This is a genomic window from Streptomyces sp. NPDC002795 (assembly GCF_042888725.1).
Lineage (GTDB): Bacteria > Actinomycetota > Actinomycetes > Streptomycetales > Streptomycetaceae > Streptomyces.
The window spans coordinates 135,650-364,315 of record NZ_JBIAQB010000009.1; the positions used below are offsets into that span (position 1 = coordinate 135,650).

Annotated in this window: 204 protein-coding genes, 1 tRNA gene and 2 riboswitches (1 of these 207 running past the window's edge); of the genes, 127 read left to right on the forward strand and 78 right to left on the reverse strand. The window is 70.7% G+C overall.

The window, feature by feature from the left end:
* Window positions 1-144: 144 nt before the first annotated feature.
* The gene (locus ACFYWS_RS26845; RefSeq protein WP_389281052.1) at window positions 145-852 is read right to left on the reverse strand and encodes a class I SAM-dependent methyltransferase; all 708 of its coding nucleotides are present in this window, start codon (window positions 850-852) and stop codon (window positions 145-147) included.
* 92 nt (window positions 853-944) lie between these two features.
* Window positions 945-1,541 (reverse strand): DUF3043 domain-containing protein, encoded by a 597-nt coding sequence (locus ACFYWS_RS26850; protein WP_389280680.1) that lies wholly within the window; start codon window positions 1,539-1,541, stop codon window positions 945-947.
* 252 nt (window positions 1,542-1,793) lie between these two features.
* On the opposite strand from ACFYWS_RS26850, the gene ACFYWS_RS26855 reads away from it, so the two are divergent.
* The 5 genes from ACFYWS_RS26855 to ACFYWS_RS26875 all read left to right on the forward strand — a co-directional run bounded on the left by ACFYWS_RS26855 (window position 1,794) and on the right by ACFYWS_RS26875 (window position 8,239).
* Window positions 1,794-2,594 (forward strand): PspA/IM30 family protein, encoded by an 801-nt coding sequence (locus tag ACFYWS_RS26855; protein WP_389280681.1) that lies wholly within the window; start codon window positions 1,794-1,796, stop codon window positions 2,592-2,594.
* Window positions 2,595-2,629: 35 nt separating this feature from the next.
* Window positions 2,630-2,908 carry a hypothetical protein gene (locus ACFYWS_RS26860; protein ID WP_389280682.1) on the forward strand — a complete coding sequence of 93 codons (279 nt, stop codon included), beginning with the start codon at window positions 2,630-2,632 and terminating at the stop codon, window positions 2,906-2,908.
* A gap of 45 nt (window positions 2,909-2,953) precedes the next feature.
* The gene (locus ACFYWS_RS26865) at window positions 2,954-4,228 is read left to right on the forward strand and encodes a sensor histidine kinase (RefSeq protein ID WP_389280683.1); all 1,275 of its coding nucleotides are present in this window, start codon (window positions 2,954-2,956) and stop codon (window positions 4,226-4,228) included.
* Window positions 4,225-4,923: a response regulator gene (locus tag ACFYWS_RS26870; protein ID WP_389280684.1), complete on the forward strand. Its 699-nt coding sequence runs from the start codon at window positions 4,225-4,227 to the stop codon at window positions 4,921-4,923. Before ACFYWS_RS26865 ends, ACFYWS_RS26870 begins: the two co-directional genes overlap by 4 nt.
* Before the next feature lie 175 nt (window positions 4,924-5,098).
* Window positions 5,099-8,239, forward strand: a complete 3,141-nt coding sequence (locus tag ACFYWS_RS26875) for an efflux RND transporter permease subunit (protein ID WP_389280685.1) — start codon at window positions 5,099-5,101, stop codon at window positions 8,237-8,239.
* A 104-nt stretch (window positions 8,240-8,343) separates the two neighbouring features.
* Here the strand turns inward: ACFYWS_RS26875 and nadA are convergent, their stop codons facing one another.
* On the reverse strand, window positions 8,344-9,549 hold the full coding sequence (gene nadA / locus ACFYWS_RS26880; protein WP_389280686.1) for a quinolinate synthase NadA: 1,206 nt from the start codon (window positions 9,547-9,549) through the stop codon (window positions 8,344-8,346).
* 238 nt (window positions 9,550-9,787) lie between these two features.
* Between nadA and ACFYWS_RS26885 the strand changes: the two genes are divergently transcribed.
* On the forward strand, window positions 9,788-10,144 hold the full coding sequence (locus ACFYWS_RS26885) for a HesB/IscA family protein (RefSeq protein ID WP_389280687.1): 357 nt from the start codon (window positions 9,788-9,790) through the stop codon (window positions 10,142-10,144).
* A 70-nt stretch (window positions 10,145-10,214) separates the two neighbouring features.
* On the opposite strand, the gene ACFYWS_RS26890 is transcribed toward ACFYWS_RS26885, so the two are convergent.
* A complete protein-coding gene (locus ACFYWS_RS26890) occupies window positions 10,215-11,717 on the reverse strand; it encodes a hypothetical protein (protein ID WP_389280688.1) in 1,503 nt (500 codons plus the stop codon).
* Window positions 11,718-11,789: 72 nt separating this feature from the next.
* Window positions 11,790-11,999, reverse strand: a complete 210-nt coding sequence (locus ACFYWS_RS26895) for a hypothetical protein (RefSeq protein WP_389280689.1) — start codon at window positions 11,997-11,999, stop codon at window positions 11,790-11,792.
* A gap of 135 nt (window positions 12,000-12,134) precedes the next feature.
* On the opposite strand from ACFYWS_RS26895, the gene ACFYWS_RS26900 reads away from it, so the two are divergent.
* Window positions 12,135-13,109 (forward strand): carbohydrate kinase family protein, encoded by a 975-nt coding sequence (locus ACFYWS_RS26900; protein WP_389280690.1) that lies wholly within the window; start codon window positions 12,135-12,137, stop codon window positions 13,107-13,109.
* A 50-nt stretch (window positions 13,110-13,159) separates the two neighbouring features.
* On the opposite strand, the gene ACFYWS_RS26905 is transcribed toward ACFYWS_RS26900, so the two are convergent.
* Window positions 13,160-14,581: a cysteine desulfurase/sulfurtransferase TusA family protein gene (locus ACFYWS_RS26905; protein WP_389280691.1), complete on the reverse strand. Its 1,422-nt coding sequence runs from the start codon at window positions 14,579-14,581 to the stop codon at window positions 13,160-13,162.
* Between the two features lie 763 nt (window positions 14,582-15,344).
* On the opposite strand from ACFYWS_RS26905, the gene coxB reads away from it, so the two are divergent.
* From coxB to ACFYWS_RS26925, 4 genes are all read left to right on the forward strand, one after another.
* Window positions 15,345-16,304 carry a cytochrome c oxidase subunit II gene (coxB, locus tag ACFYWS_RS26910; RefSeq protein WP_326024159.1) on the forward strand — a complete coding sequence of 320 codons (960 nt, stop codon included), beginning with the start codon at window positions 15,345-15,347 and terminating at the stop codon, window positions 16,302-16,304.
* Window positions 16,301-18,031, forward strand: a complete 1,731-nt coding sequence (gene ctaD / locus ACFYWS_RS26915; RefSeq protein ID WP_327663713.1) for a cytochrome c oxidase subunit I — start codon at window positions 16,301-16,303, stop codon at window positions 18,029-18,031. Before coxB ends, ctaD begins: the two co-directional genes overlap by 4 nt.
* Window positions 18,028-18,426 (forward strand): cytochrome c oxidase subunit 4, encoded by a 399-nt coding sequence (locus ACFYWS_RS26920; RefSeq protein ID WP_389280692.1) that lies wholly within the window; start codon window positions 18,028-18,030, stop codon window positions 18,424-18,426. Before ctaD ends, ACFYWS_RS26920 begins: the two co-directional genes overlap by 4 nt.
* A gap of 134 nt (window positions 18,427-18,560) precedes the next feature.
* Complete coding sequence (locus tag ACFYWS_RS26925; protein ID WP_389280693.1) at window positions 18,561-19,817, forward strand: Ig-like domain-containing protein; 1,257 nt, start codon at window positions 18,561-18,563, stop codon at window positions 19,815-19,817.
* 96 nt (window positions 19,818-19,913) lie between these two features.
* Here ACFYWS_RS26925 and ACFYWS_RS26930 read toward each other — a convergent pair whose 3' ends face one another.
* Window positions 19,914-20,315: a hypothetical protein gene (locus ACFYWS_RS26930; protein ID WP_389280694.1), complete on the reverse strand. Its 402-nt coding sequence runs from the start codon at window positions 20,313-20,315 to the stop codon at window positions 19,914-19,916.
* 184 nt (window positions 20,316-20,499) lie between these two features.
* Between ACFYWS_RS26930 and ACFYWS_RS26935 the strand changes: the two genes are divergently transcribed.
* The 6 genes from ACFYWS_RS26935 (at window position 20,500) to ACFYWS_RS26960 (ending at window position 27,674) form a co-directional block, all read left to right on the forward strand.
* A complete protein-coding gene (locus tag ACFYWS_RS26935) occupies window positions 20,500-21,120 on the forward strand; it encodes a heme-copper oxidase subunit III (RefSeq protein ID WP_326014682.1) in 621 nt (206 codons plus the stop codon).
* A gap of 81 nt (window positions 21,121-21,201) precedes the next feature.
* Entirely contained in the window at window positions 21,202-22,011 is an 810-nt protein-coding gene (locus tag ACFYWS_RS26940) for a c-type cytochrome (protein ID WP_389280695.1), read from the forward strand.
* The gene (locus tag ACFYWS_RS26945; protein WP_389280696.1) at window positions 22,008-23,072 is read left to right on the forward strand and encodes a Rieske 2Fe-2S domain-containing protein; all 1,065 of its coding nucleotides are present in this window, start codon (window positions 22,008-22,010) and stop codon (window positions 23,070-23,072) included. Before ACFYWS_RS26940 ends, ACFYWS_RS26945 begins: the two co-directional genes overlap by 4 nt.
* A complete protein-coding gene (locus ACFYWS_RS26950) occupies window positions 23,069-24,706 on the forward strand; it encodes a cytochrome bc complex cytochrome b subunit (protein ID WP_389280697.1) in 1,638 nt (545 codons plus the stop codon). Before ACFYWS_RS26945 ends, ACFYWS_RS26950 begins: the two co-directional genes overlap by 4 nt.
* A 133-nt stretch (window positions 24,707-24,839) precedes the next feature.
* Window positions 24,840-25,904: an anthranilate phosphoribosyltransferase gene (gene trpD / locus ACFYWS_RS26955; protein WP_389280698.1), complete on the forward strand. Its 1,065-nt coding sequence runs from the start codon at window positions 24,840-24,842 to the stop codon at window positions 25,902-25,904.
* 87 nt (window positions 25,905-25,991) lie between these two features.
* A riboswitch (SAM riboswitch) is annotated at window positions 25,992-26,125 on the forward strand.
* 175 nt (window positions 26,126-26,300) lie between these two features.
* Entirely contained in the window at window positions 26,301-27,674 is a 1,374-nt protein-coding gene (locus ACFYWS_RS26960; RefSeq protein ID WP_389280699.1) for an aminotransferase class V-fold PLP-dependent enzyme, read from the forward strand.
* Here the strand turns inward: ACFYWS_RS26960 and ACFYWS_RS26965 are convergent.
* The 7 genes from ACFYWS_RS26965 to ACFYWS_RS26995 all read right to left on the reverse strand — a co-directional run bounded on the left by ACFYWS_RS26965 (window position 27,626) and on the right by ACFYWS_RS26995 (window position 33,872).
* Complete coding sequence (locus ACFYWS_RS26965; protein ID WP_389280700.1) at window positions 27,626-28,831, reverse strand: glycerate kinase; 1,206 nt, start codon at window positions 28,829-28,831, stop codon at window positions 27,626-27,628. The two genes, ACFYWS_RS26960 and ACFYWS_RS26965, sit on opposite strands and share 49 nt — an antisense overlap.
* Before the next feature lie 25 nt (window positions 28,832-28,856).
* Entirely contained in the window at window positions 28,857-30,269 is a 1,413-nt protein-coding gene (locus ACFYWS_RS26970) for an SLC13 family permease (protein ID WP_389280701.1), read from the reverse strand.
* 76 nt (window positions 30,270-30,345) lie between these two features.
* The gene (locus ACFYWS_RS26975; RefSeq protein WP_389280702.1) at window positions 30,346-31,008 is read right to left on the reverse strand and encodes a response regulator transcription factor; all 663 of its coding nucleotides are present in this window, start codon (window positions 31,006-31,008) and stop codon (window positions 30,346-30,348) included.
* A complete protein-coding gene (locus ACFYWS_RS26980) occupies window positions 31,005-32,561 on the reverse strand; it encodes an ATP-binding protein (RefSeq protein WP_389280703.1) in 1,557 nt (518 codons plus the stop codon). The genes ACFYWS_RS26975 and ACFYWS_RS26980 overlap by 4 nt, the downstream gene beginning before the upstream one ends.
* On the reverse strand, window positions 32,449-32,769 hold the full coding sequence (locus tag ACFYWS_RS26985; RefSeq protein WP_389280704.1) for a small secreted hydrophilic protein: 321 nt from the start codon (window positions 32,767-32,769) through the stop codon (window positions 32,449-32,451). Before ACFYWS_RS26985 ends, ACFYWS_RS26980 begins: the two co-directional genes overlap by 113 nt.
* An 81-nt stretch (window positions 32,770-32,850) precedes the next feature.
* Complete coding sequence (locus tag ACFYWS_RS26990; RefSeq protein WP_389280705.1) at window positions 32,851-33,132, reverse strand: Lrp/AsnC family transcriptional regulator; 282 nt, start codon at window positions 33,130-33,132, stop codon at window positions 32,851-32,853.
* Window positions 33,129-33,872, reverse strand: coding sequence for a rhomboid family intramembrane serine protease (locus tag ACFYWS_RS26995; RefSeq protein ID WP_389280706.1), 744 nt, complete (start codon window positions 33,870-33,872; stop codon window positions 33,129-33,131). Before ACFYWS_RS26995 ends, ACFYWS_RS26990 begins: the two co-directional genes overlap by 4 nt.
* 112 nt (window positions 33,873-33,984) lie before the next feature.
* Here ACFYWS_RS26995 and ACFYWS_RS27000 point away from each other — a divergent pair, with 112 nt between their 5' ends.
* The 5 genes from ACFYWS_RS27000 to ACFYWS_RS27020 all read left to right on the forward strand — a co-directional run bounded on the left by ACFYWS_RS27000 (window position 33,985) and on the right by ACFYWS_RS27020 (window position 39,448).
* On the forward strand, window positions 33,985-34,224 hold the full coding sequence (locus ACFYWS_RS27000) for a hypothetical protein (protein ID WP_389280707.1): 240 nt from the start codon (window positions 33,985-33,987) through the stop codon (window positions 34,222-34,224).
* A gap of 32 nt (window positions 34,225-34,256) precedes the next feature.
* Window positions 34,257-35,609, forward strand: coding sequence for an NYN domain-containing protein (locus ACFYWS_RS27005; protein ID WP_389280708.1), 1,353 nt, complete (start codon window positions 34,257-34,259; stop codon window positions 35,607-35,609).
* Window positions 35,610-35,910: 301 nt separating this feature from the next.
* Window positions 35,911-36,936 carry an NlpC/P60 family protein gene (locus tag ACFYWS_RS27010; RefSeq protein ID WP_389280709.1) on the forward strand — a complete coding sequence of 342 codons (1,026 nt, stop codon included), beginning with the start codon at window positions 35,911-35,913 and terminating at the stop codon, window positions 36,934-36,936.
* A gap of 227 nt (window positions 36,937-37,163) precedes the next feature.
* Window positions 37,164-38,198: an NlpC/P60 family protein gene (locus ACFYWS_RS27015; RefSeq protein WP_389280710.1), complete on the forward strand. Its 1,035-nt coding sequence runs from the start codon at window positions 37,164-37,166 to the stop codon at window positions 38,196-38,198.
* Between the two features lie 35 nt (window positions 38,199-38,233).
* Window positions 38,234-39,448 carry a hypothetical protein gene (locus tag ACFYWS_RS27020; RefSeq protein ID WP_389280711.1) on the forward strand — a complete coding sequence of 405 codons (1,215 nt, stop codon included), beginning with the start codon at window positions 38,234-38,236 and terminating at the stop codon, window positions 39,446-39,448.
* Here ACFYWS_RS27020 and ACFYWS_RS27025 read toward each other — a convergent pair.
* Entirely contained in the window at window positions 39,445-40,686 is a 1,242-nt protein-coding gene (locus ACFYWS_RS27025) for a glycosyltransferase 87 family protein (RefSeq protein ID WP_389280712.1), read from the reverse strand. The two genes, ACFYWS_RS27020 and ACFYWS_RS27025, sit on opposite strands and share 4 nt — an antisense overlap.
* A 92-nt stretch (window positions 40,687-40,778) precedes the next feature.
* Here ACFYWS_RS27025 and ACFYWS_RS27030 point away from each other — a divergent pair, with 92 nt between their 5' ends.
* The gene (locus ACFYWS_RS27030; protein WP_389280713.1) at window positions 40,779-41,930 is read left to right on the forward strand and encodes a glycosyltransferase family 4 protein; all 1,152 of its coding nucleotides are present in this window, start codon (window positions 40,779-40,781) and stop codon (window positions 41,928-41,930) included.
* Between the two features lie 401 nt (window positions 41,931-42,331).
* Here the strand turns inward: ACFYWS_RS27030 and ACFYWS_RS27035 are convergent, their stop codons facing one another.
* Entirely contained in the window at window positions 42,332-44,128 is a 1,797-nt protein-coding gene (locus ACFYWS_RS27035) for an AMP-dependent synthetase/ligase (RefSeq protein ID WP_389280714.1), read from the reverse strand.
* Between the two features lie 322 nt (window positions 44,129-44,450).
* Between ACFYWS_RS27035 and ACFYWS_RS27040 the strand changes: the two genes are divergently transcribed.
* The 6 genes from ACFYWS_RS27040 to ACFYWS_RS27065 all read left to right on the forward strand — a co-directional run bounded on the left by ACFYWS_RS27040 (window position 44,451) and on the right by ACFYWS_RS27065 (window position 49,333).
* Entirely contained in the window at window positions 44,451-45,212 is a 762-nt protein-coding gene (locus tag ACFYWS_RS27040; protein WP_389280715.1) for a metallophosphoesterase, read from the forward strand.
* A 90-nt stretch (window positions 45,213-45,302) separates the two neighbouring features.
* Window positions 45,303-45,740 carry an SRPBCC family protein gene (locus ACFYWS_RS27045; RefSeq protein ID WP_326014102.1) on the forward strand — a complete coding sequence of 146 codons (438 nt, stop codon included), beginning with the start codon at window positions 45,303-45,305 and terminating at the stop codon, window positions 45,738-45,740.
* 77 nt (window positions 45,741-45,817) lie between these two features.
* Window positions 45,818-46,918: an ArsA family ATPase gene (locus ACFYWS_RS27050; protein ID WP_389280716.1), complete on the forward strand. Its 1,101-nt coding sequence runs from the start codon at window positions 45,818-45,820 to the stop codon at window positions 46,916-46,918.
* A gap of 68 nt (window positions 46,919-46,986) precedes the next feature.
* Window positions 46,987-47,472, forward strand: coding sequence for a DUF5304 domain-containing protein (locus ACFYWS_RS27055; RefSeq protein WP_389280717.1), 486 nt, complete (start codon window positions 46,987-46,989; stop codon window positions 47,470-47,472).
* A 66-nt stretch (window positions 47,473-47,538) separates the two neighbouring features.
* Window positions 47,539-48,492 carry an ROK family glucokinase gene (locus ACFYWS_RS27060; RefSeq protein ID WP_326014105.1) on the forward strand — a complete coding sequence of 318 codons (954 nt, stop codon included), beginning with the start codon at window positions 47,539-47,541 and terminating at the stop codon, window positions 48,490-48,492.
* Window positions 48,493-48,559: 67 nt separating this feature from the next.
* Window positions 48,560-49,333: an endonuclease/exonuclease/phosphatase family protein gene (locus ACFYWS_RS27065; RefSeq protein WP_389280718.1), complete on the forward strand. Its 774-nt coding sequence runs from the start codon at window positions 48,560-48,562 to the stop codon at window positions 49,331-49,333.
* 2 nt (window positions 49,334-49,335) lie between these two features.
* On the opposite strand, the gene ACFYWS_RS27070 is transcribed toward ACFYWS_RS27065, so the two are convergent.
* Both ACFYWS_RS27070 and ACFYWS_RS27075 read right to left on the reverse strand, forming a co-directional pair.
* Complete coding sequence (locus ACFYWS_RS27070) at window positions 49,336-50,022, reverse strand: hypothetical protein (protein WP_389280719.1); 687 nt, start codon at window positions 50,020-50,022, stop codon at window positions 49,336-49,338.
* On the reverse strand, window positions 50,015-50,812 hold the full coding sequence (locus ACFYWS_RS27075) for an alpha/beta hydrolase (protein ID WP_389281053.1): 798 nt from the start codon (window positions 50,810-50,812) through the stop codon (window positions 50,015-50,017). Before ACFYWS_RS27075 ends, ACFYWS_RS27070 begins: the two co-directional genes overlap by 8 nt.
* Before the next feature lie 204 nt (window positions 50,813-51,016).
* On the opposite strand from ACFYWS_RS27075, the gene ACFYWS_RS27080 reads away from it, so the two are divergent.
* The 5 genes from ACFYWS_RS27080 (at window position 51,017) to ACFYWS_RS27100 (ending at window position 55,923) form a co-directional block, all read left to right on the forward strand.
* On the forward strand, window positions 51,017-51,769 hold the full coding sequence (locus ACFYWS_RS27080) for a lysophospholipid acyltransferase family protein (protein ID WP_389280720.1): 753 nt from the start codon (window positions 51,017-51,019) through the stop codon (window positions 51,767-51,769).
* Between the two features lie 53 nt (window positions 51,770-51,822).
* A complete protein-coding gene (gene macS, locus ACFYWS_RS27085) occupies window positions 51,823-53,037 on the forward strand; it encodes a MacS family sensor histidine kinase (RefSeq protein WP_389280721.1) in 1,215 nt (404 codons plus the stop codon).
* A gap of 47 nt (window positions 53,038-53,084) precedes the next feature.
* Window positions 53,085-53,765 (forward strand): response regulator, encoded by a 681-nt coding sequence (locus tag ACFYWS_RS27090; RefSeq protein WP_389280722.1) that lies wholly within the window; start codon window positions 53,085-53,087, stop codon window positions 53,763-53,765.
* A 53-nt stretch (window positions 53,766-53,818) separates the two neighbouring features.
* Window positions 53,819-54,847, forward strand: a complete 1,029-nt coding sequence (locus tag ACFYWS_RS27095) for a 6-phosphofructokinase (protein WP_389280723.1) — start codon at window positions 53,819-53,821, stop codon at window positions 54,845-54,847.
* A gap of 71 nt (window positions 54,848-54,918) precedes the next feature.
* Window positions 54,919-55,923, forward strand: coding sequence for a 2-hydroxyacid dehydrogenase (locus ACFYWS_RS27100; RefSeq protein ID WP_389280724.1), 1,005 nt, complete (start codon window positions 54,919-54,921; stop codon window positions 55,921-55,923).
* On the opposite strand, the gene ACFYWS_RS27105 is transcribed toward ACFYWS_RS27100, so the two are convergent.
* Window positions 55,869-57,755, reverse strand: a complete 1,887-nt coding sequence (locus tag ACFYWS_RS27105; RefSeq protein WP_389280725.1) for an anthranilate synthase family protein — start codon at window positions 57,753-57,755, stop codon at window positions 55,869-55,871. The genes ACFYWS_RS27100 and ACFYWS_RS27105 overlap by 55 nt on opposite strands.
* A gap of 278 nt (window positions 57,756-58,033) precedes the next feature.
* On the opposite strand from ACFYWS_RS27105, the gene ACFYWS_RS27110 reads away from it, so the two are divergent.
* Both ACFYWS_RS27110 and ACFYWS_RS27115 read left to right on the forward strand, forming a co-directional pair.
* Window positions 58,034-59,386 (forward strand): class II 3-deoxy-7-phosphoheptulonate synthase, encoded by a 1,353-nt coding sequence (locus ACFYWS_RS27110; protein ID WP_326019301.1) that lies wholly within the window; start codon window positions 58,034-58,036, stop codon window positions 59,384-59,386.
* Between the two features lie 158 nt (window positions 59,387-59,544).
* A complete protein-coding gene (locus ACFYWS_RS27115; protein WP_389280726.1) occupies window positions 59,545-59,793 on the forward strand; it encodes a bacterioferritin-associated ferredoxin in 249 nt (82 codons plus the stop codon).
* 11 nt (window positions 59,794-59,804) lie between these two features.
* Here the strand turns inward: ACFYWS_RS27115 and bfr are convergent, their stop codons facing one another.
* Entirely contained in the window at window positions 59,805-60,284 is a 480-nt protein-coding gene (bfr, locus tag ACFYWS_RS27120; RefSeq protein ID WP_389280727.1) for a bacterioferritin, read from the reverse strand.
* A 175-nt stretch (window positions 60,285-60,459) separates the two neighbouring features.
* Here bfr and ACFYWS_RS27125 point away from each other — a divergent pair, with 175 nt between their 5' ends.
* Complete coding sequence (locus ACFYWS_RS27125; protein WP_389280728.1) at window positions 60,460-61,092, forward strand: sulfite oxidase-like oxidoreductase; 633 nt, start codon at window positions 60,460-60,462, stop codon at window positions 61,090-61,092.
* 43 nt (window positions 61,093-61,135) lie between these two features.
* Here the strand turns inward: ACFYWS_RS27125 and ACFYWS_RS27130 are convergent, their stop codons facing one another.
* From ACFYWS_RS27130 to thiO, 6 genes are all read right to left on the reverse strand, one after another.
* Window positions 61,136-61,627: a DUF4396 domain-containing protein gene (locus ACFYWS_RS27130; RefSeq protein WP_389281054.1), complete on the reverse strand. Its 492-nt coding sequence runs from the start codon at window positions 61,625-61,627 to the stop codon at window positions 61,136-61,138.
* 65 nt (window positions 61,628-61,692) lie between these two features.
* Window positions 61,693-62,556, reverse strand: a complete 864-nt coding sequence (locus ACFYWS_RS27135) for a deoxyribonuclease IV (protein WP_389280729.1) — start codon at window positions 62,554-62,556, stop codon at window positions 61,693-61,695.
* Between the two features lie 48 nt (window positions 62,557-62,604).
* Window positions 62,605-64,551: a Stk1 family PASTA domain-containing Ser/Thr kinase gene (gene pknB, locus ACFYWS_RS27140; RefSeq protein WP_389280730.1), complete on the reverse strand. Its 1,947-nt coding sequence runs from the start codon at window positions 64,549-64,551 to the stop codon at window positions 62,605-62,607.
* A 137-nt stretch (window positions 64,552-64,688) separates the two neighbouring features.
* Complete coding sequence (locus ACFYWS_RS27145) at window positions 64,689-65,501, reverse strand: thiazole synthase (protein WP_389280731.1); 813 nt, start codon at window positions 65,499-65,501, stop codon at window positions 64,689-64,691.
* A gap of 7 nt (window positions 65,502-65,508) precedes the next feature.
* Window positions 65,509-65,709, reverse strand: coding sequence for a sulfur carrier protein ThiS (gene thiS, locus ACFYWS_RS27150; protein WP_389280732.1), 201 nt, complete (start codon window positions 65,707-65,709; stop codon window positions 65,509-65,511).
* Window positions 65,706-66,884, reverse strand: a complete 1,179-nt coding sequence (thiO, locus tag ACFYWS_RS27155) for a glycine oxidase ThiO (protein ID WP_389280733.1) — start codon at window positions 66,882-66,884, stop codon at window positions 65,706-65,708. Before thiO ends, thiS begins: the two co-directional genes overlap by 4 nt.
* Window positions 66,885-66,890: 6 nt before the next feature.
* A riboswitch (TPP riboswitch) is annotated at window positions 66,891-67,003 on the reverse strand.
* Window positions 67,004-67,055: 52 nt separating this feature from the next.
* On the opposite strand from thiO, the gene ACFYWS_RS27160 reads away from it, so the two are divergent.
* From ACFYWS_RS27160 to ACFYWS_RS27185, 6 genes are all read left to right on the forward strand, one after another.
* Window positions 67,056-67,406, forward strand: a complete 351-nt coding sequence (locus tag ACFYWS_RS27160) for a hypothetical protein (RefSeq protein WP_389280734.1) — start codon at window positions 67,056-67,058, stop codon at window positions 67,404-67,406.
* Window positions 67,407-67,492: 86 nt separating this feature from the next.
* Window positions 67,493-68,734: an NAD(P)/FAD-dependent oxidoreductase gene (locus ACFYWS_RS27165; RefSeq protein ID WP_389280735.1), complete on the forward strand. Its 1,242-nt coding sequence runs from the start codon at window positions 67,493-67,495 to the stop codon at window positions 68,732-68,734.
* Between the two features lie 84 nt (window positions 68,735-68,818).
* Window positions 68,819-69,184 (forward strand): Rv2175c family DNA-binding protein, encoded by a 366-nt coding sequence (locus ACFYWS_RS27170; RefSeq protein WP_389280736.1) that lies wholly within the window; start codon window positions 68,819-68,821, stop codon window positions 69,182-69,184.
* Window positions 69,185-69,265: 81 nt separating this feature from the next.
* Window positions 69,266-69,913: a thiamine phosphate synthase gene (gene thiE / locus ACFYWS_RS27175; RefSeq protein ID WP_389280737.1), complete on the forward strand. Its 648-nt coding sequence runs from the start codon at window positions 69,266-69,268 to the stop codon at window positions 69,911-69,913.
* A 111-nt stretch (window positions 69,914-70,024) separates the two neighbouring features.
* A complete protein-coding gene (metF, locus tag ACFYWS_RS27180; protein ID WP_389280738.1) occupies window positions 70,025-70,945 on the forward strand; it encodes a methylenetetrahydrofolate reductase [NAD(P)H] in 921 nt (306 codons plus the stop codon).
* A gap of 45 nt (window positions 70,946-70,990) precedes the next feature.
* On the forward strand, window positions 70,991-71,893 hold the full coding sequence (locus ACFYWS_RS27185; protein ID WP_389280739.1) for a hypothetical protein: 903 nt from the start codon (window positions 70,991-70,993) through the stop codon (window positions 71,891-71,893).
* An 84-nt stretch (window positions 71,894-71,977) separates the two neighbouring features.
* Here the strand turns inward: ACFYWS_RS27185 and ACFYWS_RS27190 are convergent, their stop codons facing one another.
* The 4 genes from ACFYWS_RS27190 to ACFYWS_RS27205 all read right to left on the reverse strand — a co-directional run bounded on the left by ACFYWS_RS27190 (window position 71,978) and on the right by ACFYWS_RS27205 (window position 77,423).
* Window positions 71,978-73,474 (reverse strand): phytoene desaturase family protein, encoded by a 1,497-nt coding sequence (locus ACFYWS_RS27190; protein WP_389280740.1) that lies wholly within the window; start codon window positions 73,472-73,474, stop codon window positions 71,978-71,980.
* Between the two features lie 433 nt (window positions 73,475-73,907).
* Window positions 73,908-74,534 carry a TetR/AcrR family transcriptional regulator gene (locus ACFYWS_RS27195; RefSeq protein WP_389280741.1) on the reverse strand — a complete coding sequence of 209 codons (627 nt, stop codon included), beginning with the start codon at window positions 74,532-74,534 and terminating at the stop codon, window positions 73,908-73,910.
* Window positions 74,535-74,569: 35 nt separating this feature from the next.
* Window positions 74,570-76,654 carry a YhgE/Pip family protein gene (locus ACFYWS_RS27200; RefSeq protein WP_389280742.1) on the reverse strand — a complete coding sequence of 695 codons (2,085 nt, stop codon included), beginning with the start codon at window positions 76,652-76,654 and terminating at the stop codon, window positions 74,570-74,572.
* Window positions 76,626-77,423 (reverse strand): ATP-binding cassette domain-containing protein, encoded by a 798-nt coding sequence (locus ACFYWS_RS27205; protein WP_389280743.1) that lies wholly within the window; start codon window positions 77,421-77,423, stop codon window positions 76,626-76,628. Before ACFYWS_RS27205 ends, ACFYWS_RS27200 begins: the two co-directional genes overlap by 29 nt.
* Window positions 77,424-77,584: 161 nt before the next feature.
* On the opposite strand from ACFYWS_RS27205, the gene ACFYWS_RS27210 reads away from it, so the two are divergent.
* From ACFYWS_RS27210 to ACFYWS_RS27220, 3 genes are all read left to right on the forward strand, one after another.
* Complete coding sequence (locus tag ACFYWS_RS27210; RefSeq protein WP_389280744.1) at window positions 77,585-78,145, forward strand: SAV_6107 family HEPN domain-containing protein; 561 nt, start codon at window positions 77,585-77,587, stop codon at window positions 78,143-78,145.
* Between the two features lie 110 nt (window positions 78,146-78,255).
* Entirely contained in the window at window positions 78,256-79,062 is an 807-nt protein-coding gene (locus ACFYWS_RS27215) for a methyltransferase (protein ID WP_389280745.1), read from the forward strand.
* Between the two features lie 283 nt (window positions 79,063-79,345).
* Entirely contained in the window at window positions 79,346-79,774 is a 429-nt protein-coding gene (locus tag ACFYWS_RS27220) for a DUF3040 domain-containing protein (protein ID WP_389280746.1), read from the forward strand.
* Between the two features lie 110 nt (window positions 79,775-79,884).
* On the opposite strand, the gene ACFYWS_RS27225 is transcribed toward ACFYWS_RS27220, so the two are convergent.
* The 4 genes from ACFYWS_RS27225 to ACFYWS_RS27240 all read right to left on the reverse strand — a co-directional run bounded on the left by ACFYWS_RS27225 (window position 79,885) and on the right by ACFYWS_RS27240 (window position 85,603).
* Window positions 79,885-82,290 carry a DUF3488 and DUF4129 domain-containing transglutaminase family protein gene (locus tag ACFYWS_RS27225; RefSeq protein WP_389280747.1) on the reverse strand — a complete coding sequence of 802 codons (2,406 nt, stop codon included), beginning with the start codon at window positions 82,288-82,290 and terminating at the stop codon, window positions 79,885-79,887.
* Entirely contained in the window at window positions 82,287-83,717 is a 1,431-nt protein-coding gene (locus tag ACFYWS_RS27230; RefSeq protein WP_389280748.1) for a DUF58 domain-containing protein, read from the reverse strand. The genes ACFYWS_RS27225 and ACFYWS_RS27230 overlap by 4 nt, the downstream gene beginning before the upstream one ends.
* Window positions 83,717-84,760 (reverse strand): AAA family ATPase, encoded by a 1,044-nt coding sequence (locus tag ACFYWS_RS27235; protein ID WP_389280749.1) that lies wholly within the window; start codon window positions 84,758-84,760, stop codon window positions 83,717-83,719. Before ACFYWS_RS27235 ends, ACFYWS_RS27230 begins: the two co-directional genes overlap by 1 nt.
* A 225-nt stretch (window positions 84,761-84,985) precedes the next feature.
* On the reverse strand, window positions 84,986-85,603 hold the full coding sequence (locus tag ACFYWS_RS27240; RefSeq protein ID WP_389280750.1) for a beta-class carbonic anhydrase: 618 nt from the start codon (window positions 85,601-85,603) through the stop codon (window positions 84,986-84,988).
* Between the two features lie 379 nt (window positions 85,604-85,982).
* Between ACFYWS_RS27240 and rsmH the strand changes: the two genes are divergently transcribed.
* The 16 genes from rsmH (at window position 85,983) to ACFYWS_RS27320 (ending at window position 103,940) form a co-directional block, all read left to right on the forward strand.
* The gene (gene rsmH, locus ACFYWS_RS27245; RefSeq protein WP_389280751.1) at window positions 85,983-86,939 is read left to right on the forward strand and encodes a 16S rRNA (cytosine(1402)-N(4))-methyltransferase RsmH; all 957 of its coding nucleotides are present in this window, start codon (window positions 85,983-85,985) and stop codon (window positions 86,937-86,939) included.
* 36 nt (window positions 86,940-86,975) lie between these two features.
* Complete coding sequence (locus tag ACFYWS_RS27250; RefSeq protein ID WP_389280752.1) at window positions 86,976-87,548, forward strand: septum formation initiator family protein; 573 nt, start codon at window positions 86,976-86,978, stop codon at window positions 87,546-87,548.
* A gap of 4 nt (window positions 87,549-87,552) precedes the next feature.
* A complete protein-coding gene (locus ACFYWS_RS27255; RefSeq protein ID WP_389280753.1) occupies window positions 87,553-89,583 on the forward strand; it encodes a penicillin-binding transpeptidase domain-containing protein in 2,031 nt (676 codons plus the stop codon).
* Between the two features lie 130 nt (window positions 89,584-89,713).
* Window positions 89,714-91,261: a UDP-N-acetylmuramoyl-L-alanyl-D-glutamate--2,6-diaminopimelate ligase gene (locus ACFYWS_RS27260; protein ID WP_389280754.1), complete on the forward strand. Its 1,548-nt coding sequence runs from the start codon at window positions 89,714-89,716 to the stop codon at window positions 91,259-91,261.
* 4 nt (window positions 91,262-91,265) lie between these two features.
* Window positions 91,266-92,666 (forward strand): UDP-N-acetylmuramoyl-tripeptide--D-alanyl-D-alanine ligase, encoded by a 1,401-nt coding sequence (murF, locus tag ACFYWS_RS27265; protein WP_389280755.1) that lies wholly within the window; start codon window positions 91,266-91,268, stop codon window positions 92,664-92,666.
* On the forward strand, window positions 92,666-93,739 hold the full coding sequence (mraY, locus tag ACFYWS_RS27270) for a phospho-N-acetylmuramoyl-pentapeptide-transferase (RefSeq protein WP_326019271.1): 1,074 nt from the start codon (window positions 92,666-92,668) through the stop codon (window positions 93,737-93,739). Before murF ends, mraY begins: the two co-directional genes overlap by 1 nt.
* On the forward strand, window positions 93,721-95,151 hold the full coding sequence (murD, locus tag ACFYWS_RS27275; protein ID WP_389280756.1) for a UDP-N-acetylmuramoyl-L-alanine--D-glutamate ligase: 1,431 nt from the start codon (window positions 93,721-93,723) through the stop codon (window positions 95,149-95,151). Before mraY ends, murD begins: the two co-directional genes overlap by 19 nt.
* A gap of 91 nt (window positions 95,152-95,242) precedes the next feature.
* Entirely contained in the window at window positions 95,243-96,571 is a 1,329-nt protein-coding gene (gene ftsW, locus ACFYWS_RS27280; RefSeq protein WP_389280757.1) for a putative lipid II flippase FtsW, read from the forward strand.
* 6 nt (window positions 96,572-96,577) lie between these two features.
* Window positions 96,578-97,669 (forward strand): undecaprenyldiphospho-muramoylpentapeptide beta-N-acetylglucosaminyltransferase, encoded by a 1,092-nt coding sequence (gene murG, locus ACFYWS_RS27285; protein WP_389280758.1) that lies wholly within the window; start codon window positions 96,578-96,580, stop codon window positions 97,667-97,669.
* A 39-nt stretch (window positions 97,670-97,708) separates the two neighbouring features.
* Window positions 97,709-98,512: a cell division protein FtsQ/DivIB gene (locus tag ACFYWS_RS27290; RefSeq protein WP_389280759.1), complete on the forward strand. Its 804-nt coding sequence runs from the start codon at window positions 97,709-97,711 to the stop codon at window positions 98,510-98,512.
* Window positions 98,513-98,810: 298 nt separating this feature from the next.
* Entirely contained in the window at window positions 98,811-100,049 is a 1,239-nt protein-coding gene (gene ftsZ / locus ACFYWS_RS27295; RefSeq protein WP_389280760.1) for a cell division protein FtsZ, read from the forward strand.
* A gap of 45 nt (window positions 100,050-100,094) precedes the next feature.
* On the forward strand, window positions 100,095-100,835 hold the full coding sequence (gene pgeF, locus ACFYWS_RS27300) for a peptidoglycan editing factor PgeF (RefSeq protein WP_389280761.1): 741 nt from the start codon (window positions 100,095-100,097) through the stop codon (window positions 100,833-100,835).
* A gap of 6 nt (window positions 100,836-100,841) precedes the next feature.
* Entirely contained in the window at window positions 100,842-101,570 is a 729-nt protein-coding gene (locus ACFYWS_RS27305; protein ID WP_389280762.1) for a YggS family pyridoxal phosphate-dependent enzyme, read from the forward strand.
* 126 nt (window positions 101,571-101,696) lie between these two features.
* Window positions 101,697-102,341, forward strand: coding sequence for a cell division protein SepF (locus tag ACFYWS_RS27310; RefSeq protein ID WP_389280763.1), 645 nt, complete (start codon window positions 101,697-101,699; stop codon window positions 102,339-102,341).
* Window positions 102,342-102,415: 74 nt separating this feature from the next.
* On the forward strand, window positions 102,416-102,694 hold the full coding sequence (locus ACFYWS_RS27315) for a YggT family protein (protein ID WP_389280765.1): 279 nt from the start codon (window positions 102,416-102,418) through the stop codon (window positions 102,692-102,694).
* A gap of 61 nt (window positions 102,695-102,755) precedes the next feature.
* Window positions 102,756-103,940 (forward strand): DivIVA domain-containing protein, encoded by a 1,185-nt coding sequence (locus tag ACFYWS_RS27320; RefSeq protein ID WP_389280766.1) that lies wholly within the window; start codon window positions 102,756-102,758, stop codon window positions 103,938-103,940.
* Window positions 103,941-104,161: 221 nt separating this feature from the next.
* Here the strand turns inward: ACFYWS_RS27320 and ileS are convergent, their stop codons facing one another.
* Entirely contained in the window at window positions 104,162-107,299 is a 3,138-nt protein-coding gene (gene ileS / locus ACFYWS_RS27325) for an isoleucine--tRNA ligase (protein WP_389280767.1), read from the reverse strand.
* Window positions 107,300-107,925: 626 nt separating this feature from the next.
* Between ileS and ACFYWS_RS27330 the strand changes: the two genes are divergently transcribed.
* From ACFYWS_RS27330 to ACFYWS_RS27355, 6 genes are all read left to right on the forward strand, one after another.
* Window positions 107,926-108,900, forward strand: a complete 975-nt coding sequence (locus tag ACFYWS_RS27330) for a TraR/DksA C4-type zinc finger protein (RefSeq protein WP_389280769.1) — start codon at window positions 107,926-107,928, stop codon at window positions 108,898-108,900.
* 98 nt (window positions 108,901-108,998) lie between these two features.
* A complete protein-coding gene (gene lspA / locus ACFYWS_RS27335) occupies window positions 108,999-109,592 on the forward strand; it encodes a signal peptidase II (protein WP_389280770.1) in 594 nt (197 codons plus the stop codon).
* Window positions 109,593-109,674: 82 nt separating this feature from the next.
* A complete protein-coding gene (locus ACFYWS_RS27340; protein ID WP_389280772.1) occupies window positions 109,675-110,616 on the forward strand; it encodes an RluA family pseudouridine synthase in 942 nt (313 codons plus the stop codon).
* Window positions 110,613-111,092: a GNAT family N-acetyltransferase gene (locus ACFYWS_RS27345; protein WP_389280774.1), complete on the forward strand. Its 480-nt coding sequence runs from the start codon at window positions 110,613-110,615 to the stop codon at window positions 111,090-111,092. The genes ACFYWS_RS27340 and ACFYWS_RS27345 overlap by 4 nt, the downstream gene beginning before the upstream one ends.
* Before the next feature lie 151 nt (window positions 111,093-111,243).
* Window positions 111,244-112,830 (forward strand): Na+/H+ antiporter, encoded by a 1,587-nt coding sequence (locus ACFYWS_RS27350; RefSeq protein ID WP_389280775.1) that lies wholly within the window; start codon window positions 111,244-111,246, stop codon window positions 112,828-112,830.
* A gap of 166 nt (window positions 112,831-112,996) precedes the next feature.
* Complete coding sequence (locus tag ACFYWS_RS27355; protein ID WP_389280776.1) at window positions 112,997-113,743, forward strand: SDR family NAD(P)-dependent oxidoreductase; 747 nt, start codon at window positions 112,997-112,999, stop codon at window positions 113,741-113,743.
* Window positions 113,744-113,750: 7 nt separating this feature from the next.
* Here ACFYWS_RS27355 and ACFYWS_RS27360 read toward each other — a convergent pair whose 3' ends face one another.
* Window positions 113,751-114,857 (reverse strand): mechanosensitive ion channel family protein, encoded by a 1,107-nt coding sequence (locus tag ACFYWS_RS27360; RefSeq protein ID WP_389280778.1) that lies wholly within the window; start codon window positions 114,855-114,857, stop codon window positions 113,751-113,753.
* A 62-nt stretch (window positions 114,858-114,919) separates the two neighbouring features.
* On the opposite strand from ACFYWS_RS27360, the gene ACFYWS_RS27365 reads away from it, so the two are divergent.
* Window positions 114,920-115,489, forward strand: a complete 570-nt coding sequence (locus ACFYWS_RS27365) for a dienelactone hydrolase family protein (RefSeq protein ID WP_389280780.1) — start codon at window positions 114,920-114,922, stop codon at window positions 115,487-115,489.
* Here ACFYWS_RS27365 and ACFYWS_RS27370 read toward each other — a convergent pair.
* The 4 genes from ACFYWS_RS27370 to ACFYWS_RS27385 form a co-directional block, all read right to left on the reverse strand.
* The gene (locus ACFYWS_RS27370; RefSeq protein ID WP_389280782.1) at window positions 115,486-117,159 is read right to left on the reverse strand and encodes an alkaline phosphatase D family protein; all 1,674 of its coding nucleotides are present in this window, start codon (window positions 117,157-117,159) and stop codon (window positions 115,486-115,488) included. The two genes, ACFYWS_RS27365 and ACFYWS_RS27370, sit on opposite strands and share 4 nt — an antisense overlap.
* Before the next feature lie 85 nt (window positions 117,160-117,244).
* Complete coding sequence (locus tag ACFYWS_RS27375) at window positions 117,245-118,096, reverse strand: thioredoxin domain-containing protein (RefSeq protein ID WP_389280783.1); 852 nt, start codon at window positions 118,094-118,096, stop codon at window positions 117,245-117,247.
* 71 nt (window positions 118,097-118,167) lie between these two features.
* The gene (locus ACFYWS_RS27380) at window positions 118,168-118,848 is read right to left on the reverse strand and encodes a hypothetical protein (RefSeq protein WP_389280785.1); all 681 of its coding nucleotides are present in this window, start codon (window positions 118,846-118,848) and stop codon (window positions 118,168-118,170) included.
* 64 nt (window positions 118,849-118,912) lie between these two features.
* Window positions 118,913-120,238, reverse strand: a complete 1,326-nt coding sequence (locus ACFYWS_RS27385) for a DUF2252 domain-containing protein (protein ID WP_389280787.1) — start codon at window positions 120,236-120,238, stop codon at window positions 118,913-118,915.
* 181 nt (window positions 120,239-120,419) lie between these two features.
* On the opposite strand from ACFYWS_RS27385, the gene dnaE reads away from it, so the two are divergent.
* The gene (dnaE, locus tag ACFYWS_RS27390; RefSeq protein WP_389280788.1) at window positions 120,420-123,959 is read left to right on the forward strand and encodes a DNA polymerase III subunit alpha; all 3,540 of its coding nucleotides are present in this window, start codon (window positions 120,420-120,422) and stop codon (window positions 123,957-123,959) included.
* An 81-nt stretch (window positions 123,960-124,040) separates the two neighbouring features.
* Here the strand turns inward: dnaE and ACFYWS_RS27395 are convergent, their stop codons facing one another.
* The gene (locus ACFYWS_RS27395) at window positions 124,041-124,211 is read right to left on the reverse strand and encodes a hypothetical protein (protein ID WP_389280790.1); all 171 of its coding nucleotides are present in this window, start codon (window positions 124,209-124,211) and stop codon (window positions 124,041-124,043) included.
* Window positions 124,212-124,490: 279 nt separating this feature from the next.
* Between ACFYWS_RS27395 and ACFYWS_RS27400 the strand changes: the two genes are divergently transcribed.
* The 4 genes from ACFYWS_RS27400 to ACFYWS_RS27415 all read left to right on the forward strand — a co-directional run bounded on the left by ACFYWS_RS27400 (window position 124,491) and on the right by ACFYWS_RS27415 (window position 128,569).
* Entirely contained in the window at window positions 124,491-125,741 is a 1,251-nt protein-coding gene (locus tag ACFYWS_RS27400) for an NYN domain-containing protein (RefSeq protein WP_389280792.1), read from the forward strand.
* A gap of 87 nt (window positions 125,742-125,828) precedes the next feature.
* A complete protein-coding gene (locus tag ACFYWS_RS27405) occupies window positions 125,829-126,854 on the forward strand; it encodes an ABC transporter ATP-binding protein (RefSeq protein WP_389281055.1) in 1,026 nt (341 codons plus the stop codon).
* Window positions 126,851-127,687, forward strand: a complete 837-nt coding sequence (locus tag ACFYWS_RS27410; RefSeq protein ID WP_389280793.1) for an ABC transporter permease — start codon at window positions 126,851-126,853, stop codon at window positions 127,685-127,687. The genes ACFYWS_RS27405 and ACFYWS_RS27410 overlap by 4 nt, the downstream gene beginning before the upstream one ends.
* A 198-nt stretch (window positions 127,688-127,885) precedes the next feature.
* On the forward strand, window positions 127,886-128,569 hold the full coding sequence (locus tag ACFYWS_RS27415; RefSeq protein ID WP_389280794.1) for a DUF2567 domain-containing protein: 684 nt from the start codon (window positions 127,886-127,888) through the stop codon (window positions 128,567-128,569).
* A gap of 134 nt (window positions 128,570-128,703) precedes the next feature.
* Here ACFYWS_RS27415 and ybaK read toward each other — a convergent pair whose 3' ends face one another.
* The 4 genes from ybaK to ACFYWS_RS27435 all read right to left on the reverse strand — a co-directional run bounded on the left by ybaK (window position 128,704) and on the right by ACFYWS_RS27435 (window position 132,789).
* Complete coding sequence (gene ybaK / locus ACFYWS_RS27420; protein ID WP_389280796.1) at window positions 128,704-129,207, reverse strand: Cys-tRNA(Pro) deacylase; 504 nt, start codon at window positions 129,205-129,207, stop codon at window positions 128,704-128,706.
* A 31-nt stretch (window positions 129,208-129,238) separates the two neighbouring features.
* Window positions 129,239-130,033 carry an LON peptidase substrate-binding domain-containing protein gene (locus ACFYWS_RS27425; RefSeq protein ID WP_389280798.1) on the reverse strand — a complete coding sequence of 265 codons (795 nt, stop codon included), beginning with the start codon at window positions 130,031-130,033 and terminating at the stop codon, window positions 129,239-129,241.
* Window positions 130,034-130,038: 5 nt separating this feature from the next.
* On the reverse strand, window positions 130,039-131,016 hold the full coding sequence (locus ACFYWS_RS27430; protein ID WP_389281057.1) for a hypothetical protein: 978 nt from the start codon (window positions 131,014-131,016) through the stop codon (window positions 130,039-130,041).
* A 189-nt stretch (window positions 131,017-131,205) separates the two neighbouring features.
* Window positions 131,206-132,789, reverse strand: a complete 1,584-nt coding sequence (locus ACFYWS_RS27435) for an oxidoreductase (RefSeq protein ID WP_389280800.1) — start codon at window positions 132,787-132,789, stop codon at window positions 131,206-131,208.
* Window positions 132,790-132,943: 154 nt separating this feature from the next.
* On the opposite strand from ACFYWS_RS27435, the gene hisD reads away from it, so the two are divergent.
* The 10 genes from hisD to ACFYWS_RS27485 all read left to right on the forward strand — a co-directional run bounded on the left by hisD (window position 132,944) and on the right by ACFYWS_RS27485 (window position 142,784).
* Window positions 132,944-134,269, forward strand: coding sequence for a histidinol dehydrogenase (hisD, locus tag ACFYWS_RS27440; RefSeq protein WP_389280801.1), 1,326 nt, complete (start codon window positions 132,944-132,946; stop codon window positions 134,267-134,269).
* The gene (locus ACFYWS_RS27445; protein WP_389280802.1) at window positions 134,266-135,384 is read left to right on the forward strand and encodes a histidinol-phosphate transaminase; all 1,119 of its coding nucleotides are present in this window, start codon (window positions 134,266-134,268) and stop codon (window positions 135,382-135,384) included. The genes hisD and ACFYWS_RS27445 overlap by 4 nt, the downstream gene beginning before the upstream one ends.
* Window positions 135,381-135,980: an imidazoleglycerol-phosphate dehydratase HisB gene (hisB, locus tag ACFYWS_RS27450; RefSeq protein ID WP_326019226.1), complete on the forward strand. Its 600-nt coding sequence runs from the start codon at window positions 135,381-135,383 to the stop codon at window positions 135,978-135,980. The genes ACFYWS_RS27445 and hisB overlap by 4 nt, the downstream gene beginning before the upstream one ends.
* Window positions 135,977-136,141 (forward strand): hypothetical protein, encoded by a 165-nt coding sequence (locus ACFYWS_RS27455; RefSeq protein WP_389280804.1) that lies wholly within the window; start codon window positions 135,977-135,979, stop codon window positions 136,139-136,141. Before hisB ends, ACFYWS_RS27455 begins: the two co-directional genes overlap by 4 nt.
* Window positions 136,141-136,788, forward strand: a complete 648-nt coding sequence (gene hisH, locus ACFYWS_RS27460; protein WP_389280805.1) for an imidazole glycerol phosphate synthase subunit HisH — start codon at window positions 136,141-136,143, stop codon at window positions 136,786-136,788. The genes ACFYWS_RS27455 and hisH overlap by 1 nt, the downstream gene beginning before the upstream one ends.
* Entirely contained in the window at window positions 136,785-137,522 is a 738-nt protein-coding gene (priA, locus tag ACFYWS_RS27465; RefSeq protein WP_389280807.1) for a bifunctional 1-(5-phosphoribosyl)-5-((5-phosphoribosylamino)methylideneamino)imidazole-4-carboxamide isomerase/phosphoribosylanthranilate isomerase PriA, read from the forward strand. The genes hisH and priA overlap by 4 nt, the downstream gene beginning before the upstream one ends.
* Window positions 137,523-137,553: 31 nt before the next feature.
* Window positions 137,554-138,309, forward strand: a complete 756-nt coding sequence (gene hisF, locus ACFYWS_RS27470; RefSeq protein ID WP_389280809.1) for an imidazole glycerol phosphate synthase subunit HisF — start codon at window positions 137,554-137,556, stop codon at window positions 138,307-138,309.
* A 219-nt stretch (window positions 138,310-138,528) separates the two neighbouring features.
* Window positions 138,529-139,368, forward strand: coding sequence for an alpha/beta hydrolase family protein (locus ACFYWS_RS27475; protein WP_389281059.1), 840 nt, complete (start codon window positions 138,529-138,531; stop codon window positions 139,366-139,368).
* Between the two features lie 126 nt (window positions 139,369-139,494).
* Complete coding sequence (locus tag ACFYWS_RS27480) at window positions 139,495-141,444, forward strand: LuxR C-terminal-related transcriptional regulator (RefSeq protein WP_389280811.1); 1,950 nt, start codon at window positions 139,495-139,497, stop codon at window positions 141,442-141,444.
* A gap of 83 nt (window positions 141,445-141,527) precedes the next feature.
* Entirely contained in the window at window positions 141,528-142,784 is a 1,257-nt protein-coding gene (locus ACFYWS_RS27485; RefSeq protein ID WP_389280812.1) for a PucR family transcriptional regulator, read from the forward strand.
* Here the strand turns inward: ACFYWS_RS27485 and ACFYWS_RS27490 are convergent.
* Window positions 142,756-143,391 (reverse strand): TIGR03085 family metal-binding protein, encoded by a 636-nt coding sequence (locus ACFYWS_RS27490; protein WP_389280814.1) that lies wholly within the window; start codon window positions 143,389-143,391, stop codon window positions 142,756-142,758. The genes ACFYWS_RS27485 and ACFYWS_RS27490 overlap by 29 nt on opposite strands.
* Before the next feature lie 71 nt (window positions 143,392-143,462).
* Here ACFYWS_RS27490 and hisI point away from each other — a divergent pair, with 71 nt between their 5' ends.
* On the forward strand, window positions 143,463-143,840 hold the full coding sequence (gene hisI, locus ACFYWS_RS27495) for a phosphoribosyl-AMP cyclohydrolase (RefSeq protein ID WP_389280815.1): 378 nt from the start codon (window positions 143,463-143,465) through the stop codon (window positions 143,838-143,840).
* On the opposite strand, the gene ACFYWS_RS27500 is transcribed toward hisI, so the two are convergent.
* A complete protein-coding gene (locus ACFYWS_RS27500) occupies window positions 143,821-144,315 on the reverse strand; it encodes a hypothetical protein (RefSeq protein WP_389280816.1) in 495 nt (164 codons plus the stop codon). The two genes, hisI and ACFYWS_RS27500, sit on opposite strands and share 20 nt — an antisense overlap.
* A gap of 78 nt (window positions 144,316-144,393) precedes the next feature.
* On the opposite strand from ACFYWS_RS27500, the gene ACFYWS_RS27505 reads away from it, so the two are divergent.
* From ACFYWS_RS27505 to lgt, 10 genes are all read left to right on the forward strand, one after another.
* Window positions 144,394-145,866, forward strand: a complete 1,473-nt coding sequence (locus tag ACFYWS_RS27505; protein WP_389280817.1) for an anthranilate synthase component I — start codon at window positions 144,394-144,396, stop codon at window positions 145,864-145,866.
* 71 nt (window positions 145,867-145,937) lie between these two features.
* Window positions 145,938-146,594: a TIGR02234 family membrane protein gene (locus ACFYWS_RS27510; protein ID WP_389280819.1), complete on the forward strand. Its 657-nt coding sequence runs from the start codon at window positions 145,938-145,940 to the stop codon at window positions 146,592-146,594.
* A 102-nt stretch (window positions 146,595-146,696) separates the two neighbouring features.
* Window positions 146,697-146,948: an HGxxPAAW family protein gene (locus tag ACFYWS_RS27515; RefSeq protein ID WP_389280821.1), complete on the forward strand. Its 252-nt coding sequence runs from the start codon at window positions 146,697-146,699 to the stop codon at window positions 146,946-146,948.
* A 94-nt stretch (window positions 146,949-147,042) separates the two neighbouring features.
* Window positions 147,043-147,492, forward strand: a complete 450-nt coding sequence (locus ACFYWS_RS27520) for a DUF2752 domain-containing protein (protein ID WP_389280822.1) — start codon at window positions 147,043-147,045, stop codon at window positions 147,490-147,492.
* Between the two features lie 125 nt (window positions 147,493-147,617).
* Window positions 147,618-148,424 carry an indole-3-glycerol phosphate synthase TrpC gene (trpC, locus tag ACFYWS_RS27525; RefSeq protein WP_389280824.1) on the forward strand — a complete coding sequence of 269 codons (807 nt, stop codon included), beginning with the start codon at window positions 147,618-147,620 and terminating at the stop codon, window positions 148,422-148,424.
* A gap of 9 nt (window positions 148,425-148,433) precedes the next feature.
* Window positions 148,434-148,580 (forward strand): tryptophan biosynthesis modulator TrpM, encoded by a 147-nt coding sequence (gene trpM / locus ACFYWS_RS27530; RefSeq protein ID WP_389280826.1) that lies wholly within the window; start codon window positions 148,434-148,436, stop codon window positions 148,578-148,580.
* Between the two features lie 205 nt (window positions 148,581-148,785).
* Window positions 148,786-150,033 (forward strand): tryptophan synthase subunit beta, encoded by a 1,248-nt coding sequence (gene trpB, locus ACFYWS_RS27535; RefSeq protein WP_389280827.1) that lies wholly within the window; start codon window positions 148,786-148,788, stop codon window positions 150,031-150,033.
* Window positions 150,030-150,857: a tryptophan synthase subunit alpha gene (trpA, locus tag ACFYWS_RS27540; RefSeq protein ID WP_389280829.1), complete on the forward strand. Its 828-nt coding sequence runs from the start codon at window positions 150,030-150,032 to the stop codon at window positions 150,855-150,857. The genes trpB and trpA overlap by 4 nt, the downstream gene beginning before the upstream one ends.
* Before the next feature lie 82 nt (window positions 150,858-150,939).
* Window positions 150,940-151,719 carry a DsbA family protein gene (locus ACFYWS_RS27545; protein WP_389280831.1) on the forward strand — a complete coding sequence of 260 codons (780 nt, stop codon included), beginning with the start codon at window positions 150,940-150,942 and terminating at the stop codon, window positions 151,717-151,719.
* A gap of 73 nt (window positions 151,720-151,792) precedes the next feature.
* Window positions 151,793-152,707 (forward strand): prolipoprotein diacylglyceryl transferase, encoded by a 915-nt coding sequence (lgt, locus tag ACFYWS_RS27550; RefSeq protein ID WP_389280832.1) that lies wholly within the window; start codon window positions 151,793-151,795, stop codon window positions 152,705-152,707.
* Between the two features lie 62 nt (window positions 152,708-152,769).
* Here lgt and ACFYWS_RS27555 read toward each other — a convergent pair whose 3' ends face one another.
* The 10 genes from ACFYWS_RS27555 to ACFYWS_RS27600 all read right to left on the reverse strand — a co-directional run bounded on the left by ACFYWS_RS27555 (window position 152,770) and on the right by ACFYWS_RS27600 (window position 164,462).
* Entirely contained in the window at window positions 152,770-153,609 is an 840-nt protein-coding gene (locus ACFYWS_RS27555; protein WP_389280834.1) for an HpcH/HpaI aldolase/citrate lyase family protein, read from the reverse strand.
* Window positions 153,606-154,817 (reverse strand): CaiB/BaiF CoA transferase family protein, encoded by a 1,212-nt coding sequence (locus ACFYWS_RS27560; protein ID WP_389280836.1) that lies wholly within the window; start codon window positions 154,815-154,817, stop codon window positions 153,606-153,608. Before ACFYWS_RS27560 ends, ACFYWS_RS27555 begins: the two co-directional genes overlap by 4 nt.
* Window positions 154,814-156,241 (reverse strand): ADP-ribosylglycohydrolase family protein, encoded by a 1,428-nt coding sequence (locus ACFYWS_RS27565; protein WP_389280837.1) that lies wholly within the window; start codon window positions 156,239-156,241, stop codon window positions 154,814-154,816. Before ACFYWS_RS27565 ends, ACFYWS_RS27560 begins: the two co-directional genes overlap by 4 nt.
* Window positions 156,241-157,380 carry an ADP-ribosylglycohydrolase family protein gene (locus ACFYWS_RS27570; RefSeq protein WP_389280839.1) on the reverse strand — a complete coding sequence of 380 codons (1,140 nt, stop codon included), beginning with the start codon at window positions 157,378-157,380 and terminating at the stop codon, window positions 156,241-156,243. Before ACFYWS_RS27570 ends, ACFYWS_RS27565 begins: the two co-directional genes overlap by 1 nt.
* A complete protein-coding gene (locus ACFYWS_RS27575) occupies window positions 157,377-158,570 on the reverse strand; it encodes an ADP-ribosylglycohydrolase family protein (protein ID WP_389281061.1) in 1,194 nt (397 codons plus the stop codon). Before ACFYWS_RS27575 ends, ACFYWS_RS27570 begins: the two co-directional genes overlap by 4 nt.
* A 506-nt stretch (window positions 158,571-159,076) precedes the next feature.
* Window positions 159,077-160,177 carry an ADP-ribosylglycohydrolase family protein gene (locus tag ACFYWS_RS27580; RefSeq protein ID WP_389280841.1) on the reverse strand — a complete coding sequence of 367 codons (1,101 nt, stop codon included), beginning with the start codon at window positions 160,175-160,177 and terminating at the stop codon, window positions 159,077-159,079.
* Between the two features lie 53 nt (window positions 160,178-160,230).
* Window positions 160,231-161,538 (reverse strand): ABC transporter substrate-binding protein, encoded by a 1,308-nt coding sequence (locus ACFYWS_RS27585; RefSeq protein WP_389280843.1) that lies wholly within the window; start codon window positions 161,536-161,538, stop codon window positions 160,231-160,233.
* A complete protein-coding gene (locus tag ACFYWS_RS27590; RefSeq protein ID WP_389280844.1) occupies window positions 161,538-162,386 on the reverse strand; it encodes a carbohydrate ABC transporter permease in 849 nt (282 codons plus the stop codon). Before ACFYWS_RS27590 ends, ACFYWS_RS27585 begins: the two co-directional genes overlap by 1 nt.
* Window positions 162,383-163,351 (reverse strand): carbohydrate ABC transporter permease, encoded by a 969-nt coding sequence (locus ACFYWS_RS27595; protein WP_389280845.1) that lies wholly within the window; start codon window positions 163,349-163,351, stop codon window positions 162,383-162,385. The genes ACFYWS_RS27590 and ACFYWS_RS27595 overlap by 4 nt, the downstream gene beginning before the upstream one ends.
* A gap of 16 nt (window positions 163,352-163,367) precedes the next feature.
* Window positions 163,368-164,462, reverse strand: a complete 1,095-nt coding sequence (locus ACFYWS_RS27600) for a LacI family DNA-binding transcriptional regulator (protein WP_389280847.1) — start codon at window positions 164,460-164,462, stop codon at window positions 163,368-163,370.
* A gap of 239 nt (window positions 164,463-164,701) precedes the next feature.
* Here ACFYWS_RS27600 and ACFYWS_RS27605 point away from each other — a divergent pair, with 239 nt between their 5' ends.
* The 3 genes from ACFYWS_RS27605 to ACFYWS_RS27615 all read left to right on the forward strand — a co-directional run bounded on the left by ACFYWS_RS27605 (window position 164,702) and on the right by ACFYWS_RS27615 (window position 171,849).
* Window positions 164,702-165,433: a VIT1/CCC1 transporter family protein gene (locus ACFYWS_RS27605; RefSeq protein ID WP_389280848.1), complete on the forward strand. Its 732-nt coding sequence runs from the start codon at window positions 164,702-164,704 to the stop codon at window positions 165,431-165,433.
* 340 nt (window positions 165,434-165,773) lie between these two features.
* Window positions 165,774-170,393, forward strand: coding sequence for a glutamate synthase large subunit (gltB, locus tag ACFYWS_RS27610; protein ID WP_389280850.1), 4,620 nt, complete (start codon window positions 165,774-165,776; stop codon window positions 170,391-170,393).
* Entirely contained in the window at window positions 170,386-171,849 is a 1,464-nt protein-coding gene (locus ACFYWS_RS27615) for a glutamate synthase subunit beta (RefSeq protein ID WP_389280852.1), read from the forward strand. The genes gltB and ACFYWS_RS27615 overlap by 8 nt, the downstream gene beginning before the upstream one ends.
* A 122-nt stretch (window positions 171,850-171,971) precedes the next feature.
* On the opposite strand, the gene ACFYWS_RS27620 is transcribed toward ACFYWS_RS27615, so the two are convergent.
* The 4 genes from ACFYWS_RS27620 to ACFYWS_RS27635 form a co-directional block, all read right to left on the reverse strand.
* A complete protein-coding gene (locus tag ACFYWS_RS27620) occupies window positions 171,972-172,871 on the reverse strand; it encodes a chitosanase (RefSeq protein ID WP_389280854.1) in 900 nt (299 codons plus the stop codon).
* A gap of 351 nt (window positions 172,872-173,222) precedes the next feature.
* Window positions 173,223-174,158 carry an acyl-CoA dehydrogenase family protein gene (locus ACFYWS_RS27625; protein WP_389280856.1) on the reverse strand — a complete coding sequence of 312 codons (936 nt, stop codon included), beginning with the start codon at window positions 174,156-174,158 and terminating at the stop codon, window positions 173,223-173,225.
* Window positions 174,158-175,297 (reverse strand): acyl-CoA dehydrogenase family protein, encoded by a 1,140-nt coding sequence (locus ACFYWS_RS27630; protein ID WP_389280858.1) that lies wholly within the window; start codon window positions 175,295-175,297, stop codon window positions 174,158-174,160. Before ACFYWS_RS27630 ends, ACFYWS_RS27625 begins: the two co-directional genes overlap by 1 nt.
* Window positions 175,294-176,187: an enoyl-CoA hydratase gene (locus tag ACFYWS_RS27635; RefSeq protein ID WP_389280860.1), complete on the reverse strand. Its 894-nt coding sequence runs from the start codon at window positions 176,185-176,187 to the stop codon at window positions 175,294-175,296. The genes ACFYWS_RS27630 and ACFYWS_RS27635 overlap by 4 nt, the downstream gene beginning before the upstream one ends.
* Window positions 176,188-176,273: 86 nt before the next feature.
* Here ACFYWS_RS27635 and ACFYWS_RS27640 point away from each other — a divergent pair, with 86 nt between their 5' ends.
* The 7 genes from ACFYWS_RS27640 to ACFYWS_RS27670 all read left to right on the forward strand — a co-directional run bounded on the left by ACFYWS_RS27640 (window position 176,274) and on the right by ACFYWS_RS27670 (window position 182,699).
* Entirely contained in the window at window positions 176,274-177,071 is a 798-nt protein-coding gene (locus ACFYWS_RS27640) for an SDR family oxidoreductase (protein ID WP_389280862.1), read from the forward strand.
* Window positions 177,068-177,661, forward strand: coding sequence for a TetR/AcrR family transcriptional regulator (locus ACFYWS_RS27645; RefSeq protein WP_389280863.1), 594 nt, complete (start codon window positions 177,068-177,070; stop codon window positions 177,659-177,661). The genes ACFYWS_RS27640 and ACFYWS_RS27645 overlap by 4 nt, the downstream gene beginning before the upstream one ends.
* 22 nt (window positions 177,662-177,683) lie before the next feature.
* Window positions 177,684-178,841, forward strand: coding sequence for an acetyl-CoA C-acetyltransferase (locus ACFYWS_RS27650; protein WP_389280865.1), 1,158 nt, complete (start codon window positions 177,684-177,686; stop codon window positions 178,839-178,841).
* A 78-nt stretch (window positions 178,842-178,919) separates the two neighbouring features.
* Entirely contained in the window at window positions 178,920-179,363 is a 444-nt protein-coding gene (locus ACFYWS_RS27655) for a nuclear transport factor 2 family protein (protein ID WP_389280867.1), read from the forward strand.
* Window positions 179,360-180,928: an FAD-dependent oxidoreductase gene (locus tag ACFYWS_RS27660; RefSeq protein ID WP_389280869.1), complete on the forward strand. Its 1,569-nt coding sequence runs from the start codon at window positions 179,360-179,362 to the stop codon at window positions 180,926-180,928. The genes ACFYWS_RS27655 and ACFYWS_RS27660 overlap by 4 nt, the downstream gene beginning before the upstream one ends.
* A 53-nt stretch (window positions 180,929-180,981) precedes the next feature.
* On the forward strand, window positions 180,982-181,770 hold the full coding sequence (locus ACFYWS_RS27665; protein WP_389280870.1) for an SDR family NAD(P)-dependent oxidoreductase: 789 nt from the start codon (window positions 180,982-180,984) through the stop codon (window positions 181,768-181,770).
* On the forward strand, window positions 181,767-182,699 hold the full coding sequence (locus ACFYWS_RS27670) for an alpha/beta hydrolase (protein WP_389280872.1): 933 nt from the start codon (window positions 181,767-181,769) through the stop codon (window positions 182,697-182,699). Before ACFYWS_RS27665 ends, ACFYWS_RS27670 begins: the two co-directional genes overlap by 4 nt.
* Here ACFYWS_RS27670 and ACFYWS_RS27675 read toward each other — a convergent pair.
* Window positions 182,689-184,290 carry a flavin-containing monooxygenase gene (locus ACFYWS_RS27675; protein ID WP_389280874.1) on the reverse strand — a complete coding sequence of 534 codons (1,602 nt, stop codon included), beginning with the start codon at window positions 184,288-184,290 and terminating at the stop codon, window positions 182,689-182,691. The genes ACFYWS_RS27670 and ACFYWS_RS27675 overlap by 11 nt on opposite strands.
* 169 nt (window positions 184,291-184,459) lie before the next feature.
* On the opposite strand from ACFYWS_RS27675, the gene ACFYWS_RS27680 reads away from it, so the two are divergent.
* The 4 genes from ACFYWS_RS27680 to ACFYWS_RS27695 are packed head-to-tail and all read left to right on the forward strand — an operon-like array spanning window position 184,460 to window position 187,482.
* Window positions 184,460-185,245 (forward strand): 2-keto-4-pentenoate hydratase, encoded by a 786-nt coding sequence (locus ACFYWS_RS27680; protein WP_389280876.1) that lies wholly within the window; start codon window positions 184,460-184,462, stop codon window positions 185,243-185,245.
* 8 nt (window positions 185,246-185,253) lie between these two features.
* On the forward strand, window positions 185,254-186,432 hold the full coding sequence (locus ACFYWS_RS27685; protein WP_389280877.1) for a Rieske 2Fe-2S domain-containing protein: 1,179 nt from the start codon (window positions 185,254-185,256) through the stop codon (window positions 186,430-186,432).
* Complete coding sequence (locus ACFYWS_RS27690) at window positions 186,429-186,632, forward strand: hypothetical protein (RefSeq protein WP_389280880.1); 204 nt, start codon at window positions 186,429-186,431, stop codon at window positions 186,630-186,632. The genes ACFYWS_RS27685 and ACFYWS_RS27690 overlap by 4 nt, the downstream gene beginning before the upstream one ends.
* Entirely contained in the window at window positions 186,619-187,482 is an 864-nt protein-coding gene (locus ACFYWS_RS27695) for an SDR family oxidoreductase (protein ID WP_389280882.1), read from the forward strand. Before ACFYWS_RS27690 ends, ACFYWS_RS27695 begins: the two co-directional genes overlap by 14 nt.
* Before the next feature lie 13 nt (window positions 187,483-187,495).
* Here the strand turns inward: ACFYWS_RS27695 and ACFYWS_RS27700 are convergent, their stop codons facing one another.
* Entirely contained in the window at window positions 187,496-188,386 is an 891-nt protein-coding gene (locus ACFYWS_RS27700; RefSeq protein ID WP_389280884.1) for an IclR family transcriptional regulator, read from the reverse strand.
* A 214-nt stretch (window positions 188,387-188,600) separates the two neighbouring features.
* Here ACFYWS_RS27700 and hsaA point away from each other — a divergent pair, with 214 nt between their 5' ends.
* From hsaA to ACFYWS_RS27730, 6 genes are all read left to right on the forward strand, one after another.
* Window positions 188,601-189,794, forward strand: a complete 1,194-nt coding sequence (gene hsaA / locus ACFYWS_RS27705) for a 3-hydroxy-9,10-secoandrosta-1,3,5(10)-triene-9,17-dione monooxygenase oxygenase subunit (RefSeq protein WP_389280885.1) — start codon at window positions 188,601-188,603, stop codon at window positions 189,792-189,794.
* Between the two features lie 74 nt (window positions 189,795-189,868).
* Window positions 189,869-190,783: a VOC family protein gene (locus ACFYWS_RS27710; protein WP_389280886.1), complete on the forward strand. Its 915-nt coding sequence runs from the start codon at window positions 189,869-189,871 to the stop codon at window positions 190,781-190,783.
* Window positions 190,771-191,331, forward strand: a complete 561-nt coding sequence (locus tag ACFYWS_RS27715; protein WP_389280887.1) for a flavin reductase family protein — start codon at window positions 190,771-190,773, stop codon at window positions 191,329-191,331. The genes ACFYWS_RS27710 and ACFYWS_RS27715 overlap by 13 nt, the downstream gene beginning before the upstream one ends.
* A gap of 76 nt (window positions 191,332-191,407) precedes the next feature.
* The gene (locus tag ACFYWS_RS27720) at window positions 191,408-191,998 is read left to right on the forward strand and encodes a TetR/AcrR family transcriptional regulator (protein WP_389281062.1); all 591 of its coding nucleotides are present in this window, start codon (window positions 191,408-191,410) and stop codon (window positions 191,996-191,998) included.
* A gap of 173 nt (window positions 191,999-192,171) precedes the next feature.
* The gene (locus ACFYWS_RS27725; protein WP_266720703.1) at window positions 192,172-192,375 is read left to right on the forward strand and encodes a cold-shock protein; all 204 of its coding nucleotides are present in this window, start codon (window positions 192,172-192,174) and stop codon (window positions 192,373-192,375) included.
* Between the two features lie 131 nt (window positions 192,376-192,506).
* A complete protein-coding gene (locus ACFYWS_RS27730) occupies window positions 192,507-194,075 on the forward strand; it encodes a DEAD/DEAH box helicase (protein WP_389280889.1) in 1,569 nt (522 codons plus the stop codon).
* A gap of 276 nt (window positions 194,076-194,351) precedes the next feature.
* On the opposite strand, the gene ACFYWS_RS27735 is transcribed toward ACFYWS_RS27730, so the two are convergent.
* From ACFYWS_RS27735 to ACFYWS_RS27755, 5 genes are read right to left on the reverse strand one after another with little or no spacing between them, the layout of a single operon-like run.
* A complete protein-coding gene (locus ACFYWS_RS27735) occupies window positions 194,352-195,287 on the reverse strand; it encodes a tyrosine-protein phosphatase (RefSeq protein WP_389280890.1) in 936 nt (311 codons plus the stop codon).
* Window positions 195,288-195,328: 41 nt separating this feature from the next.
* Window positions 195,329-196,423, reverse strand: coding sequence for an NAD(P)H-dependent flavin oxidoreductase (locus tag ACFYWS_RS27740; protein ID WP_389280893.1), 1,095 nt, complete (start codon window positions 196,421-196,423; stop codon window positions 195,329-195,331).
* Entirely contained in the window at window positions 196,420-197,187 is a 768-nt protein-coding gene (locus ACFYWS_RS27745) for a CoA-transferase subunit beta (RefSeq protein WP_389280896.1), read from the reverse strand. The genes ACFYWS_RS27740 and ACFYWS_RS27745 overlap by 4 nt, the downstream gene beginning before the upstream one ends.
* On the reverse strand, window positions 197,184-198,038 hold the full coding sequence (locus ACFYWS_RS27750) for a CoA transferase subunit A (protein ID WP_389280898.1): 855 nt from the start codon (window positions 198,036-198,038) through the stop codon (window positions 197,184-197,186). The genes ACFYWS_RS27745 and ACFYWS_RS27750 overlap by 4 nt, the downstream gene beginning before the upstream one ends.
* Window positions 198,035-198,805, reverse strand: coding sequence for an enoyl-CoA hydratase family protein (locus tag ACFYWS_RS27755; RefSeq protein ID WP_389280899.1), 771 nt, complete (start codon window positions 198,803-198,805; stop codon window positions 198,035-198,037). The genes ACFYWS_RS27750 and ACFYWS_RS27755 overlap by 4 nt, the downstream gene beginning before the upstream one ends.
* 131 nt (window positions 198,806-198,936) lie before the next feature.
* Between ACFYWS_RS27755 and ACFYWS_RS27760 the strand changes: the two genes are divergently transcribed.
* Both ACFYWS_RS27760 and ACFYWS_RS27765 read left to right on the forward strand, forming a co-directional pair.
* A complete protein-coding gene (locus ACFYWS_RS27760) occupies window positions 198,937-199,677 on the forward strand; it encodes an SDR family oxidoreductase (protein ID WP_389280901.1) in 741 nt (246 codons plus the stop codon).
* A 1-nt stretch (window position 199,678) separates the two neighbouring features.
* Complete coding sequence (locus ACFYWS_RS27765) at window positions 199,679-200,647, forward strand: SDR family oxidoreductase (protein WP_389280902.1); 969 nt, start codon at window positions 199,679-199,681, stop codon at window positions 200,645-200,647.
* Window positions 200,648-200,706: 59 nt separating this feature from the next.
* Here the strand turns inward: ACFYWS_RS27765 and ACFYWS_RS27770 are convergent, their stop codons facing one another.
* Window positions 200,707-201,621 (reverse strand): hypothetical protein, encoded by a 915-nt coding sequence (locus ACFYWS_RS27770; RefSeq protein ID WP_389280903.1) that lies wholly within the window; start codon window positions 201,619-201,621, stop codon window positions 200,707-200,709.
* Between the two features lie 151 nt (window positions 201,622-201,772).
* On the opposite strand from ACFYWS_RS27770, the gene ACFYWS_RS27775 reads away from it, so the two are divergent.
* Window positions 201,773-204,913, forward strand: a complete 3,141-nt coding sequence (locus ACFYWS_RS27775) for an endo-alpha-N-acetylgalactosaminidase family protein (protein ID WP_389280905.1) — start codon at window positions 201,773-201,775, stop codon at window positions 204,911-204,913.
* Between the two features lie 170 nt (window positions 204,914-205,083).
* Here the strand turns inward: ACFYWS_RS27775 and ACFYWS_RS27780 are convergent, their stop codons facing one another.
* Entirely contained in the window at window positions 205,084-206,829 is a 1,746-nt protein-coding gene (locus ACFYWS_RS27780) for a beta-galactosidase family protein (RefSeq protein ID WP_389280907.1), read from the reverse strand.
* Window positions 206,830-206,986: 157 nt separating this feature from the next.
* Here ACFYWS_RS27780 and ACFYWS_RS27785 point away from each other — a divergent pair, with 157 nt between their 5' ends.
* From ACFYWS_RS27785 to ACFYWS_RS27805, 5 genes are all read left to right on the forward strand, one after another.
* Window positions 206,987-207,853 carry a helix-turn-helix domain-containing protein gene (locus ACFYWS_RS27785; protein WP_389281064.1) on the forward strand — a complete coding sequence of 289 codons (867 nt, stop codon included), beginning with the start codon at window positions 206,987-206,989 and terminating at the stop codon, window positions 207,851-207,853.
* Window positions 207,854-207,859: 6 nt separating this feature from the next.
* A complete protein-coding gene (locus ACFYWS_RS27790) occupies window positions 207,860-208,201 on the forward strand; it encodes a chorismate mutase (RefSeq protein WP_389280909.1) in 342 nt (113 codons plus the stop codon).
* Between the two features lie 99 nt (window positions 208,202-208,300).
* Complete coding sequence (gene pepN / locus ACFYWS_RS27795) at window positions 208,301-210,877, forward strand: aminopeptidase N (RefSeq protein ID WP_389280910.1); 2,577 nt, start codon at window positions 208,301-208,303, stop codon at window positions 210,875-210,877.
* A gap of 1,169 nt (window positions 210,878-212,046) precedes the next feature.
* Window positions 212,047-213,387 carry an aminotransferase class V-fold PLP-dependent enzyme gene (locus ACFYWS_RS27800; protein ID WP_389281066.1) on the forward strand — a complete coding sequence of 447 codons (1,341 nt, stop codon included), beginning with the start codon at window positions 212,047-212,049 and terminating at the stop codon, window positions 213,385-213,387.
* Window positions 213,384-214,844 (forward strand): lysine N(6)-hydroxylase/L-ornithine N(5)-oxygenase family protein, encoded by a 1,461-nt coding sequence (locus ACFYWS_RS27805; protein ID WP_389280912.1) that lies wholly within the window; start codon window positions 213,384-213,386, stop codon window positions 214,842-214,844. The genes ACFYWS_RS27800 and ACFYWS_RS27805 overlap by 4 nt, the downstream gene beginning before the upstream one ends.
* 18 nt (window positions 214,845-214,862) lie before the next feature.
* Here the strand turns inward: ACFYWS_RS27805 and ACFYWS_RS27810 are convergent, their stop codons facing one another.
* Window positions 214,863-216,677, reverse strand: coding sequence for a bifunctional metallophosphatase/5'-nucleotidase (locus ACFYWS_RS27810; protein ID WP_389280913.1), 1,815 nt, complete (start codon window positions 216,675-216,677; stop codon window positions 214,863-214,865).
* A gap of 113 nt (window positions 216,678-216,790) precedes the next feature.
* On the opposite strand from ACFYWS_RS27810, the gene ACFYWS_RS27815 reads away from it, so the two are divergent.
* Together ACFYWS_RS27815 and pyk are read left to right on the forward strand one after the other, a co-directional pair.
* Window positions 216,791-217,486: an SIMPL domain-containing protein gene (locus ACFYWS_RS27815; protein ID WP_389280915.1), complete on the forward strand. Its 696-nt coding sequence runs from the start codon at window positions 216,791-216,793 to the stop codon at window positions 217,484-217,486.
* A gap of 134 nt (window positions 217,487-217,620) precedes the next feature.
* Window positions 217,621-219,057 carry a pyruvate kinase gene (gene pyk, locus ACFYWS_RS27820; RefSeq protein WP_389280917.1) on the forward strand — a complete coding sequence of 479 codons (1,437 nt, stop codon included), beginning with the start codon at window positions 217,621-217,623 and terminating at the stop codon, window positions 219,055-219,057.
* A 10-nt stretch (window positions 219,058-219,067) separates the two neighbouring features.
* On the opposite strand, the gene ACFYWS_RS27825 is transcribed toward pyk, so the two are convergent.
* The gene (locus ACFYWS_RS27825; RefSeq protein ID WP_389280919.1) at window positions 219,068-219,850 is read right to left on the reverse strand and encodes a transcriptional regulator; all 783 of its coding nucleotides are present in this window, start codon (window positions 219,848-219,850) and stop codon (window positions 219,068-219,070) included.
* A 106-nt stretch (window positions 219,851-219,956) separates the two neighbouring features.
* Window positions 219,957-220,031: transfer RNA gene (locus ACFYWS_RS27830), tRNA-Leu, on the reverse strand.
* A 106-nt stretch (window positions 220,032-220,137) separates the two neighbouring features.
* On the opposite strand from ACFYWS_RS27830, the gene ACFYWS_RS27835 reads away from it, so the two are divergent.
* On the forward strand, window positions 220,138-220,794 hold the full coding sequence (locus tag ACFYWS_RS27835) for an ANTAR domain-containing response regulator (RefSeq protein WP_389280920.1): 657 nt from the start codon (window positions 220,138-220,140) through the stop codon (window positions 220,792-220,794).
* Between the two features lie 70 nt (window positions 220,795-220,864).
* On the opposite strand, the gene ACFYWS_RS27840 is transcribed toward ACFYWS_RS27835, so the two are convergent.
* From ACFYWS_RS27840 to ACFYWS_RS27860, 5 genes are all read right to left on the reverse strand, one after another.
* Complete coding sequence (locus ACFYWS_RS27840; RefSeq protein WP_389280922.1) at window positions 220,865-221,581, reverse strand: ABC transporter ATP-binding protein; 717 nt, start codon at window positions 221,579-221,581, stop codon at window positions 220,865-220,867.
* A complete protein-coding gene (locus ACFYWS_RS27845) occupies window positions 221,578-222,420 on the reverse strand; it encodes an ABC transporter ATP-binding protein (protein WP_389281068.1) in 843 nt (280 codons plus the stop codon). Before ACFYWS_RS27845 ends, ACFYWS_RS27840 begins: the two co-directional genes overlap by 4 nt.
* Before the next feature lie 5 nt (window positions 222,421-222,425).
* Window positions 222,426-224,213, reverse strand: coding sequence for a branched-chain amino acid ABC transporter permease (locus tag ACFYWS_RS27850; protein WP_389280923.1), 1,788 nt, complete (start codon window positions 224,211-224,213; stop codon window positions 222,426-222,428).
* Window positions 224,214-224,218: 5 nt separating this feature from the next.
* Complete coding sequence (locus tag ACFYWS_RS27855; RefSeq protein WP_389280925.1) at window positions 224,219-225,148, reverse strand: branched-chain amino acid ABC transporter permease; 930 nt, start codon at window positions 225,146-225,148, stop codon at window positions 224,219-224,221.
* A 116-nt stretch (window positions 225,149-225,264) separates the two neighbouring features.
* The gene (locus ACFYWS_RS27860) at window positions 225,265-226,503 is read right to left on the reverse strand and encodes a branched-chain amino acid ABC transporter substrate-binding protein (protein ID WP_389280926.1); all 1,239 of its coding nucleotides are present in this window, start codon (window positions 226,501-226,503) and stop codon (window positions 225,265-225,267) included.
* A 530-nt stretch (window positions 226,504-227,033) separates the two neighbouring features.
* Between ACFYWS_RS27860 and ACFYWS_RS27865 the strand changes: the two genes are divergently transcribed.
* Window positions 227,034-228,666: the 5' portion of a Xaa-Pro dipeptidyl-peptidase gene (locus tag ACFYWS_RS27865; protein ID WP_389280927.1), read on the forward strand. The gene runs 296 nt beyond the window's last position; only the first 1,633 of its 1,929 coding nucleotides appear in the window; the start codon lies at window positions 227,034-227,036; the stop codon falls past the right edge of the window.

Consider the following 228,666-nt stretch of genomic DNA (forward strand, 5'->3'; position numbering starts at 1 on the left):
GCCGGGCCGCCCTCACCCCCCCCGCCGCGCTGCGGGGCGCGGGGCGGCGGCCCCCGCCCCCCCGGGCACCACCCACCCCGGGGGGCCCCCGCCCCGGGGCTCCGCCCCGGACCCCGCCGCTCAATCGCCGCGGGGGCTCAATTGCTACCCCCGCACCCCGCAAAGGTGCAGCAACGCCGCAACCCGGCGGTACGGATCCGACCGACCCGCCCGCTCCTCCGCGGCGAGCAACGTCTGCAGCTCCCCGTGCTCCGGCACACCCGCCCCGTCCGCGGCCTGATCGGTGAAGACCCGCACCCCGTACCAGGAGTGCAGCGGCGCCCCGATCCCGGCGAGCGTCTCCGTCAGCGGGCCGAGCCGGTCGGCCCTGACGTCGAGCCCGAGCCGGTTCGTGTACTTCGTCGACTCGAAGGCGCCGAGCGCACCGATCCAGTCACCGGCGAGCCCGGGACGCATCGCGAGCGCGTCCCCGTTGCGTACGACGAGGGAGAGCAGGCCGCCCGGCGCCAGCATCCGGGCCAGGCCCGCGAGCAGCGCGTCGGGATCCTCGACGTACATCAGGACGCCGTGACAGAGCACGACGTCGAAACTGCCCGGCAGGAAATGCACACCGGTGTCCATGCCGTTGCCCTGCACGAGACGGACCCGGTCGCGTACCCCGGAGGGCTCCGCGGCGAGCGTGCGGCCCGCCACGGCGACCATCTCCGGATCCTGCTCCACACCGGTCACCTTGTGCCCGGCGCGGGCGAGGCGCAGGGCCTGCGTGCCCTGGCCCATCCCCACGTCGAGCACCCGCAGCCGCTGACCGACGGGGAACCGCGCGGCCAGCTGCTCGTCGAGCTGCCTGGCCACGAGCTCCTGCCGTACGACGTTGCGCAGCCCGCCGAGCTTGTCCAGCCAGGAGTGCACGGCGTCGCCGGCGAAAGCCTCTGTGCTGTCCGTGCTCAGGGCCGCTCTCCGCGCTTGACCTGCGGCTTCGGCAGGCGCAGTCGCTTCATCTGGAGCGTGCGCATGAGCGCGTACGCGACGGCGCCCTTGCGGCGCTCGTCCGGGAACTTCTCCGCGAGGATCTTCTTCAGGCGGAAACCGGTCACGGCCGAGTCGACCACGATCGCGACGATCACGAACAGCCACAGCAGCAGCGCGATGTTCTGCAGCGAACCGACGCGGATCATGCTCAGGACGAGGATGACCACCGCCATCGGCAGGAAGTACTCGGCGATCGCGAAGCGCGAGTCGACGAAGTCGCGCGCGTACTTGCGCACCGGGCCCTTGTCACGGGCCGGCAGGTAACGCTCGTCGCCGTTGGCCAGCGCCTCTCGCTGGCGCTGCATCGCGGTGCGGCGCTCGTCGCGAGTGCGGGTACGGGCCTCCTTCGGCGACATCTTGGTGTTGGCCACGCTGCGGCGCTGCGTCTGGGCCTCGCTGCGCTTCGGCGTGGGGCGGCCCTTGGGCGCCTCGGGGTCTCTGGGCTGCTTGGACATGGTCACCTTGGCCTGCGCGGCCTGGGCCTTGTCGTCCTTGGATCGGCTACGGAACACAATCGCCAGGGTACGTGGTGGTCATGCATCGACCACAGGGCCGTGGGGAACGATCCGGCAACGTCCCGCGTCCCTCCGTCAGGGGTCATCTACTCCTTGCGCCGGAGCGGGGCCGGAAGCAGTCGTCCTCGGGGATGAGCGCATCCGTACCTGAACAGTGCGGTAATAGAGGCAGGACCCGTACTGTGGTTTCTGTCGCAGTGCTGGAGCTGGACCAACGCTGGATCTGTCAGAAGGGGGCGCGCGAAGCCCATGAGCGGTGTCATGAAGCGTATGGGGATGATCTTCCGCGCGAAGGCGAACAAGGCCCTTGACCGGGCCGAGGACCCGCGCGAGACCCTCGATTACTCGTACCAGAAGCAGCTTGAGCTGCTCCAGAAGGTACGCAGGGGAGTCGCCGACGTGGCGACGTCCCGCAAGCGTCTGGAGCTGCAGCTCGGTCAGCTCCAGTCCCAGTCGTCCAAGCTCGAGGACCAGGGCCGCAAGGCGCTCGCGCTCGGCCGGGAGGATCTGGCCCGCGAGGCGCTGTCCCGCCGTGCCGCGCTCCAGCAGCAGGTCACGGACCTGGAGACGCAGCACCAGACGCTTCAGGGTGAGGAGGAGAAGCTCACTCTCGCGGCCCAGCGGCTGCAGGCGAAGGTGGACGCCTTCCGCACCAAGAAGGAAACGATCAAGGCCACGTACACCGCGGCGCAGGCGCAGACCCGGATCGGCGAGGCGTTCTCCGGCATCTCCGAGGAGATGGGCGACGTCGGCATGGCGATCGAGCGTGCCGAGGACAAGACCGCGCAGATGCAGGCGCGGGCCGGTGCCATCGACGAACTGCTCGCCTCCGGCGCGCTCGACGACTCGTCCGGCCTCGCCAAGGACGACATCCAGAGCGAGCTGGACCGGCTTTCCGGTGGTACGGATGTAGAGCTGGAGCTGCAGCGCATGAAGGCGGAGCTGTCCGGTGGCCCGTCCTCTTCGCAGCAGGAGCTCGAAGGCGGACAGGACCAGAGTCAGCCTTCGCAGGCGCAGCCCCAGGACACCCCGCGCTTCGACAAGCAGTAGCGCCTGTAGAGCTGTAGCGCCTTGAGGAGGCCGACATGATCGTCCGGATCATGGGGGAGGGCCAGGTGGAGTTGGCGGACGACCACTTCACCGAACTCAACAAGCTCGACGACGAACTCCTCGCGGAGATGGAGAGCGGCGACGAGGCGGGTTTCCGCCGCACGCTCGCCGCTCTCCTGGACGCGGTCCGCCGCCTGGGCACTCCGCTGCCGGACGACGCCCTGGAGCCGTCGGAGCTGATCCTGCCGGCGCAGGACGCCACCTTGGCGGAGGTCCGCGACATGCTCAGCGACGACGGCCTGATCCCGGGATAGCGGCTCCCCGGAGCCAGCGGGTGCGGGCGCGCTACCGTGAACCCGGTGAACCGCTTCGTACGGTGGGCCAGGACGCATCCGCTGGCCCTGGACGCCACCCTCGCGCTCGGCGTCCTCCTCTGCATGGTCGCCGGCTCCTTCGTCGACCCGCACGGCCCGGAGGGAACGTACGCCTGGGGCGCCAGAACGCCGAACGTGCTCAGCCTCGTCCTGATGCTGCTCGGCGCCGCCGCTCTCGTGTTCCGCCGCCGCGCCCCCCTCTGCGTACTCGCGGCGACCTCCGCCGTCTCCGTCGTCGAACTGGCCACCGGGGACCCCCGCGCCCCCGTCGTGATGGCCGCGGTCGTGGCCCTCTTCACGGTCGCCGCGTCCACGGACCGCCCCACCACCTGGCGCGTCGGCCTCGCCTCGATGGCGGTGCTGACCGGCGTCGCCATGTTCGCGGGCCCGCTGCCCTGGTACTCCCAGGAGAACCTCGCCATCTTCGCGTGGACCGGCATGGCCGCGGCGGCGGGCGACGCGGTCCGCTCGCGGCGCGCCTTCGTCACCGCGATCAGGGAGCGCGCCGAACGCGCCGAACGCACCCGCGAGGAGGAGGCACGGCGCCGCGTCGCGGAGGAGCGGCTGCGGATCGCCCGCGATCTGCACGACGTCGTCGCCCACCACATCGCGCTCGTCAACGTGCAGGCCGGAGTCGCCGCACACGTCATGGACCGGCGGCCCGACCAGGCCAAGGAGGCCCTCGGTCACGTCCGCGAGGCCAGCCGCTCCGCGCTGGGTGAACTCCGTGCCACGGTCGGCCTGTTGAGGCAGACCGGGGATCCGGAGGCGCCCACCGAGCCCGCCCCGGGACTCGACCGGCTCGACGACCTCGTCGACACCTTCCGGCACGCCGGCCTGCCCGTCGAGGTGGCCCGCGCGAAGGACGCCCCCGCCCTGCCCGCAGCCGTCGACCTCGCCGCCTTCCGCGTCGTACAGGAAGCGCTGACGAACGTACAGAAGCACGCGGGCCCCGATGCCAAGGCCGAGGTCAGCGTCGTGCGCGTGGGACCGAACGTGGAGATCACCGTCCTCGACAACGGGCCCGGGGCCACCGCCGCGTACGGCGACCACCCCAGCGAACCGGACGAGCCCGGAGCGAACGGCGGCCATGGCCTCCTCGGCATGCGCGAACGCGTCACCGCGCTCAGCGGCGCCCTCACCGCGGGACCGCGCTACGGCGGCGGTTTCCGCGTCCATGCGATCCTTCCGACCAAGGCCCGCACCGGCGGCGCCCGCCCCGCCGAAGGCACCAACACCTCCGAGGACGCCACCACATGACCAGCGCGACGATCAGGGTCCTTCTGGCCGACGACCAGGCCCTGCTGCGCAGCGCCTTCCGCGTGCTCGTCGACTCCGAACCCGACATGGAGGTCGTGGCGGAGGCGTCCGACGGCGCGGAGGCCGTCCGGCTCGCCCGCTCCGAGCGCCCCGACGTCGTGCTCATGGACATCCGGATGCCCGGCACCGACGGGCTCGCCGCCACCCGCGAGATCACCGCGGACCCGGAGCTCGGCCACGTACACGTCGTGATGCTGACGACGTTCGAGGTCGACGAGTACGTGGTGCAGTCGCTGCGGGCCGGTGCCTCCGGCTTCCTCGGCAAGGGCGCCGAGCCCGACGAGCTGCTCGGCGCCGTGCGGATCGCGGCCGCGGGCGACGCCCTGCTCTCGCCCGTCGCGACCAAAGGGCTGATCGCCAAGTTCCTCGCGCAGGGCGACGGTTACGAGGAGGGGGCCCGCCCCACGGACGGCAGCGCCGAGCGGCTCGCCGCGCTCACCGTGCGCGAGCGCGAGGTCCTCGTCCAGGTCGCTGGCGGCCACTCCAACGACGAGATCGCCGAGCGTCTGGAGGTCAGCCCGCTCACCGTGAAGACCCACGTCAACCGCGCCATGGCCAAGCTGGGCGCCCGCGACCGCGCCCAACTCGTCGTCATCGCGTACGAATCGGGCCTGGTACGCCCAAGGGTGGAGTGACCCTTACGGGGCGCGTACTCCGGGCGCAGTAGGCGGCGGACGAGAACAGGACCTGGGAGCGACGAATCGGGTCGCACGCATGACCGAGGGTGGACCGTGGGCCCACGCGTGACACCGCACCGGTTGTCATGGTCCGGCCCTCATCTTCCGCTCACGTCCCACGGAGACCCGATCCATGTCCTGGCTGTCGAGATTCAGCCTCGCCCAACGCGCCCTCATCGGGCTGATTTCGATCATCGCGATCGTCTTCGGCGCGATCGCGATCCCGCAACTCAAGCAGCAGCTGCTGCCCTCGATCGAACTGCCCATGGTCTCCGTCATCGCCCCCTACCAGGGCGCGGCCCCGGACGTGGTGGAGAAGCAGGTCGTCGAGCCTCTTGAGAACTCCATCGACGCGGTCGACGGAATCACCGGCGTCACGTCGACGGCCAGCGAGGGCAGCGCCCTGGTGATGGCCCAGTTCGACTACGGCACCGACGGCAGCAAGCAGCTCGTCGCCGACGTCCAGCAGGCGGTCAACCGGGCCCGCGCCCAGCTGCCCGAGGACGTCGACCCGCAGGTCGTCGCCGGCTCGACCGACGACATCCCGACCGTCGTCCTCGCCGTCACCTCCGACAAGGACCAGCAGGCGCTCGCCGACCAGCTCGACAAGTCCGTCGTGCCGACGCTGAAGGACATCGACGGCGTCTCCCAGGTCACCGTCGACGGCGTCCGCGACCTCCAGGTCGACATCACGCCCAGCGACCGGAAGATGGCCGCGGCCGGGGTGAACCCGCAGGCCCTCGCCGAGTCCCTGAAGGCCGGCGGCGCCACCATGCCCGCGGGCTCGCTCGACGAGGCGGGCAAGAACCGCACGGTCCAGGTCGGCGGCGGCTTCACGTCCCTGAAGCAGATCCAGGACCTGATGGTCACGGGTGAGGGCGTCAAGAAGCCCGTACGCCTCGGCGACCTCGCCACGGTGAAGCAGCAGCCGTCCACGGCCGACTCGATCACCCGCACCGACGGCGAGCCCAGCCTGTCGCTCGCGGTCACCATGGACCAGGACGGCTCCGCGGTCGCCATCTCCGACGCCGTCAAGGACAAGCTGCCGCAGCTCCGTGACGACCTCGGCTCCGGCGCCGAGGTCACCGTCGTCAGCGACCAGGGCCCGGCCGTCTCGAAGTCCATCTCGGGCCTGACCACGGAGGGCGCCCTCGGCCTGCTCTTCGCGGTCGTCATCATCCTGATCTTCCTGGCGTCGCTGCGCTCCACGCTCGTGACGGCGGTCTCCATCCCGCTGTCCGTGGTCCTCGCACTGATCGTCCTGTGGACCGGCGACCTGTCGCTCAACATGCTCACGCTCGGCGCGCTGACCATCGCGATCGGCCGCGTCGTCGACGACTCGATCGTCGTCCTGGAGAACATCAAGCGCCATCTCGGCTACGGCGAGGAACGCAGGGAGGCCATCCTCAAGGCGGTCCGCGAGGTCTCGGGCGCGGTGACCTCCTCGACCCTCACGACCGTGGCGGTCTTCCTCCCGATCGGCCTGGTCGGCGGCATGGTGGGCGAGCTGTTCGGCTCGTTCTCCATCACGGTGACGGCGGCGCTCCTCGCGTCCCTGCTCGTGTCGCTGACGGTCGTGCCCGTCCTGTCCTACTGGTTCCTGCGCCCGCCCAAGGCGGCCCGCGGCGTCGACCCGGAGGAGGCCCGGCGCCTCGCCGAGGAGAAGGAGGCGCGCTCCTGGCTGCAGCGGATCTACGTTCCCGTGCTGCGCTTCGCGACGCGTCGCCGGTTCACCAGCCTGATGATCGCGGTGGTCGTGCTCGTCGGCACGTTCGGCATGGCGCCGATGCTCAAGACGAACTTCTTCGACCAGGGTGACCAGGAAGTCCTCTCCATCAAGCAGGAGTTGCAGCCCGGCAGCAGCCTGTCGGCGACCGACGCGTCCGTGAAGAAGATCGAGAAGGTGCTCGCGGGCATCGACGAGATCGAGGACTACCAGGTCACCATCGGCTCCTCGGGCTTCATGGCGGCCTTCGGCGGCGGCACCGACACCAACCAGGCGTCGTACCAGCTGAAGCTGAAGGACAGCTCGACGTACGAGGCCACGCAGAAGCGCATCGAGCGTGAGCTCGGACAGCTCTCCGGCGTGGGTACGACGACGCTCGGGGCCGGTGGCGGCTTCGGCAGCCAGGACCTGTCCGTGGTCGTGAAGGCCGCCGACGGCGACGTACTGGAGAAGGCCTCCGGCCAGGTCCAGGACGCGGTCTCCTCGCTCGACGACGTCACCGACGTCACCAGCGACCTGTCGCAGTCGGTGCCGCGGATCGAGGTGAAGGCCAACGCGAAGGCGGCCGCCGCCGGGTTCAACGACACCACGCTCGGCGCAGCCGTCACCCAGGCGGTGCGCGGCACCACCAGCGGCAAGGTGACGATCGACGACACCGAGCGCGACGTCGTCGTGAAGTCGGCGAAGCCGGCCACCACGATGGCCGAGCTGAAGAAGCTGCCGATGGGCCCCGGCGGTGTCACCCTCGGCGACATCGCCACGGTGAAGACCGTCGACGGTCCCGTGTCGATGACCCGGATCGACGGCGCCCGCGCCGCGACGATCACGGCGAAGCCGGACGGCGACAACACGGGCGCGGTCAGCACCGACCTCCAGTCGAAGCTCGCCTCGCTGGACCTGCCGAAGGGCGCCACGGCGACCATCGGCGGCGTCAGCGAGGACCAGGACGACGCGTTCAAGAACCTGGGCCTGGCGATGCTCGCGGCGATCGCGATCGTCTTCATGCTCCTGGTGGCGACGTTCCGTTCGCTGGCCCAGCCGCTGATCCTGCTGGTCTCGATCCCGTTCGCGGCCACGGGCGCGATCGGCCTGCTGATCGCCACCGGCACGGCCATGGGCGTCCCGGCGATGATCGGCATGCTGATGCTCATCGGCATCGTGGTCACCAACGCGATCGTCCTGATCGACCTGATCAACCAGTACCGGGCCCAGGGCCTGGGCGTGGTGGAGGCGGTCGTCGAGGGCGGCAGGCACCGGCTGCGCCCGATCCTGATGACGGCCCTGGCGACGATCTTCGCCCTGCTCCCGATGGCGCTCGGCGTCACCGGCGAGGGCGGCTTCATCGCCCAGCCGCTCGCGGTGGTCGTGATCGGCGGTCTGATCTCGTCGACGCTGCTGACGCTGCTTCTCGTCCCGACGCTCTACGCGATGCTGGAGCTCCGCAAGGAGCGGCGGGCGGCGAAGCGCTCCGCGAAGCGGGACGGCGGCTCCGGGGTTCCGCCCCAGTCCTCGTCCGAGGACGCGGAGCCGGAGCCGGCGAACGTGTAGTTCAAGCCCCTGCGGCGTTTGAGCAGCGGGGTCCGGGGCGGAGCCCCGAAACCGGAAGCGGGGCGGGCGCCTGATGAAGCGCTCGCCCCGCACCGGGGTGCCGCCTACGGCAGCGCCAGCATGCGCTCGAGGGCGAGCTTGGCGAACTGTTCCGTTTCGCGGTCGACCTCGATCCGGTTGACGAGTTGGCCGTCCGCCAAGGACTCCAGCGTCCAGACCAGGTGCGGCAGATCGATCCGGTTCATGGTCGAGCAGAAGCAGACCGTCTTGTCGAGGAAGACGATCTCCTTGTCCTCCGCGGCGAACCGGTTCGCGAGACGGCGTACAAGGTTCAGCTCCGTGCCGATGGCCCACTTCGACCCGGCGGGCGCCGCCTCCAGGGCCTTGATGATGTATTCGGTCGAGCCGACGTAGTCCGCCGCGGCCACGACCTCGTTCTTGCACTCCGGGTGCACGAGCACATTGACACCCGGTATCCGCGCACGTACGTCTTCGACCGACTCCAGCGAGAAGCGCCCGTGCACCGAGCAGTGCCCGCGCCACAGGATCATCTTCGCGGCCCGCAGCTCCTCGACGCTCAGGCCGCCGTTCGGCTTGTGCGGGTTGTAGACGACGCAGTCGTCGAGCGACATGCCGAGATCGCGCACCGCGGTGTTCCGGCCGAGGTGCTGGTCGGGCAGGAAGAGCACCTTCTCGCCCTGCTCGAACGCCCAGTTGAGGGCCCGCTCGGCATTGGAGGACGTACAGATCGTGCCGCCGTGCGTGCCCGTGAACGCCTTGATGTCCGCGGAGGAGTTCATGTACGAGACGGGGACCACGGACTCGGCGATGCCGGCCTCGGTCAGCGCGTCCCAGCACTCGGCGACCTGCTCGGCCGTCGCCATGTCCGCCATGGAGCAGCCGGCGGCGAGGTCCGGAAGGACCACCTTCTGGTCGTCCCCGGTCAGGATGTCGGCCGACTCGGCCATGAAGTGCACACCGCAGAACACGATGTACTCGGCCTCGGGCCGGGCCGCCGCGTCCCGCGCCAGCTTGAAGGAGTCCCCGGTGACGTCGGCGAACTGGATGACCTCGTCGCGCTGGTAGTGGTGCCCGAGGACGAACACCTTGTCTCCGAGCTTTTCCTTTGCCGCGCGCGCCCGCTCCACCAGGTCCGGGTCGGACGGCGAGGGCAGGTCGCCGGGGCACTCCACACCGCGCTCGCTGCGCGGATCGGCCTCGCGGCCGAGCAGCAGGAGCGCCAGAGGCGTGGGAGAAACATCCAGGTCAACAGGGGCCTGGGGGGACTGGGCCGTGGTCACGTCACGCACCCTTTCTTCGCTCTGCTCGACTTTTCGTCGATTTGACGCTATCTATCATACGTGCTTCACGTCAGTTTGACGATGGCAATGTCGTCGATGTGACGCAATCCGAGGCCCGCGCACCGTGCCCCGCCCGCGCACGGTGTGCGAGCATGAAGAGAAGAAGTGCGAAACCCGGAATGGATCCGGGCCCTTGTCGGTTGCAATGGTCGGCAAGCAGTCTCCGAACAACCCGGGAGAGATGTAGATGTCCGTATCGGACGAGACCACCACCGTCAGCGACGGCATCCAGCTCAGCGACGAAGCGGCCGGCAAGGTCAAGGCCCTGCTCGACCAGGAAGGCCGTGACGATCTGGCCCTGCGTGTGGCTGTTCAGCCCGGCGGCTGCTCCGGCCTGCGCTACCAGCTCTTCTTCGACGAGCGCTCGCTCGACGGTGACGTCGTGAAGGACTTCGGTGGCGTGAAGGTCGTCACCGACCGCATGTCGGCCCCGTACCTGGGCGGTGCCTCCATCGACTTCGTCGACACCATCGAGAAGCAGGGCTTCACGATCGACAACCCGAACGCGACGGGCTCCTGCGCCTGTGGCGACTCGTTCAGCTAAGCCGTACAGCTGTGAAGCGCGAAGGGGCGGCCCCGCTGGGGCCGCCCCTTCGGCATTGCTCCCCGGCCGCTCAGTCCCGGGGCGCGGGCTCGACCCCGCCGGGCGCGTTCTTCTGCGCGGGCCGCACGGTGTCCCCGTCGGCCGCCACCACCTTCCGCCCATCCAGCGGAGCGTCCAGCGTCACCGGCAACGTATAGAACTTCGCCACCTTGATGCAGACGGTGCCCTTCTTCTGCGTCTCGGTGACCTTCACGCTCACCCGGCCCCCGGACTCGTCCGCCGACGCCGCGTACTTCGCGCACACGCCGCCCGTGAAGTGCAGGGTCAGGGTCCTGCCCTTGGCGCTGTAGCCCTGGACGTGCACGCTGCGGGTGTCGCCGCCCGCCTTGTCCGAGGACTCGGAGGGTTCGGAGGGCTCGGAGGGCTTCGGTTTCGGCTGTGAACTCTTCGGCGCCGCCAGGTACTTGGGCTCCACCGCCGGATACGTCACCGTGAACGCGGCGTCCGACCCGCTGGGCCGCACCTCGAACAGCCACGACGGCACCAGCGCCTGCCGCCCCGCGACGGTGTGCGCGGCGAGCCCGAACGTCGCCTTCGTGACGGCGACCGCGGCCGGCTCCGGCGGCGCCGAGGCGCAGTCCGCGGCCTTGCCCCCGTCCAGCGGCACCGCACTCGCGCACCCGCCGACGGACACCCGGCCCCCGCCCGCCGCCCCGTTCATCCGCTCAAGCGCTTCGCGCGCCCCCACCGTCGGATACGTGTCACCCTTCGCCGGCGCCTTCAACTGGCCGCTGCCACCCACCACTTGACCGTCCGATCCGACCTGGATCCCGGTCGACCAGCCGTACGTCGGCAGCCCGCCGATCACCGGGTCGGCGTTCACCACGCGGGTGGCGCCCATGAGTTGCCCGGCATCCAGCTTGGCGTCGTCCTGGCCGAACGCCTTCAGGAGCGGCGCCGCGGCCCGCTTCGCGGCGGCCTCGCTCACCGCGTCCTTGGCATCGCCCCCACCCGCCGGGTCCGCGCACTTCGTCCCGTCGCCGCACTTGCCGCCGGTGGACGGCGCGTACCTGGAGTACGTCCAGGTCCCAGGCGCCACCCGGCTCATCTGCAACGAGGGCCCCGAACCGTCCTTCGCCGGACCCACCTTCCAGGCGTCACCGGACCGCTGCGGCTTCCCCTCTACGTCGAGGGCCTCGGCGAGCGTCGTGGCCTCGGCGGCCGTCACCTCGCCGCGGGCCCGGTAGACGGGCGCCTTCCCGGGGCCCGCCGGGAGGTCGCCGGTCGCCTTGTAGCGGGTGCCGTTCGGGTCGGGCTCGCCGGGCGCGATGCCGGGCGGCGCCGTGCCGGAGGAGGGGGAGGTGTCGGAGTGGCCGTCCAGGGCGAGCGGCGGGGGAGTGCCCGTGCCGGTGCCGCCCGGCCGGGCCGAACCCTCGTCGCCGGACCCGCTCATCGCGTTCGTCGCCAGATACGCGCCGCCGCCACCGGCCAGCAGGACGGCCGCCGCGACCGACACGACAGCCGCCGTCCGCCGTCGCCGGAGCCGGTCCCGCGTCCGCTCTTCGCCGCTCACCGCATCGCTCCTTCGCACCGGGGACACCGATGGGACGGGGAGAGCGGACGCGCGGTTCCCTTCCGGAAGCCGTCAGTCGCCGAAACCGGCCATGGAGTCGATCATCCGCGCGGACGACTCGGGCACCACGACCCCGTGAATCCCAAAGGGCCTGGGCGCGGGGCCGTACCGCTCGACCTCCCACGGTGCCGGCGGTGTCACCCAGTGCGGGAGCATTCGGACGCAGTCGCCGCGCAGCGCCGCGAGATCGTCCTGGACCATGCCTGACACGTCATAGGTCATGACGGCACGGTAGCCCTGAGGTGACATCTGAGGAAAGGGCCGCTATCAGGCATTTCGCATACTTCAGCCCGCGCGCTCCGAACGGGTAGCGTGAAGCGTCAACTCCTCCCCTTATTCAGGAAGCGTGCTCACGCCGTGCGAATCGCAGTCACCGGCTCCATCGCCACTGACCACCTGATGACCTTCCCCGGCCGTTTCGCCGACCAGCTGGTCGCGGACCAGCTGCACACGGTCTCCCTCTCGTTCCTCGTCGACGCCCTCGACGTACGCCGTGGAGGTGTCGGTCCCAACATCGCCTTCGGCATGGGGCAGCTCGGCACGAGCCCGATCCTGGTGGGCGCCGCGGGATCGGACTTCGAGGACTACCGCGCGTGGCTGGACCGCCACGGCGTGGACACGGAGTCCGTCCGGATCTCCGAGACCCTTCAGACGGCCCGCTTCGTGTGCACCACGGACGCCGACCACAACCAGATCGGCTCCTTCTACACGGGAGCCATGAGCGAGGCCCGGCTCATCGAGCTCAAGACCGTCTCGGACCGCGTCGACGGCCTCGACCTGGTCCTCATCGGCGCGGACGACCCGGAGGCGATGCTCCGCCACACGGAGGAGTGCCGCAGCCGGTCGATCCCCTTCGCCGCCGACTTCTCGCAGCAGATCGCGCGCATGGACGGCGAGGAGATCCGGACGCTCCTCGAAGGCGCCACGTACCTCTTCTCGAACGAGTACGAGAAGGGGCTCATCGAGTCCAAGACCGGCTGGACCGACGAGGAGATCCTCGGCAAGGTCGGCCACCGGGTCACCACGCTCGGCGCGCGCGGCGTGCGCATCGAGAAGGCCGGCGAGGACCCGCTGGAGGTCGGCGTCCCGGAGGAGGAGGCCAAGGTCGACCCGACGGGTGTCGGCGACGCGTTCCGCGCGGGCTTCCTGTCCGGTCTCGCCTGGGGCGTCTCGCACGAGCGGGCGGCGCAGGTCGGGTGCATGCTCGCGACGCTGGTCATCGAGACGCTCGGCACGCAGGAGTACGAGTTGCGGCGCGCGCCGTTCATGGACCGGTTCCGCAAGCAGTACGGGGACGCTGCCGCTGAGGAGGTGGAGGGGCACCTCGGCTGACCGGCTCCGCCGGGTGAGCGTGTGGTGAAAGGCCGCGGCCTCGTCTTCTCTCAGTGAGTCGGCGCGGCCGCGGCTTCTTTTGTGGTCGCGCCTGCGCAGTTCTTGCGCACCACGTATGTCATGCCCCCATCGGGGCGTGGTTCTGCCCCTACGTACTCGTGGCCCTGCGTGAAGCACCACGCCGGGATGTCGACCGCGGCCACCTCGTCGTCGGCGAGGACGGTCACCGTGCCGCCGACCCGTACTCCGCCGATCGCCCTGCCGAGGTCGATCACCGGCTGGGGGCAGGTCATGCCCAGCGCGTCGACGGTCACCGCCTCGGCCGTGCCCTCAGCCCCGGCGACCGGCGCGCCCAGCTTCTCCCGTACCTGGCCCACCACGCCCGGCAGCACCTCCAGGAACCGTTCGACCTCGGCGGCCTCCGTGCCCAGCGGCAGCGACACCCGTACGTTCCCCTCGCTCACCACGCCCATCGCGCGCAGCACATGGCTGGGCGTCAGCGTGCTGCTCGTACAGGACGATCCGGATGAAACGGAGAAACCGGCACGGTCGAGCCCGTGCAGCAGGCTCTCCCCGTCGACGTACAGACAGGAGAACGTCACCAGGTGCGGCAGCCGTCGCACCGGATCCCCGACGACCTCCATGTCCGGCACCAGCTCCGGCACTCGCGCCCGGATCCGCTCCGTCAACTCCTTGAGCCGCGCCGCCTCCTCGGCGGCCTGCGCCCGTACGGCCCGGAGTGACGCGGCCGCGGCCACGATGCCCGGAATGTTCTCGAACCCGGCGGCCCGCCCCGACTCCCGCTCGTCGGCGGCCCCTTGAGGAGCGAACCGCGTCCCCTTCCGTACGACGAGCAGACCGACCCCGGCCGGGCCGCCCCACTTATGCGCACTCCCGGCGAGCATCGACCACTCACCCGCCACCGGCCCCCAGGCCAGGGACTGCGCGGCATCCACGAACAACGGCACTCCGGCGGCCCGGCACACCTCGGCCACCTCGGCGACGGGCTGTTCGGTCCCCACCTCGTGGTTGGCGGACTGCAAGCAGGCGAGCGCGGTGTCCTCCCGGAGCGCGGCACGGAACGCCTCGGCGCGGACGCCTCCTTCGCGCCCCACCCCGACCTGCGTCACCGAACCGCCGAGACTCTCGTGTGCCGCGGCCGAATGGAGTACGGAGGAATGTTCGACAGCTGACACGACCAGGTGCTTTCCGGCGCGCCGCCGTCCGGCGAGCGCCCCCGCGATCCCGTCGTGCACGGCACGCGTCCCGGACGAGGTGAACACGAGCTCGTCGGCCCGACACCCCACCGCCTCGGCGGCCGCCTCCCGCGCGGCGTCAAGCAACAGCCGCGCCCGTCGCCCTTCCCGGTACAAACGGGACGGATCGGCCCACCCTTCATCAAGCGAGGCCTGCAACGCCTGGCGGGCGACGGGATGGAGAGGAGCAGCTGACGCCACATCGAAGTACGACACGCCGCAACGTTAAGGGTGCGCGAGGGGGTAGTCCCCCCAGGGCCACGAAACCGCGACCCGCCGTGCGAGCCAAGCCCCGCCTCCCTCCAGGGGCGCGGGACTGCAACATCAGCGGCTCCGCCGCGGAGCGCACCCCAGCCACACCCGACCGCCACGGCCGGGTAGGCCGAACCCCGCCTCCTTCAGGGGCGCGGGGAACTGCGCACCCCAGCCACGGCCGACCGCGACCGCCGGGTGAGCCAAACCCCGCCTCCCTTCAGGGGCGCGGGACTGCAACATCAGCGGCTCCGCCGCGGAGCGCACCCCAGCCACGCCCGACCGCCACGGCCGGGTAGGCCGAACCCCGCCTCCTTCAGGGGCGCGGGGAACTGCGCACCCCAGCCACGCCCGACCGCCACCGCCGGGTGGGCCAAGCTCCGCCTCCCTCCGGGGGCGCGGGCCTGCGCCATCAGCGGCTCCGCCTCAGGGCGCACCCCAGCCACGCCCGACCGCCACCCGCCGACAACCACCCCCCGCCCACCCAAGGCGCCCCCCCCACCCCCGACCCCCCGTCAGAAACCCTCAAACGCGACCCGATCCCACCCTTCGGAGTGACCCGCGGCGCGTTAGGCACCCTCCCCGCGCAACCCCAAATAGCGTCCAGTAGGGTTTGGTCCGCATAAACATCCAAACCCCTGCCCGTGTGCCAGGGCGGCGAGCGACCAGCGAGATGGCGGCCGTAGCCAACCAAAGAGCGCGGGCGAGACTCTCGGGAAGGCGCTACGTGAGTCCCAACGGCTCCGACCGCTCGTCGCGGCGCCCGATGCGGCGGAAGCTGCCGCAGGTGCTGACTGCGGGCCTGATCCTGGTAACCGCTACCGGTTGCACATACAAGGACTTCCCTCGTCTTGGTATGCCCACTCCGGTGACGGAGGAGGCCCCTAGGATCCTCTCCCTCTGGCAGGGCTCGTGGGCGGCAGCGCTCGCCACGGGCGTGCTGGTGTGGGGTCTGATCCTGTGGAGTGTCATCTTCCACCGGCGCAGCCGCACCAAGATCGAGGTTCCAACTCAGACGCGGTACAACATGCCGCTCGAGGCGCTGTACACGGTTGTTCCGCTGATCATCGTGTCGGTCCTCTTCTACTTCACCGCGCGCGACGAGTCGAAGCTTCTGAAGCTCGAAGACAAGCCCGCGCACACCGTCAACGTGGTCGGCTACCAGTGGAGCTGGGGCTTCAACTACGTCGAGAACGTGCCGGGTGTCGACGGTGACGCCAAGACCTCCAAGGAGCTCTCGGCGATCCCGAAGCGCTTCAAGGAGGACTTCCCGGCGAACGCCGGTGGTGTCTACGAGGTCGGTACTCCTGGCGAGCGGAACCCGCAGACCAACAACCCCGGTCCGACCCTCTGGCTCCCCAAGGGCGAGAAGGTCCGCTTCGTCCTCACTTCGCGTGACGTCATCCACTCCTTCTGGGTGGTGCCGTTCCTGATGAAGCAGGACGTCATTCCGGGCCACACCAACTCCTTCGAGGTGACCCCCAACAAGGAGGGGACCTTCCTGGGCAAGTGCGCCGAGCTCTGCGGCGTGGACCACTCCAGGATGCTGTTCAACGTGAAGGTCGTCTCTCCTGAGCGTTACCAGCAGCACCTCAAGGACCTGGCCAAGAAGGGGCAGACCGGTTACGTCCCGGCTGGCATCGCCCAGACGGACCACGAGAAGGACCGGGAGACGAAGAACCTGTGAGCATCCTCAACGAACCTCAGGGTGCCGCGGCAGCAAGCGACTCGTACGAGAACGAGCTGCCGGCCCGGCCCAAGAGCCCCGGCGCGACGGTGATCAAGTGGCTCACCACCACTGACCACAAGACCATCGGCACGCTGTATCTGGTCACGTCGTTCGCGTTCTTCTGCATCGGCGGGGTCATGGCGCTCTTCATGCGCGCCGAACTGGCCCGTCCCGGCACGCAGATCATGTCGAACGAGCAGTTCAACCAGGCGTTCACGATGCACGGCACGATCATGCTGCTGATGTTCGCGACGCCGCTGTTCTCCGGCTTCGCGAACTGGATCATGCCGCTCCAGATCGGTGCCCCCGACGTCGCGTTCCCGCGCCTGAACATGTTCGCCTACTGGCTGTACCTGTTCGGCTCGCTGATCGCGGTGGGTGGCTTCCTCACCCCGCAGGGCGCGGCCGACTTCGGCTGGTTCGCCTACAGCCCGCTGTCGGACGCGGTCCGCTCGCCGGGCATCGGCGCCGACATGTGGATCATGGGTCTGGCCTTCTCCGGCTTCGGCACGATCCTCGGCTCGGTCAACTTCATCACCACCATCATCTGCATGCGCGCTCCTGGCATGACGATGTTCCGCATGCCGATCTTCGTGTGGAACGTGCTGCTGACCGGTGTGCTGGTCCTGCTGGCCTTCCCGGTGCTCGCCGCCGCGCTGTTCGCCCTGGAGGCGGACCGCAAGTTCGGTGCCCATGTATTCGACGCCAGTAATGGCGGCGCATTGCTATGGCAACACCTCTTCTGGTTCTTCGGACACCCAGAGGTGTACATCATCGCCCTGCCATTCTTCGGAATTATTTCCGAAGTGATCCCGGTCTTCTCGCGCAAGCCGATGTTCGGCTACTCCGGCCTCATCGGTGCGACGATCGCGATCGCCGGTCTCTCCGTGACGGTGTGGGCGCACCACATGTACGTCACCGGCGGCGTGTTGCTACCGTTCTTCTCCTTCATGACGTTCCTCATCGCCGTGCCAACAGGCGTGAAGTTCTTCAACTGGATCGGAACGATGTGGAAGGGCTCGTTGTCGTTCGAGACACCGATGCTCTGGACGATCGGCTTCCTGATCACCTTCACCTTCGGTGGTCTGACCGGCGTCATCCTGGCGGCCCCGCCGCTGGACTTCCACGTCTCGGACTCGTACTTCGTGGTGGCGCACTTCCACTACGTGGTGTTCGGCACCGTCGTCTTCGCGATGTTCGCCGGCTTCCACTTCTGGTGGCCGAAGATGACCGGCAAGATGCTCGACGAGCGTCTCGGCAAGATCACCTTCTGGACGCTGTTCATCGGCTTCCACGGCACGTTCCTGGTGCAGCACTGGCTGGGCGTCGAGGGCATGCCGCGTCGTTACGCGGACTACCTCGCGGCCGACGGCTTCACCGCGCTGAACACGATCTCGACGATCTCCTCGTTCCTGCTCGGCCTGTCGATCCTGCCGTTCTTCTACAACGTGTGGAAGACCGCCAAGTACGGCAAGAAGGTCGAGGTCGACGACCCGTGGGGCTACGGCCGTTCGCTGGAGTGGGCGACGTCCTGCCCGCCGCCGCGGCACAACTTCCTCACGCTGCCGCGCATCCGTTCGGAATCCCCGGCGTTCGATCTGCACCACCCGGAGATCGCCGCCCTGGACCAGCTGGAGAACGCCGGACACGGCGACAAGGCTCTTGCTAAGGAGGCCGGCAAGTGAAGGTCCAAGGCAAGATGTTCATCTGGCTGAGCCTCTTCGTCCTGATCATGGCCGCGGTGTACGGCGTGTGGTCGAAGGAGCCGGCCGGTACGACGGCACTCTTCCTGGCGTTCGGCCTGTGCATCATGATCGGCTACTACCTGGCCTTCACGGCCCGGCGTGCCGACACCGGTGCCCAGGACAACAAGGAGGCCGACGTCGCGGACGACGCCGGCGAAGTGGGCTTCTTCAGCCCGCACTCCTGGCAGCCGCTCTCGCTGGCGGTCGGTGGCGCGCTCGCGTTCCTGGCCGTGGCGCTCGGCTGGTGGCTGCTGTACTTCTCGGCCCCGATCATCCTGTTCGGCCTGTGGGGCTGGGTCTTCGAGTACTACCGCGGAGCGGACCAGAACCAGTGAGCCACGGCTGACCGGTACTGAACTTCCGTACCCGAAGGGCCCGGACACTCCTGACGGAGCGTCCGGGCCCTTCCGCGTGCCCCGTGCGGCTCACTCGCCGCGCTGGACCGGGTGTTCCTTCTTACGGTGAGTTCATGAACCACTCACCGCGTATCCGTACGGTTCTGGGCTGCACCGTGCTGGTGGCCGCACTCGGTGCGGGCACAGCGGCATGCGGCAGTTCCTCCCACCCGCTCACCGCCAAGCCGTACGACGCGGCGAGCCAGATCTCCTTCAACGGCGCCGCGGACAGAGCCAAGAAGGCGGACCCGGACAAGCCGCTGGAGGTCACCGCCCAGGGCGACGAGTCCCGCATCACCGACGTCACCGCCCAGGACGCCATGGGCCGCTACGTCGCGGGCGAACTCTCCGCCGACGGCACGAGGTGGCACACCACGGCCCCGCTGACCGCGGACACCCGCTACACGGTCCGGGTGAGCACCGAGGACGAGGACGGCGGGCCCGGCCGCAAGGTCCTCGGCTTCGACACCGGCCACCCGGCCAAGGAGAAGGCCCTCAAGGTCACGTTCGGCCCGCAGAAGGGCACATACGGCGTCGGACAGCCCATCACCGCCGAACTCAACCAGCCCGTCCGGGACCAGAAGTCCCGCGCGCTGGTGGAGCGCTCCCTGAAGGTCGACTCCAAGCCGGCCGTCAACGGCTCCTGGTACTGGGTGGACAGCACCGAACTGCACTACCGCCCCAAGGGGTACTGGCCCACCCAGGCGAAGATCACCGCCTCCAGCAGGCTGGAGGGCGTGAAGATCCGGGACGGGCTGTGGGGCGGCAGCTCCAAGCCGCTCACCATCAGTACGGGTGACCGCATCGTCGCCGTCACCGACGCCTCCTCGCACTCCATGACGGTCTACCGCAACGGCGAGGAGATCAACTCCATGCCGGTCACCACCGGCAAGGCCGGGTACGAGACCCGCAACGGCGTCAAGGTGGTGCTCGGCAAGGAGTACTACGTACGGATGCGGGGCGAGACGATCGGCATCTCCGAGGGCTCATCGGACTCGTACGACCTGCCGGTGTACTACGCGACCCGCGTCACCTGGAGCGGCGAGTACGTGCACGCCGCGCCCTGGTCCGTCGGCTCGCAGGGCTCCGCGAACGTCAGCCACGGCTGCACCGGCATGAGCACCAACAACGCCGCCTGGTTCTACGACACTGTGCGCCAGGGCGACATCGTGAAGGTCGTCAACAGCTACGGCTCGGAGATGGACCCGTTCGGCAACGGGTTCGGCGACTGGAACGTCAGCTGGAAGAAGTGGAAGGCGGGCAGCGCCCTCACGAAGAAGGCCGACAAGCCCGACCCGGCCCTCCAGGCACGGCTCAGCCCCCAGGTCTGAGGCCGTCCGGCAGGATCAGCGGTGTGACTTCCGACTCCCGTACGCCATCGGTGTACGGGAGTCGGCGCGTGTGGAAGCAGGTTCCGTGCGGGCGTGTCAGGCGTCGACAGCGAGCCGGGAGCGCAGCAGGGAGGCCAGCGCCTCGGCGAACTCCACGGGCTCCACAGGGAGCGTCACAGCCGCCTCGGCGCGGCTCCACGTCGCCAGCCACGCGTCCTGCGGGCGGCCCATCAGGAGCAGCACAGGCGGGCAGTGGAAGATCTCGTCCTTGATCTGCCGGCACACGCCCATACCGCCCGCGGGAGCGGCCTCGCCGTCCAGGACGCAGGCGTCGATGCCGCCCCGGTCCAGCTCCTTCAGGACGGCCGGGAGTGTCGCGCATTCGATGAACTGAACCTCGGGGGCGTCGGACGCGGGCCGTCGGCCTGTCGCGAGGCGCACCTGCTCGCGCGTGTTGGCGTCGTCGCTGTAGACCAGAACCGTCGCGGTCGACTGCATCGTTCCTCCGAGGCGTTGTCGGTCGGTGGAGCCCAAGAACGTAACTGCCGCGGAGCCTACTCCTCCCGACACCCCGTCAACACCGGTTCGCACGCGGCTCCGATGGGCCATATGGGCTGGACACACCACCCAGACACTCCGAACGGCACCCCCCGGAGTGAGGGCGAGATAAGCGACCGACATAATGTCGGTCGTGGCGACAGCAACGACAGTAGAAACCGGGCACGCGCACCCGTCGGTCAATCGACCGAACCTCACCAGCGTCGGAACCATCATCTGGCTGAGTTCCGAGCTGATGTTCTTCGCGGCCCTCTTCGCGATGTACTTCACCCTGCGATCGGTGACCGGACCGGATCACTGGAAGGAAATGGCGCATGCGCTGAATCTTCCGTTCTCCGCGACGAACACCACGATCCTGGTGCTCTCCTCACTCACGTGCCAGATGGGCGTGTTCGCCGCTGAGCGCGGCGACGTGAAGAAGCTCCGATCGTGGTTCATCGTCACCTTCATCATGGGTGCGATCTTCATCGGCGGTCAGGTCTACGAGTACACCGAGCTGGTCAAGAAGGATGGGCTCTCGCTCTCCTCCGACCCGTACGGCTCGGTGTTCTACCTGACCACCGGCTTCCACGGCATGCATGTGACAGGTGGCCTCATCGCCTTCCTGTTCGTCCTCGGCAGGACGTACGCGGCCCGGAGGTTCACCCACCATCAGGCAACGGCCGCCATCGTCGTGTCCTATTACTGGCACTTCGTGGACGTCGTCTGGATCGGCCTCTTCGCCACGATCTACCTGATCAAGTAGTTCGACGATCACAGCATCGGGCGTAGTACCCGACACATTTCCGCAGCACCGACGCAGAAGATCCTGACACCGGGGTAATCCGTGAAAAAGCTCTCCGCACGACGACGCCATCCGCTGGCGGCGGTCGTCGTCCTACTCCTCGCGCTGGCGGCCACCGGGGGGCTGTACGCCGCGTTCGCACCCGCGGACAAGGCGCAGGCCGATGAAACCGCCCAGTCCCTCGCCATCGACGAGGGCAAGAAGCTCTACTCCGTCGGCTGCGCCAGCTGCCACGGAACCGGCGGTCAGGGCACCTCCGACGGGCCGAGCCTCGTGGGCGTCGGCTCAGCCGCCGTCGACTTCCAGGTCGGTACCGGCCGTATGCCTGCCCAGCAGCCGGGCGCGCAGGTCCCGAAGAAGAAGGTCATCTACACGCAGGCCGAGATCGACCAGCTCGCGGCGTACGTCGCGTCCCTGGGCGCCGGTCCGGTCACGCCGACCGACAAGGACTACAGCGCCAACGGCGCGGACATCGCCAAGGGTGGCGACCTGTTCCGCACCAACTGCGCCCAGTGCCACAACTTCACTGGTGAGGGTGGCGCGCTGACACACGGCAAGTTCGCACCGAGCCTTGAGGGTGTCGCCCCGAAGCACATCTACGAGGCCATGCAGACCGGCCCGCAGAACATGCCGTCGTTCCCGGACACGACGATGACCAAGCAGAACAAGAAGGACATCATCGCGTACCTCGACGCGGTCAACGGTGACGAGACCGAGAGCCCTGGTGGACTCAAGCTTGGCGGGCTCGGCCCGGTCAGTGAGGGCCTGTTCGCCTGGATCTTCGGTCTTGGCGGTCTGATCGCCGTCGCCATCTGGGTTGCCGCTCGGACCGCAAAGGCCAAGAAGTCATGAGTAGCCAAGACATTCCAGAAGAGAACCTGCCCGATGAGCGGGCCACCGACGAGGGCGCGGAGCACGGCTCGGTCGCGGTGAAGGAAGAGCCCTTCACCGACCCGGGTCTGCCGCCCCACGAGCACCGGATCCAGGACCTCGACGAGCGGGCCGCCAAGCGGTCCGAGCGCGCCGTTGCCTTCCTGTTCATGGTGTCGATGCTGGCCACCATCGGCTTCATCGCCTCGTACGTCACCATCGACGTCGACACGAGCGTCTACATCTTCCCGCTGGGTCACATCAGCGCGCTGAACTTCGCGCTGGGCATGACCCTCGGTGTGGCGCTGTTCTGCATCGGCGCGGGCGCGGTCCACTGGGCCCGCACCCTGATGTCCGACGAAGAGGTCGTCCAGGAGCGCCACCCGATCGAGGCGGAGCCCGAGGTCAAGGCGAAGGTCCTGCAGGACTTCGCCGACGGTGCCCGCGAGTCGCAGTTCGGCCGTCGCAAGCTGATCCGCAACACGATGTTCGGTGCGCTGGCGCTGGTGCCCCTTTCCGGTGTGGTCCTGCTTCGTGACCTCGGGCCGCTGCCCGAGAAGAAGCTGCGCACCACGTCGTGGAAGAAGGGCGTGACCCTCGTCAACATGAACACGGACGAGCCGCTGCTGCCTTCGGACATCGCGGTCGGCTCGCTCACCTTCGCCAAGCCCGAGGGCCTGGAGGAGCACGACGAGGACTTCCAGAAGAACATCGCCAAGGACGCCCTGATGCTTGTCCGGATCCAGCCGGAGAACATCAAGGACAAGCAGGAACTCGAGTGGTCCCACGAGGGCATCGTGGCCTACTCGAAGATCTGCACCCACGTCGGTTGTCCGATCTCGCTGTACGAGCAGCAGACGCACCACGCGCTGTGCCCGTGCCACCAGTCCACCTTCGACCTCTCCGACGGCGCCCGGGTGATCTTCGGTCCTGCCGGTCACGCGCTGCCGCAGCTGCGCATCGGCGTCAACGAAGAGGGTCACCTCGAGGCGTTGAGCGAATTCGCTGAGCCCGTCGGTCCTGCCTTCTGGGAGCGCGGATGAGTACTACGACCACGAACGACGCGCCTGCGCGCGAGAAGGCACCGGCCGGCGAGCGCGTAGCCGACTGGGCCGACGGACGTCTGGGGATCTACTCCCTGGCCAAGTCCAACATGCGCAAGATCTTTCCGGACCACTGGTCCTTCATGCTCGGCGAGATCTGCATGTACAGCTTCATCATCATCATCCTCACGGGTGTGTATCTGACGCTGTTCTTCCACCCGTCGATGAACGAGGTGGAGTACCACGGCAGCTACGTCCCGCTGCAGGGACAGCTGATGTCCGAGGCGTTCAACTCGACCATGCACATCTCCTTCGATGTGCGCGGTGGCCTGCTGATCCGTCAGATCCACCACTGGGCCGCGCTGATCTTCCTCGCGGGCATGTTCGTGCACATGATGCGCGTGTTCTTCACGGGTGCGTTCCGCAAGCCGCGTGAGGTCAACTGGCTGTTCGGCTTCCTGCTGTTCGTCCTGGGCATGTTCACCGGCTTCACCGGTTACTCGCTCCCGGACGACCTGCTCTCCGGCACGGGTGTCCGCTTCATGGAGGGCGCGGTCCTGTCCGTGCCGATCGTCGGCACGTACCTGTCGTTCTTCCTGTTCGGCGGAGAGTTCCCCGGCGGCGACTTCGTGGCCCGGTTCTACTCGGTGCACATCCTGCTGCTGCCGGGCATCATGCTCGGCCTGATGGCGGCGCACCTGATCCTGGTCTTCTACCACAAGCACACGCAGTTCGCGGGTGCCGGAAAGACCAACAAGAACGTCGTCGGCATGCCGCTGCTCCCGGTCTACATGGCCAAGGCGGGTGGCTTCTTCTTCCTGGTCTTCGGTGTCATCTCGGTGGTCGCGGCGATCGCCACGATCAACCCGATCTGGGCCATCGGCCCGTACCGGCCGGACCAGGTGGGCACCGGCGCCCAGCCCGACTGGTACATGGGCTTCTCCGAAGGCCTGATCCGTGTGATGCCGGGCTGGGAGATCGACATCTGGGGTCACACGCTCGTCCTGGGTGTGTTCGTCCCGCTGATGATCTTCCCGCTGGTCCTGGTCGCGATCGCGGTCTACCCGTTCATCGAGTCCTGGGTCACCGGCGACAAGCGCGAGCACCACATCCTGGACCGCCCGCGCAACGTCCCGACGCGTACGGCCTTCGGCGTCGCGTGGACCACCTGGTACATGGTGCTGCTCATCGGTGGCGGCAACGACCTCTGGGCCACGCACTTCCACCTGTCGATCAATGCGATCACCTGGTTCGTCCGGATCGCGTTCTTCGTCGGGCCGGTCGTCGCCTTCATCGTCACCAAGCGGATCTGCCTCGGCCTCCAGCGTCGCGACAAGGACAAGGTGCTGCACGGACGCGAGTCCGGCATCATCAAGCGCCTGCCGCACGGTGAGTTCATCGAGGTGCACGAGCCGCTCGACCAGGAGGCGCTGCACACGCTCACGGCGCACGAGCAGTACGCGCCGGCCGAGATCGGCCCGTCGGTCGACGAGAACGGTGTCGAGCGCAAGGTCACGCGGCTGCAGAAGCTGCGGACCAAGCTCTCGCGCGGTTACTACGGGGAGAACAACCAGATCCCGAAGCCGACCGCCGAGGAGTACAAGGAGATCACCAGCGGCCACGGCCACCACTGATCTCTGATCCGTCGCTGTAAGCCACCGCGGGAGCCCTCGTCCATTGCCTGGACGGGGGCTCTTTGCGGTCCAGGGACCTGGATAGGGTAGGGCCGCAGCACCTTTCAACCCACAGATGCACACGGGAGCGGCCATGAGCGCTTTGAACCCCGCTGGAGGCGACACCGCGGCGGGCCGTTCCTGGCCCGCCGTCCTGAACGGCCTGCTGGAAGGCCGCGACCAGAGCGCCGACGACACCGCGTGGGCGATGGACCGCATCATGCGGGGCGAGGCGACCGACGCGCAGATCGCCGGGTTCGCGGTGGCGCTGCGCGCCAAGGGCGAGACCGTGCAGGAGATCTCCGGTCTCGTACGCGGCATGTACGAGCACGCCAACGTGATCGAGGTGCCCGGCGAGACCGTCGACATCGTCGGTACGGGCGGGGACGGCGCGAAGACGGTCAACATCTCCACGATGTCGGCGATCGTCATCGCGGGGACCGGCGCCAAGGTCGTCAAGCACGGCAACCGCGCGGCCTCCTCGGCCTCGGGCTCCTCCGACGTACTGGAGAAGCTCGGCGTCAATCTCGACCTGTCGCCGAAGCGGGTGCCCGAGGTCGCCGAGGAAGCCGGCATCACGTTCTGCTTCGCCATCAAGTTCCACCCCGCGCTGCGTTACGCAGGCGCCGCGCGCGGCCAGCTCGGCATCCGTACCGTCTTCAACCTGCTGGGCCCGCTGACCAACCCGGCCAAGGTGAGGGCGCAGGCCGTCGGCGTCGCCGATGCCCGGATGGCGCCGATCGTGGCCGGGGTCTTCGCCGAGCGCGGCAACTCGTCCCTGGTGTTCCGCGGCGACGACGGGCTCGACGAGCTGACCACCACCGGGACTTCGCGCGTGTGGGTGGTGCGCGACGGCGCCGTGCGCGAGGAGTCCTTCGACCCGCGCGACGTCGGCATCGGCGTCGTGCCCATCGAGGCGCTGCGCGGCGGCGACCCCTCGTACAACGCGGAGGTCGCGCTGCGCCTCCTCGACGGCGAGCAGGGGCCCGTGCGCGACGCGGTGCTGCTGAACGCGGCGGCGGCCCTGGTGGCCGTGCGGCCCGGCGAGGGCACGCTCGTCGAGCAGATCCGGGCCGGCATGGACCGGGCCGCCGAGTCGATCGACTCCGGCGCGGCGAAGGCCGCCCTGGAGCGGTGGGTGGCGGCCAGCAACCGGTAGCCACGTACGTGGTGTGACGCAGGGCGCAGTCCAGATTTTGGACTGCGCCCTTGCCATGTCGGAGACGTGTGGCAGGATGCTTTTCAAGGTCATGAGTGACAGCGCTGTGATTATTCACTGCAGAAGGCCCCAGCCCGCTGTCCGGCAACCCTCCGTCCGTGGCGGGGTGCCCTGGGTGAAGACCAGGTCGTACGCAGCAAGGCGTATGGCAAGCGCGGACCCCTCGCAACCCTGGGGTCCTGGTCCTCAAGGGAGCAGTCTCGTGAGCAAGCGAATGCGATAGGGCGTATCGGCCCCGCCTCCGCGTACCCGTTCCATCTTCTTTCCATGCTGTAGAGCTCTGTCCCGTCGCGCTCCCGCATGGTCAATTCGCTTACCTCGCCAGGGAGTTCACGCATGTCTGTTTCCGTCGACGCCGCCGCCTGTACCGAGACCATCGCCCCGCTGGCCGTCCTCGGCCGGGACGTCACCGTGCCGCTCGTCACCGGTGGCGAGGTCACGTACGCCGCCCTCGACTACGCGGCCAGCGCGCCCGCCCTGCAGCGGGTGTGGGACGACGTCGCCGCCTACGCGCCGTACTACGGGAGCGTGCACCGCGGCGCCGGGTACCTGTCGCAGCTGTCCACCGACCTGTTCGAGAACTCCCGGGTCGCCGTCGCCGAGTTCCTCGGCTGCCGCGAGGACGACCAGGTCGTCTTCACCCGGTCGACCACCGACTCGCTCAACCTGCTCGCCGCCGCGCTGCCCGCCGACTGCGAGGTGTTCGTCTTCGAGACCGAGCACCACGCCTCGCTGCTGCCGTGGCGCGACGCGCGGGTCACGTACCTCAACGCCCCTCGTACGCCCGGCGAGGCCGTCGCCACCCTGGAGCGTGCCCTCGCCGACCGTGACCCGTACGGCCCCGCCCTCGTCTGTGTCACCGGTGCCTCCAACGTCACCGGTGAGCTCTGGCCGGTGCGCGAGCTCGCGGCGGCCGCTCACGCGCACGGTGCCCGCATCGTGCTCGACGCCGCGCAGCTCGCGCCCCATCACCCGGTCTCCGTCCAGGAGTTGGACGTCGACTGGGTCGCCTTCTCCGGGCACAAGCTGTACGCCCCGTTCGGCTCCGGTGTGCTCGCGGGCCGCTCCGACTGGCTGACGCGGGCCGAGCCGTACCTCGCGGGCGGCGGCGCGTCCAAGAAGGTCGCGCGGCGCGCGGACGGCGGCGTGGACGTCGAGTGGCACGCCACCGCCGCCCGCCACGAGGCCGGTTCGCCGAACGTCATCGGTGTGTACTCCATCGCCTCCGCCTGCAAGGCGCTGACCGAGGCCGGGTTCGACCAGCTCGTCGCCCGCGAGCAGCACCTGATCCGCGAGGTCCAGGAGGGGCTCGCCGAGGTGCCCGAGGTGAAGGTGCTGTCGCTGTTCGGGGACGACGCGCCGCGCGTGGGCGTGCTGTCGTTCGTCGTCGACGGCTGGAACTCCTCGCACTTCGCCGCCGCGCTCTCCGCCGAGTACGGCATCGGGGTGCGCGACGGCCTGTTCTGCGCCCACCCGCTGGTGCGCACGCTGCTCGGCTCCGACCCGCAGCAGCAGGGCGAGTGCGGCGCGCCGGAGGCCGCGCCGGGCGAGAAGTCGCTCAACGCCATCCGCGTCAGCTTCGGCGCCGGGACGCCCGACGAGCACGTGGAGCGGTTCGTGTCCGCCGTGAAGGAGCTCGTGCGGGAGGGCGCGCGCTGGAACTACCGCACGGAGGACGGGCGCTGCGTGCCGGACACCACCAACGTCTGAGGCGATGACCGAGGCAGCCGGCTGCCCAGCAGGATCATGCGCAGGGCCCGCTCGGTGGCGTCCGTGAGGAACTCGCCGCCCCGGCCCAGCGCTTCGGCGAGCGTCACCGGGGCGGGCAGGATCGAGCTGTAGGCGTCGACGCCGGTGGCCGTCACCGTGTGCGCGCCCTCTCCGATGGTGCCCGCGAGGGCGAGCACCGGGCGCCCGAACCGCTTGGCGCGGCGGGCCACTTCGGCGGGGACCTTGCCGCGCGGTGTCTGGTGGTCGAGGGCGCCCTCGGCGGTGACGACCAGGTCGGCGCGGGCCAGGCGGGCGTCGAGGTCGAGGTGGTCGAGGAGGACGTCGAAGCGGGGGAGGAGCTGGGCGCCGAGTGCGGCGAGGCCGGCGCCGAGCCCGCCGGAGGCGCCGGTGCCCCGGCCGGTGAACAGGTCGGTACGTACGTCCAGATCGCGTGTCAGGACGTGCGCCCAGTGCTCCAGGCCGGCCGCCAGCTGTTCGACCTGCGTGGGCGTCGCGCCCTTCTGCGGGCCGAAGACGCGGGCGACGCCGCGTTCGCCGCACAGCACGTTGAACGGATTGCACGCCACCCGGATCTCGGTGTCCTTCAGACGGGGATCGAGGCCGGCCGGGTCGATGCGGTGCAGGTGCGCCAACTCCCTTCCACCCAGCGGGAGTTGCATGTCGTACGCGTCGAGAAGGCGGGCGCCTAGCGCTTGCAGCGCGCCCGCGCCGCCGTCCGACGTGCCGGAGTCGCCGCAGCCCACCAGAATGCGGTGGGCGCCCGCGTCGAGCGCCGCGCGGATCAGCTCGCCGACGCCGTACGTCGTCGTGGTGCCCGGGTCGCGCAGCTCGCGCGGGACGAGGGAGAGCCCGGCGACGGCCGCCATCTCGACGACCGCGGTGCCGTCGGGGAGCAGCGCGAAGTGGGTGCCGACGCGCTGGCCGACCGGGCCCGTGGCCGGGAGCGCGACCAGACGGCCCCCGGCCTGTGCGGCCAGCGCGCGGGCCGTGCCCTCGCCGCCGTCCACGAGGGGGATGAGGTCGGTCTCGGCGTCCGGGACCACGCGGCGTACGCCCGCGGCGATGGCCTCGGCGGCGGCGCCCGCGGACAGGGACTCCTTGAAGCCGCTGGGGGCGATGGTGAAATGGCTCAACACGTGGGTCTCCAGGGTGGGTTCGGCTTCAACGGACGGGTACGCCGAGCAGCGGCCACAGCGTGAGCGCGCACAGCAGGACGACCGCGGCCGTCATCGGGGCGAGGACGGCGGACAGGCGGAGCAGGTCGCGCGGGGTGTAGGTGGGTACGCCGGGTATCTGGGCGAACAGCGTCACCGGCTTCGCGGACGCGGGCAGCGTGTGGCAGAAGCCCGCGGCGGCGGTGGAGGCGAGGGCGGCGGCGACCGGGTTGACACCCGCGCCGACGGCCGCCGCCACGACGAGCGGTACGAGCACGGAGGAGCGGGCCGAGCGGGACTGGAGGATCAGGTGGGCGGCCGTGCTCACCGCGATCACCACGGCCAGGAACAGCCACGGCGGCACGTCCAGCGGCACCCCGCCGACCAGCCACTTCGCCGCGCCGGACTCGGCGAGCGCGACACCCATCGCCATCGTCGCCGCCATGAACAGGAGCAGCGACCACGGGACCGTACCGAGCGCGTCCTTCAGCCGTACGGTGCCCAGCGCGGGCGAGGCCGCGACCACCGCGCCGATCAGCGCGACGACGGCGGGCGGGACCTGGTGCAGCGGCTCGCTGCACCACAGGGCGACGACCGTGGCGAGGAGCAGCGCGCAGCGGGTCTCGGCCGGCTCCCAGGGTCCTGTGACCGGCTGCTCGCTGTGCTCCTGGAGGTCGTCGAGCGTGATCCGCACCGGGCCCTTGCGGTCCTCGCGCCGCGTCGTCGTCAACAGGACGGCCTCCGCCGCCAGATGGGACGAGGCGACCGCGAGGGGGAGCCCGAGCAGCAGCCACTGCGTGAAGCCGATCCGCTCGCCCGTCGCCTCCCACAGCACGGACACCGTGATGAGGTGCGCGCCCGCGCCGATCAGCGTCGCGACGGCGGAGAGCAGGATGACCGTGGGGAAGAGGAGGGCCAGCATCACGACGAGCCGGCGCCGGTCGGCCAGCACCTTCGCGAGGGCCAGGAAGACGGGCAGCGCGAGCGCCGCGCGCCCCGACGTGGCCGGGACCGCGAAGGCGGTGACGACGAGCGCCGCCGTCGTCAGATGCGTCAACTGCCGTACGCCGCGCGCCCCGCTGACCAGGAACGCCGCCGCCCGGCCCGCGAGCCCGCTGCGGGCCACGGCGGCGGCGAGCACGAACGCGCAGATCAGCAGCCACACCGTCTCGTCGCCCAGCGTGCTGAACAGGGTCTCGCTGCTGATCACGCCCGTGGCCGTGAGCGCCAGACCCGCGCCGAGCGCGATGTACGTGTCGTCGATCGACGTGCCGACCCACGCGCAGGTCGCCAGGGCGAACACGGCGAGCGTCAGCCGGGCGTCGCCGGTCAGGCCGGGGAAGTTGCCGGGGACCACGAGCAGCGCGCAGATGCTGAGGGCGATGCACAGGGTCGTGGCGTTGCGGAGGTTCAGGGTCACGCCGTTCAGCGTGGTGCGGCGCCGTGAGCCTCCAATGAGCGGTAAATGAAAGGAACTTCACCCGCCGGGCCGCAGGTCATCCCGGCAACCGGTACCCCATCCCGCGCACCGTCTCCACGTGCCGCGCGCCCAGCTTCTTGCGCAGCGCCCGCACGTATACGTCGACGATGTTGGAGCCCGGATCGAAGTCGTATCCCCATACGTGGGAGAGGATCTGCTCGCGCGAGAGGACCTGTCCGGGGTGGCGCAGGAACAGTTCCAGGAGTACGAACTCACGGGCCGTCAGGTCCACCGTCCGCCCCTCCGCACGGGCCCGGCGCGTGCGCAGGTCCAGCGTGAGGTCGCCGCCGCCGAGCATCGTCACCTCAGGCGTGCCGGAGGCGGTGCGCAGGCGGAGCCTGACCCGCGCGAGGAGTTCCTCGAAGCGGAACGGCTTGGTCATCCAGTCGTCGGCGCCGCCCTCCAGGCCCGCCACCGTGTCCCGCACCGAGTCGCGCGCGGTCAGCACGATCACGGGCGTCGTGACGCGTGCCTCGCGCAGTTGGCGCAGGACCGTGAAACCGTCCCGGCCCGGCAGCCCGATGTCCAGGACGATCAGGTCGAAGCCGCCGGTCAGGGCGTAGTCGTGGGCGGAGTCGCCGTCCCCGACGACCGTCGTCGTGAAGCCGCCGGCGCGCAGCCCCTTCTCCACGAAGGAGGCGATGCGTTCCTCGTCCTCCACGATCAGGATGCGGTTCATCTCTGTTCCGTCCGGTTGAGTACGAGGGTGAAGGTGGCCCCGCCGCCTTCGGTGCGGCCCAGTTCGGCGTGGCCGCCGTGTCCCTGGGCGATGGCCTGGACGATGGCGAGGCCGAGCCCGGCGCCGGTGCCGCGCGAGCCGCGCCGCGCGGTGCCGCGCCGGAACCGCTCGAAGATCACCGCGGCGTCCTGGTCCGTGACACCGGGCCCGGCATCGGCGACGTACAGCTCGACGCGCTCGCGCTCGACCCGGTCGCGCACGAGCCGCGAGCCGATGCCTATGCGCTGGCCGGGGACCGTGTGCTGCACCGCGTTCTGCGCGAGCTGGACCATCGCCTGAGTGATCCTCTGCGAATCCAACTCGGCCTCGGTGTCCGCGACTTCAGCCAGCTTCCAGTCCCGGTCGCCGAGTGCCCTGGCCTTGACGAAGACATCGGCGGTCAGCTCGGCGAGCTGCACCGGCTCCGGCGTCACGAAGTCCGGGCGTTCGGCCTTCGCGAGAAGCAGCAGGTCCTCGACGATGCGGCTCATCCGGTCCAGCTCCTCCATAACGATCCGCACCGTCTCCTCGCGCTCGCGCGGCTCTTCGCCCATCAGTTCCAGATGGCCGCGGACGATGGTGATGGGCGTACGCAGTTCATGGCCCGCGTCGTCGACGAACTCGCGCTGCGCCGCGAACGCCCGCTCCAGGCGGTCGAGCATCCCGTTGAACGTCTCGGCGAGCGCCGCGATGTCGTCCCTGCCCTGCACGGGGATGCGCCGGGTGAGGTCCTGCTCGGTGAGCTGCGCGGCCGTCGTGCGCACGAGGCGGACGGGGCGCAGGATGCGGCCCGCGACCGCCCAGCCGATGCCCGTCGTCATCAGCAGCGCCACCCCGGAGATGGCGAGCAGCATGTGGAAGACGCCCTCCGCCTTGGCCTGTTCGCGCTCCGGGTGGAACGCGACGACGAACGCCGCCGCGGGCCGGCCCTCGCCCGCCCCGATCTCCACCTTCGACCAGCGGATCACGCCGCCGGGGCGGTCCAGGGCGCCGGTGGCGTCGGGGGAGCCGAAAATGGCGCGCAGGCCCGCCGGGTCCTGGGCGAGCGCGTGGTCGACGTCCGGCGCCCGTGACTGCTGCTTCTTGGCGGGGGTGCGGCCCGAGCCGCGGTCGACCAGGCCGAGCAGCTCCTCGTCCGGGTCGGCGTACTGCCGTTCCAGATGCAGCTTGAGCAGCGGGTCCGGGTCGGTGAACCGCTTGCCGCTGCGCGGATCGACGCCCCTGCGTACGAAGTTGGCGAACTCGCCGGTCTCCTGCGCGAGCAGCCGGTCCACGCGGTGGTCCACATCGCGCAGCAGCACCGAGCGGGTGGTGGTGGCCACCGCGCTGAGCGCCACCGCCATCACGACGAGCAGCCACAGCAGGATGCGGACGCGGGCGGAGACCCACCGGTGCGCGGACTCAGCCGTCGTCGCCGGGCCCGTCGTCGGCGCCGTCGTCGCCTTGGCCGCCGCGGTCGTCCGCTCCGTCGTTGCCGTCGTCGTCCGAGTCGTCTGCGCTGGGCGTGCTGTCATCGGCTGAGGGATTCTCGCTCACCGGTGGCGGGGACACCGTCTCGTCACTGGGCGTCGGGCGCGGTGAGGGTGAGCCGCTTTCCAGCTGCACCTTCGGCGGCGACTTCGGGGGATCCGGGCTGTCGGTCAGGGCGTAGCTGGTCGCCGCGATGCCGAGCGGGATCGCGACGACCGCGGCGAGGGCCGCCATGCGGTGGGAGAAGGCCATGGCAGCCACGGTCGGCGGCGTACCCGGTCGTCCTGATGAGCTGCGGATGAAGAAACCTTCATACAGCCGCAGCGGAGGGCGCTACGCGTCGAGGCCGATCGCGAACGCCGCCTCCAGGTCGTGCTGCGAGTACGTACGGAACGCGACGTGCGTGTCCGTGCCCTCGACGCCCTGGATCTTGCTGATCTTCCCGGGGATGACGTCCGCCAGATCGTCGTGGCGGGCGACCCGGACCATGGCGATCAGGTCGTAGGTACCGGTGACGGAGAAGACCTCGCTCACGTTTTCCAGAGCCGCGATCGACTCGGCGATCTCGGGGATCCGGTCCACGCTGGTCTTGATGAGCACGATCGCGGTGATCACGGCTGGCTGTCTCCCTCGGTGGCCGTCGCATGGGTCGCCTCAACCTTAGCCCGGGTCCGATACCGGACCCACGCCCAGACGAACCCGACCGAGAACCCGACCAGGTGCGCCAGATACGCCACCCCGGGACCCTGGCTGTCCTGCCCCGCCGCCACCCACTGCAGCGTCACCCAGAACGGCAGCACCACCCACGCGGGAAACCGCAGTGGCAGGAAGAGGAGAAAGGGGAAGAGGCTCGTCACGCGGGCTTCGGGGAACAGGTAGAGGAACGCGCCGAGGACCGCCGAGATCGCCCCGGACGCGCCGACCAGGCTCTGGTCGGAATCGGCGTGCGCGACCGTGTACCCGAGCAGCGCCAGATAGCCGCTGACCCCATAGAACAGCGCGTAGGAGAGGCGGCCCATGTGTTCCTCGACCATGGCCCCGAACACATAGAGGAAGAGCATGTTGCCCAGCAGATGCAGCCAACTGCCGTGCACGAACAGGGCCGTGAGCGGGGTGAGCAGGGCCCGCGCCGAACCGCCGAACAGCTCGTCCGGGACCACGCCCCAGCGCTCGAAGTAGGCGCTCTGCGCGGCGAGCAGCTGGTCCCCTGTGCCGTAGCCCGGGTTCAGGCCCGAGGCGGGGGAGAGCACGAAGACCACACAGCAGACCGCGATGATGCCGTACGTGACCGGGGCCGGGTGACCTCTGAGGAATGCGGTCAGCCTGTCGATCGCGGAGCGCCCATTGCCGATCATGGAGAGAGCATGACGCAAGGCGGGGAGCGGGCGGCGTACGGCAGGCCGTAGGGTTACGGGCAATAAAGCAGCACCACGCAATCCGTATGCATCCGGAAGAAGGCACCACCCGATGACGGTTCCCCTGCCGACCGCCACCACTCGCTGGCGCTGCACGTTGTGCGGCAATCTGACGCGCTTCGACGTCACGCGGTCCTCGAAGGTCGTCGAGTACGTCCATCTGGACCTGGCCGGTGACCCGAAGGTGGAGGAGCGCGAGGTGGTCAGTGAGACCATCGAGTCGGTGCGCTGCCGCTGGTGCAACGCGGTGGATCAGGTGGAACTGGTGGACAGGCCGGGCGCCGACTCCTGAGGAGCGGCTCCACAGCGACATTGGGGTGACGGATGGTGGAGAGCACAGGCGGGGAGGCCGGGGAGGGCGGCGCCGCCGAGGTGCTCGACCGTCCGCTGCCCGAGGGGGTACGGCGACGGGTCGTGCAGATCGCGTCGGACGGCTTCGGCGGTCTGACGGTAGGTGAACTCCCGCCTCAATTGCGGCAGTATGCCCGGTTCACCCCCACCCGTCGGGTGAAGTTCGCCGGCAACGCCATGGCCGCGGCCCTGGAGGGCGAACCGGTGTTCCGGCAGCGGATCGCGGAGCGCCTGCGGGACGCGCAGCCCGAGCTGGCCGCCGCCCTGGAGGCGGGCTCCCCGCCGCCCGCGGCCGATCCGCTGGATGTGGCGGCGGCCGCCTATGTGCTGCGGCCCGTCGGCTGGGTGAAGCTCGTCGCCGCGGCGGGCGAGGACGCCCAGCGGGCCGACGCCGAGCGGGCCGACGACGAGACCCGCGCCGAACTGGAGCGGCTGCGCGCCGAGCTGGCCGAGGCCCGGACGCACACCAGGACCGAGACGGAGCGGCTGCGTGCCGAGCTCGACGCCGCCAAGCGCGAGGCCGGCTCCTCGGAGCGCAAGCTGCGGGCCGCGCTCAGTGACGTGAAGCGCGGCGAGGCCGCCGTGCGCAAGGCGAAGGCCGAGACCGACGCGGTGCGCGCCGAGGGGCAGGCCCAGGTGTCCGCCGCGGAGAGCGAGACGCGCCGGCTCAAGTCGCGGCTCGGCGAGGCGGAGTCGGCCCTGGAGTCCTCCCGCCGGGCGGCCCGCGAGGGGCGCAGCATCGAGGACATGCGGGTGCGGCTGCTGCTCGACACGGTCCTGGACGCGGCGCAGGGGCTGCGAAGGGAGCTCGCGCTGCCGCCGGTGTCCTCGCGGCCCGCCGACTCCGTGGACGCCGTCGAGCCGGGCCGGATGACGCCGAAGGACATCGCGGCGCGCGCCCTGCACGAGCACGACCCGGCGATCCTCGACCAGTTGCTGGCGCTGCCGCAGGCCCACCTCGTCGTCGACGGGTACAACGTCACGAAGACCGGGTATCCGACGATGCCCCTGGAGAAGCAGCGGCTGCGCCTGCTCGGCTCCCTGTCGCAGCTCGCGGCGCAGACCGGGGCCGAGGTGACGTGCGTCTTCGACGGGGCCGAACTCGCCGCGCCCGTACTGCTCGCGCCACCGCGCGGGGTGCGCGTGCTGTTCTCCAAGCCGGGGGTCACGGCGGACGAGCTGATCCGTCAGCTCGTGCGCGCCGAGCCGTCGGGGCGTCCGGTCATCGTCGTGTCGACCGACCGGGAGGTCGCGGACGGCATCGCGAAGGCGGGGGCGCGCCCTGTCGCCTCCGTGGTGCTCCTGAAGCGGCTCTCGCACGGCTGAGGTTCCCCCAAAAGGGGCCCCGAGTTACCTATGTCACACGCGCAACATCCGTGTCGAATGCCCGAATTGGCGAAACCTTCACGCAACGTAGCGTCAAGCGGACATCACTGCATGTGAGTTGAGTGCAAAGAATGCAGCGAGTGACTGAGTTTTTTCTCTGAGGGATTTGAACTGATCACGAAGAGGTCACTAGGGTCGGCTCGAACCTCCGCTCGGGTGATCACCTATAAGGGGTGACGGTGGAGGGACACCGCCCGCCGGCACATCGGTAGGCGGCTGGAGGAAGAAGGAGCTCGCCTTCGTGGCGTCCCACCGTCGACCCAAGCAGTCGAGCCGCACTCGCGTGACCGTGCTCACCGCGACCGCCGCCGCTGCCGTGGCCCTCACCTCTCAGGCCGCCAACGCAGCACCGAAGCCCAGCAAGAGCGAAGTCAAGGCCAAGGTCGACAAGCTCTACGAAGAGGCCGGTGTGGCGACCGACCACTACAACGGGGCCAAGGAGAAGCAGAAGAAGCTCGAGTCGGAGATCGGCGATCTCCAGGACAAGGTCGCCCGCGGCCAGGGCGACCTGAACGAGCTGCGCTCCGGCCTCGGCACGCTCGCGGGCCAGCAGTACCGCTCCGGCGGCATCGACCCCTCGGTCCAGCTCTTCCTCTCCTCCGACCCGGACAGCTATCTCGACAAGGCGTCCACGCTCGACTCGCTCAGCGCCCAGCAGCTCGAGTCGCTCAAGAAGGTCCAGGAGAAGCAGCGCACGCTCGCCCAGGAGCGCGCCGAGGCCTCCCAGAAGCTCAAGGACCTCGCCGACACCCGCACCGAGCTCGGCAAGAAGAAGGACCAGGTCCAGGAGAAGCTCGCGGAGGCCCGCAAGCTGCTCAACACCCTGACCGCCGAGCAGCGCGCCAAGATGGCGGCCGCGGACGAGCGCGCCAGCCGCGACGCCGCGGGCCGCGTCGACCTCGGCAACGCTGTGCCCGCCTCGGGTCGCGCCTCCGCCGCCCTGTCCGCGGCCGCCACCCAGATCGGCAAGCCGTACGTCTCCGGCGGCTCGGGTCCCAACTCCTACGACTGCTCGGGTCTGACCCAGTGGGCGTACAATCAGGCCGGCGTCTCCATAACCCGGACCACGTACACGCAGATCGGTGAGGGCAGCGAGGTGGCCAGGAGCCAGCTCAAGCCCGGCGACCTGGTCTTCTTCAACAACACCGCGCACGTGGGCCTCTACGCGGGCAACAACCAGGTGCTGCACGCCCCGAAGCCCGGTGCCAGCGTGCGCTACGAGTCGATGGACACGGTCGGTCCCTACCAGACCGCCCGCCGCATCTGACCGACCCTCTGCTCGACCGCTCAACGTGCCCTGGAAACGCGCCCGTTCGGGCGAATTCGAGGAACCCGCGCTGACCCCCGCGCCCCGCCCGTGACCTGCGTCATAGGCGGGGCGCCGCGCTGCGTGCCCCCTGAACGGTCTTTGGTCAGGCGGTAGCCGCCCGACTACTGTCGGCGCGCATTCCCCCGATCACGGGGGTCCGTCAGCGGAAGGGGGAGCGGCTACCCGTGGGTTCTCATCGCCGTATCTCGCATGCTCGGCACTCGGGCCTCGACCGGAGTACGCGTGCGACGGTTCTGACCGTGGCCGCCGCCTCCGCCGCGGCGGCCCTCGGCGCGGCCCCCGCGGGCGCCGCGCCGCAGGACAGGCCCGCCGCGGGCAAGGCCGCGGTGGACCGCCTGTACGAGCAGGCCGAGAAGGCCACCGAGGCGTTCAACCGGGCCGACGAGCGCGCGGACAAGCTCCGCGCGGAACTCGCCGACACCCAGGACCAGGTGGCCCGCGGGCAGGAGCGGATCAACGCGATGCGGCGCGCGCTCGGCGTCGTGGCCGGCGCCCAGTACCGGTCGGGCGGCATGGACCCCGCGCTCGCCCTGATGCTCTCCTCCGACCCCGACGGCTACCTCGACAAGGCCGGCACGCTCGACCGGATCGGTGCCCGGCACGCGGGCGATCTGGTCGAACTGCGGGGCGCCCAGCGCGATCTGGACCAGCGCAGGGCCGAGGCGGGCGCCGAGCTCATCGAGCTGGAGGCCAGCCGCAAGGCCGTCCGGCAGCACAAGCACACCGTGGAGAAGAAGCTGGCCAAGGCTCGGCAGCTGCTCAACGCGATGCCGAACCGGGAGCGGGCCGCGTACGACCGGGCCTCGCGCGGCGAGCTCCGCCCCGACCTGGCCGGTGCGGGTGCCGCCGCCTCCGCCCGCGCGGGCGCCGCGCTCGCCGCCGCCAAATCGGCGCTCGGCAAGCCGTACGTCTGGGGCGCGACAGGACCCTCCGGCTTCGACTGCTCGGGCCTGATGCAGTGGTCGTACGGGCAGGCGGGCGTCGGCCTGCCGCGCACCTCGCAGGCGCAGCGGTACGCGGGCCGCCAGGTCCCGGTCTCCCAGGCGCAGCCCGGCGACCTCGTGGCGTACGGCTCGGACGCCCACCACATCGGCATCTACGCGGGCAACGGCCAGGTGATCCACGCGCCGCACCCGGGCGCCCCCGTGCGCTACGACCCGGTCGGCATGATGCCCGTCTCCTCCGTGACCCGCGTCTGACGCCTCCCGTGGGACTTCGCCGTACGATCTGAAAGATGGCTGGTCGACGGCGCGCGGTGGGCAGGGCGGGGAGTGCGGTGGCACTGAGCGCCCTGCTCGTCGGGCTTTCCGCGCTCTCCGGGTGCGGCGGGGACGACGGGCCGAAGGGCGCGGACGCGTCGGCCGTGCAGCGGGTTCTCGACCAGCGGGCGCATGCCGTCGTGACCGGGGACGGGCCCGCGTACCGGTCGACGGGCAGCGCCGATCCAGGCCTGCTCGACGACCTCTCCGAGGTCCCGCTCGACTCCTGGCAGTACAAGCTCACCCACCTGCAGCGCTCCGGGACCCGCGCCACCGCCACCGCCGAACTGCGCTACCGCGTCGACGGCTACGACAAGGCGCCCGTGGTCGCCGAGCGCAGGCTGACGCTCGGCCACGGCGACGACGGCTGGTACGTCACCGGGGACCGGCCCGGGAAGAAGGCGGGCGAGCAGCTGTGGGAGCAGGGCCCGGTGACCACGGTGAAGGGCGCGCACAGCCTGGTGCTCGGCGTCGGCAAACCACGCTCCGAACTGCGCTCGTACGCGAAGCTCGCCGACGAGGCCGTGCCCTCGGTGCGGCGCGCCTGGGGCGATGACTGGGCGCGCCGGGTCGTCGTCCTGGTGCCCGGATCGCTCGACGAGATGGGCCAGTTGCTGGGCGCGCCCGCCGCCGGCTACCAGGGGATCGCGGCCGTCACGACGGGCGAGGTGGGCAGCCCCCGGACGGCGCCCGCGGACCGGGTGATCCTCAACCCCGAGGCGTACGGCGTGCTCGGCGAGGTCGGCAAGCAGGTCGTCCTCACCCACGAGACCGCCCACGTCGCCACCCGCCGCGCGACGTCCGCCGCGACCCCGCTGTGGCTCTCCGAGGGGTACGCGGACTGGGCGGGCTACCGCGAGAGCGACCGGACACCGGGCCAGGCGGCGCCCGAGCTGCGCCGCACGGTCCAGCAGGGCGCGACGCTCGCGGGACTCCCCGACGACGCGGACTTCGGCTTCTCCGGCGACTCCGCCAAGCTCGCGCGCGCGTACGAGAGCGGCTGGCTGGCCTGCCGGATGATCGCGGACCGTTGGGGCGAGGCGAAGCTCAACGCCTTCTACACGGCGGTCGGCGGCCACAAGGAGCGCGCCGGGGCCGTCGACGGCGCACTGCGGCAGGCCCTCGGCATCGACGAGCAGGAGTTCGTGGCGCGATGGCGGGAGTACGTGCGCTCGGAACTGGGCTCCTAGCGGGCGGTGAGCGTGTCGTTGTGCGGGGTCTGTGCGGGTGCGGACTCGTGTTCGGCGCGGCGGGGTTCGGTCACCGTGGCGCGCCACAGTCGGCGGCAGGCGCTGAGGGAGGCCACGACCAGCAGGCCGTTGCGTACGAAGAGGAGGGTGACGCCGAGCGGGTCGCTGGCCACCACGTTCCCGAAGTACAGCGGGAACTCCAGGAACGTCACGAAGGTCGCCGCGAGCACGAGCCACACCGGCAGCGTCATCCGGCTGTCACGGAACAGCAGGCAGACGGCGGCCACGCCCACCAGCCACACCATGTACTGCGGGCTGATCACCCGGCTCGTCGTCGTGAACAGCAGCACCGCCGTCAGGCCCGCGTCGGCGAGCGTCGAGGACTGCCAGGCCCGCGCCTTGAACCGCCACAGCAGCAGCCAGCCGAACGCGAGCGCCGTGAGCACCTGCGCCAGCGTGCTCACCACGTCCACGTACGGGCCGAGGAACTCCACCGAGCCGTAGTTCAGCTGCACCGTGCCGTCCCAGCCGAACTGGCGGGCCACGTGGAAGACCAGCGAGCCGAGGGACTCCACCTCGGTGCCGCGATCCTTCTGGAACGTGAGGAAGGCGAGCGCGCCCGGCATCGCGACCGTGAAGGCGACGAGCAGCCCGGCCGCCGTCAGGATCGCCGCGCCCCAGGTCTGCCGGGTGGCCCGGCCGCGCCGGGTGCCGAGCAGCAGCAGCGCGGGCCACACCTTGATCACCGCGCCGATCGCCGCGAAGACGCCCGCGGCCCGCGGATGCCGTGCCGCCGCGAGCAGCGCCGCGATCGCGATGCCCGTCACCATCACGTCGTAGCGCGCGTAGACGGTCTGTCCGAGCAGCGGCAGCCCGACGACCCACACCCAGGCGCCGCGCCGCGACCCGCCCCGCCGTTCGGAGACGTAGAGGAGCATCAGCAGGACGACGGCGTCCGCCAGGAACGCGAGCAGGAAGAACGCGGAGGCGTACGACAGGAAGGGCAGCAGCGCGGGGGAGAGGATCGCCATCGCGGCGGCCGGCGGGTACTGCCACGTCACATCGTCCAGCGGGAACGTTCCTGTGCGCAGCACGTCGAACCAGCCGTGGTAGATCACGTGGACGTCGCTGGTGACGTCGGGGCCCGGGACCACGATGACCTTGAAGACGCACAGCAGGAGCAGCGCCCGGGTCAGTACCCAGGTGACCAGGAGCCAGGCGGGGGTTCGCGTCTTCATTCGAGACATGATGCCGGGAAGGCCTGTGGCCTGGCCATGGACCCCCGCGGCGCGGCGGCCCCCGCCGGACGCGTTCGGTACTGTCGGCGGTGATGCGCCAGACACCGAAGACTCTGCTCGTGACCAACGACTTCCCGCCGCGCCCCGGTGGGATCCAGGCGTTCCTGCACAATATGGCGCTGCGCCTGGACCCGGAGCGGCTCGTCGTCTACGCCTCGACGTGGAAGCGCAGCCGTGAGGGCATCGAGGCCACGGCCGCCTTCGACGCCGAGCAGCCGTTCACCGTGGTGCGCGACAACACGACGATGCTGCTGCCGACCCCGCGCGTGACCCGGCGCGCCGCCGGTCTGCTGCGGGCGCACGGCTGTACGTCGGTGTGGTTCGGGGCGGCGGCGCCGCTCGGCCTGATGGCGCCCGCGCTGCGCAGGGCCGGCGCCGAGCGCCTGGTCGCGACGACGCACGGGCACGAGGCGGGCTGGGCCCAACTCCCCGCGTCCCGGCAGCTGTTGCGGCGGATCGGCGAGGGCACGGACACGATCACGTACCTCGGTGAGTACACGCGCTCGCGCATCGCGGCGGCGCTCACGCCTGCGGCGGCGGGGCGGATGGAGCAGCTCCCGCCGGGGGTCGACGAGAAGACGTTCCACCCGGGTTCGGGCGGGGACGTGGTGCGGGCCCGCCTCGGCCTGACCGACCGGCCGGTGGTGGTGTGTGTCTCGCGGCTGGTCCCCCGCAAGGGCCAGGACACCTTGATCCTCGCCATGCCGAAGATCCTCGCGGCCGTGCCGGACGCGGTGCTGCTGATCGTGGGCGGTGGCCCGTACGAGAAGGAGCTGCGCAAGCTGGCGCTGGAGACCGGCGTCGCGGACTCCGTGCGCTTCACGGGATCCGTGCCGTGGGAGGAGCTGCCCGCGCACTACGGGGCGGGGGACGTCTTCGCGATGCCGTGCCGTACGCGGCGGGGTGGGCTCGACGTGGAGGGGCTCGGCATCGTCTACCTGGAGGCCTCCGCGACCGGGCTCCCGGTCGTCTCCGGCGACTCCGGCGGCGCGCCGGATGCGGTGCTCGACGGGGAGACGGGCTGGGTCGTCCGCGGCGGCTCCGAATCGGAGTCCGCGGACCGCGTCATCACGCTCCTCCAGGACCCGGAACTCCGCCGCCGGATGGGGGAACGGGGCCGTGCTTGGGTCGAGGAGAAGTGGCGCTGGGATTTGTTGGCGGAGCGGTTGCGGGGCTTGTTGTAACAGGTGCGGGGGGCCGGCGCCGCCCGTTCTCGTTGCGCGGCACCGGGGGCTGCCGCAACCGGTGCCGGGGCCGGGCCCCACGTGCTGTTGCGCGGCACCGGGGCGCCGCCTTGCCCACCCTGCCGCCCAAGGCGGCAGATTGCCCAAGGCGGGGTGGCGGCACCCCGCGAGGCCGACGCCCCCGGAGGGGGCGGGTGGGTGGGAGCTGAGCGGGGGAGATCGCCCATCCAGCCCCGCCGGCGTTTGAGGCGCGGGGTCCGGGGCGGAGCCCCGAGGCGTGTTCGGCAAGATCAGCCCCGCCGGCGATTGAGGCGCGGGGTCCGGGGCGGAGCCCCGAGGCGTGAGGGGGGCATCCGCCGCAACGCGCAACCACGTGCCGCAGCGGATCCCACCCGCTACCGCTAACCGCGGTAAATCGCCTCGACCTCATCCGCATAATCCTTCGCCACAACATTCCGCTTCAGCTTCAGCGAAGGCGTCAAGTGCCCCGACTCCTCGGTGAACTGGGCCCCGAGGATCCGGAACTTGCGCACCGACTCCGCCTTGGACACCGCCGCGTTGCCGTCGTCCACGGCCGCCTGGACCGTCGCCAGCAGGTCGGGGTCGTGCTGGAGCGAGGCCACCGTCGAGCCCGTCGGCTTGTCGTGGTCCGCGGCCCACTTGCCGAGGAACTCCTCGTCGATGGTGACGAGCGCGCCCACGAAGGGGCGGCCATCGCCGACGACCATGCACTCCGCGACGAGCGCGTGCGACCGGATCCGGTCCTCGATCACCGCGGGGGCGACGTTCTTGCCGCCCGCCGTCACGATGATCTCCTTCTTGCGACCGGTGATCCGCAGGTAGCCGTCCTCGTCGAGGGTGCCGATGTCACCGGTGTGGAACCAGCCGTCGGCCAGCGCCTCCTCGGTGGCGCCCTGGTTGTTCCAGTAGCCGGTGAAGAGGTGCTCGCCGTGCAGCAGCACCTCGCCGTCGTCGGCGATCCGGACCACGGACCCCGGCAGCGGCTGGCCCACCGTGCCGATCTTCTGGCGGTCCCACGGGTTGAACGCCGTCGCCGCGCAGGACTCGGTGAGGCCGTAGCCCTCAAGAACCGTGAAGCCGATGCCGCGGAAGAAGTGGCCGAGCCGCTCGCCGAGCGGCGCGCCGCCCGAGATCGCGTACTCGCCGCGCCCGCCGAGGACGGCGCGCAGCTTCCCGTAGACGAGCTTGTCGAACGTCTTGTACTTGAGCTTCAGGGCGAACGACGGGCCGCCCGGGGTGTCGAGCGCGCGGCTGTACTCGATCGCCGTGTCGGCGGCCTTGTCGAAGATCTTGCCCTTGCCGTCGGCCTGCGCCTTGGCCCGCGCCGAGTTGTAGACCTTCTCGAAGACGCGCGGCACGCCCAGGATCAACGTAGGCCTGAACGCGGCCAGTTCATCGGTGAGCTGCTTGATGTCGGGGGCGTGGCCCAGCTTGATCGGGGCCATCAGCGAGGCGACCTCGACCAGCCGGCCGAAGACGTGCGCCACCGGCAGGAAGAGCAGCACGGAGCACTCGCCCGTACGGAACAGGGGGCCGAGGCGCGCCACGATGTTGCCGCACTCCGCGAAGAAGCTGCGGTGCGTGAGGACACAGCCCTTGGGGCGTCCGGTGGTGCCCGAGGTGTAGACGATGGTCGCCGGGTCGTCGGCCTTCGCGATGGCGCTGCGGTCGTCGACCATCCCGTCGGAGAGCTCGGCGCCGACGCGGTACAGCTCGTCGAGGCCCCCGCCCTCGATCTGCCAGACGTCCCGCAGCTCGGGCAGCTGGTCGCGCACGGAGGCGACGGCCGCGGCGTGCGTGTCCAGCTCGACGAGGATGCCGACCGCTCCCGAGTCGCCGAGGATCCACTGGATCTGCTCGGGCGAGCTCGTCTCGTAGACCGGAACGGTGATCGCGCCCGCGCTCCAGATCGCGAAGTCGAGCAGCGTCCACTCGTAGCGCGTGCGCGACATGAGCGCGATGCGGTCGCCGGCCTGTACGCCGGACGCGATGAGCCCCTTGGCGGCCGCGCGCACCTCGGCGAGGAACTGGACGGACGTGATGTCCTGCCACGTGCCGCCGACCTTTCGGCCGATCACAGCGACGTCCGGATGCTGCGCGGCGTTTCTGCGAACGATGTCGGTCAGATTGCCGTCCGCGGGGACCTCGTACAAAGCGGGAAGGCTGAACTCGCGCAAGACTGCTGCTCCTCGTAGGGCGCCGGCGCCACTCTTCTGTGATGCGTCGGTGCGGTCCAAGATCGGGCAGGTGCACAGTGCATCAATGAATTGCCCGTGCCAACTCGACGGAACTCATTGCTTGAACTGAACACGACCGGACTGCCCGGACGTTACCCACCGGTACTGCTTCTTCGATAGGGGGGTCGGACCAGATGTACGCTGCGTCACACGTCGCCGCGTCCGTTCCCGCACCTTAGTCCAGAGGTCGAAGGACTCGGAAGTAACCGCAGGTCCGACGGCCTCTACCCATTCTGGGACCCATCGTCCTAGGGTGATCGCCATGCGCGTACACGTAGTCAGCGATGTGCACGGAAACTCCACCGACCTCGCACGAGCCGGGGACGGCGCCGATGCCGTCATCTGCCTTGGTGACCTGGTGTTGTTCCTTGATTACGCAAATCACGCGCGCGGCATTTTCCCCGAATTGTTCGGGGTCGAGAACGCGGATCGCATCGTCGAACTGCGCACGGCCCGCCGCTTCGAAGAGGCACGCGCCTTCGGGGCGCAGCTGTGGGCGGGCATAGACCGCGTGCCCGCGATCGAAAAAGCGGTGCGGAAGCAGTACGCGGAGATGTTCGCGGCGTTCCCCACACCGACGTATGCGACCTACGGCAATGTCGATATGCCGAAACTCTGGCACGAGTACGCCGCACCCGGCACGACCGTGCTCGACGGGGAGCGCGTCGAGATCGGCGGCCGGGTCTTCGGCTTCGTCGGCGGCGGGCTCCGCACGCCCATGCGCACGCCGTACGAGATCGACGACGAGGAGTACGCCGCGAAGATCGAGGCCGTGGGCGAGGTCGACGTACTGTGCACACACATCCCGCCGGAGGTCCCGGACCTCGTCTACGACACCGTGGCGCGGCGGTTCGAGCGCGGCAGCCGCGCCCTCCTTGAGGCGATTCGCCGGACCAGGCCCCGGTACTCGCTCTTCGGCCACGTCCACCAGCCGCTCGCGCGGCGGATGCGGATCGGGGCCACGGAATGCGTGAACGTCGGGCACTTCGCGGGCTCGGGCAGGCCGTGGGCCCTGGAGTGGTGACGGCAGGAGCGCATGCGCGCGATAGCCTTCACGCGACACACACGCAGGCAGGCACGGCGCACCCAGACGGTATCCGGAGGAGCCACGGCGATGGCGGAACACACCAGCTCGAGCATCACGATCGAGGCGGCACCCGCCGATGTCATGGGGGTGATCGCCGACTTCGCCCGCTACCCCGACTGGACGGGTGAGGTGAAGGAGGCGGAGGTCATCGCCGAGGACGGGGCGGGCCGCGCCGAACAGGTCCGGCTCGTCATGGACGCCGGGGCGATCAAGGACGACCAGACCCTCCAGTACACCTGGGCCGGCGAGAACGAGGTCTCGTGGACCCTCGTCAAGTCCCAGATGCTGCGCTCCCTCGACGGCTCGTACGTGCTGAAGCCGGCGGGCGCCGGTACCGAGGTCACGTACTCCCTCACGGTCGACGTGAAGATCCCCATGCTCGGCATGATCAAGCGCAAGGCCGAGAAGGTCATCATCGACCGCGCCCTGGCGGGCCTGAAGAAGCGGGTCGAGTCGGGTAGTTAGAGCCCCGCTCTGGGACGAGAGCCAGCGGGGTCCGGGGCGGAGCCCCGTGGCGTCCACCACGGGTAACCTCACACCTCATGCGCACCCTCCTCGTCACAGGCCCCGGCGGCGCCGGCCGCACCACCGTCGCCGCCGCCACCGCCCAACGGGCCGCCCGGCAAGGGGTGCGTACGAGGCTCATCACCGCGGACCCGGTCGCCGAGCTGACGGACGTCGACGTCGCCCGCCTCACCCCGGCCGACGACTTCCGCCGCGACCTCCTCGCCCTCCAGGAACGCGCCGCCTCCGGCCTCGAACTCCTCGGCGCCTCCCGGCTCGACGCGGACGAGGTCACACCGCTCCCCGGCAGCGAGGAACTCGCGCTGCTCCGCGCCCTGCGGGACAGCGCCGAAGGCCCGTACGACCTTCTCGTCGTCGACCTGCCGCCCGCGCCCCGCGCGATCGACACGCTCGCCCTGCCCGAGCAGCTCCGCCGCTACCTGCGCCGCCTGCTCCCCGCGGAGCGCCAGGCCGCGCGCGCCCTGCGCCCCGTGCTCGGCCGGCTCGCCGGGGTGCCGATGCCCGCGCAGTGGCTGTACGAGTCCGCCGCCCGCTGGGACGCCGAACTCGCCGCCGCGCAGGCCGTGATCGAGGCCGGCACCACCCGCGTACGACTCGTCGCGGAGCCCACCCGGGCCGCCGCCGAGACCCTGCGCACCACCCGTACCGGACTCGCCCTGCACGGGCTCGACGTCGAGTCGGTCGTCGCCAACCGGCTGCTCCCCGACGGCTCCACCGACCCGTGGCTCGCCGACGCCGCCGCCCGCCAGCGCAAGGTCGTCGCCGAGTGGCCCGGCGCCCACGAGCTGCCCCACCTGGGCCGCGACCCGCGCCCCGGAGACCTGGACGTACCGGTGCCGGCGACCGTGCCGGGCCCCCGCACCCCGTGGCCCGTGGAGGACCGGCTCGGCGAGGACGGCGTCCTGGTGTGGCGGATACCGCTGCCGGGAGCCGTCCGCGAGGAGCTGAGCCTGGTGCGGCGCGGCGACGAACTGGTCGTCGGCGCGGGCCCGTACCGCCGCATCCTCCCGCTGCCCTCGGCACCCCGCCGCTGCACCGTGGCCGGCGCGGGACTCGTCGACGGCGAGCTGAGGGTCCGTTTCGCCCCCGACCCGAATCTGTGGCCGCAGACCCGATGAACGGGGCGCACCCGTTCGGGTACCGTCGAAGAGGTAACCGGTCCAGCTCTCCGCAGGAGTCAGCCGTCATGAGCGACGCCACCGAGCAGTCCACCCCCCAGGTCGACGACGACGCCTGGGAGAAGGCGTGCGCCGAGGATCTCGAGGAGGAGCGGGCCCGCCGCAGGGCCGAGTACGGTCCGCCGCCCGGCTCCGCGGCCGAGGAGCTGAAGAAGCTCGTCGATGCCGTCACCGACAAGCTCTCGTCCGTGCAGGCACCGTTCCTCGGTTCGGTCGCCCAGGGCACCGCGGAGCAGGTCGCCAAGCAGGCCGTACGGCAGGCCCGCTCCGTCATCGAGCCGGTCATCGACCGCAACGCGGACGTGTTCGACCACCTGGCCGCCGCGGGCAGCGAACTGCTCGCCGCCTACCGCTCCGCCGTCGAGGGCCAGGAGAGCCGCTGGACCCAGCGCACCCAGGAGCCCGCCCCGCCGAGGGACGCGAAGGACGCCGAGGACCCGAAGGACCCGAAGGACGAAGGCGGCCCCGGCGGGGAGCACATCGACCTGGACTGAACCGGGGGGCGGGCTCCTGCTCGGTTAAGGTGGGCCATAGCGGGGCTCGACCGAACTGAGGGATTCATGGGACTCACCATCGGCGTCGATATCGGCGGCACGAAGATCGCGGCCGGCGTGGTCGACGAGGACGGCAACATCCTCTCCACGTTCAAGGTGCCGACGCCTTCCACGCCTGACGGGATCGTCGACGCGATCGCCTCGGCCGTGGAAGGTGCCAGGGCCGGACACGAGATCGTGGGCGTGGGGATCGGTGCCGCCGGTTACGTCAACCGCCAGCGTTCCACCGTGTACTTCGCGCCGAACATCGACTGGCGCCAGGAACCGCTGAAGGAGAAGGTCGAGGCGCGCGTCAAGCTGCCCGTGGTCGTCGAGAACGACGCGAACGCGGCCGCCTGGGGCGAGTACAAGTTCGGCGCGGGCAAGGGCCATCGCAACGTCATCTGCATCACGCTGGGCACCGGCCTCGGCGGCGGCGTCATCATCGGCAACAAGCTGCGCCGCGGCCACTTCGGCGTGGCCGCCGAGTTCGGCCACATCCGCATGGTGCCGGACGGCCTGCTGTGCGGCTGCGGTTCGCAGGGCTGCTGGGAGCAGTACGCGTCGGGCCGCGCGCTCGTCCGCTACGCGAAGCAGCGGGCGAACGCGACGCCGGAGAACGCCTCGTACCTGCTCTCCCTCGGCGACGGCAGCCCCGAGGGCATCGAGGGCAAGCACATCTCCACCGCCGCCCGCGAGGGCGACCCCGTGGCCGTCGACTCGTACCGAGAGCTGGCCCGCTGGGCCGGCGCGGGCCTGGCCGACCTGGCCTCGCTGTTCGACCCGTCGGCGTTCATCGTCGGCGGCGGCCTGTCGGACGAGGGCGAGCTGGTCCTCGACCCCATCCGTAAGTCGTACAAGCGGTGGCTGGTCGGCGGGAACTGGCGGCCGGTCGCCGACGTGATCGCCGCCCAGCTGGGCAACAAGGCGGGCATGGTCGGCGCCGCCGACCTCGCGCGGGAGCCCGACCCCGTCATGTGACGTACATCCGCACCTGGTGCCCGTCGTTCCCCGTGGGGGCGGCGGGCACCGGCGTATCTTGATCGTCATGGACTCCGGCTCGCTCCCCGAAGAACGCACCGAACTTCCCAAGTCCCTTACGGAATCGGACGGTTCGGCCGTCATCCGTGTCCTCAGCTACAACATCCGCTCGATGCGCGACAGCCCCGTCGCCCTCGCCCGCGTGATGAAGGCCTGCGCCCCGGATCTCGTACTGATCCAGGAGGCGCCCCGGTTCTTCCGCTGGCGCAAGCACCTCGCCCGGCTCGCCCGCGCATCCGACCTGGTGATCCTCTCCGGCGGCGGCAGCGCGGCAGGTCCCGCGCTGCTCTGCTCCCTGCGCGCGACCGTCGAGCGCACCGAGGACGTGCTGCTTCCGCTGACTCCCGGCCTGCACCGGCGCGGCTTCGCGACGGCCGTCGTACGGTTCGGGGACGCGCGGCTCGGTGTCGTCAGCTGCCATCTGAGCCTGCAGAAGGACGAGCGGTACGCGCAGGGCGGGATGCTCCTGGACCAGGTCGCCGGGATGGGTGTGGCGCACGCCGTCGTGGGCGGGGATCTCAACGAGCGGCCCGGCGGGCGCACCTTCCGGCGCCTCGCCCGCACACTCAACGACGCCTGGGCGACCCGGCCCTGGGGCGGCGAGTACACCTCGACGCCGGCCGATCCCCACCAACGTATCGACGCGATCCTCGCCACCAAGGGCATCGAGGTGCTGGGGTGCGGGGTGCCGGACTTCCTGGACCGGGACGAGCTGAGGGCGGCCACCGACCATCTGCCGGTGCTCGCCGCCCTCCGCGTCCCCGCCGGTCCCGCCGCTTAGCCTCAGACCACGGCGCCGCGGCCCGGGTCGTCGCCGTCCTCGTCGTCGCCCGGTGACATCCGGGCGACGAGCGTGCCGAAGCCGCCGAGGAAGCCGCCGATGCACAGCGTCGACAGCCACCACGTCATGTCCCAGCCCAGCAGTACCGCGAGGAGCAGCAGGATCGGGCCGCCGATCACCGCGAGCCAGGCGAACCTGGCCGTGACGTCCCCTTCCGGCAGCGGGGGCGGCTCGGGCGGGACGAAGTGGCCCTCGTCGTCGGGCTCGGGCGGCGTGTGATCGCGCGGACCGGGCGTGGAGGCGATGCCCGGGGCGAAGGAGACCGAGGAACCGAGGGGGCTCTGCTTGCCCGGGTCCTGGTCCTGGCTCTGCTCCTGACCCGGGTCCGGGTTCGGGTCCTGGTTCTGGTCCGGGGCATCCTTCTTCAGGGTGCTCCGCTGCGCGTCCGACGGCCGCTCCGGTGACTCGTTCGTCTCCGGTTCGAGCAGCGCCAGGTCCTCCACCGACTTGAACGGCTTGGCGCCCGGCGGGTCCGGCGGCTCCTCCCCGTAACCGGCGACGATCGCCGCCCACGCCGCGTCCTCGTCGCCCGGAAGGAGAGGATCGCGCGGCTGCCCGCCGGTCTCCTCCTGGCCGTGCGGCTCCGAGCCGTCCGGCCGCTCGGACCCGCCCCGCTCCTGCTCAGTCACCGGTGCTCGTCCCTTCCACGCCCTCGCTGGGGATCTTGCCGACTTCGGGAGCGAGCCGGTCGAAGAACGCGTAGCTCTCCTCGAAGATCCGGTCCGCGTCATGGTCCAACGTCGCCACGTGGTAGCTCTGTTCCAGCAGGATCTCCGTGACGTCCGTGGACGAGACGCGGCCGAGCACACGGGCCGAGTCGGCGGGCGGCACCACATGGTCGTGCACGCTGTGCAGCACCACCAACGGCTGCGTCACCTGCGGCAGTTCACGGTCCACGATCCGGAAGAAGATGCGCAGCTGGTGCGCCGCGTGCAGCGGAACCCGGGGGTAGCCGACCTCCTCCACGCCCTCCTTGGCGATGTCACTGGTGATGCCCTTGACCGTGCGCACGAGGTGCCGGGCGACCGGGAGCGCGTACGCGGACAGGCCGTGCACCTTGTTCCCCGGGTTCACCAGGACGAGGCCCGCGATCTCGTCCCCGTGCCTGGCCGCGAGGCGCAGGGCGAGCGCGCCGCCCATCGACAGGCCGCACACGAAGACCTTGGAGCAGCGCTCGGTGAGCTCGCGCAAGGCGCGGTCCACCTCCGCGTACCAGTCCTGCCAGGCGGTGACGGACAGGTCCTCCCAGCGCGTGCCGTGGCCCGGAAGGAGCGGGAGCGAGACGGTCAGGCCGCGCTCGGCGAGGTACTCGGCCCAGGGCCGCAGCGACTGGGGCGATCCGGTGAACCCGTGACAGAGGAGGACTCCGACCTCGCCGCCGTCATGGCGGTACGGCTCGGCTCCAGGAAGGACCGGCACCTTCGGTCTCCTGTTCATGGCAGAGAAACGGTGGACGGACGTGCGGTGGGAACGAGCTGACGAGCAACAGCGACGTGCACCTCACGGTACGCGACCGGACTGACACCGACCAGGGTCGTCGGGCTCCGGGGCCGCCCCGCGGGTTAAGGTCGGAGCCTCGGACTGGTCCCGGTACGAGGTCCGGGCACGAGGGAAGGCAGTGGGTTGATCTACGGCGCAATGAAGGTGGCCATCGGGGGGCCGCTGAAGCTCGGTTTCCGGCCGTGGGTGGAGGGACTCGAGAACATTCCCGCCGAGGGCCCCGCGATTCTCGCCAGCAATCACCTCTCGTTCTCCGACTCGTTCTTCCTCCCCGCCGTCCTCGACCGCAAGGTCACCTTCATCGCGAAGGCCGAGTACTTCACCACCCCCGGGGTCAAGGGCAAGATGACGGCCGCCTTCTTCAAGGGCGTCGGCCAGCTGCCCGTGGACCGCTCCGGTTCGCGGGGCGCGGGCGAGGCCGCCATCAAGAGCGGCATCGAGGTCCTGGAGCGCGGCGAGCTGTTCGGCATCTACCCGGAGGGGACGCGTTCCCCCGACGGCCGCCTCTACCGCGGCAAGCCGGGCGGCCTCGCGCGCGTGGCGCTGTCCACCGGCGCACCCGTCATCCCCGTCGCCATGATCGACACGGAGAAGATCCAGCCCCCGGGCAAGGTGATGCCGAAGCTGATGCGGCCCGGCATCCGCATCGGCAAGCCGCTCGACTTCAGCCGCTATCACGGCATGGAGGGCGACCGCTTCGTACTGAGGGCTGTCACCGACGAGGTCATGTACGAGATCATGAAGCTTTCCGGCCAGGAGTACGTCGACGTGTACGCGACAGCCGCCAAGCGGCAGATCGCGGACGCGGAGAAGGCGGCCAAGGCCGAGAGGGAAGCGGCGAAGAAGGCGTTGGAGAAGGAACGGGGCGGCGTCTAGCCGCGTCGTTCCCAAAGAAGTACCCAGCGGTGCCAAGGGCAGGGACAGGGGACATGGGGAACACGGTCGGGCGCGAGCGGGTCGTGCGGATGTCGGTCGAGCAGCCGCTGTGGCGCGCCCTCACCGGATACCGCCTGCTGACCCTCGTCTACGCGATCGGTCTTTTCGCCTCCTCGTACGAGGTGTACGAGCGCCCGTGGGTCGGCATCGGGTACTTCGTGGTCCTCGCGGGGTGGACGCTGGCGACGCTGCCGCAGGTGTCGGGCGCCCGGCGCTGCACCAAGCGGTTCCTCACCGCCGACCTGACGATCGCCGTCGCGGGCATCCTGCTCTCGCCGGTCGCCGGGCACGAGCGGGCCGCCACCGGAGGTGCCACGCTGCCGTCGATCTGGACGGCGGGCGCGGTCCTCGCCTGGGCGCTCAAGGGCGGCTGGCGGTGGGCGGCCGGCGCGTCCCTGCTCGTCGGCGTCGCCAACGTGGTGCAGCGCGGCGACATCACCCGGGGCCTGGTCCACAGCGTCCTTCTGGTCTGCATCGCCTCCATCGCGATCGGCTACGTCGTGGAGGTGGCCCGCGCCTCCGAGCGCACCCTCGCCCGCGCCCTGGAGATCGAGGCGGCGACGCGCGAGCGGGAGCGCCTCGCCCGCGACATCCACGACAGCGTGCTGCAGGTCCTCGCGATGGTGCAGCGCCGCGGCACCGCCCTGGGCGGCGAGGCGGCGGAGCTCGGCCGGATGGCGGGCGAGCAGGAGGTCGCGCTGCGCACGCTGGTCGCCGGGGGCCTTGTGCCCGCCTCGCGCGCGTCCGAGGGCACGGAGGGCGACGCGGTCGTCCGCAGCGTGGTGGAACCGGACGGACCGGAGGAGGGTGACGGCGCGGGCCCCCGCGATCTGCGCCCCCTCCTCGCCGGGCACGCCGGTGGACGCGTCACTTTCTCGGAACCGGGCGCCCCGGTGCCGATGGAGCCCGCCGCGGCCCGCGAACTGGCCGCGGCTGTCAGTGCCGCCCTGGACAATGTGCGTCGGCACGCGGGCGCGGACGCGTACGCGTGGATCCTCGTCGAGGACGAGCCGGACGCGGTGATCGTGACGGTGCGGGACGACGGCCCCGGCATCCCGGAGGGCCGTCTCGCGCAGGCCGAGGGCGAGGGCCGGCTCGGCGTCGCCCTGTCGATCAGGGGCCGGCTGCGCGACATCGGCGGCACCGCCGAGCTGATCTCGGTCCCAGGACAGGGCACCGAGGTCGAACTGCGCGTACCGAAGAAGTAGTTGAGGAAGTGCCCGCACGGGCCACGGGGGAAGGCAGGACAGGAGCGATGAGCGCACCGAACGGATCCATCAAGGTCATGGTGGTCGACGACCACCCGATGTGGCGCGACGCGGTCGCCCGCGACCTGGGCGCGGCCGGCTTCGAGGTCGTCGCCACGGCAGGCGACGGCGAGCAGGCGGTGCGCCGCGCGCAGGCCGTGGGCCCCGACGTCCTCGTCCTCGACCTGAATCTGCCGGCCAAGCCCGGCGTCCAGGTCTGCAAGGAACTCGTCGGCGCCGACCCCCGCCTGCGCGTCCTCGTGCTGTCCGCGAGCGGGGAGCACGCCGACGTACTGGAAGCGGTGAAGTCCGGCGCCACCGGCTATCTGCTCAAGTCCTCCTCCACGGACGAGCTGATCGACGCGGTGGGGCGCACCGCCGTCGGCGACCCCGTGTTCACGCCGGGTCTCGCGGGCCTCGTCCTCGGCGAGTACCGGCGGCTGGCCTCCGACCCGTCCCCGGCCGGTGGCGCCGACGAGCCGGGCGCCGCCCCGCAGCTCACGGACCGCGAGACCGAGGTGCTGCGGCTCGTCGCGAAGGGTCTGAGCTACAAGCAGATCGCCGAGCGCCTGGTCATCTCGCACCGCACGGTCCAGAACCACGTGCAGAACACCCTCGGCAAACTCCAGCTGCACAACCGCGTGGAGCTCGTCCGGTACGCGATCGAGCGAGGTCTGGACGACGACTGACCCCGCGCGGGAGAGTGGCCCCCAACCACTCGCCGTGACAAGGGAGTTACGCCATGAGGGTCGGAGTTTTGACCGGAGGCGGTGACTGCCCCGGACTGAACGCTGTCATCCGGGGCATCGTGCGCAAGGGCGTGCAGGAGTACGACTACGAATTCGTCGGGTTCCGGGACGGCTGGCGCGGCCCCCTGGAGAACGACGCCGTCCCTCTCGACATCCCCGCGGTGCGCGGCATCCTGCCCCGCGGCGGCACCGTGCTCGGCTCCTCGCGCACCAACCCCCTCCAGGCTTCGAGCGGGATCCGTCGCGTCAAGGAGAACCTCGCCAAGCAGGAGGTCGAGGCCCTCATCGTGATCGGCGGCGAGGACACCCTCGGGGTCGCCGCCCGGCTCGCGGACGACTACGGCATCAAGGTCGTCGGCGTACCGAAGACCATCGACAACGATCTCTCCGGCACGGACTACACCTTCGGTTTCAACACGGCCGTCGGCATCGCCACCGAGGCCATCGACCGGCTGCACACCACCGCCGAGTCCCATATGCGGGTCCTCGTCGTCGAGGTCATGGGCCGGCACGCGGGCTGGATCGCCCTGCACTCTGGCCTGGCCGGCGGGGCGAACGTCATCCTCATCCCCGAGCAGCGCTTCGACGTCGAGCAGGTCTGCGCCTGGGTCACCTCCCGCTTCCGCTCCTCGTACGCCCCGATCGTGGTCGTCGCCGAGGGGGCGATGCCGCGCGACGGCGACGTGGTGCTGAAGGACGAGTCCCTGGACTCCTTCGGGCACGTACGCCTCTCCGGCGTCGGCGAATGGCTCGCGAAACAGATCGAGAAGCGCACGGGCAAGGAGGCGCGGACCACGGTCCTCGGGCACGTGCAGCGGGGCGGTACGCCGTCCGCCTTCGACCGGTGGCTGGCCACTCGGTTCGGGCTGCACGCCATCGAGGCGGTGCGGGACGGGGACTTCGGGAAGATGGTGGCGCTGCGCGGCACGGACATCGTGCGGGTGCCGATCGCTGACGCCACGTCTCGGCTGAAGACGGTCGATCCCGCTCTGTACGAAGAGGTGGGGGTCTTCTTCGGCTGACGTCCCGGGGCTCCGCCCCGGACCCCGCTGCTCAATCGCCGGAGGGGCTTGATTGGCCTAGGCTCGCGCCCATGGAGATTCTCGCTTTTGGTGTGCAATCCGACGAAAAGCCGCTCATCGAGAAGGCCTTCGAGGGGCACCACGACGTCCGCTGCCTGGACGTGTTCCTCAACGAGGACACCGCGCCGATCGCGGCCGGCTACGAGATCATCTCCACCAGCGTCAACGCCACCCTCAACCACCGCGTGCTCCAGACCCTCGCGGCGGGCGGCACACAGCTGATCGCGCAGCGCTCCACGGGCTTCAACAACATCGACCTCCGGGTCGCCGAGCGGCTCGGCCTGACCGTGGCCCGCGTCTCGTACTACTCGCCGTACTCGGTCGCCGAGTTCGCCTGGACCCTCGCGATGGCCGTCAACCGCCGCATCGTCCGCGCCAGCACCCGCACCCGCGACTTCGACTTCCGCCTCGACGGGCTGCTGGGCCGCGATCTGCGGGGCCGCACCGTCGGCGTGCTCGGCACCGGCAAGATCGGCGAGGCCTTCACCCGGATCGCGCACGGCTTCGGCATGAACCTGCTCGGCTGGGACGTCGCCGAGAACCCGAACTGCGTCGCCCTCGGCATGAAGTACGTCGACAAGGAGCAGCTGTTCGCCGAGGCCGACGTCATCAGCCTGCACGTGCCGCTGCTGCCCACCACCGAACACCTCGTCGACGCCGCCGCACTGCGCGCCATGAAGGACGACGCGATCCTGGTCAACTCCAGCCGCGGCGGCCTCATCGACACGAAGGCCCTCGTCACCGAGCTCCGCGCGGGCCGCTTCGCGGGCGTCGGCCTCGATGTGTACGAGGCCGAGGCGGGCCTGTTCTTCCTCGACAAGTCACTCGACGTCGTCGAGGACGACACCCTGGCCCGCCTCGTCACGTTCCCGAACGTCCTGGTCACGTCCCACCAGGCGTACTACACCGTGGACGCGGTCGGGCAGATCATCGAGACCACGGTGCAGAACGTCCTCGACTATCAGGCGGGCCGCCGCTCCGAGAACGTGCTGGTCCCCGCGGAATCCAGCAGCTGAGCCAGCAGCTCCCGTACGATCCCGGCACCGCGCAGCGACAGCACCGACTCCGGGTGGAACTGGACGCCCGCGAACGTGGCCCCGCGCAGCGCGTGCACCTCGCCCGTCGCCCGGTCCCGGCTGACCTCCACGCCGTGCGCCGCCAGCTCGGCCGCCGCCCCTTCGTCGCAGGACGCCACGAAACTGTTGTAGAACCCGACCTTCTCGGTCCGCCCGAACACCTCGACGTCGGTCTGCGCGCCCTGGTACGGCACCTCCTTGCGGACGATCTCCAGGCCCAGCTCCGCCGCGATCAGCTCGTGGCCCAGACAGACGCCGAGCACCCCGTGTTCGTGGCCGCGGATCACGTCGGCGGTCAGGGAACGCAGGAAGCGCATCTTCGGGTCGGTGAGGTCGGAAGGGTCGCCGGGGCCGGGGCCGAGGACGACCGGGCCCTCGTGCGCGAGCACCGCCTCCCGCAGCCCCTCCTCGTCGTAGCGCCGCACCGTCACGTCGAGCCCCGTCGAGCGCAGCACGTGCGCGAGCATCGCGGTGAACGTGTCCTCGCCGTCGACGACGAGCGCGTGCCCACTGAGGTCGGCCTCGCGCTTCTGCATCCGCAGCCAGAACGGCGCCAGGGCCGCCCGCCGCCCGTCGAGCGCGGCCCGCACCCGCGGGTCGTCGGCGAGCGGCGCCCGCGCGCCCTCCCCGCGCGGGCGCGCCGGACGTACGCCGAGCGCGGCGAGCACACCGGCGGCCTTGGCGTGCGTCTCCGCGACCTCGCTCGCCGGGTCGGAGCCGCGCACGAGCGTCGCGCCGACCGGGACCCGGAGGTGCCCGGAGGCGTCGATGTCGGCGGTGCGGATCAGAATGGGGGAGTCGAGCGTCTGCGCTCCGCCCGCGTCGCGGCCGACGAGCGCGAGCGCGCCCGCGTAGTAGCCGCGGCCGCCGACCTCGTGCCGCTCGATGACCCGGCAGGCGTTCTGCACGGGCGAGCCGGTGACGGTCGCCGCGAACATCGTCTCCTTGAGGACGTCCCGCACGTCGAGGGTCGACTTGCCGCGCAGCTCGTACTCGGTGTGTGCGAGGTGCGCCATCTCCTTGAGCCGCGGACCGACCACGACACCGCCCATGTCGCCGACGGTGCACATCATCTTGAGCTCCTCGTCGACGACCATCGACAGCTCCTCGATCTCCTTGCCGTCGGCGAGGAAGCCCAGCAGGTGCTCGGGCGTCGGGCCCTCGGCCGGGTAGCGGTACGTGCCGCTGATCGGGTTCATGACGACGGTGCCGCCGGACATCCGCACATGCACCTCGGGGCTGGCGCCCACCAGCGTCCGGTCCCCGGTGTGCACGACGAACGTCCAGTACGCGCCCCGCTCCCCGTCGAGCAGCCGCCGGAACAGCGCGAGGGCGTCGGCCCGCGAGAATCCCGCGATCTCACCCTCGTACGTCCTGCGGATCACGAAGTTCGCGCCCTCGCCCTGCCCGATCTCCTCGCGCAGCACCCGGCCGACGATGCCCGCGTACGCGTCGTCGTCGACGTCGAAGCCGCCGTCACGGACGTCCACGTCGTGCCGCGGGAGCTGTTCCAGGGCCTCGGCGAGCGGGATCTCGTACGACTCCTCGGGGGTGAGGACCGTGAGCGGGGTGCCGTCGTCGCGGACGTCGAAGCCGCGTTCCCTGATCTGTCGGAAGGGGACGAGGGCGAGCCCTTCGGCGGGGATGTCGGCGAGCTGTTCGTAGTCCGCCACGCCGCCGATCAGGAGCTCGACCGTGTCGTGCTCGCGGCCCGGGGTGCGGCGGCGCAGGAGGGCGAAGGGGCGGTCGTCGTTGAGCAGTGCGTCCAGCATCAGGGAGGTTCCTTCCGGTGACTTCGGGATTCGTCAGGGAGGAACAGCCGGTGTCGAAAACACAGAAGGCCGCCCCTCGGGCGGCCTTCGCGGTTTCAGGTACGCGCAATCAGTGGGCCGCCGGATGTGCGGTCCACCACCAGGTGCGGTGCAGAAGTTGCGCGAACATGGGCGTCACCGTACCCGATGCCCGCGCGGTGCGGCTCAGACGTGTCGCGTCCGTCTCAAAAGATGAGCGGGGGAATGGGCGGGCCACGCGACCCCGTAGTGTTTACGAGGTGACCGTGAACGCTAAGACCAGCGCAAGCGCTGGCAACACCTGGCGAGACCTGCCCGCGGCGCAGCAGCCCGAGTACCCCGATGCCGAGGCTCTGCGCGATGTGATCGCGGACCTCGAGTCGTATCCGCCGCTCGTCTTCGCCGGCGAGTGCGACCAGCTGCGCAACCGCCTGGCGGCCGTCGCCAAGGGAGAGGCGTTCCTGCTCCAGGGCGGCGACTGCGCCGAGGCCTTCGACGCCGTCTCCGCGGACCACATCCGCGCGAAGCTGAAGACGCTGCTCCAGATGAGCGCCGTCCTCACGTACGCGGCCTCCGTGCCGGTCGTGAAGATCGGCCGCATCGCGGGCCAGTACTCCAAGCCGCGCTCCAAGAACACCGAGACCCGCGACGGCGTGACCCTGCCGACCTACCGCGGCGACTCGGTCAACGGCTTCGAGTTCACCGAGGCCGCGCGCGTCCCGGACCCCGAGCGCCTGAAGCAGATGTACAACGCCTCCGCCTCCACGCTCAACCTGGTGCGTGCCTTCACCACCGGTGGCTACGCGGACCTGCGCCAGGTGCACGCCTGGAACCAGGACTTCGTGAAGGCGTCCGCCTCCGGGCAGCGCTACGAGAAGCTCGCCCGCGAGATCGACAACGCGCTGAACTTCATGAAGGCCTGCGGTACCGACCCGGCCGAGTTCAAGGCCGTCGAGTTCTACGCCTCCCACGAGGCGCTGTTGCTCGACTACGAGTCGGCGCTGACCCGCGTGGACTCGCGTACGGGCAATCTGTACGACGTCTCGGGCCACATGGTCTGGATCGGCGAGCGCACGCGTCAGCTGGACCACGCGCACGTCGAGTTCGCCTCGAAGATCCGCAACCCGATCGGGATCAAGCTCGGCCCGACGACGACGGCCGAGGACGCGCTGCAGTACATCGAGCGCCTCGACCCCGACCGCGAGCCCGGCCGGCTGACCTTCATCGTCCGCATGGGCGCCGACAAGGTCCGCGACAAGCTGCCCGAGCTGGTGGAGAAGGTCACCGCGTCCGGCGCGCAGGTCGCCTGGATCACCGACCCGATGCACGGCAACACGTACGAGGCGGCCTCCGGTCACAAGACCCGGCGCTTCGACGACGTGCTCGACGAGGTCAAGGGCTTCTTCGAGGTCCACAAGGCGCTCGGCACGCACCCGGGCGGCATCCACGTCGAGCTCACCGGTGACGACGTCACCGAGTGCGTGGGCGGCGGCGACGAGATCTTCGTCGACGATCTGCACCAGCGCTACGAGACGGCCTGCGACCCGCGCCTGAACCGCAGCCAGTCGCTCGACCTGGCGTTCCTGGTGGCGGAGATGTACCGCGACCAGTGACACCTGTTCGCTTTCAGTAACGCCGTGGGGCGCGGATCACAAGGATCCGCGCCCCACGGCACTTTTGTGCTTCCGGTCCTCCGGGTAAGGTTAGGTTAGCCTCACCGATTAATCGGGACGGCACTACCTATCAGTCCCGACGACAGCCCGACCGGGAGGTGAACCGCGTGTTCGTCTGCAACTGCTTCGGTGTCACCGAGGCGCAGGTCAAGAAGCACGCGGAGGACGGTGCCTGCACCCCCCGCCAGATAGCGTCGGCCTGCAAGGCCGGTACCGACTGCGGCTCCTGCGTCCGCCGCATCCAGGCGCTGCTCGGCCGGGACGCGTGCCCCCGCCGGGAGCTCGTCGAGCAGGGCGAGCCGGACGTGGCCCTCGCGCCGCCGACGGAACTGCCGAAGGCGGCCTAGCTCTCCAGTGGCTAGCTCTCCGGCTGCTCGATGAGCTGCGCGATGTAGAGCGCCTCGCCCAGTTTGTCCACCAGCTCAAGCTGCGTGTCCAGGTAGTCGATGTGGTGCTCCTCGTCCTCGAGGATCGACTCAAAAATGTTCGCAGACGTGATGTCGCCCTTGCCGCGCATCACCTCGATGCCCCGCTTCAGACGGTCGATCGCCTCGACCTCGATCTGCCGGTCCGCCTGGAACATCTCGGTGACCGTCTGGCCGACCCGGACATGGAAGAGCCGCTGGTAGTTCGGCAGGCCGTCCAGGAACAGGATCCGGTCGGTCAACACCTCCGCGTGCTTCATCTCGTCGAACGACTCGGAGCGCGTGTACTTCGCGAGCTTCGTCCAGCCGAAGTTGTCCTGCATCTTCGCGTGCAGGAAGTACTGGTTGATCGCCGTCAGCTCGGCCGTCAGCTGCTCGTTGAGAAACTCGATGACCTCGGGGTCGCCCTGCATCGCAGAGGCTCCTTCCAAGCGGTTACTGGGCAGGTTTCGCGCATCCTTGCACCGGCACAGGAGTGCGTCCAGTAAGTGCATGCTTAGTAGGAGTTGCCCGAATCAACGCTCGTCGCAGGTCCGGGCGGGGTGGGCGTGGTCACGTCCACTGCTCCAGGTCTGTCAGGATGGAGGCATGGGTCATCCGGTGGGTCGCGAGTCTGGGGGAGCAGTGCAGCCGGAGCTTCCACCGGGGCAGCGTCTGCAGCGCGGCTGGCCCGTCACGCACTACGGCCCGGTGCCCAAGTTCCGGCCCGAGCGCTGGGAGTTCAGGGTCTTCGGCGCGACCGCCGACGGTGACAAGCACTGCTGGAATCACGAGGAGTTCTCGGCGCTTCCGTACGGGACCGTGCTCGGCGATCTGCACTGCGTCACGAAGTTCAGCATGCTCGCCGCCGAATGGGGCGGCGTCCACGCCTCCACGATCCTCGAACTCGCCCCTCCAGGGCCCGATGTCACCCATGTGATGGTGTGGGCCGAGTACGGATTCTCGTCCAACCTGCGACTGTCCGACTTCGCCTCCGAGCGGTCCATTTTCGCCACGCACAAGGACGGCGAACTACTCACCGCGGAGCACGGTTTCCCGCTGCGCCTCGTGGTGCCCCACTTGTACGCCTGGAAGGGCCCGAAATGGGTCCGCGGCGTCGAGTACATGACGGCGGACCGGCGCGGATTCTGGGAGGAGCGCGGGTACCACAACGTGGGTGACCCGTGGCGCGAGCAGCGGTACTCGTACCAGGAGGGGCCCGGGGAAGGGCCCGAGTTCTAGGTCCCTTCCGGGTCCTCGCCAGGCTTCGATGTACCCCCTGGGGTCAGTGGTACTGGTGCACCACCGCGTGGCCCTTGCCGCGGCCGATCATCCAGCGGTTGACCGGGGTCGTCACCACGAAGGCGATCACCAGCGACGAGGCGAGCGCGCCCCAGAACAGGGTGTCCGAGAGGTGGGCGTCCATGGCGTTCGGCCAGAGCGCGATGACGCCGTTGTCGATCAGCTCCATGACCGCGATGGACAGGGTGTCCGCGGCGAGCGCGACGCGGAAGGCGGTCCTGAAGCCGAGGCCTGCCTTCAGGACGCCGCGCAGCGTGAGCGCGTAGCCGAAGAAGAAGGCGAGCGCGATCGCCAGGACCATCGTCGGTACGTTGCCCCAGCCGAGCGCGGTGCCGATCACCATGCCGAGGACCTCGCCGATGGCGCAGCCGGTGAGGCAGTGCAGGGTGGCCTGAGCGGCCATGGACCAGGTGACCTTGCCGCCGGTGCCGGGTGCGCCGTGGTGCTCGTGCCCGGTGTGCGTCTCGTGCTGCATGGTTCCCCCAGTGGTCGCTGCGGATGCTGTCACCAAGGGAACCATATACCCCCCAGGGGTATTCCTCAGGTTCGGAGTTCCTTGAGGCGCGCCACGTCCGCCGCGTGCCCCTCCTTGCCGCCGGGAGTCTCGATGACCAGGGGAACGTTCTCGGTCGCGGGGTGGGCGAGCAGCTCGCGGAACGGGTCCTCGCCGATGTGACCGGAGCCGATGTTCTCGTGCCGGTCCTTGTGCGCGCCCACGACATCCTTGGAGTCGTTGGCGTGGATCAGCTTGAGGCGGCCCTCGCCGACCGTGTCCACGAGGAGGTCGAGCGTCTGCTTCATGCCGGCCGGGCCCGTGAGGTCGTGGCCCGCCGCGAAGATGTGGCAGGTGTCGAGGCAGACGCCCAGCTTGGGGTGGCGGTCGAGGGCGTCGAAGTACGGGCCGAAGTCCCAGGTACGTGAGCACAGGGAGGAGCCCTGGCCCGCGGTCGACTCCAGGAGCAGGAACGGGTCGTCGTCGTGCGTCAGCTCGTCGAGCAGCGGCAGCATGCGCTCGCGGACCTGCGCGAGGGCGACCTCGCGGTCCCGGCCGCCGGTCGCGGAGCCGGTGTGCACGACGACGCCGAGGGCGCCGATCGCGCGGGCCCGGCGCAGTGAGTGGCGCAGGGAGTCCACGGACTTGTCGACGGTCGCCTCGGTGTGCGAACCGAAGTTGATCAGGTACGGGGCGTGGACGTACGCCGGGATGTTCTCCGCGGCGCACCGCTCGCGGAAGTCCTCGTCCTGCCGGGGGTTTCCGGGCGGCGTGGCCCAGCCGCGGGGGTTGGCCACGAAGACCTGGACGGTTTCGGCCTGGAGGTCACGGGCGTAGGAGAGTCCTACGGTCGCGAGGCCGCCGGCCACGGGGACATGGCCGCCGATCGGATTGCGGATGCTGCTGTTCACCCGGCCCAGGGTGTCACGGGTGTTCGAATGCCCGGGGCCGGGCTGCCGCTACCGGATGGTGATCGTGACCGTGGAGCCCTTCGGGGCCTCGTCGCCGCCCTCCACCGACTGGCTCTTGACCGTGTCGCCGAACAGGCCGAGCAGGCCGCGGTTCTCCTCCACCTCGAAGCCCGCCGCGCTGAGCCGCGACTTCGCCTCGTCGACCTTCAGGTCCGTGACGTCGGGGACCTCGACCATGACGGGGCCCTTGGAGATCGTCAGAGTCACCGTGTCACCCTCGGCGAGCTGCTTGCCCTCGGCGGGGGACTGCCGGGCGACACTGCCCTTGTCTTCTTCGGAGTTGACCCGTTTCGTGGAGATCTCGACCTTCAGGCCGGCGTCCTCCAGGTCGGCGATGGCGTCCTGCTCGGACTCGCCCGTGACGTCGGGGACGTCCACGGGGGAGCCCTTGGAGACGACCAGGGCGACGGCGGAACCGGCCTTGCGGGTCTTGCCCGCGCCGGGATCCGTGCTGATCACCGAGCCCTTGGCGATCTGGTCGCTGAACTCCTTGGTGGTCATGCCCGGTTCGAGGTCCCCCCTCTTGAGGTCGCTCTTCGCCGTGTCCAGCGGGGTGCCGCTGAGGTCGGGGACCTTCACGGTCTTCGAGCCCCTGGACACGGTCAGGTCCACCGTGCCGCCGCTGCGGATGCGGTCGCTGGAGCCCGGGTCGCTGTCCATGACGGTGCCGCGCTTGTACGTGTCGCTGTACTCGCGGCCGACCGTGCCCCTCTCCAGGCCCGCGTCGGCAAGCCGCTTCTCGGCCTTCGCCTGCGTCTGGTTGAGGACGGACGGGACCTTCGTGAACTGGCCGGAGTTGATGTACCAGACGCCGGTGCCGACACCGAGGACCAGCAGGACCGCCGCGAGGATCGCGAGCGTGCGACGCTGCGGGCCGCGACCGCGGCCGCGAGCCGGTCCGGGGGCCGCGGGCGGCTGGGGCGGCATCTCCAGGCGGCTCGTCCGGTTGAGCTGCGCCTGGTCGGCGGAGTCCGTGGGCAGCGGCAGCTGTACGGGCGTGCCCACCGCGCGCGGGATCACACTCGTACGGTCGTCGGCCCCCACGTACTCCGTGTCGCGCGCCTGCGGCGGCACCGCGTCCAGCTGGGCGTCGGTGAGCGTCGACCGGGCGCCCCTGGCCTGCGCGAGGAGCGCCACGGCGTCGTGCGGACGCACCTCGGGGGTGCGCGCGGTCGCCGACGCGACCAGTTCGTCCAGCTCGAAGGGGAGGCCGGGGACCGCGGCCGAGGGCGGGGGCACGTCCTCGTGGAGGTGCTTGTAGAGGATCTGGGCGGGGGACTCGCCCGCGTGCGGCTTGCTTCCGGTGAGCATCTCGTAGAGCACGACACCGCACGCGTAGACGTCCACGCTCGGCGTCGCCGTGCCGTTCTCGATCTGCTCGGGCGCCAGGTACGAGACCGTGCCGAGGACCGTCCCCGTCGTGTTCGTGACCGTGTCCACCGCGCGGACCAGGCCGAAGTCCGCCACCTTGACCCGGCCGTCGTCCCCTATCAGGACGTTCTCCGGCTTCATGTCGCGGTGCACGAAGCCCGCGCGGTGGGCCGCTCCCAGGGCGGCGAGGACCGGCTCCAGGATGTCGAGGGCGGCGCGGGGCCGCAGGGCTCCCCGGTCGCGCAGCACGTCACGCAGGGTGCAGCCGGCCACGTACTCCATCGCCAGATACACGTACGCGCCGTCGGTGCCCTGGTCGTACACCCCCACGACGTTGGGGTGCGAGAGGCGGGCCACCGACTTGGCCTCGCGGATGAAGCGGTCCACGAACGAGACGTCGGCGGCCAGCGAGGGGTGCATCACCTTGAGCGCGAGCACGCGGTCGAGGCGGGTGTCCACGGCCCGGTAGACCGTGGCCATCCCGCCGACCGCGATGCGTGCGTCGACGCGGTAGCGGCCGTCGAGCACGTGCCCGAGCAACGGGTCCTGAAGGGTCGTGTCCACGCAGGTGAGTGTACGAGGAGTGACCGACACCCAGCTTCCGTGCCGCAGGACCGGGCCCGTACTGCAGCAAGGCTGTGACCGCTCTCAAGCCCCGCCGGCGTGTGAGGCGCGGGGTCCGGGGCGGAGCCCCGAGACCGTCACCCCGTCCGGCCGGCCTGAAACGCGGGCCGCTCCGGATCCAGCCAAGCCCGCCCCTCCGCAGGAGAAGACGCCTCCGCGAAGTGCCGCTTCGGAATCCGCCCGGCCCGATACGCGAAGCGCCCCGCCTCCACCGCGTGCCGCATGCCCTCGGCCATCAGGACGGGCTCCTGCGCGCGGGTCACCGCGGAGGCGAGCATCACACCCGCGCAGCCGAGTTCCATGGCGAGTGTCACATCGGAGGCAGTGCCGGCGCCCGCGTCCAGGATCACCGGCACGCGCGCGTGCTCGGTGATCAGCTGGAAGTTGTGCGGATTGCGGATGCCGAGCCCGGAGCCGATGGGGGAGCCGAGCGGCATGATCGCCGCGCAGCCGACGTCCTCCAGTTTGCGGGCCAGGACCGGGTCGTCGTTCGTGTAGGGCAGGACCGTGAAGCCGTCGTCCACCAGCGTCTCCGCTGCGTCGAGCAGCTCGATCGGATCGGGCAGCAGGGTGCGCTCGTCGGCGATGACCTCCAGCTTCACCAGGCCCGTGCCGAGCGCCTCGCGCGCGAGGCGGGCCGTCAGGACGGCCTCACCCGCGGTGAAGCAGCCGGCCGTGTTCGGCAGCACCCGGATGTTCAGCTTCTCCAGGACGGAGAGCACCGAACCGTGCACGCTCGCGTCCACGCGGCGCATCGCCACGGTGGTGAGTTCGGTTCCGGAGGCCACCAGGGAGCGCTCCAGGACATCGAGGCTGGGCGCCCCGCCCGTGCCCATGATCAGACGTGAGGAGTACGGGTCGCCCCCGAGGACGAAAGTGTCGTCGGCCATGGACGGTTCAGCCTCCTTGTACGGCCGTGAGGACCTCGACGCGGTCTCCTTCGGAGAGCGCCGTGGCGGGCCATTGGGTGCGGGGGACGACGGTTTCGTTGAGGGCGGCGGCGACGCCCTTGGGTGCGGTGGTGAGCGTGGTGACCAGGAGGTCGAGCGTGGTGCCCGCGGTCACCGTGCGCGGCTCGCCGTTGACGTGGACGTTCATACGGGCTGCTCCAGGAGGGCGGTGTCGAAGCGTTTCGGGGTGAACGGGCGGGCCTCTTCCGGGAGTTCACCGGTGGTCAGGACGTGCGCCATGGTGTCGCCGGTGATCGGCGTCAGGAGCACGCCGTTGCGGAAGTGCCCGGTCGCCAGGAGGAGACCGGGCAGGGCGGTCGGCCCCAGGAGCGGGGCGTTGTCGGGGGAGCCGGGGCGCAGGCCCGCGCGGGTCTCGGTGAGCGGGAGTTCGGTGATGCCGGGGACGAGTTCGTGGGCGTCCCGCAGGAGTTCGTAGACGCCTCCCGCGGTGACCGTGGTGTCCCAGCCGAGTTCCTCGCTGGTCGCGCCGACCACGAGCTCGCCGTTGACGCGCGGCACCAGGTAGAGGTTGCCGCCGCGGACGACCGCCCGGACCGTGCGGCTGAGGAAGGGCGCGTACCGCTTCGGCACCGTCAGGCGCAGCACCTGGCCCTTGACGGGGCGCACCGGCGGCAGCACCGCGTCGGGCACGCCCGCGAGCTGTCCGCCGCGGCTGCCCGCCGCCAGGACCACCTGTCCTGCGGAGAGTTCGGTGCCGTCGGCGAGGACCGCGCCGCACGCCCGGTCGCGGACGACACGGAGCCTTTCGGCCCACGACCGGTGGAAGGTCACGCCGGAGCGCTCGCAGGCCGTCACGAGGGCGCTCGCGAGCCTTCTCGGGTCGATCTGGTGGTCCCCGTCGACGCGCAGTCCGCCGCGCACGCCCGGGGCCAGCATCGGTTCGAGGCGGCGGCAGTCGCGGCCCGAGAGCCACTCGGACTCGAGCCCCGACTTCGTTTGCAGCGCGTGCAGTTCGCGCAGGTGGGCGCGGTCGTCTGCGTCGAGCGCGACCGCGAGCGTGCCGCACGCGCGGTAGCCGAGGTCCTGCCCGGTGGCCTCGGACAGCTCCGCCGCGAAGTCCGGGTAGCGGCGCGCGGAGGCGAGGTTCAGGCCGAGCAACGTCTGCTCGCCGTGGTGGAGTTCGGTGACGGCGGCCAGCATTCCGGCCGCCACCTGAGCGGCCCCGCCGCCCGGTTCGGGGTCCGCGACCGCGACGGAAAGACCGCGCTGCGCGGCCCGCCAGGCGGTGACCAGACCGATGATGCCGCCACCGACGACGAGGACGTCGCGGGTGTGCGGGTGGACGGGGTGCGGTGAAGGCATGGACGACATGGGCGTCAAGCCCCTCCCTTCGCCGGTATGACCCGGATCAGGTTCGTACGGTCGAAGGCCGCCCAGCCTCCCTCTCAGCCCGCTGCGTACGGGCTCCCGCGAGTGCTCTACGTTGGCCACCCTAGCCGTTCACCTTGGCCTCCAGTAAGGGAGTCTCAGCCCGTGGCCCGTTCTCTCGACGGTCTTGTTCTGTCCCCTGTCGCCGACCAGGCCCCGGGGCAGGTGGGTACGCGGACCCGCTTCACGTACCGGGAGCGGGACGGCCGCGTTTCCGCCGCCTACGTAGGCGGCGATGTCGTGGAGGGGCACCTTGTGGGCACCCGCTCCGGGGACGAGATCGACTTCCGCTACGTCCAGCTGAAGACCGACGGAACCACCTCCTCGGGCCACTGCGTCTCGACCGTGTCCGAGCTCCCCGACGGCCGGGTGCGCCTCGACGAGACCTGGGCGTGGGAGTCGCAGGAGGGCAGCGGCACCAGCGTGGTCGAGGAGCTCGCCCCCCAGAGGATCTAAACCGCCGACAGGTGTGCAGGACGTCACGGCGCCGGAGTGGTCCGCATCGCTGACTGACGAAAGATCAGGTGCATAAGGTTGATCCCGTGAGTGAGCAGCGGAGCGGGAGCGGAGCGCCTTCGGGGCAGCGGAACGTCGTCATCGTGGGCGCGGGCATGGCCGGTGTGCAGACCGCGGTCGCGCTGCGCGAACAGGGCTTCACCGGCGCGGTCACGCTGCTCGGCGCCGAACCCCACCAGCCGTACGACCGGCCTCCGCTGTCCAAGGCGGTGCTGCTCGGCAAGGCCGAGGGCTCGGCCTTCGACGTGGACTTCGAGGCGCTCGGCGTCTCCCTGGAGCTGGGCCGCGAGGTGACCGGCCTCCGCCCCGGTGACCATGAGGTGGACACCGCCGAAGGGCCGGTCCCGTACGACGTGCTGGTCGTGGCGACCGGCGCCGAACCCGTCCAGCTGCCGGGCGCGCGATCCGCCCCCGGGGTGCACCTGCTGCGCACGCTCGACGACGCCGAGCGGCTGCGGCCCGTCCTCGCCGAGCAGCACGACGTGGTGGTGGTGGGCGCCGGCTGGATCGGTGCCGAGTTCGCCACCGCGGCCCGTGAGGCCGGCTGCCGGGTCACGGTGGTGGAGGCCGCCGAGCGGCCGCTGGCCGGGGCGCTGCCCGCCGAGATCGCCGCCCCCATGGCGACCTGGTACGCCGACGCCGGAGCCCAGCTGCGCACCCACGCGCGCGTGGAGCGCGTCGAGCCGGGCGTCGTGGTCCTCGACGACGGCACGCGGCTGCCCGCGGGAGCCGTCGTCGTCGGCATCGGCGCCCGCCCCGCCACCCGCTGGCTGGCCGGCTCCGGCATCGAACTGGGCGCCCACCGCGAGGTCCTCGCGGACGACGGACTGCGCACGTCGGTGCCCGACGTGTACGCGGTGGGGGACTGCTCCTCGTTCCCCTCGGGGCGCTACGGAGAGCGCCTCATGGTCCACCACTGGGACAACGCGCTGCAGGGGCCGCGCACGGTGGCTGCGAACATCGTCGGCGAGACCCCGGCGGTGTACGACCCGGTGCCCTATTTCTGGTCCGAGCAGTTCGGCCGGTTCGTGCAGTACGCCGGGCACCACGCGGGCGCCGACGCGACGGTGTGGCGCGGCGACCCCGCCGGTGCCGCCTGGTCGGTGTGCTGGCTGCGTGGCGGCGCCCTGGTGGCGGTGCTCGCCGTCGGCAAGCCGCGTGACCTGGCCCAGGGGCGCAAGCTCATCCAGGCGGGGACCGCGCTCGACCCGGAGCTCCTCGCGGATCCGGCCCGCCCGCTGAAGTCCGCGGCGGCGCCCAAGCCGTGACAGAAGGGGGCAAACGGGAGGAGTTGTGGTCCATCCGCACCGGCCCGGCTTCCGAGTGTCAGTCCGGGATGGCAGGCTTGTCCTGTGACCGAGATTGACGCAAAGATCGATGCTCTCGTCCCTGCCTGGCTCAACCTCCCCGACATCGCGGAACAGCTCGATGTCGAGGTGACGCGTGTGCGGCAGCTGGTCAAGGAAGGCCAGCTGATCGCCGTGCGCCGCGGTGAGAACAGGGCACTGCACGTGCCCGCCGCCTTCATCGACGGCGACAAGATCGTCAAGGGGCTCGTCGGCCTCCTGACGGTCCTGAGGGACGACGGCTTCAGTGACGAAGAGATGCTGGAGTGGCTCTTCACCCCCGACCCGAGCCTGCCGGGCACGCCCGCGCAGGCCTTGAGCGAGAATCGTGGCACGGAGGTGAAGCGTCGCGCCCAGGCGCTCGCCGTCTGACCCGACAACCGTCCGGCGTGCGCACCGCGACCCTCGTGGTGCGCACGCCACCGACATCGCACGACCCACGGGGGGACTTTCATGGCGGACTCCAAGCGCGCACTGCTCGCCGACGCGCGGCTCTACCTGTGCACCGACGCGCGCAAGCGCCAGGGCGATCTGCCGGAGTTCCTCGACGCCGTGCTGGGCGGCGGCGTCGACATCGTGCAGCTGCGCGACAAGGGCATGGAGGCAGGCGAGGAGCTGGAGCACCTCCAGGTGTTCGCCGAGGCGGCCCGCCGCCACGGCAAGCTGTTCGCGGTCAACGACCGCGCGGACGTGGCCCACGCGATCCGCTCGGACGTACTGCACCTTGGCCAGGGCGACCTGCCGGTCCCCGCGGCCCGCGCCGTCCTCGGCGAGGACGTGCTCATCGGCCGCTCCACGCACGCGCGGGACGAGGCCGCCGCGGCCGCCGTCCAGGAGGGCGTGGACTACTTCTGCACCGGCCCCTGCTGGCCGACCCCGACCAAGCCCGGGCGGTACGCCCCCGGCCTTGACCTGGTGCGCTACACGGCGGGCCTGGACACGGACCGCCCCTGGTTCGCGATCGGCGGCATCGACCTGACGAACCTGGACGAGGTGCTGGAGGCCGGCGCCCGCAGAGCCGTCGTCGTCCGGGCCATCACGGAGGCCGACGACCCGGCCGCCGCGGCAGCCGAGTTCGCGAAGCGCCTGCGCGCTGTGTGACCGGCGCGGTCCCGAAGGAGCGCGAACCCGTCAGTAACGGCCGTCCCGCCCGCCTGTCCGTAAGGTGGACGGGGATTAGGGGCTTTGCATATCGGTCAGTAACCTGCCCGTATGGCCCTAGGTACTGCTTCCACCAGGACTGATCGTGCCCGCACCGTGCGCGACATGCTCGCGCCCGGCAAGACGGCTTTCTCGTTCGAGTTCTCCGCGCCGAAGACCCCGAAGGGCGAGCGCAACCTGTGGAACGCCCTGCGCAGGGTCGAGGCGGTCTCACCCGACTTCGTCTCCGTGACGTACGGCGCGGGCGGCTCCACGCGCGCGGGCACCGTCAAGGAGACGCAGCAGATCGTCGCCGACACGACGCTGACGCCGGTGGCCCACATCACCGCCGTCGAACATTCGGTCGCCGAGCTGCGCAACATCATCGGTCAGTACGCCGACGCCGGGATCCGGAACATGCTCGCGGTCCGCGGTGACCCGCCCGGCGACCCCATGGGCGAGTGGATCTCGCACCCCGAAGGCCTCACGTACGCGGCCGAACTCGTTGAATTGATCAAGGAGTCGGGGGACTTCTGCGTCGGCGTCGCCGCATTCCCGGCGATGCACCCGCGCTCGGCGGACTGGGACTCCGACGTGCGGAACTTCGTCGACAAGTGCCGCGCGGGCGCCGATTACGCGATCACGCAGATGTTCTTCTACCCGGAGGAGTATCTGCGGCTGCGTGACAAGGTCGCCGCGGCCGGCTGCGAGACGCCGATCATCCCGGAATGCATGCCGGTGACGAGCGTGCGCATGCTCGAACGCCTGCCCAAGCTGAGCAACGCGGACTTCCCTCCGGAGTTGAAAGAGCGAATCCTCACAGCAAAAGACGATCCAGCCGCTGTACGCTCCATTGGCATCGAGTTCGCTACGGAGTTTTGCGCCAAGCTGCTTGACGAGGGAGTGCCGGGTCTGCACTTCATTACGCTCAACAACTCCACGGCAACGTTGGAGATCTACGAGAACCTGGGCCTGCACCACGAGCGGGGCTGATTTCGCCGTACCCACAAGGGCTACGGCCGTACGAGAGGGGCGTACATGGGCTGGGCGGTCCTCTATGTCGCGTTTGGACTGGTGGCACTGTGGCTCCTCGGTGAGGTCCTGCTGCAGTACAAGGCACGACTGCGCTGGCGGCTGCTGGCCTTCGGCGGCTTCCTCGCAGTCGTGATCGGCGTCCTGATTCCTTCGGTGTACGTCATCGGGGCCGGGGCCATCGCGTTCGCGATCGGGCAGACGTACGTCACGCTGTCGTTCCGCCGCGGGTTCGCCGCGGGCTGGTCGCTCAAGGGCGTGCCAGGGGTTCCGGGCGTCCCGGGCCTCCCGGGCCTCCCGGGCGCTGACCGCAAGCGCCGCTCCGAGGAGGAGCTGCACCAGGACCCGACCCTCCAGGTCTCGGACCTGGAGTACGAGCCGGCGCGGCAGGAGTACGCGCCGGTCCCGGAGTCGGCGGCCGAGAGCACGGCGGTGTACGCCCCCGAGCCGATGCCCGACGACACCAGCCAGTACGGCGTCTACCAGGACTCCCCGTACGCCCAGACCGCCCAGGCGGCGCAAGGGATGCAGGGTTACGGCTACGACGCCGGGTCCTACGGCTACGACCAGCAGAGCTACGGCTACGACCCGGCTCAGCAGCCGTACGCCGCCCCGTACTCGGACCCGTACATCGGAACGCAGACCTACCCGGCGCAGCCCCAGTACGGCGACCCGTACGCCACCGGGCAGGGCTACGCCGATCCGTACGCGACGGCCGCGGGCTACGGCGGGGAGACGCCCCCCGGCGGCGTCTGGGTGCCGCAGCAGCGCACCACGGACGGGCAGCAGGACTACGGCGGCGAACTGCCGCCCGAGCAGCAGTACCCGGGGTACCCGCAGCACGACCCGAACGCCGGGTACGACAACGGGTATGACACCGGGTACAACGAGCAGCAGTACAGGTACTGAACCAGGTACGGAACCGTGTATTGAACGTGGAGCCCCGAGCAGCTGAGACGCTCGGGGCTCTTCGCGTTGCCCGTGGGCGTGGGCTCACTGCGAGCCCTGGAAGTCAGGCCCCTCCACGATCAGGCCCGCCACCAGTGCGCCGGACATGCCCGCGTGCGGCAGGCCGCCGCCCGGGTGGGACCAGCCGCCCACGGTCGTCAGGCCCGGCAGGGCCGTGGTGTTCGACGCGTGCAGCAGCTCGCCGCGCGCCGCCGCGAGCGCGGGGGCGGGCACGGCGCCGCCCTCGGCCCCTGTGGCCTCGGCGATGTCCTGCGGGGTGCGCACCTCGTGCCACAACAGCCGCTCACGCAGTCCGGGCACCGCACGCTCGGCCGCCGCGAGGACCCGCTCCACGTCGGCCTCGCCCACGCGCGCGTGCGCCGGAACGGTCACCGTGACAGTCACCGCCTCGTGCTCGGCGTCCGGCACCGCCGCCGCGGCACCGGTACGCAGCACGGCCACCGTCGGTCTCTGAGGCGCAGGGCCGCCTTCGAAGAGCCATGCCAACTCGGCGTCCCGGTCCGCCGTGTGCACCACCGTGCGGTGCGGGGTGTCCTGCGGCCGGGCCCCGCTCAGCGCGAGGTGCACGGTCAGCCGGCTCGGCCACGCCGACTCGCGCTGCCCCGGCCCCTCGGCGCGCACGGGCCGCCCCGGAAGCAGCCCGCCGAGCATGCCCGGAGCGACGCCGGCCACCACGAACTCGGCGTCCTCCACCGTGCCGTCGGCCAGCTCCACACCCGCCGCGCGCCCGTCCTTCTCCACGATCCGGGTGACGGCCGAGCCGAATCTGAACTCGACCTTCCGCTTCAGGCAGCGCGCGTGCACGGCGTCCGCGAGGGCCCGCATTCCGCCGGTCACCGCCCACGTCCCGAACGTCTGCTCCATGTAGGGCAGCACGGCCGCGCTCGCGGGGGCCGTACGGGGATCGAGGCCGCACGCCAGCGCGTACTGCTCAAGGAGCGCCACCAGGCGCGGCTCCCCGCCCAGTTCGAGCGTGCCGATCTCGGCGAGCGTCGCCGCCGCGCGGTCCTTGCGCAGGACCCGCTTGTGCACGACGGCGGGGTACGGCTCGCGGTCGGCGAGCACCTGCCAGTTCGGCCACAGCGGCTCTTCGAGCAGCGGGCGCCGCGAGCGGTCCCAGGCCTCCCGCGCGCGGTTCATGAACGCCGACCAGCGCGCGCCCGCGCCCTGACCGACCGCCGCGTCCAGCGCCTCGGCGACGCCCGCCCGCCGCGCGTTCGGCAGGTCCGTCGTCGTGCCGTCGGCGAAGACGTGCCGCACGGCGGGCTCGATCTGGGTGAGGCCGACGAGGTCCTCCAGCGGCTCCTTGCCGGTCTTGACGAACAAGTCCCGGTGGACCGCGGGCAGATGGAGCACCCCCGGGCCCGTGTCGAACGCGAAGCCGTCGCGCTCGAGGCGGCCCAGCGACCCGCCGTACGTCGACGCGCGCTCGAAGACCACCGGTCGGTGGCCCGCGACGGCCAGCCGAGCGGCGGCCGCCATGGCGCCCATCCCCGCGCCGATCACCGCAATTCGTGCCATGCCAGGGACCTTATCCGCCACCACTGACAACACCGCTGCCAGGTCACACCTGCGCAGCGGGCGGCTGAGTGCAGGCACGGAGATCGCCTGGGCCTGAGCACGCACACCTGAGTATCCGTACCTAGTCGGGGAGATGAGTAGATACGCGGATGGGGCCCGACCTGCGCGGACGGGAGAGTGGAGGACACGGAGAGGGGCACGGGTACGGCACCGCCGACACGGGGCGGCGGAACGGATCGAGTGCCTCTTGCCGCTCCTCTCGCCCCGCAAGGGCGGGAGTGAGGACGGGGGACCCTGGGGGAGACCCAACGGGGGTCCAACGGGGGAAACGGGGAAACGGGGGATGCGCCGGTCCGGTGAGGCCTGAGAACGACCACAGGCCCTGCCGGACCGGCGCTTCATTTGTGCCGGGCCCCGGCCCGGTCGCCGTGCCTCAGGCCTTGCCCGTCAGCGGCTGCCCGCCGCCCACTCGCCCCTGGAGCAGCAGCGAGAGCGCGCCGTGCACATCGTCCAGTGAGCGTTCGGACTGGAACGCCTGCCAGTCCAGGGCAGCGACGAGGACCATGCCCACAAGGGCCGCCGCCGTGAGCGGCACGTCGATCTCCTCGCTCAGCTCACCGCTCTCCACGGCCGCCCGCAGCACGTCCTCGACCACGGCCACCGCCTCCTGGCGGACCACGGCGAGCGTGGACTGCCAGGCGCGGTTGGTGCGCCACAGCTCGGCTACGTAGAGCTGGGTGAACGCCGGGTACTCGTCCATGAACACGAGGCCCGCGCGGATCATCGCGTCCAGGGCGTCGACCTTGCTGCCGCCGTTCTCGTCCGCCTTCTGTGCCGCCTCCCGGAGGGAGGCGGTGAGGAGCCCGACGCCGTGCCGCAGCAGCTCCTCGAAGAGGACCGACTTGCTGGCGAAGTTGTAGTAGACCGTGCCCTTCGCGACCCCGGCCCGCTCGGCGATCTCGTCGACCGTGGTCGCGGAGAAGCCCTGTTCCGCGATGAGTGTGACCGCGGCCTCGTAGAGCTTCTGCCGGGTGGCCTGACGCCGTGTGCTGCTTTCCATGCCCCTGATTCTCACAGGAGCCGTCGTGGGCGCGCTCACAGGCTCAGCTCCGGGTGCAGCCGGTCCAGCGTCCACACCTGCTTGCGCCGGGCCGTCCACGCGGTGAGGGCGAGCGCGCCCACCGTGAACGCCGTGAGCACCACGCACGCCTGCCACACGGGCCCGAGCCCGCCGCCGGAGATCAGCCGCCGCAGAGCCTCCACGACGTAACTCATCGGCAGGAACGGGTGGAGCGCGTTGAAGAACCCGGGGCTCGTCTGTACGGGATACGTGCCGCCCGCCGACGTCAGCTGCAGCATCAGGAAGGCGAGCACGAGGATGCGGCCCGCCGCCCCGAAACGCGCGTTCAGCCACTGCACGATCGCGGCGAAGCACGCCGTGACCAGGCCCAGGAAGCCGACCGTGCCCGCCGCGTGCAGCATCTCCAGGCCGAGGGCCCAGTGCAGTACGGACATCAGTGCCGCCACCTGGAGGAGCCCGAGCGCGGCCACCGGCAGCCAGCCCGCGAACGCCACCCGCCAGGACGAGGAGCCGGCCGCGAGGGCACGCCGGTTGAGCGGCTGGATCAACATGTAGGCGACCATCGCGCCCACCCACAGGGAGAGCGGGATGAAGTAGGGCGCGAAGCCCGTCCCGTAGTTGGGCGCCTTGTGCAGCGACTGGGAGGCCAGCTTGACGGGGTCGGCCATCACCCCGGTGCGCTGATCGCGGTCCTTCTTGTCGTAGTCGGGGATCTTCTGTACGCCGTCGTGCAGACCGCCGGCGAGCTCGCCCGAGCCGTCGGCCAGCTGGAACATGCCGCCGTTCAGGTCGTCCGCGCCGGTCTCCAATTCGCCGACGCCACTGTTGAGTTCCGTCGATCCGGTCTTCGCCGTGCCGAGCCCTGTGTGCAGCTTCGCGGCGCCCGCGGCGACCTGGCCCGCCCCGTCGTTGAGCTTGTTGATCTGGGCGACCGCGTTCTCGACGTCCTGATCGAGTGTCGGGGCGTTCTTGGCCAGGGCCTCTGACTGCTCCTGGAGCATCGCCAAGTGGCTGTCCATCCGGCCGAGGTTGCCGTGCTCGTCCTGGATGAGCGTGTTCAGGTCGTCGGAGATCGTGGCGACGTCGTTCGCCGCCGTCTTCGCCTTCTTCAGGTCAGGGCAGGCCGGGTCGTCGATGACCGCCTTTTCGCAGCGCCTTTCGTAGACGGCGTCCAGGGCGTCGGAGCCCGCGTGCGCGCCCGTACGCGCGGTGGGGGCGATCCTCACCAGGTCGTCCAGGTTGTGCCGGACGCCCTGTGCGGAGTCGGCGACGAGGCGCGCCGTGTCGGCGATCGCCTTCTTGTTGCCCTTCAGGAAGGGGCGTACCTGGTCGGCGGCGCCGTTCACCTTGTCGGCGAGCGACTGCGTGCCGTCGAAGACCTGTCGGGACCCCGACTCCAGGTCACCGGCTCCTGTGGTGAGCTTCGTCAGGCCGCTCTCCAGGTCGCCGCTGCCCTTCTTGGCGTCCTTCAGGCCGTCGGCCAGGTCCTTCGATCCCTTCTTGGCCTTGCCGATGCCGCCTTCGAGCTGGTCCGCGCCCTTGGCCGCCTTCTTCGTCGCGTCATGGATGTCGGAGAAGGACACGAAGATCTTGTCGAGGAACGAGCGCGACGCGTTGGTGGACGCCGCGGAGCGCACTTCGGAGAAGACCGTCCGGGAGATCTGCCCGACGATGTAGTTGTTCGCGTCGTTCGTGCGTACCTGGAGGGCGCCGGTCTCGGGCGATTCGCCGGAACTCGACGCGATGCGCTTGCTGAAGTCCTTCGGCATGGTCAGCGACAGGTAGTACGTGCCGTCCTCCACGCCCTTCTTCGCCTGAGCCGAGTCGACCTCGTGCCACTGGAAGGTGTCGCTGTCGTACAGGCCCTTGGTGATGTCGTCGCCCGCGCTGACCTTCTGGCCCGCGGCCGACGCGCCCTTGTCGTCGTTGACGAGCGCCACCGGGATCTTGTCGAGCTTCCCGTACGGGTCCCAGAAGGACCACAGGTACAGCGCTCCGTAGAGCAGGGGCAGCAGCAGAAGCGCGACGAGCGCGGCGCGCGGCAGCTTCCCCCTGCCGAAGCGCTTGAGTTCAAGCGCGGCGAGCTTCGGCGAGCGCATCGGCCGTCTCCTTCGCGGTGTCGTTCGTGGTGTTCGCCGGGGCGGTCGACACGACGACCGCCCCATCGGGGGCCTCGCTGCACACGGCGACGACCGTCGTGCCCGCGTTGGCGACGGTCCGCAACTGGGCCCAGATCACGGCTCGTTCGGCGTCCGCGAGCTTCAGGTCGGTGTCGTCGACGCCGATCAGGCGCGGACGGCCGATGAGCGCGAGCGCCAGGGACAGGCGCAGCGCTTCGAGGCGCTCCAGGTCGCGCACGGAGGTGCGGGAGCCCTTCGGTAGCGTCTCGGTGTCGAGTCCGGCGCCGGCGAGCGCCGCGTCGATGCGCAGGCTCGCCTCGGCCCGCCGCTCGGCGGGCGTGCGCAGCAGCCCGCGGAGCGTTCCGTCGAACCTCCGCTGCAGCAGCGCCTGTTCCCGCAGGTGCTCGGCCACGGTCAGGGCGGGGTCGAGCTCCGTCACGCCGGGCACGTGCGCGAGCGCGCTCATCCTGCGTACGGCGGTGAGCTGCTTCGGCAGCCGCATCCCGCCGACCCGCGCCGTCCCCTCGCTCGGCCGCATCCGCCCGGTCAGCGCGAGCAGCAGGCAGGTGCGTCCGCTGCCGGAGGGGCCCTCGACGGCGATGAGCGAACCGGCCGCCGCGTCGACGTCGATGCCCCGGAAGGCCCAGCCGCGGGGCCCCTTCAGGCCGAACTCCGTGGCGGCCACCGAGGCTCCGGACGTCGCCCCGTGCTCGTCCGTGCTCGTCGCCCCGCTTGCCGGGCCGTCCATGGTTCCCCCTGGGCACCTCTTTGAACTGACTGGTCAGTGCAAAAGTTAGCCCGAACTTCCGATCGAAGCAAAATGCCTGGTCAGGGCCGATTGTCAGTGGCGTACCCCACGATGGGCACATACGGCCACAGTGCCGTCACACAGACGACAGGAGGTTCGTCATGGCTGGACACCAGGCACCCACCACAGCTGCCACCCGCCGCGGCGCCACCGGCCCTGCCCCTTCACCCACCGGACCGGCGAGCGACATCCACCCGGTGCTCCGCCGCGCCGGCGCCCCGCCCGCCGCCCTCGACCTCCTCGCCCAGGCCCGCGCCGGTCTCGACGAGGCGTCCGTGCTGGAGACGGCGAACGAGCGGTACGCCACGGCCCATCTCGCCGCACTGCGCACCGCCGCCGCCGTGCTCGCGGCCCGCGGCAGGCCCGAGTCCACACCAAGGCGCCGCGCCAAGATCCGCAGCGCCTGGGAAGTGCTCCCCGAGATAGCCCCCGAACTGACGGAGTGGAGCGCCCTGTTCGCCTCGGGCGCCACCAAGCGCGCCCGCGCGGAGGCAGGCATACGCGACGCGGCCACCGCGCGCGACGCCGACGACCTGCTGCGTGACGCGGCGATGTTCCTGCGCCTCGTCGAGCGCGCGCTCGTGCTGCAGCCGGTGCTGCCCCAGCCCCGGCAGGAGGGGGACGAGCGCACGAGCCGGACAAAGGTGCAGGACGCCGGGTAGGGGCCCCGTGCACGGATGCGTGGGCGCCGGGCCGCGCCCATTAGGGTGGAGGCGCCCGAACCAGTACATGCTCCGCCGCCGGTCGGAGCCGCCCCGAGGAGTCACCTGCCGTGTCGGATCACAGCCCTCGAACCACGTCACCGCGCTCCGACTCCTCGCGGCAGCCCCGCGCCTCCCTCCGTACCGCCGTGGTCTGGGACGTCCTCAAGGACGCCCTCGACCGGCGCGCCAAGTCGGCGGGAAGCGAGGCCCTCGACGTCCTCGACACCGGGGGCGGCAGTGGCAACTTCGCGGTGCCGGTGGCCCAGCTCGGCCACCGCGTCACCGTCGTCGACCCGAGTCCGAACGCGCTGTTCGCTCTGGAGCGCAGGGCGGCCGAGGCCGGCGTCGCCGACCGGGTGCGCGGCGTCCAGGGCGACGTCTCGGGCCTCTTCGACGTCGTCGAGCGCGAAGGCTACGACGTGGTCCTGTGCCACGGCGTCCTCGAATACGTGGAGGAGCCGGCGGAAGGCGTGCGCAACGTCGTGGGCGCGCTGCGCTCCGGCGGCGTGCTCAGCCTGCTCGCCGCGGGCCTCGGCGGCGCCGTCATCGCGCGGGCCCTCGCGGGTCACTTCAAGGAGGCCCGGCAGGCGCTCGACGACCCGGCGGGCCGCTGGGGCGAGGGCGACCCGGTGCCGCGCCGCTTCACGGCCGAGCAGCTCACGGAGCTTCTCGGCGGGGCCGGAGTGGACGTCGGCGCGGTGCACGGTGTGCGGGTCTTCGCGGACCTCGTCCCGGGCGTCCTCGTGGACACCGAGCCGAGCGCGCAGCGGGAGCTGCTGAAGCTCGAAGCGGCCGCCGCCGAGCTGCCCGCCTTCCATGCCGTGGCCTCGCAACTGCACGTGCTCGGTGAGAAGCGAGTGGCCGAAGAGGGCTGACCGGGCCGCCGGACGGCCGGGAGCTGCCGCTGATCAGCGGCGCAGCGTTTGATGGAGTACGCCACAGGCCCCCCGGATGGACGCTCGGCGCCGTATGATCTGAGGTGACCGTCCGGCATGACGGGTCGGCCGCTGGGGCATGTCGCCCTATGAGCCGGAACGCCGTGTCGTGGTGGGCAATGGCGAAGTTGGCGTAGAGGGGCGGGTTTCACGGGGGCGATTCCCTGCCTATCCTGAAGGGGACCCCCGGTCGCCCCGGCGACTGCACGATGAGGAGGACTCCGTGCCGCTCTCGGAGCACGAGCAGCGCATGCTCGAGCAGATGGAGCGAGCGCTGTACGCCGAAGATCCCAAGTTCGCGACAGCGCTTGAGGGAAGCGGGCTGCGTACATACACCCGACGTCGGGTCTACCAGGCAGTCGTGGGCTTCCTGGTGGGTATCGCGCTCCTCATGGCAGGAATGGTCGCGCAGCAGATCTGGATCAGCGTGGTGGGGTTCCTCGTCATGCTGGGATGTGCGGTGCTCGCCGTCACCGGCTGGCGCAAGGCCCCCAAACCAGGGGAGCAACCGGCGGCCGGAGCGACCGGAGCTGCGGGAGCCGTGCCCGGCGCGCCCCCGGCGACCCGACGGCAGGGCAAGCAGAAGCGCTCCATGATGGACCGCATCGAGCAGCGCTGGCAGCGCCGCAGGGACGACCAGGGCGGCCGCTGAGCACCAGGCGGCAAGCCGCCCGGCCCATGACGACATGCACAAAGGGTGACCGCGTCGCGCGGTCACCCTTTCTGCGTAGCGAGCCTCCTCGTTGTGCGAGGCCGGCCGGCTCAGCCTTCCTGGCGGGTCGGCCGCGTCGGCCGGGTGAACCGGCCCCGCACCCGCAGCGTGAACGCCTCCCAGCGCCGCGCCGCCGCCCACACCACCCGGACGGCCGAGCGGGGCGCGAATGTCGCCCGGAGCCGTGTCGACCGGCTCGATTTCGCGTGCAGATCGTCGTGCAGACGGCGCACGTCCTCGCCCAGACCCGATACGGGCCGGGGCCGCGGCGCGTACAGGACCTGCTCCACCGCCGCCGCCACCCGGTGCACGCTGTCGGCCGCGTCGGGCTCGAGTTCGCCGATCCGGGCGATGCGGGCCGCCGCCGTCCGCGGGGTCTGCGAGTCGTCAGGACCGATGCCGTGGTCCCACGCCGTGTCCGTGACCTCGCGCCAGGCGGCCAGGGTGCGTCCGGCGGCATCGGCGTCCGTGCGGCCCGCCGGGCCGAGCCGTACTGCTCGGACCCGCCTGCGCCACAGCATCGGCAGCAGCGGCACCGCGACGACCAGCAGCGCGATCAGCGACACCGTGGCGATCGTGCCGACCGGCGGCCCGTCGTCCGGTGAGCCGCCCACGACCGCGGGCGCGGCGCTGCCGCAGCTGCCCTCCCTGCGCTGGGCCGTCGAGCAGCTCTCGGACGTCGAGGGCTCCGGGGCCGAGGGCACGGCGGAGGCGGACTCGCTGGGCGCCGCAGGATTGCTGGGGCTGCCCTCGGGGCTGTTGTCCACCGTGTAGTCCGGGGCCGTGCCGCGCGTGGGCGTGGGCTCGAAGCGTGTCCAGCCGACGCCCTCGAAGTACAGCTCGGGCCAGGCGTGCGCGTCCCGCAGGCCCACCGAGTACTTGCCCTCGCCCGCGGGCACACCCGGCGTGAAGCCGACCGCGACGCGGGCCGGGATGCCCAGCGTGCGGGCCATGGCGGCCATCGAGAAGGAGAAGTGGACGCAGAAGCCCTCCTTCTGCTTCAGGAACCGGGCTATCGCGGCGGAACCGCTGCCGGCCCGCACCTCCGTGTTGTACGTGAACCCGCCGCTGACCGCGAAGTAGTCCTGCAGCTTCACCGCACGCTCGTAGTTGTCCGACGCGCCCTCGGTGACCTTGAGCGCGGTCGTGCGCACCACGTCCGGCAGCGAGGCGGGCACCTTGGTGAACTCGCGGACCATGTTGCCCGGTGGCGCTTCCGCGGCGGCGAGCTGCTGCGGTGTCGGCCGCACGACCAGGCTGTCGACGGTGTACGTCTTCCCGCGCGTGGTCTGCCCGTGGTCGCCCACCAGGGTCCGGCCGACCCGCTCGAACCGCCAGCGCCCGTCGATCCCCACCTGCGTCGCCGGATAGGGCATCGGCAGCCAGTCCTGCGCGTACCAGTCGGCCGCCGAGATCGTCGTCCGCACCTGGGTCCTGCGCACGTCGGCGCCCAGACCCGGCGGGTCCGGCAGGGTGGACGGCACGTCGTCGATGCTGCGTACCGAGGGGCGCCAGGTCGTGCCGTCGAACTCGTCGAGCGCCACGATCCGCAGATACATGTCGGACGTCTGATCCGTGCTCGTCCGGTACGTCATCACCTCCCGGTCCTCCGGCTGGTTCAGGCTGTTCTGCAGCGAGACCAGCGGGTTGACCGCGGAGATCGTGCCGCCGCCCCCGGCCCCGCCGCGCACACCGCTGCCGGACGGGCCGAGGATCCCGCCGTCCAGGGCGGGCAGGACGAGCGGCACCACCAGGGCGAGCCCCAGGGCGACAGCGCTGATCCGGCGGCCGGTACGGACCGGGGCGAGGGCTCCGCGCCCGCCCTCCTGCACGGGCGCGGACGCGCCGGGTGAGCGCCCGGCGCCGCCGAACACCCGGCCCCACTGGGAGAGCCGGTCGCGCCCCTCCGCGAGCAGCAGCAGGAGATAGCCGCCCGCCGCGAGCAGGAACCACAGCCAGTCGGTGCCGCCCTCGGAGAGCCCGGCGGCGACCGAGTACAGGGCGAGCAGCGGCAGCCCGGCCGGGGCCGCGCTGCGGAACGTCACCGCGAGGGCGTCCACGAAAAGACCGATCACCAGCGCGCCGCCCACCAGCATCAGCCGGATGCCGTCGGTCAGCGGCGCCGGGATGGCGTACCGGACCACGTCCTCGCCGCCCGCCTGGAGCAGCAGAACGAAGTGCTGGAAGGCCTCGGGGCCCGGCAGGAACGCGGCGATCGCCTGGTCGCGGGCGAACAGGACGGTGAGCAGCAGCAGCGACACCAGGGCCTGCGCCGCGACCGTCAGCGGGCGGGCGAGCGGCACCCGGCGGGCGAGCGCGCCGACCGCGGCCTGGATCACCAGCAGGATCGCGGTCTGTATCAGCCAGGTGGACCGGTCGACCAGCGGAAGCAGCGCGCACGAGGCCAGGAACGTGGCCAGCGTGGCGCAGATCGACAGACGGGCGCCGCCGCTCATGACCAACCCCCTGAGTTGTGCGGGGAACCAAGGGGATCCGCGGAACCGCTCGGCGCGGAGAGCCCCGTACGCTTGCGGTCCGCCTGCCGCCAGAGCTCTTCGAGGGACGCGCCGTGCGGCACGGCCACCGCGGTCCAGCCCGCTTCCTGAAGCATCCGCAGCCGCTCGGTGCAGCGCTCCGAAACCGGCGCCCCGGGACCCTGGGTCCAGGAGGCGCTGTCGAGGAGGAAGGCGAGCGCGCCACCGCTGCGGCGGCGCATCTTGGCGACGACGGAGGCCTGCTCCTCGTCCAGATCGCCGAAGAAGGCCACCAGAAGCCCTTCGTTGCCGCCGCGCAGCACGTCGTACGCGGCGGAGAGCGTGCCGCTGTCGGAGTGGTCGACGACGGCGAGCGTGTCCATCATCAGGCCCGCCGCGTCGGCCGACTCCTGGCTGGCGCCCGCGAAGCCGTCGGTGCCCTCGCCCGGCACCGCGTTGCCCGTGTCGGTCAACAGCCGGACGGAGAAGCCCCGTTCGAGCATGTGCACCAGGGCGGAGGCCGCGGCGGACACCGCCCATTCGAAGGCCGAGTCGGGCCCGGCGCCCTGGAAGGCGGGGGCGCGGGTGTCGAGCAGCACGGTGCAGCGGGCCCGCTGCGGCTGCTCCTCGCGGCGCACCATCAGCTCGCCGTAGCGCGCGGTCAGGCGCCAGTGCACGCGGCGCAGATCGTCCCCGTACCGGTAGCCGCGCGGGATCACGTCGTCCTCGCCGGCCAGCGCGAGCGAGCGATGCCGCCCGTCCCCGTACCCCTTGGCCTCGCCGGTGAGCCGCACCGCGGGCAGCGCCGTCACCCGCGGGATCACCGTCAGGCTGTCGTACGTCGAGAAGGACCGGGTCAGTTCGCACATGCCGAAGGGGTCCGTGAGGCGCAGTTGCAGCGGGCCCAGCGGATAGCGGCCGCGCAGGTCGGAGCGGACCCGGTAGGACACCTCGCGGCGGCCGCCCGCCTCGACCCGGTCGAGGACGAACCGGGGCCGCGGCCCGAGCACGTACGGCACCTGGTCCTGGAGCATCAGAAGGCCGGTCGGCAGCCGGGAGATGTTGTCCATGCGCAGGTGCACGCGTGCCTCGGAACCCGCGGGTACGCGCGCGGGGGAGAGGCGGCGGCTGCCCGCGACCCGGTAGCGGGTGCGGTACAGGACGGCCGCGCACACCAGCGGCAGGGCCGTCAGCAGCAGGCCGACCCGGAGCAGATCGCTCTGCCCCAGGACGTACGCGCAGATCCCCGCCGCGATGCCGGCCGCCAGGAACGAACGGCCGCGCGTGGTGAGTCCGGCGAGGGCGGTGCGCAGACCGCTCTTGTCGCCGACGTTCTTGCCCGCGCCACCGTCCGTGAATCCGCCCCCCGGATCCGGCGCGTAGGCCCCGACGTGTCCCCCCGCCGTCATCACAGCCTCCGCGGACCGGGCGGCTGCTGGCCGTACAGCGGGGGCGTCGTCGAGTCAAAGGTCTGCGCGGCGCGCGGTTCGGCGGCCGGGACCGGGGTGCGCTGCAGGATGTCGAGGACGACCTGCTCGGCGGTGCGACGGTTCAACTGGGCCTGGGCGGTGGGCAGCAGACGGTGCGCCAGGACCGCCACGGCCAGCGTCTGCACGTCGTCGGGCAGCGCGTACTCACGGCCGCTGAGGGCCGCGGCCGCCTTGGCCGCGCGCAGCAGGTGCAGCGTCGCGCGCGGGGATGCGCCGAGTCTGAGGTCGGGGTGGGTACGCGTGGCGGCGACCAGGTCCACCGCGTAGCGCCGTACGGCGTCGGCGACATGGACCGTGCGCACGGCGTCGATGAGCTTCACGATCTCGTGCGCGTGCGCCACCGGCTGCAGGTCGTCCAGCGGGTTCACGCCGCCGTGCACGTCCAGCATCTGCAGCTCGGCCTCCGGGCTCGGATAGCCGATGGAGACGCGGGCCATGAAGCGGTCGCGCTGGGCCTCGGGCAGCGGGTAGGTGCCCTCCATCTCGACCGGGTTCTGGGTGGCCACCACCATGAACGGGCTGGGCAGTTCGTACGTCTGGCCGTCGATCGTGACCTGGCGCTCCTCCAGGGACTCCAGGAGCGCGGACTGCGTCTTCGGGGACGCGCGGTTGATCTCGTCCCCGATCACGATCTGCGCGAAGATCGCCCCCGGCTTGAACTCGAAGTCCCGCCGCTGCTGGTCCCAGATCGACACCCCGGTGATGTCCGAAGGCAGCAGGTCGGGCGTGAACTGGATGCGGCGCACCGAGCAGTCGATGGACCGCGCGAGCGCCTTCGCCAGCATCGTCTTGCCGACGCCCGGGACATCCTCGATGAGCAGGTGTCCCTCGGCGAGCAGCACGGTCAGCGAGAGCCGTACGACCTCCGGCTTGCCTTCGATCACACCCTCCACCGATCCGCGCACGCGCTCTGCGGTGGTGGTCAGATCAGTGAGGCTCGCTCGATCGTCATAGGTCGTCACCCAGCCCTCCTCGGCCCGTACTTTCCGGGCCGACGCGCTCAGACACGAACCGGCCCACCCCGATACACGGACAGCGCGCACGAGATGTTCGCCGCTCGTGCGGATGCCACACACGCATTCTTGTTTGCGTTACCGGTTCGTGTCACTCGCCTGTGGACAACTGGCCGCGATATGTCAGGTCTTAGGGCCTTTTGAGAGGAAGGTCGACCGCGATCGGACGGGGTGTCAGGCCGGTTCGATCTCCCGCAGCAGGCCCGTCTTCACGTCGAAGACAAAGCCGCGCACGTCGTCGGTGTGCAGAAGGAACGGGGAGGTGCGCACCTTCTGGATGGACTGGCGCACATCCTGGTCGACATCGCGGAAGCCCTCGACGGCCCAGGTGGGGCGCTGGCCGACCTCCATCTCCAGGTCGGTCCTGAAGTCCTCGGTCAGGCCTTCGAGGCCGCAGTTGCTGTGGTGGATGAGGACCACGCTGCGGGTGCCGAGCGCGCGCTGGCTGACGGTGAGGGAGCGGATCACGTCGTCGGTGACGACGCCGCCCGCGTTGCGGATCGTGTGGCAGTCGCCGAGTTCGAGGCCGAGGGCGGCGTGCAGGTCGAGGCGGGCGTCCATGCACGCGACGACCGCGACCTGCAGCACCGGGCGCGCGTCCATGCCCGGGTCGGAGAACGCCGCGGCGTACCGCCCGTTCGCGTCGACGAGGCGGTCGGTCACGCGGCCGTCGGCGGATATGGCGCCTTCGGAGGGGGCTCCAGAGGGGAGGTGAGCAGAAGTCGTCATGACTATGACGGTAGCCGTCACGCCTGGTCCGGGCCCGCTGTGAGAGCGGACAAAGAACATCATTGAGCCTTGTTGTGAGCGAGGCCACAGGGGGTCGAGACCTGGGCCGCTCGGGTGAATTCACCCGATTCGCGGCGTCGGGTCGTGATGGCCGCGACGCGCAGTCCGCTCGGTCGGCCGGTTGATTGACCGGGGGGCACCGTGGACTAAAGTGACGCCGACCCCAGATAACCACGCAACGATGCAACACGGAGATCCCGGCACTGCCGCCTCGGCACCTGTCGGAACGCTCCCCGCGTGCGCGGAGCGTACGTACGGCTCGGCCTCCTCCCGCTCCGGTCGGCCGGCGTCACTTCCCCGGCGCCGACGGACCATCCCCTTCACGAGCGGGCGGGGACCCGGCAGTGCGTACGTCCCCCCACGCCGGACCTGAGAGGGACCCTTGAGCCAGCGACACGTTCCGGTCATGCTCCAACGCTGCTTGGACGTGTTGGCTCCGGCACTCGCCCAGCCGGAGGCGGTCGTCGTCGACTGCACGCTCGGCCTCGGCGGGCACAGCGAGGCGCTGCTCTCCACGTTCCCCTCGTGCCGCCTCGTCGCGCTCGACCGCGACAAGGAAGCGCTGCGGCTGTCAGGCGAGCGACTCGCGCCCTTCGGCGACCGGGCCACCCTTGTGCACGCCGTCTACGACGAACTGCCCGAGGTCCTCGACCGGTTGGGCATCCCGAAGGTGCAGGGCGTCCTGTTCGACCTCGGCGTCTCCTCCATGCAGCTCGACGAGGCCGACCGCGGTTTCGCCTACGCGCAGGACGCGCCGCTCGACATGCGCATGGACCAGACGACCGGGATGAGCGCCGCCGAGGTGCTCAACACGTACCCGCCGGGTGAACTGGTGCGGATTCTTCGCCAGTACGGCGAGGAGAAGCAGGCCAAGCGCATTGTTTCGGCCATCGTGCGCGAGCGCGAGAAGGAGCCGTTCAGCAACAGCGCCCGGCTCGTCGAGCTGATCCGTGATTCCCTGCCGCAGGCCGCCAAGCGCACCGGCGGCAACCCGGCCAAGCGCACCTTCCAGGCCCTGCGCATCGAGGTCAACGGCGAACTGAGCGTGCTCGAGCGGGCGATCCCGGGAGCCGTGAAGTCGCTCGCGGTCGGTGGCCGGATCGCCGTCCTGTCCTACCAGTCACTTGAGGACCGCCTGGTCAAGCAGGTGTTCGCGGCCGGGGCCGGCAACACGGCGCCGGCCGGCCTCCCCGTCGTCCCCGAGCAGTACCAGCCCCGGCTCAAGCTGCTCACGCGCGGCGCCGAACTCCCCACGGAGGAAGAGGTCGCTGAGAACCGCCGGGCCGCTCCGGCACGGCTGCGGGGTGCGCAGCGCATCCGCGAGGATGTCGAGGGGTGACGGCCGAGTGACGTACGCGCGCGTGGAGGGGTGGTCATGAGCGCCAGCAGTGGCTCGAAAGGTGCGCTGCGCGACAGGGCCGCCCGCCTTGCGCGGCTGCTCCCGCTCGGCCCGTCCGGCGGCACGCAGGCCGCACGCACCCCGTTCGTCCTCCTCGTCGTGCTACTCCTCGGCGGCGGGCTGATCACGCTCCTGATGCTGAACTCCTCGCTCAACGAAGGCTCGTTCCAGCTCACCAAGCTCAAGAAGCAGACCACCGAGCTCACCGACGACGAGCAGGAACTCCAGCGCGACGTCGACTCCTACTCGGCGCCCGACGCCCTCCTGCAGCGCGCCCGCGGGCTCGGCATGGTGCCCGGCGGCGACCCGGCGTTCCTGGAGCCGAACGGCACCGTCAAGGGCAGGCCGAGCCCGGCCGCCGGGCCGCCCGTCCCACCCCGCGCAGAGCCGGCGAAGAACCCCGAGGCCGCGAGCGCCGACCCGAGCGCGAGCGCGTCGCCCTCGGGGAGCCCGTCCCCGTCGGCCAGCACGTCCCCCTCCGCCAGTCCGTCCGAGCCGGCGAGCCCGAACTCCTCGGTCGAGCCTTCCCCTTCGAGCACCGGCAGGTGACGCCATGACCGACAGGGAGCCCCCGCGCCGCCGCGTGCCAGGACCCGCGCGCCCCCCGCGCACCGGAAAGGCCGCGCCCAAGCCCGCGCCGAAGGGGGCCGCCAAGCGCACCGCCAGGCCCGTGCCGAAGCCCGGTCCCAAGGCCGCGCAGCAGAGCCGCCCGGCCGCCCGCCGCCCCCGCCCCGCCCCGTCGAAGCCGAAGCCGAAGGCGGCCTCCCGGCTGCGTCTGGGCAGCCCCCGGCCGCGCCTGCGCATGGTGAGCCTGGGCCTCACGCTGGTCCTGATGGTCTTCGTCGTCCGCCTCTTCCAGGTGCAGGGCGTCGACGCCAGCGCGTACGCGGCGAAGGCCTCGCTGAACCGATACGTCAGCCACTCCATCGCCGCCGAGCGCGGCGGCATCACGGACCGCAGCGGCGTCGAACTCGCCGCGAGCGTGGACGCGTACGACATCACCGCCGACCCGACGCTGTTCACGAAGAAGGCCACCAAGGTCGACGACGCGCCGGAGCAGGCGGCGGCGCTCCTCTCGCCGATCATCGGGATCGACGCGGCCGAGCTCACCAAGAAGCTGCGGACGAAGAACACGCGGTACGTCCGCCTCGCCCCGCGCCAGACGCCGCAGGTCTGGAAACAGATCAAGGACCTCAGGACCACGCTGAACGAGAAGGCGAACGCCGCGGGCCGCGCGGCGAGCGTGCTCTCCGGCGTGGTCGCCGACCCCAGCAGCAAGCGCGTCTACCCGAACGGCGACCTCGCCGCGGGCGTCCTCGGCTGGGTCAACGCCGACGGCAAGGGCGGCGGCGGCGTGGAGCAGCAGCTCGACAAGGAGCTCGCGGGCAAGGCCGGAAAGATCCGCTACGCCCAGTCCGGCGGCCAGCAGGTACCGACCGCGGGCAGCACCGAACAGCCCGCGGTCCCCGGCTCCGACGTCGAGCTGACCATCGACCGCGACATCCAGTGGGCCGCGCAGAACGCCATCGACGAGCAGGTCAAGGAGTCGAAGGCGGACCGCGGCTACGTGATAGTGCAGGACACCAAGACCGGCGAGGTCCTGGCCATGGCGAACGCGCCCGGCTTCGACCCGAACGACCTGGCCGACGCCAAGGCGGAGGCCCTGGGCAACGCCGCGCTCCAGGACGCGTTCGAGCCGGGCTCCACCGCCAAGGTCATGTCGATGGCCGCCGTCCTCGAGGAGGAGGCGGCCACGCCGGGGACCCATGTCACCGTGCCCAACCGGCTGCACCGCGGCGACCGGCTCTTCCAGGACGACGTCGACCACCCGACCTGGCACCTCACGCTCAACGGCGTGCTCGCCAAGTCCAGCAACATCGGCACCATCCTGGCGACGGGCCAGCTCGGCAAGACGCAGCCGGCCGCCAACGACTCGCTCTACTCCTACCTGCACAGGTTCGGCATCGGGCAGCAGAGCGGCCTGGGCTTCCCCGGCGAGACGTCCGGCATCCTCGCGCCCGCCGACAAGTGGTCCACGTCGCAGCAGTACACGATCCCGTTCGGCCAGGGCTTCTCCATCAACGCGATGCAGGCCGCCTCCGTGTACTCGACCATCGCCAACGACGGCGTACGGGTGCAGCCCACCCTCGTCCGCGGCACCAAGGGCCCCGACGGGCGGTTCAGGCCCGCCCCGAAGCCCAAGGAGAACCGCGTCGTCAGCAAGAAGACCGCCAGGACCGTCGCGCAGATGCTGGAGTCCGTGGTCGACGACGAAGAGGGCACGGGCACGAAGGCCCGCATCCCCGGCTACCGCGTCGCGGGCAAGACGGGCACGGCCAACCGCGTGGATCCGGCCACAGGACGCTACAAGGGCTACACGTCGTCGTTCGCCGGCTTCGCACCCGCCGACAAGCCGCGCGTCACGGTCTACTGCGCGATCCAGAACGCCACCAAGGGCGGCTACTTCGGCGGCCAGATCTGTGGCCCGATCTACAAGAAGGTCATGGAGTTCGCCCTGAAGACCCTTCAGACCCCGCCCACGGGCGACAAGCCGGCCCGGCTGCCCGTGACATTCGAGCCGTGACGGCCATCACCTCCGATCCGGGGAACCGCCCCGCGCCACGCCCCTCGCTTCGCCCGGCGGGGGGTGGGCCCGGTACGCTCACGCCGTGCCACACGCTGATCAGTCCCAAACCACCCAGAAGGGCGCACCCGTGACATACCCCGGGCCGCCGCGACCGGTCGAGGTCTCCGCCACACCCCTCGCGGAACTCGCCGATCAACTGGGTGTCCCCGCGCCCCAGGCCGCAGCAGAGATCACCGGCATCACCCACGACTCCCGTGCGGTACGCCCAGGCGACCTGTACGCGGCCCTGCCCGGAGCCCGCGCGCACGGCGCCGACTTCGCCGCGCAGGCCGCCTCGCTCGGCGCCGTCGCGGCGCTCACCGACCCGGCGGGCTGGGAGCGCGTCTCCGAGGCCGGCCTGGTCCCGCTCGTCGTGGAGAACCCGCGCGGCCACATGGGCGAGCTCGCCGCGACGATCTACGGCCACCCCGGCAGGGACCTGCTCCAGCTCGGCATCACCGGGACCTCGGGCAAGACCACCACCGCGTACCTCATCGAGGGCGGCCTCAGGGCGGTCCACAGCACCGGCCTGATCGGCACGGTCGAGATGCGGATCGGCGACGAGCGGATCAAGTCCGAGCGCACCACTCCGGAAGCCACCGATCTCCAGGCGCTGTTCGCGGTCATGCGCGAGCGCGGCACCGACGCCGTCGCCATGGAGGTCTCCAGCCACGCCCTCGTGCTCGGCCGGGTCGACGGCTGCGTCTTCGACGTGGCGGTCTTCAACAACCTGAGCCCGGAGCACATGGAGTTCCACTCCGACATGGAGGACTACTTCCAGGCGAAGGCGCAGCTGTTCACGCGGGCCCGCAGCAAACAGGGCGTCGTGAACTTCGACGACGAGTACGGGCGTCGGCTCATCGACGAGTCCGAGGTTCCGGTCGTCTCCTTCTCCGCCGAGGGCCACCCGGACGCCGACTGGCGCGCCGAGAACGTCGAAGTCGGGCCGTTCGACTCGACGTTGACCGTCCTCGGCCCCAAGGGCGAGCGGGTCAGGGCCAAGGCGCCGCTCGCGGGCCCCTTCAACGTCGCGAACACCCTCGCCGCGATCGTCACCCTCGCCGTCGCCGGGATCGACCCGCAGACCGCGGCCGACGGCGTCGCCGCCGTACCCGGCGTGCCCGGCCGCCTGGAGCGCGTGGAGGCCGGCCAGAAGTACCTCGCCGTCGTCGACTACGCGCACAAGACCGACGCCGTGGAGTCCGTGCTCCGGGCGCTGCGCAAGGTCACCGAGAACAAGGTGCACATCGTGCTCGGCTGCGGCGGCGACCGCGACAAGACCAAGCGGATGCCGATGGGCGCGGCCGCGGCGCGATTCGCCGACACGGCCATCCTCACCTCTGACAACCCGCGTTCCGAGGACCCCCTCGCGATCCTCGCCACCATGCTCGCGGGCGCCGCCGACGTACCGGCCCACGAGCGGGGCGACGTCGCCGTGTTCGAGGACCGGGCCGCGGCCATCGCCGCCGCCGTCGCGCGCGCCGAGCCCGGCGACACGGTGCTCATCGCGGGCAAGGGCCACGAGCAGGGCCAGGACATCGCCGGTGTGATCCGCCCGTTCGACGACCGCTTGGTGCTCCGCGCGTCCATCGAGGCGGCCGCAGCCACCGTCGACCACCAGAAAACCCAGGGATGAAGTTGTGATCGCCCTCTCCCTCGCCGAGATCGCTTCAGCCGTCGGCGGGCAGACGTACGACATACCGGACCCGCGGGTCCAGGTGACCGGGCCGGTCGTCATCGACTCGCGCAAGGTCGAACCGGGAAGCCTGTTCGCCGCCTTCGTGGGCGAGCGGGTCGACGGCCACGACTACGCGCGCGAGGTCGTCGACAAGGGAGCCGTCGCCGTACTGGCGTCGCACCCGGTCGGTGTGCCCGCCATCGTCGTCGACGACGTCCAGGCCGCGCTCGGCGCACTCGCCCGGCACGTGGTCGCGCGGCTCGGCGCCGCCCTCGTGGCCCTCACCGGCTCGGCAGGCAAGACCAGCACCAAGGACCTGATCGCCCAGGTGCTGCGCCGCAAGGCCGACACGGTCTTCACGCCCGGCTCGTTCAACAACGAGATCGGCCTGCCGCTCACCGCGCTCACCGCCACCGACGAGACGCAGTTCCTCGTCCTGGAGATGGGCGCCCGCGGCATCGGCCACATCACGTACCTGACGGGCCTCACGCCCCCGAAGGTCGGAGTCGTCCTGAACGTCGGGACCGCGCACATCGGCGAGTTCGGCGGCCGCGAGCAGATCGCGGTGGCGAAGGGCGAACTGGTGGAGGCGCTCCCCGCCGACGGCACCGCGATCCTCAACGCGGACGACCCGCTGGTGCGGGCCATGGCCTCGCGTACGAAGGCGAAGGTGCTCTTCTTCGGAGAGGCCGAGAGCGCCGACGTACGCGCCGAGAATGTCCGGCTCACGGACGCCGGACAGCCCGCCTTCAGCCTGCACACACCCTCCGGGTGCAGCGAAGTGACCTTGCGCCTGTACGGTGAGCACCACGTGTCGAACGCGCTCGCCGCGGCCGCCGTCGCCCATGACCTTGGCATGTCCGTGGAGGAGATCGCCCTCGCGCTCTCCGAGGCGGGCAACCTGTCCCGCTGGCGGATGGAGGTCACCGAGCGCTCGGACGGCGTCACGATCGTCAACGACGCCTACAACGCGAACCCCGAGTCCATGCGAGCGGCGCTGCGCGCGCTGGTGGCCATGGGCAGGGGGCGCCGTACGTGGGCGGTGCTCGGGCAGATGGCCGAGCTGGGCGACGAGTCGCTGACCGAGCACGACGCCGTCGGACGGCTCGCCGTCCGGCTCAACGTCAGCAAGCTCGTTGCAGTCGGGGGCAGGGAAGCGTCCTGGATGCAACTGGGCGCCTATAACGAGGGTTCGTGGGGTGAGGAGTCGGTGCACGTGTCCGACGCACAGGCGGCGATCGACCTGTTGGGCAGCGAGCTGCGCCCGGGAGATGTCGTGCTCGTGAAGGCATCCAGGTCGGTGGGCCTGGAGAGCGTGGCACAGGCGCTGCTCGCGGACGTGCAGGGTGGGGTTGATGCCTGATGATGAAGCAGATCCTGTTCGCGGGTGTCATCGGTCTCTTCCTGACGCTCGCCGGAACGCCGCTGCTGATCAAGCTCCTTGCGCGCAAGGGCTACGGCCAGTTCATCCGTGACGACGGCCCGCGCGAGCACCACAGCAAGCGCGGCACGCCGACCATGGGTGGTATCGCCTTCATCCTGGCGACGCTCATCGCGTACTTCCTCAGCAAGCTGATCACCGGAGCCCCTCCGACCCTGTCGGGTCTGCTCGTGCTCGGCCTGATGGCGGGCATGGGGCTCGTCGGCTTCCTCGACGACTACATCAAGATCGTCAAGCGGCGCTCGCTCGGCCTCAGAGCCAAGGCCAAGATGGCCGGGCAGCTGATCGTCGGCATCGCCTTCGCGGTGATCTCACTGCAGTTCGCGGACGTCAGAGGCAACACTCCGGCCTCCACCAAGCTCTCCTTCGTGGAGGACTTCGGCTGGTCGATCGGCCCGGTCCTGTTCGTGGTCTGGGCGCTGTTCATGATCCTCGCGATGTCGAACGGCGTGAACCTGACGGACGGCCTCGACGGCCTCGCCACCGGCGCCTCCGTGATGGTCTTCGGCGCGTACACCTTCATCGGTGTCTGGCAGTTCCAGGAGTCCTGCGCCAACGCGCAGACGCTCACCAACCCAGGGGCGTGTTTCGAGGTCAGAGACCCACTCGACCTGGCGGTGGTCGCATCGGCCTTGATGGGCGCCTGCTTCGGCTTCCTGTGGTGGAACACCTCGCCCGCCAAGATCTTCATGGGTGACACGGGCTCGCTGGCCCTCGGCGGCGCCCTCGCGGGCCTTGCGATCTGCTCCCGTACTGAGCTCCTGATCGCGCTGCTCGGCGGCCTGTTCGTCCTGATCACCATGTCCGTCGTGATCCAGGTCGGCTCCTTCAAGATGACCGGCAAGCGGGTCTTCAAGATGGCGCCACTCCAGCACCACTTCGAACTCAAGGGGTGGTCCGAAGTCCTTGTCGTGGTCCGGTTCTGGATCATCCAGGGCATGTGCGTGATCGTCGGACTCGGCCTCTTCTACGCGGGATGGGCAGCCAAGAAGTGACCTCCTGGCAGGGCATGAACATCACCGTCGCCGGTCTCGGCGTGAGCGGCCTCAGTGCCGCCCGCGCCCTGGCCGGCTTCGGCGCGTCGGTGACCGTCGTGGACGGCGGCGACAGCGAGGCCCACCGCGAAAAGGCCGCTCTTCTTAAAGAAGCGGGGATTTCCGTACGACTCGGGGACGCGACCACGCTCCCCGACCCCACGGACCTGGTCGTCACCTCGCCGGGCTGGAAGCCGCAGAGCCCCCTCTTCGAGACGGCACGCGCGCGTGGCGTCGACGTCGTCGGCGACGTGGAGATCGCCTGGCGGCTGCGCGGCCCGGACGCCGCGCCCTGGCTCGCGATCACCGGCACCAACGGCAAGACCACGACGACGCAGATGCTCGCGTCGATCCTGGAGGCGGCGGGCCTGCGCACGGCCGCCGTCGGCAACATCGGCACGCCGATCATCGACGTCGTACTCGAAGGGGACGCGGCCTACGACGTGTTCGCCGTCGAGCTCTCCTCGTACCAGCTGCACTGGGCGCCCTCGCTGCGCGCCCACTCCGGCGCCGTCCTGAACCTCGCGCCCGACCACCTCGACTGGCACGGCTCCATGGAGGCGTACGCCGCCGACAAGGGCCGCATCTACGAGGGCAATCAGGTCGCCTGCGTCTACAACGTGGCCGACAAGGCGACCGAGGACCTGGTCGTCGAGGCCGACGTCGAGGAGGGCTGCCGGGCCATCGGCTTCACCCTCGGCACCCCGGGCCCCTCCGAACTCGGCGTCGTGGAAGGCATCCTCGTCGACCGCGCCTTCGTCGAGGACCGGCAGAAGAGCGCTCAGGAGCTCGCCGAGGTCACGGACGTGCACCCGCCGGCCCCGCACAACATCGCCAACGCCCTCGCCGCGGCGGCCCTCGCCCGCGCCTTCGGCGTCGAGCCCCAGGCCGTCCGCGACGGCCTGCGGAACTTCCGCCCCGACGCCCACCGCATCGAGCACGTCGCCGACGTGGCCGGTGTCGCGTACGTGGACGACTCCAAGGCGACCAACACCCATGCCACGCAGGCGTCGTTGGCCTCGTACGAGTCCATCGTGTGGATCGCGGGCGGACTCGCCAAGGGCGCGACCTTCGACGAGCTGGTGACGGGCGCGGCGAAGCGGCTGCGCGGCGTCGTCCTGATCGGCGCGGACCGGGCCCTGATCCGGGAAGCCCTGCGGCGACACGCCCCGGAAGTACCGGTCGTCGACCTCGACCGGACCGACACTGGGGCGATGTCGGCGGCGGTCCAGGAGGCCGCGCGGCTCGCCCACACGGGGGACACCGTGCTGATGGCCCCGGCCTGCGCGTCGATGGACATGTTCACCAACTACAACAAGCGTGGCGAGGCGTTCGCGGAAGCGGTCCGCGAACTGGGCGCCACCAGCGTCTGACGGGGCTCGAGAGGGCGCCCGGTGACGCCGGGCATCCTTCGGGAGGGGAACGTGGCAGCGCAGACGTACGGCTCATCGGTGGGGGACGGTCATGGCCGGTAGCAGTCCTCCCCGCACGACCGGGCGCCCCGCCGCACCGCCGCGGAAGACGAGCAAGGTCTACCGGGCCCGGGTCAATCCGGTGCGCCGGCTGTACGCCCAGGCCAAGCGCGCCTGGGACCGGCCGCTCACCGCGTACTACCTGATCATCGGGGCCGCGCTGCTGCTCACGGTCCTCGGCCTGGTCATGGTCTACTCGGCCTCGATGATCACGGCCCTGCAGATGGGCCTGTCCAGCTCGTACTTCTTCAAGAAGCAGTTCGTCGCGGCCGTCATCGGCGGCGTCCTGCTGCTGATCGCGATGCGGATGCCGGTGAAACTGCACCGGGCGCTCGCCTACCCGATCCTCGCCGTCAGCGTCTTCCTCATGGTCCTCGTGCAGGTGCCGGGGATAGGGGTGGCGATCAACGGCAACCAGAACTGGATCACGCTCGGCGGCCCCTTCATGCTGCAGCCCAGCGAGTTCGGCAAGCTGGCGCTGATCCTGTGGGGCGCCGATCTGCTGGCGCGCAAACACGACAAGCGGCTGCTGACCCAGTGGAAGCACATGCTGGTGCCGCTCGTCCCTGTGGCTTTCATGCTGCTCGGGCTGATCATGCTCGGCGGCGACATGGGCACCGCGATCCTGCTGACCGCGATCCTCTTCGGCCTGCTGTGGACGGCCGGGGCGCCGACGCGGCTCTTCGTGGGCGTGCTGTCGGTGGCCGCGGTGATCGGCCTGCTCCTCATCAAGACCAGCCCGAACCGCATGGCCCGCCTCGCCTGTCTGGGCAGCGCCGACGCGGGACCCGGCGACATGTGCTGGCAGGGGCTGCACGGGATCTACGCCCTGGCCTCCGGCGGACTCTTCGGTTCCGGCCTCGGTGCAAGTGTGGAAAAATGGGGACAACTTCCCGAGGCGCACACCGACTTCATCTTCGCCATCACCGGCGAGGAACTGGGCCTGGCGGGGACGCTGTCGGTGCTCGCCCTGTTCGCGGCTCTAGGCTATGCGGGTATCCGCGTGGCCGGACGCACGGAGGACCCCTTCGTTCGCTATGCCGCGGGAGGCGTGACGACGTGGATCACGGCACAAGCCGTGGTCAACATCGGTGCGGTGCTCGGCCTGCTGCCGATCGCCGGAGTCCCGCTCCCGCTGTTCTCGTACGGGGGGTCCGCACTGCTTCCGACCATGTTCGCCGTGGGGCTGCTGATCGCGTTCGCGCGGGACGAGCCGGCGGCGCGGGCAGCCCTCGCCATGCGGCGGAGCCCGGGAGGCCGGGGGATGAGATGGAACACGATGCGACGGCGCGCCTCGGCGCGCCCGTCCAGAGAGCGGTGAATTTCGGTGCATGTCGTACTCGCCGGTGGGGGGACCGCCGGCCACATCGAGCCGGCGCTCGCCCTCGCGGACGCCCTGCGCAGGCAGGACCCGACCGTGGGCATCACGGCCCTGGGCACGGAACGCGGACTTGAGACCCGTCTCGTGCCGGAGCGCGGCTACGACCTGGCGCTGATCCCCGCCGTACCGCTGCCGCGCAAGCCCACGCCCGAACTGATCACGGTTCCCGGCCGGCTGCGCGGCACCATCAAGGCGGCCGAGCAGGTCATGGAGCGCACCAAGGCGGACGCGGTCGTCGGCTTCGGCGGATACGTGGCGCTGCCCGGCTATCTCGCGGCCAAGCGGCTCGGCGTGCCGATCGTGGTGCACGAGGCCAACGCGCGGCCCGGCCTGGCCAACAAGATCGGTTCGCGGTACGCGGCGCAGGTCGCGGTCTCCTCGCCCGACAGCAAGCTGCGCAACTCGCGCTACATCGGCATCCCGCTGCGCCGCACCATCGCCCTGCTCGACCGGGCGCGGATGCGGCCCGAGGCGCGCGCCGCGTTCGGCCTCGACCCGAACCTGCCGACGCTGCTCGTCTCCGGTGGCTCCCAGGGCGCCCGCCACCTGAACGAGGTCGTCACGCGCGTCGCGCCGCTCCTCCAGCGGTCCGGCATCCAGGTGCTGCACGTGGTCGGCCCCAAGAACGAACTGCCGCAGGTCCAGCAGATGCCGGGGATGCCCCCGTACATCCCGGTACCGTACGTGGACCGGATGGACCTCGCGTACGCCGCGGCCGACATGATGCTCTGCCGCGCGGGCGCGATGACCGTCGCCGAACTCTCCGCCGTCGGACTCCCGGCCGCGTACGTCCCGCTGCCCATCGGCAACGGCGAACAGCGGCTGAACGCCCAGCCGGTGGTCAAGGCCGGCGGCGGCCTGCTGGTCGACGACGCGGAGCTGACCCCGGAGTGGGTCCAGGCCAATGTCCTGCCCGTGCTCGGCGACCCGCACCGGCTGTACGAGATGTCCCGCGCGGCCACCGAGTTCGGCCGCAGGGACGCCGACGACCTGCTCGTCGGGATGGTGTACGAGGCGATCAACTCGCGTCGCCGCTGACGTCTCGGAGGCGAACCGAGCCGCAAAAAGGGAGTGCACGTGGCCGGACCCACTACGACGGAACGCGAACGAGAGTCGTCCGAGGCGTCCGAGCCGCCCCCCGCCGCGCGATGGGTGCGCATGCCGAGCGTGCGCACCCTTGTCGTGGCCGGAGTGCTGCTCGTGCTGCTCGGCGCGGGCGGCACCTGGCTGCTGTATGGCTCGCCGTGGCTGCGCGTGGAGCGCGTCAAGCCCTCCGGGACCCGGGTCCTGACGGCGTCTCAGGTCCGCGACGCGGCCGCCGTGCCCGTCGGCGCCCCGCTGATCTCCGTCGACACGGACGCCATTGAGGACCGGCTGCGCCGGAAATTGCCCCGAATTGACTCGGTTGATGTGGTCCGTTCATGGCCGCACGGAATCGGGTTGAAAGTGACGGAGCGCAAGCCGGTCCTGATTGTCGAAGACGGCAAAAATTCAGACAAGTTCGTCGAAGTCGACCGCAAAGGCGTTCGTTTCGCGACGGTCGACAAGCCCCCGAAGGGCGTTCCCCGGCTGGAATTGACGCCGGATCAGGGGGGCGCCGAAGCGAGCTTGCGGCGCTTCGGTCCCGGCCGGCTCGTACGGGAAGCGGTGCGGGTCGCCGGGCAGCTTCCGGAGCCGGTCGCGCGTGACACGCGGGCCGTCAAGGTCCGTTCGTACGACGCCATCTCGCTGGAACTGGCCGGAGGGCGGACCGTCGACTGGGGGAGCGCCGAGCAGGGTGACACGAAGGCACGCACTCTCACCGCTCTCATGAAAGCCGCCCCGGAGGCCAGGCACTTGGACGTGAGTGTTCCCACGGCCCCTGCCGCGTCCGGGAGTTGACGCACATTGATGCAGGCCAGCACCCTGGTTGGGCATCGACACGGCTGATCACATAGGGTGAAAAGAAAAACGGGAGGTTCGGCGTGTTCGTTGAACGGGCGCCACTTGTCGACTTAGTGTCAGGTTCGGAAGAGTCCAGGAAACAGACACACTGGTAACCCTAAACTTCAGCGTTAGGGTTCGGGTCGGCAGTCGACTAGTAGTCAACTAGTAGTCCGGACCGCCCCAATTCGGCATCAGTCGTCGCACCGTAGAACGCGAGGCGGCGACACGTAACTCGAGGCGAGAGGCCTTCGACGTGGCAGCACCGCAGAACTACCTCGCAGTCATCAAAGTCATCGGTGTCGGCGGCGGTGGTGTCAATGCCATCAACCGGATGATCGAGGTCGGTCTCAAGGGCGTCGAGTTCATCGCCATCAACACCGATGCGCAAGCCCTGTTGATGAGCGACGCGGACGTCAAGCTCGACGTCGGCCGTGAACTCACCCGCGGACTCGGCGCCGGAGCCAATCCGGGCGTCGGCCGCAAGGCGGCCGAGGATCACCGCGAGGAGATCGAGGAGGTCCTCAAGGGGGCCGACATGGTCTTCGTCACCGCCGGTGAAGGTGGCGGCACCGGCACCGGCGGCGCACCCGTCGTGGCCAACATCGCGCGCTCGCTCGGCGCCCTCACGATCGGTGTGGTCACACGGCCGTTCACCTTCGAGGGCCGGCGCCGGGCCAACCAGGCGGAGGACGGCATCGCCGAGCTCCGCGAAGAGGTCGACACCCTCATCGTCATCCCGAACGACCGGCTCCTGTCCATCTCGGACCGGCAGGTCTCCGTCCTCGACGCCTTCAAGTCGGCGGACCAGGTCCTGCTCTCCGGTGTCCAGGGCATCACCGACCTCATCACCACCCCGGGTCTCATCAACCTCGACTTCGCGGACGTGAAGTCCGTGATGTCCGAGGCGGGTTCGGCCCTGATGGGCATCGGCTCCGCCCGTGGCGACGACCGCGCGGTGGCCGCGGCCGAGATGGCGATCTCCTCGCCGCTCCTCGAGGCGTCCATCGACGGCGCCCGCGGCGTGCTGCTCTCCATCTCCGGCGGCTCGGACCTCGGTCTCTTCGAGATCAACGAGGCCGCGCAGCTGGTCAGCGAGGCGGCCCACCCCGAGGCGAACATCATCTTCGGTGCCGTCATCGACGACGCGCTCGGCGACGAGGTGCGGGTCACCGTCATCGCCGCGGGCTTCGACGGCGGGCAGCCGCCGAACAAGCGGGACAACGTGGTCGGTTCGTCGACCGCCAAGCGCGAGGAGTCGACGCCGGCGCGGCCTTCGACGCCGGCCCCCGAGCCCTCGCGTCCGTCCTTCGGCAACCTCGGCAGCGTCACCCAGCGCGAGGAGTCCCAGCCGCAGACGCCGACCCCGCCGGCCGAGGCTCCCGCCCCGGTGAACGAGGCGCCGGTGGCCCCGCCCGCCCCGCCGCAGGTTCCGCGGCCGTCCTACCCGGACAGTCAGGCCGAGGAGCTCGACGTGCCGGACTTCCTCAAGTGATCACGTGTTTCTGAACGTGACGGTGGAGCAGGTCGGATCACCGCGGTGACAGGACAACAGCACACAGTGTCTTCCGAGAGTGGCGCGCACTTCGCCTTCACCGACCGGTGGGGCGGGGTGAGCGCCGCTCCGTACGAGGAGCTCAATCTCGGTGGCGCTGTCGGCGACGACTCCGAAGCCGTGCTGCGCAACCGGGAGCTGGCCGCTCAGGCGCTCGGTCTCGACGCCTCCCGTGTCGTGTGGATGAACCAGGTGCACGGCCCCGACGTGACGGTGGTGGACGGGCCCTGGCCCGCCGATACCGACATTCCGTGCGTGGACGCCCTCGTCACCATGCGGCGCGGACTCGCGCTCGCCGTGCTCACGGCGGACTGCACCCCCGTTCTCCTCGCCGACCCGGTCGCCGGGATCGTCGCCGCCGCGCACGCGGGACGCCCCGGCATGGTCGCCGGAGTGGTGCCGGCCGCGGTCGGGGCGATGGTGGAGCGGGGCGCCGAGCCGTCCCGGATCATCGCCCGTACGGGGCCCGCGGTCTGCGGGCGCTGCTACGAGGTCCCGGCCGCGATGCGGGCCGAGGTCGCGGCGGTGGAACCGGCGGCGTACGCCGAGACCAGCTGGGGCACTCCGGCCGTCGATGTGACCGCCGGTGTCCACGCCCAGCTGGAGCGGCTCGGGGTGCGTGACCGGGAGCGGTCGACGGTGTGCACACTTGAGTCGCACGATCACTTCTCGTACCGCCGCGACAAGGCCACCGGCCGACTCGCCGGCTATGTCTGGCTGGACTGAGACGACATGACGAACCTTCAGGAACGTACGGCGGAGCTCGCCGCGAACCTGGCCACGGTGGAGGAACGTATCACCGCGGCCTGCGCGGCGGCCGGGCGCAAGAGGGACGACGTGACCCTCATCGTGGTCACGAAGACCTACCCCGCGAGCGATGTGCGGATCCTGTCCGGACTCGGCGTGCGGCACGTGGCGGAGAACCGGGACCAGGATGCGGCGCCCAAGGCCGCGGAATGCTCGGATCTGCCGCTTACTTGGCACTTTGTCGGCCAGCTTCAGACCAACAAGGTCCGTTCCGTGGCGAGTTATGCCGATCTGGTGCAGTCCATCGACCGGGACAAGCTCGTCACGGCGCTCTCCAAGGAAGCCGTGCGGGTCGAGCGTGAACTGGGTTGTCTGATCCAGGTCGCGCTCGACGCCGATGTGAACGGCCGGGGCGAGCGCGGGGGCGTCGGCCCCGGCGGAGTCGAGGAGTTGGCCGCTCGCGTGGCCGAGGCTCCGGGGCTGCGGCTCGACGGGCTGATGACCGTCGCGCCGCTCACCGGGGCCTACGCGGGGCGGCAACAGGCGGCGTTCGAGCGGCTCATGGATTTGTCGACTGCCGTGCGCGCGGCCCATCCGGCTGCGAACATGGTCTCGGCAGGGATGAGTTCGGACCTTGAGCAGGCTGTGGCGGCCGGAGCGACACATGTGCGCGTCGGTACCGCGGTCCTGGGTGTCCGACCCCGGCTCGGGTAACGTCGCGAAGAAGTCGGACCACAGCAGAAAATATGGTCATTCTCGCTGATGGGCGGGGAGGCCACGTGGATCGCGGGCACTTTGGTTGACGTCAGCCGATCCACCACAGAGCGGAGGACTCAGAGAATGGCCGGCGCGATGCGCAAGATGGCGGTCTACCTCGGCCTCGTGGAGGACGATGGGTACGACGGCCGGGGGTTCGACCCCGATGACGACTTCGAGCCCGAACTCGACCCGGAGCCCGAGCGTGACCGTCGACGGCACGAGCCGTCGCATCAGTCACACAACTCCCACGGTGGGACGGATGTGGAGGAATCGGTCAGAGTGGTGCAGCCCCCGGCTCAGCGTGAGCCGGTGCGCCAACCCGCTTCGCTTCCCGCTGAATCCGGACGTCCGGCGCGAATCGCCCCCGTGGCATCCATCACACCTGAACGTCAAAGCCTGGAGAAGAACGCACCGGTGATCATGCCCAAGGTCGTGTCCGAGCGGGAGCCCTACCGCATCACCACATTGCACCCCCGGACCTACAACGAGGCCCGTACCATCGGGGAACACTTCCGTGAGGGCACTCCGGTGATCATGAATCTGACGGAGATGGACGACATCGATGCGAAGCGACTTGTCGACTTTGCGGCCGGTCTTGTGTTCGGTCTTCACGGGAGCATCGAGCGAGTGACACAGAAGGTGTTCCTGTTGTCGCCTGCTAACGTCGATGTCACGGCGGAGGACAAGGCCCGTATCGCAGAGGGCGGGTTCTTCAACCAGAGCTGAGACGCAGCAAAGTTCGACGGCTAGCTACCAACTAGTCACAAGGCACGAGACACAGGGGAGAGGGAACCGCCGACATGGGCGTGTTTTTTGATGTGGTCTACATCGCGCTGATGTGCTTCCTCATCGTGCTGATCTTCCGGCTGGTCATGGACTACGTCTTCCAGTTCGCCCGCTCGTGGCAACCCGGCAAGGCGATGGTGGTCGTTCTGGAGGCCACCTACACTGTCACTGATCCACCGCTCAAGCTTCTGCGGCGGTTCATTCCGCCGCTGCGTCTCGGGGGCGTGGCGCTCGACCTGTCCTTCTTCGTACTGATGATCATCGTCTACATCCTGATTGCTCTCGTGGGCTAGAGGTGAGCGCGATGTCAACTACGGTCTTGCCGAATGCCGACGACAACGTTGAGGTGAAGAGATGCCGTTGACCCCCGAGGACGTGCGGAACAAGCAGTTCACGACCGTCCGCCTCCGAGAAGGCTATGACGAGGACGAGGTCGATGCCTTCCTCGATGAGGTCGAAGCCGAACTGACCCGTCTCCTACGTGAGAACGAGGACCTGCGGGCGAAACTTGCCGCAGCCACCCGTGCCGCTGCCCAGAACCAGCAGCAGGGCGGCATGCGCAAGGGCCCCGGCGGGCCTGGTGGCCCCGGTGGACCTGGCGGTCCCGGTGGACCCGAGGGTCCGCAGGACCAGCAGGGCCAGCAGCAGGGCCCCCCGCAGGGCATGCGAGGCCCGGGCGCCCCGGTGCCCGCGGGTATATCGGGCCCGCCGCAGCAGCAGATGGGCGGCCCCATGGGTGGCCCGCCCCAGCTGCCGAGCGGTGCTCCGCAACTGCCGGCCGGCCCCGGCGGACATGGTCCGCAGGGTGGCCCGCAGCAGGGTCCCGGCCCGATGGGTCAGGGGCCGATGGGCCAGCAGCCGCAGCTGGGTGGCCCGATGGGCGGCCCCATGGGCGGCCACGGTGGCCCGCAGATGCCGCAGCCCGGTCAGGGCCCCGGTGGCGACAGCGCCGCCCGTGTCCTCTCGCTGGCCCAGCAGACCGCCGACCAGGCGATCGCCGAGGCCCGCTCCGAGGCGAACAAGATCGTCGGCGAGGCGCGCAGCCGTGCCGAGGGTCTTGAGCGTGACGCCCGTGCCAAGGCCGATGCCCTGGAGCGGGACGCGCAGGAGAAGCACCGCGTGGCGATGGGCTCCCTGGAGTCCGCCCGCGCCACGCTGGAGCGCAAGGTCGAGGACCTGCGCGGCTTCGAGCGCGAGTACCGCACGCGTCTGAAGTCGTACCTGGAGTCGCAGCTGCGCCAGTTGGAGACCCAGGCCGACGACTCGCTGGCCCCGCCGCGTACCCCCGCGACCGCGAGCCTGCCGCCGTCCCCGGCGCCTTCCATGGCTCCGGCCGGTGCGGGTGCGCCGTCCTACGGTGGCAACCAGCCGATGGGTGGCAACCAGCAGAACGGCGGTCCGTCGTACGGCGGCGGCCAGCAGCAGATGTCGCCCGCGATGACGCAGCCGATGGCTCCGGTGCGGCCGCAGGGTCCGTCGCCGATGGGGCAGGCGCCTTCGCCGATGCGTGGGTTCCTCATCGACGAGGACGACAACTGAGCGGCGCGTTTGCTTGTAGCGCCAGGTAGTAGCTAGGCGTCGGCATTCATTCAGGCCTTGGCCCGGATCGTTTCTGCGATCCGGGCCAAGGTCTTTTCGCTGGCCGCTGGGGGTGGGCGTTCTGGTGTACGTAGGGGGTACGAAACGCCGAAGGGCCGGTTGACCAGAAACGTTTCTGGTCAACCGGCCCTTCGGTCGTGGATCGGGCTTGATAGACCCGGTTACGCCTTGCGGAGGTGGAAGGTCAGGCTCAGGCCCTCGTCCGTGAAGGCGGAGCCGTACGTGTCGTCGGGCTCGGCCTGGGTGAAGTCCGTGGCGAGGACCTCGTCGGCGATCAGACCCGCGTGCTCGAACAGGGCCGAGATCACCGCCGGATCCGTGGACGTCCAGCGCAGGGCGATCCGGTCCGCCACGTCCAGGCCGCTGTTCTTGCGGGCCTCCTGGATCAGACGGATCGCGTCACGGGCCAGACCCGCCTGCCGCAGCTCCTCCGTGAGTTCCAGGTCGAGCGCCACCGTGGCGCCGGAGTCCGAGGCCACGGACCAGCCCTCGCGGGGCGTCTCCGTGATGATGACCTCATCCGGGGCGAGGTCGATCTTCTCGCCGTCGACCTCCACCGAGGCGTTGCCCTCGCGCAGGGCCAGGGACAGCGCAGCGGCGTCCGCGTTCGCGACCGCCTTCGCCACGTCCTGGACGCGCTTGCCGAACCGCTTGCCGAGCGCCCGGAAGTTCGCCTTGGCGGTGGTGTCCACCAGGCTGCCGCCGACGTCCGAGAGCGAGGCCAGGGAGGAGACGTTCAACTCCTCCGTGATCTGGGCCTGGAGCTCGGGGGAGAGGCCGGCGAAGCCCGTCGCCGCGACCAGCGCGCGCGAGAGCGGCTGGCGGGTCTTGACCCCCGACTCCGCGCGCGTGGCGCGACCGAGCTCCACGAGACGGCGGACCAGCGCCATCTGCGTCGACAGCTGCGGGTCGATCGCCGCGCGGTCGGCCTCGGGCCACGAGGACAGGTGCACCGACTCCGGGGCGTCCGGGGTGACCGGCACGACCAGGTCCTGCCACACGCGCTCCGCGATGAACGGCGTGAGCGGCGCCATCAGCTGAGTGATCGTCACCACCACGTCGTGCAGGGTGCGCAGCGCGGCCTTGTCGCCCTGCCAGAAGCGGCGGCGCGAGCGACGCACGTACCAGTTGGAGAGGTCGTCGACGAAGGCCGAGAGCAGCTTGCCGGCGCGCTGGGTGTCGTACGCCTCAAGAGCTGTGGTGACCTCGTCGGTGAGCTGGTGCAGCTCGGACAGCAGCCAGCGGTCGAGCACCGTGCGGTCGGCCGGGGCCGGGTCCGCCTCGCTCGGCGCCCACTGGGACGTACGCGCGTACAGGGCCTGGAAGGCGACCGTGTTCCAGTACGTGAGGAGCGTCTTGCGGACGACCTCTTGGATGGTGCCGTGGCCGACGCGGCGGGCCGCCCACGGGGAGCCGCCGGCCGCCATGAACCAGCGCACCGCGTCCGCGCCGTGCCGGTCCATCAGCGGGATCGGGTCCAGCGTGTTGCCCAGGTGCTTGGACATCTTGCGGCCGTCCTCGGCGAGGATGTGGCCGAGGCAGACCACGTTCTCGTAGGACGACTTGTCGAAGACCAGGGTGCCGATCGCCATGAGGGTGTAGAACCACCCGCGCGTCTGGTCGATGGCCTCGGAGATGAACTGCGCCGGGTAGCGGGACTCGAAGAGTTCCTTGTTCTTGTACGGGTAGCCCCACTGCGCGAACGGCATGGAACCCGAGTCGTACCAGGCGTCGATGACCTCGGGCACGCGCACCGCTTCGAGGGAGCAGCCCTCGTGGGTGCACGTGAAGGTGACGTCGTCGATGTACGGGCGGTGCGGGTCGAGGGACGACTGGTCCGTGCCGGTCAGCTCGCCCAGCTCCGTGCGGGAGCCGACGCAGGTGAGGTGGTTCTCCTCACAGCGCCAGATCGGCAGCGGGGTGCCCCAGTAGCGGTTGCGGGAGAGCGCCCAGTCGATGTTGTTCTGCAGCCAGTCGCCGAAGCGGCCGTTCTTGACCGTCTCCGGGAACCAGTTGGTCTTCTCGTTCTCCTGGAGGAGGCGGTCCTTGATGGCCGTGGTGCGGATGTACCAGGACGGCTGCGCGTAGTAGAGCAGCGCCGTGTGGCAGCGCCAGCAGTGCGGGTAGCTGTGCTCGTACGGGATGTGCTTGAAGAGCAGGCCGCGGTCCTGGAGGTCCTCGGTCAGCTGTTCGTCGGCCTTCTTAAAGAAGACGCCGCCTACGAGGGGCACCTCGGGGGAGAAGGTGCCGTCGGGCAGCACCGGGTTCACGACCGGCAGGCCGTACGCGCGGCAGACCTTGAGGTCGTCCTCACCGAAGGCGGGGGACTGGTGGACGAGGCCGGTGCCGTCCTCCGTAGTGACGTAGTCGGCGTTGACGACATAGTGCGCCTCGGCCGGGAACTCGACGAGCTCGAACGGGCGTTGGTACTTCCAGCGCTCCATCTCCGCGCCGGTGAAGGACTCGCCGGTGGTCTCCCAGCCCTCGCCGAGCGCCTTCTCGACGAGCGGCTCGGCGACGACCAGGTTCTCCTCGCCGTTGGTCGCGACCACGTAGGTCACGTCCGGGTGCGCGGCGACGGCCGTGTTGGACACCAGGGTCCACGGGGTCGTCGTCCAGATGAGGAGTGAGGCGCGGCCCGCCAGCGGACCGGAGGTGAGGGGGAGTCGGACATAGACCGAGGGATCCACGACCGTCTCGTAGCCCTGGGCCAGCTCATGGTCGGAGAGGCCGGTGCCGCAGCGCGGGCACCAGGGGGCGACGCGGTGGTCCTGCACCAGGAGGCCCTTGTTGAAGATCTCCTTCAGCGACCACCAGACCGAGTCGACGTACTCCGGGTTCATCGTCCGGTACGCGTCCTCGAGGTCGACCCAGTAACCCATGCGGGTCGTCAGGTCGGAGAAGGCGTCGGTGTGCCGGGTCACGGACTCGCGGCACTTGGCGTTGAACTCGGCGATGCCGTACGCCTCGATGTCCTTCTTGCCGCTGAAGCCGAGCTCCTTCTCGACCGCCAGCTCCACCGGGAGGCCGTGACAGTCCCAGCCCGCCTTACGGGCCACGTGGTAGCCGCGCATCGTGCGGAACCGGGGGAACACGTCCTTGAAGACGCGGGCCTCGATGTGGTGGGCGCCCGGCATGCCGTTGGCCGTGGGCGGGCCCTCGTAGAACACCCACTCGGGGCGGCCCTCGGACTGCTCCAGGGTCTTGGCGAAGATCTTCTGCTCGTCCCAGAAGTCGAGCACAGCGTGCTCAAGGGCGGGCAGGTCGACCTGGGCGGGCACCTGGCGGTACTGCGTCATCAGTCTTCCTCCGGCGGATCTGCCTTCTTCCGTCGGAGGGACGAGAGGCTGCTGCGCCGTGTGCGGCGCGCTCCCGCGGTACCACCCTCCTTGGCCCGCCGGGGCGTGGTGCGCTCCGGTGAGCCCCCTCATTGGGGTCGCGATGCCGGGTCTACTGGCCGCTGGCTGTGCGCTGCGGCGTTCTTCCGGCGGCTCCGGGGTGATCTTCGCGTCGCGCTCGCCGCCGGGCTTCCACCGTCCCCGGTTCGCTCTTGGCTGCGTACGCCGCTACTCGGCCCCATCCACGCTTCTCGCTGCGCCCAGTGTACGGCGCCCGGGAGAGAGCGGCCGACCGGTTTTCGCGGGGGCCCGGCGGGCGGGGTGCGGGTGCGTCCGGTGACCCGAATGGCCATACGCCGGCTGTCCGATCCTGACCGGTCACCGGGCGGGCCGGGGGCGGACGGGGGAGCGGCGGATTACCAAGCGGGGAGCTGGGCACAACGCTTGCAGGTTCGTCGCGGGTCGGTCACAAGACCGTCGCGCGGAGCCGGGTCCTGTGGTGCGCCCCGTTGCCGCGGGCCTGGAGTCGATTTATCGTCCCAGCACGATTCGCGAGCAAGATCACAAATTGTGAAGGGGCCGCGACCATGGTGGCGAAGAAGACCGCCGATCAGCAGCCGGAGTCCGGAAGAACCACGGGCGCGGCGGCCTCCGGCGATGCCGGGAAGGACGCGGCCGGAGCGAAGGCGTCGACGACGCCTGAGCCGAAGCAGACACCCACCGGCAAGAAGAAGTCGACCGCCGCGTCGCACACGACGGCCCGCAAGCAGACGAGTGCGAAGGCCGCGTCCACGAAGGCGGCACCGGAGAAGGCCACGACCAAGAAGGCGGCGCCGGCGAAGAGCGCGACCAAGAGCACGACCAAGAAGACGGCTGCGGGCAAGGCAGCTACGGGCAAGACGGCTGCGGGCAAGGCGGCGGCCGGAGCCGCGGACGCCAAGAAGTCCGCGCCCAAGAAGAAGACCGCGGCCAAGCCGACCGCAGCCGTGAAGGCGGAGGGCAAGGCCCCGGGCGCGAAGAAGACGGTCGCCCCCGCGGCCGAGGACGCGGCCGAGGCCGCGAAGACGACGGGAGCCACGACAGTGGTTGCGAAGAAGACTCAGGGCACGGCCACGGCGACCAAGAAGCCGGGCGCGGTCCCCAAGGCGCGCGGCACCGCCGAACCCGGTGAGCTGGCCGTCCGCCCCGGCGAGGATCCCTGGACCCCGGAGGAGGCCGAGGAGGCGCGCACCGAGCTGCAGACCGAGGTGCTGCGGCTCGGGAGCGAGATCGCCGCCGCCGAGGAGGGGCTCGCGGGGCTGATGCGCGACTCCGGGGACGGGGCCGGCGACGACGACGCGGACACCGGCACCAAGAACATCACCCGCGAGCACGAGATGTCGCTCGCGGCCAACGCGCGGGAGATGCTGCTCCAGACCGAACGGGCCCTGGAGCGCCTGGACGCGGGGACGTACGGGCTCTGCGAGAACTGCGGGAACCCCATCGGGAAGGCGCGCATGCAGGCGTTCCCGCGCGCGACCCTGTGCGTCGAGTGCAAGCAGAAGCAGGAGCGCCGGTACTGAAGCTGTCGCCGCGCCCGCGCAAGGGCCCCGGCCCATGGGGGCGCGGCCCCGCGTGCCGTACTCTCGTCCTCAGTCAGGCACTAGGTTGAGGGACTCACGTGGCAGAGGCGGAGCGCATCATCGGTACGCCGGATTCCCCGGACGCGGGGGCAGCCGAGCCGGAGCGGCCCGACGAGGTCGACGAGCAGGTCCAGGACCGGCCCAGGGGCAGGCGGCGGATCGCCGCGCTGTTCATCGTGGCCGCGCTCGCGTACGTCCTGGACCTGGGCAGCAAGCTGATCGTGGTGGCGAAGCTGGAGCACCGCGACGCCGTCCATATCATCGGTGACTGGCTGCAGCTCGAGGTGATCAGGAACCCGGGCGCGGCCTGGGGCATCGGCGAGGCCTTCACGATCATCTTCACCATGATCGCGGCCGCCGTGATCGTCGTGATCGCCCGGCTCGCCCGGAAGCTCTACAGCACGCCCTGGGCGATCGCCCTCGGTCTGCTGCTCGGCGGGGCGCTCGGCAACCTCACGGACCGGATCTTCCGGGCGCCGGGTGTCTTCGAGGGCGCGGTGGTGGACTTCATCGCGCCGAAGAACTACCCGGTGTTCAACCTCGCCGACTCGGCGATCGTGTGCGGAGGCATCCTGATCGTGGTGCTGTCCTTCCGCGGCATCGACCCCGACGGGTCGGTCCACAAGGACTGAGGCGCGGGGCCCTAGGCGCACGAAGGCCGAGGTCACAGGGCTCGTGTGCGGGACTGTCGGTGGGCTCCTGCATACTCGATGGGTGAGCACGATTCCCGAGGTCCGCACCCTGCCCGTTCCCGACGGCCTGGAAGGCGAGCGCGTAGACGCCGCCATCTCGCGCATGTTTGGTTTTTCCCGCACCAAGGCCGCCGAGCTTGCCGCCGCCGGAAAGGTCGCGGTGGACGGCTCGGTCGTGGGCAAGTCCGAGCGGGTGCACGGCGGCGCCTGGATGGAAGTGGAGATGCCGCAGGCAGCCGCTCCCGTGCAGATCGTCGCCGAGCCCGTCGAGGGCATGGAGATCGTGCACGATGACGACGACATCGTCGTGATCATGAAGCCCGTGGGGGTCGCCGCCCACCCCAGCCCCGGCTGGACCGGGACGACCGTGATCGGTGGCCTCGCGGCCGCCGGGTACCGGATCTCGACGTCGGGCGCCGCCGAGCGCCAGGGCATCGTGCACCGGCTCGACGTGGGCACGTCCGGACTGATGGCCGTCGCCAAGTCGGAGCGGGCGTACACGTCGCTGAAGCGCCAGTTCAAGGAGCGCGTCCCGGACAAGCGGTACCACGCGCTGGTGCAGGGTCACCCCGACCCCATGAGCGGCACCATCGACGCCCCGATCGGGCGCCACCCGAACCACGACTACAAGTGGGCCGTGACCGCCGAGGGCAAGCCGTCCGTCACGCACTACGACCTCATCGAGGCCTTCCGTGCCGCCTCGCTCCTCGACATCAAGCTGGAGACGGGGCGCACCCACCAGATCCGCGTCCACATGTCGGCGCACCGGCACCCGTGCGTGGGCGACCTGACGTACGGCGCGGACCCCACGCTCGCGAAGCGGCTCGGTCTCACGCGGCAGTGGCTGCACGCGGTGCGGCTCGGTTTCGAGCACCCGGCGGACGGCCAGTGGGTCGAGTTCGAGAGCTCCTACCCGGACGATCTGCAGACGGCCCTGGACAGGGTCAGGGCGGAGAGCGCATGAGCACCCCCCGTCCCGCGTACGTGACCCGCGTCGCCGAGGACGAAGCGGACCGGCAGGCCTGTTTCGCCGTCCGCAAGGAGGTCTTCGTCGTCGAACAGCGCGTGCCCGAGGACATCGAGTACGACGCGTACGACGCCGGGGCCGTGCATGTCCTCGCCGTCCGGCAGGACGGGGAGCCGCTCGGCACCGGTCGGCTGCTGATGGGCGAGGCCGCCGCCGTGAAGAACGGCGGGGCGCGGGACGTCGGCGCTCTCGGGCGGCTCGCCGTGACGAAGGCCGCGCGTGGCCTCGGTGTCGGCGCCGCGCTGGTGCGGGCCATCGAGGACGCGGCCCGCGCGCGTGGGCTCGCCGCCGTGGACCTGCACGCGCAGACGCACGCGCTGGGGTTCTACGAGCGCCTGGGGTACGTCGCGTACGGGCCCGAGTTCCTCGACGCCGGCATCGACCACCGTGCGATGCGCAAGACGCTCGGCTAGGCAGCGGCGGTATCGGCGGTATCCCTGTGTCGCGGACTTGCGGCCTTGCGGCGTCGGGGCCCCGGGACCCAAAAAGACCGGTTTGATCTGAAGCGCGTGGCACTCTTGAGGCCGGAACGCACATGATCGTCGAGTCTGGTCGGAGTCCCCGGTGGATCAATTGGCCCTGCTGTTCGTGCTGTTGCTCGGGGCCGTGCTGACCGTCCCGCTCGGTGACCGGCTCGGCCTGCCCTCCCCGGTCCTGATGACCCTGCTCGGCATCGCTCTCGCGCTGATCCAGGCGGTGCCGAACGTCGACATCAACCCGGATCTGATCCTTCCGCTCGTGCTGCCACCGCTGCTCTACGCGGCCGTGCACCGCACGTCCTGGCGCCAGTTCGCCGCCAATAAACGGCCGATCTTCCTGCTCGCCGTCGCCCTGGTCTTCGTCACCACGGCCGCGGTCGCCTTCGTCGCCGACGCCATCGTGCCGGGCCTGCCGGTCGCCGCGGCCGTCGCGCTCGGCGCGCTGGTGGCGCCGCCCGACCCGGTCGCCGCGACCGCCGTCGCGGGCCAACTCGGCCTGCCCCGGCGCATGGTGTCGATCCTGGAGGGCGAGGGTCTGTTCAACGATGTGACCGCGATCGTGCTCTACCACGTCGCGATCGCCGCCGCGGTCAGTGGCACCTTCTCGGTGCCGCACGCCGCGCTGGAACTCGTCCTGTCCGCGGTCGTCGCCATCGCCGTCGGCTGGGCGCTCGGCTGGATCGCGAACAAGATCATCGGCTATCTCGGCGATGCCACGCTCCAGATCGGCCTCACGCTCCTGATCCCCTACGCCTCGTACGTACTCGCCGAGGAGCTCAAGGGCTCGGGCGTGCTCGCGGTCCTGACCACGGCCATGTTCCTGGCCGAGCACGCCTTCGACGCCGACGACGTGCTCACAAGGCTCACCGGGCGGGCCTTCTGGGACGTCGTGGACACCCTCGTCACGGGCGTCGCGTTCGGCCTCATCGGCCTGGAGGTGCACAACGTCGTCAGGACCGCGGAGGGCCGCTGGGGCGAGATGCTCGGCTGGGCGGGCGCGGTCGTCGGTGTCGTCATCGTCGTACGGCTGTTGTGGCTGTTGCCGATGACGTGGGTGACACGGCGGATGCACGTGCGGCGCGATGTCGACGAGGACATCCCGGTGAGCTGGCGCGAGACGGTCGTCATGTGGTGGGCCGGAATGCGCGGCGTGGCCTCGGTGGCCCTGGCCCTCGCCATCCCGCTGACCATGGACGACGGTTCGCCCTTCCCGGACCGGGACGAGATCGTCTTCCTCGCGTTCGGGGTGATCATGGCGACCCTGGTGCTGCAGGGCCTGAGCCTGCCGTGGCTGGTGCGCAAGCTCGGGGTGCGCAGCGACGACACCGCCGAGCGGGAGTTCGAGCGGCAGCTCGCGGTGCGGGCCGCGAAGGCGGCGAAGCGGCGGCTCAAGGAGATCGAGGAGGTCGAGGAGCTGCCGGAGGAGGTACAGGAGCAGATGCTGCGCCGCGCGTTCGACATCGGCCTGCGCATCAACCCGGAGATCGGCGCGGACGAGCGGCGCGAGAAGCAGACCAAGCGGGACGCCCGGATCAAGCGGATCCGCCGGATCCAGGCGGAGATGATGTCGGCGGCCCGGCACGAGGTCCTCGCGGCCCGCAGCGAAGCGGGCTCCGACCCGGAGGTGGTCGACCGGGTGCTCAGGAAGCTGGATGTGCGCAGTTTGCGCTAGAGATCGGGCTGGGGGCCGTGTGGCGAGGCCTGTCGTTTGGATCAGGCCGGATCAGGGAGCGGGGCAGTGGGGCCTCCCCTGCTCGACCGACGACAACGCCGCGAGCGTGCGTGCCAGACCCCGCGAGTTCGGCATGATCCAAACGGCAGGCCTTAGGCTCGTGCGTATGGCACGCAACGTGATAATCACCGGCGGCGGTACGGGAATCGGGCTCGCGGCGGCCAAGGCCTTCGCCGCGGAAGGGGATCGGGTGCTGCTGGTCGGGCGGCGGATCGAGGTCCTGGAGAAGGCCGGTGTGTCCGGCGCCCTGAGGTACCCGGCCGACCTCAGCACGGTCGAAGGGGCGCGTGGAGCCGCCGGCTTCGCGCTCGAGGCGTTCGACGGCACGGTCGACGTGATGGTGCACAGCGCCGGCGGGCTCGGCGGCCGGCTGCTCCCGGCTCCGGAAGGGGCCGATCCGCTCGAAGCCGTCGCCCACGACTGGAACGCCAACTTCCGGATCAATACGCTCACTTCGGTCCTGCTCACCGAGGCGCTGCGCGAGCACGTCGCCTCGCCGGGCGGCCGGATCGTGTTCGTGTCCTCCATCGCGGCGCTGCGCGGCTCGGGCCAGGGCTCCTACGGCGCGTCCAAGGCGGCCCTGCACCCGTACACGTACGACCTCGCCAAGGCCCTCGGCCCGCGCGGCATCACCGTGAACACCGTCGCGCCCGGCTACATCGAGGACACCGACTTCTTCGGGCCCTCGATGCCCGAGGCGGAGTACCGGCGCCGGGTCGACGCCATCCCGACCGGCCGCGCCGGGACGCCCGACGACATCGCGGCCACCGTGCTGTGGCTGGCGTCGCCGGGCGGCGGCCATGTCAGCGGACAGATCGTCCAGGTCAACGGCGGGGAGGTCCTGGGGCGTTAGACGGGCCCTAGCCCCGGCCCGTCCGGGGCGCGCGGCCGTTGCGGGTGAGGACGTGGTCCGGCAGGGAGTCCGTGTCGTCCGGGGCGAGACGGGCCGTCGCCGTGTTGATCCGCGGCAGCGCGTACGGGTGCTGATCGGTCAGCCAGCGCACGAGCTGCTCGCGGACGGTGACCCGCACCGTCCAGATGTCGTCCGCGTCCTTGGCGGTGACCAGGGCGCGGACCTGCAGCGTGCTGGGCGTCGTGTCGGTGACGGCGAGACCCCAGTCGCGGCCGTCCCAGGCGGCGCACTCGCGCAGGATGTCGTGCAGCTTCTCGCGCATCTCGGGCACGGGCGCGCTGTGGTCGAGGTGGAGGAAGACGGTGCCGGTCATCTGCGCGCCGCCGCGCGACCAGTTCTCGAACGGCTTCGACGTGAAGTACGAGACCGGCATGGTGATGCGGCGCTCGTCCCAGGTGCGTACGGCGAGGAAGGTGAGGGTGATCTCCTCGACCGTGCCCCACTCGCCGTCCACGACCACGGTGTCCCCGATCCGCACCATGTCTCCGAACGCGATCTGCAGGCCCGCGAAGAGGTTGCCGAGCGTGGACTGCGCGGCGACACCGGCGACGATGCCGAGGATGCCCGCCGAGGCGAGCAGCGAGGCCCCGGCCGCTCTGAAGGCGGGGAACGTCAGGAGCATCGCCGCCACCGCGACCACGCCGACGACCGCGATGACGACGCGCTGGATCAGGGTGACCTGGGTGCGCACGCGGCGGACCCGCGCCGGATCGCGCTGAGCGGTGGCGTAGCGGGCGTAGGACGACTCGACGACGGCGGAGGAGATCCGGACGGCGAGCCAGGCGGTGGCGCCGATCAGAACCAGATTGAGCGTTTCTCCAATGGCACCGTCGTTCTCGTCCGTGAGGCCCGCCTGGTCGTACGAGCCTCTCAGCAGCGCCGCGCAGAGCACGAGCTGGAGCGGCAGCCGGCAGCGGCGCAGCAGTCCCCACAACGGCGTCTCGTGGTGGCGCTGGTCGGTGCGGAGCAGTACCCGGTCGACCGCCCACCCCACCAACAGCGTGAGCACGACCGAGCCACCAATGACGATCAGTGGACGCAGTACGTTCTCCATGCCACGACGGTAACCGGGATCGGGCGCGCCCAACCTGTGGGGGCCCTGGCACCATGGAGCCCATGAACATCATGCTTTTCCATTCGGCGTTCGGTCCGCGGCCCGCCGTAGAGGCCGCGGCCGACCGGCTGCGGGCCGCCGGACACGAGGTGTGGACCCCTGATCTCTTCGAGGGCCGCACCTTCGACACCGTCGAGGAGGGCATGGCCTTCAAGGACGAGATCGGCAAGGACGAGCTGCTCAAGCGCGCCGTCCTCGCGGCCGCGCCCTACTCCGACCGCGGTCTCGTCTACGCCGGGTTCTCCTTCGGCGCCGCGACCGCGCAGACCCTCGCCCTCGGCGACGACAAGGCGAAGGGGCTGCTGCTCCTGCACGGCACGTCCGACATCGCGGAGGGCGTCGCCGTGGACGAGCTCCCGGTCCAGCTGCACGTCGCGGAGCCCGACCCGTTCGAGACGGACGACTGGCTGACCGCCTGGTACCTGCAGATGGGGCGCGCGGGGGCCGATGTGGAGGTCTACCGGTACGCCGGGGCAGGTCACCTCTACACCGACCCCGATCTGCCGGACTACGACGAGGAGGCCGCCGAGGCCACCTGGCGGGTGGCGCTCGGCTTCCTCGAGAGCCTTTAGGCCACCGGGGAGTCCGCCCGCTCGACCTTCTGCGTGCCGGTGAGGGTGCGGTACGAGCGCTGCCAGGCCGACGTCGCGCTCCGGTCCGCGCGGTCGGAGATCACGTAGAAGTCCATCTGCGTCCGCTCGGCCGTGACGTCCAGGACGCCGTATCCGTGGCGGTCCATGTCCAGCCAGCGCACGTGCCGGTTGGCCGCCTTGACGGCGCCCTCGGCGACCGTGGAGAGCGTGTCCGGGGCGACGTGCAGGATGTCGTCCAGGTTGTCGGAGGTCACGGACGTGACCACGAACTCCGTCGCGGCGGAGGGGGAGAGCGGGTACGTCGCCGCCTTGACCGGCACGTCGTTGGCCCACGCCATGTGGATGTCGCCGGTCAGGAAGACGGTGTCGCGGACGGCGTGCTCGCGCAGGTGGGAGATGAGTTCGGCGCGGTCGTGCGTGTAGCCGTCCCACTGGTCGACGTTGACCGCCAGGCCTTCCCTCGGAAGGCCGAGCAACTCGGCCAGCGGGCCCGCGATGTGGGCGGGCAGCGAACCGAAGGCGACCGGCGAGATCATCACCGAGGTGCCGACCAGCTTCCAGCGCGCGGCCGACGCGGTGAGACCGGCCTTCAGCCAGTCGAGCTGGGCGCGGCCGGTGATCGTACGGTCCGGGGAGTCCACCGCTCCGTTGCCGACGCTCGACTGCTCGGAGCGGAACGAGCGCAGGTCGAGCAGGTGGAGGTCGGCCAGCTTGCCGAAGCGCAGGCGGCGGAAGACCGTGCCGGCGGTGGAGGGGCGGACCGGCATCCACTCGAAGTAGGCCTGCTTCGCGGCCTGTTGGCGTGCCTGCCAGCCGCCCTCGGTGTCCGGCGTGTGGTTCTCCGCGCCGCCCGACCAGGCGTCGTTGGCGAATTCGTGGTCGTCCCAGATCGCGATCAGCGGGTGCGCGGCCTGCATCGCCTGGACGTCGGCGTCGGTCTTGGTCTGGCCGTGCCGGGTGCGGTAGTCGGCGAGCGAGACGATCTCGTGGACCGGCCGGTGCTCGCGGACGGTGTACTCGGCGGTCGGGTACTCGCCGGTCTTGTACTCGTAGAGGTAGTCGCCGAGGTGCAGGACCGCGTCCAGGTCGCTGCGGGCGGCCAGGTGCCGGTACGAGGAGTAGAAGCCGGCCTCCCAGTTGGCGCAGGAGACGACGCCGAAGCGCAGGCCGTCGGGGGACGCGTCGATGGCGGGGGTGGTGCGGGTGCGGCCCACGGGGGAGCGGGTGGCGTCCGCGGCCCCGTCTACGTCCGCGGCCCCGTCCACGGAGAAGCGGAAGTAATAGGCGGTCGCCGGGCGCAAGCCCCTTACATCGGCCTTGACCGTGTGGTCGGAGGCGGCGCTCGCGGTCACGGTTCCCCGGCCGACGACCTGACGGAACGCCTTGTCCTCGGCTATCTCCCAGCTCACCCGCACGTCGGGGCCCTTGCCCGAGCCGGGCACCGCGTCGGCGTTCGGCGTCACGCGCGTCCACAGCAGGACCCCGTCGGGCAGCGGATCGCCGGACGCGACGCCGTGCAGGAAGGCGGGCGCCCCGGCGGCGTGGGCGGGGGTCGTGGCGGCGAACGGCGCGGCGAGCGCGGCACCCGCGGCCGCGGCCTTGACGACCGTACGGCGGGTCGGGGCGTTTTCATGGAATCGACTGGTCACAGCCGGTCAGACTACTGACTGGTAGATACAAAGAACGGGCGAACCCGAAAGGTTCGCCCGTTCTTCGTCTGTGCTTGGACCAGCGTCAGCCCTTGAGGGCCTTCTCCGTCGCGGTCTTGTACTCGGCCACCGTCATCGGAGCGTTCTGGCCGTCCGAACCGGTCAGCTTCTTGCCGTCCACGACCAGGCTCGGGGTGCCGGTGACCTCGTCCTTGTTCGTGTCGAACGACTTGGACATCTTCATGGCCCAGTCGTCGTACGTACCGTCCGTGACGGCCTTCTGGAACGCCTTGTTGCCCTTGAGCGAGTCCACGCTGTCGGCGATCTTGATCAGGTAGTCGTCGTCCGCGAGCTTGTCCTCGTTCTCCTCGGGGTGGAACTTCGCCGAGTAGAGCGCCGTCTTGAAGTCGAGGAAGGCGTCCTGGCTCACGTCGAGGGCCGCGCCGAGCGCGCTCAGCGCGTTCTTCGAGCCCTCGCCGTTGGTGCCGACGTCGCCCTTGGCCGAGTCGTCGCCGTCGAGGAACGTGCCGCCGACGTACTGGAGCTTGAACTTGCCGGCCTCTACGTCCTTGTGGAGCTCCGGGCCGACCGTCTGCTCGAACGTGGCGCAGACCGGGCAGCGCGAGTCCTCGTAGACCTTCAGGGTCTTCTTGGCGTCGGCCTTGCCGATGACGACGGTCGTGCCGTCCTTGCCGGAGGTGTTCTTGGGCGCCTTCACGGCGGAGGACTTGGCGTCCATCGCCGTCTCCCAGTGGGAGGGCTTGTTGGCCTGCATCACCGCGTAGCCGACGCCGCCGGCTATCGCCAGGACCGCGACGATGGAGACGCCGACGATCGCCTGCCGCTTCGTCTTGTCCCGCTTGGCCTGGCGCTCGCGTTCGGCGCGCAGCCGCTCACGGGCCGCGGACTTCGCCTGCTGGGTGTTGCGCTTGCTCATGATCGTGCTCCGTAGGTCAGTGACATGCGTAGGGGGGGGCTGCCGTGCCGGAGCCCGAGCCGGACGGTGGCTCAGGCGGCCGGGCACGGCGGCCCGCGCCGTCCTACGGAGTGCACCCACAGCCGGGTGCGGGAGGCCGGTACGCGCGTGGCGGGGCGCGGCAGACGCACACCCGGCTCGCGCCGGACGGTGACCGCGGCGAACGCGATGAGCAGCGGCCGGAACGCGAAGGCGGCCACCGCGCGCAGCAGTTGGGCCAGGGCCTGCTCACCGCGGCGCAGCCAGGCGGCCGCGAGCAGGCCGACGGCGACGTGCGCGCCCAGGAGCAGCCAGGAGGCCGCCGGGTCGGTGTGCGCGAAGAGCGCGGCGGCCCGCTCCGTGCCGCCGCCCGTCATCCGGGCCAGCGGGGTGCCGACGTTCCCGGCACACAGCACGTCGAAGCCGAACTGGCGCAGCGGGCCCGCGACGGGGCCGCCCGCCCGGCCGTAACAGACGTGCTGGCCGGTCGTGAAGACCGTGTCAGCGGCCAGTTCCAGCGGGACGAGCAGGGCCGCGATCCGGCCGAAGCCGCGCTCACGTCCCGCCAGCGCGTAGGCGATCACGAAGACGGCCGCGGCGATCGCCGCGATCGTCGTGAGCGGCAGCGGAGCCCGGGACAGCAGCACGTGCGACGCGACGGACAGCGTCACGACGCATGCCGTGAACAGCGCCGCGCGCGTCACTCGTAGCTGGGTCCCGGATATGTCGTCCATCGCGGCAGAGTGTGCCATGGCTTCCTGTAAACGATGCCTAAAGGGGGCTCCTTCACAGCACCTTTCACAGGCCCGGGATCCGGCCGTTGCGGAACAGGTCCACGAAGATCTGGTGGTCGCGGCGCGCGCGTGCCCCGTAGGTGTGCGCGAAGTCGACCAGCAGGGGCGCGAAGCCCTCCTCGTCGGCCGCGATCGCCGCGTCGATGGCGCGCTCCGTGGAGAACGGCACCAGCGACTCGCCGGACTGGTCGTCCGCCGCCGCGTGCATCGTCGCCGTGGCCCGGCCGAGGTCGGCGACGACCGCCGCGATCTCCTCCGGGTCGTCGATGTCGCCCCAGTCCAGGTCCACCGCGTACGGCGAGACCTCGGCGACCAGCTGCCCCGCCCCGTCGAGCTCCGTCCAGCCCAGCCACGGGTCGGCGTGCGCCTGGAGGGCGCGCTGCGAGATGACCGTGCGGTGGCCCTCGTGCTGGAAGTAGCCGCGGACCGCCGGGTCGGTGATGTGCCGCGAGACGGCCGGGGTCTGGGCCTGCTTCATGTAGATCACGACATCGTTCTCCAGGGCGTCGCTGTTGCCCTCAAGCAGGATGTTGTACGACGGGAGGCCCGCGGAGCCGATACCGATGCCGCGGCGCCCGACCACGTCCTTCACCCGGTACGAGTCGGGGCGGGAGAGGGAGGCCTCCGGCAGGGTCTCCAGGTACCCGTCGAACGCAGCGAGCACCTTGTAACGCGTCGCCGCGTCCAGCTCGATGCTGCCGCCGCCCTCCGCGAAGCGGCGCTCGAATTCGCGGATCTCCGTCATGGACTCCAGCAGGCTGAAACGGGTCAGCGAGCGGGCGTCGCGCAGCGCCTCCAGGAGCGGGCCGTCCGCCGTGTCCAGCGTGAAGGGCGGCACCTCGTCGCTCTTCGCGCCGGTCGCCAGCGCGTGGATGCGCTCGCGGTAGGCCGCAGCGTACGTCCGCACGAGGTCCGTGATCTGCTCGTCGCTCAGCGCCTTGGAGTAGCCGACCAGCGCCACGGAGGCGGCGAAGCGCTTGAGGTCCCAGGTGAAGGGGCCCACGTACGCCTCGTCGAAATCGTTCACATTGAAGATCAGCCGGCCCGTGGAGTCCATGTACGTGCCGAAGTTCTCCGCGTGCAGGTCGCCGTGGATCCACACCCGGCTGGTGCGATCGTCCAGGTAGGGCCCGCCGTGCTGCTCGCGCTCCACGTCCCCGTAGAACAGGCAGGCCGTGCCCCGGTAGAACGCGAAGGCGGAGGCCGCCATCTTGCGGAACTTGACCCGGAACGCCGCGGGATCCGCGGCGAGGAGCTCGCCGAACGCGGTGTCGAACACGGAGAGGATCTGCTCGCCGCGCTGCTCAGCGGTGGGCTGCGGTTCCGACATCGCTGGGTGCCTCCTGGTGCGGGATGGTCCGGTGCGCCGTACTGACGCGTGGGACAGATGTTCTGATCTGTCCAACGCACGACCGTACTCCCGAGTGCCCGCGGGTTGTCAGTGACCGGTCGTAGACTTCCAAGCTGTCCCCCAGACCGTCGCCCGGTGTTTTCCATTGGAGGCCCCCACCGTGTCCAAGCCGCCCTTCACGCACCTGCACGTGCACACCCAGTACTCGCTGCTGGACGGTGCGGCGCGGCTCAAGGACATGTTCCAGGCCGCCGGCGACATGGGCATGACGCACATCGCGATGTCCGACCACGGCAACCTGCACGGGGCGTACGACTTCTTCCACACCGCGGAGAAGGCGGGCATCACGCCGATCATCGGCATCGAGGCCTACGTCGCCCCGGAGTCCCGGCGCAACAAGCGGAAGGTCCAGTGGGGCCAGCCGCACCAGAAGCGCGACGACGTCTCCGGTTCCGGTGGTTACACCCACAAGACGATGTGGGCGGCGAACAGCACGGGGCTGCACAACCTCTTCAAGCTGTCCTCGGACGCGTACGCCGAGGGCTGGCTGCAGAAGTGGCCGCGCATGGACAAGGAGACGCTCTCCCAGTGGAGCGAGGGCATCATCGCGTCCACCGGCTGCCCCTCCGGTGAGCTGCAGACCCGGCTGCGCCTCGGCCAGTTCGACGAGGCGGTCAAGGCGGCCGCCGAGTACCAGGACATCTTCGGCAAGGACCGGTACTTCCTGGAGCTGATGGACCACGGCATCGACATCGAGCACCGGGTCCGCGAGGACCTCCTGCGGGTCGGCAAGAAGGTCGGCATCCCGCCGCTGGTGACGAACGACTCGCACTACACGTACGCGAACGAGGCGACGGCGCACGACGCGCTGCTGTGCATCCAGACCGGCAAGAACCTCTCCGACCCGGACCGCTTCCGGTTCAACGGCACGGGCTACTACCTGAAGTCGACGGACGAGATGTACGCCATCGACTCCTCGGACGCCTGGCAGGAGGGCTGCCGCAACACGCTGCTGGTGGCCGAGCAGATCGACACGACCGGCATGTTCGAGAAGCGCGACCTCATGCCGAAGTTCGACATCCCGGACGGCTTCACGGAGGTCACCTGGTTCCAGGAGGAGGTCCGGGTCGGCATGGACCGCCGCTACCCGGGCGGCGTCCCCGAGGACCGCCAGAAGCAGGTCGAGTACGAGATGGACATCATCATCCAGATGGGGTTCCCGGGGTACTTCCTGGTCGTCGCCGACTTCATCATGTGGGCCAAGAACAACGGCATCGCGGTGGGTCCGGGCCGTGGTTCCGCGGCCGGTTCGATCGTCGCGTACGCCATGGGCATCACCGACCTCGACCCGATCACGCACGGACTGATCTTCGAGCGGTTCCTCAACCCCGAGCGCGTCTCCATGCCCGATGTCGACATCGACTTCGACGAGCGCAGGCGCGTCGAAGTGATCCGGTACGTGACCGAGAAGTACGGCGCCGACAAGGTCGCCATGATCGGCACCTACGGCAAGATCAAGGCCAAGAACGCGATCAAGGACTCCGCGCGCGTGCTCGGCTACCCGTACGCGATGGGCGACCGACTCACCAAGGCGATGCCCGCCGACGTCCTCGGCAAGGGCATCGACCTCTCCGGCATCACCGACCCCAAGCACCCGCGCTACGGCGAGGCCGGCGAGATCCGGGGGATGTACGAGAACGAGCCGGACGTGAAGAAGGTCATCGACACCGCCAAGGGCGTCGAGGGCCTGGTCCGGCAGATGGGTGTGCACGCGGCCGGCGTCATCATGTCCAGCGAGCCGATCGTCGACCACGCCCCGCTGTGGACCCGGCACACCGACGGCGTGACGATCACGCAGTGGGACTACCCGCAGTGCGAGTCGCTCGGCCTCCTGAAGATGGACTTCCTGGGGCTTCGCAACCTGACGATCATGGACGACGCCGTCAAGATGGTGCGGTCCAACAAGGGCATCGACCTGGAGATGCTCGATCTCCCGCTGGACGACCCGAAGACCTTCGAACTGCTCTGTCGCGGCGACACGCTCGGTGTGTTCCAGTTCGACGGCGGGCCGATGCGCTCCCTGCTGCGCCAGATGCAGCCCGACAACTTCGAGGACATTTCCGCCGTCTCGGCCCTGTACCGGCCGGGCCCGATGGGCATGAACTCGCACATCAACTACGCGGAGCGCAAGAACAACCGCCAGGAGATCACGCCGATCCACCCGGAGCTCGAAGAGCCCCTGAAGGAGACGCTGGGCCTGACCTACGGCCTGATCGTGTACCAGGAGCAGGTGCAGAAGGCCGCGCAGATCGTCGCGGGCTACTCGCTCGGCGAGGCCGACGTGCTGCGCCGCGTGATGGGCAAGAAGAAGCCCGAGGAACTGGCGAAGAACTTCGTCCTCTTCCAGGAGGGCGCCAAGAAGAAGGGCTTCTCCGACCAGGCGATCCAGGCCCTGTGGGACGTCCTGGTCCCGTTCGCGGGCTACGCGTTCAACAAGGCGCACTCCTCCGCGTACGGCCTGGTCACCTACTGGACCGCGTACCTGAAGGCGAACTACCCCGCCGAGTACATGGCGGCGCTGCTCACCTCGGTCAAGGACGACAAGGACAAGTCCGCCGTCTACCTCAACGAGTGCCGGCGCATGAAGATCAAGGTCCTCCCGCCGGATGTGAACGAGTCGGTGCACAACTTCGCCGCCCAGGGCGACGACGTGATCCTCTTCGGCCTGGAGGCGGTCCGCAACGTCGGGTCGAACGTGGTGGAGTCGATCGTCCGGGCCCGCAAGGCGAAGGGGAAGTTCTCCTCCTTCCCCGACTACCTCGACAAGATCGAGGCCGCCGCGTGCAACAAGCGGACGACGGAATCGCTGATCAAGGCCGGCGCGTTCGACGCCATGAACCACACCCGTAAGGGCCTCACCGCCCAGTACGAGCCGATGATCGACAACGTCGTGGCGGTGAAGCGCAAGGAGGCCGAGGGACAGTTCGACCTCTTCGGCGGCATGGGCGAGGGGGAGAGCGACGAGCCGGGCTTCGGCCTCGACGTCGAGTTCTCCACCGACGAGTGGGAGAAGACGTATCTCCTCGCCCAGGAGCGCGAGATGCTCGGCCTGTACGTCTCCGACCACCCGCTCTTCGGCCTGGAGCACGTGCTGTCCGACAAGGCGGACGCGGGCATCGGCCAGCTCACCGGCGGTGACTTCGGGGACGGCGCGGTCGTCACGGTCGGCGGCATCATCTCGGGCCTCCAGCGCAAGATGACCAAGCAGGGCAACGCCTGGGCGATCGCGACCGTCGAGGACCTCGCCGGTTCCATCGAGTGCATGTTCTTCCCGGCGACGTACCAGCTGGTGTCCACGCAGCTCGTCGAGGACGCCGTGGTGTTCGTGAAGGGCCGCCTCGACAAGCGGGAGGACGTGCCGCGCCTGGTCGCCATGGAGATGCAGGTCCCCGACCTGTCGCACGCGGGCACCAACGCGCCGGTGACCCTCACGATCCCGGCCCTGAAGGTGACCCCGCCGATGATCAGCCGGCTCGGCGAGATCCTCACCAACCACCGGGGCGACAGCGAGGTGCGGATCAGGCTCCAGGGCCCGCGCAAGACCACGGTGCTGCGGCTCGACCGGCACCGGGTGAAGCCCGACCCGGCGCTGTACGGCGACCTGAAGGTGCTGCTCGGCCCGTCCTGCCTGGCCGGCTGACGCCGCGGAGACACGCGCGAGGGGCGCACCCGGACTTCCGGGTGCGCCCCTCGCTGTGTGCCAACTGCCCTACGAGGCGCCTCAGTTGTGACCGAAGCGGCGCTCGCGGTGCTTACGGGCCACGTCGCTCGGCGTGGCCTCCACCGCGGACTTGGCCTGGGCCTCCATGGCCGAGGACTTGGCCTGCTCTTCCGGCTGAGCGGCCTGGGCCGCCTTCTGCTGATGGCGGTTCTGCTTACGGTTCTTGGCCATGGTGATCTGCCTCCTGCGGGGGATCTAGGGGCCAGGGCCGGCTTCAGATTCACACAGTCGGATGAAGAACGCATTTCGGAGTATTACCGTTCGTAACGGACGGCCGTCGCGGGGGTGCCACCCCGAGTTCACGCCTTCCGCCACGCCGAAGATCCAGTTCGGGCCGTTAACCCCCGCGCGGTCGGGCAGACTCGAAGGAAACCCGAAGCGAAGCCGCGGGAGCCGTCCCGTGGAGCGTGTCCGGACTGCTGGCAGGTCGGCGGAAAGAGGGTGGATCGCGTGGATCGTTGCATCGTTCTGGTGGATGCCGGATATCTGCTGGGGGCCGCGGCGAGCCTGCTCGCGGGCGAACCCTCCCGCTCCCGGATCCATGTCGACCACGCCGCCCTCATCCAGGGCCTGCGCGAGCGCGCCGAGGCCGAGACCGGGCGGGAACTGCTGCGCATCTACTGGTTCGACGGGGCGCCCGACCGCGTGCCGCAGCCCGAGCACCGGCGGCTGCGGGTGATGCCGCGGGTCACCGTCCGTCTTGGCGCGCTGACCCGGTCCGACGGGCGGTGGGCGCAGAAGGGCGTCGACGCGGCGATGCACGCCGAGCTGACCGAACTGGCCCGAAATCGCGCATGCTCGGACATCGTTCTCGTGACCGGGGACGGGGATCTGCTGCCCGGCATGATGGCCGCCAAGGAGCACGGCGTCGCCGTCCACCTGTGGGCCGTGCAGGCCGCCGACGGCGACTACAACCAGTCCGAGGACCTGGTCGCGGAGGCCGACGAGCGGCGGGTGCTCGACCGCGTCTGGATCACCAAGGCCGTACGCGCCAAGGAACTCGGCGGGATCTGCGCGCCGCCGCCCGTGCCGCGCCCGGAGATCGCCGCGATCCTCTCCGCGCCGCTGCCCGAGTCGGCACTCCACTCCGCGGGGCGTCCCGCGGAGCAGGCCGGGGGCGCGGCGCCGGTGCGGCACGCGCCGGCCGCGCACGGTGAGAACGGTGCGGCGGCCCCGCCGGCGTCGGAGGAGGACCGGGCCGGCGGCGCCAAGGGCGTGCCCACGCCCAAGGACCTCGCCGCGCTGCGCGGGCCCGGGGTGCAGGCGGCGCAGCACCCCGCGAACGCGACGCTGCGGTGGTCGTCCGACAAGGGCTGGGTCGAGCGGCCCGGTGGCGGCGGCGAGCCCGCCGATGTGGCGTCCCTGCCGACGCTGGCGCAGCTCACCACGGCGGAGCAGCGCTGGGCCGACCGCGAGGAGGACATCACCGCGATCGGCGGGGACCCGTATGAGGTCGGGCAGGTGTTCGCGCGGAGGTGGCGGGAGCGTCTTGGGGACCAGACGCAGCTGCAGAAGCTGGCGACCATGTACCCGCGGGTGCCGCACCGGATCGACGGCGAGCTGCTGCGGTACGCGGCGCGGTTCGGGCTGCTCGCGCACAAGGACGACCAGATCGACGAGCACGACAGGTACGCGATCCGGGCGGGGTTCTGGCGGGAGATCGACATCCGCACCGCGGAGCACGCGGCCGCGGCCGAATAGGCGGGCTGTGGGGCGGCGCGCGCGGGAAATGTCCCGCCCCGCGTGCAATCGTGAACGCCGGACCCCGTAGGCTCCCTCCTCGTGAGTATGCGCACCGATGCCGTCGCCCCGAAGCGTCATGGGGGTGCTGTGGTGTGCTCGGTGCGCGGGCTCCGCAAGACGTATCCGGCCACCCGCGGGCGCCGTGGTGCACCCGGAACGCCGGAGCTGCGGGCCACGGACGACGTACGGCTCGACATCCGGCGTGGGGAGATCTTCGGGCTCCTCGGGCCCAACGGGGCGGGCAAGTCCACCCTCGTACGGCAGCTGACCGGGCTGATGCGCCCCGACGCGGGAAGCGTCGAGATCCTGGGGCACGACATCGTGCGGCACCCCGAGCGGGCCTCCCGGATCCTCGCCTACCTCGGGCAGGAGTCGACCGCGCTGGACGAGCTGACCGTCGCGCTGGCCGCCGAGACCACCGGGCGGCTGCGGGGGCTCCCGCTCAAGGAGGCGCGGGCCGCCCGCGACGACGTGCTCGAGGAGCTGGGGCTCACCCCGCTCGCCTCGCGGCCGATCAAGAAGCTTTCCGGCGGGCAGCGGCGGCTCGCCTGTTTCGCGTCCGCGCTCGTCGGCGAGCGCTCGCTGCTCGTGCTCGACGAGCCGACCACCGGGATGGACCCCGTCGCGCGGCGCGCCGTGTGGGCCGCGGTCGACCGGCGGCGGGCCGAGCGCGGCACGACCGTGCTGCTCGTCACCCACAACGTGATCGAGGCCGAGACCGTGCTCGACCGGGTGGCCGTGCTCGACCAGGGCCGCGTCATCGCCTGCGACACCCCGGTGGGCCTCAAGGAACGCGTCGCCGGTGAGGTGCGCGTGGAACTCGTCTGGCGCCAGGAGGCTCCGATGGAGCTCGACGAGGTGGCGCGGCTGCGCGCGCACGCCGTGGAATCGGGGCGGCGCTGGTCGCTGCGGCTCGAACCGGACGCGGCCCGCTCCGCCGTCGCCGCCGTCACCGGCGGACCGGCCTTCGACTTCCTGGACGACTTCACGCTCGCGACGCCGAGCCTGGAGGATGTGTACCTGGCGCTCGGCGGGAGCCGCAGCGGTGTGAAGGGCCTGGTGAAGGCATGAGCGTCGTTCCCACAGCTCCCGCGGTCGCCTCCGAGCTTGCACCCGCGCGTCCCGCGCCCGCGCCGGGCCCCACCGGCGAGACGCTCGCGCCCCGCGCCCGCTTCCTGCCCGCGCTCGCCGCCGTCTACCGGGCGCAGCTCAGCCGGGCCCGCGTGGCCCGGATCCCGCTGCTGTTCGTGGCGACGTTCCAGAGCATCGGCATCATGATCCTGATGCGCGGCGTCGTCGAGCAGGGCGGCCGTGAGGCACAGGCTGTGGTGGCCGGGTCCGCGGTGCTCGTCGTCGCGTTCGTCGCGCTGAACCTGCTCGCCCAGTACTTCGGGCAGCTGCGGGCGGCCGGCGGGCTCGACCACTACGCGACGCTGCCGGTGCCGCCCGCCTCCGTGGTGCTCGGTGCCGCGGGCGCGTACGCCTCGTTCACCGTGCCGGGGACCGTGGTCACCGCGGTCGTCGGCTGTGCGATGTTCCAGCTGCCGCTCGCCCACCTGTGGGTGCTCGTCGCGGTGATCCCGCTGGCGGGCGCCGCTCTCGCCGGCCTCGGCGCCGCGCTCGGGCTGCTCGCACCCCGGCCCGAACTGGCCACGCTGCTCGGCCAGTTGGGCATGTCCGCGGCGCTGCTGCTCGGCGTGCTTCCGGCCGACCGGATGCCGGAGTTCGTGCAGTGGGCGCGGGACCTGCTGCCGTCGACGTACGGGGTCGAGGCCTTCGCGCGAACCTTCGCCGAGCACCCCGACTGGGGCGTGGTTCTGCTCGACCTGGGCGTCTGCGCGGCCGTCGGCGTCGCCTCGCTGGCCGTGGCGACGTGGGCCTACCGTCGGGCCGCCGTCCGCTAGGGCCTGTCTGGAATTCCCCCGCGGCGTCGCGGCGCTGGGCACGCACGCTCGCTGCGTTGCCGAAACGCCCGAATAGCTCCGCTATTAGGGCGCTCCGGCGCCTTGCGATCGCACGCACCCAGCGCCGCTCCTTGCTCCACGGGGGAATTCCAGACAGGCCCTGACGCGCCGCACAGCGACGCCTGGCACGATGGCAGGGTGACCGCACCGCTGACACCGCCACCCCATCAGCCCCCGCACAACAACGGGCACAGTGACCCCTGGCAGGCCCCCGACCCCATGACCGGACATCTGCCGCCCGCGCCCGCCGCTCCGCAGGAGGACGGTCCGGGGCTCCGGGCCGAACTGCGTGAGGCCGTCGTCGTGGCGGTCGGCGTCGCGGTGGTGGGGCTCGCGCTCGGTGCGCTGTGGATGTGGCTCGCGCCCCGGGTCCCGCTGGTCTCGGACGCCTCGGCGGTCTACCTCAAGGACACCGAGGGCGAGCAGGCCATCGGCATCGACGGAACGTTCACCCTGCTCGGACTCGCGTTCGGCGTCGTCACCGGTGCCGCCGTCTTCCTGTGGCGCAGGCGCGGCGGTGTGCCGCTCGTCGTGGCGCTGGCCGTGGGCAGCCTGCTCGGCGGGGTGCTCGCCTGGCGGTTCGGCGTCTGGCTCGGGCCGGCGCAGAATGTCGCCGCGCACGCCAAGGCGGTCGGCAAGGGCGTGGTGTTCGACGCCCCCCTGGAGCTGAACGCCAAGGGGGCGCTCCTCGCGTGGCCGCTCGCCGCGCTGGTCGTGCACCTGGGCCTCACCGGCCTCTTCGGGCCGCGGGACCCGGACCCGTACTTCGCGACGCCCTACGGGGCGCAGGGTGACGGCGGGCCCGCGCCCACGGCCCGATAGCCGGTCGCGCGCGGACTCTCAGGCGGGCCGCCGCCCGTGGTTGGACTTGCCCTTTTTGATCCGCCACTTGCGCTTGCGCGTCTTCTTCGACATGTCCTGGGTACTTAGCCGAAGCGGCGGGATACGTCGAGGGGTCACGCACGTCCGACGGGCGCGAGCACCGCGTCCGTGAGCGCCGCGAGGTCCCCCGGCGCCAGCTCGATCTCCAGCCCGCGGCGCCCCGCGGAGACACAGATCGTGTCGTGCGCCTCGGCGGTGGAGTCGATGACCGTACGCAGCTTCTTGCGCTGCCCGAGCGGCGAGATGCCACCGCGTACGTACCCGGTCGTACGCTCCGCGAGCGCCGGGTCCGCCATGGTCGCGCGCTTGCCGCCGACCGCCGCCGCGAGCGCCTTCAGGTCGAGCCGCCCCGCCACCGGCACGACGCCGACGACGAGCGCGCCGTCCACGTCTGCGACGAGCGTCTTGAACACCCGGTCCGGGGACACACCCATCGCCTCCGCGGCCTCCTCGCCGTACGAGGCGTGCGCGGGGTCGTGCTCGTAGGCGTGCACCGTGAAGGGGGTGCCGGCCGTGGTGAGGGCGACGGTCGCGGGCGTGCCTGCGGACTGGTTCTGCTTCTTGGCCTTCTTCGCCAACGCGCTGCTTCCTCAGTAGGTCGAGTGAACATCAGTTGAGGCTGGTCGACTGCCTGGTCAGCTCCGTCGCCGGCAGCGAGGGCAGATGGCGGATGATCGCCGTCTCCGCGCGCAGCAACGTCAGCTCCTCGCGCAGCCGGGACGCCACGTCCTCGGCCTCCAGCAGATGCTGCTTCGTCGGTACGTCGAGGACCGCGGCCGCCGCCACCAGATACGACACCACCGACGGCTCGTCCGGCAGCTCCGCCCCCGTCGTCAGCGAGCGCTCACGGGCGCCCGCGAGACGCTTCTGGTACGAGCGGAACGCGCGCAGCACGCCCTCCGCGAGGGCGCCCGCCTCCTCGCCGTCCTCCTCGGGCAGCTCCTCCACCTTGGCCGTCAGATACGGGCCCGAGGCGTCGACCGAGTGCAGCTTCACGCGGCGCGTGCCCGTGGCGAGCACCTCGAAGCTGCCGTCGGCGCGCTCCCTGATCGTGGCGGCGTCCGCGATGCAGCCGATGGTGTGGAAGGACGCGACGGGGTCGTCGCCGAAGCCGGCGGCCGGGCCGGCGCCCGCCTCCTTGGTGGTCACCTCGTCCGGCATGCCGGACGAGGTGGGCGCGACCTCGTGGCCGTCGCGGATCGCGACGACCACGAACTGGCGCGGCTCGTCCGACGTCGAGGGCTCGGTCGGTTCGGTGTCGGGCTCCGACGGATCGTCGGGCGACGCCTTCAGGAGATCGCGCATCATGGCGCGATAGCGCTCCTCGAACACGTTCAGCGGGAGCACGAGTCCCGGGAACAGCACCGAGTTGAGCGGGAACAGCGGAAGTCGGACGGTGGTCACGTCGGTCAAGCGTAATGGTCGTCGGAGCCGGCCGGTCCGCCGCGCAGCGGCATCGACGCCGCGACCTCCAGGCGGACCTGTCCGCGCAGCTCCATGAAATGGCCCAGCGGGTCGTCCGTGAGCCGGTCCCAGGGGAACGATGTCGCGTACGGGCCGATGAGCCGCAGCTGCCCGAGGGCGTCCTCCCAGCGTTCGAGTTCGACCAGTACGCAGGTCAGCAGGTTGCGCACCTCGGCGGGCCAGGGGTCCGCGGGCTCGTACGAGCGGGAGAGCTCCGCGGCGAGGTCGGCGGCGGCGTCCAGGCGGGCGCGGGGGATGCCGGTCTTCGGGGCGCCGGAGGTCAGATACGCGAGGGCCGCGCGGGCCGGGAGCGCCTGGAGGAGCGAGCCCGGCAGGGCGTCCTGCGCGGCGCGCTCCGCGAAGTCGAAGCACTCGGCGTGCGAGCCGTACCAGGCGGCCGACAGATAGCGCAGGGCCGCGACGTGGCAGCCGTAGTGGTGCGGGGAGCGGCGCACCGCCCGCGCCCACAGCTGCTCGAACTCGGTGTGCGGGGCGTTGGTGCCGCGGGCGTGGTCGAGGGCGATGCGCCAGGGGACCGGGTCGCGGGGGTCGGCGTCGGCCGCGGCCAGGATCAGCGGGGTGACCTCGCGCAGCAGCTCGGCGTGGGCGGGCGCGGCGAGGGCGCGGGTGACGGCGAGTTCGGCCTTGACGAGGAGCAGGTCGGGGTCGTGCGGCGAGGCATCCTGCCAGGCCTCGAACCACTCCGGGCGGGCGGCGGCGAACGCGGCGAGGCGTTGCACGGCGCGGTCCCGGTTCTCCCACTCGGCGGCGTCGCGGGTCTGGGCGAGGGCCTTCGCGGCGGGGCCGTGGTCGCCGCGGCCGGCGGCGACGAGGGCGGGGGCGAGGCGGTCGTCGGGGGCGTCGAGGAGGAGTTCCTCGTCCGGGGGGAGGCCGATGCCGAGGGTGGTGGTGTGGCGGAGCATGCGGGTGGTGCGGATGAGGGCGCGCAGGAGTGGCACGCGGCCTCCTTCTTCTGCGCGGGGGGACGTGGTTGTGGTGGGTTGACGGTCGAGGTAGGTGGAAGGTTGCGTGCGGGGTGCGTTTTTTTGCCGTGTCGTGGCCGGGGCGGTCGTTCTCGTTGCGCGGCACCGGGGTTTCGGGGCTTGATCTGCCTAGCTTCTGCGGAGCAGGCGCGTTGCGCCCGCTGCCACTGTTGTCGCCAGGATCCAGCCCAGGAGGACCAGGGTCGTCGAGGCCCACTGCCAGGTTCCGCGGAGTTGCCAGCTGCCGGCCTGGCCGAGGTCGATGACGGGGATGAGGAGGTCGAGGGTGAAGAGGGCCGGGTCCCAGACCGGGCCCTCACCGGGTTTGATGGGAGGGTGCGGGGCCTGCGAGAAGGCGACCGAGCTGAGCGCCCAGACGACCGCCATCCACAGCGCCGCCCGGCCGGGCCGGTACCCGTACGCCACCGTCCAGTCCTGGACGTAGCCCCAGACCTTCGCAGCGAGCGGCAGCGTCTCGCGGCGTCTGCGCTGCTTGGCGAGCAGCACCTCGCGCGCGTCGGAGTCCTCGCCGCTGTTGCGCAGCACCGTGGCCAGGCACTCGTACGGCTCCGGGCTGTACTCGGGTGTCGCGGCGGCGAGCCAGTCGAGGCGGCGGGCGAGGGGGAAGGAGCCGGACGGGATGAGGTTCTCGTACTGGAATCCGCCGAGGCGGAGCTGGCCGGGGCCCGGCCAGCTCGTCGACTTGTCGACCAGGTTCGTCGCCCGCGCGCCGGAGAGCACGATCCGCCCGCGCTCCGGCTTGTCGCAGAGGAAGCGCAGTTCCGGGGTCTGGATGCGGCGCATCGAGACTTCCTGCTCGTTCTCCATCGTGAAACGCGCGGAGTCCAGGTCGACCGCGTCGCCGAACCGGCCGTCGTCGAGGCGCATCCCGCCCACGCACTCGAAGCGCTGCACGCGCGTGCCGCGTGCGGGCGTCCCGCCGCCGTTCTGGAACGGGCCGCCGAGCGCGGCAGGGCCGAGGTACAGGGTCCGCTCGACCGACATCTGCGGAGCGTTCAGGGCGCGGCGGCCCCGCGAGTTGCTCAGGCTCGCGCCGCGCAGCGACAGCGAGACGCCGACCGTCGCGCCGCGCAGGCTCAGCTCGCCGTGCGTCTCGAGCAGCTCGGCCTGGAGGTCCTGGCCGACCGTCAGCCCGTCCGCCATGATCGACTTTCCGCGCCGGTCCTGGAACACGACGGCCTCATTGAGCAGCAGGTCCGTGCCGATGTGCGCGTCCGTGAGCCGGACCCCGTTGTGGAAGCGGCAGCGGGCGAGGTGCAGATCGCCCTCCGTGTGGAACCGGGCGCCCTCCAGGCGAGGCACCGAGCAGTCGATGAGGCGGACCGTCGTGAAGTGCGTCTCCGGAAGGAGCACCTCCTTCTCGAAGCGGCAGCCCTTCATCTCCACGTACGGGACGACCGTGCCGCCCGCGAGGTCGAACACGTCCGTGATCTGTATGCCCTGGAGCTTGAGCGAGGAGACCCGGCCGTCGAGCGCCGGAGGACCGTCGAGCAGCAGCCACGCCAGGATGCGCGCCCGCACGCTGCGCTCCGGGCCCCAGGGGTGGCCGCCGTGCGGATCGTCCCGCTCGCTGTCCCCGGCGCGCAGGTCGTAGGGGCTTCCGTCACGGAAGGCCTGCCACATCCCGACCTCGGTGGCGGTCAGCCCGTCCGGCACGTCCCCGTTGCCGTTGCCGGCCGTCCCCTCGACCACGACTGCTCTGCCTCCCCCCGTGCGACCGCTGGTTCGTACAACCGGTCATGCCCGCTGTGTGACCGTCTGAACGCCGGTGGTCAGGACACGTGCCGCGATATCAGCCACTGATACAGGGCGCCGAGCGTAAACCCGCGTCTGAGAGAATTGTTCTGTGATCTCTCGAATCGATCTGCGCGGCGCCGCCCTCCCCGAGGGCCAGGCCCTGCGCTCGCTGCTGCCCCGAGCCGACTTCGATGTCTCGGCCGCCCTGGAGAAGGTGCGTCCGATCTGTGAGGCCGTGCATCATCGTGGCGACGCGGCGCTGATCGAGTACGGGGAGAAATTCGACGGCGTGACGCTGGAATCCGTACGGGTCCCGGCCGAGGCCATCGACAAGGCGCTCGCCGATCTCGACCCCGCCGTGCGCGCCGCCCTGGAGGAGTCCATCCGCCGGGCCCGCATCGTCCACCGCGAGCAGCGCCGCGGCAGCCACACGACGCAGGTCGTGCCCGGCGGCTCCGTCACCGAGAAGTGGGTGCCGGTCGAGCGCGTCGGCCTGTACGCGCCCGGCGGCCGCTCCGTCTACCCGTCGTCCGTGATCATGAACGCGGTGCCGGCGCAGGAGGCGGGCGTCGAGTCGATCGCGCTCGCGTCCCCGCCGCAGAAGGACTTCGGCGGCCTTCCGCACCCGACGATCCTCGCCGCGTGCGCGCTGCTCGGCGTCGACGAGGTGTACGCGGTCGGCGGCGCACAGGCCGTCGCCATGTACGCGTACGGCACCGAGTCCTGCGCCCCGGCGAACATGGTGACCGGGCCCGGGAACATCTGGGTGGCCGCCGCCAAGCGCTACTTCACGGGACGCATCGGCATCGACGCCGAGGCGGGCCCGACCGAGATCGCGGTTCTGGCCGACTCCACCGCCGACCCGGTGCACGTCGCATCCGACCTGATCAGCCAGGCCGAGCACGACCCGCTGGCGGCCGCCGTGCTCGTCACGGACTCTCCCGAACTCGCCGAGGCCGTCGAGAAGGAGCTGGAGCCGCAGGTCGCCGCCACCAAGCACATCGAGGACCGGATCGTGCCCGCCCTCAAGGGGCAGCAGTCCGCGATCGTCCTCGTCGACTCGCTCGACGACGGCCTCAAGGTCGTCGACGCGTACGGGGCCGAGCACCTGGAGATCCAGACCGCCGACGCCTCCGCCGTGGCGCAGCGCGTCAAGAACGCGGGCGCGATCTTCGTCGGCCCCTGGGCGCCCGTCTCGCTCGGCGACTACGCCGCCGGATCCAACCACGTGCTGCCGACGGGCGGCTGCGCCTGCCACTCGTCCGGCCTGTCCGTCCAGTCCTTCCTGCGCGGCATCCACATCGTCGACTACACGAAGGACGCCCTCGCCGAGGTCGCGTCCACCGTGGTGACGCTGGCCGACGCGGAGGACCTGCCGGCGCACGGCGCGGCGATCAAGGCCCGTTTCGGGTGGAAGGTACCCAAGAACCAGTGACCAGGATCGACGATCTTCCCGTACGCGAGGAACTGCGCGGCAAGTCCCCTTACGGCGCACCGCAGTTGGACGTCGCCGTCCGGCTGAACACGAACGAGAACCCGTACCCGCTGCCCGAGCCGCTCGTGCGGCGGATCGCCGAGCGCGTCGCCGACGCGGCCCGCGAGCTCAACCGCTACCCGGACCGGGACGCGGTCGAGCTGCGCACGGAGCTCGCCGGATATCTGACCCGTACGACCGGCTACAAGGTCACGTACGAGCAGGTGTGGGCGGCCAACGGGTCGAACGAGGTGCTCCAGCAGCTCCTCCAGGCCTTCGGCGGCCCCGGCCGTCTGGCGCTCGGTTTCGAGCCCTCGTACTCGATGCACCCGCTGCTCGCCCGCGGCACCAACACCGGCTGGGTGAGTGCCCCGCGCCGCGAGGACTTCTCCCTCGACGTGCCGGCCGCCGTCGAGGCGATCCGTACGCACAGGCCGCACGTCGTCTTCATCACCAGCCCCAACAACCCCACCGGCAATGCCGTCGCGGCCGAGGACGTCCTCGCGCTGTACGAGGCCGCCGGGCGGGACGCGATGGTGATCGTCGACGAGGCGTACACCGAGTTCAGTCACGGCTCCTCGCTGCTTTCGCTGCTTGAGGGCCGACCGAACCTCGTCGTCTCGCGGACGATGTCCAAGGCCTTCGGCGCGGCCGGTCTTCGGCTCGGCTATCTCGCCGCCGACCCGGCCGTCGTCGACGCCGTCCAACTGGTGCGTCTGCCCTACCACTTGTCGGCCGTGAACCAGGCGACGGCGCTCGCCGCCCTGGAGTACACCGACACGCTGCTCCAGTACGTGGAGCAGCTGAAGTCCGAACGCGACCGTGTCGTCGGGGAGTTGGAGGGCATCGGCTTCGACGTCACCGTCGCCGACGCCAACTTCATCCAGTTCGGCGTCTTCGAGGACCCGCACACCGTGTGGCAGGCCATCCTCGACCGCGGCGTCCTCATCCGTGACAACGGAGTCCCGGGACGCCTGCGGGTGACCGTCGGCACCCCCGAAGAGAACGACGCGTTCCTGGACGCGGCCCGTGAAGTCAAGAAGGACCGAATGAACAGTCAGGAGCGGGGCGCATGAGCCGCGTAGGACGTGTTGAACGTACGACCAAGGAGACCTCGGTCCTCGTCGAGATCGACCTCGACGGCACCGGAAAGGTCGATGTCGCGACCGGGGTCGGCTTCTACGACCACATGCTCGACCAGCTCGGCAAGCACGGCCTGTTCGACCTCACGGTGAAGACCGAGGGCGATCTGCACATCGACTCGCACCACACCATCGAGGACTCCGCCCTCGCGCTCGGCGCCGCCTTCAAGCAGGCGCTCGGCGACAAGGTCGGCATCTACCGCTTCGGCAACTGCACGGTCCCGCTGGACGAGTCGCTCGCCCAGGTGACGGTGGACCTGAGCGGCCGCCCGTACCTCGTGCACACCGAGCCCGAGAAGATGGCGCCGATGATCGGCGAGTACGACACGACGATGACCCGGCACATCCTGGAGTCCTTCGTCGCGCAGGCCCAGATCGCGCTGCACGTCCACGTCCCGTACGGGCGCAACGCGCACCACATCGTGGAGTGCCAGTTCAAGGCCCTCGCGCGCGCCCTGCGCTACGCGAGCGAGATCGACCCGCGCGCGGCAGCCGCCGGGATCCTTCCCTCCACGAAGGGCGCGCTGTGAGTGGCCTGTCCGCAGTTCTGATCTTCGTCGGCCTCTTCCTCGCCGGCGGCGCCTGGTCCTTCAAGAAGCAGGAACTGCCCATGAGCGTCGTGGTGCTGATGGGAATCGGTTCCGCGATGTGCCTCGTCGCCGGAATCCTGCGGTTGGAGTGGCTCTACTGATGTCGGCCGACAAGACCAGGAACGTCGTCGTCTTCGACTACGGCTTCGGCAACGTGCGCTCCGCCGAGCGCGCCCTCGCCCGCGCGGGCGCCGACGTCGAGATCACCCGCGACTACGACAAGGCCATGAACGCCGACGGGCTGCTCGTGCCCGGCGTCGGCGCGTTCGCCTCGTGCATGAAGGGTCTGAAGGAGGCGCGCGGCGACTGGATCGTCGGCCGCCGCCTCGCCGGCGGCCGCCCCGTGATGGGCATCTGCGTCGGCATGCAGATCCTGTTCGAGCGCGGCATCGAGCACGGCGTGGAGGCCGCGGGCCTCGACGAGTGGCCCGGCGTCGTCGAGCCGCTGAAGGCCGATGTCGTCCCCCACATGGGCTGGAACACCGTGGACGCCCCTCAGGGCTCCCAGCTGTTCGCGGGCGTCGACACCGACGAGCGCTTCTACTTCGTGCACTCGTACGCCGTGCAGAACTGGGAGCTCGAAGTCCACAACCCCTCGATGCGTGCGCCCAAGGTCGCGTGGTCCACGCACGGCGGCCCGTTCGTCTCCGCCGTGGAGAACGGCGCGCTGTGGGCGACGCAGTTCCACCCCGAGAAGTCCGGCGACGCCGGAGCGCAGCTGCTGAAGAACTGGATCTCCGTACTGTGACCGCATCCCAGAACAAGCTCGAACTCCTCCCCGCCGTCGACGTCCGCGACGGCCAGGCCGTCCGCCTCGTGCACGGCGAGTCCGGCAGTGAGACCTCCTACGGCTCCCCGCTGGAGGCCGCCCTCGCCTGGCAGCGCTCCGGCGCCGAGTGGCTGCACCTGGTCGACCTGGACGCCGCCTTCGGCACCGGCGACAACCGCGCCCTGATCCGCGAGGTCAGCCAGGCCATGGACATCAAGGTGGAGCTGTCCGGCGGCATCCGCGACGACGACTCGCTCGCCGCCGCCCTCGCCACCGGCGCCACCCGCGTCAACATCGGCACCGCAGCCCTGGAGGACCCCGAGTGGGTCGCCAAGATCATCGCTGAGCACGGCGACCAGATCGCGGTCGGCCTGGACGTCCGCGGCACGACGCTGCGCGGCCGCGGCTGGACCCGCGACGGCGGCGACCTGTACGAGACCCTGGAGCGCCTCAACAACGAGGGCTGCGCCCGGTACGTCGTCACGGACATCGCCAAGGACGGCACGCTGCAGGGCCCGAACCTGGAGCTGCTGAGGAACGTCTGCGCGGCCACCGACCGCCCGGTCGTCGCCTCCGGCGGCGTCTCGTCCCTCGACGACCTGCGCGCCATCTCCGAGCTCGTGCCGCTCGGCGTCGAGGGCTCCATCGTCGGCAAGGCGCTCTACGCCAAGGCGTTCACGCTGGAAGAGGCCCTGGAGGCCGTGTCCCGATGACCTCGTTCCGCGCCATCCGAGGAGCCACCCCGTGACGCTCGCCGTCCGAGTCATCCCCTGCCTCGACGTGGACAACGGCCGCGTCGTCAAGGGCGTCAACTTCCAGAACCTGCGCGACGCGGGCGACCCCGTCGAGATGGCGAAGGTCTACGACGCCGAGGGCGCCGACGAGTTGACCTTCCTGGACATCACCGCGTCCTCCGGCAACCGCGAGACCACGTACGACGTGGTGCGCCGCACCGCCGAGCAGGTCTTCATCCCGCTCACCGTCGGCGGTGGCGTGCGCACCGCCGACGACGTGGACAAGCTGCTGCGCGCCGGCGCGGACAAGGTGGGGGTCAACACCGCCGCCATCGCCCGCCCCGACCTCATCCGTGAGATCGCCGAGCGCTTCGGCCGCCAGGTGCTCGTGCTGTCCGTGGACGCGCGCCGCACCGAGTCCGGCTCCTTCGAGGTGACGACGCACGGCGGGCGCAAGTCGGCCGGCATCGACGCCGTCGAATGGGCGCACCAGGCCGCCGATCTGGGCGCGGGCGAGATCCTGCTCAACTCGATGGACGCCGACGGCACCAAGGACGGCTACGACATCGAGATGATCGAGGCCGTCCGCAAGCACGTGTCGGTACCGGTGATCGCCTCGGGCGGCGCGGGCAGGCTGGAGCACTTCGCTCCGGCCGTCGCCGCGGGCGCGGACGCGGTGCTCGCCGCCTCCGTCTTCCACTTCGGCGACCTTCGCATCGGTGAGGTCAAGGGCACGCTGCGCGAGGCGGGGCACCCCGTCCGCTGACTTCCCCGCGAGACCGGTGATTTCGCCGATGCGGGTGAGGCGGAACCGGCGCCACCGTGGTCGCAGTCAGTGACCACGGCGGCGCCCTCGGGACGGGCTCCGCCCTTCCGAGAGGAACCCGTCATCGTGCAGCAGCACAGAAGTGCGGCGCCCCCCGTGCACGCCGGGCGAGCCGTGAACAAGTTCCGAACCCGCCTCATCCGTACGGGACTTGCCACCCTGCTGGCCCTCGGTGGCCTCGCCACCCAGCAGGCCCTGACCGCGGAGGCCGCCGAGAACCCCTACGAGCGCGGCCCCGCCCCGACCGTCTCCAGCATCGAGGCCTCACGCGGCTCCTACGCCGTCTCGCAGGCCAGTGTCTCCTCGCTGAGCGTGAGCGGCTTCGGCGGCGGCACCATCTACTATCCGACGTCGACGGCGGACGGCACGTTCGGCGCGATCGCGATCTCGCCGGGCTACACGGCGTACGAGTCGTCCATCGCCTGGCTGGGCCCGCGCCTCGCCTCCCAGGGCTTCGTCGTCTTCACCATCGACACCAACACCACGCTCGACCAGCCGGCCAGCCGGGGCAGGCAACTCCTGTCCGCCCTCGACTACTTGACGCAGCAGAGCTCGGTGCGCACCCGTGTCGACACGAGCCGGCTCGGCGTCATGGGTCACTCCATGGGCGGCGGCGGCACGCTGGAAGCCGCGAAGAGCAGGCCCTCGCTCCAGGCCGCGATCCCCCTGACCGGCTGGAACCTCGACAAGAGCTGGCCCGAGATCAAGACGCCGACGCTCGTCGTGGGCGCCGACGGCGACACCGTCGCGTCCGTCGCCTCGCACTCCGAGCCCTTCTACCAGAGCCTGCCGGGATCGCTGGACAAGGCGTATCTGGAGCTGCGCGGCGCCACGCACTTCACGCCGAACACGTCCAACACCACGATCGCGAAGTACAGCATCTCGTGGCTCAAGCGCTTCATCGACAACGACACCCGGTACGAGCAGTTCCTCTGCCCGCTGCCGAGTTCGAGCCTGACGATCGCGGAGTACCGGGGCAACTGCCCGCACACGTCGTGACGTTGTGATGTCGTGACGTCGTGAGGTTCTGACGTCCTGTGCGCTGAAACAGCGTACGAAAGCGCCGGTTGGGTTCCCGCCCAACCGGCGCTGTGCGTGCGCTGGTTGGCCACTAGCGTGCGGTAAGTGAGCGGAAGAACCGTCCTGTTGCTTGCCGCCGCCGCGTACGAGACCGACCCCGAGGGGCCCGGCGTCGACGCGGGGCTCGTGCTGCGGGCCGCCGCGGCGGCCGGGCTCGGCGCGGACGCGCTGGACGCGGCCGAGCGGGCGGGGCTGCGGCGCGGCCCCGACGGCCGGCTGCGACTCCCCGGGCGGCGCAGGCTGTACGAGGCCGTGGAGCCGGAACGACGCAGGGCGGCGCACCGGTTGCTCGCCGTCGCGGCTACGGGGGAGCGGCAGCGCTCCGCGGGACTGCTGCACCGCCTGCTCGGCGCGGCCTACCCGGACCCGGGGCTCGGCGCCGAACTGGCCGCGGCCCAGGACGCACCCCACGGAGAACGCTGCACGGCGCTCGCCCACGCGGCACGCCTCGCCGAGGACCCGGCGGCCCGTGCGGAGCACCTCGTCGCGGCGGCGGACCACGCGCGCCTCGCGGGCCGCCCGCACCGCACGCGTGAACTCCTCGACCTGGTGGGCGACGTGGCGGGACGCGATGCCGTACGGGGCCGCGCCGCCTTGGTCCGTGGCCTCCTGGCGCTGCGCGACGGCCCGGTGGCGGACGCCCGCGAATCCCTCCTCTTGGCGGCCCGCCTCTGCGCCGAACCGGCCGCCCTCGAAGCGCGCCTCGGTGCGGCGGAGGCGTCCTGGGCGCTGGGGGACGTGGAGGGATACCGGGAGGCGGTCGGGCACGGCGGTCGTGCGCGGCCGGCGGACTCCGCGCTCGACTACCGGATCGGCATGGCCGCGTCCATCGGTGAGCGCGCCGGAGTGGGGCGGGTCGCGCTGCGGCGGGTCGTGGCGCGGTCCGCCGGGGAGCGGGAACCGGGAGTGCTGCTGCGGGCCGGGGCCGCCGCGCTGGTCGCCGGGGACGTGGACGCGGCCTGTCGGCTCGGCAGCCGTGCGCTCGCGGCCGCGCGGGACCGGGACGCGGGCGCCGAACTGCCGCGCGCCCTGGAACTGCTCGCCTACGGTGAACTGCGCTCCGGGCGGCACGTCCGCGCCCGCGCCCACGCCGAGGAGGGGGTGCGGACCGCGCTCGCGGCGGGGCAGCGCAACGTGCTCGCGCACCAGCACGCCGTCCTCGCCCTCGTCGCCTCGCTCGACCGCGACGTCGACACCGTCGCCCGGCACGCCGCCGCCACGCAGCACGTCGCCGACCGGCACGGGCTCGTACAGGCCGCGACGCTCGCCCAATGGGCCCTGGCCCGCGCGGACCTGGCGCGCGGCGACGCGGCGCGGGCGGCCGCCCGGCTCGGCCCGCTCGTCGGCCCTGGACCACGGCAGGGGCACTTCGGTATCCGGATGCTGGCCGTGCCCTGCCTGGTGGAGGCGACGGTGCTCGCGGGGAAGCCGGGCGGAGCCCAGGTCGCGGTCGGCGAGTTCACGGTGTGGGTCGAACGCGGCCACGACCCGCTCGCCCCGGCCCAACTCGCGCGGTGCCGAGCCCTGTTGGCGGCGGGCGATCCGGCGACCGCGGAGTCCCGCTTCGAGGAGTCCCTGACCCGGCACGAGCGGGCGGGCGGCGACTTCGAGCGGGCCCGCACCCTCGCCCTCTACGGCAAGTGGCTGCGCCGCACCCGCCATCCGGCGCGCGCCCGTACGTTGCTGCGTGACGCCCTGGTGGCCTTCGAGCGGTGCGGAGCGACGGTCTGGGCGGCGCAGACGGCGTCCGAACTGCGCGCCACGGGCGAGTCCCCGTTCGACAGCGAACCTCCGGGCAGGCTGGCCGAGTTGACGCCTCAGCAGTTGCGCATCGCCCGCCGCGTCGCGAAGGGCGACACCAACCGTGAGGTCGCCCGCCGCCTCTCGGTGAGCCCCCGCACGGTGGACCACCACCTGCGCAACGTCTTCGACCGGCTCGGCATCCGCTCCCGCGTGGAACTGGCCCGGATCGTGGACCGAACGGAGCGCATTTAGGGCCCGCCTTCCCGCGAGGGCTGGAGACCGACCGGGCGGTATGTCATTCTGCGGACTCGTGAGCCGAGCCGTGGAGGACCGCCATGCCCGCGCATCTCGTACGTCCCCGACCCCCAGCACGGGCCGGCGCCGGGTCGGACGCGGTCGCCGTGCTGCGACGCGCAGCGAGGCCGCTCCTCGGGCAACTCCCCGCACTCACCGACCGGTTGGAAGCGCAGCTGTACGAGCAGGAGCCGGTCTACCGCGCCGCGATCGAGGCCGACCCCGGCGACATACGCGCGGAGATCCAGCGTTCACTCGGTCACAGCGTCGCCTCGCTGCTCGACCCGGCGCGCAGCCGTGACGCCGCCCGCGCCTGCTCCGCCCGGATCGGCGCCGCACGCGCGGCCCGCGGGTTCCCGCTCGACGCCGTGTCGCACGCCTTCCGGCTCGGCGGCGCCCTGGTCTGGCAGGCGCTCGTCGACGAGGTGACCCTGCGCCACCCCGAGGACGCGCATCTGCTGGTCCACCTCGCCGTCGACGTGTGGAACTTCGTCGACGAGCACTGCACGCACGTCGCCGAGTCCTATCGGCGCGCCGAGCGCGAGCTCACCTGGCGGCGCGAGAACCGGCGCCGGCTCATGGCCGCCGCCCTCCTCGACGGCGCCACCCGCATCGCCGACCTGCCGGACGCCGCCACCGCGCTCGACCTGCCGGAACGCGGCCGGTACGCGGTGCTGATCGCCGTCGGCGGCGGCCGGGGCGCGCCCCGGCCCACCCTGCCGAGCGGCGTGCGGGCCGTGTGGCACACCGCCGCCGATACCGAGCGCGCCATCATCGACCTCGGGGAACTGGGCGCGGATCAACTCGCCTCCGCACTACGGGAGTTCTGCCACCTGGGGCCCGGTCTGCGCGTCGGCATCAGCCCCGCCGTCGAAGGGCTCGCCGCGGTGGGCGGCGCCCGGCGACTCGCCGAGACCGCGCTGCGCGTCAGCCCGGAGAGCGGCGGCACCGTACTCCTGGACGAGCAGCTGCCCGCCGCGCTCGTCGCCGCCGCGCCCGCGCTCGGCCGGATCCTCGCCGACCGCGTGCTCGGCCCGCTGCTCGCCCTGCCGCCGGCCGACCGGACCGTACTGCTCGACACCCTCACGGCCTGGCTCGACTGCGACGGCTCCGCGCAGCGCGCCGCCGCCCGCCTCTACTGCCACCGCAACACGGTCCTGAACCGGCTGCGCCGCAGCGAACAGCTCACGGGCCGCAGCCTCGCCCGCCCCGCCGACCTCGTCGAACTGGGGCTCGCCCTCACCGCGTACCGACTGGAGCCCCAGAAGGTCAGAGGCCCAGCGCCTTCGTCTCCGTGAGCCGCTCGACCGCCGACTTCTCGCCGTCCATCTCCACGTCCGCCGCCTCCTGCCGGCCGAACGCGAACATCACCAGCTCCGAGGGCGCGCCCGTCACCGTGACCACGGGCGCGCCGCGGTGCGCCACCGCCGTCTGGCCGTCGGGGCGGCGCAGCACCAGGCCGACGGGCGCCTTGCGGCCCATCACCCGCGCCATCCGCTCCAGGCGCGACCACAGGACGTCGGCGAAGACCGGGTCGAGCTCGCGCGGCGTCCAGTCGGGCCGCGCACGGCGCACGTCCTCGGTGTGGACGTAGAACTCGATCGCGTTCGACGCCTCGTCGATCTGCTTGAGGGAGAAGGGCGAGAAGCGCGGCGGGCCGGTGCGGATCAGCTGGATCAGCTCTTCGTACGGCTTCTCCGCGAACTCGGCCTGCACCCGCTCCAGGCGCGACGCGAGCTGTTTGACGAGGATGCCGCCCGCGGCGTCCGGGCGGCGCTCGCGCACCACCACGTGCGCCGCGAGGTCCCGGGTGTTCCAGCCCTCACAGAGGGTGGGGGCGTCCGGGCCCGACGCTTCCAACAGATCGGCGAGCAGAAGTCGTTCACGCTTGGCATGGGTCGACATGTCGCCAGCCTACGACCGGCCGCGCCGCACCGGACAGTGGACGTCCGACTCGGCGCGGCACAATGGTCCGTATGACCAGTGCGCCCGAACCCAGCAGCAGCCTCGACCCGGCCGTCGCCGCCCGCCTCAAGCGGAGCGCCGACGGCCTGGTTCCCGCCATCGCCCAGCAGTACGACACCGGCGAGGTGCTCATGCTCGGCTGGATGGACGACGAGGCGCTGCACCGCACCCTGACCACGGGACGCTGCACGTACTGGTCGCGCAGCCGCCAGGAGTACTGGGTCAAGGGCGACACCTCCGGTCACTTCCAGCACGTGAAGTCGGTCGCCCTCGACTGCGACGCCGACACCGTGCTCGTGAAGGTCGACCAGGTGGGCGCCGCCTGCCACACCGGCGCCCGCACCTGCTTCGACCGCGACGAGCTGCCGGTCAGCGACAGCGCAGCGTGATCTCCTGACGGTCCTGGAAGACGATCCGGGCCGGGTCCCCGGACACCGGGGCGCCGTCGACCTCGGCCCGGCACGTGGGGCTCACGCCCCACTCCGTGAAGAACTGACCGAGCGTGAAGTCCTGCCACCGGGCCGACTCCACGTGCACGGTGCCGCTGGTGTCGTGCGTGTGCAGCGGGCTGAAGCGGGGCTTCTTGCCGGAGCGGTCGATGCCGATGTCGGCGGGCACGGTCACCTGGCGGCCGCCCGCGTACACGGTGAGGTGGGGGTGGATGTGCATGGTCAGCTTCTCGGAGTCGAGCATCTCCAGGCCCGCGGCCTCGACGTTCGCCTCGACGTCGCCGGGAGCGGGCGCGGCCCAGTCGCCGGGGGCGGGCGCGGCGCCGGTGAGCGCGGTCATGGCGACGGCGGCGAGGGCGATCCCCGACAGGGCGCCCGCGACGCGGGGGTTTCGGTAGCTCTTGGTCTTCGTCACCGCTCCCTTCTAGCGGGACCTCGTCCACCCCTCGACCAGGCGCGCGGGGCGTCACCCCGACGGAAGTAGGCTCCTGCCATGGACCTCGAGACCTTCCGCAAGCTCGCGACCGACCGCCGAGTGATCCCCGTCAGCCGCAAGCTCCTCGCGGACGGTGACACGCCCGTCGGCCTGTACCGCAAGCTCGCGGGCGAGCGGCCCGGCACGTTCCTCCTGGAGTCCGCGGAGAACGGCCGCTCCTGGTCCCGCTACTCGTTCGTCGGCGTACGCTCCGCCGGCACGCTGACCGAGCGCGACGGGCAGGCCCACTGGCTGGGCACGCCGCCCGTCGGCGTCCCGGTCGACGGCGACCCGCTCGCCGCCCTGCGCGCCACCGTCCAGACGCTGCACACCCCGCGCTACGACGGGCTGCCCCCGTTCACCGGCGGCATGGTCGGCTATCTGGGGTACGACATCGTGCGCAGGCTGGAGAAGGTCGGCCCGGGGGAGCGGGACGACCTCAAGCTGCCCGAGCTGACGATGCTGCTCACCAGCGATCTCGCCGTGCTCGACCACTGGGACGGGTCGGTCCTGCTGATCGCCAACGCGATCAACCACAACGACCTGGAGACGGGTGTCGACGAGGCCCACGCCGACGCCGTCGCCCGCCTCGACGCCATGGAGGCCGACCTCGCGAAGCCGGTCGAGTCCGCCCCCGCGGCCCTCCCGCCCTCCGAGGTTCCCGAATTCACCGCGCTGTGGGGCGGCAAGCAGTACCAGGACGCCGTCGAGGACATCAAGGAGCGCATCAGGGCCGGGGAAGCCTTCCAGGTCGTACCGTCCCAGCGCTTCGAAACCCCTTGCACCGCAAGCGCGTTGGACGTGTACCGGGTGCTGCGGGCCACGAACCCGTCCCCGTACATGTACCTGTTCCGCTTCGACGGGTTCGACGTCGTCGGCTCCTCGCCCGAGGCCCTCGTCAAGGTCGAGGACGGGCGCGCCATGGTGCACCCCATCGCCGGGACCCGGCCGCGCGGCGCGACCCCGCAGGAGGACCACGACCTCGCGGAGGAGCTGCTCGGCGACCCCAAGGAGCGGGCCGAGCACCTGATGCTCGTCGACCTCGGGCGCAACGACCTGGGGCGGGTCTGCGAGCCCGGCTCCGTCGAGGTCGTCGACTTCATGTCCATCGAGAAGTACTCGCACGTCATGCACATCGTCTCGACCGTGACGGGCACCGTCGCCGAGGGACACACCGCCTTCGACGTGCTGACCTCCTGCTTCCCGGCGGGCACCCTGTCCGGCGCCCCCAAGCCCCGCGCGCTGCAGATCATCGACGAGCTGGAGCCGTCACGCCGCGGCGTCTACGGCGGCTGCGTCGGCTACCTCGACTTCGCGGGCGACTCCGACACCGCCATCGCCATCCGCACCGCGCTGCTGCGCGAGGGCACCGCGTACGTGCAGGCGGGCGCGGGTGTCGTCGCCGACTCCGACCCGGTCGCCGAGGACACGGAGTGCCGCAACAAGGCGGCGGCGGTGCTGCGCGCGGTACACACCGCGAACCGGATGTGAGGCAGAACGCCCTGTGACGTGACGCACGACTCCGGGCCCCGGCTCACGTAAACCCGTACAGAGGGGCGATAGTGGAGTACGTGACTGCTGTACCGCACCCCCGTACCGATGCCGCCGAGTCGGCCGAGCCGGCTGCTTCCTCGCCGAACGGCCGGCGAAGCCTCGCCGTCGCCCTGCTCTGCGGGGCCGCGGGAGCCGCGATCGCCCTGCTCGCCTCCCGGCAGGAGTGGTGCTCGGGCGTCGCCGCCGTGGCCGGCGGCAAGCTGCCGCTGACCGCGAAGGGCAGTGACGTCACGGGCGTCCCCGCGGCCCTCGCCATAGTGGGCCTCGCCGCGCTCGTCGCCGTCTTCGCGGTCCGCAAGGTCGGCCGCGTCCTGGTCGCCCTCCTGCTCGCGCTCAGCGGCGCGGGCGCCGTCGCCGCCGCCGTGCTCGGCGCGGGCGACAGTGCCGCGCTCGACGAGAAGGCGGCGCAGGCCGCGGGTGACGCCTCCGCCACCATCCACGCGCTCAGCAACACCGCGTGGCCGTACGTCTCCGCGGTCGGCGGCGCACTCATCCTGATCGCCGGGATCCTCGCCGTGATCTACGGCGCGGCCTGGCCGTCGATGGGCGGCCGCTACGAGCGCTCCGGCGCCCCGAGGACCCGCCGCGCCAAGGCCGTGGACCCGGACCGCCCCGAGGAGCTCTGGAAGGCCCTCGACCGCGGCGAGGACCCGACCGGAGCGTAGGCGCTCACCCCGCGTTCCGAGCTCGTTCGCGCGTGCGGGACAATAGATAGGAACGTCGTACGTCATGCGTACGCATAGGCCATTAGTTACGAGGAGCAAGCCATGGCGGACAGCAGCCACGGACACACCCCGGCCGCCTGGACCGGTGTCATCATCGCCTTCATTGGTTTCTGTGTCGCGGGCGCCTTCATGGTGATGGTGCAGCCGGTCGGCTTCTGGGTCGGGATGGCTCTGCTCGTCATCGCCCCGATCGTCGGCGGCGTGATGAGCGCCATGGGCATGGGCAAGCCGAGGCGTGCCGAGCTGCAGCTCAAGTCCACCGGGGCGGCGCAGCCCGCGAGCTCGGGGGCCTGAGCCCTCGCACATACCCGCGGAAGGGGTGGAGCGGCCGACCGACCGGCTGCCCCGCCCCTTTCGCGTTTCCCGGGGAGCGGTCCCGGCCCCGCGGATGCAGAATTCACGGGTGACCGTGGAGACGACCGACACCGCCCCCGCCCGCTTCAGCGCCCTGCGCCGGCTCGCCGTCCCGCTCGGCGTGCTCGGCGGAGTCGCCCTGGCCTTCGGCTACGTGGGCGCCGTCGACCCCAATGAGCCCGGCCACTACCCGGGCTGCCCGTTCCTCCAGCTCACCGGCGCCTTCTGCCCCGGGTGCGGCGGGCTGCGCAGTGCCCACGCGGTCGCGCACGGGGACCTCGCGGGCGCGTTCGGGGCCAATGCCCTCGCCGTCGTCGGCTACGCGCTGTTCGCCGTGGTCTGGACGGTGTGGGTGGTGCGGGCTGCCCGTGGCAGAGCGGTGAGCCTCGCGCTCGGCCGCGTACAGCTGTGGATCCTCGGTGGGGTCGTACTCGCCTTCACCGTTGTCCGGAACCTGCCGTTCGGTGGCTTCCTAAGCCCTTGATCAACTGCGTTTGTCCAGGTAGTGGGACCGGCGTCAACCGGATGCGGGACCTTCGGCCTTCGACGGATACCATTCACAAGGACCAGATGAACACCCAGGGGATGCCCGGAAAGGAGTCCGCTCGCGTGAGTGTGCTCGACGAGATCATCGACGGAGTCCGTGCCGACCTTGCGGAGCGGCAGGCGCGCGTCAGCCTCGACGAGCTCAAGGAGCGCGCGGCGAAGGCTCGCCCGGCCAAGGACGGGGTGGCCGCGCTCAAGGGTGACGGCGTCAAGGTGATCTGCGAGGTCAAGCGGTCCAGCCCCTCCAAGGGCGCGCTCGCCGCGATCGCCGACCCGGCCGCCCTCGCAGCGGACTACGAGGCGGGCGGCGCGGCCGTCATCTCCGTCCTCACCGAGCAGCGCCGCTTCGGCGGCTCGCTCGCCGACCTGGAGGCCGTCCGCGCCAAGGTCGACATCCCGATCCTGCGCAAGGACTTCATCGTCACGTCGTACCAGCTGTGGGAGGCCCGCGCGTACGGCGCCGACCTCGCGCTGCTGATCGTCGCGGCCCTGGAGCAGCCCGCCCTGGAGTCCCTCATCGAGCGCGCGGAGTCCATGGGCCTCACGCCGCTCGTCGAGGCGCACGACGAGGACGAGGTGGAGCGCGCGATCGACGCCGGAGCGAAGATCATCGGCATCAACACCCGCAACCTCAAGGACCTTTCGGTCGACCGCGGCACCTTCGAGCGCGTCGCCCCGGACATCCCGGACCACATCGTCAAGGTGGCCGAGTCCGGCGTGCGCGGCCCGCACGACCTGATCGCGTACGCCAACGCGGGCGCGGACGCCGTCCTCGTCGGCGAGTCCCTGGTGACCGGCCGCGACCCGAAGTCCGCCGTCGCCGACCTCGTCGCCGCCGGAGCCCACCCCGCCCTGCGGCACGGACGGTAAACTCACCCCATGCCCATCGCCTCCCGCCTCGCTCCCGGTTGCCGCCCCCGCGGCTGCCGCGCGCCGGCGAGGCGTGTGCGGGGCCGCCGGGTCCGCTACCACATCGGCGCGGAACCCGGCCAGATCAACGGCATGCGATGGCGAGGCGCCCTGTAGGTCCTTCTCGGACCTCGGGGCGCGGGATCCACCTGACAGGCGGCCACCACACAGGCGGTCACCGCCGCGCGGGCGCGAGCAGCACCGTCGCCCGCGTTCGAGTACGTACCTTTGCCCCATCAAGGGGCGCGGGACCGTGCCTGACAGCGACCACCCACGCCCCCACGGCGATCAGTCAGCACCCAACTCACCGTGAGGGTTACGCATGCCCAGCGAGTACTTCATTCCTGACCCCGAGGGTCACATCCCCAGCGCCGAGGGCTACTTCGGCGCGTTCGGCGGCAAGTTCATCCCGGAGGCGCTGGTCGCCGCCGTGGACGAGGTCGCGGTCGAGTACGACAAGGCCAAGAACGACCCGGCCTTCGCCGCCGAGCTCGACGACCTCCTGGTCAACTACACCGGCCGCCCGTCGGCCCTCACCGAGGTGCCCCGGTTCGCCGAGCACGCCGGTGGCGCCCGCGTCTTCCTCAAGCGCGAGGACCTGAACCACACCGGCTCGCACAAGATCAACAACGTGCTCGGCCAGGCCCTGCTCACCAAGCGCATGGGCAAGATTCGCGTCATCGCCGAGACCGGCGCGGGCCAGCACGGCGTCGCGACGGCCACCGCCTGCGCGCTGCTCGGCCTTGAGTGCAAGATCTACATGGGCGAGATCGACACCGAGCGTCAGGCCCTGAACGTGGCCCGGATGCGGATGCTCGGCGCCGAGGTCGAGGCCGTGAAGTCCGGCTCCCGCACCCTCAAGGACGCCATCAACGAGGCGTTCCGCGACTGGGTCGCCAACGTCGACGACACGCACTACCTGTTCGGCACGGTCGCGGGCCCGCACCCCTTCCCCGCGATGGTCCGCGACTTCCACCGGGTCATCGGCGTCGAGGCCCGCCGCCAGATCCTGGAGCGCGTCGGCCGGCTGCCCGACGCCGCGATCGCCTGCGTCGGCGGCGGCTCCAACGCCATCGGCCTGTTCCACGCCTTCATCCCGGACGCCGACGTCCGCCTGATCGGCTGCGAGCCGGCCGGACACGGCATCGAGACCGGCGAGCACGCGGCGACGCTCAGCGCGGGCGAGCCCGGCATCCTGCACGGCTCCCGCTCCTACGTCCTCCAGGACGAGGAGGGCCAGATCACCGAGCCGTACTCGATCTCGGCGGGCCTGGACTACCCGGGCATCGGCCCCGAGCACGCCTACCTCAAGGACTCGGGCCGCGGCGAGTACCGCGCGGTCACCGACGACGCCGCGATGCAGTCCCTGCGCCTGCTGTCGCAGACCGAGGGCATCATCCCGGCCATCGAGTCGGCGCACGCGCTCGCGGGCGCGCTGGAGGTCGGCAAGGAGCTGGGCAAGGACGGGCTGATCATCGTCAACCTGTCCGGGCGCGGCGACAAGGACATGGACACGGCCGCGCGCTACTTCGGCCTGTACGACGGCTCCGACGAGGAGGGCTCCAAGTGAGCGGGAACATCGAGCTGTTGAACGACACCCTCGCCGGCGCCAGGGCCGAGGGCCGCTCCGCCCTCATCGCCTACCTGCCCGCCGGTTTCCCGACCGTCGACGGCGGCATCGAGGCGATCAAGGCCGCCTTCGACGGCGGCGCGGACGTGGTCGAGGTGGGCCTGCCGCACTCCGACCCGGTGCTCGACGGCCCGGTCATCCAGACCGCCGACGACATCGCGCTGCGCGGCGGCCTGAAGATCAAGGACGTCATGCGCACCGTCCGCGAGGCGCACGAGGCCACCGGCAAGCCGGTCCTCGTCATGACGTACTGGAACCCCATCGACCGCTACGGCATCGAGCGGTTCACCGCAGAACTCGCCGAGGCGGGCGGCGCGGGCTGCATCCTCCCCGACCTGCCGGTGCAGGAGTCGGCGCTGTGGCGCGAGCACGCGGACAAGCACGGTCTCGCGACCGTCTTCGTCGTCGCGCCCAGCAGCAAGGACGAGCGCCTGGCCACCATCACGGCGGCCGGTTCGGGCTTCGTGTACGCGGCGTCCCTGATGGGCGTCACCGGCACCCGCGTGTCCGTCGGCAACCAGGCCAAGGAGCTCGTCGAGCGCACCAAGGCCACGACGGACCTCCCGGTCTGCGTGGGCCTCGGCGTCTCCAACGCGGCGCAGGCCAAGGAGGTCGCCGGCTTCGCGGACGGGGTCATCGTCGGCTCGGCGTTCGTGAAGCGGATGCTGGACGCCCCGGACGAGAAGGCCGGGCTCGAAGCGGTGCGCGCCCTCGCCGGTGAACTCGCCGCGGGCGTAAGGGACGGCGCAGCAACCACCCCGTAGTAACAGGGAGTTACGTCACCCATACGGATGGAAACCGGACCGGGAAGGCACGCTCGTGCCTTCCCGGTTCGTTGGCGCTGGTGTGAGCGAGAAGAACCGAGAGGGAAAGCGCGCGGCCCGCGAACGCCTTGCCGCCGAGCGCCAGAAGCAGAAGACCGCTGAGAAGCGGCGCAGGACATTGATCGTGGGTGCGACCGTCGTGTGTGTCCTCGGCCTGGCCGCGGTGATCGGGGTGGTCGCCGCGAATTCGGGCGACGACAGTTCCGGCGGCGACGCGGCGTCGGGACCCGTGGTCGCGCCGAAGGGCGCCGACGGCAAGGACGATTTGGCGATCCCCGTCGGCAAGGCGAGCGCGAAGTCGACCCTGGAGATCTGGGAGGACTTCCGCTGCCCCGCCTGCAAGACCTTCGAGGACACCTACCGCTCGACGATCCACGAACTCGCCGACGCCGGTGAGCTCCGGGTGCAGTACCACCTCGTCACGCTGATCGACGCGAACATGCAGGGCAGCGGCTCCCTGCGCGCGGCGAACGCGGCGGCGTGCTCGCAGACCGCGGGCAAGTTCCGCGACTATCACGACGTGCTGTTCGAGAACCAGCCGGCGGAAACGGATGACGCCTTCGCGAAGAACGACAAGCTCATCGAGCTCGCCGGAAAGGTCGGCGGCCTCGACACAGGAACGTTCAAGTCGTGTGTGAACAAGGGCACGCACGACAGCTGGGTGAAGAAGTCGTACAAGGCGTTCCAGGACGCGAAGCACTCCGGCACCCCGACGGTCCGGCTCAACGGCGAGGACATCCTGAGCGACCAGAGCCTGACCCCGGCCAAGTTCAAGAAGATGGTCGAGGAGGCGAACAAGTAGTCGGAGCCGTTACGCAGCCGTTGCCGGGCTGCCCGCCGTGCCCGCGGCCCGGCACGGTAGCGTCGGACCTGCCATGGAACTTGCCTTCATTCCCAGCCCGTCCAGCGGGGTCGTCTATCTCGGCCCGATCCCGCTGCGCGGCTACGCGTTCTGCATCATCATCGGCGTCTTCGTGGCCGTCTGGCTCGGAAACCGGCGCTGGATCGCCCGCGGCGGGCGGTCCGGCACGGTCGCCGACATCGCCGTGTGGGCGGTGCCCTTCGGCCTGGTCGGCGGTCGCCTCTACCACGTGATCACGGACTACCAGCTGTACTTCAGCGAGGGCCGTGACTGGGTGGACGCCTTCAAGGTCTGGGAGGGCGGCCTCGGTATCTGGGGCGCCATCGCGCTCGGCGCGGTCGGCGCCTGGATCGGGGCCCGCCGCCGCGGCGTCCCGCTGCCGGCCTACGCCGACGCGATCGCCCCCGGCATCGCCCTCGCCCAGGCCATCGGCCGCTGGGGCAACTGGTTCAACCAGGAGCTGTACGGCCGGGCCACCGATGTGCCGTGGGCGCTCAAGATCACCTCGGACACGGACGGGCGGGTGCCGGGCACCTACCACCCCACGTTCCTGTACGAGTCGCTGTGGTGCATCGGCGTCGCGCTGCTCGTCATCTGGGCCGACCGGAAGTTCAAGCTCGGACACGGGCGGGCCTTCGCGCTGTACGTCGCGTCGTACTGCGTGGGCCGGTTCTGGATCGAGTACATGCGCGTGGACGACGCGCACCACATCCTCGGCCTGCGGCTCAACTGCTGGACGGCGCTGGGTGTCTTCCTGCTCGCCGTGATCTACATGGTGGTGTCGGCGCGGAAGCGGCCCGGACGCGAAGAGACCGTCGAACCGGGAGTCTCCGACGGTTCGGCGGACGAGGGCGACGGTGACGTCGAGGACGACGCCGGCCTTTCGAAGAGTGAGAAGAGCGAGAAGAGCGAGGCGAAGAAGACCTGACGGTCTTCGCCTGTACGTCCATGGGGGCGCCGGACCGGTTGGTTCGGCGCCCTTTCGCATCCTCAGGCGCCGGACGAACCCGCCCCGGCCAGCCGCAGCGTCCTGTGTGCGGCCGCCACCACCGCCGCGTCGACGAACCGGCCGTCCGGGAGGGCCAGGGCGCCCGCCTCCGTGGCCGCCGCGCAGACGATCTCCTGCGCCGCCGCCACCTCCGCCTCCGTGGGGCGGAAGGCCTCCTCGATCACCGGGAGCTGGCGGGGGTGGATCGCGGTGCGGCCGAGGAAGCCCAGGGCGCGGCCCTCGGCGCAGGAGCGGGCCAGACCCGCCGTGTCGCGGACGTCCGGGTAGACGGACTGCGGCGGTGGCGGCAGCCGGGCCGCGCGCGCCGCGACGACCGCCCGGCCGCGCACCCATGCGAGGCCCGCACCGTCCGTGATGCCGAGGTCGGCGCGCAGATCCGCCTCGCCGAGCGCGATGCCGTGCACACAGGGGTGCGCGGCGATGTCGTAGGCGTGCTCGACGCCCGTCGCCGACTCCAACAGGGCGTACAGGGGCGGCACTTCGAGCGCCCAGTCCTGGAGGCGGGTCAGGTCCGCGGGGCCGCTCACCTTCGGCAGGCGCAGCGCGTCGAGGCCGGGGAGCGGGGTGAGGCGGTGTACCTCCTGCTCGGCGAGCGGCCCGTCCAGCGCGTTGACGCGGACGTGCACCGGCGTCTTGTGCTTGTCCGCGAGGAGTTCGACGGTGGCGTCGAGCGCGTACGCCTTGCGGTCGGGGGCGACCGCGTCCTCCAGGTCGACCAGGACCACGTCGGCGCCCGAGCCGAGCGCCTTGGCGACGACATCGGGGCGGTCCCCGGGCACGTACAGCCAGGTCAGGAACGTCTTTTCCAGCCGAGCGCTCATACCGCACCAGCCTCCCGCAGGGACACGATGTCCGCCTCCGACAGGCCGAGGCCGTCCAGGATCTCCTCGGTGTCCGAACCGTGCGGGCGGCCCGTCCACTGGATGGCGCCGGGGGTCTCGGAGAGGCGGAAGAGGACGTTCTGCATCTTGACCGTGCCGAGGTCCGGGTCGGGGAGTTCCGTGATCGTGTCGAGGGCCTGGTACTGCTCGTCGGCCAGGACGTCGCGGATGTCGTAGACCGGGGCGATGGCGGCCTCCGCCTTCTCGAAGGCCGCGACCACCTCGTCGCGGGTGTGCGCGGCGATCCAGCCGCCGACCGCCTCGTCGAGTTCGTCGGCGTGCCGCGCGCGGCCCGAGCCCGTCGCGAACCATTCCTCGTCGATGAACTCGGGCCGCCCGACCAGGTGCATCACGCGCTCCGCGATCGACTGCGCGGACGTCGACACCGCGACCCACTTCTCGTCGCTCGTGCGGTACGTGTTGCGGGGGGCGTTGTTCGTCGAGCGGTTGCCGGTGCGCGGCTGGACGTAGCCGAGCTGGTCGTACCAGGTGGCCTGCGGGCCGAGGATCGACAGCATCGGCTCGATGATCGCCATGTCGATCACCTGGCCGCGGCCCGTCGTGTCACGCCCGCGCAGCGCCGCCATGATCGCGTACGAGGTGGCGAGCGCGGTGATGGAGTCGGCGAGGCCGAACGGGGGGAGCGTCGGCGGGCCGTCCGGCTGGCCGGTGATCGCGGCGAAGCCGCTCATCGCCTCCGCGAGCGTGCCGAATCCGGGCCGGCGCGCGTACGGGCCGAACTGGCCGAAGCCGGTGACGCGGGCGAGGACCAGGCGCGGATTGGCGGCGCTCAGCTCGTCCCAGCCGAGGTGCCACTTCTCCAGGGTGCCGGGCCGGAAGTTCTCGATGACGACGTCCGATTCCGCCGCCAGCTTGAGGAGGATCTCGCGGCCGCCGGGCGAGGACAGGTCGAGGGTGAGGTTCTTCTTGTTGCGGCCGAGGGTCTTCCACCAGAGGCCGACGCCGTCCTTGGACGGGCCGTGGCCGCGGGAGGGGTCGGGCCTGCGGGGGTGCTCGATCTTGATGACCTCGGCGCCGAAGTCGCCGAGCATGGTGGCGCAGATCGGTCCGGCGAAGAGGGTGGCGAGATCGAGGACGCGAAGCCCGGTCAACGGGCCCTTGGGCATGTCTTGTTGAGGGTTCGTCATGTGCGGGCCTCCAGGGTGAGCCGGGCCAGTTCGTCGAAGCCGATGCCGTCGAAGCCGGCGACCGTGGTGGCGAGCCGGTTCTTCAGCGGGGCGGTCCAGCGGTCGCCGAGCGCGTCGGGGTGGCCGGCGAGCAGGCCGGCGATCGAGCCGGCGGTCGCGCCGTTGGAGTCGGTGTCCCAGCCGCCGCTCACCGCGCGGCAGATGGAGCCCTCGAAGTCACCGTCGGCGTGGGTGAGAGCGGCGGAGAGGAGGGCGGCGTTGGGCAGGACGTGGACCCAGTGGTGGTCGGCGTAGGCGGCGTGCAGCTCGTCGACGACGGTGTCGAAGTCCTGGTGTCGTCCGGCCAGTTCGATGCCTCGGCGCACGGCCCGCGCGTAGCGCGAGTGCGGTGGTACGACGGCGAGGCCGGTGTCGAGTGCCGTGTGTACGTCCGCGGTGCCCGAGGCGGCGGTGGCGATGGTGGCGGCCGTGAACATCGCGCCGTACACGCCGTTCGCGGTGTGCGTGAGAACGGCGTCTCGGTGGGCGAGACGGGCCGCGCGGGCCGGGTCGCCCGGGTTGATCCAGCCGAAGACGTCGGCGCGGATCTGGGCGCCGATCCATTCGCGGAAGGGGTTGCGGTACGTCGCCGTGTGCGGGGGTTCGAGGCCGGTGAGGAGGTTGCGGTAGGCGATGCGTTCGGCGGTGAAGGTGCGGCCCGCGGGGAGTTCGTCGAGCCAGAGCTTGGCGACGTCGGACGTGGTGAAGTCGGGGCCGTGGCGCTGGATCAACAGCAGGGCGAGGAGGGGGTAGTTGAGGTCGTCGTCCTCGGGCATGCCGTCGATGTTCTCGGCGAGGGAGGTGGGGGCGCTGCGGCGGTTCCAGGGGTAGCGGGTGGCGATCTCCGGGTCCAGTCCGGCTTCCGTGAACCAGCCGTTCAGTGGCCAGTTTCCGGTGGAGCGGGCGATGGCTCGGATGCCTTCGAGGGGCAGCTTCTCGACGGGTTTGCCGAGGAGGCAGCCGATGGCTCGGCCGAGCCAGGCGGCGTGCAGTCGGTCGAGCGGGGCGTTCTCATCCCCCGCCCCGCCCCTTCCCGAAACCGGGGGCTCCGCCCCCGGACCCCCGCTCCTCAAACGCCGGAGGGGCTTGATATGAGCAGGCCCGGGCGGGGGAGAGTTCTTCGTCGCGGATTCGATCGCCGCCAGGTCCGTCGGTTCCGGCAGCGGTGAGGTGAGCGCCGCGAGTTCGTCGAGCAAGTGCTCGGCCAGGGAACGCAGTTCGGGTGACACCGGGACGGCAGACGCTCCCGCCCGGTCAGGCGCCAGGTGGCCGCCCGCCGCCACCCAGCGGGACGCGATCGCGGACGCGTCCCGGCCGTCCTGCGCCGCCTGGCGCAGTTCGTGGCCGAGCAGGTCCTCGGGCTGTACCCAGGTCAGACGGAGCATCACAGCCCCGTCACCGCCGCGAACGCGGCTTCGTGGGCGCGGCGCCGGTCCAGGTCCTTCGCGTGCACCTCGCGTGTGATCCGCGCGAGGGAGGCCGCCGGGCCGTGCAGGTCCAGCTTGCTGGCCCGGGCGATCTCGGCGCTCCACTCCTTGGGCACGGCCCCCTCCCCGTACAGCGCGCCGACGATCGCCCCGCTCATCGTGGCGATCGAGTCGCAGTCGCGGCCGTAGTTGACCGAACCGAGCACGGTGTGCCGGAAGTCGCCGCGGCCGACCAGGAGCATGCCGAGGGCGACCGGGAGTTCCTCGATGGCGTGCAGGCGGGACGGGCGGCGGGCGCCGAGCGACGGCTTGCGGTACTCGGGGCCGACCGTGTCGAAGGGGGTGACCGCCTCGCGCAACGGCTTCAGCGCGTCCTCGAAGTCGTCGTAGCGGGACGCCACTTCGCAGACCGCCTCGATCGCCGACCGCGTGCCGTCCTTGGCGAGGGCGAGAGCGTCCTCGACCACCGACTCGGGCGTCGCGCCCGGCTTGTACGCCGCCGCGACCGCCGCCGCGAAGACTCCCGCCGCCTCCCGGCCGTACGAGGACTGGTGGGCGCCCGCGACGTCGAGAGCCTCTTCGTACGCCTTCAGCGGGTTGCCCGCGTTGACCGCGCCGACCGGGGCCATGTACATCGCCGCGCCGCAGTTCACGATGTTGCCGACGCCCGCCTCGCGCGGGTCGATGTGACCGTAGTGGATCCGGGCCACGATCCACTTCTCGGCGAGGAAGATCCGCTGGAGGGGGAGGGCCTCCGCCTCGAGTTCCGGGATCCAGCGGGGAGTTGTCATCAGGTCGGGGACCAGGTGGTCGGCGACCGCGTACGCGTCGAGGTGGTCGCGGACCTTCTCGTAGACCCGGATCAGGGCGTGGGTCATGAGGGTGTCGTCCGTTACGTGGCCGTCGCCCTTGTGGTACGGGGCGATGGGCCGCGCCGTCCTCCAGTCGTCCTTGTAGAACGGCTCCACGATGCCGCGCACCCGGCCGCCGTGCCGCTCCGCGATGGCCTCCGGTGTCCAGCCCTCGACCGGGCCGCCGAGCGCGTCGCCCACGGCCGCGCCGACCAGGGCGCCGGTGGTGCGGTCTTCCAAGCTCATGGTGAAGTTCCTTCCGCTGCAAGGGAGTTCGAGGTGGCGCGGGCGAGGCGGCCGGCCAGGGTCGTCAGTGCGGTTCCCGCGAGTTGCGGCAGCGCGCAGCCCGCGAGGATGTCGCAGGCGTCCCGCCAGGTGTGCGGCAGCGCCTCCGCGCCGCCGATCGCGCCGGTCAGGGCGCCGGTCAGGGCGGGCGCCGAGTCCGCGACGCGGGACAGACAGGCCGCGGTGGGCACGGCCTCGGTGACCGACCCCCCGGCGGCCGTGGCTATGGCGAGCGCGACGGGGACGGTCTCGGCCGCCGCGATGCCGTAGCTGTAGACGTGGTCGACGATCTCGTGTTCCAGGACGGGGACCAGCGCGAACGCGTTGCCGGGTTGTCCCGGGCGGGCGGCCGCCGCGGCGCGGCCGAGTTCCACGGCTCTGTGGGCGTTGCGGTGGATCTCGGTGCCGGCCGGGAGCTGGGCGAGCGCGGCGTCCACGCAGGCGTCGACGTCGGCGCCGCCGAGCGCGGTCGCGACGGCCGCGGCCATCGCGCGGGCGCCGTGCACGCCGTCGCCGTCCTGGGTGTAACGGGCGTCGAACTCGGCGAGTTCCGCGGCGAGTTCGGGCTCGCCGGGGTGGACGGCCGCGAGGACCGCGGCGCGGACGCAGGCCGCGTCGTCGAAGTAGTGCGGGTTGTCGTGGCCCGTGGCGGGTGGGCGCAGGCCCGCCGCCAGGTTGCCGAGGCCGGCGCGGACCGAGATGCGGGCGCGCAGGGGGATGTCGGCGGATTCGATCTCGTCGGCGCGGGCCGCTGCCGCGGCGATCTCGTCGGCGAGGGTGTTCCAGGCGAGGGAGAGGGAGGAGCGGACGCGGTGGTCGGGTGGGAGGTCGCCGAGGCCGTCGGCGTGGGCGGCGAGGACGGCGAACGCGGTGAACGCGGCCCATTCGGCGTCGTCCGACGGGCCCAGGCGGAGGGGTTCCGGGGGTTGGTTCAGGGCGATGGGGACGGGGAGGGTGGTGGTGGCGTTCTGCTCCGCGAAGGTGTCCAGTTCGCGGGTGAGGCGGCGGGTCCAGTCCGGGAGGCGTGCCGCGCGGTGTCGTCCCGACGGCCAGCCGGCGGCGTCCCCTGCGGCGATTCCCAGGAGCAGGCCTTCGACGCGGTTGATGTTCGTGGCGGCGGCTGTGGTCGCGCCCCTGGGGCTCTGCCCCAGACCCCGCTGCTCAATCGCCGCAGGGGCTTGATTGTCCGGGCCTGCGTTTGAGTGTGCGGCGGGGGCTTGGGTGTCGGGGCTTGCGTTTGAGTGAGCCGGCGGGGCTTGAATGTCCGGACCTGCGCTTGAGTGTGCCGCGGGGGCTTGAGTGTCGGGGCTTGCGTTTGAGTGTGTCGCGGGGCCTTGGGTGTCGGGGCTTGCGTTTGAGTGTGCGGCGGGGGCTTGAGTGTCCGGGCTTGCGTTTGAGTGTGCCGGCGGGGCTTGAGTGTCGGGGTTTGCGTTTGGGTGTGGCGCGGGGGCTTGGGTGTCGGGGCTTGCGTTTGAGTGTGCGGCGGGGGCTTGAGTGTCCGGGCCTGCGCTTGAGGGTGCCGGCGGGGCTTGAGTGGCCGGGCTTGCGTTTGGGTGTGGCGTGGGGGCTTCCATGGCGTGGCCCGGAGCGGCGAATTCAGCCTCGACGGCGTTTGAGGCGTGGGGTTCGGGGCGGAGCCCCGTGGCGTGGTCGGAGCTCATGCCACCGCCCCCGTCCGGTCCGGCGGCGGAGGTGAGAGGCGGTCGGCCACGTCCAGGACGTGGCGGCCCGCCATCGACGGGAGGCAGCTGCCCCGGACCGGGCCGATGGCTGATGACCACGCCGGGGGGATCGCGGACGCTCCGCCGAGGGCACCGGCAAGCGCGCCCGCCACCGCCGCCGTCGTGTCCGCGTCACGGCCCATGTTGACCGCCGTGAGGACCGATTCGCGGAAGTCGCCGCGGGCCACCGCGAACGCGCCGAAGGCGAGGCCGACCGCCTCGGGGGCCAGGTCCGTCCACGGGTAGCCGCCGATGACGACGGCCTTGCGGACCGCCCGCTCCATCGACAACTGCGTGCCGTCGGGGTCGCGGCGGGCCCTGCGCGCCGCCGAGACCGCGCGGTGCAGGGAGCGCGCCGTCCACGAGTCCTCGGGGACGACGGAGAGCGCCGCCTGGACCACCGCGTCCGGGCTGTGGCTGACCATGGCCGCCGCGACCCCCGCCGCGACCGCCCGGCCGCCGTGGATGCCTTCCCCGTCGTGCGACACCGTGCCGTCGATCGACACCAGGCGGGCCGCCTCCGCCGGGCGGCCCGCCGCGTACACCCCGAAGGGCGCCGCGCGCATCGCGAGGCCGTCGCTCCAGGCGTGCCGGTGCTGGGCGGAGATGGGGGCGGCGAGGCCCCGGCGGAGGTTCTCGAGGGTGCCGCGTTCGCTGAAACCGGCACCCTTGAAGGGGCCCTCGTCGCGGTCGGCGATCCACGTGTGCCAGGCCCGCTCGACGTGCCCGATGGTGAGGCCCGCGCCGTGCTCGGCGAGGAGGAGGCCCGAGAAGATCGCGTACTCGGTGTCGTCCGTGCCCGCCGGGTCGGCGGAGACGAAGCCTTCGATGCGGCCCCAGCGTTCACGGATCTGGGACGGCTTCATGTTCTCCGCGGGCGCGCCGAGCGCGTCCCCGACGGCGAGTCCGAGGAGCGCCCCGCGGGCGCGGTCCCGCAGGGAGATCGCGGCCGCGGGGGGAGGGTGCGGGACGGTACGGAGTCTGCGTGGCTGTGCCGGCCCTCCCGAGGGAGGGTCCGGTTCGACGCTGACGCTCATGGTGTGTTCGTGCTCATCTCTGGGGTTGTGCTGGTCGTACGCGGTGGGGCGGCTCAGCGTTGGTAGCGGTCCAGAATCAGATTGCCGTCGTCGGCCAGGCGCTTGCGCAGCTCTGTTACGCCGAACGCGCCGTTGTAGAACTCCTGGAAGGCCGGCGTGGCGATCTTGTCCTTCCATTCGGCGTAGCCCCGCACCCCGAGCACCGGGGACGGGCGCAGCGAGGCGGCCAGGTCGGAGCCCGTCTTCCAGCCGTACTTCTCGGTGGTCAGGGACGGGTCCTTGAGCGCCTCGCGGCTGGTGGGCAACAGCCAGTCGCCGCGCGCCAGTTGGACCTGGTGGTCGGCCCGTGTGAGGTAGGCGATGAACTGGGCCGCCGCCTTCTTGTGCTTGCTGTCCTCGGAGACGGACAGGGTCTGCGGGGCGACGCCCTGGGCCAGTCCGCCCGAGCCCTCGGGCATCGGCAGGACGGCCCAGTCGAAGCCCTTGGGGGCCTGCTGCTGGACCTGCTGCCGGAACGAGAAGTTGAGCGGCAGCATCGCGTACTTGCCGGCGAAGAAGCCGGGCAGCGTGTCCGAGCCGGCCATGCCGAGCGCCGACTTGGGTGCGGTGTGTGCCTTGTTGACCTGCCGGTTGATCAGCCGCGCGACGGCCGAGTCGGCGGCGTCGTAGCGGATCTCGTTCTTGCCCTCCCCGTCCTTGTAGAAGATCTTGCCGTCGGTGGACCGGGCGAGGTTCACGGACTGGGTGACCGGCTCCTTCATCGACCAGGCGACGCCGTACCGCTCGGGCTTGCCGTCCCGGTTCCCGTCACGCGTGAGCTTCTTGCTCGCGCGCTCGAACTCGGCCCAGGACCAAGGGTGTTGGACGGTCGGCGTGCGTACGCCCGACTGCTTCAGGAGCTTCTTGTTCACGACGAGTACGCGCGGCTCCTGGAGGAACGGGATGCCGTAGATCTTCTTTCCGTACGTCGTCGTGGCCCAGGACGCCTTCGGGATGTCCGCGCGCAGTGACTTCGGCAGGTAGGGGCTCAGGTCGGCGAGGTAGCCGCCGTGCCCGAAGTCGGTGAGGTCGGAGGCGTCGTCGTGGAAGATGTCCGGCGCCTTGCCGCCCTCGAAGGAGGTCAGCATCTGGTCGTGGATGCTGTCCCAGACGCCCTGGACGTACTTGACCTTGACCTTGGAGTGGGTGTCGTTCCACTTCTCGACGAGGGCCTTGTTCGCCTCGATGGACTCCTTCTGCCAGGCGAGGCTGAGGAATTCGAGGGTGACCGTGCCGTTCGCCGAATCGGAGTCCGAGCCGGAGCAGCCGGCGACCAGGGCGAGCGAGAGGGAGGCGGCGGCCGCCGCGAGGATCCTGCGCATCAGCCCTTCACCGCCCCGCTCATCATGCCGCCGACGAGACGCCGCTGGAGCAGCGAGAAGAAGACGAGGCTGGGGATCGTGGCGAGGACCGAGGCCGCGGCGAGCGGCCCGAGGTCCGCGACGCCCTCGGCGCCGAGGAAGCGGGTGAGGATGACCGACATCGTCTGGTTCTCCGGGGACTTGAGGAGGACGAGGGCGAAGAAGAACTCGTTCCAGGCGGTCACGAAGCTGAACATCAGCGTGGCCACCAGGCCGGGCGCGAGGAGCGGAAGCACCACGCTGGTCAGCGTGCGCAGGCGGCTCGCGCCGTCCACCGCCGCGGCCTCCTCCAGGGAGCGCGGCACCGACTTCACGTAGCCCTGGAGCATCCAGAGCGAGAAGGGCAGGTTCCAGACGACGTAGACGATGATCAGGCCGAGGAGGCTGTCGATCATCCGCAGGTTCTTCAGGACCAGGAACAGCGGAATGATGATCAGCACGAACGGGAACATCTGGCTGACCAGGATCCAGCCCGTGCCCGCCTGACTGACGCGGGTCCTGTACCGGACCATGACGTACGCGGCCGGGACCGCGATCGCGACCGAGATCACGGAGGCGCTGACCGCGACGATCAGGCTGTTGAGCGCCGAGCGGAGCAGCGGCTGCGCGTCGAACGCGGCACGGTAGTTGTCCAGGCTCGGATGCTGCGGCAGCCAGCTCGGGTCGATCGCGCCCAGCTCCTGCGGGGACTTGAACGACGTCGAGATCAGCCACAGGAACGGGAAGGCCAGGAAGACCATGTAGCAGAGCAGCGCCACGTACTGGCCTGCGCGGCCCGCGACCCGGGGGAGTGTCGTACTCGCGCTCATGCGGCCGCCTCCACGTCTTCCTTCAGCTTCTTACGGAGGAACAGCGTCAGCAGCACCGCGATCACCGCGACCATCGCCAGGCCCATCGCGGCGGCGTATCCGAACTGCCCGTACTTGAAGGCCTCTTCGTACGCGAACAGCATCGGCAGGCGTGTCTGGCCGCCGGGGCCGCCCTGCGTCAGCACGTAGACCAGGCCGAAGGAGTTGAAGTTCCAGATGAAGTTGAGCGCCGTGATGGCGATGACCACCGGCTTCACGGCTGGCCAGGTCACGGCCGTGAAACGGCGCCACATCCCCGCGCCGTCCAGCTGCGCGGCCTCCCGCAGTTCGATCGGCACGTTCTGCAGCCCGGCGAGGAGCACCACCGTCGTCTGCGGCATGCCCGCCCACACGCCCACCACGATCACGGCGGGCAGCGCGTACGACAGGTCCGCGAGCCAGTCGACGTTCTCGTGGATGATGCCCAACTGGCCCAGCGTCTTGTTCAGGATGCCCGCGTCCGAGTGGTAGACGAGCCGCCACATGATGCCGACGACGACCTCGGGCATCGCCCATGGGACGAGTGCAAGGGTCCTGGCCAGCCAGCGGAAACGCAGATTCTGGTTGAGCAGCAGCGCGAGCCCGAGCCCGAGCACGAACTGCAGCGCCGTCACGGACACCGCCCACACCAGGCCGATCCGGAACGACTCCCAGAACAGCGAGTCGTGGCGCAGATCGAGGAAGTTGTCCAGGCCGATGAACTGCGTGGGGGCGGTCCGCCCCGCCTGCGAGTCGGTGAACGCGAGCGACAGGCCGTACAGGAGCGGCACCACGCTGAGTATCAGAATCGGGATCAGCGCGGGCATCAGCAGGAACCACGCCCCCCGGTCGAGGCCGAGTGCCCGCTTGCGCTGACCCGGCGTACGGGGTGGTGGTGTGCCGCGGCTACCAGGGACGGCGTTGTCCCGTGGCGCGGTGAGACTCATGGGAATCCTCGATGTCTCAACTGTCGGTCGCCGCCCGGCCCGTGGAGGCGCGGACGACGAGGCGGGGAGGGGCGGTGGTGGAGCGGGGTGTGGGGTTCTCGGAGGTGCTTCCGGGTGCTTCCGGTGTGTCCAGGCGGTGCAGCAGCAGTTCGGCCGCGCGCCGTCCGCGCTCGGTGGAGCCCAGGTCGACGCTGGTCAGCGGGGGCCAGCCGGCCTGCGCGAGCACGCTGTCGTCCATCCCCGCGACCGCGACGTCCTCGGGTATCCGCAGGCCACGGGCGTGCAGGGCGCGGGCGGCGCCGAGCGCCAGCTGGTCGTTGGCGCCGAAGACCGCGTCGGGCCTCAGGTCGAGGAGCGACTCGGCGGCCGCGGCCCCGGACTCGATGCCGAAGTCCGTGTGCACGACGAGCTCCGGGGCGTACGCGAGTCCGCAGTCCGCGAGGGCCTTGCGGAAGCCCTCGCCGCGCTTGCGCCCGGGGACCGTGTCGGCGGGGCCGTTGACGAAGGCGATGCGGCGCCGGCCCGTCTCGTACAGATGGCGCACGGCGAGCGTGACGCCCTCGACGGAGTCGGCGCGCACGCTGTCGACCGGGACGCCGCTGGGCAGCGAGCCGATGACGACGACCGGGCCCGAGGCCGAGCGCAGCGCGTCCACATGGGCGTCCGTGATGCGGATGGGGCACAGGATGAGGCCGTCACTGGTGCGGTCGCCGAGGCTGCGGAGCACGGCGAGTTCGTCCTCGGCGACGGCGTCCGTGGAGTGCAGGAGGAGGCGGTACCCGGCGGCCTTGGCGACGGACTGGATGGCGCGGACCATCGCCACGTAGACCGGGTTGCCGATGTCGGGCATCGCGAAGGTGAGCTGGCGGGTGCGGCCGTCCTTGAGGGAGCGGGCCACCGCGTTGGGCACATAGCCGAGTTCGGCGGCGGCGCGCTCGACCTTCTCGACGGTCGCGGGGCGGGCCCCGAGACCGTTCAGCACGCGGGAGACGGACGCGATGGAGACCCCCGCGCGCTCGGCGATGGAGATGATCGTCGGCTGACCGCCACCGGTCGCCGCCGTCGCCTGCGTCGTGGTCCTCGGCACCGTGCCTGCCCCCTTCACCGTCACGCTGTAAACGTTTCCCACTTCTGTAAACGTTTACGGATGTTGCGCCCTCGTTTCCCGCCCGTCAACGCGCCGATCGTGTGATCCACCTCACGGGGGAGTCCGGGAAGGTGGAGGTCAGCGTGTTGCGCAGGGCGCAAAACCGCAGGTAAGTACGGCCTTCCTTGCTGGCAGGGTCGATTTTTCGCGCGTACTTTCGGACCCGTAGAAACAGCAGTCACAGGGGAGCGGGGTTCACGAGCATGACCATCATCGAGACCGGGGCGGCGCTCCATGACGCCCACCGGGACAACCACACGCACCGTGACGTCAACGGTGGCTGGCTGCGTCCCGCGGTCTTCGGTGCGATGGACGGGCTCGTCTCCAACTTCGCGCTCATGGCCGGCGTCGCGGGCGGCGCCGCCTCACAGCAGACGATCATCATCACCGGCCTGTCGGGCCTCGCCGCCGGAGCCTTCTCCATGGCCGCGGGCGAGTACACCTCCGTCGCCTCCCAGCGCGAGCTGGTCGAGGCCGAACTCGACGTCGAGCGCCGCGAGTTGAGGAAGCACCCGGCCGACGAGCAGAAGGAGCTCGCCGAGCTGTACGTCTCCCGCGGCGTCGAGCCGCAGCTCGCGCACGAGGTGGCCAGGCAGCTGTCGCGGGACCCCGAGCAGGCCCTGGAGATACATGCGCGCGAGGAGCTGGGCATCGACCCCGGCGATCTTCCCTCGCCGATGGTCGCCGCCGTCTCGTCCTTCGGGTCGTTCGCGCTCGGCGCCCTGATCCCGGTGCTGCCCTATCTGCTCGGGGCGAGCGCGCTGTGGCCCGCCGTGCTGCTCGCGCTCATCGGGCTCTTCGCGTGCGGGGCGGTCGTGGCCAAGGTGACGGCGCGTTCCTGGTGGTTCAGCGGGCTGCGACAGCTGGCGCTCGGTGGTGCCGCGGCGGGTGTGACGTATCTCCTGGGGAGCGTCTTCGGGACTTTTGCTGGTTGACGGGCCACGGCCGTGGCCCGAAGATGCCTATACAGCGCCTTGCATAACTAGTCGTTACCGCGCGGTTTCGATTACTGGACCACGGGGCATGAGCCGTAAGCGCTGAGGGCAATGAGGCCCGCGGCGCACACAGGCTCCACCCCGGCCCTCGGTCATCGATCTGCCCGGCGAGGCCTCTTCCGCCGCCACCCGCGGTGTCCGCATGTTGGAACGCAGTATCCGGTTCCCGAGAACCGACCCATCATGTAATCTGCACGAAATTTTTTGAGCTGCACTTCTCCGCAGAGGGCCAACGTCGTCCCTCGGCATGTACCTTGCCACGACGACGACGGGAGAGCCGATGCGTACCTCGCGCCAGCCGTCCCAGCATTCCAACAGCGCTCAGGCTTGGGCGCACATGGATGCTCGCCCTGCTGCCCAGGGCATGTACGACCCGCGTAACGAGCACGACGCCTGTGGCGTCGGGTTCGTGGCCACCCTCACAGGCGAGGCGAGCCACACGCTGGTCGAGCAGGCGCTGACCGTTCTGCGAAACCTGGAACACCGCGGTGCCACCGGCTCCGAGCCCGACTCGGGCGACGGAGCGGGCATCCTGTCCCAGGTTCCGGACGCCTTCCTGCGCGAGGTGGTCGACTTCGACCTCCCCGAGGCCGGTGCGTACGCCGTCGGTATCGCCTTCCTGCCCGGGGGCGACGCCACGGAGGAGGCCGACAACGCGGTCTCGCGGATCGAGACGATCGCCGCCGAAGAGGGCCTGAACGTCCTCGGCTGGCGCGAGGTCCCGGTCGCCCCGCAGCTGCTCGGCGCCACCGCCCGCTCGACGATGCCGGCCTTCCGCCAGATCTTCGTCGCGGACGGTGTCAACAAGGACATCGCGCTCGACCGCAAGGCGTTCGTGCTGCGCAAGCGCGCCGAGCGCGAGGCCGGCGTGTACTTCCCGTCGCTCTCCGCGCGCACGATCGTCTACAAGGGCATGCTGACCACCGGCCAGCTCGAGCCCTTCTTCCCGGACCTGTCCGACCGCCGCTTCGCTTCCGCGATCGCGCTCGTGCACTCCCGGTTCTCCACGAACACGTTCCCGTCGTGGCCGCTCGCGCACCCGTACCGCTTCGTCGCGCACAACGGTGAGATCAACACCGTCAAGGGCAACCGCAACTGGATGCGCGCCCGTGAGTCCCAGCTCGCCTCCGGGCTCTTCGGCGACTCGGACAACCTGGAGCGGACCTTCCCCGTCTGTACGCCGGACGCCTCCGACTCGGCGTCCTTCGACGAGGTCCTTGAGCTGCTGCACCTCGGTGGCCGTTCGCTGCCGCACAGCGTCCTGATGATGATCCCGGAGGCCTGGGAGAACCACGCCTCCATGGACCCGGCCCGACGCGCCTTCTACCAGTACCACTCCAACCTGATGGAGCCCTGGGACGGACCGGCCTGCGTCACCTTCACCGACGGCACCCAGGTCGGCGCCGTTCTCGACCGCAACGGTCTGCGTCCGGGCCGCTACTGGGTCACCGACGAGGGCCTCGTCGTCCTCGGCTCCGAGGTCGGCGTCCTCGACATCGACCCGGCCAAGGTCGTCAAGAAGGGCCGCCTCCAGCCCGGCCGGATGTTCCTCGTGGACACCGCCGAGCACCGCATCGTCGAGGACGACGAGATCAAGAACGCTCTCGCCTCCGAGCACCCCTACGAGGAGTGGCTCGAGGCCGGCGAGATCGAGCTCTCCGACCTCCCCGAGCGCGAGCACATCGTGCACACGCACGCCTCCGTCACGCGCCGCCAGCAGACCTTCGGCTACACCGAGGAAGAGCTGCGCATCCTCGTCGCGCCGATGGCCAAGGCCGCCGCCGAGCCGATCGGCTCGATGGGCACGGACACCCCGATCGCGGCGCTCTCAGCCCGCCCGCGGCTGCTCTTCGACTACTTCACGCAGCTGTTCGCGCAGGTCACCAACCCGCCGCTGGACGCCATCCGCGAGGAGCTCGTCACCTCGCTGCGCTCCCCGCTGGGCCCCGGCAGCAACCTCCTGGAGCCCACGGCCGCCACGTGCCGCGCGGTCACCCTGCCCTTCCCGGTGATCGACAACGACGAGCTCGCGAAGCTCATCCACATCAACGCCGACGGCGACATGCCCGGCATGAAGGCCGTGACCCTGTCCGGCCTGTACCGGGTGCACGGCGGCGGCGACTCGCTCGCCGCCCGGATCGACGAGATCTGCGCCGAGGCCGACGCCGCCCTGGAGGCCGGCGCCCGCCTGATCGTGCTCTCCGACCGGCACTCCGACGCCGAGCACGCGCCGATCCCCTCGCTGCTGCTCACCGCGGCCGTCCACCACCACCTCATCCGTACGAAGAAGCGCACCCAGGTGGGCCTCCTCGTCGAGGCCGGTGACGTGCGCGAGGTCCACCACGTGGCCCTGCTCATCGGCTTCGGCGCCGCGGCGGTCAACCCGTACCTGGCGATGGAGTCCGTCGAGGACCTGGTCCGCGCGGGCACCTTCCTCAACTCCGAGGAGATCGGCGGCCCGGAGCAGGCCATCCGGAACCTGATCTACGCGCTCGGCAAGGGCGTCCTCAAGGTCATGTCCAAGATGGGCATCTCGACCGTCGCCTCCTACCGCGGCGCCCAGGTCTTCGAGGCCGTCGGCCTCGACGAGGCCTTCGTCGAGAAGTACTTCAACGGCACCACCACCAAGATCGGCGGCGCCGACCTGCGCGTCATCTCCGAGGAGGTCGCCGCCCGGCACGCCAAGGCGTACCCCGCCTCCGGAATCGCGCCCGCGCACCGCGCGCTCGACATCGGCGGCGAGTACCAGTGGCGCCGCGAGGGCGAGCCGCACCTGTTCGACCCGGAGACGGTCTTCCGCCTCCAGCACGCCACGCGCTCCGGCAGCTACGACATCTTCAAGCAGTACACGGGCCGCGTGAACGAGCAGTCCGAGCGGCTCATGACGCTGCGCGGCCTGTTCAACTTCAAGTCCGAGGGCCGCGAGCCGATCTCCATCGACGAGGTCGAGCCGGCCTCCGAGATCGTCAAGCGGTTCTCGACCGGCGCCATGTCGTACGGCTCGATCTCGCAGGAAGCCCACGAGACGCTTGCCATCGCCATGAACCAGTTGGGCGGCAAGTCCAACACCGGTGAGGGCGGCGAGGACGCCGAGCGCCTGTACGACCCGGCGCGCCGCTCCTCGATCAAGCAGGTGGCCTCCGGCCGCTTCGGTGTGACCTCCGAGTACCTGGTCAACTCCGACGACATCCAGATCAAGATGGCGCAGGGCGCCAAGCCCGGCGAGGGCGGCCAGCTGCCCGGCCACAAGGTCTACCCGTGGGTCGCCAAGACGCGTCACTCGACGCCGGGCGTGGGCCTGATCTCCCCGCCGCCGCACCACGACATCTACTCCATCGAGGACCTGGCTCAGCTGATCCACGACCTCAAGAACGCCAACCCGCAGGCCCGCATCCACGTGAAGCTGGTCTCCGAGGTCGGCGTGGGTACGGTCGCGGCCGGTGTGTCCAAGGCGCACGCCGACGTCGTCCTGATCTCGGGCCACGACGGCGGCACGGGCGCGTCGCCGCTCACCTCGCTCAAGCACGCCGGTGGTCCCTGGGAGTTGGGCCTCGCCGAGACCCAGCAGACGCTGCTGCTCAACGGCCTGCGCGACCGCATCGTCGTACAGACCGACGGCCAGCTGAAGACCGGCCGTGACGTGCTGATCGCCGCGCTGCTCGGCGCCGAGGAGTTCGGTTTCGCGACCGCGCCGCTCGTCGTCTCCGGCTGCGTCATGATGCGCGTCTGCCACCTGGACACCTGCCCGGTCGGCATCGCCACGCAGAACCCGACGCTGCGCGAGCGGTTCTCCGGCAAGGCCGAGTACATCGTCAACTTCTTCCAGTTCATCGCCGAAGAGGTCCGCGAGCTGCTCGCCGAGATGGGCTTCCGCTCCATCGAGGAGGCCGTCGGCCACGCCGAACTCCTCGACACCGAGCGGGCCGTGAACCACTGGAAGGCGCAGGGCCTCGACCTGGAGCCGCTGTTCCACGTGCCGGACCTGCCCCAGGGCGCCGTCCGGCACCGGATCAACGACCAGGACCACGGCCTGGAGAAGGCGCTCGACAACGAGCTGATCAAGCTCGCCGCCGACGCCCTCGCCGCGAACGACCAGACGGACGCCCAGCCGGTGCGCGCCCAGGTCGCCATCCGCAACATCAACCGCACGGTCGGCACCATGCTCGGCCACGAGGTGACGAAGAAGTTCGGTGGCGCGGGCCTGCCCGACGACACCATCGACATCACCTTCACGGGCTCCGCGGGCCAGTCCTTCGGCGCCTTCGTCCCGCGCGGTGTGACGCTGCGCCTGGAGGGCGACGCCAACGACTACGTCGGCAAGGGCCTCTCCGGCGGCCGTGTCATCGTCCGCCCGGACCGCGGCGCCGACCACCTCGCCGAGTACTCGACGATCGCCGGCAACACCATCGCGTACGGCGCGACGGGCGGCGAGCTGTTCCTGCGCGGCCGCACCGGCGAGCGCTTCTGCGTCCGCAACTCCGGTGCCACGGTGGTCTCGGAGGGCGTGGGCGACCACGGCTGCGAGTACATGACCGGCGGTCACGCGGTGGTCCTCGGCGAGACGGGCCGCAACTTCGCGGCCGGCATGTCGGGCGGCGTCGCGTACGTCATCGACCTGAACCCCGATCACGTGAACGCCGGAAACGCCTCGGCGGTCGCCGTCCTCGACGACAGTGACAAGCAGTGGCTGCACGACGTGGTGCGCCGCCACGCCGAGGAGACCGGCTCGACGGTGGCCGAGAAGCTCCTCGCCGAGTGGACCACCTCGGTGGAGCGCTTCACGAAGATCATCCCCAGCACGTACAAGGCAGTGCTCGCCGCCAAGGACGCCGCCGAGCGAGACGGTCTCTCGGAGACCGAGATCACCGAGAAGATGATGGAGGCGGCGACCAATGGCTGATCCCAAGGGCTTTCTCAACCATGGCCGCGAGGTCGCGCAGACCCGCCCGGTCGACGAGCGCGTCAAGGACTGGAACGAGGTCTACGTTCCCGGCTCCCTGCTGCCCATCATCAGCAAGCAGGCGTCCCGCTGCATGGACTGCGGCATCCCGTTCTGTCACAACGGCTGCCCGCTGGGGAACCTGATCCCCGAGTGGAACGACTACGCGTACCGCGAGGACTGGTCGGCCGCGCAGGAGCGTCTGCACGCGACGAACAACTTCCCTGAATTCACCGGTCGGTTGTGCCCGGCTCCGTGCGAGTCGGCGTGTGTGCTCGGCATCAACCAGCCGGCCGTGACCATCAAGAACGTCGAGGTCTCGATCATCGACCAGGCGTGGGACCGGGGCGATGTCGCCCCGCAGATCCCCGAGCGTCTGTCGGGCAAGACCGTCGCCGTCATCGGCTCGGGACCGGCCGGTCTGGCCGCCGCCCAGCAGCTGACGCGGGCCGGTCACACGGTCGCCGTCTACGAGCGCGCCGACCGCATCGGCGGTCTGCTCCGCTACGGCATCCCCGAGTTCAAGATGGAGAAGCGCCACATCAACCGCCGCATCGAGCAGATGCGCGCGGAGGGCACCAAGTTCCGTACGGGCGTGGAGGTCGGCCGCGACATCGACGCCGCGGGCCTGCGCAAGCGCTACGACGCCGTGGTCGTGGCCGCGGGTGCGACCGTGTCGCGTGATCTCCCGGTCCCCGGCCGCGAGCTGAACGGCATCCACTTCGCCATGGAGTACCTGCCGCTCTCCAACAAGGTGCAGGAGGGCGACTTCGTGCAGCCCCCCATCACCGCCGAGGGCAAGCACGTCGTCGTGATCGGCGGCGGTGACACCGGCGCCGACTGCGTGGGCACCGCCCACCGCCAGGGCGCCGCCTCGGTGACGCAGCTGGAGATCATGCCGCAGCCGGGCGAGGAGCGGAACACGACCACGCAGCCGTGGCCGACATTCCCGATGCTCTACAAGGTCACCTCCGCGCACGAGGAGGGCGGCGAGCGCATCTACTCGGCGGGCACCACGCACTTCGAGGGCGACGAGGACGGCAACGTCCAGTGGCTGCACCTCGCAGAGGTCGAGTTCGTCGACGGCAAGCTCGTCAACAAGCCCGGCACCGAGCGCAAGATCCCGGCGCAGCTGGTCACCCTGGCGATGGGCTTCACGGGCACGGACCAGGAGAACGGTCTGGTCTCGCAGTTCGGCCTCGACCTCGACGCGCGCGGCAACGTCGACCGGGACGCCGAGTTCCAGACGAACGTGCCGGGTGTGTTCGTGGCGGGCGACGCCGGCCGCGGCCAGTCCCTCATCGTGTGGGCCATCGCGGAGGGCCGCTCGGCCGCCCGCGGCGTGGACCGCTTCCTGACGGGGGCCTCGGAGCTGCATGCCCCGATCCGGCCGACGGACCGCTCGCTGACCGTGTGACACTCCGTCAATAGACGTCCCGTACAACGGCGTACGGAACTGAGCGCGACGCTCGCCCTACAGTCCCCGACCGGACGCTTGGGCGGGCGTCGCGGTGCGTTCGCGTGCCTTGCTTCTGCCGGTCAGCCGATGTGGAACGTCTCCCCGTACACCTTCCACGTCAGCGGCGTCTTCAGGGACAGGTTGCCGTCGTAGAGGAACTGGCGCTGCGCCGTGTCGATCCGGGTCGTGTCGCGGTCGGGGTTCTTGGCCTTCATCGCCTTGCGGCGCTGGTCCAGGAAGATGTCCAGGTACGCCTTCTCGCGGCCGCCCTGGGACGGGGTGTCGGCCTCCTTGAGGGCGGCCTCGCGCAGGCCGTAGAAGCCGCGCGGTCCGGTGCCGGGGCCGTGCAGGACCATCGCGTCGTAGTAGATGAACTGGCCGAGCGTGCCCAGGCCGTCGAGCTTGGCGAGGCGGACCGCGGGCTCGAAGTAGCCGCGGTCGCGCTCCTTCTCCTGGACCTCCCGGAAGGCCTTGTGCGTGGCCTCCTGCTTCCACGCCGTGGTGAAGCCGGGGTCGAGGCCCTTGTGCGAGTCCGTGCCGTCGACCTCGCGCAGGGCGGGGAGGTAGCGGGCGAGACCGTTGTCCGGGTGGGTCTTCGTGTAGCGCTCGACCAGGGTCAGGAGGTCGTGGGTGCCGGTGCAGAAGCCGATGATGCCCGCCGTGTAGCCCTGGCCGTCGTCGATGTCCTCGATGTAGCCGTACTGGCCGCGCCAGTCGAGGGTCGAGTTCTCGGCGCTGGCGACGATCCGCTGCGCCAGGTCCTTCTGCCGCGGGGCGGCGAGGCCGGGCGGCAGGCTCGCGATCGCCTTGTCGTCGGCCTTGCGCTCCGCTTCAGACTGGTTGCCGGGGTGGGCCGGGGCGGAGGTGGTGGGGCGGGCGCGTGGGGCCGGGTCGTCGCCGGGTGACAGGAGGTAGACGGCGGCCGTGGCGAGTGGGGCCACGGCGACGAAGGAGAGGAGCAGGCAGCCCGCGCGTTTCATGCGGCACAGATTAAGCGAGTGTGTGTGCGACGTGGCGACCGGTGCCGTGGTTGCGGCCACGGGGCTCCGCCCCGGGCCCCGCGCCTCAATCGCCGGCGGGGCTTGATTTTGGTCACCCGCCGCCCCGTGGTCGGCGGGGCTTGGTGTGGCTCGTCTCCGCGCAGGAGCTTGAGTTGGCCCCCTGGCGCCGCCCATCTCCCACCATCCGCCCCCTCCGGGGGCTTCGGCCGCACGGGGTGGCGCTGCCGTGCCGCCCGAGCCTTGGGCAATCTGCCGCCTTGGGCGGCAGGGTGGGCAAGGCGGCGCCACGGTGCCGCGTGCCCCTTGTCGCAGGGCCCGGCCCCGTGGCCGCTACCCGAGCACCCGCTCCCGGCACTCCGCCGGCGTGCCCCACGCGTCCCGGAGCGGGCGGGCCTTGCGGAGCCATAGGGACAGGTCCAGCTCCTCCGTGTAGCCCACGGCGCCGTGAAGTTGCAGAGCGGCCCGCGCCGCCGCGTACGCCGCCTCGCCCGCCGCCAGTTTCGCCGCCGCGACATCGGTCGACGTCATCGTGAGTGCCGCACCGAACAGCAGCGGACGTGCGAACTCCAGGCCCACCAGCGCGTCCGCGAGCCGGTGCTTGACCGCCTGGAACGAGCCGATCGGCACACCGAACTGCTCGCGCTGCCGGACGTATTCAACCGTGCGGCGGAGCAGCTCCAGGCCGACGCCGAGCGACTGCGCCGCCGTCAGGAACGACGCCATGTCCACCGCCTCCCGCACCTTCGCGCCGCGCGCCACGACCTCGCCGCCCTCGGGCACGAACAGCCGCCGCGCGGGGTCGGCCGACTCCCGCAGCGGGCCGTGCCCGGCGGCGAGCCGTACCTCGTCGCCGTCCACCACGAAGACCGCGTCCGCCGAGTCCGCGTCCAGCGCGTACGGGCCCGCGGCCAGCGTCACCGCCGCCTCCCCGGCCGCGATCCGGGGCAGCCACTCCTTCCCGGCCTCCGTACCGTTCAGCAGCGCCGCCACCGCCGCCGTCTCGACCACCGGGCCCGGCACGGCGTGCCGCCCCAACTCCACGTACGACAGCGCGAGTTCCACCGGTAGCGGGCCCACCCCCTCGTACGCCTCCGGTACCGCGAGCGCGAACACCCCCGCCTCCGCGAGCCGCCCCCACAGCGCGCGACCGGGCGCGGCGTCGCCGCCCGCCCACGCCCGTATCGCCGACGGGGTGTCCGCCGCCGTGAGCATCCGGTCGAGCGTGCGGCCGAACTCGGCCTGCTCCGCGTCCAGGAGGAACCTCATCAGCGGCGTCCCTTCGGCAGGCCGAGCAGACGCTCGGCGATGATGTCGCGCTGGATCTCGTTCGTCCCCGCGTAGATCGGACCGGCCAGGGAGAAGGTGTAGCCCTCCGCCCACTCGCCCTCCGCCAACTCCCCGTGCGCACCGAGCAGTTCCAGCGCCGTCTCGTGCAGCGCGATGTCGTACTCCGACCAGAACACCTTGTTCAGGCTCGACTCCGCGCCTATCTGCTCGCCCGCCGCGAACCGTGACGCGTTGCCGTACGTGAACAGCTGGTACGCGCGCGCCCCGACCACCGCGTCCGCCACCCGGTCGCGCAGCGCCGGATCCGCGCCGCGCTCCCGCCACAGCCCGAGCAGCCGGTCCGCGGAGGCGAGGAAGCGGCCGGGGGAGCGGAGCATGAGCCCCCGCTCGTTCCCCGTCGTCGACATCGCGATGCGCCAGCCCTTGCCGACCTCCCCGATCACGTCCTCGTCGGGCACGAACACGTCGTCCAGGAACAGCTCGGCGAAGGCCGGCTTGCCGTCGATGCGGCCGATCGGCCGGACCGTGACCCCGGGCGCGCGCAGGTCGAACATCAGGTACGTGAGCCCGTGATGCGGCTTGGCCGCCTCCGGGTCCGTACGGAAGATGCCGAACGCCCGGTCCGCGAACGCCGCCCGCGACGACCACGTCTTCTGCCCGTTCAGCAGCCACCCGCCGTCCGTGCGCACCGCCCGCGAGCGCAGCGCCGCGAGGTCGGAGCCCGCCTCCGGCTCCGACCAGGCCTGCGCCCAGATCACCTCGCCGCTCGCCATCGACGGCAGCACGCGCGCCCGCTGCTCGTCCGTCGCGTGGTCGAAGAGCGTGGGCGCGAGGAGGTTGATCCCGTTCTGCGAGACGCGGCCCGGCGCACCCGCCGCGTAGTACTCCTCCTCGAAGATCAGCCACTTGAAGATGTCGACGCCGCGGCCCCCGAACTCCTCGGGCCACGAGACGACCGACCAGCGGTCCGCGGACATCTCGGCCTCCCACGCGCGGTGCGCGGCGAAGCCCTCCGCGGTCTCCAGGGAGGGCAGTGGCTCGGCCGGTACATGCTCGGTGAGCCACGCCCGCGCCTGCTCGCGGAACGCGTCCTGGTCCGGGGTGAACTCCAGGTTCATCGGGAGCCCGCCTCCTTCATCGCGCGCACGTCCATGCCGCCCAGCGAATCCGCCGCCGTCTCCGCGTTGTGCGCGTGCGCCAGGTGGTGCAGCCCGAAGACGGAGTCCATGCCCGCGTGCAGTCCCTGGAGGTCCTCCGCCTGGTTCACCGCGCGCTTGGTCAGCGCGAGCCCGAGCCGCGGCATCTCGCCCACCCGGTCCGCCAGATCGTGCGTGGCTGCGGCCAGTTCGTCCCGGGGCGCCACCCGGTTGACCATCCCCACCTCGTACGCCCTGCGCGCGCTCATCCGCTCGCCCGTGAAGAGGAACTCCTTGGCGATCCGCGGCGGCATCGCCCACGGGTGCGCGAAGTACTCGACGCCCGGAATCCCCATCCGCACGACGGGGTCGGCGAAGAACGCGTCCTCGCTCGCCACGATCAGGTCGCACACCCAGGCCAGCATCAACCCGCCCGCCACGCACGCCCCTTGCACCGAGGCGATCACCGGCTTCGGCAGCTCGCGCCAGCGCCTGCACATGCCCAGGTACACCTCCGACTCGCGGGCGAACCGCGACTCGGCGCCCCGCTTGTCGGAGTGGTCCCACCACAGCCCGGCCCGCCGCTCGAACGGCAGATGCGCGTCCCGCTCCGGCGTCCCGATGTCGTGCCCCGCCGAGAAGTGCTCGCCCGCGCCCGCGAGGACGACCACCTTCACGGCCTCGTCCTCGGCGGCCCGGTAGAAGGCGGCGTCCAGGGCGTACGTCATCGCCGAGTTCTGCGCGTTGCGGTACTTCGGGCGGTTCATCGTCACGTGGGCGACCCGGCCCCTGACCTCGTACAGGACGGGGGAGTCGGGGCTGGTGTCGGGGCTGGTCGCGGGGCCGGTCTCGGCGGAGTGCGCTGCGGGCATCGGATACATCCTTCCCTAACAAGTGTTTGGTAGGTTAGCTTATGAGCATGGACAGCGTCGAGCGTCGACCCGAAAGAGGTGCGCGTATGAGTTCGGTGGCTTCCACGGCTCCCGGTTACGTCCCCGGCCACCAACTGCTCGACGGGCGCGGCGCCGTCATCACCGCGGCCGCCGGCGCAGGGATAGGCGGCGCCACCGCGCGCCGCTTCCTGGAGGAGGGCGCCCGCGTCGTCATCAGCGACGCGCACGCGCGCCGTCTGAAGGAGAGCGAAGAGGCCCTCGCCGCCGAGTTCGGGCCCGAGCGGGTCTCCGCGCTCGCCTGCGACGTCACCGACGAGGAGCAGGTGCAGGCGCTCTTCGCGCACACCGCCGAGCGGCACGGCGGGCTCGACATAGTCGTGAACAACGCGGGACTCGGCGGCACTTCGGCGCTCGTCGACATGAGCGACGAACAGTGGACGAAGGTCCTGGACGTCACCTTGAACGGGACCTTCCGGTGTGTACGGGCCGCCCTGCGCGCCTTCCGTGACACCGGCAGCGGCGGCGTGATCGTCAACAACGCGTCCGTCATCGGCTGGCGCGCCCAGGCCGGTCAGGCGCACTACGCCGCGGCGAAGGCGGGCGTGATGGCCCTGACCAGGACCGCCGCGATAGAGGCCGCCGAGTTCGGGGTGCGGGTCAACGCGGTGGCGCCCAGCCTCGCCATGCACCCCCACCTCGTGAAGGTCACCTCGGAGGAGCTCCTCGCCGAGCTGACCGGGAAGGAGGCCTTCGGCCGGTACGCGCAGCCGTGGGAGGTGGCCAACGTGATGGTCTTCCTCGCCTCCGCCTACTCCTCGTACATGACCGGCGAAACCGTCTCCGTCAGCAGCCAGCGCGCATGAGCCCCTCGCCCGAGCGGCACCAAGAACTCCTCGCCACGGCGGCCGAGGTGTTCGCGGCGCAGGGCTACGACGCCACCACCGTGCGCCGGATCGCCGACGCCGCGGGGATGCTCGCGGGCAGCCTCTACTACCACTTCGACTCCAAGGACTCGATCGTCGAGGAGATCCTGCGCGGCTTCCTCGACGAGCTGTGGGGCCGCTACGACACCGTGCTCGCCGCCGGGCACGGGCCGCGCGAGACGATGCGGGCCCTGGTCACCGAGTCGTTCCGGGAGATCGACCGGCACGGGCCCGCCGTCGCCATCTACCAGAAGGAATCGAAGGCGCTCGCAACCAGGGAGCGGTTCGCGTTCCTCGCCGCGTCGCAGCGCAAATTCGAGCAGACCTGGCTGACCACCCTCCAGGAAGGCGTGGCGGCCGGGTCGTTCCGCGCCGACCTCGACATCCGGCTCACCTACCGGTTCGTGCGCGACACCGTGTGGGTCGCCGCGTCCTGGTACCGGCCGGGCGGCAGACACACCCCCGAGGAGATCGCCCGCGAATACCTCGCGATGGTGCTCGACGGGATAGCCCAGCCCCACCACCCTTAGAAGAGACTGGAGTTGATGCGTCATGGCCGAGGCCTACATCGTCGAAGCGGTCCGCACCCCCGTCGGGCGGCGCAAGGGCGGGCTCAGCGCCGTCCACCCCGCAGACCTGGGCGCCCATGTCCTCAAGGAGCTCGTCGCGCGGACCGGGGTCGACCCGGCCGCCGTCGAGGACGTCGTCTTCGGCTGCCTCGACACCGTCGGCCCGCAGGCCGGCGACATCGCCCGCACCTGCTGGCTCGCCGCCGGGCTCCCCGAAGAGGTGCCGGGCGTCACCGTCGACCGGCAGTGCGGCTCGTCCCAGCAGGCCGTCCACTTCGCGGCGCAGGGCGTGCTCTCCGGGACGCAGGACCTCGTCGTCGCGGGCGGCACACAGAACATGTCGATGATCCCGATCGCCTTCGCCTCCCGGCAGGCCGCCGAACCGCTCGGCCTCACCGATGGCCCCTACCTCGGCAGCGAGGGCTGGCGCGCCCGCTACGGCGACGCGCCCGTCAACCAGTTCCACGGCGCGGAACTCATCGCGGACAAGTGGGGCGTCACGCGGCAGGACCAGGAGGCGTGGGCGCTCCGCTCCCACCAGCGGGCACTGCGCGCGATCGACGAGGGCCGGTTCGCGAAGGAGACCATCGCCTACGGGGACGTCACCACCGACGAGGGACCGCGCCGGGACACGACCCTGGAGAAGATGGCCGGCCTGAACCCGGTCGTCGAGGGCGGCACCATCACCGCCGCCTGCTCCTCACAGGTCTCCGACGGCGCGGCGGCCATGCTGATCGCCTCCGAACAGGCCGTACGGGAACACGGGCTGACGCCCCGCGCCCGCATCCACCACCTCTCCGTACGCGGCGAGGACCCCATCCGGATGCTGTCCGCGCCCATCCCGGCGACCGCGTACGCGCTGAAGAAGACCGGCCTGACCATGGACGACATCGACCTCGTCGAGATCAACGAGGCGTTCGCGCCGGTCGTCCTCGCCTGGCTCAAGGAGACCGGCACCGACCCCGAGAAGGTCAACGTCAACGGCGGCGCCATCGCCCTCGGCCACCCCCTCGGCGCCACCGGCAGCAAGCTGATGACGACCCTGTTGCACGAACTGGAGCGCACCGGCGGCCGGTTCGGCCTCCAGACGATGTGCGAGGGCGGCGGTCAGGCCAACGTCACGATCATCGAGCGCCTGTGAGAACCCTCGCAGAAGTCGCGTCCCGCTGAGCGGGAACCGGCGGTGGAGCGCCGGGTGAGGTACGGCCAGGGTGAGGGCATGACCCGTACCCCTGTTCCTCCCGAGCCCGGCGACGCGCTCGCGCTGCGACGCCTCGCGGAGAGCTACGCGCTCGCCGTCGACGGACGCGAACCCGCCCTGCTCGACGCCCAGTTCACCACCGACGGCCGACTCGTCGCCCACAAGCCCGACGGCACGGTGCTGTGGGAGCGGACCGGCTCCGCCGAACGCAACAAGCTCTTCGACGAACTCGCCGTCTTCCCGCGCACCTTCCACCAGACCGGGAACCACGTCGGTGAAATGACCGGGCCCGACAGCGCCCGCGCCGTCACCTACAGCCTCGCCCACCACCTCGGCGCCGACGGGGGCGATGTGCGCTTCCTCGTCCGGTACGAGGACGAGTACCGGCGCACCGCGGACGGCTGGCGGATCGCCGTCCGCGCCGTCCTTCCCCAGTGGTACGAGAGGAGCGAGACGCTGTGAGCAGCAACCCTGTGGTCGAGTGGGACGAGACGGTCGACGTGCTGGTCGTCGGCTCCGGAGGCGCCGCCCTCACCGGCGCGTACAGCGCCGCCGCGCGCGGCCTCGACACCCTCGTCGTCGAGAAGACCGAGTACTTCGGCGGGACGACCGCGTACGCCGGAGCCTGCCTGTGGCTGCCCGGCAACCAGGCGCAGGCCCGCGCCGGCGTCGAGGACAGCGCCGACCTGGCCCGCGCGTACTTCCGGTCCCTGGTCGGCGATTCCACGCCGCACGAGATGCAGGACGCGTACCTCGACGGGGCCGGTCCCACGGTCGAGTTCCTGGAGCGCAGTGAACTGCTCCGGTTCGAGTACCGGCCGTTCCCCGACTACTACCCGGGCCCCGGCCGCTTCGACGCGGGCCGCGGGGTCTTCCCGGTCCCCCTGGAGCGGCCCGCGGGCGAGCAGCCGCTGCTCGACGCCGTCCGCCCGCCCGCGTGGAGCGAACGGCTGGGCGTGCCGGCGCCCGAAGGGGCGCTGACGGACGGCCGCGCGCTGATCGGCCGACTGCTGCTCGCACTGGAGGAGGCAGGTGGTCGGGCGCGCACGCGCACCGCGTTCACCGGGCTCGTACAGGACGAGGACGGCCGGGTCGTCGGCGCCGAGGTGCGTGACAAGGAGGGCCGCACGGTCCACATCCGTGCCCGGCGCGGTGTGCTGCTCGCCGCTGGCGGCTACGAGCGGGACGTCGAACTGCGCCGCGCCTGGGGCAACGGGCCGGGGACCGACTGGACGATGGGGCCCGCGGGCGGCGGCACGGGGGACGCGCTGCGGGCCGCGCAAGGGCTCGGCGCGGCGACGTCCCTGCTCGGCGAGAGCTGGTGGTGCCCGTCCGTGCTGTTCCCCGACGGCGGGGCGGCGTTCGCGCTCGGCTTCCGCGGCGGTGTCTTCGTCGACGCCGAGGGCCGCCGGTTCGCCAACGAGAGCCTGTCCTACGACCGGATGGGCCGGGCCATGATCGCGGCGGGGGCCGGGGACGCGCCGGATCGCCCCGTGTGGTGGGTGTGGGACGCGCGGCACGGCGAGGAGCCGCCCGGCATCGTCCTCGTCCCGGTCGACCGGGAGTCGTTCGAGGCGGCCGGGGTGTGGCACAGCGCGGACTCGGTGGAGGCGCTCGCCGAGGCGATCGGGGTGCCGGCGGAAGGCCTCGCGGCGACCGTCAAGACCTTCAACGCGTACGCGGAGAAGGGCCACGACCCGGAGTTCGGGCGCGGCGACGACCCCTACGACCGGTTCTTCGCGGGCGAGGGCGAGGAGGGCGCCCCCAACCCGTGCCTGCTGCCGCTGAGTTCGGGCTCCTTCCACGCGGTGCGGATGGTGCTCGGGGACCTCGGCACGAAGGGGGGCCTGGTCACCGACGTGGACGCGCGGGTCCTTCGCGAGGACGGGTCCGCGATCGACGGGCTGTACGCCGCCGGGAACACGGCGGCGAGCGTCACCGGGGCGGTGTATCCGGGGCCCGGCGCCCCCATCGGCACGGGAATGGTGTTCGGGTACCGGGCGGCGGGGCGCATGGCCGGGGCGTGAGTGCCGAGTAGCGCGGAAGGTCCGAGCAGGAACCGAGTGGGAGGCGTACGACGATGAGTGAGTGGCAGGGGCAACTGGCCGGGAAGGTCGCTCTGGTGACCGGCGCGGCCCGCGGGATGGGCGAGGCCGTCGCCCGCGAACTGGTGGCGCGCGGGGCGCGGGCCGTGCTCGGGGACGTACTGGTGGATGAAGGGGAGAAGGTGGCCGCCGGGCTCGGGGACGCGGCGCGGTTCGTGCGGCTCGACGTCACCGACGCGGCGTCCTGGGCGGCGGCCGTCGGGACCGCCCGCGACAGCTACGGCCGACTCGACATCCTCGTCAACAACGCCGCCATCTACACGACGTCACCCATCGTCGACGAGGACCCGGCCCAGTTGGAGCGGATCCTCCAGGTCGACCTCGTCGGGCCCTTCCTCGGCATCCAGGCCGTCGTCCCCGCCATGCGGGCCGGGGAGCGGGGCGGCGCGGTCGTCAACATCTCCTCGCAGGCCGGGGTCCAGGGCATCTGGGGGCACGGTTCGTACGGCGCCGCGAAGTGGGGGCTGCGCGGGCTGAGCCGGACCGCCGCCCTCGAACTCGGCGGCGACGGCATCCGCGTCAACGCCGTCTTCCCCGGCGCCATCGACACGGCGATGACCGCCCACCTCGGCACCACCGAGCACCCGGCCGCCGCGCTCGGCCGCATCGGCAGGCCCGAGGAGGTGGCCCGGCTCGTCGCGTTCCTCGCCTCCGACGACGCCTCCTACCTCACCGGCGCCGAGGTCGCCGCGGACGGCGGCGCGTCGGCCGGGCGGATGCCGGTGTTCGCTCAGCGCGGCCGGGGACAGGGGGACGGCCAATGACCCCGCCCGGCCGCCGCCCCCGCCCCGACGTGCAGGCACTCATCGACGCCTGCACCGCCAACTTCCCGGCGCTGGGCACCGAGTTCACCGATATCCGTGCCGTACGGGCGTACTTCGCGGAGCGTCCCACCCCGCCGCCACCCGGGCTGCCCGCGCTGCACCAAGTGGCCGACCTGGACGCCGACGGCGTGCCCGTGCGGGTCTACGACCCCGGGAGCGAGCACAAGGGTGCGCCCGTCGTCGTCTTCTTCCACGGCGGCGGCATGGTGCTGTGCTCCCTCGACTCGCACGACGGGTTCTGCCGCGAACTCGCCGCGGCGAGCGGCGCGTCGGTCGTGTCCGTCGACTACCGGCTCGCCCCCGAAGCCCCCTTCCCCGCCGCTCCCGAGGACGCGTACACCGCATTGCTGTGGGCGGCGAAGACCCATCCGGGCCGGCCGCTCGTCGTCGCCGGCGACAGTGCGGGCGGCAACCTCGCCGCCGTCGCCGCGCTGCTCGCCCGCGAGCGCGGCGGGCCCGCGCTCGCCGCCCAGCACCTGTACTACCCGATGCTGGACCCGGAGCGCTCCACGGCCTCGTACGAGGAGAACGCCGACGGGTACTTCGTCACCGCCGACCATCTGCGCTGGTACTGGCAGCAGTACCTGCCTCGCCCCGAGGACGCCCGCGACCCCCGCGCGACGCCCTTCGCCGCCGACCGGCTCGACGGTCTGCCGCCCGCGTTCGTCGTCACCGCCGGGCTCGACCCGCTGCGCGACGAGGGCAGGCGGTACGCGGAACTCCTGGCCGCGGCCGGGGTGCCCACGCGGTACCACTGCTACGACGAAGCGTTCCACGGCTTCATGTCGATGGGCGGGGACGCCGCGCTGCCCGAGGCGAAGGCGGCCCGCGCGGCAGCCTTCGCCCATCTGGCGAACCTCACCCGCTGAGCAGGTCGAACCCCTGGTACCCGTCCGCCGCGACCTTCTCGATGATGTCGCCGTACACCCCGAAACCACCGACGAACGGCATGAACACCCTTGGTTTACCAGGGATGTTGGCGCCGAGGTACCAGGAGTTCGCCGCCGTCATCAGCGTGCCGTCGGCCCGCTCCCGGCACTCGTCCACCCACGCGTCCACGGCATCGGTGCGCGCCTCCACACCCGCGTAGCCGCCCTCGCGCAGATGCCCGAGCAGCCCGGCGATCCAGTCGGTGTGCTGTTCGCCGCAGAGGATCATGTTGGCGAGGACGGACGGTGAGCCGGGGCCCGCGAGGTTGAAGAGGTTCGGGAAGCCGTCCACGCCGAGCCCGAGGTATGTGCGCGGGCCCGCGGCCCACGCCTCCTTCAGTGTGCGCCCGCCCCGTCCCGTGACGGAGATCCGGTCGACGGAGCCGGTCATCGCGTCGAAGCCGGTCGCGTACACGATCACGTCGAGTTCGACGAGCGTGCCGTCCGCGAGGCGGATGCCGGCCGCCTCGACCCGCTCGACGGGGTTGGCGCGCAGGTTCACCAGGCGCACATGGTCGCGGTTGTACGTCGCGAAATAGCCGTCGTCCGTGACGATGCGCTTGGTGCCGATGGGATGGTCGGTGGGGATGAGCTGCTCGGCGACGGCCGGGTCGGCGATCTCCGCGCGGACCTTCTCCTCCCAGAACCGGCGCGCCTCGTCGTTCGCCGCGCGGTCCGTGAGCTGGTCGGGGAACGTCTTCGAGTACAGGACCCCGCCCAGCTTCCAGCGCTTCTCGAAGGCCGTCCGGCGCTCGTCGGGCGAGGCGTCCAGCGTCTTCAGCGGATGCGCCATGTGCGGCGAGCCGCCCCCGGAGAGGCGGGCGAGACGGCGCCGCTCGGCGTACTCCGCCTTCTGCGCGGCGCGGTCGGCGTCGCTCAGCGGCTTGTTCCCCGCCGGGATCGAATAGTTGGCGCTGCGCTGAAACACCGTCAAGTGCGCCGCCTGCGCCGCGATCTCGGGGATCGACTGGATGCCGGAGGAGCCCGTGCCGATGACGCCGACCCGCAGCCCGGTGAAGTCCACGCCTTCGTGCGGCCACTCACCCGTGTGGTACGAGGCTCCTGCGAAGTCGGCGATGCCCTCGATCTCGGGGAGGTGCGTGGAGGACAGACAGCCGACGCCGAACAGTACGTACCGCGCCTCGACCACCTGGCCGCCGTCCGTGCGCACCGTCCAGCGCAGCCGCTCCTCGTCCAGTTCGGCACCGACCACGGACGTGCCGAAGGTGAAGTGCCGCCGCAGGTCGTGCCGCCGCGCCACATGCTCCACGTAGCGCAGGATCTCCGGCTGCGTCGCGTACTTCTCCGACCAGTCCCACTCCTGCTCCAGGTCCCTGTCGAAGGAGTACGAGTAGTCGACGGACTCCACGTCGCAGCGGGCGCCCGGATACCGGTTCCAGTACCAGACCCCGCCGACGTCGTCGCCCCGCTCGAACCCGGCGACACTGAAGCCGAGTTCACGCATCCGGTACGCGGCGTAGAGGCCGGAGAATCCGGCGCCGACGATGACGACATCCACCTGTTCGGGCATGGGGGTCCTTAGGGGGTCTGGGGGAACTCGGTCACGCCGGGAGGCTCGCAGAGCCGCCGCGACCGGTCAGCCACGGCTTCCCGCTCACCGGGAAGACACCGTCGCCGCCGCCTTCGCGCGCCGCCTACGTTCACCGCATCCGAGCAACCCACAGCGAGGAGCGGTCCCGATGCTCACCGACCACGAGCGGCGCAAGGCCGCCGAGGCGCTGGCCGCGGCGGAGGCGGCGCGCTCGCCGATCCGGCCGCTGACCGAGACCTTCGACGGCATCACCACCGTCGACGCGTACGAGATCCAGCTCATCGGCATCCGTGAACGGCTGGCCGCGGGCGAGACCGTCCACGGCCACAAGGTCGGCCTGTCGTCGCCCGTCATGCAGCAGATGATGGGCGTCGACGAGCCGGACTACGGCCACCTCCTGTCCACGATGGAGCTGGCCGAGGAGACCCCCGTGCCCGTCGGCCGGTACTGCGTGCCACGCGTCGAGGTCGAGATCGGCTTCGTACTGGGCGCGTCGCTGCCCGGCGAGCACTGCACCGCCGCCGACGTGCTCGCCGCGACCGAACGCGTCGTCCCGGCACTGGAGTTGATCGACTCCCGGATCGTGGACTGGCGCATCGCCATCGCCGACACCATCGCCGACAACGCCTCGTCGGCCGGATACGTGATCGGTGAGGGACGCCCCGTCGGCGACCTCGATCTCAAAGCGGTCGAGGCGCGACTGACCGACGACGGCGGCGAGTTGCTCGCGTCCGGGCGCGGCGACGCCGTCCTCGGCGACCCCGCGGAGTCCGTCGCCTGGCTCGCCCGCACGGTCGCCCGGTTCGGCGTGCGCCTGGAGGCCGGGCACCTGATCCTGCCCGGCTCGTGCACGCGGGCCGTCGACGTCGCGCCGGGCCGCACGTACACCGCCGACTTCACCGGGCTCGGCCCGGTGTCCCTCTCCTTCACCTAGGACGTGCCATGACGACCACAGACAGCAATCCCGTCGACGTACGCGTCATCGACTCCGGCGCCACCCCCACCCGCTTCGCCCGCGGCTGGCACTGCATCGGTCTCGCCGCCGACTTCCGCGACGGAAAGCCGCACGAGGTCGCGGCGTTCGGCACCACCCTCGTCGTCTTCGAGGGCGCCGAGGACGGGCAGCTGCACGTCCTGAACGCCTTCTGCCCGCACATGGGAGGCAACCTCGCCCACGGCACCGTCAAGGGCGACACCCTCGCCTGCCCCTTCCACGACTGGCGCTGGGGCGGCAACGGACGCTGCCGCGAGATCCCCTACGCCCGCCGCGTCCCGCCGCGCGCCAAGACCCGCACCTGGCACGCCCTGGAGCGCAACAAGCAGCTCTTCGTCTGGCACGACCCCGAGGGCAAGCCTCCCCGGCCGGAGCAGGAGATCCCCGAACTCGCCGGAATCCACGGCCCGTTGGAGGAGACTGCCCTCTGGTCCAACTGGCAGTGGAACTCCGTCACCATCGACACCAACTGCCGCGAGATCGTCGACAACGTCGTCGACATGGCGCACTTCTACTACGTGCACTACTCGTTCCCGACGTTCTTCAAGAACGTCTTCGAGGGCCACGTCGCCACCCAGTACATGAAGTCCGAGCCCCGCCCCGACGTCGACCTCGGCACCCTCTCCGCCTCCGGCGGACTGCGCTCGGAGGCCTCCTACTTCGGACCCTCGTACATGATCGACTGGCTGAACGCTGAGGTCGCGCCGGGTGTCGAGATGGAGACCGTCCTCATCAACTGCCACTACCCGGTGGGCCCGGACCGGTTCGTCCTCATGTACGGAGCCATGGTCAAGAAACTGCCCGGCATGAGCGACGAGGAGGCCGCCGAGGCCGCCCGCGTCACCAGCGAGGGCCTCGCCGTCGGCTTCGAGCAGGACGTCGAGATCTGGAAGAACAAGACCCGCATCGACAACCCGCTCCTCACCGAGGAGGACGGCCCGGTCTACCAACTGAGGCGCTGGTACGAGCAGTTCTACGTCGACGCCGCCGACGTCAAGGACGCGATGACGGACCGCTTCGAGTTCGAACTCGACACCCGGCACGCGAACGACAACTGGCGCGCCGAGGCCGAGCGGAACGTGGAGGCGGGCGGCGTCACCTCGTACATCACCGGCGGCGGGGCATGACGCCCGTCGGCTGCGGCACCTGCGGCAGCCAGGTGCTGTGCGAGAAGTACAGCCCGTACCACCTGCAGATCCAGTGGACGCGCGCCGCGTCGGCGGGCTGCCCGCGCCTCGGCGCGCAGGGCTGCCCGGAGCTGCGCGCGTCCATCGACCGGGCCGTCGACGAGGGGCGGCTGGAGGTGACTCGGCGTGACCAGCGCTGACCTCGCCGAGCCGATCACGGGGGGACAGTTGGAGGAGCACATGTCCACGATCGCCGTCACCGGAGCCGGCTCCGGCATGGGTGCCGCACTCGCCGCACGCCTGCGCGCACAGGGCCACACCGTCATCGGCGTCGACCTCAAGAACGCCGACGTCACCGCCGACCTGGGCGTCCCCGAGGGCCGCGCCCACGCCGTCGCCGAGATCACCCGCCGCAGCGGCGGCAGACTCGACGGCCTCCTGCCGTTCGCCGGAATCGCGGGCGGCGCGGGCCGCCCCTCAAGCCTGCTCGTATCCGTCAACTACTACGGCGCGATACGCCTGTTGGAGGGTCTGCGCCCGGCGCTCGCCGCCGCCGGAACCTCCTCCGTCGTCCTGGCCTCCTCCAACTCCACGACCACCCAGCCGAACTGGCCGGAACACGTCGCCGCGGCCTGCCTCGCCGGCGACGAGACGGAAGCCCGCCGCGTCGCCGACGAGGCAGGCGCACAGGACGGCGGCATCGGCGCCTACCCCGCCACCAAGGCCGCCCTCGCCTGGTACGCCCGCACCCGCGCCGCCGACCACCAGGCCGACGGCATCCGCCTGAACGCGGTCGCCCCCGGCTACATCGACACCCCCATGACCCGCGCCGCCGCCGAGGACCCGACGACCGCCGAGGGCATCCGGCAGTTCCTCGCCTCGATCCCGGCGGGCCGCGCGGGACGGCCCGAGGAGATCGCGGACCTGGTGGAGTTCCTGCTGTCCCCGAAGTCCGCGTACTGCGTCGGCTCCGTCTTCTGCGCCGACGGCGGCCTCGACGCCCAACTGCGCGGAACGGACTGGCCGAAGGTGTGGCACCCCGAGGCGTAGGGCCGCCGAACCGTCACATCCAGGAGTCGGACCGCACCCACCCCAGCAGATTGGGGATCGTGCGGTCCACCGCCGCGTCGTGCGGCGTCACGTCCGGGGCGGGAGCGTGCCGCGCCGCCCGCCCCGGACCGTTCAGATCCCGCCAGATCGCCCGCGCCGCCCCGTGCAGCAGCGGCGCGGCCAGCTCCAACGGCCGCAGCCCGCCCAGCGACCCCAGCGAGATGGCGGCCACCGCCCGGCCCGCGCCGCGCAACGGCACCGCCGAGCACACGAGCCCCGAGAACGTCTCCCCGCGGTCGTACGCGATCTGCGCCGTCCGCACCCTCGACAGCTCCGAGCAGAACACATCGGGCCGCGTCACCGTGCGATGCGTACGCGGCCGCAGGCCCGCCGCGACGACCCGCTCGATGTCGTCCTTGTCGCCGAACGCCAGGATCGCCTTGCCCGCGGCCGTGGCGTGCGCCGGCAGCCGCGCCCCGATCCGCACCGGGTACGCCCGGTCCGTCGCGTCGCCCACCGACTGCGGCAGCGAACCGGCCCGCTCCAGACACACCACGTCCGTCACACCGTCCAGGACGTACAGCTGCACCAGCTTGCCCGTGGCCTCGTGCAACGCGTCCAGATGCGGGATCGCCGCGCGGATCAGCCGGTTGTGGTGCGCGGCGAGCCCGCCGTGCTCCAGCATCCGCAGGCCGAGCCGGTAGTCACGGCCCTCCCGGTCCAGCCAGCGCAGCTGCACCAGCTGGTCGAGGATGCGGTGCGCGGACGACCGCGACAGGCCGGAACGTTGGATGATCTCGGTCAGCGACAGCCGGCCACGGCCGCCGTCGAAGGCCGCGAGAACCTTCTCCGCCTTCTCCAGGAGAGACAGCGGAGCAGCTGCCTCCAGGGCCGTTTCGAGCACAGCACACCCCCGTAGAAATGGTCACCAGCAGCGTTGAATGGACCTTGCCACGCCCGCGTTGACGTGGGAAGAGACCCTGCACAATCAAGCCCCGCACTTGTACGAGAGCCCGCGGGGTCCGGGGCAGCGCCCCGCGACCTAGGAAGAACCCCCCTTCCCGCTCACCGGGAACCTCACCTGTCCACCCCCGGCGGAGCCGCTTAGCGTCGCCGACATGACCGACCCCACCACCACAAACGTCCTCGCCTCGGTCCGCGCCCTCCTGCCCGCCATCGCGGAGCGCGCCGCCGAGGCGGAGGAGCTGCGCAAGGTCCCCGAGGCCACCGTCAAGGAACTCACCGCGACCGGCTTCTTCCGCCTCCTCCAGCCGAAGCGCTACGGCGGATACGCCGCCGACCCCACCGTCTTCTACGACGCCGTCAAGGAAATCGCTCAGGCCTGCGGCTCCACCGGCTGGGTCGCCTCCGTCGTCGGCGTCCACCCCTGGCACGTGGGCCTCTACGAGAAGAAGGCACAGGACGAGGTGTGGGGTGAGAACGGCGAGCGCGCCGACACCCGCATCTCCTCCTCCTACGCCCCCACCGGCAAGGTCACCCCCGTCGACGGCGGCTTCCGGCTCTCGGGCCGCTGGCACTTCTCGTCCGGCTGCGACCACGCGACGTGGGTGATCCTCGGCGCGCTCGTGCCCGACGCCGAGGGCAACCTCGTCGACATGCGCTCGTTCCTGCTGCCGAGCGCGGAGTACGAGATCAAGGACGTGTGGGACACCGTCGGCCTGCGCGGCACGGGCTCCAACGACATCGTCGTCGAGGACGTCTTCGTCCCCGAACACCGCGCCCTGTCCTTCGGCCCGGTCACCGCACTCACCCCGCCCGGCGCCGAGGTCAACCCCGAGCCGCTGTACAAGCTCCCCTACGCCGGCGTCTTCACCACCACCATCTCCACCCCGATCGTCGGCATCGCGCAGGGCGCCTGGAACGGCTTCGTCGCCGCGACCCGAGAGCGCATCCGCGTCAGCTACGGGCAGAAGGTCGCCGAGGACCCGTTCGCGCAGATCCGGCTCGCCCGCGCCGCGAGCGACATCGACGCCGCCTGGCGGCAGCTGCGCGGCAACATCGCCGAGATGTACGAACTGGCCTGCGCAGGCGCTCCGTTGCCGACCGAGCTGCGCGCCCGCGCCCGCCGCGACCAGGTCCTCGCCACCGAGCGCGCCGCGGCCGCCGTCGACCTCCTGATGGAGAACGCGGGCGGCAACGCGATGCGCACCGGCGCGGGCCCCGCCGGCGTCCAGCGCGCCTGGCGCGACATCCACACAGGCCGCGGCCACGCCGCCAACGACCCGGAGCGCGCCCTGCTCATCTACGGCCAGGACGCGCTCGGCCTGGAGATCCAGGACGTGATGCTCTGACCCGAGAAGGCCGAACAGTTCAACCGCCCGCCATCGACGTCTTCACCCACTGAGGAATCCGCAAAGGAACCCGTATGGACATCCGCGCACTCGGCCACCTGCGCATCGAGACGGCCGACCTCGCCGCCTGGCGCACCTACGTCCTCGACATCCTCGGCATGACCGAGGCCCAGGGCAGCACGGAAACGCAGCTCAACGTCCGTATCGACGACCGCATCCACCGCTTCCAGTTCGTCGCCGGAACCCAGGACCGGCTCCTCGCCGCCGGGTTCGAGGTCGCGAACGCCCGCGAACTGGCAACCGCCGCCGCCGAGTTGGAGGCAGCCGGGCACGCCGTGAAGCACGCCGACGCCGCCATCCTCGCCGACCGCCGCGTCCAGGGCCTGATCCACGTCAGCGACCCCGCGGGCAACCCCCTGGAGATCTACTGGGGCCAGGCCCAGGACCACACACCGCTCGCCACGCCCTACGGCAACCGCTTCGTCACCGGTACGAGCACGCCGTCCACGGGCGACCTCGGACTCGGCCACGTCGTCCTGCCCGCCGTCGAGATCGACGAGGCCGTCGACTTCTACGAGAACCTCCTCGGCTTCCAGCTCCGCGACTCCATGCAACTGCCGCCCGCCGCCGTCCCCACCGGCAAGCCGGGCCAGGACACGTACCGCATGTACTTCCTCTCCCCGAACCGCCGCCACCACAGCCTCGGCCTCTACCCGGGCGCCCTGCCGCCCGGCATCGTCCACTTCATGGTCGAGGTCGAGCAGCTCAACGACGTCGGCTACGGCCTCGACCGCATGAAGAAGGCCGGCTACCCGATCGCCTCCTCCCTCGGCCGGCACTCCAACGACCACATGGTGTCCTTCTACGCCCAGGCCCCCGGCGGCTTCCAGGTCGAGTACGGCTGGGACGGCCTGATCGTCGACCCGGGAACCTGGGTGACCAAAGAGATCACCGCCGACTCCCTGTGGGGCCACGAGTGGAACGGCTGAGCACCCTGGACGCCGTCCCGGGCCGGATCGACCCGGGGGAGTACCGGGACACCCTGTCCCGGTTCGCCTCCGGCGTCACCGTCGTCGCAGGCCTCGACGAGTCCCGCGCCCCGGCGGGGCTCGCCTGCCAGTCCTTCACCTCCCTCTCCCTCGACCCACCCCTCGTCCTCGTCTGCGTCGCCCGTACGTCGACCAGCTGGGCCCGCATCGCACCCACGGGACGGTTCGGGATCTCCGTGCTCGCCGAGGACCAGCGCGCGCTGTGCCGCACCCTCGGCTCCCGCCGCCCCGACAAGTTCGACGGCCTCGCCTGGCACACCGGCCGGGACCACGGCAGCGTCCTGATCGACGGCGCCCTCGCCCACCTGGAATGCGAGCTCGAACGCACAGTCGACGGTGGCGACCACGACATCGTCATCGGCCGCGTCACGACGCTCGCCACGCCGCGCGCCGACGGCCGCCCGCTCCTCTTCTTCCGCTCCGCCTTCGGCACCGGCCGCTTCGGCACGGACCAGGAAACGGTGGACCACTTCGCCCAGTGGCTGTGACGCCCGGGACAATGGGCCCGTGCCTACGAAGTCAACGAAGCCCGCGAAGTCCGCGAAGCCCGCGAAGAAGAAGTCCCTGTCGACGAACGCCGGGCCCGAGCGGCGTGGCGAGCTCCTGCACACCGCGGCCGAGGTCTTCGCCGAGCAGGGCTACAACGCCACGACCGTCCGCAAGATCGCCGACCACGCGGGCATGCTCGCCGGCAGCCTCTACTATCACTTCGACTCCAAGGAATCGATGCTGGAGGAGATCCTGCGGACCTTCCTCGACGAGCTGTGGACCGGCTACGACACCGTCCTCGACGAGGAACTCGGACCGAGGCAGACGCTGGAGGCGCTGGTCACCGAGTCCTTCCGGGAGATCGACCGGCACCGCGCCGCCGTCGCCATCTACCAGCGGGAGTCCCAGCAGCTCGTCGCCCAGGAACGCTTCGCCTTCCTCGCCGAGTCGCAGCGCAGGTTCGAGAAGACCTGGCTGACCACCCTGGAGCGCGGCGTCGCCGACCAGGTCTTCCGCGCCGACCTCGACATCCGCCTCACCTACCGGTTCGTACGCGACACCGTCTGGGTCGCCGCGTCCTGGTACCGGCCCGGCGGGCGGCACAGTCCCGAGGAGATCGCGCGCCAGTATCTGTCGATGGTCCTGGACGGGATCGCGGTCCGGTGAGTCGCATGCTAAGATTCATGACGTTGCAGTTTTGGTACCCATAGACTTTATGCGCGCCTGACGGGAATGTTCCTCAGGCGCATTATTGTTTTCACCGGGAAATTTCCCGGTTTCCGGCGTTCACGTGGGCGTTCGTGGAATGGGGACTGCTACCTGTTCTTAAGGAGAACGACATGGCCACCGGTATCGTTAAGTGGTTCAACTCGGAAAAGGGCTTCGGCTTCATCGAGCAGGACGGCGGCGGCGCCGACGTCTTCGCCCACTACTCGAACATCGCCACCTCGGGCTTCCGTGAGCTCCAGGAGGGCCAGAAGGTGACGTTCGACGTCACGCAGGGCCAGAAGGGCCCGCAGGCGGAGAACATCCTCCCCGCCTGATCTCGCTCGTAGATCACTCGACCTCACCGGGCTGACCCGGTGAGGTCGGATCGAGCATCACCGGGCCGGGGCCCGCACCGCTACGGTGCGGGCCCCGGTTCCTGCTGTCCCGTCCCGGAAGGCATCGCCGCATGGCCAGTTCTGCCCGCCCGTCCCGCCGCAGTCCCCGTCCCGCAGCCGGGCAGCGCCGCGCCCCCGAGCAGCGTCGCCGGCCACAGTCGGCGCCGCCGAGCGAGTTCACCATGCCGGAGAACACCACTCCCGCGCTGCCCGCGGTGGACAGCTTCGCCGAACTCGACATGCCGGCCGCCCTCCTGAAGACGCTGGGCGAGCAGGGCGTCACCGAGCCGTTCCCCATCCAGGCCGCGACGCTCCCCAACTCGCTCGCCGGACGGGACCTCCTCGGCCGCGGCCGCACCGGCTCCGGCAAGACCCTCGCCTTCGGCCTCCCGCTGCTGACCCACACGACCGGCGCCAAGGCCGAGCCGAAGTCCCCTCTCGCGCTCGTCCTCGTCCCCACGCGTGAGCTCGCCCAGCAGGTCACCGACGCCCTCACCCCGTACGCCACCGCGCTGCGGCTGCGCATCGCGACCGTCGTCGGCGGCATGTCGATCTCCCGCCAGGCCGGCGCGCTGCGCCGCGGCGCCGAGGTCGTCGTCGCCACCCCGGGACGCCTCAAGGACCTCATCGAGCGCGGCGACTGCGTGCTCGGCTCGGTGCGCACGACGGTGCTCGACGAGGCCGACCAGATGGCCGACATGGGCTTCATGCCGCAGGTCACCGCGCTCCTGAAGCAGGTCGAGGCGGGCGGCCAGACGATGCTGTTCTCCGCGACGCTCGACAAGAACGTGGACCGGCTCGTCAAGCAGTTCCTCAACGACCCCGTGGTCCACTCCGTCGACCCGTCGGCAGGCGCGGTGACGACGATGGAACACCACGTCCTGCATCTCCTCGACGAGACCGACAAGAAGGCCGTCACCGCGCGCATCGCCGCCCGTGAAGGCCGCGTCATCCTCTTCGTCGACACCAAGCGCTCCGCCGACCGGCTCGCCAAGCGGCTCCTCGCCAGCGGCGTGTACGCGGCTCCGCTGCACGGCGGCCGCAGCCAGCCGCAGCGCAACCGCACCCTGGAGCAGTTCAAGGACGGCCGGGTCACCGCGCTCGTCGCCACGAACGTCGCGGCGCGCGGCATCCACGTCGACGACCTCGACCTCGTCGTCAACGTCGACCCGCCCACCGAGCACAAGGACTACCTGCACCGCGGCGGCCGCACCGCCCGCGCCGGCGAGTCCGGCAGCGTGGTCACCCTGGTCCTGCCCGAGCAGAAGCGCGACATGCAGCGCCTGATGCGCGACGCCAAGATCAGCCCGCGCACGACGCAGGTCCGCTCCACGGACGAGGAGCTGACGACGATCACCGGCGCGCGCGAGCCGTCCGGTGTCGCCGTGGCCATCGCCGTACCGGAGCAGGCCGCTCCCGCCGCCACGACCAAGCCGCGCCGCTCCCGCCGCTCCCGCGGGGGCTCGGGCACCGGCAACGGCGGCGCTCGCGCCGCGGGCACCGAGGGCCAGCGCACGGGCTCGGGCAACGGCGGCGGCCGCCGCCGCTCCGGCTCGGCCAACGGCGGCCAGGCCGGCTCCGGAACCCCCGCCCCCCGCCGAGGCCGCGGCGGCCCCCGAGGCCCCCGCCAGGCCGCCTGACCCAGACTCGGCGCCCGGACGGCGGGCGGTTCGGGGCTCCGCGTCCGGGGGGGGTATTCAGGCTCCGTGGACGAGCGGGCTTTTCGGGCCCGGCGTCCGGGCAGGACCAGTCAGGCGCCGGGTCCGAGCGGTGCGATTAAGCCCCGCCGGCGATTGAGGCGCGGGGTCCGGGGCAGAGCCCCGTGACCTCCGCCCCGTGGAGCCGCAACACCTCACTCCACCAGGCGCGCCCGCTGGCAGAGCCCCGTGACCTCCGCCCCGTGGAGCCGCAACACCTCACTCCACCAGGCGCGCCCGCAGCCTCCTCACCACACGCCGATCCACGCCGAGCCCCTCGGCCACGTACCGGCCCAGACTGCCGAAGTCCCGCCGCACCTGGCCAAGCGCAGCGCCCAGGTACTCCATCCGCACCTCCTGGACAGGTATCAGCAGGTCCGGGTTCTGCATGAGCCCCGCCTGCCGCAACCCCTCACGAACCTGCGCGTCATGCGCGGAGCGAATCGTGTTCGACGCCAAGTAGTCGGCCTCCGCGGCCCGTTGATCCACCCCGAGCACGCGCAGCAGAACGTACGTCATCCAGCCCGTACGGTCCTTGCCCGACGTGCAGTGGTACAGCAGCGCCCCGGATCCACCGCGCGCCGCGTCCCTGAGCGTCTCCGCGAACCGCGCGCGGTTGGCCGCGTCGGTCACGAACATCCGGTACGTGGTGCGCATCGCGGCAGCCCCCCGGCCGTTCCCGAGCGCCTCCTGCTGCACCGCCGGATCCTTCGAACCGATCGCGGCCATCAGCTGCTCGTACTGGCCGCCGTCCGAGACCGACCGCGCGGTCACCGCCAGGCCCGCGGGCAGCCGGTCCGCGCCGTCCGTCTTCACCTCGAACGGCACCCGGAAGTCGACCACTTCGGCGAGGCGAAGACCGGATATGCGCGCCACGTCCGCGTCGGTGAGATCGCTCAGCGCGTCCGCCCGGTAGACGAGGCCGTACCGGACCCGGCCGCGGCCCCGGGCGCGACAGCCGCCGATGTCCCGGACGTTCACCGCCCCCTTGAGAGGGATCTGCCGGATACCACCGGTGGCATCCGGCCTCCCCGGCGCCGCCGCGGCGACGGGAGCCGCGGCGAGCGCCCCGGCCGTGCCGAGCGCGGCGCCGAGCGCACGGCGCCGCGAAAGCCCCGCCGTGTACGTGTGCCCTGTTCTGTACGTGTGCGGCATACATGAACTCCCTTGTGGATGCGGGCCGTTGTCGTGCCCGGTCAGGGTGGGGTGGGGAGGGACTCCAGCGTCTTACGGGCCTCGGTCATCACGCGGTCGACGAGTTCCGCGCAACTGGGCAGGTCCTCTATGAGGCCAGCCACCTGGCCGGAGGCCATGACGCCCAGATCGGTGCGGCCCTCCACCATGGAGGCCTTCAAGAGCATCGGGGTGTTCGCGGCCAGCAGCACCTGGCTCCACGTGAGGTCCTTGCCGTGCTTCATGGCGAGGCCGTCCCGCATCATCTGCGGCCAGCTCAGGCCCGAGAGCTTCTTGAAGCCCGTGGCGCGACGCACGGCGTGCAGCAACGCGCGCGTACGCCCCGCGTTCTCCAGCGAGTCGACCAGTTCCGAGCGCAGCATGCGGTGCGGCAGACCGTCCACCGCCGTCGTCACCGTGACGTCCTTGACGCTCGCCGCCAGGTACTTCGCCTTCACCGCGTCCGGCACCGTCGAGTCCGACGTCAGCAGGAATCGCGTCCCCATGGCGACCCCCGCCGCGCCGTAGGCGAGCGCCGCGACCAGGCCACGGCCGTCGCGGAAACCGCCCGCCCCGACGACAGGGATGTCGACGGCGTCCACCACCTGCGGCAGCAGCACCGACGTCGCCACCTCACCGGTGTGCCCGCCGCCCTCGCCACCCTGCACGATCACCGCGTCGGCACCCCACGCAGCGACCTTCTCGGCGTGCCGGCGCGCCCCGATCGACGGGATCACGACGGCGCCCGCGTCCTTCAGTTCGGCGATCAGCTCGCGCGAGGGCGCCAGCGCGAACGAGGCGACCTTCACGCCTTCCTCGACGATCACCTTGACCCGCTCGCGCGCGTCCCCCGCGTCGGCCCGCAGGTTCACCCCGAACGGCTGGTCCGTGCGCGCCTTCACCTCACGTACGGCGGAGCGCAGCTGGTCGAGCGTCATGGTGGCGGACGCGAGGATGCCGAGCGCCCCCGCGTTCGCCGCGGCCGACACCAGGCGCGGTCCCGCGACCCAGCCCATGCCGGTCTGGACGATGGGGTGGCGCACGCCGGTGAGCCGGGTCAGGGGCGTCGGGATCGTGAACGCGGCGGAGGCCGGGGCCGGTTCGGAAGGAGGCGTCATACCGGCTTGACCTCCCGGTCCCGCGTTCCCTTCGGGTCGATGACCTCCCGGATCAGCCGCAGCTCCTCCGCCGTGGGCTCCCGCGTGGGCGGCACCTCGCCGCCCTCCGGGAGCACCAGCGTGAACGCCGTCGCCTCCTGGACCTCCTCCACCGTGACGCCCGGATGTACGGAGACCAGCCGCATCGCGTGGTCGTCGGTGTCGAAGTCCAGGACGGCCAGATTCGTCACCACGCGCGGGATGCGATGGAACCGCGTCGCCGACGGGCCCGCCGCGGCCGCGCTGTCGTAGCCCACCCCGCTGATCATGTCGACCTTCTCGACGAAGACCCGGCGGCTGTGCTTGGGGACCCAGTAACTCACCGGATTGTTCAGCGTGTTGACCGGGGCTCCGCGCACCCCGAGGAGCTGCCGGTCGGGCCGCTCCCAGTCGCCGATGCACGAGATGTTCTGGTTGCCGAACCGGTCGATCTGGCTCGCCCCCATCATCACGTGCCGCTTCCCGCCGGTGACCATCGTCAGATGCTGCCGGTACGGGATCCAGCCCTCCGCCGAACCGTCGAGCCCGACCACCATCGCCTCGCCGTCGGTCAGCAGCAGGCCGGGGGAGAAGGTGCGCTTGGCCAGGCGCGCCCCCACGGACGGGATCAGACCCATCGGGCTCGCCAGCACCTCCCCGTTGTCCCGCCAGGCCTCGGCGCACGCGATCACGCAGTACTCGGCGCGGGACACATCTGTCGTGGTGACGCTGGTGGTGACGCTCACTTCTGCTCCTCGTGCCAGGCCTGGACGGCGGACTGGTACTGCTTCTCGTCACCGCCGGGCGGCAGGAACCGCTCGGCGAACTCGGGCCAGGGCGTGGTCGCGTACAGCTTCTGGAACGCCTCGTCCCGGCCGTAGTCGGGCACGCAGGACGTGAAGTGCGCCCCGTTCGGCGTCTCCACGACACCCGTCACCGCATGCCGCTTGACGAGCAGCGTCTGCGGCACGGTGGCCGCCCCGAAACCGTCGACCAACTGCTCGCACGACACGTAGGCGCTGTCCGCCGCCTCGCAGAACAGGTCGTCGAAGTACGGGTCCGGGCCCAGGTACTGGCCGTTGCCCGCACGGTCCGCCCGGTTCACGTGCACCAGGGCCGCGTCCAGGCGCAGCGCCGGCATCGCCACGAACGTCTCCCCGTCCTCGTACGGCGAAGTCACCGTCCGCAGGCCCGGGTTGACACGCATGACGTCCGAGCCGATCCCGGCCCGCACGGGCAGGAACGGCAGCCGGTTCGCCGCCGCGTGCAGCCCCCACATGAACATCGCCTCGTCGACCTCCATCAGCTCGAACGCGCCCTGCTGGCGCGCCGCCCTGAAGTTCGGTTCGAGCGGGATGGAGTCGAGCGTCGCGAACGCCGCGACCAGCTTGCGGATCTTCCCGGCCGCCGCGAGCAGCCCGACATCCGGGCCGCCGTAGGAGACGACGGTCAGGTCCGTGACATCGCTGCGCAGCAACGCCCGCACCAGCGCCATGGGTTTGCGGCGCGAGCCCCAGCCGCCGATGCCGATCGTCATGCCGCTGCGCAGCCGCCCGACCACGTCGTCGGGCGTCATGGTCTTGTCCCCAGTGGTCATCGCTCGGTCTCCTGTCCGAAGGTGTCGCGGACCCGGTCGGCGACCCCGCTCAGATTCGCCTCGAAGGTGAAGCCCTGCTCGAAGCGGTAGCTGTGGTGCACGTCGACGGGGTCGATCCCGTTGAGCGCGGACTTGGCGAGGCGGATCAGGTAGCCGTCCTTGCGGGCGATGTCGCGGGCCAGCTCCAGGGCCGCCTCGCGCAGCTGCTCCCTCGGCACGACCCGCCACACCGAGCCGTGCGCCTGCAGTTCGGCGGCCGTCGCCGTACGGGACGTGTAGAACAGCGCGCGCATCAGGTGCTGCGGGACGAGGCGGGCCAGGTGTGTGGCCGCGCCGAGCGCGCCGCGGTCCAGCTCGGGCAGGCCGAACGTCGCGTCGTCGCTCGCCACGATCGCGTCCGCGTTCCCCACGAGTCCGATGCCGCCGCCCAGGCAGAACCCGGCGACCGCCGCGACCACCGGGACCTCGCACTGGTACACGGCCGAGAACGCCTCGTAGCAGCCTCGGTTGGCGCCGATCAGGGCGCTGTGGCCGCCGCCCGCCGCGGCCGTCTCGCGCTGCATCTCCTTGATGTCCACCCCCGCGTTGAACCCACGGGAGGACTCGGCCGCGGTCAGCACGACGCAGCGCACATCGGGATCGCGGCCCGCGGCGCGCACGGCGTCCGCCAGGTCGTACCAGCCCCGCACCGGCAGCGCGTTGACGGGAGGGAAGTCGACCGTGACGACGGCGATGCCCTTTTCGGGTGAGGAGGTGGAGACACCCATGGCGTTCAGCTACCTTTCCACCTAACGTTTGTTTGGTACGTCGATGACGGTAGCAGGCGGCGAGGGGGAGCGGAATGGGTCGGGCAGCGGACAGCGCAAGTGGACCCGAAAGGGTCGGGAAGGGGTCCGGCATGGATCTGAGCGGTCGGGTCGTCGTCGTCACGGGCGGCACGAGAGGGGTGGGCGCGGGGATCGCGGGCGCCTTCGCGCGAGCCGGGGCGCGGGTGATCACCTGTGCCCGCAGGCCGCCCGAAGTTCCCATGGACGGCTGTGAGTTCATACCGGTCGACCTGCGGGACGCGTCGGCCGTGGAGGAGCTGTTCACCGGTCTCGACCGGGTGGACGTACTGGTGAACAACGCGGGGGGCACGCCCTACCGCCCGCTCGCGGAGGCGGACGCTGTCCGGCACGCGCGCGTGCTCGAACTGAACCTCACGGCGGCGCTGACCGCGTCCCTGGCCGCTCGCGAGAAGCTCGCCGCCGCGCGCGGCTCGATCGTGATGATCGGCAGCGTCAGCGGCAGCCGCCCCTCGCCGGGCAGCGCGGTGTACGGGGCGGCGAAGGCGGGCCTGGAGCACCTCGCGCGGTCCATGGCCGTGGAATGGGCGCCCCGAATCCGGGTGAACACACTGGTGCTCGGCATGGTCCGCACCGAACTGAGCGAACTGCACTACGGGGACGAGGACGGCATCGCCGCGGTGGGCGCGACCGTGCCCATGGGGCGCCTGGCCGAGCCGCGCGAGGTCGGCGACGCCGCGGTGTTCCTGGCATCGGACGCCGCCTCGTACATCACCGGGTCGAGCCTGCTGATGCACGGCGGCGGCGAGCTCCCCGCGTTCCTGGACGCGGCAACTGCCAACAAGGAGGCATGAGATGACGGATGTGAAGCCGATCGGCGAAAACGGTGGAGTCGGTGGAGTCGGTGGCGGCGGAGGCCTGTGCGCGGGACGCGTGGTCGCCGTCACCGGAGCGGGGCGCGGACTCGGGCGCGCTCACGCCCTCGCGTACGCGGCCGAGGGCGCGAAGGTCGTCGTGAACGACCTGGGGGTGGGCCTGGACGGCGCCCCCGCCCCGGACAGCCCGGCAGCCCAAGTGGTCCAGGAAATAAGGGCGTCGGGCGGCGACGCGGTGGCGCACGGCGGCGACATAGCGACCTCCGAAGGCGCCGCCTCGCTCGTCGCGGCGGCCGTCGACACCTTCGGACGCCTCGACACACTGGTGAACAACGCCGGGTTCCTGCGCGACCGGATGCTCGTCAACCTCGACGAGGACGACTGGGACGCCGTGATGCGGGTCCACCTCAAGGGCCACTTCCTGCCGCTCAAGCACGCCGCCGCGTACTGGCGGGCCGAGTCGAAGGCGGGCCGCACACCGGCGGCCCGCGTCGTCAACACGTCTTCCGGAGCAGGCCTGTTGGGGTCCGTCGGGCAGGGAAACTACAGCGCGGCGAAGGCCGGCATCCTCGGCCTGACCCTGGTCGCGGCCGCCGAAATGGGGCGCTACGGCGTGCAGGTCAACGCGATAGCACCGGCCGCCCGCACCCGGATGACCGAGGCGACGTTCGCCGAGACCATGGCGGCGCCCGGCGCCGACGCCTTCGACGCGATGGCGCCGGAGAACGTGTCACCGCTGGTCGTCTGGCTCGGCTCGGGGGCCGCGGCGGACGGGGTGACCGGCCGGGTCTTCGAGGTGGAGGCGGGCCGGATCACCGTGATGGAGGGCTGGCGGCCCGGCCCGACCGTCGACAAGGAGGAACGCTGGACGCCGACGGGAGCGGGCGACGCGGCCCGTGAACTGCTGGCGCGCGCGGCGGCGCCGGGGGGTGTGTACGGGGCGTCGTGACGCCCGCGCGGGGGAGGGCGGGCTCAGCGGGGGAGAGTCCGCCCCAACCCACCGCAGGTCTACGTGTCGCACTCCCACACCGTCCGGCACAACCCGCACCGCGCCCGCACCCGGCCCCGCACCGGCACCCGGATCCGCTGATGACACGTCGGGCACGCGAACGCCACCCGCAGCCCGCCACTGCGCCCCGACGCCCCGTCCACCGCGGTGGAGAACGCGTAAGGGCCCGCCGGATCGAGCCCGCGCGGCCCGTGGTCCTGCGCGTACCGGCGGTCCTTCGCATAACGCCGCCGCCCCGCCCAGCCCGCCGCGGTCAGCGGCGGCTGCCGCTCGTCACGCCGCGCCTGCTCAAGGCCCCTCTCGTACGCCGAGTACGCCTGCGGACTCGTGAACCACGTCTCCGGTCCCTCACCGAAGACGAGGGACCGCTTCGCGAGCACGTACCCGAACTCCTCCGGCGACAGATAGCCCAGCTTCTGCGAAGACGCCGCGTCCTCCCGATAGGCGTCCAGCAACAGCCAGCCCGCCCCCAGATACGTAGCCGCCGTATCGGTCAGGATCTCGTTGTCCCGCGTCCCCGGCAGCGACAGATCAAGACGGTGCAGATAGACATGCATGATCTCGTGCGCGAGCGCCGCGCCGATGTCCCGGCGATGCGTACGGAACCGGTCGTTCAACTCGATGAAGTACTCGGGCCCCGCCGCCAGTTCCACGCTCGCCGCATGCCGCATCTCCCGGAAACTCACGATCATCCGCGCGTCGGGGAGCCGATAGTGCCGCACCAGCTCACGCGCCACCCGCTGCACACCCAGATACAGATCGTCGACGTCACTGAACGCCACGTCGGCCGGGGCGACACTCGACGAGAACGTCTGCACCGTGTCGTAGGAAAGCCGCCTGTAGAGCGCGGTGATCGCCGACCGCACCGTCTCCAGATGCGGATAGCCGTGCACCACCGGTCCGCCGTCCGCCACGCGCGCACCCCCTGGGTCCGCCGGGCCGGTACCCGGCGCCTCCAGAGTACGGCCATTAATCCAAGACCTGCCGCCCCTTTGTCCATGGGCTCCGCCGCCCGCCCGGCGCATCGTGATCGACACGCCAAGCCGCCGTGAGAAGGAGTGCGCCGTGCCCGAGCAGCCCCAAGGCCAGCCGTCGGAGAACCCGGAGAGCTCGGAGGGCCGGGAGACGGCGGCGCCGGGACCCAGCCGCAGAGCCCTCGTCGCCGCCGGCGCGGTCGGCGGAGCAGGCGCCGCGCTCGGCCTCGGCCTGACCGGAACGGCCCGCGCCGCGACCGCCGCCGCAGGCATCGCCGTCATCCGCTCCCGGGGCCTCGACGTCCGCGTCAGTACCGCCTTCCCCCTCGTCGTCTCCTACACCGACCGCGCCACCGGCGCCGTCCTGCACGCACAGCCCGACCCGGTCACCACGCTCCTGGTCGACGGCGCAGAGCACACCCCGAAGGTGACGTGCACACCCGCCGCCGACCGCGCCGACTACCGCCTCACCCTCACCGGCGGCACCACCATCGACATCCGTATCGCCGTCGAAGGCCACCAGGTCGACTGGCGCGTCACGAACATCAACGACACGGCACAGCTGCGCGTCGGCACCCTCCAGATCCCCGGCCTCGCCCTGCTGTCCGCCCGCAGCGACCAGCCCGGCGCCGCCCTGCTGGCCGCCACCGTGCAGATCGACAAGGCCAAGAGCGGCGACACCCTCGTCACCCCGACCAGCGAAAGCCCCGCCCAGGCGCCCACCGGATGCGCCTACGCCGTCGTCGCCCACGACCGGCTCGGCGGCGCGATCGAGACCAACACCAGCTACGACAAACCCGACGGCGCCGCCGGAACCACCTGGGAGAACGGCCGCCTGTGGCGCGAGACCGTGCGCCGCGAAGGCCACACCGCCGCCCGCCTCGCCCCCGGCCAGTGGACACACCGCGCCGCCACCGCCCCCGTCGACGCCACCGAACCCCTCCCGTACGCGACGGTCGTCGTCACCGGCGACCGCAACGGCGACGGCAAGGTCGACTGGCAGGACGCCGCCATCGCCTTCCGCGACATCGCCCACAACCCGCGCGGCGCCGACGAACAGCACCTGCGCGTCGTCCCGCACATCCCGTTCAACTTCGCCTCACAGGCCACCAACCCGTTCCTCGCGACCCTCGACAACGTCAAACGGATCCACCTGGCCACCGACGGCCTGCGCCAGTACACCCTCCTCAAGGGCTACCAGTCCGAGGGCCACGACTCCGCGCACCCCGACTACGCCGGGAACTACAACACGCGCGCGGGTGGCCTCGACGACCTCAACACCCTGGTCCGCGAAGGCAAGAAGTGGAACAGCGACTTCAGCGTCCACGTCAACGCCACCGAGTCCTACCCCGTCGCCAACGCCTTCTCCGAGACACTCGTCGACAAGAGCAACGAACAGTGGGACTGGCTCGACCAGAGCTACCGCATCGACCAGCGCCGCGACCTCGTCTCCGGCGACATCATCAAGCGCTTCGCCGACCTGCGCCGCGACACCGACGACGGCCTCAACACCCTCTACATCGACGTGTTCCGCGAGTCCGGCTGGACCTCCGACCGCCTCCAGCGCACCTTCCGCGACCAGGGCTGGAACATCACCTCCGAATGGGGCCACGGCTTCGAACGCTCCGCCCTGTGGTCCCACTGGGCCACCGAGACCGACTACGGCCCCGACACCTCCCGCGGCATCAACTCGAAACTGATCCGCTTCATCCGCCACCACCAGAAGGACGTCTTCGCCGACAAGTGGCCCACCCTCCTCGGCGTCGCCCGCATGGGCAACTTCGAAGGCTGGGTCGGCAAGACCGACTGGACCTCCTTCTACCGCCTCATCTGGACCCACTCGCTGCCCGCCAAGTACCTCCAGGCACAGCCCGTCAAAAGCTGGGGCGAGCACGAGATCACCTTCCTCGGCGCCACAAGAACGAGCGTCACCGACGCCTCCGGCGCCCGCCGCATCACCACCGACGGCCGCCTCGTCTACGACGCCGGCACCTACCTGCTGCCCTGGGAACCACGCAAGGCCACCGACCCGGCGAAGCTGTACCACTACAACCCGCAGGGCGGCACCACCAGTTGGCGACTCCCGCGCGCGTGGGAGAGCAGAAGCAAGGTGGCCCTGTACCGGCTCACCGACCAGGGCCGCGTCTTCGACTCGTACGTCGCCGTGTCCGGCGGCAAGGTGACCCTGAAGGCCGACGCCGACCGGCCCTACGTCCTCTACCGGACCCGCACCGACCTCGACCGCGACCCCGCCTGGGGCCAGGGCACCCCACTGCACGACCCCGGCTTCAACTCCGGCTCCCTGAAGGGCTGGACGGTCACAGGACCCGCCTCCGTCGAACGCAGCGAACTCGGCGACCACGAACTCGTCATCGCCCCCGGCGCCGCCGCCACCGTCTCCCAGCGCCTGAGCAGGCTCGCCCCCGGCAGCTACGCCGCGTCCGTACAGGTCGAGGTCGGCGCCAAGGCGGGGGAGCGCCGCACGGCCACCCTGGAGGTACGCACCCTCGACGGAGTGGCCGCCACGAACCGCACCGACACCTCCACCGCAGGCAACTACGTGGCCGCCGACCGCAAGCACGGCACCCGCTTCCAGCGGATGACCACGTACTTCACCGTCCCGGACGGCGGCGGCCCCGTCACCCTCGCCCTGCGCGCCGCGGCCGGAGCGGCGCGGATCCGCTTCGACAACGTACGCGTCGTGAAGGCGCCCGCACCGAACCTGCCTGCCGGAACCGTGGCCCACGAGGACTTCGAACATGTCCCCCAGGGCTGGGGCCCCTTCGTCAAGGGCGACGCGGGAGGCTCCACCGACCCCCGCACCCACATCGCCCAGCGCCACGCGCCGTACACCCAGCGCGGCTGGAACGGCAAGGCGATCGACGACGTCGTCGACGGCACCCAGTCCCTCAAGTCACGCGGCGAGAACACCGGCCTCGTCTACCGCACCGTCCCGCACACGGCCCGCTTCGAGCCCCGCAAGCGCTACAAGGTCTCCTTCCGCTACGAGAACGAGAAGGCCGGCCAGTACGCCTGGATCACCGCGACCGACAGCCCGCAGACCAAGGAACTGACACGTAAGGAACTGCCCGTCGCCACCGAACCCACCACACTCACCTACGAGTTCACCGCCCCGGACACGGGGGAGGCCTGGGTGGGGCTGCGCAAGACGGGCGAGGACGGCACCGCCGAGTTCACCCTGGACGCCTTCGAGATCACCGAGATCGCCTAGGGCCTGTTTGGATCAGGCCGGGCTCGCGGGGTCTGGCACGCACGCTCGCGGCGTTGTCGTCGGTCGAGCAGGGGAGACCCCATTCCCCGCTCCCTGATCCGGCCTGATCCAAACGACAGGCCCTCGCCGCTCCATGCGGGCCCGGGGCGTCGTCCCCGGGCCCGCCCGCGTCACCGCAGCACAACCCGCGGCTCCCCGGCCCGATCGAGCTCCAGAACCCACACCTCGTTCCCGCCCTCACGCAGGACGGGACCCGGCACGTACAAGGCGTCCTGCGGACCCGCCGACCAGTAGCGGCCCAGACAGAACCCGTTCACCCACACGAAGCCCCGCCCCCAGCCCGGCAGTTCGAGCGCCGCGTCCCCCGCCCCGAACACCTCGAAGGACCCCCGGTACAAGCCCCGCTCCTCACCCTCCACCGCAGCCGACGGCAGTGCGGCCACCCCACAAGCCGTGAAGGCGTCCAGGCGCAGCCCCCGCGCCCGCACCCCGTGCAGGAACTGCCGCTCGTGCAACAGCCCGCCCGTGACCCCCTTCGGCTCACCCGTGCGCGGCCCGTAGTTGACCCGCCCCAAGGACTCCACCCACAGCTCCACGCGCGCGTGCCCCGCCACCGGCTCGGCCAGGCCCGGCTCCTCCTCCGTGAGCACCCCGGCCCGCTCCCCGTCGACGTACACGAGCGCCAGATCCCGCAGCCCGCGCGCCCGCAGCGGATACGGCTGCCGAGGCCCCGGCACCGTCACCGCGTACCGCACCAGGCCACGGTCCACGTCAAGGTCCTCGAACGACGGCGGCACCGCGTACTCCGCCTCGGGGCCGCCCAGCGCCTCCAGCACCCCGCCCAGGGCCGTGAACGCCGTCAGCCGGGCCGCGACCGGGCCCGCGAGGGCCGCCGGCTGCCGCGGCACCTCCGGCAGCGGCCCCTCCACATACGCGGCGAGCACCTCCCGGAACAGCCAGAACTTCTCCGTAGGACGGCCGAACTCATCGATCGGAGCGTCGTAGTCGTACGACGTGACATCCGGCTCCAGCGGCCCCTCGTGCAGCGCGCCACCACCCCGGTTCGCGCCCGCCCAGCCCCCGAAACTCGTCCCGCCGTGCGCCATGTACAGGTTCACCGACGCCCCGCACTCCAGGATCTCCCGCAACGCGTCCGCCGCCTCCCGCGGATCCCGCACGACGTGCTTCGCACCCCAGTGGTCGAACCAGCCGCACCAGAACTCCATGCACATCAAAGGCCCACCAGGACGGTGCCTACGTAGCGACGCGAACGCCTCACGCGCGCGTGACCCGAAGTTCACCGTCGCAAGGACCCCCGGAACCGACCCCCCACTCAGCATGTGGTCCTCGGGGCCGTCCGACGTGAACAGCGGAACCGTCACCCCGAGCCCCACAAGAAGGTCGGCGACAGCCCGCAGATAACGCCGGTCCGAGCCGTAACTGCCGTACTCGTTCTCCACCTGCACCATCAGCACAGGACCACCCCGGTCGACCTGCCGCTCCACGACCTGCGGCAACAACACACCGAACCAGCGCTCCACCGACGCCATGAACTCCACATCACTGGTACGCGCGCGTGCCCCCAGCCGACCCGTCACCCAGTGCGGAAGCCCCCCGTTCTCCCACTCCGCGCAGATGTAGGGCCCCGGCCGCACGATCACCCACAGCCCCTCCCGCTGGGCCGCATCAAGGAAGCGGCCCACCGCCGCCACGTCGTGCACCTCACCGGAGCGCGGCTCGTGCAGATTCCACGGCACGTACGTCTCCACACAGTTCAGGCCCATCGCCCGCAGCATCCGCAGCCGGTGCCCCCACTGCTCCTCGTGCACCCGGAAGTAGTGCAAGGCCCCCGACAGCAGCCGCACCGGCCGCCCGTCCACCTCGAAGCCGTCCTCGCCCACCCGGAAAACCGTCATCACGTGCTCCTCATCGCCCGATGGGCGCAGCACCCACCGGCGGCCACCCTCACCTCTGGCGGCAGACGGGGTCCATGGACAAAGATCGGCCGATGTTGGACGGGGACGCCGCACGCACCACCACGGGAGGGGACAATTGCCCACGTACCACACCTGGATGCGGTACTTCACACCCAGCCCGGCCCACCACCGCCTCGGCCTCGTCTGCCTCGGCGTCGGACTCCAGCACGGGCCACTGCCCACCGTCGGCCCCCGCACCCTCGACCACCACGTCGCCGTCGTCATCACCGCGGGCAACGGCTGGTACCAGGACACCGGAGGACCCCGCCGCACCGTCACCGCCCCCGCCCTCATCTGGCTCACCCCCGGTCGCCCCCACCACTACGGAGCCGACCCCGAAACCGGCTGGGACGAGTGCTTCGTCGACTTCACAGGGCCCGCCACCACCACGTACACCGAACTCGGCTACATCGAACCCGACCGCCCCGTCGTCCCCCTCTCCGAAGCCGCCCAGGCCCGCGCCGCCGTCGGCCGCATCGCCCGCGCGGCCCGCCGCGGCAATCCGTTGCTGGAGGTCGAGACCGGCGCCGCCGTCCACGAACTCCTCGTCGCCCTGCGCCGCGCCCGCGCCGACCTCGCCCCCGACGGCGACCCCGTCCTGACGGCCCTCGCCCGCGACGCCTTCCAGCCCCTGTCCGTCGCCGCACACGCCGCCCGCCACGGCATGACCCCCGCCGAACTGCGCACCGCCGTACGCCGCGGCGCCGGATGCAGCCCCAAGGACTACCTCCTCGGCATCCGCCTCGGCCGCGCCAAAGAACTCCTCGCCGCCACCGAACTCCCCGTCGCCGCCGTCGCCCGCCGCGTCGGCTACGACGACCCCGCCTACTTCTCCCGCCTCTTCACCCGCCGCGTCGGCACCGCACCCGTCCGCTTCCGCGAACAACAGGGCCGCGCCGTACCCGGCGGCTGGTCCGACAAGATCCCCGACCCCGACGACCCGCCCATGCTCCACGTAGGGTGATCCGTCATGACCACCAGCAAGCCGAACGACAAGCCGGCAGCCGACCCGGCCGTGCGCGCCGAGCTCGCCCGCCTGCGCGACAGCATCGACAACATCGACGCCGCCGTCGTCCACATGCTCGCCGAGCGCTTCAAATGCACCCAGCAGGTCGGCCACCTCAAGGCCCAGCACGAGCTGCCCCCGGCGGACCCGGCCCGCGAATCCCGCCAGATCGAGCGCCTGCGCCAACTCGCCGAGAACGCCAAGCTCGACCCCGCCTTCGCCGAGAAGTTCCTCAACTTCATCATCAGCGAAGTCATCCGCCACCACGAACAAATCGCCGCCCAATCGAGCCCCTCCGGCGATTGAGGAGCGGGGTCCGGGGCAGAGCCCCGAGACCGCAACCCCGGCAGGCCGCCACAAGATCCACCCTGTCCCGATGTCAGTGGCATGCGGCAGCATTACCGCATGCCCGTACTGACGCGCAGCGAAGCGCAAAGCCGAGCCCGGCTCATCGACGTCCAGCGGTACACCGTCGACCTCGACCTCACCGTCGGGGACGACACCTTCGACTCCCGCACCGTGATCCGGTTCACCGCGTGCACCACAGGTGACACCTTCGTCGAGCTCAAGCCGGCCGAACTGCGCTCCGCCACCCTCGACGGGCAGCCCCTCGACCCCACCTCCCTCGCCGACAACCGGCTCCCGCTCACCGCCCTCACCGAAGGCGCCCACGAGCTGCGCATCGACACCTCCATGCGCTACTCGCACACCGGCGAGGGCATGCACCGCTTCACCGACCCCACCGACGGCGAGACATACCTCTACGCCCAACTGGCCATGGCCGACTGCCCACGCGTCTTCGCCGCCTTCGACCAGCCCGACCTCAAGGCCACCTTCGACCTCACCGTCACCGCCCCCGAAGGCTGGACCGTCCTCGCCAACGGCGTCACCGAACACCTGGGGGAGGGCCGCTGGCAGGCCACCACGACCCCACTGCTCTCCACCTACCTGGTCACCGTCGCCGCCGGCCCCTGGCACTCCATCCGCACCGAACACCGCGGCCTCCCCTTCGGCCTGCACTGCCGCCGCTCACTCGCGCCCCACCTCGACGTCGACGCCGAAGAGATCCTCGACATCACGCGCGCGTGCTTCGACCGCTACCACGAGAAGTTCGAAGAGCCCTACCCCTTCGACTCCTACGACCAGGCGTTCGTCCCCGAGTTCAACTGGGGAGCCATGGAGAACCCCGGACTCGTCACCTTCCGCGACGAGTTCGTCTACCGCTCCGCCGTCACCGACACCGAGCGGCAGACCCGCGCCATGGTCATCGCCCACGAGATGGCCCACATGTGGTTCGGCGACCTCGTCACCCTCCAATGGTGGGACGACATCTGGCTGAACGAGTCGTTCGCCGAGTACATGGGCTACCAGACCCTCACCGAGGCCACGCGCTACACCGACACCTGGATCGACTTCGCAGTCGCCCGCAAATCCTGGGGATACGACGCCGACCAGCGCCCCTCCACCCACCCCGTCGCCCCCGAATCCGTACCCGACACGGCCTCCGCACTCCTCAACTTCGACGGGATCTCCTACGCCAAGGGCGCCTCCGCGCTCCGCCAGCTGGTGGCCTGGCTCGGCGAGAAGGACTTCCTCGCCGGCATCAACACCCACTTCAAGCGCCACAAGTTCGCCAACGCCACCCTCGCCGACTTCATCGAATCCCTCGCCACCGGCACCGAACGCGACGTACACGCCTGGGCCGACACCTGGCTGCGCACCACCGGCGTCGACACCCTCACCGCCACCGTCACCACCGACGACACGGCATGGCACCTCGACCTGGACCACACCGGCAGCCCGGGCGAGTGGAGCGGCCCCGACCCGGCCAAGGACCGCGACGGACTCAGGCACCTGTCCACGCTCACCTCCTCGCCCGCCAAGCGCCCGCACCACATCACCATCGGCCTCTACGACACCGCCCCCGGCGCCCCCCACCGACTGACCCTGCGCCAACGCCTGGAAGTCGACCTCAAGACGACCGGCGGCAGCGCGATCTCCTCCCACGGACCCCGCCCCGCCCTCATCGTCCTCAACGACGGCGACCTCACCTACGCCAAGGTCCGCCTCGACCCCGACTCCCAGGCCGTCGCCCTGAGCCACCTCTCCGGCATCCCCGACGCCCTCACCCGCGCCGTCCTGTGGAACACACTGCGCGACATGGTCCGCGACGGCGCACTCGCACCCGGCACCTACCTGGAGACCGTCGCCGCCCACCTCCCCGACGAGCGCGACCTCGCCCTCGTCCAGGGCGTCCTCACCTTCGCCCACACCCAGGTCGCCGACCGGTACACCGACCCCGCCGACCGGCCCGAGGCCCTCGACCTCATCACCGCCCTGTGCGAAGACCTCGTCCGCCGCACCGAGGACGGCAGCCACCCAGGGCTCCGCCTCACCGCCGTACGCCACCTCATCGACGCCGCCCAGCACGCCGACGTCATCCGCGACTGGTACGACTCCGGGGCCGTCCCCGGCGGACCCGAACTCGACCCCGAACTGCGCTGGCGCATCCTCGGCCGGCTCAGCGTCCTCGGCGCCGTCGACGAAGCCGTCATCGAGGCCGAACTCGCCCACGACCCCAGCGCCACCGGACAAGAAGGCGCCGCCCGCTGCCGCGCCGCACTGCCCGACCCGCAGACCAAGGCCGAGGCGTGGTCCGCCATGTTCACCACGGACCCCGCCCACGACCTGTCCAACTACCTCTTCACCGCCACCGCCCAGGGCTTCTGGCAACCCGAACAGGCCGACCTGCTGCGCGGCTACGTCCCCCGCTACTTCACCGACGCCACCGCGCTCGCCACCCGCCGCGGCCCCGCGATCGCAGAGGCGGCGGGCCGCCACGCGTTCCCCCTCTACGCCATCGACGCGGACACGCTCCGCGTGGGCGACCAGCACGTGACGGCCGCGCCCCCCGCCCTGCGCCGCAAACTCACCGACCAACTCGACGACCTACGCCGAGCGTTGCGGGTACGCGAGGCGTAGGGCCGGAACGGCACCCTCCGGGACGAGCCGCGGCGCCGGGGGCCGGGGGGGCTTGTTGTGCTGGTTACCGGGGGCCGGGGCTACTGCGGGGGCGGCCCCTGGGGCGCCGGTCCAGGTTCTGCCGGGGCGACACTTGGGGCGTCGGCCGACCGTGGTGTTGCCGGGGTCGGCGCCTGCGGTGCCGGGCGTCCGGCGCCGGGTGCGCCGGTATGGCTTCCCCCGCCCATCTCCCACCCACCCGGACCCGCCGGGGGGCGTCGGCCGACCGTGGTGTTGCCGGGGTCGGCGCCTGCGGTGCCGGGTGCCCGGCACCGGACGCGCCGGTATGGCTTCCGCCGCCCATCTCCCACCCACCGGCCCCCTCCAGGGGCGTCGGTCGACCGTGGCGGCGGGCGTGCCTCGTGGTTGACCCCCGAGGCAATCGGCACGCGGCACCGCACGCCGCCCCGGACAGTGGCAGACGCCCCAATCAAGCCCGTCCGGCGTTTGAGGACGAGCCCGAAGGGCAACGGGGGTCCGGGGGCGCAGCCCCCAGGGGCCAACCCCGGTGCGGACCGCAGGAACCGGGACCGAACAGCCCGGCGCCCACCCGGGCAACACCCACCTTCCCCGCCCCGGAGGGGCTTAGCACAGCGGGCCCCCACCCCACCCTCACCCATACCACTTTCGGGTCAGCTTCACCGGTCCGGCGGACGCATCAGCAGGCAAAAGGCAAAGCTGGTGCATCACGTACGCCAACCACGCAAAGGACCCGTATGCGCAGCACGCCGCCCCTCGCCGGAGGTACCCAAGGCCCCGACGCCCTGCGGCCGTTGCTCGCCACCGTCCTCGATGCTCTGCGTAAGGGCGCCGCCCACCGAGGCGGCCCACTCCCGGCGGGCGGCCCCGAGGCCGTAACGGCACAACTCCGCCACGACGTAGGGGAGTTGCTGCCCACCCACGGCACAGGCTCCGAAGAAGCGCTCCGCACCCTCGTCACCGCCCTCGCCGAAGGCGCGGCCGACCCCGCCGACCCCTTGTGCGCCGCCCACCTGCACTGCCCACCGCTCGCCGTCGCCACCGCCGCCGACCTCGCCGCGAGTGCGCTCAACCCCTCCATGGACTCCTGGGACCAGGCCCCCGCCGCCTCCGCCCTGGAAGCCCTCGTCACCACCACCCTCGCCCACGAGATCTACGGCACAAGCCCCCACCCCCCAGACGCCGCGGCCTCCCACCCCCAGGCAACAGCCCCCGCCGCCCCAACCCCCCTGGCTCACGAGTCCTCCGGCACAAGCCCCCTCCCCACAGCCCCCGCGGCCTCCCGCACCCGCCCCCCAGACTCCGCGGCCTCCCACCCCCAGGCAACAGCCCCCGCCACCCCAACCCCCCTGGCGCACGAGTCCTCCGGCACAAGCCCCCACCCCACAGCCCCCGCGGCCTCCCACACCCGCCCCCCAGACGCCGCGGCCTCCCACTCCCAGGCAACAGCCCCCGCTGCCCCAACCCCCCTGGCCCACGAGGCCTCCGGCACAAGCCCCCACCCCACAGCCCCCGCCACCCCATCCACCCCCACCCCCACCCCCGACGCCCTCATCACCACCGGCGGTACCGAAGCCAACCAACTCGCCGTCCTCCTCGCCCGCGAGGCCGCCCCGCCCGGCGAACCCGTCCACCTCCTCGTCGGTGAGAACGCGCACCACAGCCTCACCCGCGCCGCCTGGCTCCTCGGACTGCCCGAACCCCTCACCGTGCCCGCCCCCGCCGGCACCCTCGACCCGGCCGCACTCGACGAAGCGCTCACCGCGCTCCCGGGGCCCAAACTCGTCGCCGCCACCGCAGGCACCACCGACGCCGGACTCATCGACCCGCTCCCCGAAATCGCCGACATCTGCGAGCGGCACGGCGCCCGCCTCCACATCGACGCCGCCTACGGGGGCGGCGCCCTCTTCAGCCCCCGCGAAGCCCCCAAACTGCACGGCCTCGCCCGCGCCCACACCGTCGCCCTCGACCTGCACAAACTCGGCTGGCAACCCGTCGCCGCCGGCATCCTCGCCGTACGCGACACCACCGAAACAGACGCCCTCGGCCACCAGGCCGACTACCTCAACGCCGACGACGACACCGAAGCCGGACTCCCCGACCTCCTCGGCCGCTCCCTGCGCACCACCCGCCGCCCCGACGTCCTCAAAACGGCCGTCACCTTCAAAGCCCTCGGCCGCACCGGACTCGCCGCCCTCGTCGACGACGTCACCGCGCTCGCCCACCACCTGGCACAACTCATCGACGCGCACCCGCACTTCGAGCTCTACGACACCCCCACCCTCACCACCGTCCTCTTCCGCCCCACCGGCGCCACCGACGACACGATCGCCACCATCCGCCGCACCCTGCTCGCCGAAGGCCGCGCCGTCCTCGGCCGCGCCCGCATGGACGGAAAGCTCTACCTCAAAGCCACCCTGCTCAACCCGCACGCCACCCCCGAAGACCTCGCCGCCCTCCTGGAACTGGTGGAAGGACACACCCCCCGATGAAAGCCGAGTCAGCCGAGTCAGCCGAGTCAGTCGGGCCCACCCCCAACCGCGCCACACCACCCACCGAAGCACCCCGCGACCTCGTCGGCATCGGCATCGGCCCCTTCAACCTCTCCCTCGCCGCCCTCGCCCACCCCCTCACCGAACTCGACACCGCCTTCTACGAACAACGCCCCGCCTTCCACTGGCACCCCGGCCTGCTCATCGAAGGCGCAACACTGCAAGTCCCCTTCCTCGCCGACCTGGTGACCCTCGCCGACCCCACCAGCCACTGGACCTTCCTCAACTACCTCAAAACCCGCGAGCGCCTCTTCCCCTTCTACTTCGCCGAACGCTTCCACATCCAGCGCGCCGAATACGACGCCTACTGCCGCTGGGTCAGCGAAAACCTCCCCGGACTCCACTTCTCCCACCAGGTCGACGCCGTCCGCTGGAACACCGAACGCGCCCTCTTCGAAGTCGACTTCACCCAACTAGACGCCGAAGGCGAAGCCGAAGCCCTCGGCCGCACCTACACCAAGAACGTCGCCATCGGCGTCGGCACCGCCCCCTACATCCCCGAACCCCTCAAACCCCTCGCCGAAGCACCCACCGTCCCCGTCGTGCACTCCGCCGACTACCTCACCCACCGCGAACGCCTGCTCGCCGCCGAACACATCACCGTCATCGGCAGCGGCCAATCCGGCGCCGAAATCTTCCTCGACCTCCTCCGCGCCCGCCCCGCAGGCCGCGAAAAAATCACCTGGCTCGCCCGCAGCGAAGCATTCGCCCCCATGGAGTACAGCAAACTCGGCCTCGAACACTTCACCCCCGACTACAGCCACTACTTCCACCACCTGCCCGAAGCCGAGCGCGACCGCCTCGTCCCCGCCCAATGGCAACTCCACAAAGGCATCGACGCCGACACCATCGCCGCCATCCACGAAGAGCTCTACCAACGCACACTGAACGGCGGCTGGCCCGACGCCACCCTCACCCCCGGCGTCAGCATCCGCACCGCAGGACGCGTCGCCACCACCAAAGTCGAACTCCACCTCGAACACCGCCAACAGGGCACCCGCACCCGCCTCACCACCGACGCCGTCGTCCTCGCCACCGGCTACAAGGAACGCCCCCTCAGCGGCATGCTCACCGGACTCGACCCCTACCTGCGCCGCGACCACTCCGAACGCCCCCGCATCGACGACCGGTTCCGCCTCGTCCTCGACGACCGCGTCCAAGGCTCCGTCTACGTCCAGAACGCCGAACGCCACACCCACGGCGTCGGCGCCCCCGACCTCGGACTCGCCGCCTGGCGCAGCGCCACCATCCTCAACACCCTCACCGGCAAAGACCCCTACCCACAGCCCCGGCGCACCGCCTTCACCACCTTCGGCCTCACCGGACACGAACACCGCGCCCCCCTGCCAGGACAGCAGACAACAGAGCGCGGCACCATGGTCAAACTCCAGGACTGACCCGGCCAACAGGCCAACTCACCGCGCGAACACCGGCGTCCCGTCCCGCGTCAACCTCCAGTCCACCGACGCGAAATCGGCCGAGTCGAGGACGCCCTTCGCCGTCACCCACTCCGCGATCCGCGTCCGGATCTCCGTCGACTCCGACCACAGCTCCTTCGCCGACCCCACATGCGGGAACGCGCCACCACCGTTCGCCCGATAGTTGTTCACCGCGAACACGAACTCCGCCGCGTCATCCAGATCCTTCCCCTCGAACCTCACGTTCTTGACCCGCGAACCCGCCGCCTGCGCGATATCGATGTCGTACGTCAACCCCGACACATAGTCGTAGTTGTAGTCCGGCCGATTACCCGCATTCGTCAGCTTGTCCACATCGACAACCGCACCCGCCGCCGTCTGCACGAAATACTCCGCCGAATACTCCAGATACGCCCGCACCTGCGCACCCGTCATCGCCTTCGCCACCAACGTGTTGTCGTACACATACAAACTCGACAGATCCCGGATCGTCACATCACCGGCCGGAATCTCCGACGTACGCGAGAACGGCGACGCCTGCGAAAGCACCGGCAGCGACGCGTACTCCGTCGACGCCAACGCCTTCGTCACCACATCCGCCTGCACCTTATTGATCAAATCAATGATCGGCGCATCCTTGTAGCGCGCATCAACCGTCGTCAGCGCCTGCTTCGCCGTCCCCACGACCTGATTGACATACGCCACCACCACCTCGTGCTGCTCCCCGAGCAGCTTCGAGATCGCCGGGTCGTCCGCCACCGCATTCGTGTTCCGCAGCGACGCCTTCACCGACTCGACGACCCAACGCCCCTTCTCCCAGACGAGATCGAAGTCGAACAACGTCAACCGCTCCGCATAACAGAGCGGTTCCGACAGGACGACCGACTTCCCCGTCTTCTCGTTCGTCACCAACTGCTGCTCGATCTCGACGTGCGCGTGCCCCACCAGAATCGCGTCGACCCCCGGCACCCGCTTCGCGACATTCGCCGCCGCGTTCTCCACGTACGGCACCTGATCCCCGTACGAAGACTGCCCCGAGGCCCCCGAATGCGCCGACACGATCACCACATCCGCGCCCATCGACCGCAGCTTCGGCACCCACTTCGCCGCCTGTTCCTCAAGCCCCGGAAACTTCAACACGCCCTGCACATACGCCTTGTCCCAGATCGCGATCCCCGGATTCGTCAGACCCAGGACCGCCACCTTCACATCCTTGCCGTGCGGAGTACGCAGCCGCTTCATGAAGTACGGCGGAAACGCCGGCCGCTCCGTCTTCGCGTCCACCGCATTCGCACCCAGCAGCGGAAACTCACACTGCGACTCGAACTTCCTGAGCGTCTCGATGCCGTAGTTGAACTCGTGATTGCCGAGCGCCACCGCGTCGTACCCGATCGCGTTCATCGCCCGCGCCATCGGATGCACCGGACCACCGTCCGCCGTGATCGGATCGACCTTCGCGTAGTAGTACGTCAACGGCGTGCCCTGAATCGTGTCCCCGGCATCGATGAGCAGAGTGTTCCTCCGGCCCTTCTCCTCGCGCACCTGGTCCACCAGCGTCGACACCCGCGCCAGACCCTGCGCGTTGCCCGCAGCGTCCGCGTAGTCGGCGTTCTTGAAGTAGTCCCAGTTGAAGACATGACCGTGCAGGTCCGTCGTCCCCATCACGGTGAACGCGTACCGCTTCCCCGGCCTCTTCCGCTTCGCCGCCGACGCGGACGCGGACGCGGAAGGCGCGACCACGGCACCGGTCACGGCCACCCCGGCACCCGTGGCAGCCGACCTGGCGAGAAACGATCTACGGTCCAACGACATCGAGGTCTCCTCGTCTACGAGTACGCCAAAGCGACGCGCGTAGATTCTTGCTCACCAACCCCAACTCGCAACAGCCTCAAGAGGTTTCGTTTCGATGATGACAAGGTGGGCCCATGGCCAACGACCACCACACCGCCACCCCCGAAGCCCCACGCATCGCCGTCCGCGGAGAAGCCCACATCGAAGCCGAACCCGAACTCGCCCGCATCGGCATCACCGTCGCCGCCCGCGGCACCGACCGCCGCACCGCCCTCGAAGACCTCACCCGCCGCAACACCCACGTACTCGACCTCATCAAGAGCTACGGAGACGCCATCGACAAAACCGCCACCGGCGCCCTCTCCATCACCCCCGAACTCACCAAACGCGGCCGCGGCGAACGCATCCGCACCTACCACGGCCGCGTCCACATCACCGCCGACCTCACCGACTTCACCGCACTCGGCGAACTCACCACCCGCCTCGCCGACCTCGACCTCACCACCGTCGAAGGCCCCTGGTGGTCCCTGTGCCCCACCTCACCCGTACACGCCCAAGCCCGACAACAAGCCGTCCGCGAAGCCGTCCAACGCGCCCGCGAATACGCCGAAGCCCTCGGCACCACCCTCGCCGCACTCATCGAAATCGCCGACATCGGCGCCGACGAGACGACCATGGCGGACCACGCCATGCCCCGCGGCATGATGCGCACAGCCGCCTACGCCGGCGCCGACCCCGAACCCGCCCCCGCACTCGACCTCGAACCCCAACGCCAACGCGTTCGAGCCCAGGTCAACGCCCGCTTTACGATGCACCCACCGACACTCTGACCAACCCTCTGACCGCTCATCAGAGCGCAGCGCCGCCCACATTCAAGGCTTGTCAATAGCCCTTCACCTAAAGGTTGTTGAGTAGTCATGACCGGCCAATTCCCTACCCGCCGGTAAGGTCTAGGCTCGAAAACATGCGCCGAGCAAAGATCGTCTGCACCCTGGGCCCCGCCACCGACTCGTACGAGCAGATCAAAGCACTCGTCGAAGCCGGAATGGACGTAGCCCGCTTCAACCTCAGCCACGGCACCTACGCCGAACACGAGGAGCGCTACCAGCACGTACGAAAGGCCTCCGACGAAACCGGCCGCAGCGTCGGAATCCTCGCCGACCTTCAAGGCCCGAAGATCCGACTCGGCCGATTCAGCGAAGGACCCGTACTACTCGAACGCGGCGACGAGTTCACCATCACCGTCGAAAACGGCATCCAAGGCGACCGCCAAACCTGCGGCACCACCTACGACGGCCTCGCCCAAGACGTCACCACCGGCGAACGCATCCTCGTCGACGACGGCAAAGTCACCCTCGAAGTCACCGACGTCGACGGACCCCGCGTCCGCACCCTCGTCATCGAAGGCGGCATGGTCTCCGACCACAAAGGCCTCAACCTCCCCGGAGTCGCCGTCTCCGTCCCCGCCCTCTCCGACAAGGACGAAGCCGACCTCCGCTGGGCCCTGCGCACCGGAGCCGACGTCATCGCCCTCTCCTTCGTCCGCAGCGGCCGCGACATCGAAGACGTCCACCGCATCATGCGCGAAGAAGGCCGCCACCTCCCCGTCATCGCCAAGGTCGAAAAGCCCCAGGCCGTCGACAACATCGACGACATCGTCGCCGCATTCGACGGCATCATGGTCGCCCGCGGCGACCTCGGCGTCGAAATGCCCCTCGAACAAGTCCCCATCGTCCAAAAGCGCGCCATCAAACTCGCCAAGCGCAACGCGAAGCCGGTCATCGTCGCCACCCAAATGCTCGACTCGATGATCGACAACTCCCGCCCCACACGCGCCGAAGCGAGCGACGTCGCCAACGCCGTCATCGACGGCACCGACGCCGTCATGCTTTCCGGTGAAACCAGCGTCGGCAAATACGCCATCGAAACGGTCAAGGTCATGGGCCGCATCGTCGAAGCGGCAGAAGAAGACATCCTCGCCAAGGGCCTCCCGCCGCTCACCGAACGCAACAAGCCCCGCACCCAAGGCGGCGCCGTCGCCCGCGCCGCAGCCGAAATGGGCGACTTCCTCGGCGCCAAATTCCTCGTCGCCTTCACCCAGTCCGGCGACACCGTCCGCCGCCTCTCCCGCTACCGCTCCCCGATCCCGCTCCTCGCCTTCACCCCGGACCTCGCGACGCGCTCGCAGCTCAACCTCACGTGGGGCGTGGAGACGTTCCTGGGACCGCACGTCGACTCCACCGACGCGATGGTCGCCCAGGTGGACGAACAACTCCTGAAGATCGGCCGCTGCGAGAAGGGCGACATCGTCGTCATCACGGCGGGCTCCCCTCCCGGGGTGGCCGGCTCCACGAACCTGGTCCGCATCCACCACATCGGCGAGGACGACAGTCCCAAGTAGGGGTTGCGGGTCAGTATTTGGGGCCGATGTGGGCGTCCATGAAGACCACCGATCCCTTTCGGGCGACCGAGATGGTGACCGCGGACCGGCTCTGATTGAGCGTCTTCCACTCGATCCCGAGTTGGTCGAGGGTGTCGGTGTAGAGCTGGATGATGTCGGTGGACGTGTTGGTGAAGAAGTACCGCGGGTACTCGTATCGCTTGGTCTCTCCACCGATGATCCGGGTCGTCCAGTTCGTGACCCGGCACCCGTCGGAGTGGACGAGCCCCCGGACGAACTCCCACGGGTGGCTGTCGACGATCTCCTGCTGCCAGGCCTCCAGTTCGATCGTTCGCTCGTGCTTCTTGCCAGGCCCGTGCTGAGGGAAGTGGCAGGGCCAGTGTTGGCTGTAGCCGACGACTGAGACGTAACCGACGGCCTGGACACGGGAGCACTTGCCGCTCGGGTTGATGGAACGCATGGCGGTGGCGCACAGCTCGATGAGGCCGGGATAGACGTTGGCACAGGCGATCCGGAGAAAGTAGCCGGAGCGCATCCCCGGACTGATGCAGCCATCGCCGAGGTAGAGCCCCAAGAGGTAGCTGTACGCCGCCGCATCGGCCGGGAAGCCGGGCGCAGGTCTGCAGCGGACGCAGGGCCTGGCCTGGGGCTGCATGCGGGGTAGCGGTTCGATACGTGTCTGCCAAGCACGGATCGCAGCTCTGGAGACGCCGGTCTCCTTGCTCACCGAGTTCATGCTGCGCCCCTGTGCCACCAGCGCCAGCGCTCGCTTGCGTGTACCCATGTCGTACATGTGGTCACTCTGCGTGCTCGCACTGTGCGACGCGCAGCAAAAAGCGGATGTTCACGAGAACGTGAGCATCCGCTTTCGGTTGGTAACCTTCGAATCGAAGGAAAAGTGCCCCGGGTCGGACTCGAACCGACACTGTATGGGTTTTGAATCCATTGCCTGCTGCCAATTGGGCTACCGGGGCCCGCAGAATCGAAGGTTAACTGCGACCCGCTGCGCGACCACCATATCGCAGCTAGGTAGGCTCTTGTAAGCAGTACCCCCCGCCCTGCCTCACCAAGGAGCGCCCCGTGACCGCCCCCGAGACGCCCGAGCCCGTAGACGCAGTCGACGACGACAAGTCGCACGTCCCGCCGCTGACGACCCGCGTCGTCATCGCCGAGGACGAGGCCCTCATTCGCCTCGACCTCAAAGAGATGCTCGAGGAAGAGGGCTACTCCGTCGTGGGCGAGGCCGGTGACGGCGAGCAGGCCGTCGAGCTGGCCCGTGAGCACAAGCCCGACCTCGTGATCCTCGACGTGAAGATGCCGAAGATGGATGGCATCAGCGCGGCGGAGAAGATCGCCGGTGAGTCGATCGCCCCGGTTCTGATGCTGACCGCGTTCTCGCAGCGCGACCTGGTGGAGCGTGCGCGCGACGCCGGTGCGATGGCGTACCTCGTGAAGCCGTTCAGTAAGAGTGATGTCGTTCCGGCGATCGAGATGGCCGTGTCCCGGTTCACGGAGCTGAAGACGCTGGAGAACGAGGTCGCGGACCTTACGCAGCGGCTTGAGACGCGGAAGCTGGTGGACCGGGCGAAGTCGGTGTTGCAGACGGAGTACGGGCTGACGGAGCCGGCGGCGTTCCGTTGGATTCAGAAGACGTCGATGGATCGTCGGCTTTCGATGCAGCAGGTTGCCGAGGCGGTCATTGAGGACGCCGAGGAGAAGAAGGCGTCGAAGGGCTGACCCCGCAGGCATGACTGAGGCCCGCACCCCTGAAGGGGGCGCGGGCCTCAGTCGTATCCGCGTAAGGCCATCAGTCCTCGCCGAGGTACGCCTTGCGGACGGATTCGTCGTGGAGGAGGTCTTCGCCGGTGCCGGAGAGGACGATGGAGCCGACTTCCATGACGTGGCCCTGGTCGGCGAGTGAGAGTGCCGCCTGTGCGTTCTGTTCGACCAGCAAGATTGTCGTGCCTTGTGCCTTGAGTTCGCTGATGGTCGACATGATTTTCTGCATCATGATCGGCGACAGGCCCATGGACGGTTCATCCAGCATCAGAAGCTTCGGTTGGGACATCAATGCCCGTCCCATGGCCAGCATTTGCTGTTCTCCGCCCGAGAGGGTTCCCGCTGCCTGTTTCCTGCGCTCCCCCAGGATGGGGAACAGTTCGTAGGCCCGCTGCATGTCCTTTTCGACGGCCGCCTGGTCGCGGCGGAGGAACGCTCCGAGTTGGAGGTTCTCCATGATCGTCAGGCGCGGGAAGATGCGGCGGCCTTCGGGGGAGTGGGCGAGGCCCATGGCGACGATCTTGTGTGCGGGGACGGTGGCGAGGGGCTGTCCGGCGAAGCTGATCTTGCCGGCTGAGGGTTTCAGCAGGCCGGACAGGGTGCGTAGCGTGGTCGTTTTGCCGGCGCCGTTGGTGCCGATGAGGGTGACGACCTGGCCTTCTTCGACGCTGAAGGAGATGCCTTTGACGGCTTCGATCTTGCCGTAGGCGACCTTGAGGTCTTCGACCTCGAGCAGTGCGGTCACTGGTCGTTTCCTTCCCCGCCGGCTTGGGCTTCCGCGGCCTGGACTTCTTCGATGGCGGTGTCTTCGGGGGCGCCTTCGAAGGGGGTGCCGAGGTAGGCGGCGATGACGCGTTCGTCGCCTTGGACGACTGCGCTGGTGCCTTCGACGAGTTTTTCGCCTTGTACGAGGACGGCGACGCGGTCGCAGAGGTTGAAGATGAAGCGCATGTCGTGCTCGATGACGAGGACGGCGACGCCCTTGTCGCGGATGGCGACGACGAGTTCTTCGGTGGCGCGGGTTTCTTGCGGGTTCATTCCCGCTGTCGGCTCGTCGAGGAGCAGCAGTCCGGGTTCACTCGCGAGTGCCCTCGCGATTTCCAGCTTGCGTTGTTCGCCGTAGGGGAGGTTGCGGGCGAGGTGTTCGCGTTTGTGGGCGAGGCCGATGAATTCGAGGAGTTCCATGGCGCGTTCTTCGCTGCCGCGTTCGGCTTTTTTGAAGCCGGGTCCGCGGAGGAGGGCTGACCAGAGGCCTTCTTTTGTCCTGGTGTGGCGGCCTACGAGGACGTTTTCGAGGACGGTCATGTTGGCGAAGAGGCGGATGTTCTGGAAGGTGCGGGCGACGCCTGCTTTGGTGACGAGGTGGGGTTGGGGTGGGAGGACGGACCCTTGGTAGGAGACTTTGCCCTCGGTGGGGATGTAGAGGCCGGTGAGGCAGTTGAAGAAGGTGGTTTTTCCGGCGCCGTTGGGGCCGATGAGGCCGACGATTTCGCCTTTGTCGACGTGGAGGTCGACGTCTCGTACTGCGGTGAGGCCGCCGAAGCGCATGGTGACGCCGGTGGCTTGGAGCACGGTGTCGGTCATGGTGGTCACGCCCCCGCCTTGGTGACGGACGGATCATCGGTCACGCTTTGTTCTGGTACGTCGAGTTGGCCGGTGTCGTGGAATTCGAGTTTTTTGCGGCGGTCGGCGATGAGGCCTTCGGGGCGGAAGCGCATGAGGAGGATCAGTGCGACGCCGAAGAGGAGGAGTTGGTAGTCGCCGATGAATTGGAGTTTCGCCGGGATGAGGTAGAGGAGGGCTGCGCCGATGAGGGGGCCGCTGACGGTGCCCATGCCGCCGAGGATGACTGCGGCGAGCAGGAATGCGGAGTTGGGTGGTGCGTTCTCGACGAATTTGTACTGGTCGGGGGTGACGGAGTATTGGACGTGGGCCTGTACGGAGCCGGCCATGCCTGCGAGTGCTGCGCCGAGGGCGAAGGCGAGGAGTTTGAGGCGGAAGGCGTTGATGCCCATGGCGCGGGCGGCTGTTTCGTCTTCGCGGATGGCGACCCAGGCGCGGCCGATGCGGCTGGCGCCTGCGCGGCGGAAGACGGTCACGACGATGATCGTGAAGAACAGCATGAGGAGGTAGTAGTTGGCGAAGCGGCCGAGGTCGACGCCGAGGACGGTGTGGGTTTCGCCGAGGTCGAAGCCGAAGATTTTGAGGTCGGGGATGTTGGGGATGCCGTTGGGGCCGTTGGTGACGTCGGGTCCTGAGTCGCCGTCGAGGTTGTTCATGGTGATGCGGAAGATTTCGCCGAAGCCGAGGGTGACGATGGCGAGGTAGTCGCCTCGGAGGCGGAGGGTGGGTGCGCCGATGGCGACGCCGAAGATGAGTGATGCGGCGGCGCCGGTGAGTACGGCTGCCCAGAAGGGGAAGTGGACGCCGATGGTGGAGTCGGGGCTGCCGGAGACGAGGGCGGCTGCGTAGGCGCCGACGCCGAGGAAGGCTACGTAGCCGAGGTCGAGGAGTCCTGCGAGGCCGACGACGACGTTGAGGCCGAGGGCGACGGTGGCGAAGACGAGGATGTTGGCGGCGACGTTGGTGTAGGTGTCGTTGGTCTGGGTGAAGGGGAAGGCTGCTGCGGCGACGAAGGCGGCGGTGAGGCTGATGTTGCGGTGTTTGTTGGTGAGGCCGGTGATGCGGCTGAGGAGGCCGGATTTGGAGAGGGCGGCGGCGCCGAATCCGACGATGATGAGGTAGCCGACGAAGAGTTCGCCGTATTCGGTGTCGATGCCGTATGTGAAGACGTAGAGGGCGAGGCCGAAGGCGATGGCGATGAGGAGGATTTCGGCCCAGGCGGGGAGGGTGGTGGCGCTGGGGCGTGGGGGTGGGGCTTTGAGGGAGTTGCGGAAGCGGGCCCAGGGGTTGGTGGCTTCGTCGTCCTTCACGTCGGCGGGGAGGCCGAGGGCGATGAGGGTGGTGGCGAGGGCGGCGATGCCGGCGATCCAGGCTCCGGGTTCGAGGTTGGCGGTGCCGCCGAGTTTCGCGGAGATGGCGCCCATGGTGTAGCCGGTGGTGCCGAGGGTGCCGAGGGCGAAGAGGAGGGTGGGGGCGGTGGTGCCGCCGGGGGTGAGCCAGCGCAGGCCGCGGGTGCCGAGTCCTGAGAGGGTCAGGAGCAGGGTGATCAACGCGCCGATGAGGGTGAGGACTTGGAGGCCGCCGGGGTAGCCGGTGACGGTGAGGTCGCCGGGGAATTCGTCGGTCCAGGTCCAGGCGAGGAAGGTGCTGGCGAGGGTGAGGAGGGCGGCTGCGGCGGTGCCGTAGCGGGCGGCCTTCTCGGGGAGGGGGATGGTGGCGGTGTTCATGGCGTTTTTGGTGGTGGTCGTCGTCATGGTGATCACGCCCTGTCCGCGACGCGCTCGCCGAGTAGGCCTTGGGGTCGGAGCAGGAGGACGAGGATGAGGAGGACGAAGGCCCAGACGTCCTTCCAGGCTCCGCCGCCGAGGAGTTCCATGCCGGGGATGTCCTGGATGTAGGCGGTGGCGAGGGCTTCGGCGAGGCCGAGGGCGAGGCCGCCGATCATGGCGCCGTAGATGTTGCCGATGCCGCCGAGTACGGCGGCGGTGAAGGCTTTGAGGCCGGCGATGAAGCCCATTTTGAAGCCGACTTGGCCGTATTTGAGGCCGTAGGCCATGGCGGCGACTGCTGCGAAGGCGCCGCCGATGGCGAAGGCGGTGACGACGATGCGGTCGGTGTTGATGCCCATGAGCTTGGCGGTGTCGGGGTCTTGGGAGGTGGCTTGCATGGCGCGGCCTGTGCGGGTTTTGGCGACGAAGAAGGCGAGGGCTGCCATGCAGATGGGGGCGGCGATGATGAGGAAGAAGTCGCCGCGTTGGAGGTTGAAGGCGCCGAGGTCGACGGGGCCGCCTTCGAACTGGGGGAAGGTGCGGTCGGCCTTGGCGTCGGGGTAGAAGGCCCAGACTGCTTGCTGGAGGGCGATGGAGAGGCCGATGGCGGTGATGAGGGGTGCGAGGCGTGGGGCGTTTCTGAGGGGGCGGTAGGCGAAACGTTCCGCGCCGACGGCGATGAGGACGGAGCAGGTGATGCCCATGAGGAGCATGAGGGGCAGGGCGAGGGCGAGGGATGTTCCGCCGGGGAGCCAGAGCCACATGGTGAGGGCGCCGAAGCCGCCGATCATGTAGATCTCGCCGTGGGCGAAGTTGATGAGCTGGATGATGCCGTAGACCATGGTGTAGCCGACGGCTATGAGGCCGTACAGGGCTCCGAGGATCAGGCCGTTGACCAGCTGTTGCGGCAGATCGTGCACCGCTGGGCCTCCGTGGTTGTGGTGTCAAGTACGGGTGCGCGGGGGGCTGTTGGTGGGCCCCCCGCGCTCGGTGCGGTACTGGGGGAGCGGCCGGGGTGCCGGGTGCTCCCTGTGCGTTACTGCGCTTCCAGCTCGCCGGTCTTGACCGGGGTGTGCTCGCCGCTCTTGACCTGGTAGACGGTCAGGGTGCGGTTGGTGGTGTCGCCGTACTGGTCGAAGGCGACGTTGCCGGTGACGCCGTTGAAGGAGACCTTCTGGGTGGCTTCGGTGATCTTCTTGCGGGCTTCCTTGGGGTCGCTGGGAAGCTTGCCGTCGTTGTCGGCCATGACCTGTTTGACGGCTTGGACGATGACCCAGGCGGCGTCGTAGGAGAGGGCGCCGTAGGTCTCGTAGGGCTCCTTGTAGCCGCCGGCCTCGTAGTCGGCGATGAACTTCTTTGCGGTGTCCAGCTTTGCGGGCGGGGCGCCGACGGAGGTGGCGAAGTCGCCTTCGGCTGCCTTGCCTGCGAGCTTGGTGTAGTCGGCGCTCTGGAGGGCGTCGCCGCCGACGACGGGGATCTTGGCTCCGGCGTCCTTGATCTGCTTGGACAGGGGGGCGCCGGCCGGGTATTCGCCGCCGTAGTAGACGAAGTCGGCCTTGGAGTTCTTGATCTTTGTGGCGATGGCGCCGAAGTCGCGGTCGTCGGGGTTGATGTGGTCGGTGGCGATGACCTTGCCGCCGAGCTTGGTGAATTCCTGGCGGAAGGTGCGGGCGAGGCCCGCTCCGTAGGTCTTCTTGTCGTCGACGGAGTAGACCGTCTTCAACTTGAGGGTGTTGTACGCGTATTGGGCGGCGTACGGGCCCTGGAGGGCGTCGGTGGTGGCGGTGCGGAAGTACGTGTCGAACTGGCGGGCCTTCTTCGTCGCGTACTTGGCGCCCTGGGTGAGTTCGGGTGCGGTGTTCGCGGGTGAGACCTGGACGAGGTTCGCGGAGGCGAACGTCTTCTGCATCGACTGGGCGACGCTGGAGTTGAGGGGGCCGACGACGCCGAGGACGTCGTCCTGGCCGACGAGCTTGGTGGCGTTCTGGCCGCCGGTGGAGGGGTTGGCGACGTCGTCGAGCGGCTGGGTCTTGAAGGTGACGCCGTTGACTTCTTTGTTCTTGTTGGCGATCTTCGCGGCCAGGTCGACGGAGTTCTTGATGCCGATGCCGATGGCCGAGAGGTCGCCGCTGAGCGGGGCGTCGACGCCGATGACCACGGTGGTGTTGCCGCCGCCGCTGGACTTTTTGTCCTCGTCGCGCGATCCGCAGGCGCTGAGTGTGAGTGCTCCGGTGGTGAGCACGGCGGTGAGTATGAGCAAAGAACGGTGTCGCACGATCATTCCTCTCCCTGGCGCGGCCCCCTGGTCCAGGGGCCGTGTGTCTCGCCGGGCCGTACGGAGTGGTACAGGGGCCGTGCAAGTGGAGCGCCCGGCGGCGCGGTGACTGGCCGTGACTATAAGCGCAGGTGGCAGGGTGGAGCGTGGGTGCGGAAGAGGCTGTGACGTTCTTGTTATGCCGGGGCGTGCCGCTCGGGTGGGGCGGACCATGATCACCTCAAGTCCCGTAGTGGAGCGGGGTGTTCTCAAGATCGACATGGTCGCGTACGCCCCGTGAGTGTCGACAGGGCTACGCGGTGCGACGTTCGCATTGCTTCGTTGCGGCAGAGGTAACCGAGTGTTACCGCTGTGTGAGTTCGTCCCGGAGGTTCGCGCAGCGTGCGCGCGGGGTGTCGTGGTGGCGCAATGTCGTTGCGTCTCAAGTGAGTTGGGGAGGCCCTCTGGTCGGGTGGGGGGTTGGGCGGTGGAATGTCTCGTGGCACCTCCTGTTCCGTGAGTGAACTCCCGAACGCGCCCCTGGAGGCACGATGGTGAGATCCACCGGTAAGAGACGTTTCGGCCTGGCCTTGGTGTGTGCGTTGGTGGCGGCTACGGCCGCCCCGTCCGCGTATGCCGTGCAACCCTCCGCCGATCGTGCGGAGTTGAGGATCAAGGATCGTGAGACGCAGCCCGTCTTCTCGCGTGCGGACGCCGTGCTGCAGAAGGTCGACGTGCAGACGGAGGCCGACAGTGACGGTGACGGGAAGCGCGACACCGTGCGCATGCGGATTCTGCGGCCCAAGGAGACGGAGACGGCGGGCCTGAAGGTCGCCACGATCGTGGAGGCGAGCCCGTACTGGGCGGGTGGCAACGATGTCCCGAACCATGTCGTCGACCTGGACGAGGACGGGCTGCCGGAGTCGGGTGGGAAGTTCCAACAGGCGCCGGGCAAGGCAGGGTTGGCGGGCCCGGCCGTGGCGTACGGCGGGTACTACGACAACTACTTCCTGCCGCGCGGCTATGCCGTGGCCGAGGTCGACAGCCTCGGTACCGGCGACTCCACCGGCTGTCCGACCTCCGGTGGCCGCAATGAGACGCTCGGTGCGAAGGCCGCGATCGACTGGCTGAACGGCCGCGCGAAGGGCTGGGACACCGAGGGTGAGCCGGTCCGTGCGGACTGGTCGACCGGTGACTCCGCCATGATGGGCATCTCGTACAACGGCACTCTGCCGACCGCCGTCGCCAGTACGGGAGTTGAAGGTCTCAAGGCGATCGTGCCGATCTCCGGGATCTCCTCCTGGTACGACTACTACCGTGCGAACGGCGGTGTCGTGGCGCCTGGTACCTACCAGGGCGAGGACACGGATGTGCTCGCCAGGTACGTGTACTCGCGGGCCGACCGGGAGATCTGCAAGCCGGTGCTCGACTCGCTGGAGCGTGATCAGGACCGGGTGAGCGGTGACTGGTCGCCGTACTGGCAGGAGCGCGACTACCTGAAGGACGCGCGCCGGATCAAGGCGGCGACGTTCGTCGTGCACGGCCTCAACGACTGGAACGTGAAGACGAAGAACGCGGGCCAGTTGTGGGAGGCGCTGAAGAAGAACCATGTGCCGCGCAAGCTGTGGCTGCACCAGGCCGGGCACGCCAATCCGATGCCGCTGCGCATGGAGGAGTGGCTGAGCCAGGTCCACCACTGGTTCGACCACTATCTGTACGGCATCGACAACGGCGTCACGAAGGAGCCCCAAGTCGACGTCGAGCAGGCCGACTTCAGCTGGAGGCAGCAGAGCGACTGGCCGGCGGCCGGTACGCGCTCGACGACACTTCGGATGCGCGCCGACGGCACACTGGGGAGCAAGGCGGGCCCCAGGCGCGTCCAGTCGCTGACGGACGCGGGCCGGACGGTCGCCGCGGACAAGCTGGTGACGTCGCCGGACGACCCGAACCCGAACCGGCTCGCGTACACGACGGGGACGCTGGACAAGGACGTCCGGCTCAATGGTGTGCCCGAGGTCGATGTGCGGGCCTCGCTGGCCGGTACGTCGCCGTACGTGACCGCGCTGCTCGTCGACTACGGGCGGGACACCCGGGCCACGTCGGGCACGGTCACCGACACCTCGCAGCAGGTCTGCTACGGCCAGGGCGTGCCGGGCCTCGCCGGTGAGACGGGCTGCGCGTACC

Excerpts from the sequence above, each read along its gene's own strand:
- ACFYWS_RS27310 (WP_389280763.1), top strand. The coding sequence starts at position 101,697 with ATGGCCGGCGCGATGCGCAAGATGGCGGTCTACCTCGGCCTCGTGGAG.
- ACFYWS_RS27410 (WP_389280793.1), top strand. The coding sequence starts at position 126,851 with ATGAGCGTCGTTCCCACAGCTCCCGCGGTCGCCTCCGAGCTTGCACCC.
- ACFYWS_RS27330 (WP_389280769.1), top strand. The coding sequence starts at position 107,926 with ATGGTGGCGAAGAAGACCGCCGATCAGCAGCCGGAGTCCGGAAGAACC.
- ACFYWS_RS27515 (WP_389280821.1), top strand. The coding sequence starts at position 146,697 with ATGGCGGACAGCAGCCACGGACACACCCCGGCCGCCTGGACCGGTGTC.
- ACFYWS_RS27765 (WP_389280902.1), top strand. The coding sequence starts at position 199,679 with ATGACGGATGTGAAGCCGATCGGCGAAAACGGTGGAGTCGGTGGAGTC.
- ACFYWS_RS27020 (WP_389280711.1), top strand. The coding sequence starts at position 38,234 with ATGGCTGGTCGACGGCGCGCGGTGGGCAGGGCGGGGAGTGCGGTGGCA.
- ACFYWS_RS27615 (WP_389280852.1), top strand. The coding sequence starts at position 170,386 with ATGGCTGATCCCAAGGGCTTTCTCAACCATGGCCGCGAGGTCGCGCAG.
- ACFYWS_RS27360 (WP_389280778.1), bottom strand. The coding sequence starts at position 114,857 with ATGGAGAACGTACTGCGTCCACTGATCGTCATTGGTGGCTCGGTCGTG.
- ACFYWS_RS27040 (WP_389280715.1), top strand. The coding sequence starts at position 44,451 with ATGCGCGTACACGTAGTCAGCGATGTGCACGGAAACTCCACCGACCTC.
- ACFYWS_RS27320 (WP_389280766.1), top strand. The coding sequence starts at position 102,756 with ATGCCGTTGACCCCCGAGGACGTGCGGAACAAGCAGTTCACGACCGTC.
- ACFYWS_RS27145 (WP_389280731.1), bottom strand. The coding sequence starts at position 65,501 with ATGGCCGACGACACTTTCGTCCTCGGGGGCGACCCGTACTCCTCACGT.
- ACFYWS_RS27030 (WP_389280713.1), top strand. The coding sequence starts at position 40,779 with ATGCGCCAGACACCGAAGACTCTGCTCGTGACCAACGACTTCCCGCCG.
- ACFYWS_RS27430 (WP_389281057.1), bottom strand. The coding sequence starts at position 131,016 with ATGCTCCGCCACACCACCACCCTCGGCATCGGCCTCCCCCCGGACGAG.
- ACFYWS_RS26975 (WP_389280702.1), bottom strand. The coding sequence starts at position 31,008 with ATGAACCGCATCCTGATCGTGGAGGACGAGGAACGCATCGCCTCCTTC.
- ACFYWS_RS27730 (WP_389280889.1), top strand. The coding sequence starts at position 192,507 with ATGGCCAGTTCTGCCCGCCCGTCCCGCCGCAGTCCCCGTCCCGCAGCC.
- ACFYWS_RS27785 (WP_389281064.1), top strand. The coding sequence starts at position 206,987 with ATGCGGTACTTCACACCCAGCCCGGCCCACCACCGCCTCGGCCTCGTC.
- ACFYWS_RS26960 (WP_389280699.1), top strand. The coding sequence starts at position 26,301 with ATGTCTGTTTCCGTCGACGCCGCCGCCTGTACCGAGACCATCGCCCCG.
- ACFYWS_RS27485 (WP_389280812.1), top strand. The coding sequence starts at position 141,528 with ATGCCCGCGCATCTCGTACGTCCCCGACCCCCAGCACGGGCCGGCGCC.
- ACFYWS_RS27825 (WP_389280919.1), bottom strand. The coding sequence starts at position 219,850 with ATGTACGACATGGGTACACGCAAGCGAGCGCTGGCGCTGGTGGCACAG.
- ACFYWS_RS27590 (WP_389280844.1), bottom strand. The coding sequence starts at position 162,386 with ATGAGCGCGAGTACGACACTCCCCCGGGTCGCGGGCCGCGCAGGCCAG.
- ACFYWS_RS27580 (WP_389280841.1), bottom strand. The coding sequence starts at position 160,177 with ATGAGCGTCAGCGTCGAACCGGACCCTCCCTCGGGAGGGCCGGCACAG.
- ACFYWS_RS26985 (WP_389280704.1), bottom strand. The coding sequence starts at position 32,769 with ATGGCCTTCTCCCACCGCATGGCGGCCCTCGCCGCGGTCGTCGCGATC.
- ACFYWS_RS27130 (WP_389281054.1), bottom strand. The coding sequence starts at position 61,627 with ATGCAGCACGAGACGCACACCGGGCACGAGCACCACGGCGCACCCGGC.
- trpM (WP_389280826.1), top strand. The coding sequence starts at position 148,434 with ATGCCCATCGCCTCCCGCCTCGCTCCCGGTTGCCGCCCCCGCGGCTGC.
- ACFYWS_RS26855 (WP_389280681.1), top strand. The coding sequence starts at position 1,794 with ATGAGCGGTGTCATGAAGCGTATGGGGATGATCTTCCGCGCGAAGGCG.
- ACFYWS_RS27710 (WP_389280886.1), top strand. The coding sequence starts at position 189,869 with ATGGACATCCGCGCACTCGGCCACCTGCGCATCGAGACGGCCGACCTC.
- ACFYWS_RS27675 (WP_389280874.1), bottom strand. The coding sequence starts at position 184,290 with ATGCCCGAACAGGTGGATGTCGTCATCGTCGGCGCCGGATTCTCCGGC.
- ACFYWS_RS27655 (WP_389280867.1), top strand. The coding sequence starts at position 178,920 with ATGACCCGTACCCCTGTTCCTCCCGAGCCCGGCGACGCGCTCGCGCTG.
- ACFYWS_RS27095 (WP_389280723.1), top strand. The coding sequence starts at position 53,819 with ATGAGGGTCGGAGTTTTGACCGGAGGCGGTGACTGCCCCGGACTGAAC.
- bfr (WP_389280727.1), bottom strand. The coding sequence starts at position 60,284 with ATGCAGGGCGACCCCGAGGTCATCGAGTTTCTCAACGAGCAGCTGACG.
- ACFYWS_RS27200 (WP_389280742.1), bottom strand. The coding sequence starts at position 76,654 with ATGCGCTCGCCGAAGCTCGCCGCGCTTGAACTCAAGCGCTTCGGCAGG.
- ACFYWS_RS27760 (WP_389280901.1), top strand. The coding sequence starts at position 198,937 with ATGGATCTGAGCGGTCGGGTCGTCGTCGTCACGGGCGGCACGAGAGGG.
- ACFYWS_RS26875 (WP_389280685.1), top strand. The coding sequence starts at position 5,099 with ATGTCCTGGCTGTCGAGATTCAGCCTCGCCCAACGCGCCCTCATCGGG.
- hisB (WP_326019226.1), top strand. The coding sequence starts at position 135,381 with ATGAGCCGCGTAGGACGTGTTGAACGTACGACCAAGGAGACCTCGGTC.
- ACFYWS_RS26895 (WP_389280689.1), bottom strand. The coding sequence starts at position 11,999 with ATGACCTATGACGTGTCAGGCATGGTCCAGGACGATCTCGCGGCGCTG.
- ACFYWS_RS27230 (WP_389280748.1), bottom strand. The coding sequence starts at position 83,717 with ATGACGGCGGGGGGACACGTCGGGGCCTACGCGCCGGATCCGGGGGGC.
- ACFYWS_RS27750 (WP_389280898.1), bottom strand. The coding sequence starts at position 198,038 with ATGACCACTGGGGACAAGACCATGACGCCCGACGACGTGGTCGGGCGG.
- ACFYWS_RS27685 (WP_389280877.1), top strand. The coding sequence starts at position 185,254 with ATGACGACCACAGACAGCAATCCCGTCGACGTACGCGTCATCGACTCC.
- ACFYWS_RS27805 (WP_389280912.1), top strand. The coding sequence starts at position 213,384 with ATGAAAGCCGAGTCAGCCGAGTCAGCCGAGTCAGTCGGGCCCACCCCC.
- ACFYWS_RS27125 (WP_389280728.1), top strand. The coding sequence starts at position 60,460 with ATGGGTCATCCGGTGGGTCGCGAGTCTGGGGGAGCAGTGCAGCCGGAG.
- ACFYWS_RS27255 (WP_389280753.1), top strand. The coding sequence starts at position 87,553 with ATGACCGACAGGGAGCCCCCGCGCCGCCGCGTGCCAGGACCCGCGCGC.
- ACFYWS_RS27315 (WP_389280765.1), top strand. The coding sequence starts at position 102,416 with ATGGGCGTGTTTTTTGATGTGGTCTACATCGCGCTGATGTGCTTCCTC.
- ACFYWS_RS27100 (WP_389280724.1), top strand. The coding sequence starts at position 54,919 with ATGGAGATTCTCGCTTTTGGTGTGCAATCCGACGAAAAGCCGCTCATC.
- hisI (WP_389280815.1), top strand. The coding sequence starts at position 143,463 with ATGACCAGTGCGCCCGAACCCAGCAGCAGCCTCGACCCGGCCGTCGCC.
- gltB (WP_389280850.1), top strand. The coding sequence starts at position 165,774 with ATGCGTACCTCGCGCCAGCCGTCCCAGCATTCCAACAGCGCTCAGGCT.
- ACFYWS_RS26885 (WP_389280687.1), top strand. The coding sequence starts at position 9,788 with ATGTCCGTATCGGACGAGACCACCACCGTCAGCGACGGCATCCAGCTC.
- trpD (WP_389280698.1), top strand. The coding sequence starts at position 24,840 with ATGAGCGCTTTGAACCCCGCTGGAGGCGACACCGCGGCGGGCCGTTCC.
- ACFYWS_RS27505 (WP_389280817.1), top strand. The coding sequence starts at position 144,394 with ATGGACCTCGAGACCTTCCGCAAGCTCGCGACCGACCGCCGAGTGATC.
- ACFYWS_RS27665 (WP_389280870.1), top strand. The coding sequence starts at position 180,982 with ATGAGTGAGTGGCAGGGGCAACTGGCCGGGAAGGTCGCTCTGGTGACC.
- ACFYWS_RS26980 (WP_389280703.1), bottom strand. The coding sequence starts at position 32,561 with ATGACAGCACGCCCAGCGCAGACGACTCGGACGACGACGGCAACGACG.
- hsaA (WP_389280885.1), top strand. The coding sequence starts at position 188,601 with ATGACCGACCCCACCACCACAAACGTCCTCGCCTCGGTCCGCGCCCTC.
- ACFYWS_RS27405 (WP_389281055.1), top strand. The coding sequence starts at position 125,829 with ATGCGCACCGATGCCGTCGCCCCGAAGCGTCATGGGGGTGCTGTGGTG.
- macS (WP_389280721.1), top strand. The coding sequence starts at position 51,823 with ATGGGGAACACGGTCGGGCGCGAGCGGGTCGTGCGGATGTCGGTCGAG.
- ACFYWS_RS27045 (WP_326014102.1), top strand. The coding sequence starts at position 45,303 with ATGGCGGAACACACCAGCTCGAGCATCACGATCGAGGCGGCACCCGCC.
- ACFYWS_RS27645 (WP_389280863.1), top strand. The coding sequence starts at position 177,068 with ATGAGCCCCTCGCCCGAGCGGCACCAAGAACTCCTCGCCACGGCGGCC.
- mraY (WP_326019271.1), top strand. The coding sequence starts at position 92,666 with ATGATGAAGCAGATCCTGTTCGCGGGTGTCATCGGTCTCTTCCTGACG.
- ACFYWS_RS27810 (WP_389280913.1), bottom strand. The coding sequence starts at position 216,677 with ATGTCGTTGGACCGTAGATCGTTTCTCGCCAGGTCGGCTGCCACGGGT.
- ACFYWS_RS27375 (WP_389280783.1), bottom strand. The coding sequence starts at position 118,096 with ATGAGCAAGCGCAACACCCAGCAGGCGAAGTCCGCGGCCCGTGAGCGG.
- ACFYWS_RS27365 (WP_389280780.1), top strand. The coding sequence starts at position 114,920 with ATGAACATCATGCTTTTCCATTCGGCGTTCGGTCCGCGGCCCGCCGTA.
- ACFYWS_RS26935 (WP_326014682.1), top strand. The coding sequence starts at position 20,500 with ATGTCGGTCGTGGCGACAGCAACGACAGTAGAAACCGGGCACGCGCAC.
- ACFYWS_RS26945 (WP_389280696.1), top strand. The coding sequence starts at position 22,008 with ATGAGTAGCCAAGACATTCCAGAAGAGAACCTGCCCGATGAGCGGGCC.
- ACFYWS_RS27595 (WP_389280845.1), bottom strand. The coding sequence starts at position 163,351 with ATGAGTCTCACCGCGCCACGGGACAACGCCGTCCCTGGTAGCCGCGGC.
- ACFYWS_RS27850 (WP_389280923.1), bottom strand. The coding sequence starts at position 224,213 with ATGACGACGACCACCACCAAAAACGCCATGAACACCGCCACCATCCCC.
- ACFYWS_RS27025 (WP_389280712.1), bottom strand. The coding sequence starts at position 40,686 with ATGAAGACGCGAACCCCCGCCTGGCTCCTGGTCACCTGGGTACTGACC.
- ACFYWS_RS27630 (WP_389280858.1), bottom strand. The coding sequence starts at position 175,297 with ATGAACCTGGAGTTCACCCCGGACCAGGACGCGTTCCGCGAGCAGGCG.
- metF (WP_389280738.1), top strand. The coding sequence starts at position 70,025 with ATGGCCCTAGGTACTGCTTCCACCAGGACTGATCGTGCCCGCACCGTG.
- ACFYWS_RS27065 (WP_389280718.1), top strand. The coding sequence starts at position 48,560 with ATGGACTCCGGCTCGCTCCCCGAAGAACGCACCGAACTTCCCAAGTCC.
- ACFYWS_RS27605 (WP_389280848.1), top strand. The coding sequence starts at position 164,702 with ATGACCATCATCGAGACCGGGGCGGCGCTCCATGACGCCCACCGGGAC.
- ACFYWS_RS27520 (WP_389280822.1), top strand. The coding sequence starts at position 147,043 with ATGCAGAATTCACGGGTGACCGTGGAGACGACCGACACCGCCCCCGCC.
- ACFYWS_RS27250 (WP_389280752.1), top strand. The coding sequence starts at position 86,976 with ATGAGCGCCAGCAGTGGCTCGAAAGGTGCGCTGCGCGACAGGGCCGCC.
- ACFYWS_RS26995 (WP_389280706.1), bottom strand. The coding sequence starts at position 33,872 with ATGATCGGCAATGGGCGCTCCGCGATCGACAGGCTGACCGCATTCCTC.
- ACFYWS_RS27680 (WP_389280876.1), top strand. The coding sequence starts at position 184,460 with ATGCTCACCGACCACGAGCGGCGCAAGGCCGCCGAGGCGCTGGCCGCG.
- ACFYWS_RS27050 (WP_389280716.1), top strand. The coding sequence starts at position 45,818 with ATGCGCACCCTCCTCGTCACAGGCCCCGGCGGCGCCGGCCGCACCACC.
- ACFYWS_RS27625 (WP_389280856.1), bottom strand. The coding sequence starts at position 174,158 with ATGAGGTTCCTCCTGGACGCGGAGCAGGCCGAGTTCGGCCGCACGCTC.
- ACFYWS_RS27210 (WP_389280744.1), top strand. The coding sequence starts at position 77,585 with ATGGCTGGACACCAGGCACCCACCACAGCTGCCACCCGCCGCGGCGCC.
- ACFYWS_RS26870 (WP_389280684.1), top strand. The coding sequence starts at position 4,225 with ATGACCAGCGCGACGATCAGGGTCCTTCTGGCCGACGACCAGGCCCTG.
- ACFYWS_RS27490 (WP_389280814.1), bottom strand. The coding sequence starts at position 143,391 with ATGTCGACCCATGCCAAGCGTGAACGACTTCTGCTCGCCGATCTGTTG.
- ACFYWS_RS27570 (WP_389280839.1), bottom strand. The coding sequence starts at position 157,380 with ATGAGCTTGGAAGACCGCACCACCGGCGCCCTGGTCGGCGCGGCCGTG.
- ACFYWS_RS27635 (WP_389280860.1), bottom strand. The coding sequence starts at position 176,187 with ATGCCCGCAGCGCACTCCGCCGAGACCGGCCCCGCGACCAGCCCCGAC.
- ACFYWS_RS27640 (WP_389280862.1), top strand. The coding sequence starts at position 176,274 with ATGAGTTCGGTGGCTTCCACGGCTCCCGGTTACGTCCCCGGCCACCAA.
- ACFYWS_RS27395 (WP_389280790.1), bottom strand. The coding sequence starts at position 124,211 with ATGGCCAAGAACCGTAAGCAGAACCGCCATCAGCAGAAGGCGGCCCAG.
- ACFYWS_RS27845 (WP_389281068.1), bottom strand. The coding sequence starts at position 222,420 with ATGACCGACACCGTGCTCCAAGCCACCGGCGTCACCATGCGCTTCGGC.
- ACFYWS_RS27725 (WP_266720703.1), top strand. The coding sequence starts at position 192,172 with ATGGCCACCGGTATCGTTAAGTGGTTCAACTCGGAAAAGGGCTTCGGC.
- ACFYWS_RS27735 (WP_389280890.1), bottom strand. The coding sequence starts at position 195,287 with ATGCCGCACACGTACAGAACAGGGCACACGTACACGGCGGGGCTTTCG.
- hisH (WP_389280805.1), top strand. The coding sequence starts at position 136,141 with ATGTCGGCCGACAAGACCAGGAACGTCGTCGTCTTCGACTACGGCTTC.
- pepN (WP_389280910.1), top strand. The coding sequence starts at position 208,301 with ATGCCCGTACTGACGCGCAGCGAAGCGCAAAGCCGAGCCCGGCTCATC.
- ACFYWS_RS27650 (WP_389280865.1), top strand. The coding sequence starts at position 177,684 with ATGGCCGAGGCCTACATCGTCGAAGCGGTCCGCACCCCCGTCGGGCGG.
- ACFYWS_RS27690 (WP_389280880.1), top strand. The coding sequence starts at position 186,429 with ATGACGCCCGTCGGCTGCGGCACCTGCGGCAGCCAGGTGCTGTGCGAG.
- ACFYWS_RS27385 (WP_389280787.1), bottom strand. The coding sequence starts at position 120,238 with ATGTCGGAACCGCAGCCCACCGCTGAGCAGCGCGGCGAGCAGATCCTC.
- ACFYWS_RS26930 (WP_389280694.1), bottom strand. The coding sequence starts at position 20,315 with ATGCAGTCGACCGCGACGGTTCTGGTCTACAGCGACGACGCCAACACG.
- ACFYWS_RS27225 (WP_389280747.1), bottom strand. The coding sequence starts at position 82,290 with ATGAGCGGCGGCGCCCGTCTGTCGATCTGCGCCACGCTGGCCACGTTC.
- ACFYWS_RS27565 (WP_389280837.1), bottom strand. The coding sequence starts at position 156,241 with ATGCTCCGTCTGACCTGGGTACAGCCCGAGGACCTGCTCGGCCACGAA.
- murD (WP_389280756.1), top strand. The coding sequence starts at position 93,721 with ATGGGCAGCCAAGAAGTGACCTCCTGGCAGGGCATGAACATCACCGTC.
- ACFYWS_RS27740 (WP_389280893.1), bottom strand. The coding sequence starts at position 196,423 with ATGACGCCTCCTTCCGAACCGGCCCCGGCCTCCGCCGCGTTCACGATC.
- ACFYWS_RS27345 (WP_389280774.1), top strand. The coding sequence starts at position 110,613 with ATGAGCACCCCCCGTCCCGCGTACGTGACCCGCGTCGCCGAGGACGAA.
- ACFYWS_RS27305 (WP_389280762.1), top strand. The coding sequence starts at position 100,842 with ATGACGAACCTTCAGGAACGTACGGCGGAGCTCGCCGCGAACCTGGCC.
- ACFYWS_RS27190 (WP_389280740.1), bottom strand. The coding sequence starts at position 73,474 with ATGGCACGAATTGCGGTGATCGGCGCGGGGATGGGCGCCATGGCGGCC.
- ACFYWS_RS27205 (WP_389280743.1), bottom strand. The coding sequence starts at position 77,423 with ATGGACGGCCCGGCAAGCGGGGCGACGAGCACGGACGAGCACGGGGCG.
- ACFYWS_RS27780 (WP_389280907.1), bottom strand. The coding sequence starts at position 206,829 with ATGACGGTTTTCCGGGTGGGCGAGGACGGCTTCGAGGTGGACGGGCGG.
- ACFYWS_RS27380 (WP_389280785.1), bottom strand. The coding sequence starts at position 118,848 with ATGGACGACATATCCGGGACCCAGCTACGAGTGACGCGCGCGGCGCTG.
- ftsW (WP_389280757.1), top strand. The coding sequence starts at position 95,243 with ATGGCCGGTAGCAGTCCTCCCCGCACGACCGGGCGCCCCGCCGCACCG.
- ACFYWS_RS27560 (WP_389280836.1), bottom strand. The coding sequence starts at position 154,817 with ATGACGAACCCTCAACAAGACATGCCCAAGGGCCCGTTGACCGGGCTT.
- thiS (WP_389280732.1), bottom strand. The coding sequence starts at position 65,709 with ATGAACGTCCACGTCAACGGCGAGCCGCGCACGGTGACCGCGGGCACC.
- ACFYWS_RS27555 (WP_389280834.1), bottom strand. The coding sequence starts at position 153,609 with ATGAGCGCTCGGCTGGAAAAGACGTTCCTGACCTGGCTGTACGTGCCC.
- ACFYWS_RS27195 (WP_389280741.1), bottom strand. The coding sequence starts at position 74,534 with ATGGAAAGCAGCACACGGCGTCAGGCCACCCGGCAGAAGCTCTACGAG.
- ACFYWS_RS27620 (WP_389280854.1), bottom strand. The coding sequence starts at position 172,871 with ATGAAACGCGCGGGCTGCCTGCTCCTCTCCTTCGTCGCCGTGGCCCCA.
- thiE (WP_389280737.1), top strand. The coding sequence starts at position 69,266 with ATGGCGGACTCCAAGCGCGCACTGCTCGCCGACGCGCGGCTCTACCTG.
- ileS (WP_389280767.1), bottom strand. The coding sequence starts at position 107,299 with ATGACGCAGTACCGCCAGGTGCCCGCCCAGGTCGACCTGCCCGCCCTT.
- ACFYWS_RS27355 (WP_389280776.1), top strand. The coding sequence starts at position 112,997 with ATGGCACGCAACGTGATAATCACCGGCGGCGGTACGGGAATCGGGCTC.
- ACFYWS_RS27105 (WP_389280725.1), bottom strand. The coding sequence starts at position 57,755 with ATGCTGGACGCACTGCTCAACGACGACCGCCCCTTCGCCCTCCTGCGC.
- ACFYWS_RS26925 (WP_389280693.1), top strand. The coding sequence starts at position 18,561 with ATGAACCACTCACCGCGTATCCGTACGGTTCTGGGCTGCACCGTGCTG.
- ACFYWS_RS26950 (WP_389280697.1), top strand. The coding sequence starts at position 23,069 with ATGAGTACTACGACCACGAACGACGCGCCTGCGCGCGAGAAGGCACCG.
- ACFYWS_RS27585 (WP_389280843.1), bottom strand. The coding sequence starts at position 161,538 with ATGCGCAGGATCCTCGCGGCGGCCGCCGCCTCCCTCTCGCTCGCCCTG.
- ACFYWS_RS27090 (WP_389280722.1), top strand. The coding sequence starts at position 53,085 with ATGAGCGCACCGAACGGATCCATCAAGGTCATGGTGGTCGACGACCAC.
- ACFYWS_RS27670 (WP_389280872.1), top strand. The coding sequence starts at position 181,767 with ATGACCCCGCCCGGCCGCCGCCCCCGCCCCGACGTGCAGGCACTCATC.
- ACFYWS_RS27000 (WP_389280707.1), top strand. The coding sequence starts at position 33,985 with ATGACGGTTCCCCTGCCGACCGCCACCACTCGCTGGCGCTGCACGTTG.
- ACFYWS_RS27055 (WP_389280717.1), top strand. The coding sequence starts at position 46,987 with ATGAGCGACGCCACCGAGCAGTCCACCCCCCAGGTCGACGACGACGCC.
- ACFYWS_RS26860 (WP_389280682.1), top strand. The coding sequence starts at position 2,630 with ATGATCGTCCGGATCATGGGGGAGGGCCAGGTGGAGTTGGCGGACGAC.
- lgt (WP_389280832.1), top strand. The coding sequence starts at position 151,793 with ATGGAACTTGCCTTCATTCCCAGCCCGTCCAGCGGGGTCGTCTATCTC.
- ACFYWS_RS27755 (WP_389280899.1), bottom strand. The coding sequence starts at position 198,805 with ATGGGTGTCTCCACCTCCTCACCCGAAAAGGGCATCGCCGTCGTCACG.
- ACFYWS_RS27185 (WP_389280739.1), top strand. The coding sequence starts at position 70,991 with ATGGGCTGGGCGGTCCTCTATGTCGCGTTTGGACTGGTGGCACTGTGG.
- ACFYWS_RS27240 (WP_389280750.1), bottom strand. The coding sequence starts at position 85,603 with ATGATGTTCTTTGTCCGCTCTCACAGCGGGCCCGGACCAGGCGTGACG.
- ACFYWS_RS27815 (WP_389280915.1), top strand. The coding sequence starts at position 216,791 with ATGGCCAACGACCACCACACCGCCACCCCCGAAGCCCCACGCATCGCC.
- pyk (WP_389280917.1), top strand. The coding sequence starts at position 217,621 with ATGCGCCGAGCAAAGATCGTCTGCACCCTGGGCCCCGCCACCGACTCG.
- trpB (WP_389280827.1), top strand. The coding sequence starts at position 148,786 with ATGCCCAGCGAGTACTTCATTCCTGACCCCGAGGGTCACATCCCCAGC.
- ACFYWS_RS27060 (WP_326014105.1), top strand. The coding sequence starts at position 47,539 with ATGGGACTCACCATCGGCGTCGATATCGGCGGCACGAAGATCGCGGCC.
- ACFYWS_RS27790 (WP_389280909.1), top strand. The coding sequence starts at position 207,860 with ATGACCACCAGCAAGCCGAACGACAAGCCGGCAGCCGACCCGGCCGTG.
- ACFYWS_RS27005 (WP_389280708.1), top strand. The coding sequence starts at position 34,257 with ATGGTGGAGAGCACAGGCGGGGAGGCCGGGGAGGGCGGCGCCGCCGAG.
- thiO (WP_389280733.1), bottom strand. The coding sequence starts at position 66,884 with ATGCCTTCACCGCACCCCGTCCACCCGCACACCCGCGACGTCCTCGTC.